The organism is Janthinobacterium sp. 67 (assembly GCF_002797895.1).
GTDB lineage: Bacteria > Pseudomonadota > Gammaproteobacteria > Burkholderiales > Burkholderiaceae_D > Janthinobacterium.
Window position 1 is genome coordinate 1,935,569 of sequence record NZ_PGES01000001.1, and the last position, 227,532, is coordinate 2,163,100.

At 63.3% G+C, this 227,532-nt stretch carries 212 protein-coding genes, 7 tRNA genes and 2 riboswitches (2 of these 221 only partly in view); of the genes, 77 read left to right on the forward strand and 142 right to left on the reverse strand.

What is annotated here, in order from left to right; translation table 11 throughout:
* Positions 1-129 carry the 3' portion of a hypothetical protein gene (locus tag CLU90_RS08650; RefSeq protein WP_139178297.1) on the forward strand. Its footprint begins 66 nt before the window's first position, so 129 of the gene's 195 nt are visible here — the last part of the coding sequence; its start codon lies beyond the left edge, outside the window; its stop codon occupies positions 127-129.
* A gap of 75 nt (positions 130-204) precedes the next feature.
* Here CLU90_RS08650 and CLU90_RS08655 read toward each other — a convergent pair whose 3' ends face one another.
* Together CLU90_RS08655 and CLU90_RS08660 are read right to left on the reverse strand one after the other, a co-directional pair.
* The gene (locus CLU90_RS08655; RefSeq protein WP_092714307.1) at positions 205-987 is read right to left on the reverse strand and encodes a DUF4349 domain-containing protein; all 783 of its coding nucleotides are present in this window, start codon (positions 985-987) and stop codon (positions 205-207) included.
* A 15-nt stretch (positions 988-1,002) separates the two neighbouring features.
* The gene (locus CLU90_RS08660) at positions 1,003-1,602 is read right to left on the reverse strand and encodes a transglutaminase-like domain-containing protein (RefSeq protein ID WP_100427699.1); all 600 of its coding nucleotides are present in this window, start codon (positions 1,600-1,602) and stop codon (positions 1,003-1,005) included.
* 265 nt (positions 1,603-1,867) lie between these two features.
* Between CLU90_RS08660 and CLU90_RS08665 the strand changes: the two genes are divergently transcribed.
* From CLU90_RS08665 to CLU90_RS08675, 3 genes are read left to right on the forward strand one after another with little or no spacing between them, the layout of a single operon-like run.
* Entirely contained in the window at positions 1,868-2,449 is a 582-nt protein-coding gene (locus tag CLU90_RS08665) for a DUF2760 domain-containing protein (protein WP_070305115.1), read from the forward strand.
* Positions 2,446-4,326 carry an Hsp70 family protein gene (locus CLU90_RS08670; protein ID WP_100427700.1) on the forward strand — a complete coding sequence of 627 codons (1,881 nt, stop codon included), beginning with the start codon at positions 2,446-2,448 and terminating at the stop codon, positions 4,324-4,326. The genes CLU90_RS08665 and CLU90_RS08670 overlap by 4 nt, the downstream gene beginning before the upstream one ends.
* Positions 4,327-4,328: 2 nt before the next feature.
* Positions 4,329-7,091: an Hsp70 family protein gene (locus tag CLU90_RS08675; RefSeq protein WP_100427701.1), complete on the forward strand. Its 2,763-nt coding sequence runs from the start codon at positions 4,329-4,331 to the stop codon at positions 7,089-7,091.
* 100 nt (positions 7,092-7,191) lie between these two features.
* Here the strand turns inward: CLU90_RS08675 and CLU90_RS08680 are convergent, their stop codons facing one another.
* The 3 genes from CLU90_RS08680 to CLU90_RS08690 all read right to left on the reverse strand — a co-directional run bounded on the left by CLU90_RS08680 (position 7,192) and on the right by CLU90_RS08690 (position 10,645).
* A complete protein-coding gene (locus CLU90_RS08680; protein ID WP_100427702.1) occupies positions 7,192-7,590 on the reverse strand; it encodes a GFA family protein in 399 nt (132 codons plus the stop codon).
* Between the two features lie 63 nt (positions 7,591-7,653).
* A complete protein-coding gene (locus tag CLU90_RS08685; RefSeq protein ID WP_100427703.1) occupies positions 7,654-9,195 on the reverse strand; it encodes a CHASE2 domain-containing protein in 1,542 nt (513 codons plus the stop codon).
* A 121-nt stretch (positions 9,196-9,316) separates the two neighbouring features.
* Positions 9,317-10,645 (reverse strand): serine hydrolase domain-containing protein, encoded by a 1,329-nt coding sequence (locus tag CLU90_RS08690; RefSeq protein ID WP_100427704.1) that lies wholly within the window; start codon positions 10,643-10,645, stop codon positions 9,317-9,319.
* A 225-nt stretch (positions 10,646-10,870) separates the two neighbouring features.
* Here CLU90_RS08690 and CLU90_RS08695 point away from each other — a divergent pair, with 225 nt between their 5' ends.
* Both CLU90_RS08695 and CLU90_RS08700 read left to right on the forward strand, forming a co-directional pair.
* Complete coding sequence (locus tag CLU90_RS08695) at positions 10,871-12,013, forward strand: sigma-54-dependent Fis family transcriptional regulator (protein WP_100427705.1); 1,143 nt, start codon at positions 10,871-10,873, stop codon at positions 12,011-12,013.
* Positions 12,014-12,156: 143 nt separating this feature from the next.
* A complete protein-coding gene (locus tag CLU90_RS08700) occupies positions 12,157-13,965 on the forward strand; it encodes an NAD(P)/FAD-dependent oxidoreductase (RefSeq protein WP_100427706.1) in 1,809 nt (602 codons plus the stop codon).
* A gap of 131 nt (positions 13,966-14,096) precedes the next feature.
* On the opposite strand, the gene CLU90_RS08705 is transcribed toward CLU90_RS08700, so the two are convergent.
* Positions 14,097-14,663: a YceI family protein gene (locus CLU90_RS08705; RefSeq protein WP_034756709.1), complete on the reverse strand. Its 567-nt coding sequence runs from the start codon at positions 14,661-14,663 to the stop codon at positions 14,097-14,099.
* 465 nt (positions 14,664-15,128) lie between these two features.
* On the opposite strand from CLU90_RS08705, the gene CLU90_RS08710 reads away from it, so the two are divergent.
* The 4 genes from CLU90_RS08710 (at position 15,129) to CLU90_RS08725 (ending at position 18,248) form a co-directional block, all read left to right on the forward strand.
* Positions 15,129-15,587 carry a YbaN family protein gene (locus tag CLU90_RS08710; RefSeq protein ID WP_100427707.1) on the forward strand — a complete coding sequence of 153 codons (459 nt, stop codon included), beginning with the start codon at positions 15,129-15,131 and terminating at the stop codon, positions 15,585-15,587.
* A 324-nt stretch (positions 15,588-15,911) separates the two neighbouring features.
* Positions 15,912-16,721, forward strand: coding sequence for a methionine ABC transporter ATP-binding protein (locus CLU90_RS08715; protein ID WP_092714286.1), 810 nt, complete (start codon positions 15,912-15,914; stop codon positions 16,719-16,721).
* Positions 16,714-17,388: a methionine ABC transporter permease gene (locus CLU90_RS08720; protein ID WP_092714284.1), complete on the forward strand. Its 675-nt coding sequence runs from the start codon at positions 16,714-16,716 to the stop codon at positions 17,386-17,388. The genes CLU90_RS08715 and CLU90_RS08720 overlap by 8 nt, the downstream gene beginning before the upstream one ends.
* A gap of 32 nt (positions 17,389-17,420) precedes the next feature.
* Entirely contained in the window at positions 17,421-18,248 is an 828-nt protein-coding gene (locus CLU90_RS08725) for a MetQ/NlpA family ABC transporter substrate-binding protein (RefSeq protein WP_072452913.1), read from the forward strand.
* Between the two features lie 78 nt (positions 18,249-18,326).
* Here the strand turns inward: CLU90_RS08725 and CLU90_RS08730 are convergent, their stop codons facing one another.
* Together CLU90_RS08730 and CLU90_RS08735 are read right to left on the reverse strand one after the other, a co-directional pair.
* Positions 18,327-18,944 carry an OmpW/AlkL family protein gene (locus CLU90_RS08730; RefSeq protein ID WP_034756695.1) on the reverse strand — a complete coding sequence of 206 codons (618 nt, stop codon included), beginning with the start codon at positions 18,942-18,944 and terminating at the stop codon, positions 18,327-18,329.
* 146 nt (positions 18,945-19,090) lie between these two features.
* Positions 19,091-19,987, reverse strand: a complete 897-nt coding sequence (locus tag CLU90_RS08735; RefSeq protein ID WP_100429410.1) for a LysR family transcriptional regulator — start codon at positions 19,985-19,987, stop codon at positions 19,091-19,093.
* A 179-nt stretch (positions 19,988-20,166) separates the two neighbouring features.
* Between CLU90_RS08735 and fur the strand changes: the two genes are divergently transcribed.
* The 7 genes from fur (at position 20,167) to CLU90_RS08770 (ending at position 24,864) form a co-directional block, all read left to right on the forward strand.
* Positions 20,167-20,604, forward strand: coding sequence for a ferric iron uptake transcriptional regulator (fur, locus tag CLU90_RS08740; protein ID WP_092714282.1), 438 nt, complete (start codon positions 20,167-20,169; stop codon positions 20,602-20,604).
* A gap of 69 nt (positions 20,605-20,673) precedes the next feature.
* Positions 20,674-21,039 carry a MerR family transcriptional regulator gene (locus tag CLU90_RS08745; protein WP_092714280.1) on the forward strand — a complete coding sequence of 122 codons (366 nt, stop codon included), beginning with the start codon at positions 20,674-20,676 and terminating at the stop codon, positions 21,037-21,039.
* A gap of 59 nt (positions 21,040-21,098) precedes the next feature.
* Positions 21,099-21,689: an NAD(P)H-dependent oxidoreductase gene (locus CLU90_RS08750; protein WP_092714277.1), complete on the forward strand. Its 591-nt coding sequence runs from the start codon at positions 21,099-21,101 to the stop codon at positions 21,687-21,689.
* Positions 21,690-21,921: 232 nt separating this feature from the next.
* Positions 21,922-23,076 (forward strand): SpoIIE family protein phosphatase, encoded by a 1,155-nt coding sequence (locus tag CLU90_RS08755; protein ID WP_232731372.1) that lies wholly within the window; start codon positions 21,922-21,924, stop codon positions 23,074-23,076.
* 65 nt (positions 23,077-23,141) lie between these two features.
* Complete coding sequence (locus CLU90_RS08760; protein ID WP_034756676.1) at positions 23,142-23,699, forward strand: SiaB family protein kinase; 558 nt, start codon at positions 23,142-23,144, stop codon at positions 23,697-23,699.
* Between the two features lie 22 nt (positions 23,700-23,721).
* A complete protein-coding gene (locus tag CLU90_RS08765; protein ID WP_092714272.1) occupies positions 23,722-24,120 on the forward strand; it encodes a DUF1987 domain-containing protein in 399 nt (132 codons plus the stop codon).
* A 3-nt stretch (positions 24,121-24,123) separates the two neighbouring features.
* Complete coding sequence (locus CLU90_RS08770; RefSeq protein ID WP_092714270.1) at positions 24,124-24,864, forward strand: GGDEF domain-containing protein; 741 nt, start codon at positions 24,124-24,126, stop codon at positions 24,862-24,864.
* 14 nt (positions 24,865-24,878) lie between these two features.
* Here the strand turns inward: CLU90_RS08770 and CLU90_RS08775 are convergent, their stop codons facing one another.
* Both CLU90_RS08775 and CLU90_RS08780 read right to left on the reverse strand, forming a co-directional pair.
* Positions 24,879-25,592 carry a substrate-binding periplasmic protein gene (locus tag CLU90_RS08775; RefSeq protein ID WP_232731138.1) on the reverse strand — a complete coding sequence of 238 codons (714 nt, stop codon included), beginning with the start codon at positions 25,590-25,592 and terminating at the stop codon, positions 24,879-24,881.
* Between the two features lie 189 nt (positions 25,593-25,781).
* Positions 25,782-26,660 (reverse strand): LysR family transcriptional regulator, encoded by an 879-nt coding sequence (locus CLU90_RS08780; protein ID WP_092714267.1) that lies wholly within the window; start codon positions 26,658-26,660, stop codon positions 25,782-25,784.
* A 144-nt stretch (positions 26,661-26,804) separates the two neighbouring features.
* Between CLU90_RS08780 and CLU90_RS08785 the strand changes: the two genes are divergently transcribed.
* Together CLU90_RS08785 and CLU90_RS08790 are read left to right on the forward strand one after the other, a co-directional pair.
* Positions 26,805-27,230 (forward strand): VOC family protein, encoded by a 426-nt coding sequence (locus CLU90_RS08785; RefSeq protein ID WP_092714265.1) that lies wholly within the window; start codon positions 26,805-26,807, stop codon positions 27,228-27,230.
* A gap of 59 nt (positions 27,231-27,289) precedes the next feature.
* A complete protein-coding gene (locus tag CLU90_RS08790) occupies positions 27,290-28,558 on the forward strand; it encodes a cation:dicarboxylate symporter family transporter (protein ID WP_092714263.1) in 1,269 nt (422 codons plus the stop codon).
* An 88-nt stretch (positions 28,559-28,646) separates the two neighbouring features.
* On the opposite strand, the gene CLU90_RS08795 is transcribed toward CLU90_RS08790, so the two are convergent.
* The 8 genes from CLU90_RS08795 to CLU90_RS08830 form a co-directional block, all read right to left on the reverse strand.
* Positions 28,647-28,742, reverse strand: a tRNA-Sec gene (locus tag CLU90_RS08795).
* 12 nt (positions 28,743-28,754) lie between these two features.
* On the reverse strand, positions 28,755-30,710 hold the full coding sequence (gene selB, locus CLU90_RS08800) for a selenocysteine-specific translation elongation factor (protein WP_092714261.1): 1,956 nt from the start codon (positions 30,708-30,710) through the stop codon (positions 28,755-28,757).
* The gene (gene selA, locus CLU90_RS08805) at positions 30,707-32,116 is read right to left on the reverse strand and encodes an L-seryl-tRNA(Sec) selenium transferase (protein ID WP_092714259.1); all 1,410 of its coding nucleotides are present in this window, start codon (positions 32,114-32,116) and stop codon (positions 30,707-30,709) included. The genes selB and selA overlap by 4 nt, the downstream gene beginning before the upstream one ends.
* Positions 32,113-33,162 carry a formate dehydrogenase accessory protein FdhE gene (gene fdhE / locus CLU90_RS08810; protein WP_100427709.1) on the reverse strand — a complete coding sequence of 350 codons (1,050 nt, stop codon included), beginning with the start codon at positions 33,160-33,162 and terminating at the stop codon, positions 32,113-32,115. Before fdhE ends, selA begins: the two co-directional genes overlap by 4 nt.
* Positions 33,163-33,336: 174 nt before the next feature.
* Positions 33,337-34,008 (reverse strand): formate dehydrogenase subunit gamma, encoded by a 672-nt coding sequence (locus CLU90_RS08815; RefSeq protein WP_100427710.1) that lies wholly within the window; start codon positions 34,006-34,008, stop codon positions 33,337-33,339.
* Entirely contained in the window at positions 33,998-34,918 is a 921-nt protein-coding gene (gene fdxH, locus CLU90_RS08820; RefSeq protein WP_092714253.1) for a formate dehydrogenase subunit beta, read from the reverse strand. The genes CLU90_RS08815 and fdxH overlap by 11 nt, the downstream gene beginning before the upstream one ends.
* A 13-nt stretch (positions 34,919-34,931) precedes the next feature.
* Positions 34,932-38,003 (reverse strand): formate dehydrogenase-N subunit alpha, encoded by a 3,072-nt coding sequence (gene fdnG, locus CLU90_RS08825; RefSeq protein WP_100427711.1) that lies wholly within the window; start codon positions 38,001-38,003, stop codon positions 34,932-34,934.
* A 280-nt stretch (positions 38,004-38,283) separates the two neighbouring features.
* Positions 38,284-40,434, reverse strand: coding sequence for a TonB-dependent receptor (locus CLU90_RS08830; RefSeq protein WP_092714247.1), 2,151 nt, complete (start codon positions 40,432-40,434; stop codon positions 38,284-38,286).
* A 382-nt stretch (positions 40,435-40,816) separates the two neighbouring features.
* On the opposite strand from CLU90_RS08830, the gene CLU90_RS08835 reads away from it, so the two are divergent.
* Positions 40,817-42,532, forward strand: coding sequence for a methyl-accepting chemotaxis protein (locus CLU90_RS08835; protein WP_100427712.1), 1,716 nt, complete (start codon positions 40,817-40,819; stop codon positions 42,530-42,532).
* A 25-nt stretch (positions 42,533-42,557) separates the two neighbouring features.
* Here the strand turns inward: CLU90_RS08835 and CLU90_RS08840 are convergent, their stop codons facing one another.
* Together CLU90_RS08840 and CLU90_RS08845 are read right to left on the reverse strand one after the other, a co-directional pair.
* Positions 42,558-43,010 (reverse strand): hypothetical protein, encoded by a 453-nt coding sequence (locus CLU90_RS08840; protein WP_100427713.1) that lies wholly within the window; start codon positions 43,008-43,010, stop codon positions 42,558-42,560.
* A 33-nt stretch (positions 43,011-43,043) separates the two neighbouring features.
* The gene (locus CLU90_RS08845) at positions 43,044-44,531 is read right to left on the reverse strand and encodes a SulP family inorganic anion transporter (RefSeq protein ID WP_092714240.1); all 1,488 of its coding nucleotides are present in this window, start codon (positions 44,529-44,531) and stop codon (positions 43,044-43,046) included.
* A gap of 458 nt (positions 44,532-44,989) precedes the next feature.
* Between CLU90_RS08845 and CLU90_RS08850 the strand changes: the two genes are divergently transcribed.
* A complete protein-coding gene (locus CLU90_RS08850; RefSeq protein ID WP_092714238.1) occupies positions 44,990-45,544 on the forward strand; it encodes an inclusion body family protein in 555 nt (184 codons plus the stop codon).
* A gap of 151 nt (positions 45,545-45,695) precedes the next feature.
* On the opposite strand, the gene CLU90_RS08855 is transcribed toward CLU90_RS08850, so the two are convergent.
* From CLU90_RS08855 to CLU90_RS08990, 28 genes are all read right to left on the reverse strand, one after another.
* A tRNA-Cys gene (locus CLU90_RS08855) sits at positions 45,696-45,769 on the reverse strand.
* A 42-nt stretch (positions 45,770-45,811) separates the two neighbouring features.
* Positions 45,812-45,887 (reverse strand) — tRNA-Gly (locus CLU90_RS08860).
* Positions 45,888-45,971: 84 nt separating this feature from the next.
* A tRNA-Gly gene (locus tag CLU90_RS08865) sits at positions 45,972-46,047 on the reverse strand.
* A gap of 55 nt (positions 46,048-46,102) precedes the next feature.
* Positions 46,103-46,178: transfer RNA gene (locus CLU90_RS08870), tRNA-Gly, on the reverse strand.
* A gap of 71 nt (positions 46,179-46,249) precedes the next feature.
* Positions 46,250-46,325 (reverse strand) — tRNA-Gly (locus tag CLU90_RS08875).
* A gap of 92 nt (positions 46,326-46,417) precedes the next feature.
* A tRNA-Gly gene (locus CLU90_RS08880) sits at positions 46,418-46,493 on the reverse strand.
* Between the two features lie 209 nt (positions 46,494-46,702).
* Positions 46,703-47,287: a CDP-diacylglycerol--glycerol-3-phosphate 3-phosphatidyltransferase gene (gene pgsA / locus CLU90_RS08885; protein WP_034749601.1), complete on the reverse strand. Its 585-nt coding sequence runs from the start codon at positions 47,285-47,287 to the stop codon at positions 46,703-46,705.
* A gap of 127 nt (positions 47,288-47,414) precedes the next feature.
* Positions 47,415-49,295 (reverse strand): excinuclease ABC subunit UvrC, encoded by a 1,881-nt coding sequence (gene uvrC / locus CLU90_RS08890; RefSeq protein ID WP_092714703.1) that lies wholly within the window; start codon positions 49,293-49,295, stop codon positions 47,415-47,417.
* A 24-nt stretch (positions 49,296-49,319) separates the two neighbouring features.
* Positions 49,320-49,715 carry a holo-ACP synthase gene (acpS, locus tag CLU90_RS08895; RefSeq protein WP_092714701.1) on the reverse strand — a complete coding sequence of 132 codons (396 nt, stop codon included), beginning with the start codon at positions 49,713-49,715 and terminating at the stop codon, positions 49,320-49,322.
* Between the two features lie 19 nt (positions 49,716-49,734).
* Positions 49,735-50,499, reverse strand: coding sequence for a pyridoxine 5'-phosphate synthase (pdxJ, locus tag CLU90_RS08900; RefSeq protein WP_092714699.1), 765 nt, complete (start codon positions 50,497-50,499; stop codon positions 49,735-49,737).
* 30 nt (positions 50,500-50,529) lie between these two features.
* Complete coding sequence (gene recO / locus CLU90_RS08905) at positions 50,530-51,372, reverse strand: DNA repair protein RecO (protein WP_092714697.1); 843 nt, start codon at positions 51,370-51,372, stop codon at positions 50,530-50,532.
* A gap of 28 nt (positions 51,373-51,400) precedes the next feature.
* Positions 51,401-52,303: a GTPase Era gene (gene era / locus CLU90_RS08910; RefSeq protein WP_046683972.1), complete on the reverse strand. Its 903-nt coding sequence runs from the start codon at positions 52,301-52,303 to the stop codon at positions 51,401-51,403.
* A 1-nt stretch (position 52,304) separates the two neighbouring features.
* Positions 52,305-53,120 carry a ribonuclease III gene (gene rnc / locus CLU90_RS08915; RefSeq protein WP_034749615.1) on the reverse strand — a complete coding sequence of 272 codons (816 nt, stop codon included), beginning with the start codon at positions 53,118-53,120 and terminating at the stop codon, positions 52,305-52,307.
* Positions 53,121-53,194: 74 nt separating this feature from the next.
* Positions 53,195-54,112, reverse strand: coding sequence for a signal peptidase I (gene lepB / locus CLU90_RS08920; protein WP_092714695.1), 918 nt, complete (start codon positions 54,110-54,112; stop codon positions 53,195-53,197).
* Positions 54,113-54,115: 3 nt separating this feature from the next.
* Positions 54,116-55,906 carry a translation elongation factor 4 gene (lepA, locus tag CLU90_RS08925; protein ID WP_034749621.1) on the reverse strand — a complete coding sequence of 597 codons (1,791 nt, stop codon included), beginning with the start codon at positions 55,904-55,906 and terminating at the stop codon, positions 54,116-54,118.
* 303 nt (positions 55,907-56,209) lie between these two features.
* Positions 56,210-56,455, reverse strand: coding sequence for a glutaredoxin family protein (locus CLU90_RS08930; protein WP_100427714.1), 246 nt, complete (start codon positions 56,453-56,455; stop codon positions 56,210-56,212).
* A gap of 54 nt (positions 56,456-56,509) precedes the next feature.
* A complete protein-coding gene (locus CLU90_RS08935) occupies positions 56,510-58,006 on the reverse strand; it encodes a DegQ family serine endoprotease (protein WP_100427715.1) in 1,497 nt (498 codons plus the stop codon).
* Between the two features lie 231 nt (positions 58,007-58,237).
* The gene (locus CLU90_RS08940; protein WP_092714689.1) at positions 58,238-58,561 is read right to left on the reverse strand and encodes a sigma-E factor negative regulatory protein; all 324 of its coding nucleotides are present in this window, start codon (positions 58,559-58,561) and stop codon (positions 58,238-58,240) included.
* A 72-nt stretch (positions 58,562-58,633) separates the two neighbouring features.
* Positions 58,634-59,257 (reverse strand): RNA polymerase sigma factor RpoE, encoded by a 624-nt coding sequence (gene rpoE, locus CLU90_RS08945; RefSeq protein ID WP_035820241.1) that lies wholly within the window; start codon positions 59,255-59,257, stop codon positions 58,634-58,636.
* A 66-nt stretch (positions 59,258-59,323) separates the two neighbouring features.
* Positions 59,324-59,872, reverse strand: a complete 549-nt coding sequence (locus CLU90_RS08950) for a hypothetical protein (RefSeq protein WP_139178314.1) — start codon at positions 59,870-59,872, stop codon at positions 59,324-59,326.
* A gap of 121 nt (positions 59,873-59,993) precedes the next feature.
* Positions 59,994-61,244 carry a beta-ketoacyl-ACP synthase II gene (gene fabF / locus CLU90_RS08955; protein ID WP_092714685.1) on the reverse strand — a complete coding sequence of 417 codons (1,251 nt, stop codon included), beginning with the start codon at positions 61,242-61,244 and terminating at the stop codon, positions 59,994-59,996.
* Positions 61,245-61,273: 29 nt separating this feature from the next.
* The gene (gene acpP / locus CLU90_RS08960) at positions 61,274-61,513 is read right to left on the reverse strand and encodes an acyl carrier protein (protein ID WP_008449912.1); all 240 of its coding nucleotides are present in this window, start codon (positions 61,511-61,513) and stop codon (positions 61,274-61,276) included.
* 178 nt (positions 61,514-61,691) lie between these two features.
* Complete coding sequence (fabG, locus tag CLU90_RS08965; RefSeq protein ID WP_034749638.1) at positions 61,692-62,435, reverse strand: 3-oxoacyl-ACP reductase FabG; 744 nt, start codon at positions 62,433-62,435, stop codon at positions 61,692-61,694.
* Between the two features lie 53 nt (positions 62,436-62,488).
* Positions 62,489-63,430, reverse strand: coding sequence for an ACP S-malonyltransferase (gene fabD, locus CLU90_RS08970; RefSeq protein ID WP_092714682.1), 942 nt, complete (start codon positions 63,428-63,430; stop codon positions 62,489-62,491).
* Positions 63,431-63,563: 133 nt separating this feature from the next.
* Entirely contained in the window at positions 63,564-64,562 is a 999-nt protein-coding gene (locus CLU90_RS08975) for a beta-ketoacyl-ACP synthase III (RefSeq protein WP_034749645.1), read from the reverse strand.
* Positions 64,563-64,577: 15 nt separating this feature from the next.
* Positions 64,578-65,645: a phosphate acyltransferase PlsX gene (gene plsX, locus CLU90_RS08980; RefSeq protein WP_076566622.1), complete on the reverse strand. Its 1,068-nt coding sequence runs from the start codon at positions 65,643-65,645 to the stop codon at positions 64,578-64,580.
* A 210-nt stretch (positions 65,646-65,855) separates the two neighbouring features.
* On the reverse strand, positions 65,856-66,038 hold the full coding sequence (rpmF, locus tag CLU90_RS08985) for a 50S ribosomal protein L32 (RefSeq protein WP_034749653.1): 183 nt from the start codon (positions 66,036-66,038) through the stop codon (positions 65,856-65,858).
* A 235-nt stretch (positions 66,039-66,273) separates the two neighbouring features.
* Positions 66,274-66,771 (reverse strand): YceD family protein, encoded by a 498-nt coding sequence (locus CLU90_RS08990; RefSeq protein ID WP_092714680.1) that lies wholly within the window; start codon positions 66,769-66,771, stop codon positions 66,274-66,276.
* 222 nt (positions 66,772-66,993) lie between these two features.
* On the opposite strand from CLU90_RS08990, the gene CLU90_RS08995 reads away from it, so the two are divergent.
* Both CLU90_RS08995 and CLU90_RS09000 read left to right on the forward strand, forming a co-directional pair.
* Entirely contained in the window at positions 66,994-67,602 is a 609-nt protein-coding gene (locus tag CLU90_RS08995) for a Maf-like protein (protein WP_092714766.1), read from the forward strand.
* A gap of 94 nt (positions 67,603-67,696) precedes the next feature.
* On the forward strand, positions 67,697-68,446 hold the full coding sequence (locus CLU90_RS09000) for an SAM-dependent methyltransferase (RefSeq protein WP_046683962.1): 750 nt from the start codon (positions 67,697-67,699) through the stop codon (positions 68,444-68,446).
* Positions 68,447-68,522: 76 nt separating this feature from the next.
* On the opposite strand, the gene CLU90_RS09005 is transcribed toward CLU90_RS09000, so the two are convergent.
* Positions 68,523-69,440, reverse strand: coding sequence for a 23S rRNA (adenine(2030)-N(6))-methyltransferase RlmJ (locus CLU90_RS09005; protein ID WP_092714677.1), 918 nt, complete (start codon positions 69,438-69,440; stop codon positions 68,523-68,525).
* A 275-nt stretch (positions 69,441-69,715) separates the two neighbouring features.
* Here CLU90_RS09005 and CLU90_RS09010 point away from each other — a divergent pair, with 275 nt between their 5' ends.
* Positions 69,716-70,147, forward strand: a complete 432-nt coding sequence (locus tag CLU90_RS09010; protein ID WP_092714675.1) for a thioredoxin family protein — start codon at positions 69,716-69,718, stop codon at positions 70,145-70,147.
* A gap of 3 nt (positions 70,148-70,150) precedes the next feature.
* On the opposite strand, the gene CLU90_RS09015 is transcribed toward CLU90_RS09010, so the two are convergent.
* Positions 70,151-72,424, reverse strand: coding sequence for a xanthine dehydrogenase family protein molybdopterin-binding subunit (locus tag CLU90_RS09015; RefSeq protein ID WP_198511180.1), 2,274 nt, complete (start codon positions 72,422-72,424; stop codon positions 70,151-70,153).
* A gap of 17 nt (positions 72,425-72,441) precedes the next feature.
* Positions 72,442-75,558 (reverse strand): bifunctional diguanylate cyclase/phosphodiesterase, encoded by a 3,117-nt coding sequence (locus CLU90_RS09020; RefSeq protein ID WP_092714673.1) that lies wholly within the window; start codon positions 75,556-75,558, stop codon positions 72,442-72,444.
* A gap of 259 nt (positions 75,559-75,817) precedes the next feature.
* On the opposite strand from CLU90_RS09020, the gene CLU90_RS09025 reads away from it, so the two are divergent.
* Positions 75,818-76,324 carry a DUF1993 domain-containing protein gene (locus CLU90_RS09025; RefSeq protein WP_092714671.1) on the forward strand — a complete coding sequence of 169 codons (507 nt, stop codon included), beginning with the start codon at positions 75,818-75,820 and terminating at the stop codon, positions 76,322-76,324.
* A 104-nt stretch (positions 76,325-76,428) separates the two neighbouring features.
* Here the strand turns inward: CLU90_RS09025 and CLU90_RS09030 are convergent, their stop codons facing one another.
* Entirely contained in the window at positions 76,429-76,623 is a 195-nt protein-coding gene (locus CLU90_RS09030; RefSeq protein ID WP_092714669.1) for a DUF1289 domain-containing protein, read from the reverse strand.
* Entirely contained in the window at positions 76,623-77,195 is a 573-nt protein-coding gene (locus tag CLU90_RS09035; RefSeq protein ID WP_034749682.1) for a DUF1415 domain-containing protein, read from the reverse strand. Before CLU90_RS09035 ends, CLU90_RS09030 begins: the two co-directional genes overlap by 1 nt.
* Positions 77,196-77,522: 327 nt before the next feature.
* Here CLU90_RS09035 and CLU90_RS09040 point away from each other — a divergent pair, with 327 nt between their 5' ends.
* The 5 genes from CLU90_RS09040 (at position 77,523) to CLU90_RS09060 (ending at position 82,489) form a co-directional block, all read left to right on the forward strand.
* The gene (locus CLU90_RS09040) at positions 77,523-78,932 is read left to right on the forward strand and encodes a transglycosylase SLT domain-containing protein (protein ID WP_092714667.1); all 1,410 of its coding nucleotides are present in this window, start codon (positions 77,523-77,525) and stop codon (positions 78,930-78,932) included.
* Between the two features lie 103 nt (positions 78,933-79,035).
* Positions 79,036-79,824 carry an enoyl-ACP reductase FabI gene (gene fabI / locus CLU90_RS09045; RefSeq protein ID WP_092714665.1) on the forward strand — a complete coding sequence of 263 codons (789 nt, stop codon included), beginning with the start codon at positions 79,036-79,038 and terminating at the stop codon, positions 79,822-79,824.
* Positions 79,825-79,896: 72 nt separating this feature from the next.
* Positions 79,897-80,175 carry a hypothetical protein gene (locus tag CLU90_RS09050; RefSeq protein WP_100427716.1) on the forward strand — a complete coding sequence of 93 codons (279 nt, stop codon included), beginning with the start codon at positions 79,897-79,899 and terminating at the stop codon, positions 80,173-80,175.
* Positions 80,176-80,180: 5 nt separating this feature from the next.
* Positions 80,181-80,702: a helix-turn-helix transcriptional regulator gene (locus tag CLU90_RS09055; protein WP_100427717.1), complete on the forward strand. Its 522-nt coding sequence runs from the start codon at positions 80,181-80,183 to the stop codon at positions 80,700-80,702.
* Positions 80,703-81,082: 380 nt separating this feature from the next.
* Positions 81,083-82,489 (forward strand): DEAD/DEAH box helicase, encoded by a 1,407-nt coding sequence (locus tag CLU90_RS09060; protein WP_076566600.1) that lies wholly within the window; start codon positions 81,083-81,085, stop codon positions 82,487-82,489.
* Positions 82,490-82,576: 87 nt separating this feature from the next.
* On the opposite strand, the gene CLU90_RS09065 is transcribed toward CLU90_RS09060, so the two are convergent.
* From CLU90_RS09065 to CLU90_RS29685, 4 genes are all read right to left on the reverse strand, one after another.
* Positions 82,577-83,035 (reverse strand): acyl-CoA thioesterase, encoded by a 459-nt coding sequence (locus CLU90_RS09065; RefSeq protein ID WP_070255772.1) that lies wholly within the window; start codon positions 83,033-83,035, stop codon positions 82,577-82,579.
* An 84-nt stretch (positions 83,036-83,119) separates the two neighbouring features.
* Positions 83,120-83,488 carry a hypothetical protein gene (locus tag CLU90_RS09070; RefSeq protein WP_092714661.1) on the reverse strand — a complete coding sequence of 123 codons (369 nt, stop codon included), beginning with the start codon at positions 83,486-83,488 and terminating at the stop codon, positions 83,120-83,122.
* 129 nt (positions 83,489-83,617) lie between these two features.
* Entirely contained in the window at positions 83,618-83,755 is a 138-nt protein-coding gene (locus CLU90_RS29680) for a hypothetical protein (protein ID WP_175539333.1), read from the reverse strand.
* Positions 83,756-83,994: 239 nt separating this feature from the next.
* On the reverse strand, positions 83,995-84,168 hold the full coding sequence (locus CLU90_RS29685) for a hypothetical protein (RefSeq protein ID WP_175539332.1): 174 nt from the start codon (positions 84,166-84,168) through the stop codon (positions 83,995-83,997).
* Between the two features lie 136 nt (positions 84,169-84,304).
* Here CLU90_RS29685 and CLU90_RS09075 point away from each other — a divergent pair, with 136 nt between their 5' ends.
* The 3 genes from CLU90_RS09075 to CLU90_RS09085 all read left to right on the forward strand — a co-directional run bounded on the left by CLU90_RS09075 (position 84,305) and on the right by CLU90_RS09085 (position 87,810).
* Positions 84,305-85,537, forward strand: coding sequence for a glycosyltransferase (locus CLU90_RS09075; protein ID WP_139178313.1), 1,233 nt, complete (start codon positions 84,305-84,307; stop codon positions 85,535-85,537).
* A 188-nt stretch (positions 85,538-85,725) separates the two neighbouring features.
* Positions 85,726-86,709 carry an EDSAP-1 family PEP-CTERM protein gene (locus tag CLU90_RS09080; protein ID WP_092714658.1) on the forward strand — a complete coding sequence of 328 codons (984 nt, stop codon included), beginning with the start codon at positions 85,726-85,728 and terminating at the stop codon, positions 86,707-86,709.
* A gap of 108 nt (positions 86,710-86,817) precedes the next feature.
* Positions 86,818-87,810: an EDSAP-1 family PEP-CTERM protein gene (locus CLU90_RS09085; RefSeq protein ID WP_100427718.1), complete on the forward strand. Its 993-nt coding sequence runs from the start codon at positions 86,818-86,820 to the stop codon at positions 87,808-87,810.
* Between the two features lie 15 nt (positions 87,811-87,825).
* On the opposite strand, the gene CLU90_RS09090 is transcribed toward CLU90_RS09085, so the two are convergent.
* The 5 genes from CLU90_RS09090 to CLU90_RS09110 form a co-directional block, all read right to left on the reverse strand.
* On the reverse strand, positions 87,826-88,926 hold the full coding sequence (locus CLU90_RS09090) for a nitroreductase family protein (protein WP_100427719.1): 1,101 nt from the start codon (positions 88,924-88,926) through the stop codon (positions 87,826-87,828).
* The gene (locus tag CLU90_RS09095; RefSeq protein WP_092714651.1) at positions 88,927-89,796 is read right to left on the reverse strand and encodes a ThiF family adenylyltransferase; all 870 of its coding nucleotides are present in this window, start codon (positions 89,794-89,796) and stop codon (positions 88,927-88,929) included.
* Positions 89,797-89,878: 82 nt separating this feature from the next.
* On the reverse strand, positions 89,879-91,453 hold the full coding sequence (locus tag CLU90_RS09100) for a methyl-accepting chemotaxis protein (RefSeq protein WP_092714649.1): 1,575 nt from the start codon (positions 91,451-91,453) through the stop codon (positions 89,879-89,881).
* 121 nt (positions 91,454-91,574) lie between these two features.
* The gene (locus CLU90_RS09105) at positions 91,575-91,772 is read right to left on the reverse strand and encodes a hypothetical protein (RefSeq protein ID WP_010399555.1); all 198 of its coding nucleotides are present in this window, start codon (positions 91,770-91,772) and stop codon (positions 91,575-91,577) included.
* A gap of 94 nt (positions 91,773-91,866) precedes the next feature.
* The gene (locus tag CLU90_RS09110) at positions 91,867-94,710 is read right to left on the reverse strand and encodes a M16 family metallopeptidase (protein WP_100427720.1); all 2,844 of its coding nucleotides are present in this window, start codon (positions 94,708-94,710) and stop codon (positions 91,867-91,869) included.
* A 185-nt stretch (positions 94,711-94,895) separates the two neighbouring features.
* A riboswitch (FMN riboswitch) is annotated at positions 94,896-95,046 on the forward strand.
* Between the two features lie 95 nt (positions 95,047-95,141).
* Between CLU90_RS09110 and ribB the strand changes: the two genes are divergently transcribed.
* Positions 95,142-95,789, forward strand: coding sequence for a 3,4-dihydroxy-2-butanone-4-phosphate synthase (gene ribB / locus CLU90_RS09115; protein WP_100427721.1), 648 nt, complete (start codon positions 95,142-95,144; stop codon positions 95,787-95,789).
* Between the two features lie 4 nt (positions 95,790-95,793).
* Here ribB and CLU90_RS09120 read toward each other — a convergent pair whose 3' ends face one another.
* Positions 95,794-97,164, reverse strand: a complete 1,371-nt coding sequence (locus CLU90_RS09120) for an MFS transporter (protein WP_092714642.1) — start codon at positions 97,162-97,164, stop codon at positions 95,794-95,796.
* A 115-nt stretch (positions 97,165-97,279) separates the two neighbouring features.
* On the opposite strand from CLU90_RS09120, the gene CLU90_RS09125 reads away from it, so the two are divergent.
* The 5 genes from CLU90_RS09125 (at position 97,280) to CLU90_RS09145 (ending at position 102,181) form a co-directional block, all read left to right on the forward strand.
* Complete coding sequence (locus CLU90_RS09125; protein WP_092714640.1) at positions 97,280-98,155, forward strand: LysR family transcriptional regulator; 876 nt, start codon at positions 97,280-97,282, stop codon at positions 98,153-98,155.
* A gap of 64 nt (positions 98,156-98,219) precedes the next feature.
* Positions 98,220-99,035 carry an MlaE family ABC transporter permease gene (locus CLU90_RS09130; RefSeq protein ID WP_175539338.1) on the forward strand — a complete coding sequence of 272 codons (816 nt, stop codon included), beginning with the start codon at positions 98,220-98,222 and terminating at the stop codon, positions 99,033-99,035.
* 51 nt (positions 99,036-99,086) lie between these two features.
* Entirely contained in the window at positions 99,087-100,097 is a 1,011-nt protein-coding gene (locus tag CLU90_RS09135; RefSeq protein WP_100427722.1) for an MlaD family protein, read from the forward strand.
* Complete coding sequence (locus tag CLU90_RS09140; RefSeq protein ID WP_100427723.1) at positions 100,094-100,765, forward strand: hypothetical protein; 672 nt, start codon at positions 100,094-100,096, stop codon at positions 100,763-100,765. Before CLU90_RS09135 ends, CLU90_RS09140 begins: the two co-directional genes overlap by 4 nt.
* A gap of 87 nt (positions 100,766-100,852) precedes the next feature.
* Complete coding sequence (locus tag CLU90_RS09145; protein WP_100427724.1) at positions 100,853-102,181, forward strand: ATP-binding protein; 1,329 nt, start codon at positions 100,853-100,855, stop codon at positions 102,179-102,181.
* Here the strand turns inward: CLU90_RS09145 and CLU90_RS09150 are convergent.
* The 8 genes from CLU90_RS09150 to CLU90_RS09185 all read right to left on the reverse strand — a co-directional run bounded on the left by CLU90_RS09150 (position 102,178) and on the right by CLU90_RS09185 (position 110,111).
* A complete protein-coding gene (locus CLU90_RS09150; protein WP_232731139.1) occupies positions 102,178-103,521 on the reverse strand; it encodes an HD domain-containing phosphohydrolase in 1,344 nt (447 codons plus the stop codon). The genes CLU90_RS09145 and CLU90_RS09150 overlap by 4 nt on opposite strands.
* Positions 103,518-104,981 carry an ATP-binding protein gene (locus CLU90_RS09155; RefSeq protein ID WP_100427725.1) on the reverse strand — a complete coding sequence of 488 codons (1,464 nt, stop codon included), beginning with the start codon at positions 104,979-104,981 and terminating at the stop codon, positions 103,518-103,520. Before CLU90_RS09155 ends, CLU90_RS09150 begins: the two co-directional genes overlap by 4 nt.
* Positions 104,982-104,995: 14 nt before the next feature.
* Entirely contained in the window at positions 104,996-105,835 is an 840-nt protein-coding gene (locus CLU90_RS09160; RefSeq protein ID WP_100427726.1) for an HDOD domain-containing protein, read from the reverse strand.
* Positions 105,832-106,176 carry a hypothetical protein gene (locus CLU90_RS09165; RefSeq protein WP_092714626.1) on the reverse strand — a complete coding sequence of 115 codons (345 nt, stop codon included), beginning with the start codon at positions 106,174-106,176 and terminating at the stop codon, positions 105,832-105,834. Before CLU90_RS09165 ends, CLU90_RS09160 begins: the two co-directional genes overlap by 4 nt.
* Positions 106,169-107,014 (reverse strand): response regulator, encoded by an 846-nt coding sequence (locus CLU90_RS09170; RefSeq protein ID WP_092714624.1) that lies wholly within the window; start codon positions 107,012-107,014, stop codon positions 106,169-106,171. The genes CLU90_RS09165 and CLU90_RS09170 overlap by 8 nt, the downstream gene beginning before the upstream one ends.
* 149 nt (positions 107,015-107,163) lie before the next feature.
* Entirely contained in the window at positions 107,164-107,628 is a 465-nt protein-coding gene (locus CLU90_RS09175) for a hypothetical protein (protein ID WP_139178312.1), read from the reverse strand.
* Between the two features lie 81 nt (positions 107,629-107,709).
* Entirely contained in the window at positions 107,710-108,972 is a 1,263-nt protein-coding gene (locus CLU90_RS09180) for a DEAD/DEAH box helicase (protein WP_100427727.1), read from the reverse strand.
* Between the two features lie 80 nt (positions 108,973-109,052).
* Positions 109,053-110,111 (reverse strand): Lnb N-terminal periplasmic domain-containing protein, encoded by a 1,059-nt coding sequence (locus CLU90_RS09185; protein WP_198511181.1) that lies wholly within the window; start codon positions 110,109-110,111, stop codon positions 109,053-109,055.
* A gap of 164 nt (positions 110,112-110,275) precedes the next feature.
* Between CLU90_RS09185 and CLU90_RS09190 the strand changes: the two genes are divergently transcribed.
* Entirely contained in the window at positions 110,276-110,986 is a 711-nt protein-coding gene (locus tag CLU90_RS09190) for a hypothetical protein (protein WP_198511182.1), read from the forward strand.
* Positions 110,987-111,020: 34 nt separating this feature from the next.
* Positions 111,021-111,377 (forward strand): glyoxalase superfamily protein, encoded by a 357-nt coding sequence (locus CLU90_RS09195; protein WP_100429413.1) that lies wholly within the window; start codon positions 111,021-111,023, stop codon positions 111,375-111,377.
* 3 nt (positions 111,378-111,380) lie between these two features.
* On the opposite strand, the gene CLU90_RS09200 is transcribed toward CLU90_RS09195, so the two are convergent.
* Positions 111,381-112,550 (reverse strand): mandelate racemase/muconate lactonizing enzyme family protein, encoded by a 1,170-nt coding sequence (locus tag CLU90_RS09200; protein WP_100427729.1) that lies wholly within the window; start codon positions 112,548-112,550, stop codon positions 111,381-111,383.
* Positions 112,551-112,647: 97 nt separating this feature from the next.
* Here CLU90_RS09200 and CLU90_RS09205 point away from each other — a divergent pair, with 97 nt between their 5' ends.
* Both CLU90_RS09205 and motA read left to right on the forward strand, forming a co-directional pair.
* Positions 112,648-113,568 (forward strand): LysR family transcriptional regulator, encoded by a 921-nt coding sequence (locus CLU90_RS09205; RefSeq protein WP_100427730.1) that lies wholly within the window; start codon positions 112,648-112,650, stop codon positions 113,566-113,568.
* 42 nt (positions 113,569-113,610) lie between these two features.
* Entirely contained in the window at positions 113,611-114,474 is an 864-nt protein-coding gene (gene motA / locus CLU90_RS09210; RefSeq protein WP_035820336.1) for a flagellar motor stator protein MotA, read from the forward strand.
* Between the two features lie 15 nt (positions 114,475-114,489).
* On the opposite strand, the gene CLU90_RS09215 is transcribed toward motA, so the two are convergent.
* The 7 genes from CLU90_RS09215 to CLU90_RS09245 form a co-directional block, all read right to left on the reverse strand.
* Positions 114,490-114,888: a VOC family protein gene (locus tag CLU90_RS09215; RefSeq protein WP_092714612.1), complete on the reverse strand. Its 399-nt coding sequence runs from the start codon at positions 114,886-114,888 to the stop codon at positions 114,490-114,492.
* 58 nt (positions 114,889-114,946) lie between these two features.
* Positions 114,947-116,389 (reverse strand): aminotransferase-like domain-containing protein, encoded by a 1,443-nt coding sequence (locus CLU90_RS09220; RefSeq protein ID WP_100427731.1) that lies wholly within the window; start codon positions 116,387-116,389, stop codon positions 114,947-114,949.
* Between the two features lie 9 nt (positions 116,390-116,398).
* On the reverse strand, positions 116,399-116,983 hold the full coding sequence (locus CLU90_RS09225; RefSeq protein WP_100427732.1) for a LysE family translocator: 585 nt from the start codon (positions 116,981-116,983) through the stop codon (positions 116,399-116,401).
* Positions 116,984-117,468: 485 nt separating this feature from the next.
* Positions 117,469-117,954, reverse strand: a complete 486-nt coding sequence (locus tag CLU90_RS29205) for a hypothetical protein (RefSeq protein WP_157808781.1) — start codon at positions 117,952-117,954, stop codon at positions 117,469-117,471.
* An 86-nt stretch (positions 117,955-118,040) separates the two neighbouring features.
* A complete protein-coding gene (locus CLU90_RS09230) occupies positions 118,041-118,394 on the reverse strand; it encodes a hypothetical protein (RefSeq protein ID WP_100427733.1) in 354 nt (117 codons plus the stop codon).
* A 647-nt stretch (positions 118,395-119,041) separates the two neighbouring features.
* Positions 119,042-120,859, reverse strand: coding sequence for a DUF4153 domain-containing protein (locus tag CLU90_RS09240; RefSeq protein ID WP_092719438.1), 1,818 nt, complete (start codon positions 120,857-120,859; stop codon positions 119,042-119,044).
* An 88-nt stretch (positions 120,860-120,947) separates the two neighbouring features.
* The gene (locus tag CLU90_RS09245; RefSeq protein WP_100427735.1) at positions 120,948-121,385 is read right to left on the reverse strand and encodes a hypothetical protein; all 438 of its coding nucleotides are present in this window, start codon (positions 121,383-121,385) and stop codon (positions 120,948-120,950) included.
* Positions 121,386-121,468: 83 nt separating this feature from the next.
* Here CLU90_RS09245 and CLU90_RS09250 point away from each other — a divergent pair, with 83 nt between their 5' ends.
* Positions 121,469-121,852: a MerR family transcriptional regulator gene (locus CLU90_RS09250; protein ID WP_100427736.1), complete on the forward strand. Its 384-nt coding sequence runs from the start codon at positions 121,469-121,471 to the stop codon at positions 121,850-121,852.
* On the forward strand, positions 121,839-122,150 hold the full coding sequence (locus tag CLU90_RS09255; protein ID WP_157808782.1) for a DUF4952 domain-containing protein: 312 nt from the start codon (positions 121,839-121,841) through the stop codon (positions 122,148-122,150). Before CLU90_RS09250 ends, CLU90_RS09255 begins: the two co-directional genes overlap by 14 nt.
* A 57-nt stretch (positions 122,151-122,207) precedes the next feature.
* Here CLU90_RS09255 and CLU90_RS09260 read toward each other — a convergent pair whose 3' ends face one another.
* The 3 genes from CLU90_RS09260 to CLU90_RS09270 form a co-directional block, all read right to left on the reverse strand.
* A complete protein-coding gene (locus tag CLU90_RS09260) occupies positions 122,208-122,849 on the reverse strand; it encodes a choice-of-anchor C family PEP-CTERM protein (RefSeq protein ID WP_092719449.1) in 642 nt (213 codons plus the stop codon).
* A gap of 134 nt (positions 122,850-122,983) precedes the next feature.
* Positions 122,984-123,478, reverse strand: a complete 495-nt coding sequence (gene rraA, locus CLU90_RS09265; protein ID WP_100427738.1) for a ribonuclease E activity regulator RraA — start codon at positions 123,476-123,478, stop codon at positions 122,984-122,986.
* 32 nt (positions 123,479-123,510) lie between these two features.
* A complete protein-coding gene (locus CLU90_RS09270; RefSeq protein WP_100427739.1) occupies positions 123,511-124,746 on the reverse strand; it encodes an MFS transporter in 1,236 nt (411 codons plus the stop codon).
* Between the two features lie 130 nt (positions 124,747-124,876).
* Between CLU90_RS09270 and CLU90_RS09275 the strand changes: the two genes are divergently transcribed.
* Positions 124,877-125,647 carry an AraC family transcriptional regulator gene (locus tag CLU90_RS09275; protein WP_092719458.1) on the forward strand — a complete coding sequence of 257 codons (771 nt, stop codon included), beginning with the start codon at positions 124,877-124,879 and terminating at the stop codon, positions 125,645-125,647.
* Positions 125,648-125,752: 105 nt separating this feature from the next.
* Here CLU90_RS09275 and fliD read toward each other — a convergent pair whose 3' ends face one another.
* The 4 genes from fliD to alr form a co-directional block, all read right to left on the reverse strand.
* Entirely contained in the window at positions 125,753-127,138 is a 1,386-nt protein-coding gene (gene fliD / locus CLU90_RS09280) for a flagellar filament capping protein FliD (RefSeq protein WP_100427740.1), read from the reverse strand.
* Positions 127,139-127,367: 229 nt separating this feature from the next.
* Positions 127,368-127,688: a PilZ domain-containing protein gene (locus CLU90_RS09285; protein WP_269799992.1), complete on the reverse strand. Its 321-nt coding sequence runs from the start codon at positions 127,686-127,688 to the stop codon at positions 127,368-127,370.
* Positions 127,689-127,818: 130 nt separating this feature from the next.
* Complete coding sequence (gene radA, locus CLU90_RS09290) at positions 127,819-129,195, reverse strand: DNA repair protein RadA (RefSeq protein ID WP_034749799.1); 1,377 nt, start codon at positions 129,193-129,195, stop codon at positions 127,819-127,821.
* Between the two features lie 69 nt (positions 129,196-129,264).
* Positions 129,265-130,344 (reverse strand): alanine racemase, encoded by a 1,080-nt coding sequence (alr, locus tag CLU90_RS09295; protein WP_100427741.1) that lies wholly within the window; start codon positions 130,342-130,344, stop codon positions 129,265-129,267.
* A 246-nt stretch (positions 130,345-130,590) separates the two neighbouring features.
* Here alr and lplT point away from each other — a divergent pair, with 246 nt between their 5' ends.
* Positions 130,591-131,853, forward strand: coding sequence for a lysophospholipid transporter LplT (gene lplT, locus CLU90_RS09300; protein WP_092719468.1), 1,263 nt, complete (start codon positions 130,591-130,593; stop codon positions 131,851-131,853).
* A 35-nt stretch (positions 131,854-131,888) separates the two neighbouring features.
* Here lplT and CLU90_RS09305 read toward each other — a convergent pair whose 3' ends face one another.
* Genes CLU90_RS09305 through tsaB form a run of 4 tightly spaced genes read right to left on the reverse strand, consistent with a single transcriptional unit; the run spans position 131,889 to position 134,941 of the window.
* Complete coding sequence (locus CLU90_RS09305) at positions 131,889-132,827, reverse strand: DUF1853 family protein (RefSeq protein ID WP_232731141.1); 939 nt, start codon at positions 132,825-132,827, stop codon at positions 131,889-131,891.
* A complete protein-coding gene (locus CLU90_RS09310) occupies positions 132,820-133,725 on the reverse strand; it encodes a uracil-DNA glycosylase (protein WP_100427742.1) in 906 nt (301 codons plus the stop codon). Before CLU90_RS09310 ends, CLU90_RS09305 begins: the two co-directional genes overlap by 8 nt.
* A complete protein-coding gene (gene rimI / locus CLU90_RS09315) occupies positions 133,722-134,219 on the reverse strand; it encodes a ribosomal protein S18-alanine N-acetyltransferase (protein ID WP_092719478.1) in 498 nt (165 codons plus the stop codon). The genes CLU90_RS09310 and rimI overlap by 4 nt, the downstream gene beginning before the upstream one ends.
* Positions 134,216-134,941, reverse strand: coding sequence for a tRNA (adenosine(37)-N6)-threonylcarbamoyltransferase complex dimerization subunit type 1 TsaB (gene tsaB, locus CLU90_RS09320; protein WP_175539439.1), 726 nt, complete (start codon positions 134,939-134,941; stop codon positions 134,216-134,218). The genes rimI and tsaB overlap by 4 nt, the downstream gene beginning before the upstream one ends.
* Positions 134,942-135,127: 186 nt before the next feature.
* Between tsaB and dapC the strand changes: the two genes are divergently transcribed.
* The 7 genes from dapC (at position 135,128) to CLU90_RS09355 (ending at position 143,621) form a co-directional block, all read left to right on the forward strand.
* Positions 135,128-136,360 (forward strand): succinyldiaminopimelate transaminase, encoded by a 1,233-nt coding sequence (dapC, locus tag CLU90_RS09325; protein ID WP_092719482.1) that lies wholly within the window; start codon positions 135,128-135,130, stop codon positions 136,358-136,360.
* Positions 136,361-136,383: 23 nt separating this feature from the next.
* Positions 136,384-137,211 (forward strand): 2,3,4,5-tetrahydropyridine-2,6-dicarboxylate N-succinyltransferase, encoded by an 828-nt coding sequence (gene dapD, locus CLU90_RS09330; RefSeq protein ID WP_092719485.1) that lies wholly within the window; start codon positions 136,384-136,386, stop codon positions 137,209-137,211.
* 122 nt (positions 137,212-137,333) lie between these two features.
* Positions 137,334-138,881 carry an FAD-dependent oxidoreductase gene (locus tag CLU90_RS09335; protein ID WP_100427743.1) on the forward strand — a complete coding sequence of 516 codons (1,548 nt, stop codon included), beginning with the start codon at positions 137,334-137,336 and terminating at the stop codon, positions 138,879-138,881.
* 134 nt (positions 138,882-139,015) lie between these two features.
* The gene (locus tag CLU90_RS09340; RefSeq protein WP_100427744.1) at positions 139,016-139,372 is read left to right on the forward strand and encodes an ArsC family reductase; all 357 of its coding nucleotides are present in this window, start codon (positions 139,016-139,018) and stop codon (positions 139,370-139,372) included.
* Between the two features lie 69 nt (positions 139,373-139,441).
* Positions 139,442-140,578, forward strand: coding sequence for a succinyl-diaminopimelate desuccinylase (gene dapE / locus CLU90_RS09345; protein WP_100427745.1), 1,137 nt, complete (start codon positions 139,442-139,444; stop codon positions 140,576-140,578).
* Between the two features lie 56 nt (positions 140,579-140,634).
* Positions 140,635-141,525 carry a 50S ribosomal protein L3 N(5)-glutamine methyltransferase gene (gene prmB / locus CLU90_RS09350; RefSeq protein ID WP_100427746.1) on the forward strand — a complete coding sequence of 297 codons (891 nt, stop codon included), beginning with the start codon at positions 140,635-140,637 and terminating at the stop codon, positions 141,523-141,525.
* Positions 141,526-141,629: 104 nt separating this feature from the next.
* Positions 141,630-143,621 (forward strand): ATP-binding cassette domain-containing protein, encoded by a 1,992-nt coding sequence (locus CLU90_RS09355; RefSeq protein WP_072452810.1) that lies wholly within the window; start codon positions 141,630-141,632, stop codon positions 143,619-143,621.
* A 39-nt stretch (positions 143,622-143,660) separates the two neighbouring features.
* Here the strand turns inward: CLU90_RS09355 and CLU90_RS09360 are convergent, their stop codons facing one another.
* Positions 143,661-144,143 (reverse strand): chemotaxis protein CheW, encoded by a 483-nt coding sequence (locus CLU90_RS09360; protein WP_100427747.1) that lies wholly within the window; start codon positions 144,141-144,143, stop codon positions 143,661-143,663.
* Positions 144,144-144,341: 198 nt separating this feature from the next.
* Here CLU90_RS09360 and arfB point away from each other — a divergent pair, with 198 nt between their 5' ends.
* Positions 144,342-144,740: an alternative ribosome rescue aminoacyl-tRNA hydrolase ArfB gene (arfB, locus tag CLU90_RS09365; protein ID WP_034749850.1), complete on the forward strand. Its 399-nt coding sequence runs from the start codon at positions 144,342-144,344 to the stop codon at positions 144,738-144,740.
* A 3-nt stretch (positions 144,741-144,743) separates the two neighbouring features.
* On the opposite strand, the gene CLU90_RS09370 is transcribed toward arfB, so the two are convergent.
* Both CLU90_RS09370 and CLU90_RS09375 read right to left on the reverse strand, forming a co-directional pair.
* On the reverse strand, positions 144,744-146,603 hold the full coding sequence (locus CLU90_RS09370) for a flagellar assembly protein A (RefSeq protein ID WP_232731142.1): 1,860 nt from the start codon (positions 146,601-146,603) through the stop codon (positions 144,744-144,746).
* A gap of 161 nt (positions 146,604-146,764) precedes the next feature.
* Positions 146,765-147,154, reverse strand: a complete 390-nt coding sequence (locus CLU90_RS09375; protein WP_092719505.1) for a hypothetical protein — start codon at positions 147,152-147,154, stop codon at positions 146,765-146,767.
* 264 nt (positions 147,155-147,418) lie between these two features.
* Between CLU90_RS09375 and ompR the strand changes: the two genes are divergently transcribed.
* A complete protein-coding gene (ompR, locus tag CLU90_RS09380; protein WP_223278807.1) occupies positions 147,419-148,120 on the forward strand; it encodes an osmolarity response regulator transcription factor OmpR in 702 nt (233 codons plus the stop codon).
* Between the two features lie 13 nt (positions 148,121-148,133).
* Entirely contained in the window at positions 148,134-149,492 is a 1,359-nt protein-coding gene (locus CLU90_RS09385; protein WP_092719508.1) for a sensor histidine kinase, read from the forward strand.
* Between the two features lie 113 nt (positions 149,493-149,605).
* Here CLU90_RS09385 and CLU90_RS09390 read toward each other — a convergent pair whose 3' ends face one another.
* Positions 149,606-150,085 carry an Imm26 family immunity protein gene (locus tag CLU90_RS09390; RefSeq protein ID WP_034749862.1) on the reverse strand — a complete coding sequence of 160 codons (480 nt, stop codon included), beginning with the start codon at positions 150,083-150,085 and terminating at the stop codon, positions 149,606-149,608.
* A gap of 92 nt (positions 150,086-150,177) precedes the next feature.
* Positions 150,178-150,483, reverse strand: a complete 306-nt coding sequence (locus tag CLU90_RS09395) for a ferritin family protein (protein ID WP_232731143.1) — start codon at positions 150,481-150,483, stop codon at positions 150,178-150,180.
* Positions 150,484-150,625: 142 nt separating this feature from the next.
* Here CLU90_RS09395 and CLU90_RS09400 point away from each other — a divergent pair, with 142 nt between their 5' ends.
* A complete protein-coding gene (locus tag CLU90_RS09400) occupies positions 150,626-151,783 on the forward strand; it encodes an iron-containing alcohol dehydrogenase (protein ID WP_092719514.1) in 1,158 nt (385 codons plus the stop codon).
* A 67-nt stretch (positions 151,784-151,850) separates the two neighbouring features.
* Positions 151,851-151,948: riboswitch (TPP riboswitch) on the forward strand.
* A gap of 85 nt (positions 151,949-152,033) precedes the next feature.
* Positions 152,034-154,181: a TonB-dependent siderophore receptor gene (locus CLU90_RS09405; protein WP_092719516.1), complete on the forward strand. Its 2,148-nt coding sequence runs from the start codon at positions 152,034-152,036 to the stop codon at positions 154,179-154,181.
* On the opposite strand, the gene CLU90_RS09410 is transcribed toward CLU90_RS09405, so the two are convergent.
* The 3 genes from CLU90_RS09410 to CLU90_RS09420 form a co-directional block, all read right to left on the reverse strand.
* On the reverse strand, positions 154,178-154,729 hold the full coding sequence (locus CLU90_RS09410) for an AAA family ATPase (protein WP_232731144.1): 552 nt from the start codon (positions 154,727-154,729) through the stop codon (positions 154,178-154,180). The two genes, CLU90_RS09405 and CLU90_RS09410, sit on opposite strands and share 4 nt — an antisense overlap.
* Positions 154,726-155,337, reverse strand: a complete 612-nt coding sequence (gene pnuC, locus CLU90_RS09415; RefSeq protein ID WP_092719544.1) for a nicotinamide riboside transporter PnuC — start codon at positions 155,335-155,337, stop codon at positions 154,726-154,728. The genes CLU90_RS09410 and pnuC overlap by 4 nt, the downstream gene beginning before the upstream one ends.
* 87 nt (positions 155,338-155,424) lie before the next feature.
* Positions 155,425-155,943: a DUF2867 domain-containing protein gene (locus tag CLU90_RS09420; RefSeq protein WP_092719519.1), complete on the reverse strand. Its 519-nt coding sequence runs from the start codon at positions 155,941-155,943 to the stop codon at positions 155,425-155,427.
* 67 nt (positions 155,944-156,010) lie between these two features.
* Between CLU90_RS09420 and CLU90_RS09425 the strand changes: the two genes are divergently transcribed.
* Together CLU90_RS09425 and CLU90_RS09430 are read left to right on the forward strand one after the other, a co-directional pair.
* Positions 156,011-156,658, forward strand: a complete 648-nt coding sequence (locus CLU90_RS09425) for a TetR/AcrR family transcriptional regulator (RefSeq protein ID WP_100427748.1) — start codon at positions 156,011-156,013, stop codon at positions 156,656-156,658.
* 41 nt (positions 156,659-156,699) lie between these two features.
* Positions 156,700-157,191, forward strand: coding sequence for a hypothetical protein (locus CLU90_RS09430; RefSeq protein ID WP_100427749.1), 492 nt, complete (start codon positions 156,700-156,702; stop codon positions 157,189-157,191).
* 3 nt (positions 157,192-157,194) lie between these two features.
* On the opposite strand, the gene CLU90_RS09435 is transcribed toward CLU90_RS09430, so the two are convergent.
* The 18 genes from CLU90_RS09435 to CLU90_RS09520 all read right to left on the reverse strand — a co-directional run bounded on the left by CLU90_RS09435 (position 157,195) and on the right by CLU90_RS09520 (position 190,386).
* A complete protein-coding gene (locus CLU90_RS09435; protein ID WP_100427750.1) occupies positions 157,195-157,728 on the reverse strand; it encodes a hypothetical protein in 534 nt (177 codons plus the stop codon).
* 156 nt (positions 157,729-157,884) lie between these two features.
* The gene (locus CLU90_RS09440; RefSeq protein ID WP_100427751.1) at positions 157,885-158,955 is read right to left on the reverse strand and encodes a tetratricopeptide repeat protein; all 1,071 of its coding nucleotides are present in this window, start codon (positions 158,953-158,955) and stop codon (positions 157,885-157,887) included.
* 4 nt (positions 158,956-158,959) lie between these two features.
* Positions 158,960-160,552 carry a tetratricopeptide repeat protein gene (locus CLU90_RS29210; protein ID WP_157808784.1) on the reverse strand — a complete coding sequence of 531 codons (1,593 nt, stop codon included), beginning with the start codon at positions 160,550-160,552 and terminating at the stop codon, positions 158,960-158,962.
* 4 nt (positions 160,553-160,556) lie between these two features.
* Positions 160,557-162,155, reverse strand: a complete 1,599-nt coding sequence (locus CLU90_RS09450) for a tetratricopeptide repeat protein (RefSeq protein WP_100427753.1) — start codon at positions 162,153-162,155, stop codon at positions 160,557-160,559.
* A 2-nt stretch (positions 162,156-162,157) separates the two neighbouring features.
* A complete protein-coding gene (locus CLU90_RS09455) occupies positions 162,158-164,212 on the reverse strand; it encodes a phospholipase D-like domain-containing protein (RefSeq protein ID WP_100427754.1) in 2,055 nt (684 codons plus the stop codon).
* A gap of 25 nt (positions 164,213-164,237) precedes the next feature.
* Complete coding sequence (locus tag CLU90_RS09460; RefSeq protein ID WP_100427755.1) at positions 164,238-167,012, reverse strand: type VI secretion system Vgr family protein; 2,775 nt, start codon at positions 167,010-167,012, stop codon at positions 164,238-164,240.
* 143 nt (positions 167,013-167,155) lie between these two features.
* A complete protein-coding gene (locus tag CLU90_RS09465) occupies positions 167,156-169,303 on the reverse strand; it encodes a S46 family peptidase (protein WP_442906684.1) in 2,148 nt (715 codons plus the stop codon).
* Between the two features lie 87 nt (positions 169,304-169,390).
* On the reverse strand, positions 169,391-171,505 hold the full coding sequence (locus CLU90_RS09470; RefSeq protein WP_232731145.1) for a PAS domain-containing sensor histidine kinase: 2,115 nt from the start codon (positions 171,503-171,505) through the stop codon (positions 169,391-169,393).
* The gene (locus CLU90_RS09475; RefSeq protein WP_100429415.1) at positions 171,502-174,096 is read right to left on the reverse strand and encodes a chemotaxis protein CheB; all 2,595 of its coding nucleotides are present in this window, start codon (positions 174,094-174,096) and stop codon (positions 171,502-171,504) included. The genes CLU90_RS09470 and CLU90_RS09475 overlap by 4 nt, the downstream gene beginning before the upstream one ends.
* 126 nt (positions 174,097-174,222) lie before the next feature.
* Complete coding sequence (locus CLU90_RS09480; protein ID WP_232731146.1) at positions 174,223-175,653, reverse strand: efflux transporter outer membrane subunit; 1,431 nt, start codon at positions 175,651-175,653, stop codon at positions 174,223-174,225.
* Entirely contained in the window at positions 175,650-178,886 is a 3,237-nt protein-coding gene (locus tag CLU90_RS09485; RefSeq protein WP_100427757.1) for an efflux RND transporter permease subunit, read from the reverse strand. The genes CLU90_RS09480 and CLU90_RS09485 overlap by 4 nt, the downstream gene beginning before the upstream one ends.
* Complete coding sequence (locus CLU90_RS09490; RefSeq protein WP_100427758.1) at positions 178,883-182,002, reverse strand: efflux RND transporter permease subunit; 3,120 nt, start codon at positions 182,000-182,002, stop codon at positions 178,883-178,885. The genes CLU90_RS09485 and CLU90_RS09490 overlap by 4 nt, the downstream gene beginning before the upstream one ends.
* On the reverse strand, positions 181,999-183,366 hold the full coding sequence (locus CLU90_RS09495; protein ID WP_100427759.1) for an efflux RND transporter periplasmic adaptor subunit: 1,368 nt from the start codon (positions 183,364-183,366) through the stop codon (positions 181,999-182,001). Before CLU90_RS09495 ends, CLU90_RS09490 begins: the two co-directional genes overlap by 4 nt.
* A gap of 397 nt (positions 183,367-183,763) precedes the next feature.
* Positions 183,764-184,306: a GNAT family N-acetyltransferase gene (locus CLU90_RS09500; RefSeq protein ID WP_100427760.1), complete on the reverse strand. Its 543-nt coding sequence runs from the start codon at positions 184,304-184,306 to the stop codon at positions 183,764-183,766.
* Positions 184,307-184,374: 68 nt separating this feature from the next.
* A complete protein-coding gene (sppA, locus tag CLU90_RS09505) occupies positions 184,375-186,249 on the reverse strand; it encodes a signal peptide peptidase SppA (protein ID WP_100427761.1) in 1,875 nt (624 codons plus the stop codon).
* Between the two features lie 63 nt (positions 186,250-186,312).
* Positions 186,313-187,791 (reverse strand): sodium:solute symporter, encoded by a 1,479-nt coding sequence (locus CLU90_RS09510; RefSeq protein WP_100429417.1) that lies wholly within the window; start codon positions 187,789-187,791, stop codon positions 186,313-186,315.
* An 81-nt stretch (positions 187,792-187,872) separates the two neighbouring features.
* A complete protein-coding gene (locus tag CLU90_RS09515; RefSeq protein ID WP_100427762.1) occupies positions 187,873-189,090 on the reverse strand; it encodes a YeeE/YedE family protein in 1,218 nt (405 codons plus the stop codon).
* Between the two features lie 84 nt (positions 189,091-189,174).
* Positions 189,175-190,386, reverse strand: coding sequence for an MFS transporter (locus tag CLU90_RS09520; protein ID WP_100427763.1), 1,212 nt, complete (start codon positions 190,384-190,386; stop codon positions 189,175-189,177).
* A gap of 144 nt (positions 190,387-190,530) precedes the next feature.
* On the opposite strand from CLU90_RS09520, the gene CLU90_RS09525 reads away from it, so the two are divergent.
* Positions 190,531-190,761 carry a DUF3820 family protein gene (locus tag CLU90_RS09525; protein ID WP_092709988.1) on the forward strand — a complete coding sequence of 77 codons (231 nt, stop codon included), beginning with the start codon at positions 190,531-190,533 and terminating at the stop codon, positions 190,759-190,761.
* Here CLU90_RS09525 and CLU90_RS09530 read toward each other — a convergent pair.
* On the reverse strand, positions 190,756-191,673 hold the full coding sequence (locus tag CLU90_RS09530) for a LysR family transcriptional regulator (RefSeq protein WP_175539206.1): 918 nt from the start codon (positions 191,671-191,673) through the stop codon (positions 190,756-190,758). The genes CLU90_RS09525 and CLU90_RS09530 overlap by 6 nt on opposite strands.
* A gap of 140 nt (positions 191,674-191,813) precedes the next feature.
* Between CLU90_RS09530 and CLU90_RS09535 the strand changes: the two genes are divergently transcribed.
* The gene (locus CLU90_RS09535; protein ID WP_198511183.1) at positions 191,814-193,181 is read left to right on the forward strand and encodes an MFS transporter; all 1,368 of its coding nucleotides are present in this window, start codon (positions 191,814-191,816) and stop codon (positions 193,179-193,181) included.
* A gap of 18 nt (positions 193,182-193,199) precedes the next feature.
* Here the strand turns inward: CLU90_RS09535 and CLU90_RS09540 are convergent, their stop codons facing one another.
* The gene (locus CLU90_RS09540; RefSeq protein WP_092709997.1) at positions 193,200-193,583 is read right to left on the reverse strand and encodes a glutaredoxin; all 384 of its coding nucleotides are present in this window, start codon (positions 193,581-193,583) and stop codon (positions 193,200-193,202) included.
* A gap of 136 nt (positions 193,584-193,719) precedes the next feature.
* On the opposite strand from CLU90_RS09540, the gene CLU90_RS09545 reads away from it, so the two are divergent.
* On the forward strand, positions 193,720-194,235 hold the full coding sequence (locus CLU90_RS09545; RefSeq protein WP_100427765.1) for a hypothetical protein: 516 nt from the start codon (positions 193,720-193,722) through the stop codon (positions 194,233-194,235).
* Positions 194,236-194,241: 6 nt separating this feature from the next.
* Here the strand turns inward: CLU90_RS09545 and CLU90_RS09550 are convergent, their stop codons facing one another.
* The gene (locus CLU90_RS09550; protein ID WP_100429418.1) at positions 194,242-194,730 is read right to left on the reverse strand and encodes an Lrp/AsnC family transcriptional regulator; all 489 of its coding nucleotides are present in this window, start codon (positions 194,728-194,730) and stop codon (positions 194,242-194,244) included.
* 77 nt (positions 194,731-194,807) lie between these two features.
* Between CLU90_RS09550 and CLU90_RS09555 the strand changes: the two genes are divergently transcribed.
* Positions 194,808-195,704, forward strand: a complete 897-nt coding sequence (locus CLU90_RS09555; protein WP_100427766.1) for an EamA family transporter — start codon at positions 194,808-194,810, stop codon at positions 195,702-195,704.
* Here the strand turns inward: CLU90_RS09555 and CLU90_RS09560 are convergent.
* Positions 195,682-196,983 carry an ATP-binding protein gene (locus CLU90_RS09560; RefSeq protein ID WP_100427767.1) on the reverse strand — a complete coding sequence of 434 codons (1,302 nt, stop codon included), beginning with the start codon at positions 196,981-196,983 and terminating at the stop codon, positions 195,682-195,684. The genes CLU90_RS09555 and CLU90_RS09560 overlap by 23 nt on opposite strands.
* Positions 196,980-197,657, reverse strand: a complete 678-nt coding sequence (locus CLU90_RS09565; protein WP_100427768.1) for a response regulator transcription factor — start codon at positions 197,655-197,657, stop codon at positions 196,980-196,982. Before CLU90_RS09565 ends, CLU90_RS09560 begins: the two co-directional genes overlap by 4 nt.
* A 202-nt stretch (positions 197,658-197,859) precedes the next feature.
* On the opposite strand from CLU90_RS09565, the gene CLU90_RS09570 reads away from it, so the two are divergent.
* Genes CLU90_RS09570 through CLU90_RS09580 form a run of 3 tightly spaced genes read left to right on the forward strand, consistent with a single transcriptional unit; the run spans position 197,860 to position 199,934 of the window.
* Positions 197,860-198,438: a porin family protein gene (locus CLU90_RS09570; protein WP_100427769.1), complete on the forward strand. Its 579-nt coding sequence runs from the start codon at positions 197,860-197,862 to the stop codon at positions 198,436-198,438.
* A gap of 9 nt (positions 198,439-198,447) precedes the next feature.
* Positions 198,448-199,248 (forward strand): MipA/OmpV family protein, encoded by an 801-nt coding sequence (locus tag CLU90_RS09575; RefSeq protein ID WP_100427770.1) that lies wholly within the window; start codon positions 198,448-198,450, stop codon positions 199,246-199,248.
* Between the two features lie 5 nt (positions 199,249-199,253).
* Positions 199,254-199,934 carry a hypothetical protein gene (locus CLU90_RS09580; RefSeq protein ID WP_100427771.1) on the forward strand — a complete coding sequence of 227 codons (681 nt, stop codon included), beginning with the start codon at positions 199,254-199,256 and terminating at the stop codon, positions 199,932-199,934.
* A 2-nt stretch (positions 199,935-199,936) separates the two neighbouring features.
* Here the strand turns inward: CLU90_RS09580 and CLU90_RS09585 are convergent, their stop codons facing one another.
* Both CLU90_RS09585 and CLU90_RS09590 read right to left on the reverse strand, forming a co-directional pair.
* Positions 199,937-201,109, reverse strand: coding sequence for an MFS transporter (locus CLU90_RS09585; RefSeq protein WP_232731147.1), 1,173 nt, complete (start codon positions 201,107-201,109; stop codon positions 199,937-199,939).
* Positions 201,106-202,212 (reverse strand): alpha/beta hydrolase, encoded by a 1,107-nt coding sequence (locus CLU90_RS09590; RefSeq protein WP_232731148.1) that lies wholly within the window; start codon positions 202,210-202,212, stop codon positions 201,106-201,108. Before CLU90_RS09590 ends, CLU90_RS09585 begins: the two co-directional genes overlap by 4 nt.
* Before the next feature lie 98 nt (positions 202,213-202,310).
* Between CLU90_RS09590 and CLU90_RS09595 the strand changes: the two genes are divergently transcribed.
* Positions 202,311-203,204 (forward strand): LysR family transcriptional regulator, encoded by an 894-nt coding sequence (locus CLU90_RS09595; protein WP_100427773.1) that lies wholly within the window; start codon positions 202,311-202,313, stop codon positions 203,202-203,204.
* Here CLU90_RS09595 and CLU90_RS09600 read toward each other — a convergent pair.
* Complete coding sequence (locus CLU90_RS09600; protein ID WP_198511184.1) at positions 203,169-204,401, reverse strand: MFS transporter; 1,233 nt, start codon at positions 204,399-204,401, stop codon at positions 203,169-203,171. The genes CLU90_RS09595 and CLU90_RS09600 overlap by 36 nt on opposite strands.
* A 97-nt stretch (positions 204,402-204,498) precedes the next feature.
* Here CLU90_RS09600 and CLU90_RS09605 point away from each other — a divergent pair, with 97 nt between their 5' ends.
* Positions 204,499-205,413 (forward strand): LysR family transcriptional regulator, encoded by a 915-nt coding sequence (locus CLU90_RS09605; protein WP_092710029.1) that lies wholly within the window; start codon positions 204,499-204,501, stop codon positions 205,411-205,413.
* Here the strand turns inward: CLU90_RS09605 and CLU90_RS09610 are convergent.
* Together CLU90_RS09610 and CLU90_RS09615 are read right to left on the reverse strand one after the other, a co-directional pair.
* A complete protein-coding gene (locus CLU90_RS09610; RefSeq protein WP_092710031.1) occupies positions 205,410-207,569 on the reverse strand; it encodes a putative bifunctional diguanylate cyclase/phosphodiesterase in 2,160 nt (719 codons plus the stop codon). The two genes, CLU90_RS09605 and CLU90_RS09610, sit on opposite strands and share 4 nt — an antisense overlap.
* Positions 207,570-207,734: 165 nt before the next feature.
* Positions 207,735-208,661, reverse strand: coding sequence for a LysR family transcriptional regulator (locus CLU90_RS09615; protein WP_100427775.1), 927 nt, complete (start codon positions 208,659-208,661; stop codon positions 207,735-207,737).
* Between the two features lie 166 nt (positions 208,662-208,827).
* Between CLU90_RS09615 and CLU90_RS09620 the strand changes: the two genes are divergently transcribed.
* The 5 genes from CLU90_RS09620 to CLU90_RS09640 all read left to right on the forward strand — a co-directional run bounded on the left by CLU90_RS09620 (position 208,828) and on the right by CLU90_RS09640 (position 213,228).
* Positions 208,828-209,529 carry a pirin family protein gene (locus CLU90_RS09620; protein WP_100427776.1) on the forward strand — a complete coding sequence of 234 codons (702 nt, stop codon included), beginning with the start codon at positions 208,828-208,830 and terminating at the stop codon, positions 209,527-209,529.
* Between the two features lie 29 nt (positions 209,530-209,558).
* Complete coding sequence (locus CLU90_RS09625) at positions 209,559-209,960, forward strand: DoxX family protein (RefSeq protein WP_092710039.1); 402 nt, start codon at positions 209,559-209,561, stop codon at positions 209,958-209,960.
* A gap of 160 nt (positions 209,961-210,120) precedes the next feature.
* On the forward strand, positions 210,121-210,774 hold the full coding sequence (gene ribA / locus CLU90_RS09630) for a GTP cyclohydrolase II (RefSeq protein ID WP_100427777.1): 654 nt from the start codon (positions 210,121-210,123) through the stop codon (positions 210,772-210,774).
* A gap of 79 nt (positions 210,775-210,853) precedes the next feature.
* On the forward strand, positions 210,854-212,251 hold the full coding sequence (locus tag CLU90_RS09635) for a S1 family peptidase (protein ID WP_100427778.1): 1,398 nt from the start codon (positions 210,854-210,856) through the stop codon (positions 212,249-212,251).
* Positions 212,248-213,228 (forward strand): FHA domain-containing protein, encoded by a 981-nt coding sequence (locus CLU90_RS09640; RefSeq protein WP_100427779.1) that lies wholly within the window; start codon positions 212,248-212,250, stop codon positions 213,226-213,228. The genes CLU90_RS09635 and CLU90_RS09640 overlap by 4 nt, the downstream gene beginning before the upstream one ends.
* 85 nt (positions 213,229-213,313) lie before the next feature.
* Here CLU90_RS09640 and CLU90_RS09645 read toward each other — a convergent pair whose 3' ends face one another.
* Together CLU90_RS09645 and CLU90_RS29215 are read right to left on the reverse strand one after the other, a co-directional pair.
* Positions 213,314-213,970, reverse strand: a complete 657-nt coding sequence (locus CLU90_RS09645) for a CCXG family PEP-CTERM protein (RefSeq protein WP_100429420.1) — start codon at positions 213,968-213,970, stop codon at positions 213,314-213,316.
* A gap of 241 nt (positions 213,971-214,211) precedes the next feature.
* Entirely contained in the window at positions 214,212-214,436 is a 225-nt protein-coding gene (locus CLU90_RS29215; protein WP_139178149.1) for a hypothetical protein, read from the reverse strand.
* Positions 214,437-214,484: 48 nt separating this feature from the next.
* Here CLU90_RS29215 and CLU90_RS09650 point away from each other — a divergent pair, with 48 nt between their 5' ends.
* Positions 214,485-214,823, forward strand: a complete 339-nt coding sequence (locus tag CLU90_RS09650; RefSeq protein WP_092710049.1) for an MmcQ/YjbR family DNA-binding protein — start codon at positions 214,485-214,487, stop codon at positions 214,821-214,823.
* Here CLU90_RS09650 and CLU90_RS09655 read toward each other — a convergent pair whose 3' ends face one another.
* The gene (locus CLU90_RS09655; protein WP_100427780.1) at positions 214,824-215,444 is read right to left on the reverse strand and encodes a TetR/AcrR family transcriptional regulator; all 621 of its coding nucleotides are present in this window, start codon (positions 215,442-215,444) and stop codon (positions 214,824-214,826) included. It abuts the gene before it with no gap.
* Positions 215,445-215,535: 91 nt separating this feature from the next.
* On the opposite strand from CLU90_RS09655, the gene CLU90_RS09660 reads away from it, so the two are divergent.
* Complete coding sequence (locus CLU90_RS09660) at positions 215,536-216,750, forward strand: MFS transporter (protein ID WP_100427781.1); 1,215 nt, start codon at positions 215,536-215,538, stop codon at positions 216,748-216,750.
* A 3-nt stretch (positions 216,751-216,753) separates the two neighbouring features.
* On the opposite strand, the gene CLU90_RS09665 is transcribed toward CLU90_RS09660, so the two are convergent.
* The 13 genes from CLU90_RS09665 to nuoI form a co-directional block, all read right to left on the reverse strand.
* Positions 216,754-217,056 carry a hypothetical protein gene (locus tag CLU90_RS09665; protein WP_198511186.1) on the reverse strand — a complete coding sequence of 101 codons (303 nt, stop codon included), beginning with the start codon at positions 217,054-217,056 and terminating at the stop codon, positions 216,754-216,756.
* Positions 217,057-217,113: 57 nt separating this feature from the next.
* Positions 217,114-218,289: a PQQ-dependent sugar dehydrogenase gene (locus tag CLU90_RS09670; protein WP_100427783.1), complete on the reverse strand. Its 1,176-nt coding sequence runs from the start codon at positions 218,287-218,289 to the stop codon at positions 217,114-217,116.
* A 106-nt stretch (positions 218,290-218,395) separates the two neighbouring features.
* Positions 218,396-218,896: a 2-C-methyl-D-erythritol 2,4-cyclodiphosphate synthase gene (gene ispF, locus CLU90_RS09675; RefSeq protein ID WP_092710061.1), complete on the reverse strand. Its 501-nt coding sequence runs from the start codon at positions 218,894-218,896 to the stop codon at positions 218,396-218,398.
* 17 nt (positions 218,897-218,913) lie between these two features.
* Positions 218,914-219,615, reverse strand: coding sequence for a 2-C-methyl-D-erythritol 4-phosphate cytidylyltransferase (ispD, locus tag CLU90_RS09680; protein ID WP_100427784.1), 702 nt, complete (start codon positions 219,613-219,615; stop codon positions 218,914-218,916).
* 12 nt (positions 219,616-219,627) lie between these two features.
* Positions 219,628-220,323, reverse strand: coding sequence for a hypothetical protein (locus CLU90_RS09685; protein ID WP_175539209.1), 696 nt, complete (start codon positions 220,321-220,323; stop codon positions 219,628-219,630).
* Between the two features lie 8 nt (positions 220,324-220,331).
* Positions 220,332-220,904, reverse strand: coding sequence for an NUDIX domain-containing protein (locus CLU90_RS09690; protein ID WP_100427785.1), 573 nt, complete (start codon positions 220,902-220,904; stop codon positions 220,332-220,334).
* Positions 220,905-220,961: 57 nt separating this feature from the next.
* Positions 220,962-221,285 carry a DUF2818 family protein gene (locus tag CLU90_RS09695; RefSeq protein ID WP_100427786.1) on the reverse strand — a complete coding sequence of 108 codons (324 nt, stop codon included), beginning with the start codon at positions 221,283-221,285 and terminating at the stop codon, positions 220,962-220,964.
* A 3-nt stretch (positions 221,286-221,288) separates the two neighbouring features.
* Positions 221,289-222,791, reverse strand: a complete 1,503-nt coding sequence (gene nuoN, locus CLU90_RS09700; protein WP_100427787.1) for an NADH-quinone oxidoreductase subunit NuoN — start codon at positions 222,789-222,791, stop codon at positions 221,289-221,291.
* Positions 222,792-222,807: 16 nt separating this feature from the next.
* A complete protein-coding gene (locus CLU90_RS09705) occupies positions 222,808-224,307 on the reverse strand; it encodes an NADH-quinone oxidoreductase subunit M (protein ID WP_100427788.1) in 1,500 nt (499 codons plus the stop codon).
* Positions 224,308-224,336: 29 nt separating this feature from the next.
* Complete coding sequence (nuoL, locus tag CLU90_RS09710) at positions 224,337-226,421, reverse strand: NADH-quinone oxidoreductase subunit L (protein WP_100427789.1); 2,085 nt, start codon at positions 226,419-226,421, stop codon at positions 224,337-224,339.
* A 46-nt stretch (positions 226,422-226,467) separates the two neighbouring features.
* The gene (gene nuoK / locus CLU90_RS09715; RefSeq protein WP_010399724.1) at positions 226,468-226,776 is read right to left on the reverse strand and encodes an NADH-quinone oxidoreductase subunit NuoK; all 309 of its coding nucleotides are present in this window, start codon (positions 226,774-226,776) and stop codon (positions 226,468-226,470) included.
* Positions 226,773-227,405 (reverse strand): NADH-quinone oxidoreductase subunit J, encoded by a 633-nt coding sequence (locus CLU90_RS09720; RefSeq protein ID WP_034779507.1) that lies wholly within the window; start codon positions 227,403-227,405, stop codon positions 226,773-226,775. Before CLU90_RS09720 ends, nuoK begins: the two co-directional genes overlap by 4 nt.
* A 66-nt stretch (positions 227,406-227,471) precedes the next feature.
* Positions 227,472-227,532 carry the final stretch of an NADH-quinone oxidoreductase subunit NuoI gene (nuoI, locus tag CLU90_RS09725; protein WP_010399726.1) on the reverse strand. It continues 428 nt past the right edge of the window, so 61 of the gene's 489 nt are visible here — the last part of the coding sequence; the start codon falls outside the window, past its right edge; it ends in the stop codon at positions 227,472-227,474.

Consider the following 227,532-nt stretch of genomic DNA (forward strand, 5'->3'; position numbering starts at 1 on the left):
CCGGCGGGTGGCATCAGCACGAGCCAGGTCAAGGTCGACGATGAAGGCAGTACGGGCAGCAATATCAAGAAACGCCCGAAAAAAGCGGCCGAAGTCGTGTCTGCCAACACTTCGAACCATCACGCTTGATCAAGCTGCGGCAAGCATGTAACGCCGCTCCAGGGCCTGCCGCGCGCAGGCCCTGTTCACATCTGCGGTGCGCGCCTAGCGCTTGATGCCGCGCAAACGGCGCCAGCCCTTGCGTCCCAGCGGGAACAGCAGCACGAAAGCGATCAGCCACGGCAGGATGTAGGCCATGGCCGTGATGGCGTTGGCCACGCCTTCCGACAGGTTGTCCGTGAAATTGCCCAGCGAGCGCTTGACGGGCGTCCAGAACGATTGTTTGCCTTCGGCGCTGATGGCCACGTTCAGCAAGTCCGTGTCGATGCGCTGCATCAACAGCGCGTCGGCCGCCGTCGCCTGCTCCAGCTCGACTTGCACGGTGGCCAGTTCCTTGGTCACCTTGATCAGGGCATCGACATTCGTGCCCGAGCGTTTTTCCAGGTCTTGCAGCTGGGCCTGGTATTGTCTGAGCATCTCCAGGCGTTTCTTGCTGTCAAGCACGGGCCGGCCCAGGTCTTCCACCTTGGTGCCCTGGCTGGTGACGTCGCCTTCGGCCGCGACCAGCGCGACGAGCTTTTTGATGCCGGCCGGCTTGGCGCGCATGCTGATGCGCGCGTGCACGTAGCGGCCGCTGTCGAGGCTGGAATCGAGCAGCAGACAGCCGTTTTCCGTATCGGCCTTGCAGGCGGCGACCACTTTTTCATACAGGGGCCGCACTTGCGCCTCGCGCGTATCGACGCCGACATTATGTTCATAGGCCAGAAACTCGCTGCCCTTTTCCTTGCCATCGAGACGCGCGGCGCTCGATTGCCCGCCGCTCTCGCCCTTGCCGCCGCAACCGGCCAGCAGCATTAGGCCGATCAGACCCACATACACTTTTTTCATGATTTTTTTCCTGGATTATTTTTGCAGCGGCAGCAATGTGATATCGGGCAAGTGCGCCGCCACGTCCTGCACGGTGGCGTATTGCGTCAGCGACGCCACCACCTGCGGCAGCGGTTCCGCCCAGATTTCCGGCAAGTCGCGTTCCTCGGGCGCCAGCACGGGAAAGGCCAGCTGCTCGCGTGGCGGCGTGAAGGCGGCATCGACGCCGGGCTTGTTGCCGCGCGCATCGATGCGGTACCAGCCAAACTCCTGCAGATACACGGCATTCAAACCATGCAGGCAAAATGGCGGCCCCACTTCGCCGACAGCCAGGCGCTGGTAGCACAGGCCGGCGGGAATGCCGTTGGCGCGCAGCAGCGCGGCCAGCAGATGGCTCTTCGCATAACAGTATCCCGTGCCATGCTGCAAGACGTCGGAAGCGCGGCAAGTGACGGGATTGCGCTTGTAATCCCAGCTGTGGGCCACCTCGTCGCGCACGAAGGCAAAGCAGCGGGCCGCGATGGCGGCGTCGCCCACGGTACCGGCCGCCAGTTCGGCCGCCTTGGCGCGCACGGCCGGATGGTCGCTGTCGATATACAGGCTGCTGCCTAGATAGGGGGAAAAGTCGGTAGACATGGCATAAAGGCAAGGCGAAAAGATAATGCGCGATTTTAGTCGAAGCGGCGCAACATTCACCGTTTCTTTGCGCAGGAACAAAGAAAATCCACGCGCCGGACTGGCTGCGCGGGCGGCGGCGACTTTGGCGCCGGCCCGGTAGCTGGTATCATGCGGGCAAACGCAGCCGGCCGTACAGGCCCGGCACAGGCACTACCCTGCGAAGCGGCCCCGCCACCGGGCGCGCCGCCGACGCCACCCTACAGATCAGAGAAACGAGTTCCCTATGAGCACTTCATCGTCCCACCCATCGTTCTGGCGCCGTGTCCCGCTGGCCTTCGGCGCCTTCTTCAGCACCCTGTCGGACGCCGCCTATGCAGCCCGCGTGGAAAAGCTGTCCCTGCCCGAGGCTGCTCCCGTCGCGCCAGCGGCCCCGGCGCCAGCCCCCGTGCCGACACCGGCCGCCGCCCCCGTCATCTTGAAAGAAGCCACGCCCGATGCGGCCTTGCAGTTGCTGGCCCTGCTGCAACGCGAAGCGCGCCTGATCGACTTCACCCAGGAAAATCTGGGCAGCCATGCGGACGCCGACATCGGCGCGGCCGCCCGCGTCGTGCATGAAGGCTGCGCCAAGGTCATGCGCGAATACTTCACCATCGACGCCGTGCGCCAGGAAGCGGAGGGCAGCCGCATTGTCCTGCAGGAAGGTTTTGATTCTGCCCAGGTACGCCTGACGGGCAACGTGGTCGGCTCGGCGCCATTCACGGGTACCTTGAGCCATCGCGGCTGGCGTGCGTCCAGCGTGCGCCTGCCGAAACTGAGCGCGCAGCACGACGCCGCCATCCTGGCACCGGCCGAGGTGGAACTGTGAACGACACAAGGAACGCCACCCCGAACACCCCGCGCTACGCCATCGGCATCGACCTGGGCACCACCCACAGCGCCCTGTCGTATGTGAACCTGGTCGAGAGCGACGGCGAAAAGTCCAGCCACGGCGTGCTGAAAGTGCCGCAGCTGTCGGCGCCGGGCACCGTCGAAGAACTGTCGCTGCTGCCATCGTTCGTCTACCTGCCGCACGCCGATGAAGTGGCGGCCGGCGACCTGGCCCTGCCCTGGGTTACCGAGGAAGCGGAAGCGCCGTTCGTCGTCGGCGAAATGGCCCGCAGCCGCGGCGCCACCACGCCTATCCGTCTGGTGTCGAGCGCAAAAAGCTGGCTGTGCCACCCAGGCGTGGACCGCCGCGCGGCCATCCTGCCGAACGACGCGCCGGCCGAAGTGGCGCGCATCTCGCCCATCACGGCCGCCACGCGCTACCTGACGCACTTGCGCCAGGCCTGGGACAACGCCCACCCGCAAGCGCCGTTCGCCGAGCAGGAAATCACGGTGACGATTCCCGCCTCGTTCGACCCGGCCGCGCGCGAGCTGACGATGGAAGCGGCGCAGGCGGCCGGCTACACCTCATTGACCTTGCTGGAAGAGCCGCAAGCGGCCCTGTACAGCTGGATCCAGACGAGCGAAGGCCGCTGGCGCAAGGAAGTCAAGCCGGGCGACATCATTTTGGTCGTCGACGTGGGCGGCGGCACCAGCGACTTTTCGCTGATCGCCGTGCTCGAGCGCGACGGCGTGCTGGAACCGCATCGCGTGGCAGTCGGTGAACACATCCTGCTCGGTGGCGACAATATGGACCTGGCGCTGGCCCACCTGGTGGCCCGCAAACTGGCCGCCAACGGCACCCAGCTCGACGCCTGGCAAATGCGCGCACTCACGTATGGCTGCCGCGGCGCCAAGGAAAGTCTGCTGGCCGACAGCGGCCTCGATGTGGCACCGATCGTCGTGCCGAGCCGCGGCTCGAAACTGATCGGCGGCTCCATCCGCACGGAACTGACGCGCGCCGAAGTATCCACCTTCATCCTCGACGGTTTCTTCCCGCAGGTGGAAGCATCGAGCCGCCCAGCCGTGCGCACGCGCGCCGGCCTGACGCAACTGGGCTTGCCGTATGCGCAGGACGCGGCCATCACGCGCCACCTGGCCGCGTTTTTGGGCCGGCAAGTGGCGGCGACTGCCGAACTGGAAGGCTTTGCGGGCCGCCAGTCGGCGGAAGCCAGCTTCTTGCACCCGACGGCCGTGCTGTTCAACGGCGGCGTCTTCAAGTCCGACTTGCTGGTCCAGCGCATCATGGCGACCGTCAACGACTGGCTGTATATGGAAGGCGCGGAACCGGCGCGCATGCTGGCCGGGGCCGACCTGGACCTGGCCGTCGCGCGCGGCGCGGCCTACTACAGCTACGTGCGGCGCGGCCATGGCGTGCGCATCCGCGGCGGCACGGCCAGTTCCTTCTATGTGGCCATCGAATCGGCCATGCCCGCCATCCCCGGCATGGAACCGCCGATCCAGGCCTTGTGCGTGGCGCCGTTCGGCATGGAAGAAGGCAGCGAACTGGAACTGCCGGGCCAGCAATTCGGCCTGGTCGTGGGCGAACCCGTGCACTTCCGCTTCTTCGCCTCGTCCACGCGCCGCAACGACCAGATCGGCGACCTGCTCGACTTCTGGGGTCCCGATGAACTGCAGGAACTGAGCGAAATCCAGGCGACCTTGTCCGCCGAAGGCCGTCAGGCTGGCGACGTGGTGCAGGTGAAACTGCATGCGCGCGTGACGGAAGCGGGCACCCTGGAACTGCTGGCCGTTTCCGCTGACGGCGCCGAGCGCTGGAAAGTGGAATTCGACGTGCGCGGCACGCCGCAGCCATAAGCATGCGCGGCGCTGAGGGCAAGCCGGCCTTCCTGGTCGGCATCGACCTGGGCACCACCAACACGGTGGTGGCCTATGCCAAGGCGAATGATGCGCAGGCTGAAATAAACCTGTTCGCCATCGAGCAGCTGCTCGCTCCCGGCGAAGTGGGCGCACGCCCGCTGCTGCCCTCCTTGCGCTACCATCCCGCCGCCGGCGAACTGGCGGCGGGCGACTTGCAGCTGCCTTGGCCGCAGCAGGACCTGGAGCATGCCGTGCTGGGCGCCCTGGCGCGCCAGCTCGGCGCCCAGGTACCGGGACGCCTCGTTTCCAGCGCGAAGAGCTGGCTGTCGCATGCGAACGTGGACCGCCAGGCGCCCATCCTGCCGTGGGGCGCCGATGCCGATGTGGCCAAAGTGTCGCCCGTGGCGGCCAGCGCCAGCTACCTGGCCTACGTGCGCGCCGCGTGGAATCACCGCTTCCCGGACTCTCCCCTGGAAGAACAGGAGCTGGTGCTGACCATCCCCGCCTCGTTCGACGAGGGTGCGCGCGCACTCACATTGGCATCGGCGCGCATGGCGGGCTTGCCCACCTTGCGATTGGTGGAAGAACCGCAGGCCGCTTTTTATGACTTCCTGCAGCGCCGACGCGCCACCCTGCGCGACGACCTGGCCAACACGCGCCGCATTCTGGTCTGCGACGTGGGCGGCGGCACCACGGATTTCAGCCTGATCGACGTGGCCTTCGATGATGATGGCGAACCGCAGCTCACGCGCAGCAGCGTGGGCAACCATTTGATACTGGGCGGCGACAATATGGACCTGGCGCTGGCCCACCTCTTGGAAACGCGCATGGCCGCAGGCGTCGACGGCGGCATGAAGCTGTCTGCCGCGCGCCTGTCGCAGCTGATGGAACGCTGCCGCGCCGCCAAGGAACTGCTGCTGTCGCAGGACGCGCCCGACAAGGCCACCGTCACCCTGCTGGGCGGCGGATCGCGTTTGATCGGCGGCAGCCGTTCGGCCGACATCACGCGCGAGGAAGTGGCGGCCATGGTGGTCGACGGCTTCTTCCCGAAGGTGGAACTCACCGAGACGGCGAAAAAGGGCCGCGCGGGCATCGTCGAATTCGGCCTGCCGTATGCGCAGGACGCGGCCATCACGCGCCACCTGGCCAGCTTTTTGCAACAGCATCAAGGGGCATTGCCCGACACGCTGCTGCTGAACGGCGGCGTGTTCCGCGCCGACGCGCTGGCGCGCCGCCTGGCAGAAACCCTGGCGCACTGGCGGGGGCAGCCCCTGACCATCCTGCATAACGATAATCCCGACGTGGCCGTGGCCCGTGGCGCCGTCGCCTACGCGCTGGCCCGGCGCGGCCAGGCACCGCGCATCGGCGGCGGCTCGCCGCGCAGCTATTTCCTCGTGCTGGGCGAAGCGGGCAAGGACCACCGGGCCGTGTGCATCCTGCCCCGCGGCAGCGCCAGCGGCGAAGAAATCCGCCTGACGGAGCGCCTGTTCGCGCTGCGCCTGGGCCGGCCCGTGCGCTTCCACCTGGCCACCTCGCTTGCCGAAGCGGGCACGCCGCCGCGACTGGGCGAGATCGTCGACCTGGACGCCGGAGAATACCTGCGCCTGCCGCCGCTGGCCAGCGTGCTGCAGGCGGAAAGCGGCGACAAGCGAGAAATCACCGTGCAGCTGGCAACCGTCATGACGGAAGTCGGGACTTTGGAAGTGCATTGCGTGGGCGAAGCCGACGCAGGCCAGCGCTGGCTGCTGGAATTTCAATTACGGGGCGAAGACGAAGCGCCGGCAGAAACGTCCAGCGTGCCGCCACGCGTGAAAGAAGCCATCGAGAAGATCGAGCGCATTTTCGGCGGCAAGGCGCAAAAGGTCGACGTCAAGGAAGTACGCCAGCTGCGCCAGCACCTGGAACGGGGCTTGGGTGGACGCGAAAGCTGGGAGACTCCCCTGCTGCGCCAGCTGTTCGACGCCCTGATGCTGCGCGCGCGCGGCCGGCGCCGCTCCGCCGAGCATGAGCGGGTGTGGCTGAACCTGGCCGGCTACTGCCTGCGTCCCGGCTATGGCGATGCGCTCGATCCATGGCGCATCGAGCAGCTGTGGGCACTGTTCGACACGGGCGTCCAGCACCACAAGGACAACCAGGTGTGCGCCGAATGGTGGACCCTGTGGCGCCGGGTGGCCGGCGGCTTGAGCACGGAACAGCAATTGCGCCTGCTCGACGACTTCGCCTTCAATCTGCAAGCCGACGCGGCCCAGCGCGGCAGCCGCCCCGTCACGCTGGTGAACGGCAGCGACGACGACATGCTGCGCCTGGGCGCGTCGCTCGAGCGCATCCCGGGCGCCTACAAGGCGGAAGTGGGCGCCTGGCTGATCAAGCGGCTGGAGAAAGCCGGCAAGAAAGGCGAAGCGGCGGACACGAATACCTTGTGGGCGCTGGCCAGGGTCGGCGCGCGCCAGCCCTTCCACGGCAGCGCGCACGAAGTGGTCGACAGCGCCACCGTGTCCGATTGGCTGGCCGTGCTGCTGGCGCTGGACTGGAAGAAGACGGAACCGGCCGCGTTTGCCGCCGCCCACCTGGCGCGCATGACGGGCGACCGCTCGCGCGACATCGGCGACGAGCTGCGCGCCGCCATCCTCGCGCGCCTGAAAGCCGTCGGCGCCCCGTCCCTGTGGCAGGCCATGGTCAGCGAAGTGACGCAGCTGGACGAAGCGAATACCAAGCGCATGCTGGGCGAAGCACTGCCGCCGGGCTTGAAGCTGATAGGCTGACATCATTGATCACGTAGGTCGGATTAGCCCGGAGGGCGTAATCCGACAACATCGTCGGCAGCACCTGTCGGATTACGCGGCGTGCCGCCGCTAATCCGACCTACCCCTCGCTACGCTCCCCGCGATACCGTGGCAAACCGTCGGCCAGCTTCACCCACTCCAGTTGCGTGTCCGTATAAATATGGCTGTGCGGCGGCAGCTGTTCCGGGCTGTCCAGGCTACCGGTGGTCAGGCCCACCTCGTCCGCGTCGCGCTCATCCTCGAACGTCAGCTGCGTGCCGCAGCGGGGACAAAAACTGCGCGTGCAGTGTTCGCTGGAAGCATAGGGCGTGGCCTGTCCCCGCAGCCAGCGGAAGTTCGCCCGTGGCACGCTGAACCAGGCAACGAACGGCGCGCCCGACGCGCGGCGGCACATCGAGCAATGGCAGGCCGTTTCATGGAAGGCGCCCGTGCCCGCCTCGTAGCGCACGTCGCCGCATAAACATCCTCCGCTCAGCATGGCATCCTCCTGCAAAATGAAAAAGGCGCCCAGTGTAGCGCCGCTGCGGCGCCACGGTTTGCGCTAGATCAGGGCGATGATCAACAGCAGCACCGCCAGCGGCGCCTGCACCAGCACGATGCCCGGATGCGTGCGGCGCAGCCGGGCCCACACGGACAGGCCCGGCACTTCCACGTGCGGATGGTGGGCTTCATCGCGCAGCGACATCGCGTGCAGGAACATGCCGGCGATCAGGGGGCCGGGATTGACCCACCAGCCCTGCTCGAGCAAGCCGCGCGACAGGTAGATGGCCAGCGCGCCGATGGCCAGCGGCGAGGCCCATACCAGCGCCAGTATCAGACGGATGCCATAGAATTCGGCCAGGGTCCCCATGCGGTGCAAACGGCTGACATCGTGGTCTTCCATGCGCCGGTCGATGGCCAGCTCGGCGCGGCCGTACAGGGTCCACAGGCCGCCGAACAGGCAGCCCAGCAGCACGCCGATGACGATATCGGCCACGAACACCGCATATTTGTTGACGTCGGCCGTGCCGATGCCCAGCGAGGTGTGGGCGGCCGCGTGCAGGTGCAGGCCGGCCTGCTCGCCTTCGGCCGTCGTATAGCGGTCGCGCACGTCATACGTGCTGCCGATGTACACGACATCCTTGCGCAGCGCTCCGGCGTCCACGCCGGCCTGGCCATCGATCAGTTGGACGCGCGTGCGCGTGGGGTTCAGGAATTGCGGCGCCACGGCGGCCGGGTGGAACGGCGCGGTGACGGCATTCTGTTCGGCCGCCGCCCTGGCGTCGCCGCGGATGACGGGTTCGAACGCCCAGCGCGCCAGCTCCTTTTCGCTGTTCGTGCGCCGGGCCAGCTGGCACACGCGGCCGGCCAGCGCCAGCACTTCCTTTTGCTCGGACAAGGCGGCCGGCATGGGCTGCTTCTGTTCCTGCTCGTCGGCGCCATGCGCCAGCTCGAAGGCGACTGCCGCCAGCACGGGGCTTTTCAGCTCGATGCGCGTGACGGCGCCCATGCGCTCGCGGATGCGCGGACTGGCGAAATGAATGCCGGCCGCGCAGCGCGCACGTATCCACGACAGGTTCGCATTCTGGTCCGATTGTTCGGGCAGGATCAGCACCAGTTGACGGCCATCGGCGGCCAGCCGGTCGAGCAGGCGGTCCAGCGGCCGCTCGCCCGCCTTGTGCTGTTCGTACACGGCCGGCGCCAGGTCCAGGTCGATGGCCAGCACCTTGCTGCCGCGCGCGGCGGCGCTGGCGATCAACTGCTCCAGGCGCGAGCGCTCCAGCGGTTCGCGCTCGTCGAAGACCTGTTCGAACGCGGGCTGGTCGATTTCGATGATGCCGGGCCGGTAGGCGGCGCCCGGGTCCTTGCCCCGGTCCAGCAACTGTTCCTGCGCCGCGCTGGCCCGCAGCATGGCCGCATCGAGCCATTCGAGCACGTGAAACCCTTCCAGCGCCAGCATCAGCGCGGCGATCAGGCTGGCGCCGATCACGTGGTGCAGCAGATGCGTGCCCGTCAGCTTGAAGGCCGATCCAAGCTGGGCGGCCGGCCACAGCAGGCGCCGCCAGAGCGGCGGGCGTGGTTGATCCGGCGGGCTGGCTTCCACGGTGTATTCCCCTTGCGTGCGATGCCTGAATTGCCATTCAGGCAATAAATGATGACGAAAGGATAGTGTATTGCAGTTGTGCCCGTTTCGCCGCACGGCTGGCACGGGCCAACCTGGCAGCCTACTGCGGCCTGGCCAGCAGCAGCTTGCCCAGCGCTTCAAAGGCCGGCGTGGTGGTCGGATCGTTGGCCGCGTTGGCCGCCGTCGGCGTCGAGGCGAAACGCACGATCACCATTTCCGCTTTCGGATCGATGTAGATGCGCTGGCCGTACACGCCGCGCGCCATGTAGGCGCCATGGTCATTATGCGTGACCCACCACATGTCGCGGTAGCTCCAGCCCTTGAGCAAATCGTAGCCGCCCTTGGCGAACAGCTGCTTGTCGCCGCCACGGCGGATATCGTCGACGGCCGCCTGCGGGATGATTTGCTGGCCGTTGTAGCGGCCGTCGTTGCGCAGCATCTCGCCGAAGCGGGCCAGGTCGCGCAAGCCCGCGCTCAAGCCGCCGCCGGCAAACGGCGTACCCGTCGAATCGACCGACATATAGGCATCCTGCTCGGCGCCCAGCTTTTGCCAGACATGCTCGGACAGGTAGTCGTTGACGTTCCGCCCCGTGACCCTGGCGATGATCCATCCCAGCACGTCCGAATTGACCGTGCGGTAGCCGAAGCCCTCGCCATGTTTTCCCTCATGCCGCACCGTCTGCAGATACTCGAAATAACTGCGCGGTCCCGTGTAATCCTTGGGCTTGGGCAGCGGATTGCCGGCCGCCGCGTGCTGCCACACTTCCGCGTTCGGGTCGGCGTAATCTTCGCTGAATTTCAGGCCCGTGGTCATGTCGAGCACCTGGCGCACGGTGGCGTCGCCAAACGCGGATTTGGCCAGTTCCGGCACGTACTCGGCCACCTTCTTGCCCGGATCGAGCTTGCCTTCGGCCACCAGGGCCGCGCCGATGGTGCCCATCACGGACTTCGTCACCGACATGGCGGCATGCTGGCCGCCCTCCTTCAATACGCCGAAATAGCGTTCGTACACGATGCGGCCCCGGTGCAGCACGACGATGCCGTCCGTGTAATTGGCGCCCAGCGACTGCTCCCACGTCATCGTCTCCTTCGCGCCCAGTGGCGTGAAGCGCAGGCCGTCGATATCCTTGCGCAGCGCGCGCCGCAAAGGCAGGGGCGCGGTCAAGCCGCGTGACACTGCCACCGTCGGCATCAGCTGGCGGAAGTGCGACACGCTCCAGCGCAGCTGCGGAAAATTGAAATAGCTGCCATCGTCGAAGCGGATGATTTTATCGGCCGGCGGCGGCGCGCCCACCATCCATTGCAATGCGGCCGGGTCGCTGGCGGCGGCCGACAGCGGCGCCGTCGTCTCTGCCGCATGGGCGCCGGCGGCCAGCGCCAGGCAGGCGGCGGCCAGGGCCAGGCGGCGGGTTGGTGGCAGTGTCGTCATGCATTTCTCCTGTCATGGCTGGCGCCGGCGGCGGCGCTCGCTTCATGCGATGCATGCTAACAGAGAAACTTTTTTATCTTGTTCTACGGCATCCTATTGTGCGGGCCACACGCTGAGACCATCGTCTCACGCGCGCGCCATGCTGCAGCGCAGGATGCGCGGCCTGGCGCTTCGTGCTACAAACGAAAACACCATAAAAACTGACACGAGACACTGGAGAGCGCCATGCCCTACGTCCGCCAGACCAGCCATATCGACCGCGTGCGCGACCTGATCGCCGGCCGTATCGTCAATCCGGGCGCCGATACGGCCAGGCTCGCGTCGTCGTACCGGCGCTCGCTGGACGACTACCGGCTCGACCCCGCTTCCACCACGGGGCCGCGCATCCTGACGGGCGCCGAATTGCGCGCCATCCAGCAGTCCGAGGAAGATTTTCTGCGTTCCACGGGCCAGTGCCTGCCGCGCCTGCACGCCATGGTGCGTGAAGCGGGCTATTGCGTCATCCTCGCCAATGCGCGCGGCGTGACGATCGATTACGCGGTCGACACGGACCAGCGCAAGGATTTCAAGAAGGCTGGCCTGTACCCCGGTTCGTGCTGGTCGGAAGAAGAGGAAGGCACGTGCGGCATCGCCTCCGTGCTGCTCGACCACGAAGCCATCACCGTGCACAAGACCGACCATTTTCGCGCCGCGTTCACGGGCCTGACCTGCAGCGCCGCGCCGATCTTTTCGCCGCACGGCGACTTGATCGGCGTGCTCGATGCGTCGGCCTTGCGTTCACCCGACGCGCGCGACAGCCAGCGCCTCGTCAAGCAGCTGGTGCGGCAAGGCGCGACCCTGATCGAGGACGGTTTTTTCCTCAAGTCCTACAGCCATTGCTGCATCCTGCTGGCGCACCGCAACCGCCACTTCGTGGAAGTGCAGCCGGAGATACTGCTCGCCATCGACGAACATGGCGACATCGTCGCCGCCAACCGCTGCGCGCGCGACGTCATCGCGGGCCTCGGCAGCCTGCCGCGTCCCGTCGCCGAGGTGCTGGAAGTGCTTGCCGAACGGCTGTTCGATGCGCGCGCGGGACGCAGTCTGCTGTCCTTGCGCCTGGCCGGCGGCAGCACCTGGCTGCATGCGCGCGTGCGCGCGCCGCAGCGACCGGCCAAGGCGCGTCCGCGCGCCATGCGCGAGGCGCCCGCCGCGCAAGACGTGGTGGCCTACACGGCGCCGGAACTGGCCGAACGCACGCGCATCGTCCACGCCATGACCGCCGCCAAATGGCGCCCGCTGCAGGCGGCCGCCATGCTGGGCATCTCGCGCGCCACCCTGTACCGGCGTCTCAAGCAGCTGCACATCGTGGCGCCGCACCGGCAATGATGCGACAAACGCGCTGAGACTTCCGTCTCAGTAGCGGCCATGCTGCGCTGCGCAATGCGGCGCCGGAACGCCAGTGTTACAACATCGTCAGCGGCAACACAGCCGCATCCCATCATAAAGTCAGCAGACTTGGAGGAGACACGATGCTAACCGATATCAACCCGCACGACCTGGCCGTGGCCGGCGTCCTGGAACAGCTCGAAGGCTTTCTTCGCGCCAGCGACGGCACGGGTGCCGCGCAACTGTTCGAACAGGACGGCTACTGGCGCGACCTGGTGCTGTTTACCTGGAACCTGAAAACCCTGGAAGGCCGCGAACAGATCGCCGCCATGCTGTCCGCCCAACTGGGCGCCGTGCAGCCGGTCTCCATCCGCATCGCCGATGGCGAACATGCGGTGGAAGCCGGCGGCGTGCTGCAAAGCTGGATCACGGTGGAAACGAACGTGGCGCGCGGCGTGGGCTTCATCCGCATCCGCGACGGCAAGATCTGGACCCTGCTCACCACCATGAGCGAATTGAAGGGGTTTGAGGAAGCCAAGGGCGGCCGTCGGCCCATGGGCGCGGAACACGGCGCGCGCACCAACCGCAGCAGCTGGCTCGAGCACCGCGAGAAGGAAGCGGCGGAACTGGGCTACGCGCGCCAGCCCTACTGCGTCATCATCGGCGGCGGCCAGGGCGGCATCGCGCTCGGTGCGCGCCTGCGCCAGCTGAACGTCCCCACCATCATCATCGAGAAAAACGCGCGCCCCGGCGACAGCTGGCGCAAGCGCTACAAGTCCTTGTGCCTGCACGACCCCGTCTGGTACGACCACATGCCCTACATCCCGTTCCCCGACAACTGGCCCGTCTTCACGCCGAAGGACAAGGTCGGCGACTGGCTGGAAATGTACACCAAGGTGATGGAACTGAACTACTGGGGTTCGACTTCCTGCGAATCGGCCAGCTTCGACGAAGCCACGGGCGAGTGGACGGTGCAGGTGCTGCGCGACGGCCAGCCCGTCACCCTGAAACCCAAGCAGCTGGTGCTGGCCACGGGCATGTCGGGCAAGGCGAACATGCCGAAGTTCAAGGGCATGGAGGTGTTCCAGGGCGAGCAGCAGCACTCGTCGCAGCATCCGGGACCGGACGCGTACGTGGGCAAGAAGGTGGTCGTCATCGGCGCGAACAATTCCGCGCACGATATCTGCGCCGCCCTGTGGGAAGCGGGCGTGGACGTGACCATGGTACAGCGCTCGTCGACGCACATCGTCAAGTCCGATTCGCTGATGGACCTGGCCTTGGGCGACCTGTATTCGGAACGGGCGCTGGCCGCCGGCATGACGACGGCCAAGGCCGACCTGACGTTCGCCTCGATCCCGTACAAGATCCTGGCCGACTTCCAGAAGCCCGTCTTCAAGGCCATCCGCGAACGCGATGCGGACTTTTATGCGCGCCTGGAAGAACGGGGCTTCATGCTGGACTTTGGCGACGACGATTCCGGCCTGTTCATGAAGTACCTGCGCCGCGGCTCCGGCTACTACATCGACGTGGGCGCCTCCGAGCTGGTCGCCGAGGGCAAGATCAAGCTGAAAAGCGGCGTCGGCGTGCAGGAATTGAAAGCCCATTCCATCGTGCTGTCCGACGGTACGGAACTGCCAGCCGACCTGGTGGTGTACGCCACCGGCTACGGCTCCATGAATGGCTGGGCGGCCGACCTGATCTCTCCGGAGGTGGCGAACAAGGTGGGCAAGGTATGGGGACTCGGGTCAAGCACGACGAAGGACCCTGGCCCGTGGGAGGGCGAACAGCGCAATATGTGGAAACCCACGCAGCAGCAGGCGCTGTGGTTCCACGGCGGTAACCTGCACCAGTCGCGCCATTATTCCCAGTACCTGTCGCTGCAACTGAAGGCGCGCATGGAAGGGTTGAACACGCCCGTGTATGGGCAGCAGGAGGTGCATCACCTGGCGTGATACCGACTACCTGGACGAAAAAAAACGGCGGGCTATTTGCCCGCCGTTTTTTTCAGCTTCAAACCAAGAGCAAAAACTGGGGTCGGACCCTCAGGGTCCGACCCCGGCAGTGCAGATATCGGGTCTAAAAATTACTGTTTGATGGCTTCGATGGCGAAGGTCAACGTGACATCATCGCTGACGGCCGGCGCATATTTGCCGGCGTTGAACTCCGAGCGCTTGATCTTGGCCGTGGCATTGGCGCCGCAAGCGTCTTTCTTCAGCATCGGGTGCGGTGCGCAGGCGAACGAGGTGACGGTCAGGGTCACTGGTTTGGTCACGCCTTTCAGGGTCAAATTGCCTTCAACGGAGGCCAGCTTGTCGCCGTCGAAGTTGAACTTGGTCGACTTGTAGGTGGCGACCGGATACTTGGCCGTGTCGAGGAAGTCTTCGCCCTGGATGTGCGAGTTGAACAGGGTCGAACCCGTGTCGACGGATTTGGTGTCGATCAGCACTTCGACGGCGCCCGTCTTGGCGGCGCGGTCCAGCGTGACCTTGCCGGTGGTGTTATTGAAACGGCTTTGCTGCGTCGAGAAGCCCATGTGGGTGTACTCGAAACGGGGGAAAGTGTGGCTGCCATCGATGACGTAGACTTCAGGAGCGGCAAAAGCGGACAGGGAGAAGCCGGCGGCGGCGATAAAGGCGAGCAGTTTTTTCATGATGGATTCCTGATAGGAGTGGAGGATGTCAAAACCGCAAGCAGCTGCAGGCGGGAAGCGCTGCGGCTGATTGTCCGGCTTCAGTTGCAACAGATTATGCATGGCATGAAGATCGATGTAAAACGGAAAATATACCTAGTTAGCATCGAAAAAATCGATAATAACGGCAGCGATGTCCGTGACGGCGTCTTCTGCTGCCGATTATTGTCTGCATTGCCAAAAATATCCAGCGTTATCAGATCATCAAATGAGAATGATTCTTGTTATTATTCTCCAGGATTGCTATCATCACGGCCCTGGCGGGCATGCAGCGCCGCCTTGATTCATCCATAATAGAGCAGAACACAGCACAGAAAAAAACATGACGGCCACCCGCCACACCCGCCACGCTATGCGCACCTTGAAGGCGCTTCCCGCCGCCTCCCCGCTCCGCAGCCACGGCCCCACGGCCGGCGCCCTCGCCTGATGCGGCAACCGCACGCCCGGACGCCGCTGCCTGAAGCGCATGGCGCACGCCTGCGCCGCTGGGCGTGGACGGCCGCCGGCGCCCTGATGGTGCTGCTGGGGATCATCGGCGCCATGCTGCCCGTCATGCCGACGACGATTTTCCTCATCCTCGCCCTCGCCTGCTTCAGCCGCGCCTCGCCGCGCCTCGAACACTGGCTGCTGCACCATCGCCGCTTCGGTCCGCCGCTGCGCCAATGGCGCGAGCACCGCGCCGTCTCGCGGCGCGGCAAGGTCATGGCTTGCCTGGGCATGGCCATCGGCTTTGTCGCCATGTGCCTGGGCCATCCGCCGTGGTGGGTCATCGCCATGGTGGGCGCCATGGAAATCGCCGTGCTCGTCTACCTGCTGCGGCGCCCCGAAGGTCCCGCCGCCACCGGGGCAGAATCTGCCCGCGAAGAAGGCAATGGCGGGCAGTAAACGGCCCTGTCCACGTCGAAGAAACGGCAAGTGAGCCGAACCGCACATAAAAGTACCGCGAGGCGTCCGCAGGGCGCGGCGAACTTTTCACCAGGATACGGCTCCCGCACGCCCCTCCACGCGATTAAATTCGGCAAGAACACCGCTTTCCCGCTTTTTTGACTTGAAAACGGACGCATAGACATTATTTGCATATTCAAAGCAAGATTCTGTCGTAGGAGTAATAACACGATCGGAGGTATACTACGCAACCGACGTAACAGGCTGGGCGATTTGGCCCCTGCAAGCGCGCCTGTCACGGTCCAATAAAAAAGGAAACACTGCATGACCACATCCCACCGTACGCCGGTGATTCGCATCGATGGCGCGAACAAGACCTTCGCGCTGCCCAAAGGCGAACAATTCCACGCGGTCAAATCGGTCACGCTGGAAGTCTATCCCGGTGATATTTTCGGCCTGATCGGCAAGAGCGGCGCCGGCAAATCGACCCTGCTGCGTCTGATTAACCTGCTCGAGCGTCCCGACAGCGGCACGATTACCGTGGCCGGGCGCGAATTGACGAGCCTGAGCAAGAGCGACTTGCGCGATGCGCGCCAGAACATCGGCATGATTTTCCAGCAGTTCAATCTGCTGCAGAATGCCACCGTCTTCGACAACGTCGCCTTCCCCCTGAAAATCCATGGCACGACCAAGGGCGAGCAGATCGCCGCCCGGGTCGAGGAGTGCCTGGCACTGGTCGGCCTGTCCGACAAGCTGCACAGCTATCCGGCCCAATTGTCCGGCGGGCAGAAGCAGCGCGTGGCCATCGCCCGCGCGCTGGCCAGCCACCCCGACGTGCTGCTGTGCGACGAGCCGACGTCCGCGCTGGACGCGGAAACGACGCGCGCCCTGCTCGACACCCTGCGCGACATCAATGCGCGCCTCGGCGTGACCATCGTCATCGTCAGCCATGAGCTGTCGGTGCTGGGCGCCATCTGCAACCGCGTCGCCGTCGTGGAAAAAGGCGCCATCGCCGAACAATTCGACTTGAGCGACACGGCTACCCCGCGCAAGACGGCGCTGGGACGCGAGCTCGCTTATTACGGCACCGAGGCGTTTGAAGCCACCGCATGGAAGGATGCAACACATGTTTGAAGAATCGATCAATAACGTCATCAACCTGCTGCCGGAAATCTGGGTGGCGCTGGGCCAGACCATGACGATGCTGGGCATTGGCCTCACGGCCGCCATCCTGGTCGGCGGCCCGCTGGGCATCTTGCTGTTCCTCGTATCGGAAGGCCAGTCGCTGGAAAACCGTCCGCTGTCGATGATCCTCGGCTGGCTGGTCAATACCGTACGCAGCTTCCCCTTCATCATCCTGCTCGTCGCCCTGACGCCGTTTACGCGCATCATCGCGGGCACCTCGATCGGCCCGCTGGCGGCCAGCGTGCCGCTGTCGTTCGCCGCCATTCCCTACCTGGCGCGCCTGGTGGAACAGAACCTGCGCGAAGTGCCGCGCGGCGTGATCGAGGCGGCGCACGCCATGGGCGCGTCGGAAATGCAGATCATCTTCCGCGTGCTGCTGGTCGAAGCGCGTTCCGGCCTCGTGCTGGCGCTGACCGTGCTGTCGATCAGCTTCCTGTCGTATTCGGCCGTGGCCGGCGTGGTGGGCGGCGGCGGCATCGGCGACCTGGCCATCCGCTACGGCTACTACCGCTTCGAGACGGACATCATGGTCGCCACCGTGGCCATCCTGATCGTGCTGGTGCAAACCATCCAGTTCGCCGGCACGCGCATCGCCAAGCGCCTCGACAAACGTTAATTCATCTTCAGTATTTCAGTACAAGGAAAAGCATGAACCACATTCGCCGCACCCTGCTCGTCGCCGCCACCAGCCTGGCCTTCGCCACCGCCGCCCACGCCAAGGACCCGAAAGAACTCGTCATCGGCACCAGTTCCGGCCCGTATTCGGACCAGCTGAAGCTGGGCATCAAGCCCATCCTGGAAAAACAGGGCTACAAGGTCAAGATCGTGGAATTCAACGACTACGTGCAGCCGAACTACGCGCTGGCCGAAGGCTCGCTGGACGCCAACGTGTTCCAGCACATCGTCTATCTGACCAAGTTCGCCACCGATAACAAGCTGCCATTGAGCCCCCTGATCACCGTGCCGACCATGCCGATCGGCCTGTACGGCGGCAAGCAAAAATCCTTGGCTGACGTCAAGAACGGCGCCACCATCACCATGCCGAACGACCCGACCAACCAGGCGCGCGCGCTGGTGATGCTGGCCAAGATGGGCTGGATCAAACTGAAACCGAACGTCGACCCGCTGCGCGCGTCCGAGCGCGACGTGCTGGAAAACCCGAAGAAGCTGAAGCTGGTGCCGCTGGAAGCGGCGCAGCTGCCACGTTCGCTGGCGGACGCCGACTACGCTTTCGTCAACGGCAACTTCGCCCTGGCCGCCGGCATGAAGCTGACCTCGGCCCTCGCCGTGGAAAAGATCTCGGACAGCTACATCAACCTGGTCGCCATCCGCACGGCCGACAAGGCCAAGCCATGGGTCAAGGACCTGGAAGCGGCCTACCGCTCGCGCGCCTTCCTCGACGCGACGAACAAATACCTGGCCGGCTACGAAAAGACGGACTACCAGCTGGCGCTGGAAAAGACGCTGAAAAAATAAACGGTACGCTTGAAACGTAAAAAAGGACGGCTGTTGCCGTCCTTTTTTTTCGCCCGCGCTGCGCGGGCATGCCTATACTTAGAAGCGGTAACCGACGCCGACGCCGATCAGGAGAGGATCGACCTTGACTTCGCTGGCCTTGGCGCCACCGATGAAGACGTCGCTGCGGATCTGCACTTTCTTGATGTCGAAGTTCAGGGACCAGTTTTTATCCAGTTTGTAGTCGACACCGGCTTGCAGCGAGTAACCCCAGCTGTCGTGTTCCAGGCGGCCGGCGCCGTTCAGCAATTTCACGTCCGAGATATTCGTGTAGTTGATGCCGGCACCCACGTAAGGGCTGAACTGTTTTTCAGGCATGAAGTGGTATTGCAGCGACAGGGTCGGCGGCAAGTGCTTGAAGGTACCGATATTGTTGCCGTCGAGCTTGACGTCATGCTTTTGCGGGTAGGTCAGAATCAGCTCGGCAGCGATATTCGGGGTGAAGAAGTACGAAATATCGATTTCAGGAATCGTCTTGCTGCTGACCGTCAAACGGTCGGATGCGCCGACGCCACCAACAGGAGCAGATTTATCGGCCGGATCGAGGTGCACGGCGCGCGCACGGACCAGCCATGGGCCTTCCTGTGCCATTGCGTTGCTGGCGAATGCGCCGATGGCGGCCAGGACGATTGCTGCTGCAGTTGCGGACTTTTTCATTCTAGTTCCCTCTTTTTGTCGTTAAGTAACGCTGCGAAGTCTAAGAGTGCAGTGCAACAAAAACTTTGATCCACATCAAATAGTGCTAGATGGCATCAACAGAGGGATTTTTTCCTTTGCCCAGGTCAAGAAAATGCGGCAGCGCGTCAATTCGCTTCGGCAAACAGGCCGGCGACCCAGTCGGCAAACACGCGCACGCGCGGCGACAGTTGCCGGTGATGGGGATACAGCACGGAGACAGGCAAGGGATCGGGACGCATTTCGGCCAGCACTTCCACCAGTTCGCCCGCCGCCAGCGCCGACTCCAGGTGATAACGGGGCGCCTGGATCAGACCCATGCCCGCGCGGCAGCAGGCGTGATACGCGTCCGCATTGTTGACGGACAGCGTGCCCGGCAAGGCCACGCTGTGGCGCTGGCCATCCACCTTGAAATCGAAAGGCCAAACCTTGCCCGTCTGGGCGGAAAAAAAATTGACGGCGCGGTGGCCCGCCAGTTGCGCCAGATTCTCGGGCGTGCCGTGCCTGGCCAGGTAGGCGGGGCTGGCGCAGGTAAGCTGTTCGAGCAGCGCCACCCGGCGCGCCACCATCGACGAGTCGCCCAATTCCCCCGCGCGCAGCACGCAATCGACGCCTTCGCGCACCAGGTCGACGAGGCGGTCGCCCATGCCGATTTCCAGCTCGATCAGCGGGTAGCGGGCGCAGAACCGGTCCAGCACGGGCATGACGAAATGCATGGCCAGGGTCGCGTGCAAGTCGACGCGCAGCTTGCCGGCCGGCTGCCGCGCCGCCGAACTGAACACGGCTTCCGTTTCTTCCAGGTCCGCCAGCAGGCGCACGCAGCGCTGGTAATACGCCTCGCCATCGGGCGTGGGCGTCACTTGCCGCGTGGTCCTCTGCAGCAAGCGCACGCGCAGCCGCGCTTCGAGTTGCTTGATCGCATGCGTGACGGTCGCCTTCGGATAGCCGAGGTCATGCGCGGCCTGCGTGAAACTGCGCAACTCGACAATGCGCGTAAATATCCGCATCGCATCAAATCTATCCATGCCCTGCTCCATTGTTATTCATTACTGCACAGTACGGCGATTTTACCGTGCACTCTGCAAAAGTGGATATCAGAAGCAACAGCAAGACTGACGCACACCATACAAATGAGAATAGTAATGATTATCATTTGCGATATAATGAATGACCTCGCTAGACGACTACAAAAGGAATGGGAGACATGGATATATTGAGGGAACTGCGTGAATCGGGCTTGAAAGTGACCATCCCCCGCTTGCGGATTCTGCAGCTGTTTCAAGAAGGGGGCATCAAGCACCTGAGTGCGGACGATGTCTACAAGCTCTTGCTGGCCGAAAAGATCGACGTGGGCCTGGCCACCATCTACCGCGTGCTGATGCAGTTTGCCGAAGCGGGCATTTTGTTTCGCCGCCACTTCGAATCGGGCCACGCCGTCTTCGAACTGAACGAAGGCCAGCACCATGACCACCTCGTTTGCACCGGTTGCGGCAAGGTTGATGAATTCGTCGATGAAGGGATCGAGCTGCGCCAGAACGAAATCGCCGCCGAACGGGGCTTCGTGCTGCACGAGCACGCGCTGTCGCTGTACGGCACCTGCGCCGAGTGCACGGCCAAGAAAATCCCGCCGCGCCGGGTCTGAGGGTGCATCGGGTATCTGGGTGCCGCTGCCTTGCGGTAAGATTCGCCCAAGCTTGAAAAAGGATCGCCCATGTACATCGGAGAAATCGCCCGCCTGGCGGGCACCTCGCCCAAAGCCTTGCGCCACTATGAAGCGCTGGGCTTGCTGGGCGACGTGCGCCGCTCGGGCGCCTATCGCGTCTACACGCAGCAAGACCTGGCGCAAGTCAAACTGATACGCCAGGCGCAGGTGCTGGGCTTCCGCCTGGCCGAACTGCTGCCCGTCCTGGCCGGCGACGACACGGACTGGGCCGCCCTGTCGCAGCACATCGCCGCCAAGCGCGCGCAGGTGCGGCAGGATATCGCCCGCCTGCGCCAGCTCGACGCGCAACTGGCCGACATCGGCACGGAAATCGGCGACTGCCTGGCGCGCCAGCGTCTGCAAGAGGCCGCTTGACTCTGCCACTAGGGGCAGGCTTTAGCATGCAAGCTCTTCTTTAACGGACAGCCTGCATCATGACCAAGACGACACCCAAGCGCATTTTGATACTCCTCGGCCACCCGTCCAGCGACAGCTTTTGCGCCGCCCTGGCCGAGGCCTACGCCGCCACGGCCCGCAACGCAGGCCACACCGTGCGCGAACTGCGCCTGGGCCAGCTGGACTTCGACCAGAACCTGCACGAGGGCTACCGCCAGGTGCAGCCGCTGGAAGCGGACTTGCTGGCGGCGCAGGAAGCCATCAACTGGGCCGAACACCTGGTGTTCGCCTACCCGATCTGGTGGGGCGGCGCGCCGGCCCTGCTGAAAGGCTTCGTCGACCGCGTCTTCCTGCCGGGCTTTGCCTTCAAGTATCGCCCGGGCAAGGCCTTCCCGGCACAGCTGCTGAAGGGCCGCACGGCCCAGCTGCTGGTGGCGATGGATACGCCGCCCTGGTATTTCCGCTGGGTCTACCACATGCCCGGCATCCACCAGCTGCGCAAGACGACGCTGGAATTTTGCGGCGTCAAGCCCGTCAGGGTGGCCAGTTTCGGCCCCATGATCGATTCCACCGAAGCGCAGCGCGCGCGCTGGCTGGAACAGGCGCAGGCGCTGGCCCGGCGCCTGTAACTTGCTTGCCATGCAGCCATCTTGCATACGGTTTTGACAAGCTCGTAATCAAGCCGTCATATTCAAAGGCTACCATGATGATATTGCCTGTTTGTCAGTCGCCTTGCTCTCGCGACAACAAGGGTCCGATCGTCATCTAAAGGTAGCCGCTGTGGAGTTCAACGCTTCTCGATTGCATCTTCCCCGTTTTCGCACGTCCGTGGCAGCCGACCTGTGCATTCCCACGGAATCCGTGCAGGCCGACGCCAGCAATTTCGCCGTGCTGGAACTGTTCACGGAACGGCGCGATATGATGAGCCTGCCCGTCACGGAGCAGCACAAACCCATCGGCTTGATCAGCCGTAACATCTTCATGTCGCAGATGTCCAAGCCCTTCTATCACGAGGTGTATGGCAAGAAGAGCTGCATCGCCTTCATGGACAAGGAGCCGCTGATCGTCGATGGCGCCATGAGCATCGAAGACCTCACCTTCCGCGCCGTCGAAGCGGGCGAGAAGGCGCTGGCCGACGGTTTCATCATCACCGAGGATGGCGCGCTGGCTGGCGTGGGTTTCGGCTTGCAGCTGATGAACGTGGTGGCCACCATGCAGGCGGAAAAGAACCGGCAGATCATGCACAGCATCGATTACGCCAGCGTGATCCAGCGCGCCCGGCTGCGCACCTCCGATGCGGAACTGCGCGCCACCCTGCCCGACGCGCATCTGGAATGGCAGCCGCGCGACGTCGTCGGCGGCGACTTCTACTTTTTCGAACGCCATGCGGGCGGCTGGTTCGCCGCCATCGCCGACTGCACGGGCCACGGCGTGCCGGGCGCCTTCATGACCCTGATCGCCTCGTCGGCCCTGAGCCAGGCACTGCGCGAACTGGGGCCGCATGATCCGGCGGCCCTGATCGGCGCCGCCAGCCGCGCCATCAAGACCCTGCTGGGCCAGGATGCGGGCGGCGGCGAAGCCGCCGGCCACGCGGGCTCGAACGACGGCATGGATTGCGCCTTTTTGTGCTACGACACGGCCAGCGCCAGCCTGCGTTTCGCGGGGGCGAAACTGGCGCTGCACGTGGTGGCGCCGGGTGAAGAGGCCGTGCGCGCCATCGACGGCGCGCGCATGGGCGTGGGCTATGTCGACACGCCGGCCGGCTACTGCTGGCACAACGAGACGCTGGCCATACCCCCCGGCAGCCTGCTGTTCCTCACCACCGACGGCTTGCTCGACCAGATCGGCGGCGCGCGCGACATCGCCTACGGCAAGCGGCGCATGCGCGAGCAGCTGCTGGCGCGGCGCGACGCTCCCGCCGGCGCGGTGGCGGCGGCGCTGCTGCAGGACAGTGCCGCGTGGCAGGGAGCGCAGCCGCGCCGCGACGACCTGACCTTTTTCTGTTTCCGCCTGTAGTTTTGGCCCCATCGAGCCACCTTATCAACAAGACACCGGGTCACCGGCTAGCCAGGAGCACGGACGTGCTGTACGAAGAATTCAACGAGTTTTGGGATGTGGCGCGCAAGCGCAACATCATCTTTTTTTACGTGGGCTATTTCTCGCAGCACGTGGTGAACGCCATTTCCGAAACCATCAAGGCGCGCCTCGATACGGCCGGCGCGGCCGGGCCCACGCGGCGGCGCATCTTTTCCTCGTTCATCGAGATGTCGCAAAACATCATGCACTATTCCGCCGACAGCCTGACGCCCGACGCGCAGCTGGACCAGCAGATGCGGCGCGGCTCGTTTTGCATCGGCACGCGCGGCGACAGCTTTTTTCTGCTGTGCGCCAACCCCGTCTCGACGGACAACGTGGCGCAGATCCGCGCCCGCCTGGAGCCGCTGCACACCATGACGATGGAGGAAATCCGCCTGGCCTATAAAAAGGCCCTGCGCGAGGAAGCGCCGGCCGACAGCAAGGGCGCGGGCCTGGGTTTTCTCACCATGGCGCGCGACGCCAGCGAGCCGCTGGAATTCGAATTCGTCCAGGATCCCCAGGAACCGGGCCACACCATCTTCTGCATCAAAGCCATCATTTGAAAGAGCCGACTCAGGAAAGCATATGCAATTACCGTCACCACTGTTCATCGCCGCGACCCCGAGTTCGCCCGAAATCGACTTCCGTTTCGAGCAGCACACCCTGTCGATCAAGGGCGAGTCGTATCCGGAAAACGCGGCCGCCTTCTATGGCCCGCTGATCGCCTCCGTGCGCGCCTACCTGGAAGGCTGCCGCGAAGCGGCCATCACCGTCAACGTCTCGCTGGCCTACTTCAACAGCTCGAGCACGAAGATGCTGTTTACCCTGTTCGACACCCTGAACCAGGCAGCCATCGATGGCAACCATGTGCGCCTGAACTGGTACCACGACGAGGACGACGACACCATCCTGGAATTCGGCGAGGAACTGCAGCAGGATTTCACGGCGCTGGACTTCCACGACCATCCCGTGCAAGGCAGCTAGGGCATGCGCGCCGCCCTCTCCGAGTCCGGCCTGGAGCCCGACCTGTTCACCGTGGAAGCGGCGGCGCTGGCCGCCGCCCGCCGCATGCACGCCGACGCCAACGCCTCGGGCGCGGAACAGCGGCGCGTGCTCGGTGAGCTGATCATCCACTACGAACGGCTGATGCGCGAGACGCGGCGCCTGATCGGCCGCAGCGACCGCGCCGAGCGCGACATGCATCTGCTGAACCGCCAATTGCAAACCCTGGCCGGCCAGCTCGAATACCGCGCCACGCACGATCCGCTGACGGGCGCCCTGAACCGTGGCGCCGTGATCGACCACGCGTCGCGCTGCCTGGCGCAGGGCGACATGGCGCTGATCGTGCTCGATATCGACCTGTTCAAGCAGGTCAACGACGACTTCGGCCACCCGGCCGGCGACGGCGTGATCCAGGCCGTGGTTGACTGTCTGAAAGGGTTGCTGGGACAGGAGACGGCCATCGGCCGGGTCGGCGGCGAAGAGTTTTCCGTCGTCTGGCCCACCTCCTCGCGCGACGACGCGGCGCAAGTGGCGCAGCGCATCTGCGACACCGTCGGGCGCCAGCGCCATGCGGCGCCCATCACGCGCGCCATCACCGTCAGCGTGGGCCTGAGCTGGAACCGCGCCGGCACCCCTTTCGAGACGGCCTACAGCCACGCGGACCAGGCCCTGTACCAGGCCAAGCGCGAAGGACGCAACTGCGTGCGCCAGTGGCTGGAAAGCTGAATCAGCGCACTGAATCAGCGCAGCTGTTCGCGCGCCATGCTGCCGTCGCGGCGCATGGCCGCCGCCGCCCGCTGCATGGCCGCCACCTGCGCCTCGGGCAGTTGCTTGTTGCAGGCCAGGTAGGTCTGCACGCGGTTGAAAGTCAGCAGCGGCACCACCTTGCCCGCCCATTCCTTGCCCACAAATGGCTTGCTGCCCACGGCCATGCCCACGGCCCACAGGTCGATGCGCCCCAGCAGCAGCTTTTGCGGATTGAGCCACTCCTGCGTCACGGGCGCCACGGTCATGCCGCGCTGGCGCAGGTAGTCGTCGCGCGCGTCGCCGAGCACCGTGCCGATCACCAGGCCGCGTGCATCGGCCAGCGTGTGTAGTGTGAGGTGTCGCTCGGCCAGGCCGTAGAGTATCCATTCCGCTTCGTTGAGGGGGCCGATCCAGCGAAATTGCGCTTCGCGCTCCTGCGTGCGGCTGGTGGAATAGATGCAGGTGTCGGGCTCGCGCAGCGCCTGCGCATACGCGCGCTTCCACGGCAGCAGCTCGATGCTGTAGGAAACACCGGCGCGCGCCATGATGTCGCGCACCTTGAGCGTTTCGCGTCCCACGACGACATTGCCTTCCATCATGCTCGAGGGCGGCAAATGCTCGCCGACGATGCGCACGTCGGCCGCCGCGGCCAGCGCCGGCATCAGCAGCGCCACTGCCAGCAGCCGCGCCATGCTTGCTTGTTTCATGCTTGCTTTCTTCTGCCACAGGATTCCAGCCGATGTTACCACCGGCCCGCAGTTATGCCGGAATAGAAACTGGAATCGCCCCGTCATTCGTATCAAAAGCACGGGATTCTCATCGAGTGTGTTGCGGATTGGTGTCGAAACGACCTGTCGCCAGGAACAAGCCGCTACCTGACCTGCCTCCTCCCGGCTTCAGTCGGCGGTGGTCCCGTGGACATGTTTTGCCACCAGCTCCGCCAGCATGCGCGCGGGAGCGCTCAGGCTTGCCTGGGAGCGGCGTACCAGGCCGATATCGCGATGGAAGGTGTGCGGCCCCAGGTCGACAACGCGTACTGCCGCCGGCCATCGCCGGTGGGCGGCAGTCTGCGGCAGCAAGGCGACGCCGACGCGATTGGCCACCAGCTTGACGATCGCATCGAGTTCGTCGACTTCGCACACTTCGCGCAAGGGCAAATGCATTTTCCGCAGGAAGCGGTCGACCTGGCGCCCGCCGAACGAGGCGCGGTCATAGCGGACGAAAGGCTGCTGCGACAGCAACTCCACCCAGTCGTCGCCGGGCACGTCCCGTGGCACGATCAAACGGAACGGTTCGCGCGCCAGCGTGGTCCAGCGCAAATCGCTCTGCAGTGCGAAAGGCGGGCGAATGATGAGCGCCATGTCGATTTCACCGGCATCGACCATGTTCAGCAGCTCCATGGACAAGCCGGGCAAAACGCGCGTGCGGCAATCGGGCAAGCGCTGGTGCAGGGTGGCCAGGGCATCCGGCAGGAAGGAGCGCTGTACCGAGGCGATGGCGCCTATGGTCACTTTGGCGGCGGGCGCGCCGGCGCTGGCGGAGCCCAGGTTGTCGTACAGGCGCAGCAACTCCTGGGATTGCTCCAGTATCTGCTGTCCCATCTTGTTGAGCCGGGCCGAGCGCCCCGCGCGGTCGAACAGCGACAAGCCCAGTTCAGCCTGCAGGCGCTGCATCTGCGCGCTGACCGCCGCTTGCGTCAGGCCGATCTTGTCGCCGGCTGCCGCAAACGTGCCCTCGCGCGCGACCGAGACCAGGGTTTTGAGTTCTCGTATCATTCATCAATCCTGTTTGTGTTTATGGAAAAAATATATTGATTATTTTTTCCATTGCGAGATTCTACAATACTTGAGCCGCGGCATGGACTTCCTCGCACATTGCTGAACGGCGGCATCCATCACACACCAACAGGAGACTTCCACATGAACCTTTCCCCCTTTCACCTCGCCATTCCCGTCTACGACTTGCCGGCCGCACGCCGCTTTTACGGCGACATTTTTGGTCTTGAAGAGGGCCGATCAAGCGTGCAATGGGTGGACTACAACTTCTTCGGCCATCAACTGGTCATCCATGAACACCCGAAGACGGCCTCCCAGGAACACGTGCATTCGAATCCCGTCGACGGGCATGATGTGCCGGTGCCGCACTTCGGCGTCGTGCTCGGCTGGAACGAATGGGAGGCATTGGCCGCGCGCCTGAAAACCTTCGGCACGAAGTTCGCCATCGAGCCTTACATCCGCTTCAAGGGCCAGGTGGGCGAGCAGGCCACCATGTTCCTGTTTGATCCGTGCGGCAACGCCCTGGAATTCAAGGCCTTCCAGAACATCGATCAGCTGTTCGCCAAGTGATACCGGCGGCACGGGTCTCGGCCCGTGTCCAATTGCCATACAATAAAATGGGGACAGGCATGAAACGGATTTCTTTGGTTGCACAAATCGCCATGGGCTTGGGTCTTGGCGTACTGGTCGGGTGGTATTTCAACACGCATCCCCTGCACCAGGAATGGGCAAGCACGCAAGTGCTCAAGCCCCTGGGCGATATTTTCATCAGGATGATGAAGATGGTCGTGGTGCCGCTGGTATTTTGCTGCATGGTGCTGGGCATCGCCGGCGGCGACAACAAATCGTTCGGCCGCATGGGGCTCAAATCGATCGCCTATTTTTTCGCCATCACGAGCGTGGCCATCGTCGTCGGCTTGTTGCTGGCCAATTTATTCCAGCCCGGCACGGGGACCGATATTTCGGGCATGGTCCATGGCGCCACCGCCGTCAGGATGGAGCCGCCCAAAGGCGCGCTGCTCATCGTGCAGAACATTGTCCCGGAAAATATTTTCGTGGCCCTGTCGGAAGGGAAATTGCTGTCGATACTATTCTTTGCCGTGCTGTTCGGCCTGTCCCTCAATTCCCTGCCCCAGGCAAGGAGCGCGCCGGTCCTGGCAGTCCTGCAAGGCATGCTCGATACCATGTTCAAGGTGGTGCGCATCGTGATGGCCTATGCGCCGATAGGCGTGTTCGGCATGATAGGCGCGACCGTCTGCAGTTTCGGCTTCGCTTCGCTGCTGCCGCTGTTAAAGCTGATCGGCGTGGTGTACCTGGCGCTGCTGCTGTTTGCGCTGCTGGTGCTCGGCGGCATCTGCTACCTGATCGGCGAAAACATCTTCAGGCTGATACGCTATTTCAAGGATGAATTGCTGCTGGCCTTTTCAAGCGCGGCATCGGCTGCCGTCATGCCGCAGTTGATGGAAAAGCTGGAAGCCTATGGCGTACCGCGCCGCATCGTCAGCTTCGTCGTCCCTGTCGGCTACGCCTTCAACCTGGATGGAGCAGCCATTTTCCTCGGCGTGGCGACCATCTTCATCGCGCAGTTGTACGGCGTCGACCTCACGGTGGCGCAACAGGCCATGCTGGTGATCACCATGGTGCTGACGTCGAAAGGCGCGGCCGGCGTGCCGGGCTTTGCCATCATCATCCTTTCCGCCACGCTTGCCTCGGCCGGACTGCCGCTGGAAGGCGTGGCCCTGATCGCCGGCATTTTCCGGATCATCGACAGCGGCACGACGACCCTCAACGTGCTCGGCAACGCCGTCGCGCCGCTGGTCATCGCGCGCTGGGAAAAAGAGGCTTTGCTTCAGCCGCCGCACTTGCCGGTACAGGCTCGCACCTGCCCTGCCAAATAGAACAAGCGAAGCGGACGCCAGCGCCGCCTGCGCGACCGCCCGGGATGGCGCTGGATACTGGATATGCGACGAATGGGAAGAAAATAACTGGCGGAAAACAGTAGGAGTCGAACCTACGGGAGAACGTCTGACGCCCTCCACCGGGTTTGAAGCCCGGCCACATCACCGGATGAGTGTGCTTTCCGCGGTGCCTGAGCTAGCTGTTGGGCAAGGCCGCGGTGCCGGACCACAGCGCTTGCGGGCGTAATAGATGCCCATTGCCAACACGGCGAGTATAACCGACGCGGTCGAAGAATTCCAGAACCTGGATCGCCCGCTTGCGGCCCAGGCCGCTGGCGTCGCGGAAGGTGGCCGCGCCGACGGCGCCGGAACCGGGCGCCAGGCCGTCGTCCGTCTCCGCTTTTTCGGTCAGGGTGCGCACCAGTTGCGCCAGCTCGGCCAGCGCCGCCTGATGATAGAACAGGTCGTGCACCACCTGGCTGATCTGGCCTGCCTTGGCAAGTTTGCGCAAGAGCCTGCGCGTCTCGTCCTCGGCCAGGCCGAATTCGCGCGCCAGGTCGCGCGTCCACGGCGGATCGGCTCGCCCCTGCTCCAGCGCGGCCAGCAAGGGGTCGGCCACCGCCTGTTCCTGCGGCGTGAGTTCCACGCTGTGCGTCGGCAAGTGCAGGCTAGCGCCGCGCGCGAGGATCTCGCCTTGCGCCAGCAAGCCTGCGACCAGATGGCTCCACAAGGCGTCTTCCATCTCCGCGTCGACGATGCGTTTGAGCCGCCACAATTCCGGCCCCGCCTCGTCGGGGGCGCGCGCGTGGAAGACTTCCAGTGCGGCCAGCACGCGCTGTTCCAGCGCTGCCTGCGCGGGCGGCGCCAGCAGCAAGGCGTCGTCGCCGCGCAGGGCGATGCGCCGCGTGTCGGGCGGCAGCGCGATGGCCGCCGCCGGCAGCAGGGACAGGCGCACGAGCAGCGACTCGCGCAGCCCCAGCGGGCTTTGCGCCAGCAGGGCGGCATAGTCGCCGTGCGCGACAAACGCGGCCAGCGCGGCCAGCCACGCCAGCCTGGCCGGGCTGCGGCGCTTGCGCGCGGGACCGAACGGGTCGAGCACCATGCCGCCGCCCACCGTCTGCGTCGCTTGCGCATTGCGCACGACGAAGCGGTCGCCCGGCACGCCGTGCATGGGGGCGTCGAACACCAGCTGTACTCTGCCCGTCTGCCCCGGCGAGAGCGTCTCGCCATCGAGCATGACGGCGCGCGCCAGCTGGTGCGCCGCGCCCAGGTGCACGTGCAGCGGCGACCAGGCTTTCAGCTGCACGCCGGCGTCGGGCAGCAAGGTCAGTTCCACGTCGAGGCGCTCGGAACACTGCGCCAGTTCGGGCGCGACGAGCCAGTTGCCCCGCTCGATGCGCTCGCGGTCGATGCCGGCCAGGTTCAGCGCCAGGCGCTGGCCCGCCATGCCCGTTTCGGCCGCGCGGTTCTGCGCATGAATGCTGCGCACGCGCGCCGGCGCGCCGCCGGGCGCCAGTTGCAGCATGTCGCCCACCTGGGCGCGTCCCGCCAGCGCCGTGCCGGTGACGATGGTGCCCTGCCCCGACAAGGTAAACACGCGGTCCACGCCGAGGCGGAACAAGCGCCGCTCGTCGCGTGGCGGCAGGCTGCGCGCCACTTGCGCCAGGTGCGCCAGCAAGGCGGCCACGCCGGGATCGTTGTCACGATGGGCGGCCGTGAGGAAGACGAGACTGCCCGCCAGCGGCGTACCGGCCAGCAGCGCCTCGATCTCAAGCCCCACCTGCGCCACGCGCACGCCGTCGGCGCGGTCGATCTTGGTCAGCGCCACGGCGCCGCGCGTCACACCGAGCAGCTGCAAGATGGCCAGGTGCTCGTGCGTCTGCGGCATGATGCCGTCGTCGGCCGCCACCACGAGCAGGGCGAAGTCGATGCCCGTCACGCCGGACGCCATGGTGCGGATGAATTTTTCGTGGCCCGGCACGTCGATCACGCCCAGCACCGTGCCGTCCGCCAGCGGCAGATAGGCGTAACCGAGTTCGATCGAAATGCCGCGCGCCTGCTCCTCCTTCAGGCGGTCCGTGTGCACGCCCGTCAATGCGCGCGTCAGGGTCGTCTTGCCATGGTCGATATGGCCTGCCGTGCCGACGATCATGCGGACAACTCGGCAAGCTGCGCGACGAAGGGCGCCTCGTGCGCCGCTTCCAGGCAGCGCAAATCGAGCCACAAGGTGTCTTGCCCGATGCGCCCGATCACGGGGCATGGCAAGGCGCGCAAGCGCTGTTCCAGCACGCCCAGGGGATTGCTCAGGCGCGAGCCGGCGGTGCTGCGGATGGCCAGGCCAAAGCTGGGCAGCTGGTCGACGGGCAAGGCGCCGCTGCCGATCTGGCTTTTCATGGATTCGGCCGTCACCACGTACTGTTTGCCCAGCGCGCCTTGCAGCAGCGGCAGCAGGGTTTGCGCCTGCGCGCGCATGGCGCAAGCGGGACGCGTCAGCAAACGCAGGGTGGTCAGGCGTTCGGCCAGCAAGTCCGGCGCGCGGTACAGCTGCAGCACGGGAGCCAGTGCGGCCAGGGTCAGCTTGCCGACCCGCAGTGCGCGTTTCAATGGATTGCGCTTGATCTTCGCGATCAGGTCGGCCCGCCCCACGATGACGCCGCATTGCGGGCCGCCCAGCAGTTTGTCGCCGCTGAACGTCACCAGGTCGGCGCCCGCCTCGATGGTTTCGCGCACCGTCGTTTCATGCGGCAAGCCATACTGCGCCAGATCAACCAGGGTGCCGCTGCCCAGGTCCACGGCCGTCGGCACGCCGTGCCTGGATGCCAGCGGCACCAGTTCGTCGAGCTCCACGCTTTTCGTAAAACCCGTGATCGCGTAATTGCTGCAATGGACCTTCATCAAGAGGGCCGTGTTCTCGTTCACGCCATGCGCGTAATCGGCCAGGTGCGTGCGGTTGGTGCTGCCCACTTCACGCAGCACGGCGCCCGCGCGCGTCATGACGTCGGGGATGCGGAAGGCGCCGCCGATTTCCACCAGTTCGCCGCGCGAGACGACGACCTCTTTATTTTGCGCCAGGGTATTGAGCATCAGCAGCACGGCGGCCGCGTTGTTGTTGACGATGGTGGCCGCTTCGGCGCCCGTCAGTTCGCGCAGCAGTTCCTCGACCAGGTCGTCGCGGTCGCCGCGCTTGCCCGTTTCCAGGTCGAATTCCAGGTTCATCGGCCACTGCAGCGCTTCCACCACGGCTTGCACGGCCGTATCGGGCAGCAGCGCGCGGCCCAGGTTCGTGTGCAGCACGGTGCCCGTCAGGTTGAAGACGGCGCGCAGCTGCGTGCGCGCTTGCGCTTGCAGCCGTTCGTCCATTTGCGCGACGATGACGGCGATCGATGCGCCCTCTTCGCACACTGCGCCGGCCAGCATGGCCGTGCGCAGTTCGGCCAGCACGGCGCGCGCGCAGGCCAGGGTCTGCACGCGGCCGTAATGCGCAATCAGGTCCAGGCAAGCCGCGTCGCCCAGGATGCGGTCGACCGACGGCAGGCGCACGGTTTGCCCCGTCGTCATGACGGCTGGCCTTCGCTGCTTTTACCCAGCCACAGCAGCGGATTGCCGCTGGCGCGCTGGTAGCCCGCTTCGCCCACCAGCAGGTCGAGCATCAGGCTGGCCAGGTCGTCGGCCAGGGGCTCGACGTTGTAATCGTGCTCCTGGTTGAAGACTTTGCGATACGTATGGCAGTCGTCGCAGGTTTCCGCGCGCGCCACCTTCTTCGGATCGTTGGCCTTGTTGGGCAGCTTGTCGTCCTTCGCCGTCACGGGGTCGAACGGTTTTGCGTCGGCCGCGTCCAGGCCCTGGTAAGCGATCTTGCCATTCTGTTCGCAGGTCGAGCACTTCACGCGCACCATATGCCATTCGCTTTCGCAAATGCCGCAGTGCAGGTAGCGGTATCCCTGCGACTGGCCGCCGATGCGGATCACGCTGGCAACGGGGTGCGAACCGCAGACGGGGCACAGGGTGCCCGTTTCCAGGTCCGGCACGCGCGCGGCGCGCAGTTCGCTGGCCGACACCGACCACAGAATTTGCAGGGCGGCCGCGACGAATGGCGCATGCATGGGATTGAGGTTGTCGCCGTTTTCATCGAGCACGGCATCGGCGCAGGCGTCCAGCGCGTCCACGTCGAGCGCGCGCAGCTGGGCCAGCACCTGGGTCAGGCCGCCGGACAAGGCCGGCTGGCTTGCGGCCGTGGCGGCCAGTTCATCGAGCAGGCTGGCGAAAATGTCGCGCCAGACGGGTGGACGGGCGCCGCTGACGGGCAGCACCGGCATGCGGTGCTGGATGGCGCGGCGCAGCGCGTCAGGGTCGGCGGCAGGCACGGCGCCGGGCGCCAGTTTTCCCACCACGGCCGCTTGCGCGTCGGCCAGCGCGGCCATCAGCACCAGGTAGCCCTGCATGCCCGCATCGACGGGGATGCCCTTGATGTTACCCTGCGCCAGTTCGCGCAAGCGCAAGGCGCGCGCCGTAAACAGGCTGCCAGGCTGCGGCAGCAGCAGGCGCGGAATCGCGTTGTGGTCCAGGCCTTCGATTTCGCCTGGCTGAAGTATGCGTTGTACCAATGGAGTTTTCCCATCAAAAAAGGCAAGGCAAAGCCAGCGGAGTTGGCTGTGCTGTAAAGTATTTTAATCGATAAAAAGAAAGGGGCCAGTCCTGGGGGACTGGCCCTGGCATACGAAAACGCCGGCGGCGGAGCATGTCGGCTTACGCGAAGCTAAGCCGACCTACCCTGCTGCCTACTTTCTCGTATTACGCACCACCGATTCAAACCACTTCGGATGGTGCTTGCGCGCCCAGCCGTAGGTGACGGTGCCGCGCACCATGGCGCCGATCGAGCCCTTGACCCACAGGGCCGCGTAGATGTGCACGATGATGGCGCAGATGATGGCGAACGCGCACACGGCGTGCAGCAAGGCGGCAAAGCGCACCACGTCGATCGGGAAATAGAACGCGAAATACGCGCGCCAGATCACGACGCCCGACAGCAGCAAGCCGATCATGCTGGCCAGCAGCACGAAAAACAGGATCTTCTGGCCGGCATTGTATTTGCCGATCTTCGGAAGCTTTTCTTCGCGGTTGTGGAGCACGTCGTCCATCTGTTTGAGCCACTGCTTGTCGCCGTCCTCGAACTTGTTATGGTGCCAGAAGCGCACCACGAGGATCGCGAACGAGACGAACATCACCAGGCCGGCGAACGGATGCAAAATGCGCGTCCATTGCCCGCCGCCGAACAGGTTCGCCAGCCACGCCATCGACGGATGGAACATGGCCAGCCCGGACAGCGCCAGCATGACGAAGGTGATGGCCGTGACCCAGTGATTCGTGCGCTCGTTGGGGTTGTAGCGTTCGATCAAGGGATTGCCATCCTTGTCGCGCAGCTTGCCATCGTGATGCTCACTAGGATTCATGCTGTTCCTCCTTGATGCGCTTGGCCTCTTCCAGCGCTTCGTGCTCTTCGTCCTTGCTTACTTCGTTCGGACCGACACGCGTGTAATGGAACAGGCCTGCCAGGGCCGTGGCGGCCATGCCGGCCACTGCCAGCGGCTTGGACCAGCCCTTCCAGAAGCCCACCATCGGGCTGATGCGCGGGCGTTCCGGCAAGTTCGAATACAGCTTCGGCTTGTCGGCATGGTGCAGCACGTACATCACGTGCGTGCCGCCCACGCCCAGCGGATCGTACAGGCCCGCATTCTCGAAACCGCGCGACTTCAGGTCGACGATGCGCTCTTCCGCATGGACCTTCATGTCTTCCTTGGTGCCAAAGACGATGGCGCCCGTCGGGCAGGTTTTCACGCAGGCCGGTTCCTGGCCCACGGCCACGCGGTCCGAGCAGAGCGTGCACTTGTAGGCGCGGTCGTCCTTTTTCGAAATGCGGGGCACGTCGAAAGGACAGCCGGCCACGCAGTAGCCGCAGCCGATGCAGTTTTCCTGGTGGAAGTCGACGATGCCGTTCGTGTATTGCACGATGGCGCCCGGCGCCGGACAGGCCTTCAGGCAGCCCGGGTCCTCGCAGTGCATGCAGCCATCCTTGCGGATCAGCCACTCGAGGTTGCCGTCGTTGCTTTCGTGTTCGGCAAAACGCATCACCGTCCACGATTGCGGCGTCAGGTCCGTCGGATTGTCGTAGGTGCCATGGTTTTCGCCGACTTCGTCACGCAAGTCGTTCCATTCCATGCACGCCGTCTGGCAAGCCTTGCAGCCGATGCATTTCGACACATCGATCAGCTTGGCCACCGTGCCCGTCACCGGGCTACGCGCTTGCGGCGGCGTCACCGTGGTGGCGGACAGGCGCCGGATATCCAAAGATTGCAGTGCCATTATCGATCTCCCATCATGCTTTTTCCACCTTCACGAGGAAGGACTTGAATTCCGGTGTCTGCGAATTCGCATCCCCCACGCCCGGTGTCAGGGAATTAATCAGATACCCCGGCTTGGCCACGCCCGTAAAGCCCCAGTGCAGCGGCAGGCCCACGGTATGCACCTGCTTGCCTTCGATCTTCAAGGCCTTGATGCGCTTGGTGACGACGGCCTTGGCGATGATGTGGCCGCGCTTGGACGTGACGCGTACCTTGCCGCCGGCAACGACGCCGATGCTGGCCGCCAGTTCCTCGCCGATTTCCACGAACTGTTCCGGCTGGATGATGGCATTCAGACGTGCATGCTTGGTCCAGTAATGGAAATGCTCGGTCAAACGGTAGCTGGTCGCCACATGCGGGTATTCCTCATGCGTGCCGAACAGCTTGCGGTCCTCGGCAAACACGCGCGCGGCCGGATTGCTGGTCGCGGTCGGGTTTTTCGGATGCATGGGGTTGTAGCCGAGCGGATTTTCAAACGGCTCGTAATGCTCGGGGAACGGTCCTTCAGCCATGGCGCCGCGCGCAAAGAAGCGCGCCACGCCCTCGCCCAGCATGATGAACGGACCCATGCCGTTTTCCGGCGGTTCGTCGGCCTTGAAGTCGGGAATGTCGGCCCCGCTCCAGTTCGTGCCATTCCACTCGATGAGCTTGCGGGTCGGATCGAACGCCTTGCCCTTCAAGTCGCACGAGGCGCGGTTGTACAGCACGCGGCGGTTCGCCGGCCATGCCCAGGCCCAGCCCAACGTCTGGCCAATGCCGGTCGGGTCGCTATTGTCGCGCCGTCCCATCTGGTTGCCCGCCTGCGTCCAGCTGCCGGCGAAGATCCAGCAACCGCTCGTGGTCGTGCCATCGTCGCGCAATTGCGCAAACGAGGCCAGCTGCTCGCCCTTTTTCACCAGCAGCTTGGTCGGATCTTTCGGATCGTACAAGTCGGCCAGCGCCTTGCCGTTGAATTCGCGGGCGATTTCTTCGGGCTGCGGGTTATGCGGCTGCGCATAATTCCACGTCAGGTTGAGAATCGGATCGGGGAACTTGCCGCCCTCTTTCTTGTACATGGCACGCATGCGCAGGAACAGGCCCGACATGATCTCCAGGTCGCTGCGCGCCTGGCCCGGCGGTTCGGCCGCCTGCCAGTGCCACTGCAAGACGCGCGAGGAACTGACGAGCGAGCCGCGTTCTTCGGCGAAGCAGCTGGTCGGCAGGCGGAACACTTCCGTCATGATCTTGGTGGGATCGACTTCGTGGAACTCGCCATGCGGACGCCAGAATTCGCCCGTTTCCACGGCCAGCGGGTCCATGATGACGAGGAACTTCAGCTTCGACAGCGCTTCCGTGACCTTCTGCTTGTTCGGCGCGGACGCCAGCACATTGAAGCCCTGGCAGATATAGCCCGTCATCTTGCCTTGATGCATGTTCTCGATGGCTTGCATCAAGTCATACGGCTTGTCGAGTTTCGGCAGGTAGTCGTAGGCGTAGTTGTTGTCCGCCGTGGCAAAGTCGCCCCACCACGTCTTCATGAAGCTGACGTGGAATTTGCGGTAATTGCTCCAGTAGCTGAGCTGGTTCGGCCGCAGCGGCTTGGTGGCGCGCGCGGCGATATAGCCATCGAAGTCCTGCTCGCCCTCGTTCGGCAAGGTCATGTAACCTGGCAACAAGTTCGACATCAGGCCCAGGTCGGTCAAGCCCTGGATGTTCGAGTGGCCGCGCAAGGCGTTCATGCCGCCGCCGGCGATGCCCATATTGCCCAGCAACAGCTGCACCATGGCGCCCGTGCGGATGGTTTGCGCACCGGTCGAGTGGTGCGTCCAGCCCAGCGCGTACAGGATGGTACCGGCGCGTCCCGGCACGGCGGTCGAAGCCAGGGCTTCCGCCACCTTGTGGAACTTGTCGGCCGACACGCCGCACGTACGTTCGACCATCTCGGTCGTGTAGCGCGAGTAGTGCTTCTTCATCATCTGGTAGACGCAGCGCGGGTGCTCCAGGGTCGGATCGACCTTGGCATAGCCGTCTTCGCCGATCTCGTAATCCCAGGTGGCCTTGTCGGTGTACTTGCCTTTTTCCTTGTCGAAACCCGAGAACAGGCCGTCCTCGAACGCATAGTCCTCGCGCACGATGAAGGGCATGTCCGTGTAGTTGCGCACGTACTCATGCTGGATCTTGTCGTTCGTCAGCAGATAATTGATGATCGCGCCGAGGAAGACGATGTCCGTGCCGGTACGCGTGGCGCAGTAGTAATCTGCCACGGATGCGGTACGGGTAAAACGCGGATCGACAACGATCAGCTTGGCCTTGTTATGCGCCTTCGCTTCCGTTACCCATTTGAATCCGCAAGGATGTGCTTCTGCTGCATTGCCGCCCATGACCAGGATCACGTCGGCATTCTTGATATCGACCCAATGATTCGTCATCGCGCCACGGCCAAACGTCGGGGCAAGACCTGCCACCGTCGGTCCGTGTCATACACGCGCCTGATTATCAAAGGTCAGCATCCCCATGCTGCGCACTGTCTTGTGGGTCAGATACCCCACCTCGTTGCTGCCGGCGGACGCGGCAAGCATGCCGGTGGAGAGCCAGCGGTTGACGGTCTTGCCGTCGGCATTCTTTTCGATCAGGTTGGCGTCACGGTCATCCTTCATCAGGCGCGCGATCTTGTCGAGCGCCGCATCCCAGGAGATCGGTTGCCATTCCGTGCCGCCCGGTGCGCGGTATTCGGGCACTTTCAGGCGGTTCGGGCTGTGGATGAAGTCGACCAGGCTGGCGCCTTTCGGGCACAGGGTGCCGCGGTTCACCGGGTGATCGGCGTCGCCTTCCACGTGGATGATGCTGGAGACGGCATTTTTCGCGCCATCGCCCAGTCCATACAGCAGAACGCCGCAGCCAACGGAACAGTAAGGACAGGTATTGCGGGTCTCGGTCGTGCGAGCCAGCTTGTATTGCCTGACCTCAGCCAACGCCTGCCCCGGTGCGAAACCGAGCAAGGCGAGGCTGGAGCCAGCAATCGTGGCGCCAGTTACCCGAAGGAACTGGCGCCTGGATATCTGAACCATATCAGACCTCTATGATGTGAGTAAATAAAAAGTCATACGGCGTCGTGGTCGTGTCATATCACCAAGATATAAGCACCATGCCTGTGCCGTATGACATCATTTTACCCCTCAAACCAAATGAAGGCTCAGTCCGCTGGAGAAAATTGCCTTTAGTCAATATTAATTTGACGATAGCGAATGTTCCCTCTAATCAACGCCAGCCTGCCCGGCGAACTTGCACATCGCTAGCCACCATGAAAAAACCCGCTCGCAAGCGGGTTTTTTTGGGGGGGGGTGAAAATTACAGGCTGTAGCGCAAGGTCAGCGCCACGTTGCGCGGCGCGCCCGGCAAGCTCAGGTTCGGACTGGAACCGTGGCCCGACACGATGTAGCGCGTGTCGCCGATATTGTTGACGTTCAGCTGCACTTCATAGCGGCCCGTGCGGTACGCGGCCATGGCGTCGGCCGTCACGTAGCCTGGCAGCACGACGGTGTTGCCCGGATTGGCGAAGCGGCTGCCGACGGCATTCGCGCCGCCGCCCACCGTGAAGCCGTGACCCAGGTCTTTCGTCAGCCACAGGTTGGCCGTATTGCGCGCCGTCAGGGTGGCGCGCTTGCCCTTGATGGCGACGGCGCTGGCCGTCGTCGTGCCCGGCACATTGACGCTGCGGTCGACGGCGATGGAATCCGTGATGGTGGCGTCCAGGTAAGCATAGCCGGCCATCATCTTCCAGCCATCGTGCAAGTCCGCATTGAAGGTCAGTTCCAGGCCATCCGTACGCTGCGTGCCGACGGGCACGATGCGGTTCGTGATCGGGTCGCTGGTCTTGATATTGTCGCGCTCCAGGCGGAACAGCGACACGGTGGCGTTGGCGCGGCCGCCCCACAGGTCGTACTTGGCGCCCACTTCCGTGTTGCGCGTGGTTTCCGGCGACAAGTCGGCATTATTCGCGGCCAGGGCGAAGTTTTCGCCGCTCGGCTGGAACGAGCGGCTCCACGACGCGTAGTACGATTGCACGGCGCTCGGTTGCCAGACGAGCCCGGCGCGCGGGCTGTAGGCCGAATCCGTGCGCGACAGGTCCGCCGTCGTCACGCCAAGCGCATTGGCCAGGCGCGACTGCTGTTTGTAGCGGTCGTAGCGCAGGCCGGCCAGCGCCTTCCACTCGTCGCTGAAGCTGATGGCGTCCTGCACGTAGGCGGCGGACGTATCGTAGGTACCGAAGGTATCGCTGCGCGCGCCCAGCTTGCTGCGGTTGACCTGCGGCAGGACGGGATGGAAGATCGATACGTTCGTTGCCACGACGGTCGAGGCCCAGCTCGACGCATCCTTGTTTTGCTTGCCGAACTCGGCGCCGTACAGCACTTCATGGCGCACCGTGCCCGTGACCAGCTTTTGCGTCAGTTCCGTCTGGTTGAACCAGCCGCTCTCGTCGCGGTTCAGCTTGGCGTGGCCCAGGCTCATCGTGCCCTTGACTTCATTGACGTTGCCGGAAATATTCGTGTTGTTGCGGTCGAGGTGATAGTCGTAATAACGGAAGGCATTGCGCAGCGACAAGCTATCGCTGAACTTGTGCGTCAGGGTGGCGGCCGTGGAGACGACGCGCGACTGGCTGAAGTCCGCGTCGCGGGCGTTCGCGGCGCCAAAATAGGTGCGCGCATCGACGGCGACGGGACGGCCGTGATAGGACGGGATGCCGAAGTCCGTCAGGCGGCGGTCTTCCAGGTAATCACCCTGCAGCAGCAATTTGGTGGCGCTGGACAGGCGGATGGCCACGGAAGGCGACAGCGCCGTGCGGTTGATGAATTGCTGGTCGCGGTAGCTGTCCGACAATTCGCGCGCGCCCGTGAAGCGCCAGTCCACCGTCTCGCCCACGCGGCCCACGTCGACTTCGCCGCGGCGCCCTTTCGTGTTCGTCAGGCTCAGCGCCAGGTCCGTGATATCGATACCTGGCTTCTTGGTGATGCGGTTGACCAGGCCGCCCGAGGAACCGCGGCCGTACAGCACGGCGGCCGGACCCTTGATCACTTCCAGGCGCTCGACGTTCGACAGGTCGCGGAAGTACAGCGCGTCATCGCGGAAGCCGTCGACGAACTGGTCGCCGATGGCCGTGAAGCCGCGGATGAATACCTGGTCGCGCTGGCCGTCGCCCGTGGACAGGCCCACGCCCGGGATGTTCTTCATGATGTCCTGAATCGACATGGCGTTCTGGTCGCGGATGACGGCGGCCGGCACCACGTTGATCGTCTGTGGCACGTCGCGCAAGGCCATTTCCGTCTTGGTGCCGCTGGCCGAGGTGGCGGCGACATAGCCATCCTTGTCCTTCGACGCCGTCACGGTGACGGCGGGCAAGCTTTCCTGCGCCCAGGCCGCCAATGGCGTGGCGCCCAAGGTCAAGGCGCCCAGTACGGCGATGGTGATCGGTTTGAATCCTGGTGTGCGACGTTGCTGCATACAATTCCCTGGTCGATGTTTTAATACGAATGATTATCATTAGTATTTTATCAGCCCTAAAGGGGAAAAGTAAGGATGAATGTAAGTGATAGTACTTATGGACTAGGGACTTGATGTAAAAAAGCAACATGAAATTAATATCAAAAAATAATTAAAATTGCTTTGAAAAACTATTTCTCTGCGTCAATGCTATACTTGCGGCTTGCTGGGCTACGGTCAGTCTGACCGGCAAGCCCCTTGCTTCACCTCCAACGCCACGCTCAGCGCGGCGCGCCGCACAGCCATCATGCGGCACCCGAAGACCCCGATCCCCTGCGCCTTGCGGCGCCTGTCCGCCCCTGCTGGCGGCGGCGATCATGACTATTAAACTGTTAGGAATTACATGAAAAACCTGAACATCGGCAGCCGACTTGGCGTCGGCTTTGCTGTCGTATTGCTGTTGCTTGCCGCCTTGACCGTCACCGCCCTCGTGCGCATGCAAACGGCCAGCGACCTGACTTACCGCCTCATCAATACCAGCATCAAGAACCAGCGCATGGTGGCCGAGTGGTCCAAGATCATTGAACTCAACAGCGTGCGCGGCGTCGCCTCGTTCGAGATCACCGATCCTGTCGTGCGCGCCAAGATCGAGGAAGACTTGAAGGTCGATGCGGAACGTTCCAGCAAGCTGCAGGACGACATCGTCGCCTCCCTGCTCAACCCGGCCGTGATCGAGCAATTCAAGGTCGTGCGCAAGGTGCGCGCCGACTATGTGACGACGCGCGCGCGCGCCTTCAAGATGAAGGCCGACGGCGACATGGCGGGCGCCAAAGTCGTGTTCGACAAGGAAGTCGCGCCGATCACCGTGGCTTACCTGGCCGAAGTCAAACGCTTCGCCACCATGCAGATCAAGGCGGCCGACGGCGTCGGCAACAGCATCATCGAAGCCTACAGCGGCACCCGCATCTTCCTGATCACCATGGGCGTGCTGGCCGTGCTGATGGGCATCGGCTTCGCGTGGTGGATCACGCGCTCGATCACCGGCCCCATCCGCGCTGCCGTGAAAGTGGCGGAAACCGTGGCAGCGGGCGACCTGACCAGCACCATCATTGCGCAAGGCCGCGATGAGACGGGCCAGCTGATGCATGCACTGAAAACCATGAACGACAGCCTCGTCGGCATCGTGGGCCAGGTGCGCAGCGGCACCGACACCATCGCCACGGCATCGGCCGAAATCGCCGCCGGCAACCAGGACTTGTCGTCCCGCACGGAGCAGCAAGCCAGTTCGCTGGAAGAAACGGCCTCGTCGATGGAAGAACTGACCTCGACAGTAAAACAGAACGCCGACAATGCGCGCCAGGCGAATAAACTGGCCGGCGACGCGGCCGGCATCGCCAGCCGCGGCGGCGCCGTGGTGGCCGAAGTGGTCGCCACCATGGGCGAGATCAATACTTCGTCGAAGAAGATCGTCGACATCATTTCCGTCATCGACGGCATCGCCTTCCAGACCAACATCCTGGCCCTGAACGCGGCCGTGGAAGCGGCGCGCGCCGGCGAACAGGGCCGTGGCTTCGCCGTCGTGGCCACCGAGGTGCGCAACCTGGCGCAGCGCTCGGCGGCGGCGGCAAAAGAGATCAAGGGCTTGATCGACGACTCCGTGCAAAAAGTCGACGTGGGCACGGACCTGGTCGACAAGGCCGGCAAGACGATGGAAGAAATCGTGCAAAGCATCGGCTTCGTCACCTCCATCATGAGCGAGATCAGCAACGCCAGCGAAGAGCAGAGCGCGGGCATCGAGCAAGTCAACCAGGCCATTTCCGAAATGGACCAGGTGACCCAGCAAAATGCGGCCCTGGTGGAAGAAGCGTCGGCAGCGGCCGAAGCGATGCAGGAACAGGCGAGCGAACTGGCGCAGGTAGTCAGCGTCTTCCGCCTGGAGGCCAATGCGGCGGCAACCGACCGTTTCAGCGTGAAAACGGCGCAGCGCAGCGCGCCGGCCACGCCGACAACTGCGGCCGCGCCAGCCCGCAAAGCCCCGGCCCCTGCCCTGCGCCTGCCCGCGACACGCGCCAGCAGCAAGGCGACGGCGCCTGCCGAAGGCGAGTGGGAAGAGTTTTAAATCTGATTCAGCAAGCCCTGCGGCATCAAGCCGCGCGGGCTTGCGCCTGGGCGATCAGTGCCGCCAGCTTGCGCGGCACGGACTGCCCCAGGAATTCCAGCGCCAGCGCCTCCGGATCGATGGCGGCATCCAGCGGCAAGCCATGCTCGAAACCGCCCACCATGGTGCGGCAGAAATGCGGCGATTCCGCCCGCGTTTCCACATACCAGCAGCCCGCATGGCCTTGCACGAAGTATTCCCCGATAAAGTAGCCGAGCATGGTTTTCACCCATTGCCAGCTCTCGTCGCGGATGACGATGGTGCGCATGGCCGCATCGATGTACGGCAGGTATTCGGCCGCGTTGGTCAGCACTTCGTGCGCCGGCTGGATGCCCAGGCGCTCGACGAAATTCACCAGCGAAGCGCCCAGCGCGTCATAGTAGGCATCAAAAGCCGTCTGGCTTTGCTGCAATAATTGCTCTTGTTCGTACGACAGCATTCACACTCCACAGACATTCAACAATCATCTATTTTACGCCACGCTCACATCGACACCGGCCCGCTGCAGCAAGGCCTGGTTGCGGGCGGACAGATGCGTCACCTGCAGGTGCTTGCCCGCCCTTTCATAGCGCTCATACAGGACCTCGATGGCGGCGATGGCCGAGTGGTCGGCCATGTGCAGGTGCCGGCAATCGAGGATGACGCGGGCCGGGTCGGCCGCAGTCCGGAACAATTCCAGGAAATGCGTGGTCGAGGCGAAAAACAAGGTGCCATGCGGCAGGTAGACGCGCACGCCCGCGCCAGCGTCATCGATGTCGGCGCGCATGTCGCGCGCATGTTGCCAGGCGAAATTCAGGGCCGCAATGACGATGCCGCACAGCACGGCCAAGGCCAGGTCCGTGAACACCGTGATCACCGTCACGGCGACGATCACCAGCGCATCCTGCAGCGGCACCTTGCCCAGCACGCGCAAGGAACCCCAGGCAAACGTCTGCTGCGCCACGACGAACATCACGCCGACCAGGGCGGCCAGCGGGATGCGTTCGATCAAGGGCGACAGGAACAGGATGAATAGCAGGATCATCACACCGGCCGTCACGCCCGACAGGCGCGAGCGCCCGCCCGAACTCAGGTTGATCATCGTCTGCCCGATCATGGCGCAACCGCCCATGCCGCCAAACAGGCCCGAGACGACGTTCGATGCGCCGAGGGCGATGCATTCACGGTTCGGCTGGCCCCGCGTTTCCGTCATCTCGTCCGTGAGATTAAAGGTGAGCAAGGTTTCCAGCAGCCCCACCATGGCCATCAGCGCCGCGTACGGGAAGATGATGTGCAAGGTGGCCATGTCCAGCGGCACCGTGGGCCAATGCAGGGCCGGCAAGCCGCCCGCGATATGCGCGAGGTCGCCCAGGGTGCGCGTGGGCAGGTGCAAGAAATGACCGAGCACGCCCACGCCCAGGATGGCCACCAGCGCGGGCGGCACGGCCTTCGTGATGCGCGGCAGCACGTAGACGATGGCCATGGTGAGCAGTACCAGCGCGCTCATCACGTACAAGGGCGTGCCTTGCAGCCAAGCCTCGCCTTGCGGCGTGGCCTGGCGAAAATGTTCAAGCTGGGCCAAGGCGATGACGATGGCCAGGCCATTCACGAAGCCCAGCATCACGGGATGGGGCACCATGCGGATCAGCTTACCGAGGCGCAAGATGCCGAACAGCGCCATCAGCATGCCGCTCAGCACGACGGTCGCCAGCAGATATTGCACGCCATGCTGGGCCACCAACGCGACGATGACGACGGCCATGGAACCGGCCGCGCCCGAAATCATGCCGGGCCGCCCGCCAAAGATGGCCGTCAACGCGCAAATGATGAAGGCGCCATACAGGCCCATCAAGGGATTGAGTTGCGCCACGAGGGCAAAGGCGATGCATTCGGGCACCAGCGCGAATGAGGTGGTCAGACCCGCCAGGACGTTTTTTTGTATGTTCGAGAACCACTCGTCCCGAAAAGTTGCGTTGATCATTGATACACATCCAGGGTCGGAACAGCGAAATGCGCGCGCGATGCACAGTCATCGGGCGCAGCCATGCCAGCGGTCGTCAAAACGAAGCCATGCCGAGGTCGCACGGAGAGGAAAATCGTCGGTGACTACATGGGATTGGCGGACAGAGGAAGATTCAGCAGCGCCATGCGGCGCGGCCGAGCCTGCGGACATTATACAAGATGCAGCCGGGCCCGATGGACGCGGCGGCAGCGCGCAGCGGGAGCGGACACCGGCAAGCAAATAATGTTTCCAATAATTTTATTTCAAAATAAAAACAATTTAATTGGAATATTTTAAATAATCTCCGCCGTTTCAATTGGAGAGTATCTATTCAATTTTCTCCACTATTCTACTCAGCAGTGGTGGAGACTGTTGACCACATTAAAAAACGGGGCGTATCCGAAAAGCCAGACGAGTAGGAAAACTCAGGAGGAATCATGACCGACGCGCAATTATATGCCAGTAATATTACAATCAACATTCTCGTTGTAATAGACACCGATCTGATCATGGCCCAGCATCCACGTCAGACGAGTCCCGACCAGACCAAGCCTGTGGGCCTGGCGCATACGAGCCAGTACATGATTGCCACCGACCCGCGCGGCATCAATAGCGGGCAAGGCACGGCCGACCTGAGTTTCAAGGCCAATGTGGGCGACTTTGTCTCGTTCACCGGCGCTTCCATCTATGACAATGCCGATTCGGCCGTCATTGTCTACGGCATCAATTACTGGAATGGCGATAAGGTATTCAATACCTTTGTTTCCAATACCATTACACGCAGAAATGCGGCCGTGCCGAATACGGATTCGTCGAATGGCTTGCCGGCCGTGCAGCAATCGCGCAATTTTTCCAATTTCACGGCGCAGGTATCGAAATCGGGCACGGAAAATTTCTACGTTTATATTGCCGTATATAGCCTGAATGACGATGGCCAGACGCAAAGCCTGTATGGTTATTTTTATTGGGATCCACAGATTACTGTCGGTTAGTCATTTCCCGGAAACCCAATAAATATAAACCATTTATTTAATGACCGCCGACTGCAGCCGGCGCAGAGATACGCCGGAACCTCGCCACAAGCGAAAAAAAGCCCACCGAAGTGGGCTTTTTTATCTACGCATGTATCACATACGCTGCATCTGGAGGCGAGGACGGGAATCGAACCCGTCTAAACGGCTTTGCAGGCCGCTGCATAACCTCTTTGCTACCTCGCCAGAGGAACTGCTTGGATGCGCCTTGCGGCCCACCTTGAAAACTGGAGCGGGAGAAGAGTCTCGAACTCTCGACCTCAACCTTGGCAAGGTTGCGCTCTACCAACTGAGCTACTCCCGCATTGGAGCTTGTTTACCGCTTAATCACGCTTGCTGATGCAAGCGGATAAAAAAAGGAAGCCAGCTTAGCTTCCCTTTAGAATTCTGGAGCGGGAGAAGAGTCTCGAACTCTCGACCTCAACCTTGGCAAGGTTGCGCTCTACCAACTGAGCTACTCCCGCATTGGAGCTTCTATTTTCTGCTACTGCCATCTTGCTGCATTGCTTCAGCTATCGCTGGAGCGGGAGAAGAGTCTCGAACTCTCGACCTCAACCTTGGCAAGGTTGCGCTCTACCAACTGAGCTACTCCCGCATACGAACCGCTATTTTACTGCTTTTTACTACCGTTTACCAGTGCTGCCTTACTGCTGATCCAGTGTTCACTGGAGCGGGAGAAGAGTCTCGAACTCTCGACCTCAACCTTGGCAAGGTTGCGCTCTACCAACTGAGCTACTCCCGCAGTGGACAACATTGTATCAGAAGCTCTACTACATCGCCAGTACTACTTTTTACTGCATTCGCTGTTTTTACCTATGACACGATCCAGAAAACTGGAGCGGGAGAAGAGTCTCGAACTCTCGACCTCAACCTTGGCAAGGTTGCGCTCTACCAACTGAGCTACTCCCGCGTCATCAACAACAGGCCAGCATTATAGAGGGATTACAGGGGCTGTCAACGGGCAATATCTGGTCTTTTGCAAAATATTTGGGGTCAGACGAGGACGCCGAGTCCCGTCGAGTCTGACCCCGGTCTTTGCTCAAGGGTTGTATACGGCGCTGAAATAGCCCAACCCAAAGGCAAAAATGCTGGGGTCGCACCCGAAGGGTACGACCCCTTTCAATGAAGATTGCCGGCCTTTTCCTTGATGAGCGGCCACGCCAGACGCAGGTAATAGAACATCGACCACACGGTCAGCACGCAGGCGATCCACAGCAGCTTCTCGCCCCACACGTGGGTGTCGATCGCGCCAAAGATCACTTCGTGGTACAGCAGCAAGGGAATGGCCGTCATTTGCGCGGCCGTCTTGATCTTGCCGATCGAGCTGACGGCCACCGATTTCGAGGCGCCGATCTGCGCCATCCATTCACGCAGCGCGGAAATCGTGATTTCGCGGCCGATGATGATGAAGGCCAGCACGGCATTGACACGGTCCAGCTGCACCAGCACCAGCAAGGCGCCCGCCACCATCAGCTTGTCGGCGACCGGATCGAGGAAGGCGCCGAAGGCCGACGTCTGGTTCCAGCGCCGCGCGAGGAAGCCGTCGAACCAGTCGGTCACGGCCGCAACGATGAAGACCAGGGTGGCGACCAGGTTCTGGTCGCCATGCAGCAGCATCGACGGCGGTAAATAAAACACGCCGACGACGAGCGGTATCAGGGCCACGCGCAGCCAGGTCAGAAGGATGGGAATATTAAAAGGCATAAGAGAGCAATCGGCCGACGGGTAAATTGAACATGAAGAAAGCGTGAAGAAAGCGCCACTAGTCTACATGGCCCCAAGGTATTAGCCTAGTCCGCTTGCCGCAGCGCCGGAGCAGGCCACTGATCCATCAATGTAATTGCTTGTAGATCTCTTCCGCCAGTTGCGTGGAAATGCCTTCCACCGACATCAGATCCTCGACGCTGGCGTCGACGACGCCGCGCAAGCCGCCAAAGCGCGACAGCAGTTTTTGCCTGCGCTTGGCGCCGATGCCTTCGATCTCTTCCAGGCGTGACGTCTGGCGCGTCTTGGCCCGCTTGGCGCGCATGCCGGTGATGGCAAAGCGGTGCGCCTCGTCGCGGATTTGCGCGATCAGCATCAGGGCCGCCGATTCCTTGCCCAGTTCCTGCGGCGCGCGGCCATCGACAAACAGCAGGGTTTCCAGGCCAACCTTGCGCCCTTCCCCCTTGGCCACGCCGACGATCAGGCTGATATCGAGTCCCAGCTCGGCAAACACCTGGCGCGCCATCTCGATCTGGCCCTTGCCGCCGTCGATCAAGACCACGTCGGGCATCACGCCGTCGCCATTCGCCACCTTTTCGTAGCGGCGCATCAGGACCTGGCGCATGGCCGCGTAATCGTCGCCGGGCGTGATGTCGTTGATGTTGTAGCGGCGGTATTCGCCGTTCTGCATGGCGTGGTGGTGGAACACGACGCACGACGCCTGCGTCGCCTCGCCCTGCGTATGGCTGATGTCGAAACACTCGACGCGCAGGCTGTCGAGGTCTTCCGTTTCCAGGCGCAGTGCCTCGGCCAGCGCGCGCGTGCGCGACTGCTGCGACCCCTGCTCCGACAACAAGCGCGCCAGCGAAATCTCGGCGCCCTTCTGTGCCAGTTCCAGCCACTGGCGGCGCTGTCCCTGCGGCTGGAAAATCAGGTTGATGCGGTGGCCGCACTGCTCCATCAGCGCCACCATCAAAGCCGGCTGGTCGAATTCGACATTCAGGATCAGGGTACCGGGGATGAATTTTTCCGTGTAGTGCTGGGCCAGGAAGGCGGCCAGCACTTCCACCTCGATGGCTTCCTCGGCAATCGCCGCTGCATCGCTGAGCTGGCTGGGGAAGTAGGCGCGGTCGCCCAGGTGGCGCCCGCCGCGCACCATGGCCAGGTTGACGCAGGCGCGCCCGCCCTGGACCAGCACGGCGATGATGTCGACATCGGCGTCGCCCGTCGTTTCCATGCTTTGCTGGTGCAGCACGCGCGACAGCGACGCGATCTGGTTGCGCACCACCACGGCCTGCTCGAATTTCAGCTCGGCGGCAAACGCATGCATCTTCTTTTCCAGGTCGGCCAGCACTTCGCTCTGGCGCCCGCGCAGGAAGCGCGCCGCGTTTTCCACGTCGTTTTTATAGTCTTCCTTGCTGATCAAGTCCACGCACGGCGCGCTGCAGCGGCCGATCTGGTGCAGCAGGCAGGGCCGCGTGCGGTTCGCAAACACGCTGTCCTCGCAGGTGCGGATGAGGAACACCTTTTGCAGGATCTGCATCGATTCCTTGACGGCCCAGGAACTGGGGAACGGCCCGAAATACTGGTTTTTCTTGTCCACCGCGCCCCGGTAATACACCATGCGCGGCGCATCGCCATTCGTGATTTTCAAATACGGATACGACTTGTCGTCGCGGAACAGGATGTTGTAGCGCGGCTGCAGCGCCTTGATCAGATTGTTTTCCAGGATCAGCGCTTCCGCCTCGCTGTGCGTGACGGTCGTTTCCAGGCGCGCGATGCGCTCGACCATCATGGCGATGCGGGGACTGGCCAGGTTCTTCTGGAAATAGCTGGAGACGCGCTTTTTCAGGTCGCGCGCCTTGCCCACGTACAGCACCTTGTCGGCGGCATCGAAATAGCGGTACACGCCGGGCAGGTTCGGCAGCTTGGCGACGGTGGCCAGCACCTGCGCGCGCGGATCGGGCGGCGTTTCTGTGGAATTGAGGTCGGATATTGCTTCAGTCATTGCTGGCTCATTGCGCAATCATAGTTACACTGCTTGCTCCACGATCACGAACGCGACCGCATACTCTTCTTCATCGCTGATCGTCACTTGCGCGCTCAGGCGGTGTTTTTCCATGAATTCGGCCAGCACGCCGCTGCAGACGATCATCGGCTTGCCGCTCGGGTGGTTCAGCATCTGCGCGGCGGGCCACGTCATGGGCATGCGCAAGCCCAGGCCGATGGCCTTGGAAAACGCTTCTTTTGCCGCGAAGCGCGTGGCGAGGAAGCGCACGCCGCGCACGGCATTCTTGGCGCTGCGGGCGCGGAATTTTTCCAGCTCCTGCGGTCCCAGTATCTTTTTCGCGAAGCGCTCGCCATGGCGCGCCAGGGCCGCCTCGATGCGCGGGATCTTGCAGATATCGGTACCGATGCCGTAGATCATGCTGCCTCCTTGCTATCGCTTAATAGGCGCTGTGCCCGAGGCGCGTGGCCACCATGATGGCCTTCATTTCGCGCACGGCGTTTTCCCAGCCGACAAACACGGCATGCGCGACGATGGCGTGGCCAATATTCAGTTCCGCAATATCGGGAATGGCGGCAATCGCCTGCACATTGGTGTAATGCAAGCCGTGGCCCGCGTTAACCTTCAAGCCGCGGCCCACGCCGAACAGCACGCCCGCCTTGATGCGTTCCAGCTCCGCCAATTGCTCGGCGCCCTCGGTGTCCGCGTAGCGGCCCGTATGCAGCTCGATCACGGGCGCGCCGAGCTCGGCAGCGGCGGCGATCTGCTGCTCGTCCGCATCGATGAACAGGCTCACGCGGATGCCCTCGCCCTGCAATTGCTGCACGGCCGCCTGCACTTCCTTGAAGTAGCGCACCACGTCCAGCCCCCCTTCCGTCGTCACTTCCGTGCGTTTTTCCGGCACTAGGCAGACGTCCGCCGGCTTGATGCGGCAGGCGAAGTCGATCATTTCCTGCGTCACGGCCGCTTCCAGGTTCATGCGTGTAAGCAATTGCGGTGCGATGGCGATCACGTCCGCATCCTTGATGTGGCGGCGGTCTTCGCGCAAATGCAGGGTGATGGCGTCGGCGCCCGCCTGCTCGGCCAGCAAGGCCGCGCGGATCGGGTCCGGATACGCGGTGCCGCGCGCATTGCGCAAGGTGGCCACGTGGTCGATATTGACGCCCAGGTCGATGACGGGGCCGGAAGGCTGCAAAAAGCTCATATGATGGTGTCCGTAAAGTGCTGAAGTCTATTACAGCTGCATTAAATCGATCAGTATCTGGCGCGTGTTCAAGGTGGCGCCTCCCAGTTGATGGGCCAGCAAAAAGCGCATCAGCAGCTTGCTTTGCGCCTGCGTGGCCGCGTCAAGATAATCTTCGCGCTCCATGTCGAGCAGGGTCTTGCCCGTGATCCTGGGCCAGGCGTCGGCGGCGCGCGCCGGGCGCGGCCCCCGCTCCGGGTCGACCACATAGACCTGCCCCGCATCGACGGCCTGGCGCGTGCCCGTGCAGCGCGTCAGGTCGGCCGCCACGCCCGTTTCCTTGAGCAGGGCGCGTTCGAACTTGCGCAGCACGATGGGCGCCGGCTCATTGTGCGCCAGTTGATTCAAGGTGGCAACGTAGTGGTCGAACAGGACGGGATGCGGGTCGTCGCGCGCCAGCAATTTCACCAGCAATTCGTTCAGATAAAAGCCGCACAGCAAGGCGGTCTTTTCCAGCGGCAGCATGCCGCCCACCCACTCGGCGCCCGTCAGGATGCGCAATTCGGATTTGCCCGTCCAGCCGGCCTGCAGGGGCTGGAAGGTCTGCAGCACGCCGCGCAACTGCGAATGGGGACGCTTGGCGCCCTTGGCGACGAGCGCGATGCGGCCGTACTCGCGCGTAAACACGTCGACGATGAGGCTGGTTTCTTTATGCGGATAGCTGTGCAGCACGAACGCGGGCTGGCCCGTGACCTTGCCGTCGCGCGCGGGCGGACGGCTGCGCCGGGGCGCGGCGGATGCGGCAGTTGCGGCCGGCGGCGCAATGGCCGCCGGCGCAGGGACAACGATGGAGGCTGGCGCAGGATCGTGCAGCGCTGGCGTGGTGGTGCTCATGCGTGTGGCGTCGCCCCCGGGTTGCGGATTACTCGTAGCCGTAGGCGCGCAAGCCCGCCTCGTTGTCGGCCCAGCCCGACTTGACCTTGACCCAGATTTCCAGGTACACGGGGCCGCCGAACAGCTTTTCCATATCCAGGCGGGCCTGGGTGGACACTTCCTTCAGGCGCGCGCCCTTGTTGCCGATGATCATGGACTTGTGCGTATCGCGCTCGACGAGGATGGCGGCGAACACGCGGCGCAGATCGCCTTCCTGCTCGAATTTCTCGATCAGCACGGTGCTCGTGTACGGCAGTTCGTCGCCGACAAAGCGGAACAGTTTTTCGCGCACGATTTCCGAGGCGAGGAATTTTTCGCTGCGGTCCGTGATGTCGTCCGGGCCGAAGATCGGCTGGTTTTCCGGCAGGAAGCGCTTGATTTCGTTCTGCAAGCCTTCCAGCTGGAAATGCAGCTTGGCGGAGACAGGCACGATGGCGGCGAAGTCGCGCATGGCGGCAACCTTTTGCGCGAACGGCAGCAGCACGGCCTTGTCTTTCACGCGGTCCGATTTATTGATGACGAGGATGCACGGCACTTCCTTCGGCAGCAGGTCCATCACTTGCTGGTCGGCCGGGCCAAACGTCCCCGCCTCGATCACATACAAAATCACGTCCGAGGAAATCAGGGTGTTGGTGACGGTCTTGTTCAGCGTCTTGTTCAGCGCGTTCGAGTGGCGCGTCTGGAAGCCAGGCGTGTCGACGTAGATGAACTGCGCGTCCGGCACCGTCTGGATGCCCGTGATGCGGTGGCGCGTCGTTTGCGCCTTGCGCGAAGTGATGCTGACCTTCGCGCCGATCAGCACGTTCATCAGGGTCGATTTGCCCACGTTGGGGCGGCCCACGATGGCGATATAGCCGCAGCGGAAGTTGTCGGGCATTTTGGTGGCTGTCATGCTAGTGTCGATTCTGTTTAGTGTGAGCGGCGATCGCCGGGGCTGCAGGAGCTTGCGCGTCGTCGCTCTGGATGGTGGCAATGCCGGCCAGCTTGAGCTGGGCGGCGCGCGGTTTGGGCTTGCGGCTGGCGGCAGGCGACTTCAGCAGCGCCTGCTCGGCCACGTCCAGCGCCAGTTTGGCGGCGGCTTGCTCACCGGCGCGGCGGCTTCCGCCACGGCCGTAGACCTGGATGTTCAATTTCGGCACCAGGCATTCGATCTCGAATTCCTGGCTGTGGGCGGCGCCGTGGGTGGCCACCACGTTGTACTGTGGCAGCGAAATTTTCTTGCTTTGCAAAAACTCCTGCAGCAGGGTCTTGGCATCCTTGCCCAGGGTTTGCGGATCGACCGAATCAAGGATGGGGATGTAGAAAGCGCGGATCACCGTGCTGGCCGCATCGAAACCCGTATCGAGGAAGATGGCGCCGAGCAAGGCTTCGAGAGTATCGGCGAGAATCGAAGGACGGCGGAAACCGCCCGATTTCAGTTCGCCTTCGCCCAGGCGCAAGAATTGCGACAATTCCAGCTTCTGCGCGATTTCATACAGCGACTGCTGCTTGACCAGATTGGCGCGCAGGCGCGACAGATCGCCCTCGTCGATGGACTTGAAACGTTCGTACAGGATGGAGGCGACCACGCAGTTGAGGATGGAGTCGCCGAGGAATTCCAGCCGCTCGTTATGCAAACTGCTGTGGCTACGATGCGTCAAGGCTTGCTGCAACAGGCCAGCATCCTGGAACGTATAGCCTAAACGGGTTTGCAATAGCTGAAGATTCATTGTTGTTTCTGTGTCATCTGAGTAATTCGGCTGGCCGCCGCGCGGGGAATCGGCGCGACAGCCATGCGGGCGGCTTAGTGTATGCCACCCACTCTTTTCGGATTGCTGAAGTTCATCCACACGAGGAAAGCCTTGCCGACGATGTTCTCGTTCGGCACGAAGCCCCAGTAGCGGCTGTCCGCGCTATTGTCGCGGTTGTCACCCATCATGAAGTAGTTGCCTGCCGGTACCACGCACGTGAAGCCGTCTTCGTTGTAGTCGCAAGCCTCCTTGTGCGGAAAATCCTTCACTTCGCGCAAGTTCAACGTAGGAGCCGGCTCGTCGTTGAGGATGCGGTGGCTGACGCCCGTCAGGTTTTCTTCCAGCTGCTTGTGGTACACGGTGCTTTCGTCGTCCAGGTAGTCGTCCAGCGGCGTGTACGCCACTTCCTTGCCGTTCACCGTCAAGCGCTTGTTTTCATAGGTGATTTTATCACCGGGTACGCCGATCACGCGCTTGATATAGTCTTGCGACATGTCTTTCGGATACTTGAACACCATCACGTCGCCGCGCTGCGGATCGTTGACTTCAATGATGCGCTTGTTGACGATGGGCAGACGGATGCCATAGGTGAACTTGTTCACCAGGATCAGATCGCCCACCAGCAAGGTCGGCACCATCGAGCTCGACGGGATCTTGAACGGCTCGTACAAAAACGAGCGCAGGCAGAACACGAGCGCGATGACGGGGAAGAAGCTGCCCGAGTACTCGACCCAGGTCGGCTGGCGCAACAGGGCCGCCTCGATGCTGGCGCGGCTGCCGCCCGCATCGGACTTGATGCCCTCGGCGGCCAGCTTGGACTGGCGCGCATCGAACTCGGCCAGGGCACGGTCGGCCGCCTTGCGGCGCTGCTTGGACAGATAAAACACGTCCAGGCACCAGACCAGGCCCGTCAACACCATCAGCACGAACAGGATTAAAGCGAAATTTCCTAAAATCACTTGCAGGTTCATTGATTAACCATCCACTTGTAAAATTGCCAGGAATGCTTCTTGCGGGATCTCCACGGAACCCACTTGCTTCATGCGTTTCTTGCCCGCTTTTTGTTTTTCCAGCAATTTTTTCTTGCGGCTGATGTCGCCGCCATAGCACTTGGCCAAGACGTTCTTGCGCAAGGCTTTCACGTTCTCGCGCGAAATGATGTTCGCGCCGATGGTCGCTTGAATCGCCACGTCGAACATCTGGCGCGGGATCAGTTCACGCATCTTGGCGGCCACCTGGCGGCCACGGTACTGGCTGTTCGAACGGTGGACGATGATGGCCAGCGCATCGACTTTTTCGCTGTTGATCAGCATGTCGACCTTGACCACGTCGGCCGCGCGGTATTCCTTGAACTCGTAATCCATCGAGGCATAGCCGCGCGACGTCGATTTCAGGCGGTCGAAGAAGTCCAGCACGATCTCGGCCATCGGCATTTCATACACGAGCTTGACCTGGCGGCCGTGGTAGCTCATGTCCATCTGGATGCCGCGCTTGCCGATACACAAGGTGATCACGGAGCCCACGTATTCCTGCGGCATGTACAGATTGACCGTCACGATAGGCTCGCGCACTTCCTCGATGCGCGACGGATCGGGCATCTTCGATGGATTGTCGACGTTGATCATGGTGCCGTCGCGCTGGATCACTTCATACACGACGGTTGGCGCCGTGGTGATCAGGTCCATGTCGAATTCGCGCTCGAGGCGCTCCTGCACGATTTCCATGTGCAGCAAGCCCAGGAAGCCGCAGCGGAAGCCGAAGCCCAGCGCCTGCGACACTTCCGGCTCGTACATCAGGGCCGCGTCGTTCAGTTTCAGCTTTTCCAGCGAGTCGCGCAGCGCGTCGTACTGGTTCGCTTCCACGGGGAACAGGCCGGCGAACACTTGCGGCTGCACTTCCTTGAAGCCAGGCAATGGCGCGGCGGCGGGACGGTTGGCCAGGGTGACGGTGTCGCCCACTTTCGCCGCCTTCAATTCCTTGATGCCGGCGATGATGAAGCCCACCTGGCCTGCCGACAATTGCGGCAAGGATTGCGAACGGGGCGAGAACACGCCGATGTCTTCCACCAGTTGCACCGAATCGGTGGCCATCAGGCGAATCTTGTCTTTCGGTTTCAGGGTGCCGTTGATGACGCGCACCAGCATGACCACGCCCACATAGGCGTCATACCAGGAGTCGACGATCAGCGCCTGCAGCGGCGCATCGGGGTCGCCCTTCGGTGGCGGCACCTTGACGATCAGTTGTTCGAGCACGTCCAGCACGCCGAAGCCCGTCTTGGCCGAGCAATGCACGGCGTCGCCGGCGTCGATGCCGATCACGTCTTCGATCTCGGCAATCGCGCTCGGCGGGTCCGCGTTCGGCAAGTCGATCTTGTTCAGGACGGGCACCACTTCCACGCCCAGGTCCAGCGCCGTGTAGCAGTTGGCGACCGTTTGCGCTTCCACGCCTTGCGACGCGTCCACGACCAGCAGCGCGCCTTCGCACGCCGACAGCGAGCGCGACACTTCATAGCTGAAGTCGACGTGGCCCGGCGTATCGATCAGGTTCAGGTTGTAGATCTGGCCATCGCGGGCCTTGTAGTGCAGGGCCGCCGTTTGCGCCTTGATGGTAATGCCGCGCTCGCGCTCCAGATCCATCGAATCGAGCACCTGCGCCTCCATCTCGCGGTCGGACAAGCCGCCGCACAATTGAATGATGCGGTCAGCCAGGGTCGATTTACCGTGGTCAATATGGGCGATGATGGAGAAATTGCGTATGTTGTTCATTAACTAATATATGTGCGAGTGACGACACTGCTTAACAGGAATCAAGGGGATCATGCCCGGGCCAAACCCGGCGCCCCGCTCATGATAAAAAAAGCGCTCCGAGCAGGACATCTGCATGCCCAGGCGAGCGCTTTTGAAGCGACAGAAGCTGCTGCCTCGGACAGTAGCTTTTTCGACCTCCCCATTTTACCGGATTTCAGAGTAGAAAGCCCGTCTTATGAGGCCAGCACCGGGGCAAGCCGACATTTTCCGCTGTTTTCGGCACCAGAATGGTGCAATGCAGTGTCAATATTGACAGTTAAATTACACCAGGCAGCGGCGCACGGCCGCCTCGTCGAGAAAATAATGGCATAGCTCGGGCTGCGCCAGGTCGCCGAACAGCACCGGCACGAGCTCGTCAAAACGCGCCAGCAAGCTTGCATCAGGCGACGCGTCGATGTCGACCACGTCCACCGTGAACGGTTTTCCGGGCGGCTGCAGCAGGAGCAAGGCGTCGAGCATGTCCTGGCAAAGGTGGCAATAACTGCGGGAATAGAGGGTGAAGTGCATGGCGCGCAGGATACCGCATCCCGGCCGCGGCCGGAATGCGGGATGATCACACGGTTACTTCGCCGACGGGCGCAGCGACACGAATTGCGCCGTATCGCCACGGCGCACCAGCACGGCCGACGTCTTCTTCGGGTCGAGCTTGGCGACCAGGGCATTGAACTGTTTAGCATCTTTCACGGCAACGTTATTCAGTTGCAAGATCACATCGCCAGGCTGCAGGCCGGCCAGGGCCGCCACGCCATCGGCCTCGTCGACCAGCACGCCCGCGTCGATCTTCAGTTCCTGCTTCTTCGCGGCCGGCACGTCGCTGACCTTCAGTCCCAGTGCATTGACGGCTTGCGCTTCCGGCTCCTTGGCGCCCTTCTTCGCCGTTTTCTCGCTTTCCAGCTCGACGACGGTGACGGGGATATCCTGCTGTGCACCCTTGCGCCAGACGGTCAGCGTGGACTTGCCGTTGACGGCGGCGCCACCCACCAGGCGCGGCAGGTCGGAGGAGCGCTCGATCTGGGCACCGTTGAATTTCAGGATGATGTCGCCCGGCTTGATGCCCGCCTTGTCGGCCGGACCGCCCGGCTCCACCATCGACACTTGCGCGCCCTTGGCGTTCGGCAAGCCCAGCGACTCCGCCACGTCCTTGCTCACTTCGCCGATCTGCACGCCGATGCGCCCGCGCACGACCTTGCCCGTCTTTTTCAACTGCTCGCCCACGCGCATGGCTTCATCGATGGGCACGGCAAACGAGATACCGTTGTAGGCGCCGGACAGGGTGGCGATCTGCGAGTTGATGCCGATCACTTCACCGCGCATATTGATCAGCGGACCACCCGAGTTGCCGGGGTTGACGGCCACGTCGCTCTGGATCAGGGGCAGGTAATCGCCCGTGTCGCGTGACTTGGCGGAAATGATGCCGGCCGTTACCGTGTTTTCCAGGTTGAACGGCGAGCCGATGGCGATGACCCACTCGCCCACGCGTATCTTGTTCGAGTCGCCGATGGTCAGGCGCGGCAGGTTGCCGCCCTCGATTTTCAGCAGGGCCACGTCGGTGCGCGCATCGGCGCCGATCACCTTGGCCTTGAATTCGCGCTTGTCCGTGAGGGTTACGTAGACTTCATCGGCGCCATCGACCACGTGGGCATTGCTCAGCACATAGCCATCGGCCGAGATGATGAAGCCGGAACCGACACCGCGCTGCACTTCCTGCTCTTGCGGCACGGCGCGGCGACCACCGCGTGGCGCCTGCTGGCGCGGCGTCGGCATGGCGCCGCCAAAGAAGCGGCGCAGGAATTCCTGCATTTCCTGCTCATCCTGGCCGCCCATGCCGGGGCCGTTCATCTTCAGGCGCTCGGTGGTGCGGATATTTACGACGGCCGGGCCGACGGCGTCGACCAGGTCCGAGAAATCAGGCAGTTTTACGGCAGGCACGGCGGCCTGCGCCTGTGGCGCCAGGCCCAGCATGGTGGGAGCAAGGAAGACGCCAGCCGTACCGAACAATAAGGCGGAAAGCGTCTTCACTGAAAACGACTTGCTGGCGGCACACATGTTTTTTTTCATGGAAAGTATCTTTTCGAATATGTAAACGGATCAAAACGGATCAGGCGATTGCCTGCGTGCATGATTGGCCGTCACGACGGAACCCCGAGGGCAAACACACCCCGCAGCGCGCATGGCAGCAACAATATATCGCAAAAGCAAGATATTGCCTGTTCACAGTGTCAATCGTACCGAAGTCCAGTGTCAAGAGGGCGACGGGAACGTTAAGCCTGGCATAAGATGGAAAATGCGTCAGCGCTGCGCCAGCGGCCCCGCCTCCAGCGGCTCGGCAGTGCCCGGCGGCACGAGGGCGGCGGACAGGGGCAGCAGCGGCTCGGCATGGGCAGCCGCCGCCTCGGCGGCCAGGCGGCTGGCCAGCCCCGCATGGAACCGGGCGCTCAGTGGATGACCGCACTGCTCCGAACGCAGCACGTCGCCGATATGGCGATAGGCCTCCCATACTTGCCGCCCCTCATCCGTGTCGAGGGCGGCAAAAGCCAGTTCGAGTTCGCTCGCCGCCAGCTCGCCATCGGCCAGGGCGGAAATAGTCTCGTGCAATCGTGTATGCGTATCCATGATGGGTCCTGCCATTTCAAGAAGATCGGTGCGGAAACCGGACGCAGCCATGCCAACCTCATACTCCCCAGATTACCAACGCTTGTCAATTGGCATGTCCAGCAACGGTTTCAATTTCTCCGCAATCACTTCGCGCGCGCGAAATATCCTGCTGCGCACGGTGCCGATGGGGCACGCCATGATCTCCGATATTTCTTCATAGCTCAGGCCCTCGATTTCGCGCAGGACGATGGCCGTGCGCAATTCGATGGGCAGCACATCCATTGCCGCATTGACGGTAGCCGCAATCTGCTTGCTGGCCAGCACCGATTCGGGTGTATTGTTGTCGCGCAATTTATTGCCATCATCGAAGGATTCCGCCTGCTCGGCGTCGGCATCGCTGGACGTGGCAGCGCGCCTCCCTTGCGTAACGAGATAATTCTTGGCCGTATTGATGCCGATGCGATACAGCCAGGTATAAAACGCGGCCTCGCCGCGAAAATGGCGCAGCGCCCGGTACGCCTTGATAAAGGTTTCCTGCACCACATCTTCGGCCTCCGCCGGGTCATGCACAAGGCGCGACACAAGACGCATCAAGCGACGCTGGTATTTCGATACCAGCACATCGAATGCCCGTTTGTCGCCAGCCTGCACCCGCTCGACCAGCAACTGATCATACTCGCGCTCTGTCCTCACGCCCAATGTCCCTGTAGTCATGCAGCGTGGGCGCCTGTATGGATATAGAGTTGGCCCGCTGCAAGAAGTTCAGTGTTCACCCCACATTTATTCTTCCCCACCGCGCGCTGCGATGGCCCGGCACGCCACGGCCAGCGGGCGGAAGGCGGCGCAGCTGCCTCCGCGTTGCACCAGTACCTCCGTGCGCCGCCCTGCGGCATCGGCCAGGCACAGCACCAGCAGTGACGGCCACAGGGTCGAGCCCGGCAACAGGCGCAGGCCCGGCACTGCCGGAGACACCGCCACAGCCGGCTCCGGCATCTCGCTGGCATCCATTTCCGGCGCCCCGCCATGCTCCAGATATACCGCCAGCCGCAACTGGCCAACCGGCGAAATATCAAGCGTCTGCGGCTTTCTGCGCCTGCGCGGCAAAGCCAGCAAAAACACGCCGCCAGCCGCACTCAGCAGCGCGCCACTCCAGCCCAGCGCATACCCGCCCACCAGGTGGCCGGGGCCGGCACCGGCGTCGGACAGGCCCGCAACGGGCCACGTGCCGCTCAAGGGCCAGGCGGCCAGCAAGGCGCACGATCCCAGCACCGCTTGCAACAGACGCAAACAGACAGGCGTGCGGATGACAGCCGCTACTGCGATTGACATACTTCATGGGAAAAAAAAGGCGCGCCGGCAACATGCCGGGCAAATTCAGGCGCCAACGAACGTTGGCGCCGAATCAGCGCTCACTACGGTTTGACCGTAGCGAGCGCTTGAAAGTTCCTGCTTATTTCGCTTTACCGAAAATCAGCGTGCCATTCGTTCCGCCGAAGCCGAACGAATTCTTCACTGCATAATCGATCTTCATATCCCGCGCCGTGTTGGCACAGAAATCGAGATCGCAAGCCGGATCCTGGTTGAAGATGTTGATGGTCGGTGGCGACACCTGATGGTGCAATGCCAGGACCGTAAACACCGCTTCCAGACCGCCCGCGCCGCCCAGCAAATGGCCCGTCATCGACTTGGTCGAGTTGACAACCAGATTCTTGGCGTGCTCGCCGAAGGTGCGTTTGATGCCCATCACTTCCGCCACGTCGCCTTGCGGGGTCGACGTGCCGTGCGCGTTCAGGTACTGAATCTGATCCGCGTTCAAGCCTGCGTTATCGAGGGCCGCGATCACCGATTTGCTGCCGCCGCTACCATCTTCCAGCGGCGAGGTCATGTGATAAGCATCTGCGCTCATCCCGAAACCATGCACTTCGGCATAGATCTTGGCACCACGGGCCACCGCGTGCTCGTACTCTTCCAGCACCATGACGCCAGCGCCCTCGCCCAGCACGAAGCCGTCGCGGTCGGTATCCCACGGACGCGATGCCGTTGCCGGATCGTCGTTGCGGGTCGACAAGGCGCGTGCCGAGGCGAAACCGCCCAGGCCCAGCGGCGACACGGTCGATTCAGCACCGCCGGCGATCATGACGTCGGCATCGCCGTACTCGATCATGCGCGCTGCGGCACCGATGCTGTGCAAACCGGTGGTACACGCAGTAACGATCGCCAGGTTCGGGCCCTTCAGACCATATTTGATCGAAAGGTTGCCAGAAATCATGTTAATGATCGAGGCAGGCACGAAAAATGGCGAGATACGGCGCGGACCGCGCTTTTCGTACTCGGACTTGGTTTCCTCGATCAGCGGCAAGCCGCCGATACCGGAACCGATGATCACGCCGATGCGCTCGGCGTTTTCTTCGGTCACTTCCAGGCCGGAGTCCTGCATCGCCTGGATGCCCGCAGCCATGCCGTAATGGATAAAGGTATCCATGTGGCGGGCTTCCTTACCGGAGATGTATTCTTCGATATTGAAGCCTTTGACTTCACCAGCAAAATGCGTGGTGAATGGCTGTGCATCAAACTTGGTAATCGTGGCAATGCCGGATTTACCTTCAATGATTGCGCCCCACGCCTCGGCAATAGTATTGCCGACAGGTGAAACGCAGCCCAGGCCGGTGACAACAACACGACGGTTTTTAGAACGGCTCAAGCGATTCTCCTGAAGTCGGTCAGACAGGCTTAGGCCTTGACGTGTGCGGTGGCGTAGTCGATCGCCTGTTGCACGGTGGTGATTTTTTCAGCTTGTTCGTCAGGGATTTCCATTTCGAATTCGTCTTCCAGGGCCATGACCAGTTCCACGGTGTCCAGGGAATCGGCGCCGAGATCGTCGACGAAGGAGGATTCGATTTTGATGTCTGCTTCTGCAACGCCCAGTTGCTCAGCGACGATTTTCTTAACGCGTTGTTCGATATCCGACATGTTATGGCTCCAAAGTGTGTGTTACGGAAAGTGCGCGCATTTTATCAGGTTTGCGCGTCCGAATACTAATTTCGGTGTCTGCTGCTAATTCGACCGAAGCTGCTGCTAAAAGATGCGATTATAGACAAAAACGGTCGTTGAATCATGCCACAAACGCCCGCCCCGCCTATCTTTCACATCAATTCATGTACATTCCGCCATTCACGTGCAGGGTCGTGCCCGTGATATAGGCCGCTTGCGGCGAGGCCAGAAAGGCTACCGCTGCCGCCACGTCTTCCGGCTTGCCCAGGCGTGACAGGGGAATTTGCGTCAACAGGGCCGCGTGCTGCTCTTCGCTCAGGGCCTTGGTCATGTCGGTATCGATGAAGCCCGGCGCGATGCAGTTCACGGTAATGTTGCGGCTGCCGATTTCGCGCGCCAGGGCGCGGCTCATGCCTTCCACGCCGGCCTTGGCCGCCGCGTAGTTCATTTGCCCCGGATTGCCCGACGACGCCACGACCGACGTGATATTAATGATACGCCCAGTTTTGGCTTTCATCATGCCGCGCAGTACGGCGCGCGACAGGCGGCCGACGGCCGACAGGTTGGTGGAAATGACGCTGTCCCACTCTTCATCCTTCATGCGCATGGCCAACTGGTCTTGCGTGATGCCCGCATTGTTGACGAGGATGGACAGGCTGCCGTAGGTTTTCTGCACTTCATCGACGACGGCGGCGCAGCGCGCCGCATCGGTCACGTTCAGGACCAGGCCCTTGCCCGTGACGCCTTCGGCGGCCAGGTAATCGGTGATCGCTTGCGCGCCGCTTTCCGAGGTGGCGGTGCCGACCACGGTCGCGCCCTGTTTGCCCAGTTCGGTGGCGATGGCGCGGCCGATGCCGCGCGAGGCGCCCGTGACCAGCACGACTTGATTTGCTAAATTCATGAGTATCCTTAAAGATGGCTGACGGCAGTCACAGCTGCGCTGCCGTTTGCTGTTTACTTGAGCTGCGTCAAAATGCGTTCCAGCGATGCCTGGTCGACGATGGCGTCGCCCACGAGCACCGGATCGATGCGCTTGGCCAGGCCCATCAGGACCTTGCCCGGACCGCATTCGATCACTTGCGTGATGCCGTCGGCAGCGACCTTTTGCATGGTTTCCACCCAGCGCACGGGGCTGGCCGCCTGGCGCACGAGCGCATCCTTGATGCCGGCAACGTCGTTGACGACGGCCACGTCGACGTTGTTGATCAGCGCGATTTGCGGCGCCGAGAACGTCAAGCCGGCCATGTACTCGCGCAAGCGGTCCGATGCAGGCTTCAGCAGCGACGAGTGGAATGGCGCGGAAACGGGCAGCTTCATGGCGCGCTTGGCGCCCTTGGCCTTGGCCAGTTCGCAGGCGCGCTCGACGGCAGCCGTATGGCCGGCGATGACCACTTGCGCTGGCGCATTGAAATTGACGGGTTCGACCACGAGGGCCGGGTTTTCCGCCGCCGCTTCCGCACACACGGCGCGCACGTCGTCGTCCGACAGGCCCAGCACGACAGCCATCGTGCCCTGCCCGACGGGCACGGCTTCCTGCATGGCCTGCGCGCGGAAACGCACGAGCGGCACGGCATCCTTGAAGTCGATGACGCCGGCGGCGACCAGCGCCGAGTATTCACCGAGGCTGTGACCGGCGACGACCGTCGGCACGGAGCCGCCGGCCGCCAGCCAGGCGCGGTAGAACGCCACGGCCGCCGTCAGCATCACGGGTTGCGTGTTGGTAGTCAGGTCCAGCTCTTCCTTCGGACCTTCGGCGATCAGCTTGCCCAGGTCGAATTGCAGGGCGTCCGACGCTTCGGCCACGGTTTGCGCAACCACGGGGTTGCCGGCGAAACCGTCGAGCATCGCGATCGCTTGCGAGCCTTGGCCTGGGAAAACAAATGCAAATTGTGTCATGTCGACTCCGTTTTTTTACTATTTATTCAGCGAACCAAATGCAACTGCTGGGGTACGTCCCTGCGGGATCGGAATTCACTCCACTGGAGTGCATTCCCCCGACGGGTCGGACCCCGAAATCAGCCTCCGGCCATCACATCTTTGCCAACACGGCGCCCCAGGTAAAGCCGCCGCCCACGCCTTCCATCATGACGTTGTCGCCCTTCTTGACCCGGCCATCGCGCACGGCGATGTCGAGTGCCAGCGGGATCGAGGCGGCCGAGGTGTTGCCATGCTGATCGACGGTGACGACCATCTTTTCCAGTGGCAAGCCGAGTTTCTTGGCCGTGCTGTTCATGATGCGGATGTTCGCCTGGTGCGGGATCAGCCAGTCGATCTGGTCCGACGTCATGTTGGCGTGTTCCAGGGCTTCGTGCGCGACTTTTTCCAGCACGGACACGGCCAGCTTGAAGACGGCCGGGCCATCCATGTAGAGGAAGGCGCTGCCGTCGAGCGCGCCGCCAGCCAGGCTGCCCGGCACGCTGAGGATGTTCGAGTGGCGGCCGTCCGCGTGCAGCTTGGTGGCCAGGATGCCCGGTTCCTTCGACGCCGTCATGACGATGGCGCCGGCGCCGTCGCCGAACAGCACGCAGGTGCCGCGGTCGTCGAAATTGAGGATGCGCGAAAACACTTCGGCGCCGATCACCAACACGTTTTTATGCATGCCCGACTGGATGAAGCTGTCGGCCGTGGCCACCGCATACACGAAACCGCTGCAGACGGCTTGCACGTCGACGGCGGCGCAGTTGTTCGTGATGCCCAGCTTGTTTTGCACGATGCAGGCCGTGCTGGGGAAGCTGCCGAAGAAATCGGGGGTCGAGCTGGCGACGATGATCAGGTCCAGGTCGTTGCCGTTCAGGCCAGCCATTTCCAGGGCCTTCTTGGCCGCTTCCACGCCCAGGTCCGAGGAATTTTGCGTTGGCGCCGCGTAATGGCGCGCCGAAATGCCGCTGCGCGAGACGATCCATTCATCGGACGTCTCGATGCCCTTGGCGGCGAGCTGTTCGGTCAAGTCCTGGTTGGTGACGCGCTTTTCCGGCAAGTAGCTGCCGGTGCCGATAATTTTGCTGTAAGTTTTGCTAAAAACAGTCATGCAAGTACCCGTCCACTAAATGGTAGAGCTTGTTGATGTAGGTTCGTCCGGAACTGGCGTGCGCGGCATCAGCTCGGCGATCAGGCTGGCCAGGTGCGCTTGCACGTCATTTTTTGCCGCATCGAAAGCGCGGCGCAAGGCCCATTCAAACGAATAGGCATCGGCGCTGCCGTGGCTCTTGAAGACGAGACCACGCAAGCCCAGCAGGCTGGCGCCGTTGTAACGCGAAGGATTCAAGCGGTTGCCGATGGCTTTCAGGGCCCCGCGGGCGATCAGCGCGCCCAGCATGGTGATCGGATTGCGCTTGAATTCGGAAGTGAGCACGTCTTTCATGAAGCGCGCCAGGCCTTCGATGGCTTTCAGGGTGACATTACCGACGAAACCGTCGCAGACGACGATATCGGTCGTGCCCTTGAAGATATCATTGCCTTCCACGTTGCCGTAGAAGTTCAGCGCGCCACGCTCGTGGTCGGCCTGCAGCAGCTTCGAGGTGAGTTTCACCACTTCATTGCCCTTGATATCTTCCGTGCCCACGTTCAGCAAGCCGATCGTCGGCCGTTCGATACCTTCCATGGCGGAAACGAGCACGGAACCCATGATGGCGAACTGGTGCAAGTGATGCGGTTCGCAATCGACGTTGGCGCCCAGGTCCAGCATGTAGGTGGGGCCGTTCTTTTGATTCGGCAAGATGCTGCAGATGGCCGGGCGGTCGACACCGGACATGGTTTTCAATACATAGCGCGACACGGCCATCAGGGCTGCCGTATTACCGGCGGAAACGGAGGCTTGCGCTACGCCGTTCTTGACCTGTTCGATGGCCACGCGCATGGAGGAATCCTTCTTGCGGCGCAGGGCCACTTCCAGGGGATCGTCCATGGTAACTTGTTCGGAGGCATGCAATACCGACAGGCGCGGATGCGTGTCGGCTTTATGTTTCTTCAGTTCGGCACGGATCACGTCTTCCAATCCAACAAGGATCAGTTCGGCTTCAGGTTCATGTTTTACGAAGGAAATTGCTGCGGGGATAGTGACTGAGGGACCGTGATCTCCGCCCATGCAGTCGATAGAAATTTTGATTGTCATTTGTGTTGATTCAATACCGCTGCGGGCGTGCGGCAAGATGTGAATCGGACTGGAGCATATGCGGGGCGCAACATATCATGCACAGACCTGGACAGCGTGATTCAAAATGACGGGTGTGCAAGATGAATTGCAGCCGATAAAAAAGAAGAAGCGGCGCCACGCCGAATAACCACGCAACACCGCTTTCATCTTACCCAACAAAAACGTCGATTACTCGTCGTTTTTGGTCTTCAACACTTTACGGCCACGATAGAAGCCGTTAGGGCTGATATGGTGACGCATGTGTGTTTCGCCGGTAACTGGCTCGACGCTCAATTGCGGCGCGACCAGGAAGTCGTGCGAACGGTGCATGCCGCGCTTGGAAGGGGTTTTCTTGTTCTGTTGAACTGCCATGATGACTCCTAATACATAAGTTCTAAAATTTTAGCACAATCGATTGGCAAATACATGCGAATCGAGTATCCCAGCGGTAAAGACTACCCGAAAATAGCCCGGACCGACATCGTTTATTACAACTACATTTCACTACACTTGCCATACTCGATTACTACACGCGTTTGACACGTTCTCTAAGCGGGATCTCACAAACCTGCGGTTTTTGAGGCCCCCTATAAACTACAACTACTACTTATTCTGGCTTCAAGTCTTTCAGGGCCGCAAACGGCGACTTCTTTTCAGTCTTGAGAGCATCGAGCTGCGCCGTATCGGGGCAGACGTCATGTTTGGGTACCTGCGGCAGGGCCAGCAAGGCTTCATCTTCGATCAGGGCCGCGGCATCCATGCTGCGGCTGCCGACGATCACGTCGATCGATTCATCGTTGATAATTTCTTCGATCTCGTCCGCGTGCTCGTCATCCTTGCCCAGCATCAGAACAGTCGAAGAATCGATCACGTAAGCATACGGAGTCAGGCAGCGCTGGCAAACCAGCTGAACGGTGCCGTTGACCGACAAGGTCAGTTGCGGGTAGCCCAGCTTGCTGGTGCCGCCGACGATCTTCCAGGCGATCTCGCCGGAACTATCTGCACAATCCTTGGTCAACCGGGTCATTTCAGCGACAGGAGTTACACCCTCGCGGCTCCCGCTGATACGACAAAAATCAAAGGCGTCGATCACAAAAGCATTCATTGGTAGAAAATTTCCCCGGAAAACCTGCGATAATAACAGGGTTTTTAGCACGGAGTCAAAGGCTAAGCATCTTTTTTGACGCAATCATTGCCATCAACATGACATTTCATCAACACCGTCATGCCGCATGGAGCCTCAGTTGTGGGCTCTGCGCCCTGGAATTTGCGTGAAATCCCACTGACATCGACCAGCGCGGCCATGCCGGCCGCCATCCACTACCGAATGATACCAACTTCCGCCCCATCGCGCTTGATTCTTGCATCGAGTTCGACCTACCGCAAGGAACTGCTGCAACGCCTGCGCCTGCCTTTCGAGGTGGCCGTCCCCGATCTCGACGAAAGCCCCCTGCCGGGCGAAAGCCCCAGCGCCACGGCCCTGCGCCTGGCCCAGGCCAAGGCGCAGGCCGTGCTCGACCGCTACCCTGGCAGCCTCGTCATCGGCTCCGACCAGGTCGCCACCCTCGACGGCGCGCAGATCGGCAAGCCCGGCAACCATGCCAATGCCTTGCTGCAACTGCAAACCATGCGCGGACGCGAGACCGTGTTCCACACGGCACTGTGCCTGCTCGACGGCCGCCAGAATCCTCCCGTGGCGCAAGTGGAAGACGTCCAGACCCTCGTCACGGTGCGCGACTTGCCCGACGTCGAACTGGACGCCTACCTGCGCATCGAACAGCCGTACGACTGCGCCGGCAGCGCCAAGAACGAAGGCCTGGGCATCGCCCTGCTCGAACGCATAGCCACCACCGACCCGACCGCCCTCACCGGCTTGCCGCTGATCGCCCTCACAAGCATGCTGCGCAAGGCGGGTGTGACGTTTTTTACATTTTAATCACCCTGGGGTCAGACCCGACGGGGGAGTGCGTTCCAGTGGAGCGCACTCCGATCCCGAAGGGACTGACCCCGGCCAATACAAAGCTAACAATATGACCGGCACCCTGTACCTGATTCCCAACCACCTCGGCCTGTCCGACGGCGCAAGCGACCCGCTGAGCCACATCATTCCAGAGCAAGTACGGCAGATCACGTCGCAGCTCGATTATTTCGTTGCGGAAAACGCCAAGACGGCGCGCGCCTTCTTGAAATTGATCGGCAACCAGCATCCGTTGGCCAAGCCATTGCAGGAAATCACGATTTCCGAACTGAACGTGAACACCCCGGCGCAAGCGCTGGCCGGCTTGCTGGCGCCCCTGCTGGCGGGCCGCGACGCGGGCCTCGTCTCGGAAGCGGGCGTGCCCGCCGTGGCCGATCCCGGCGCCGACCTGGTGCGTCTGGCGCATCAGCACGGCATCAAAGTACGCCCGCTGGTGGGCCCCTCGTCGATCCTGCTGGCCGTGATGGCCAGCGGCTTGAACGGCCAGAGCTTCGCATTCAACGGCTACCTGCCCACGGACGCCGCCCTGCGCGCCAAGCGCATCAAGGAACTGGAAAGCCGCTCGCGCAATGAAAAGCAGACCCAGCTCTTCATTGAAACGCCGTACCGCAACGCCGCCATGCTCGAAGCCCTCGTGGCGCAATGCGCGCCATCGACCCTGATCTGCGTCGCTACCGACCTGAGCCTGGACACGGAAAGCGTGCAGACGTGGAATGGCGGACAGTGGAAGAAACAATTAGCCGCCGGAAAGGCGCCTGATTTCCACAAGAAACCGACCGTGTTCTTACTGCTGGGACAGTAATCTCCCGATCATAAAAAAACGCCACGATCAAATGATCGTGGCGTTTTTTATTGCGGCACTACCAAGCAGAGTATGACTACACCCTTCTGGTGCCTGTATTTTTCTGGCCGCCCTTGCCCGTTTCCAACACAAACTTCGCGCCATCGTCACGGCCCAATACCTTCACCAGGTACGGCATGACTTCGCGCAACATCGGCTCCAGGGTGTACGGCGGATTCAAGATGAACATGCCGCTGCTGTGCAAGCCGAAACCATCGGGCGACGGCGTGTTGACCGTCAGGGTCACGTGCAGCCAGTCCGAGCTGGGCAGCTGCTTGAGCTTGTCGGCGAACTGGCGCGATTCCATGCGTTGCAGCACCGGGTACCAGACGGCATACATGCCGGACGGGAAGCGCACGAGGGCGTCGGCCAGGGTGTCCTTGACCTTGCGGTAATCCATCTTGTCTTCATACGGCGGGTCGATCAGCACCAGCGCGCGGCGCGATGGCGGCGGCAGCAGGGCTTTCAGGCTCTGGAAGCCGTCGGCCTTGGTGATGAGCACGCGCTTGCCGCGCACGGTCGGACGCTCGCCCTGGGCCAGCGCATGCGCCTCGACCTTGCGGAAATTGTCGGCCAGAATCTTGGCGTCCGCCGGATGCAGCTCGAACAGGCGCAGGCGGTCTTGCTCACGGCTGACCTTGTCGGCGCAGTACGGCGAACCCGGGTAGTAGCGCATCTTGCCGCTCGGATTCATTTCCTTGATCAGCTTCATGTATTCCGCCAGCGAGGCCGGCCAGTCCGTGCGGTCCCACAGGGGCGCGATGCCCGTTTCGTATTCGGCGTTTTTCGAGGCATAACCGCCGTCGAGCGCATACACGCCTGCGCCGGAGTGGGTATCGATATAACTATAGGCGGTATCTTTTTGATTCAGATATTGCAACAACTGAATCTGCACATAATGCTTCAACACATCGGCGTGATTACCCGCGTGAAAGGCGTGGCGGTAACTCAACATAAGCTGGCTAATTCCATAATAAAAATAAACAAAGGCGGGAGCGCTGACACCGGGCAGGGCATGAAAACAGACTGGAGGGGTCAGGCTGCGGGGCCAGGAAACAGCTAGGACCAGCGTAATCAGCGCGCAATTATCAGCATTATCCACCAGAAAGGTGTATAGCATCAAAAAACACGGCTAAACAAGCCCATGCATTCCCGGGACTGGCATCGCCGGGCGCGGTAGAATACGCGCATCGGGCGCCCGCGCCCATCCGCCCACTAATAGAAACGACCATGCACAGCCTGACCCTCACGACCGATAACCGCGCCGACGTCGCGGCAACCCTGGCCGGTCCGCGCTGGACGGTGGCCTGCCTGTGCGCGCTGTGGTGCGGCACTTGCGGCACCTACCGCGCCACGTTCGAGGAGCTGGCCGCGCGCCACCCGGACACCGTCTTCGTCTGGATCGACATCGAAGACCAGGCCGACGTGGTGGGCGACCTCGACATCGACAACTTTCCCACCCTGCTGATCCAGCGCGAGGACAATGTCGCCTTCTTCGGCACCGTGCTGCCCGACGGCGGCCTGGCACACCGCATGGTGCAGGCGCAGCAGGCGCTCAGCAGCGAAGAACTGGCGGCGCTGGCCACCAGCACGCAGGAACGGCGCGACTGGCAGCAGGACTGTAATCTGCGCCATTTGCTGGCCGCCACCCTGGCAGAGTAAACGTCACGCCAGGCGCAGCGGCAGGCTGCGCAGCCTTTTCCCCGTCAAGCTGAATACGGCGTTGGCCACGGCCGGCGCAATCGGCGGCGTGCCTGGCTCACCCACGCCTTCGGGGTGTTCCGCGCTGGCGATGATGATGGTTTCCACATGCGGCTCCTGCCCCATGCGCAGCACGGGATAGTCGTGGAAGTTGGCCTGCTCCACTCTTCCCTCCTTGAAGGTGATCTCGCCGCCCAGCGCCGCCGACAGGCCGAACAGCACGGCCGATTCCATCTGCTGGGCGATGATGTTCGGATTGACGGCAATGCCGCAATCGATGGCGCATACGACGCGCTGCACGCGAATTTCTCCGTTTTCCACGGACACCTGCGCCACTTGCGCGACGATGCTGCCGAACGACTGGTGCAAGGCCACGCCATGCGCATGGCCGGGCGGAGGAGTTCCTGCCTTGGCAACTGCCGCGTCGAGCACGGCCAGGTGGCGCGGATGCTTGGCCAGCATGGCGCGGCGGAAAGCGACGCCATCCTGCCCTGCCGCATGGGCCAGTTCGTCGATGAAGCTTTCCTTGAAGAACGCGTTGTGCGAGTGCCCGACCGAGCGCCAGTAGCCGACCGGCACGGCGCTGTCGGCGATCACGTGGGCGATGCGCTGGTTGGCGATTTCATACGGCATGTCGAATTCGCCCTCGGCCGTCGTCTTGTCCGGCCCCGCGCCGGGCAAGCCGAAATTGCGCTGCAAAAACTGGTGCGTGATGGAGCCGCTGACGGATTTGTTGTCCCAGGAGGCGATGCGGCCATGCTCGTCGAGGCGGGCCGCAAAGCGGGCCAGCGCGGCGGGACGGTACATATCGTGCTTTGTGTCCTGCTCGCGCGTCCACACCAGCTGCACGGGCGCGCCATCGCACTGCAGCGCGATGGCCACGGCTTGCGCGACCATATCCACTTCCAGGCGGCGGCCGAAACCGCCGCCGAGCAGCAGCACCTCGATGCTGACGTCCTTCGCATCGACGCCGGCCACTTTCGCCGCCACGTCGACGGCGATGCCGGGCGCCTGCGTCGAGGCCCACAGCATCACCTTGCCATTTTTCACCTGCGCGGTGCAGTTGACGGGCTCCATGGCGGCGTGCGCGAGGAACGGCGCGCGGTACTCGGCGCTGACCTGCCGCATGCCCTGCACCGCCTTGCCCTCGACTTCGCCGCTGGCGTGGTAGGCATATCCGGCTTCGCTATCCAACAGGCGGGCAAACTCCGCGTAGACGCCGGCGCTGGACAAGTTCGCCTGCGGGCCAGCCTTCCACTGCGTCGGCAAGGTGGCCGCCGCCTGCTTGGCGCGCCACCAGGTATCGGCCACCACGGCCGCGCACGAAATGCTGCGCTGCGCCAGCTGCGGCGTCAGGTCCAGCACTTTTTTCACGCCGGGCATGGCGAGTATGGGCGCCGCGTCGAACGCGGCCAGGGTATCGCCCAGGCGCGGCGGCAAATGCAGGGCCGCATACAGCATGCCGGGCGGACGCGCATCGATGCCGAAACGCGCGCTGCCATTGACTTTCGATGGCGTATCGCGGCGCGGCGCCGGCTGGCCGATCAGCTTGAAATCCCTGGGCAGTTTCAGCACGGGCGTGCCCGGATCGATAGCGGCGGCGCGCTGCGCCAGGCTGGCGTAGCTGGCGCGCCGGCCGTCCGGGTGCAGCACTTCGCCGTCCTGCGTGCGGCACTGCGCGGCCGGCACCTGCCACAGCGCGGCGGCAGCGCTCACCAGCATGGCGCGCGCCGATGCCCCCGCCTCGCGCATGGGACCCCAGCCATCCTTCACGCTCGACGAGCCGCCCGTGACGATCACGCCCAGTTCGCGCGCCGCCTTGGCCACCGTCCACTGCGCCAGCGCTTTGACGCGGCCGTGGTCGTCGGGGTGGAAAGGCAAGCCATCCTGGAGCATGGCGACATTGCCGAAGATTTTATCCATGGGCGCCTGGATCAGCCTGACGCTGGCCAGCGGCACGTCGAGTTCCTCGGCCACCAGCATCGGCAAGGCCGTATGCACGCCCTGCCCCATCTCGCTGCGCGGCATGGCCAGGATCACCGTGCCATCCGTTTGGATCGCCAGCCAGCCGTTGAGGGCCACGGCGCCATCCTGCAGCGGCAGCGGCGCGCTGCCGTGCAGACGCTGGCGCGGCGGCAGCACGCCCCAGCCCAGCACCAGGGCGCCCACGCCGGCCACGCCGAGACCCAGGCCGCCGAGCAGGAAACGGCGGCGCGACGTGTTTTTTTCTGCGGCCATGGGATACCCTTTATTAGTTAATGATCGATCCAGCGCTCCAGCATATCCTGAGCCAGCACCGGACGGCTATAAAAATAACCTTGCGCCAGTTTGCAGCCATGGCGCAGCAGGAAGGCGGCCTGCTCTTCCGTCTCCACGCCTTCGGCAATCACCGACAATTGCATGCTCTTGCCCAGCTGGATGATGGCAATCGCAATCGCTTCGTCGTTGACGTCCGTCGAGATATCCTTGATGAAGGAGCGGTCGATCTTCAGGGTCTGCACGGGCAGCTGTTTCAGATACGCGAGCGAGGAATAGCCGGTGCCGAAGTCGTCGATGGCCAGGCCCACGCCGATGGCGTGCAAGTCGTTGATGAAACCGAGGGCGTCGCCCGTGTTCATGATGACGGATTCCGTCACTTCCAGCTGCAGGCGCTGCGGCTCGAGGCCCGTTTCCTTCAATATGGCGGCCACCATGCCGGCGATGCTGCCCCGCTCGAACTGTTTTACCGATAAATTCACGGCCATCTTCGGCACGTGCAAGCCCTGCGCCTGCCAGCGCACCATCTGGCGGCATGCTTCGTCGAGCACCCATTTGCCCAGCTGGTTGATGAAACCGCTGTCCTCGGCCAGCGGGATGAAGCGGGCCGGCGGCACCAGGCCCAGTTCCGGGTGGTTCCAGCGCACCAGCGCCTCGACGCCGACCAGGCGGCCCGTGTCGATTTCCACCTGCGGCTGGTAATTGAGGAACATCTCGTTCTTCTCGATCGAGCGGCGCAAGAAGGTTTCCAGGCGCAGACGCTCGACGCCCTCGCCCGTCATCGACGGCGCATAGAAGCGGTAGCCGTTGCGCCCGCGCGCCTTGGCCTGGTACATGGCCACGTCGGCATTGCGGATCAACATGTTCAAGTCCAGCGCGTCGTCCGGATACAGGCTGATGCCCACGCTGCAGGTGACGAACAGTTCATGGCCGGCCACCGTGAACGGCTGGTCGAACATGGTCATCAGCTTTTCCGCCACCTGCGTGGCGCCATATTCGCCGTCGATGCGTTCGAGCAGGACGATGAATTCGTCGCCGCCCAGGCGCGCCAAAGTATCGCCTTCGCGCAGGCGGGCCGCCAGCTGGCCGGCCACCTTTTGCAACAGTTCGTCGCCCACATGGTGGCCCAGGGTGTCGTTGACGTTCTTGAAGCGGTCCAGGTCGATGAACAGCACGGCCAGCTGTTCCTGGTCGCGCGCGGCGCGCAGCAGCGCGTGCTGTAGCCGGTCGTGGAACAGCAGCCGGTTCGGCAGCGCCGTCAGCGGGTCGTGATGGGCCATGTGGTCGAGCTTTTCCTGCGATTCCTTGATCAGGGTGATGTCGCTGAACACGCCCACGTAATGGGTGGTGACGGCGCGCGTGTCGCGCACGGCGCTGATGGTCAGCCATTCCAGGTACACCTCGCCGTTCTTGCGCCGGTTCCAGATCTCGCCGCGCCAGAAGCCCGAGACGGCCAGTTCATCCCACAGGGCCTGGTAAAACGCGGCGTCGTGGCGCTCGGAACGCGTCAGCGACGCGTGCCGCCCCAGCGCCTCGGCTTCGGCGTAACCGGTGATCTGCGTGAAGGCGGGGTTGACGGTGACGATGATGCCCTCCGCGTCGACCACCATCACGCCATCGGCGATGTGTTCGAGCACGGTGGCCGACAAACGCAGCTTTTCCTCGGCTTCCTTGCGCGCCGTGATGTCGGCATACACCCAGATGCTGCCTTCGTTCGGGCGCAGCGGGTCGAGCGCGCAGCCGCTCACCAGCGCCCAGAACAGGCTGCCGTCGCGGCGTTTGTACTGGCGCTCCTCGCTGAAGTCGCCGCCCTTGGCCAGCATCGGATACTGGCGCTCGCCCGCCTCCTCGAAGTCATACGACGTCGTAAACACGATGGCGGTGGAATTGCCCGTCATCTCGCCATGGCCGTAGCCGAACAATTCCTCGCAGCGGCGGTTGACGGAAATGATGCGGCGGTGGCGCACGAACATCACGCCGAACATCACGTTGTCGAGGATGGCGCTCTGCTCGGTGAGCAGCGCTTCGATGCGCATCTCGTGGTGCTTGCGCTGGCTGATGTCGGCGATGATGCCGTCGATCCAGATGATGCCCGGCTCGCCCGCCTGCGGCTGGCCATTCTCGGCCACCCAGCGCTCGATGCCGAAAGCGTCGACGATACGGTATTCCAGCGCATACGGCCGCCCGTCGTGCACCGCCTGGCGGACGGCGCGGCGGTGTTCGCGGCGATCTTCCGGGCAGATCAGGTCGGCCCAGGCATGCGTGGTGCCGCGCATGAACTGGCGCGCCGAATAGCCGGAAATGTCTTCGATGGCGTCGCTGACGAAATCGATGGGGCCATCGGGCCGGTAGCGGAAGACGGCGCCCGGCACCTGCGTGACGATGGTGCGGAAACGCTCTTCGCGCTGGCCCACGTCCTCGAACAGCTGGCCGATGGCCGCGCGCATTTGCTCGAGCTGCGCCGTCAGGCGGCCCAGCTCGTCATTGCTGTGCGACGCCAGCGGCGTGTCGAAATCGCCATGCGACAGGCGGTCGGAAAAGCGCGTCAGGCGGCGCAGGGGTTTGAGCAGGCGGCGGTTCAGGAACAGCACGATCAGCGCCATCGACACGGCCAGCTGCGCACCCAGCACGAAAATATACGACATCTGCTTTTCGCGCAGCTCCTGCTGGCTGCGCGCATCGTCCATTTCGACGACGACGTGGCCGATGCGTTCGCCGCGCACGAGGATGTCGCGCTCGGCGCGGTACAGATTGCCCACGGGCCGCTGCGGCGCCTGCAGGCTGATGAATTCCGTGTCACCCTGTCCCAGCACCTTCACCAGCAGCACGGCACGGTCGCGCATCACCGACTCGACCAGCGAATGGGCCGATTCCGCATTCATGTTCCACAGCGACTCCTGCATGCCCAGCGCCAGGATATCGGCATTGCGCTGCAAGGCCTCGTTCAGGCTGGTGCGCGCCGACTGGCGCTCGTGCACGCCGACCAGCACATAGCTGCCGAAGATGGCGGGCACGACGAGGCCGCCGAATACCACCAGCAGCAAGGCGCCATAGATCGACGAGCCGTACAGCACGCGCAGGCTGGCGCGCAGGCGCTGGTAAGGTGAATTAAACATGCGGCAACAGGGCGACAGGGATCAGGCGGGCGATCATTGAACTTTACAGGGGAATCGGTGGTGAGGCGGGAAGAAACTTTATGAGGAGCAATTATGCATGGAAAAAGCGGGGGAAGTCACCAATAAACACACGCCAGCGGTGTCCTCATGTCATATAGACAGGGTGGAAAAACCACACGCGAGCCGGCGCGCCCGGCCGGCGCCAGCAGAAAAACGCGCAGCTTGCTATCATCGCGCCACTTTACCTAGAGGAACCACCATGACCTTCTCCATCTACTCCGCTTCGATCCCCGTCTTCAAACAGATCCTGGGCAGTCTGGCCGCCATCCTGGACAAGGCGGAATCGCACGCGCAAGACAAGAAAATCGATCCGAACGCCCTGCTGAACTTCCGCCTGTTCCCGGACATGCTGCCGTTCGTGCGCCAGATCCAGATCGCCACCGACTTCGCCAAGGGCTGTGGCGCGCGCCTGGCCGGCGTGGCCGTGCCACCGTACGAAGACAGCGAACAGAGCTTCGCGGAGCTGAAGGCGCGCATCGTGAAAACCATCGCCTTCCTGGAAAGCCTGCCGCAAGCGGACATCGACGGCAGCGAAACGCGCGCCATCACCACGGGCAGCGGCGAAAAGACCAAGCACTTCACAGGCCAGACCTATCTGTTCCACTACGCGCTGCCGCACTTCTTCTTCCACGCGACGACGGCGTACGACATCCTGCGTCACAATGGTATCGAAGTCGGCAAGAAAGATTTCATCGGCAGCTATTGATCGTTAGCGTCAACAGTACCGGGGTCAGACCCTCAATGCCGCTCCCACAAAGTCATCGCTGACATGTGAGGGGGTCTGACCCCAGCAGTTGCCGTTGGGTTAAATCAGGTATTCCTGCGCGGATACCCTTGCGCCAGTATCCTCACCCACACCACTTCCTTCTCCTCATCCGTCATCGACACCCAGTGGGCCACTTCCACCACGGTGCGGCCGCAGCCGCGGCAGATTTCATCGAAAGTCGTCGAGCACACGGCCACGCAGGGCGTGTCTGGACGCGGCGGCAATTCCTCGTCAGCCATCAGGATACCTTCGGCAGGCCGAGCTTTTCCCAGCCTTCGGTGCCCAGCGCTTCCAGGGTGGCGATATTCTTGTCGAAGATGTCCGACGCTTCCGGGAAGGCCTCGACGGCGCGCTCGATGCTGTCTTCGCGCAGCAGGTGCAGGGTCGGGTATGGCGAGCGGTTCGTATAGTTGCTGATGTCGTCCTCGAACGTCTCGGCAAACTGGTAGTTCGGGTGAAAACTGGCCACTTGCAGTTCGCCAGCCAGGTGCATGTCTTCCACGGCCGCATCGGCCACGTCGAGAAACTCGTTGTAGTCGAGGAAATCGTTCAGAGTGTACGGGTGGATCAGCAGGGTCGTGTCGATCTGCTCGGGATCCGTGTCGGCCAGGGTTTGCAGCTCGTCCATCAGCATCGCCAGCAAATCTTCTGGATTGCTCGATTCGCACACCACATAGCGGATCTGCTTCTTGACGTGCACGGCCTTGGCGAACGGGCACAGGTTCAGGCCGATCACGGCCTTTTCCAGCCAGGCAACGGTATTGGCGATGATGACGGCGTTGTCGTCGTCGTGGCGCGGCGGGGTGTTCATATACTTGACTCTCTATCAATAAAGCGGCCGGCAGCCGAATGGCCGGCCAAAGCCAAATTGTACGCACTTTTGCGCAGCCTCATACCGGACGGCTGCCAGGCTTGCGCCAGAGCCGGCGCCTTGTATGCTATAACAGCGGCCGAATCACGCATTGGGCAAATTAAATTTGTCATAATTGCATTATTAGAGACTGGAAACATCGCTATTGATAGCTATGTGCTGTCATCATGCTGACATAATTCTTGACTCCGGCATGGGGATATACGTACACTCGCACCTTGATCATGGGTCTGTCCGATGTTTCTCCGACGACAACAATGGAACACTATGCACGAAAACTCCTTTAAATCTACCGTCCTGGCGGCGTTGGCCCTGGCGCTTGCGCCCGCCCTCAGCCAGGCGTACGAAGCCGGTGTTGAGAGCGATAACGCGCCAGTCGCCGCCGCCACACCGGCCCTGATCCCGATGACCGCCCAGGTCACGGCAAAACTCCCCACCCTCGACAACCGCCTGCAAAAGACCGACCGTCTGCTGAAAAATCTCAGCGACAATTCCGATCCGCTGCGCGAAGCCGACGTCTGGGGCCGCATCCGCAGCGGCTATGCGATTCCCGACATCAACAACCAGCTGGTAGCGAATCACGTCAACTGGTACGCCACCCGCCCCGACTACATCGCCCGCACGACGGCGCGCGCCTCGCGCTACATCTTCCACGTGGTGCAGGAACTGGAAAAGCGCGGCATGCCGACGGAACTGGCCTTGCTGCCGTTCATTGAATCCGCCTTCAACCCGCAAGCGTTTTCGAGCGCCAACGCGGCCGGCATGTGGCAATTCGTGCCCGCCACGGGACGCGATTTCAACCTCAAGCAAAACATGTTCAAGGACGAGCGCCGCGGCGTGCTGGCCTCGACCGATGCGGCCCTGACCTATCTGCAGCGCCTGTATGACATGTTTGGCGACTGGCAACTGGCCCTGGCCGCCTACAACTGGGGCGAAGGTTCGGTGCAGCGCGCCATCAAGAAAAACCAGTCGCTGGGCAAGCCCACCGATTTCGAAAGCCTGGCCGACCTGATGCCGGCCGAAACGCGCAACTACGTACCCAAGCTGCAAGCGGTGAAAAACATCATCGCCAATCCGTCCCAGTATGGCCTGACCCTGCCGGTGGTCGACAACCAGCCCTACTTCACGGCCATCGACAAGACGAGTGACATCGACATCACCGTCGCCGCCCAGCTGGCCGAACTGTCGATGGATGAATTCAAGGCCTTGAATCCGCAATTTAACCGCCCCGTCATCATCGGCGGCGAAAAGACCAAGATTCTGCTGCCACAGGAAAACGCCGCCAAGTTCACCACCAACCTGGCGCAATGGGGCCATGCCTTGTCGAGCTGGACCACGCACAAGATCACCAATGCGCGCGAACGCATCGAAACGCTGGCGTCGAAATTCGGCACCACGCCCGACGTGCTGCGCCAGGCCAACAACATTCCCCAGCGCACCCGCTTGCGCGCCGGCTCCACCATCCTCGTGCCGAAAACCTCGGCCACGATGAACAACGACATCACCCAGGAAATCGCCGACAGCGCCACCATGCTGCTGGAAGCGGACCGCCCGGAACGCGTCGCCAAGGCCGTGCGCCGCGCCACCAAGGGCGGCAAGGTGCAAGCCGCGCCAATTTCCCTGGTAAAACCGCGCATCCAGCGCGGTGGCAACAGTCGCGCCAAGGCACGTCACTGATCGCCTGATCCGTATTGAGACACCCTACCGGCCGCCACAGCCTTGCTGTCGCGGCCGGTTGTACATCCGCCTACCCCGCCCACCTACCCAGACAGGAGTCGTCATGGCTTTCTTGCAAGGCAAAAAAATCCTCATCACGGGCTTGCTGTCGAACCGCTCCATTGCCTATGGCATCGCCAAGGCTTGCCACCGCGAAGGCGCCACGCTCGCCTTCACGTATGTGGGTGACCGCTTCAAGGAGCGCATCACGGAGTTTGCGGCGGAATTCGGCAGCGAACTGGTGTTCGACTGCGACGTGTCCAGCGATGAACAGATCGGCGCCGTCTTCAACGACCTGGCGCGCCACTGGGATCAACTGGACGGCCTGGTGCACGCCATCGGCTTCGCGCCGCGCGAGGCGATCGCCGGCGACTTCCTCGACGGCCTGTCGCGCGACAGCTTCCGCATCGCGCACGATATTTCCGCCTACAGTTTTCCCGCCATGGCCAAGGCCGCCCTGCCCCTGCTGCATCCGGGCGCGTCGGTCCTGACCCTGACCTACCTGGGCGCCGTGCGCGCCGTGCCCTACTACAACACCATGGGCCTGGCCAAGGCGTCGCTGGAGGCATCCGTGCGCTACCTGGCCGAATCGCTGGGGCCGCGCGGCATCCGCGCCAACGGCATCTCCGCCGGCCCCATCAAGACCCTGGCCGCTTCCGGCATCAAAGATTTCAGCAAACTGCTGGGCTTTGTGGCCGAGCATGCCCCGCTGCGGCGCAATGTCACCATCGAAGAGGTCGGCAACACGGCCGCCTTTCTGCTGTCCGACCTGGCCTCGGGCATCACGGGCGAGATTACCTACGTCGATGGCGGCTTTTCGCAAGTGATGGCCGTCAATCCCGAAGTAGAGTGATGCGGTGATGGTCGATTTTTATCGGTTGTCACTTGACAACCGATAAAAATCGACCTACATTGGAGGCATCGCATGGCGCGCTCCTCGCATCCCAAGAAAGAAATCGAAGCGGCGCTGCGCCACGCGGAAAGCCAGGGCTGGCGCGTGGAAGTGGGCGGCAGCCATGCCTGGGGCAAGATGTACTGCCCCTACAATGACGACGGCTGCCGCTGCGGCGAATTCTGTATCGCCTGCATCTGGAGCACGCCGAAAAACCCGGGCAACCACGCGCGGGCGATCCGCCGGGTGGTCGATAATTGCACTTTCAACAAACTGCTGCACGACTGCATGCAGCGCAAATCCAGGGGTTAACAATCATGGATTACATCTTTACTCTCAAGTACAGCCTGCCCGACCACGAACACGACCTTGATGCGCTGGCCGAGCGCCTGGGCGGCCGCGGTTGCGACGATGCCCTCGTTGGTATCGGGCAAGCGGGACGCCTGGCGCTGGAATTCACGCGCGAGGCGGCCAATGCCAGGGAGGCGCTGCTCAGCGCCCTGGCCGACGTCAAAGCCATCGTGCCTGATGCCGTGCTGGTCGAGGCCGCCCCCGACTTCGTGGGCCTGACCGACGTGGCGCAGGTACTCGGCCTTTCCCGGCAAAACCTGCACAAGCTGATGAGCAAGCACCGCCACAGCTTCCCCGTACCCGTGCATGAGGGCAACGCCACCATCTGGCACCTGGCCGACGTGCTGGCCTGGCTGCATGCAAAGGGAACGTATCAGCTGGAACGCAGCCTGGTCGAACTGGCGCAGGTGACCCGGCAGATCAATCTGGCCAGGGAAACGCGACAGGCGCCGCCGCTGCCCGCCGACATCGTGGCCATGCTCAGCTAAACGGGTAAAAACTGCGTATTTCTACTTATTTCACATAGGAAATATGCCCAAAAACGTCGCAGGACCTTCGTTTCTTCCCATTTAGCCCGTGCAAAACGGCGGCAAATACGGTATAGTGTCGTTGTGCGCTGCAATATGTTCCCTTGAAGCGATGGCAACACCGCAGTCATGCACTACAAACTTAGCAGCTTCGCAAGCCTTAGCGCATCCACAGGATGCCGCTTATAAAGCCCTCCCGCCTTGTGTGTCGCACCTGACACCGTCCCGGCGCAAAGCTTTTGTGCCGAAATTTCTTTCTAGTTGAGTCATTTCGTTTTGGTTGGCGTTGCTATTTTGCGTTCTGCTTTTTGCAAGAACGCTGATTTTTACGAAAGAAAAGAATGACATTTGAATCCTTAGGCCTGCATCCGTCCATCCTCGCCGCTCTGACCGAATCGGGCTACACCGCGCCAACCGCGGTACAGTCGCAAGCGATTCCAGCCGCGATCGAAGGCCGTGACCTGCTGGTCTCGTCGCAGACCGGTTCGGGCAAGACCGCAGCTTTCATGCTGCCGTCGCTGCACAAACTGGCCAGCGCCGAACAAAGCGCCGCCGGCAAGACGCCGAACCAGGAAATGCAAGCATCGCGCGCCCGCGGCGAGCGTCCACGCTTCAAGGCTGCCCAGCCAAAAATGCTGGTGCTGACGCCAACGCGCGAACTGGCCCTGCAAGTAACCACCAACACCGACAAGTACAGCACCGGCATCCGCCGCATCAAGGCTGTGTCGATCCTGGGCGGCATGCCTTACCCTAAACAGATGCAATTGCTGGCCAAGAATCCCGAGATTCTGGTCGCCACCCCTGGCCGTCTGATCGACCACATGGATTCGGGCAAGATCGACTTCTCGCAACTGGAAATCCTGGTGCTGGACGAAGCCGACCGCATGCTGGACATGGGTTTCATCGACGACATCGAAAAAATCGTGGAAGCGACGCCGGAAGGCCGTCAAACCATGCTGTTCTCGGCAACCTTGGACGGCGTCGTGGGCAACATGGCGCGCCGCATCACGAAGAACCCGCTGGTCATCCAAGTGGCAAGCTCGAGCAACAAGCATGAAAACATCACCCAGCGCGTGCACTTCGTCGACGACCTGTCGCACAAGAACCGCCTGCTGGACCACCTGCTGCGCGACGAATCGCTGGACCAGGCTGTTGTGTTCACCGCCACCAAGCGTGACGCCGACACCATCGCCGACCGTCTGAACATCGCCGGTTTCTCGGCTGCCGCCTTGCACGGCGACATGCACCAGGGCGCGCGTAACCGCACCTTGGACGGCATGCGCCGCGGCCAGGTCAAAGTGCTCGTTGCCACCGACGTTGCCGCCCGCGGTATCGACGTGCCAACGATCACCCACGTGTTCAACTACGATCTGCCGAAGTTCCCGGAAGACTACGTCCACCGCATCGGCCGTACCGGCCGCGCTGGCCGCAATGGCCTGGCCATCTCGCTGGTGAACCACGCTGAAGGCATGAACGTCAAGCGCATCGAACGCTTCACCAAGCAATTGATCCCGGTCAATGTCATCGAAGGTTTCGAGCCGAAGAAAACGGCATCGGCACCACGTTCGAGCGCCCGTCCAGGCGGCTGGAAACCAGGCGACAACCGTGGCGGCGCGAAGCCAGGCCAACGCACGTTCAGCAAGCCGGGCGCACCACGCAAGGACGGCGCTCCTAGCACCGGCGGCGGCTACAAGGGTTCCAACCCGCGCAGCACCGACGGCGCACGCCGCAGCTACGGCGACCGTTAATCACGGCGCCATGCCGCCAGCAGGCGGCAGGCAATAAAAAACGGCCACCAGATCGCTCTGGTGGCCGTTTTTTCATTTCCGCTGCCTTTATTTCTTCGACACTTTCTGGCGCGACAGCTTGCGCAGCTTGGCCTGCTCGAAGCGCGCGTGCTGTTCCGGCGTCTCGAGCGCCAAAGGCGGCACGGCCACCGGCTTGCGGTTGGCATCGACGGCCACCATCGTGAAATAGCAGCTGTTGGCGTGGCGCACCAGGCGCTGCTGGATGTTTTCCGTCACCACGCGGATACCCACTTCCATCGAGGTCGTGCCCGTGTAATTGATCGAGGCAAGGAAGGTCACCAGCTCGCCCACGTGGATAGGCTGCAGGAACATCACCTGGTCCACGGACAAGGTCACCACGTAGCTGCCCGAATAGCGGCTGGCGCAGGCGTAGGCGACGCTGTCGAGGTATTTCAGGATGGTGCCGCCGTGCACGTTGCCGGAAAAGTTGGCCATATCGGGCGTCATCAGGACCGTCATCGTCAGTTCGTGGGCCGACCAGTTCATCGCGCTGTCCAAAGTGTTCTCCAAAGGGGAAATAATAAAAAGAATGGGGATGTGAAAACCGGCCCCAGGGGCCGGTTGCGGACCTTACAGGCCCAGGGTGTCGATATCGGCCAGCGAGTCGCGGCCCTTGTCGGAAATGTCGTGGCCCTCGCCTTCGGCGCGCGCCACGATGTGGGCTTTCTTGCCCAGGAAGTAAGCCACGTCCGTATCGAGCTTGGTCAGCGGATCGGCGGCGACGGCGCGCAGCCCCATGATGCAGCGGCGCAGGAACAGCAGCTGTTGTGCCTTGTCGGTGATGGACAGACGGCCATCGCGTGCATAGCTGAGCAGCTTCAGGCCGGACAGGCGCTTGGCATTGCGGGCAACGCAAGCACTGGGGCGCTCGGTCTTGATGCCGCGTGCAACTTGCTCCAGCGCGTCATATTCATCAGTTGTTAATTTCTCGTTCTTCATTACTTTTCCATAAAAGGCCAGGTGTTCGGCCCCCATGGTACGCGCCCCGCTGCGCATCGGCAACAGGCAACGTGAATCTACCGCCGCCGGCCAGGCGGCCAGGCAGCGGAAACACGGCCGCGACGGCCGTTATTTATAGCTGCGCAACAGCAGCCAAGCCAGGCCGCAACCAGCCACGGCACCCGCCACGACCAGCGCCACGAGATTCTTGCTGGTGATCACAGGCCGCCGGCCCAGGTAGATTTTGTTATGCAAGGAATTGCCCACGATGGTCTCCTGTACAAGAATTTTTATGATGTCTCATTATAAGAACAGAATCGTGACGGCCGCATGACACTCGGCAGTTAGCGCTTGATATGTATCCACTCGGCAACATTTATGCGCATTTTTGTTGTTTAAATGGCGTGGCCCTGACGAGTCCCGCGCCTCCCATTTCCAACTGGAAATAAACAAGGCGCGCGCCGGCCACAGCTGGCCATGGCGCAACGCTGCGGCTGGCAAACCGTTCAATGCATTTTCACGGGCGGCGGCGGCGGCGTGGGTTCCTCGACCGGCACGGGGTCGATGTGCGGCGGCGGTTCCGGCGGTGGCGTGAGAGGATCGCCTTCCGGCGGTGGCGGCATATCGGGTTCGGGCGTGCTGTGCGCACGCAGCGGGACAAAACGGGATTGTGGCTGCATGGTGATCTCCTTTGCCTCACTGTAGCCGATGCGCCCAACTCCTGGCGCCCGCCAGTGGCGCGCGGTCGGGAACTAAACGGCGTGGCGCCACTCCAACTTGCCAGGCATCCCCTCCCGCACGAGTGCAAGCGACCCCATGGCGCGCAAGAAAATCCTCTTTATGGCCGAGGCAGTGACCCTGGCCCATGTCGGCCGTCCCCTGAGCCTGGCCCAGGAGCTGGACGAGGAAGAGTACGAAGTCCATTTTGCCTGTGCCGATGGCTATGACTTTTGTTTCAAGCAAGTCCCCTTTCGGCGCTGGCGTATCGACAGTATTTCATCGCTGCAATTTCTGCAGGCGCTGGCGCACGGCAAGCCCGTCTATACGGAAAGCACCTTGCACGCGTATGTGGAAGACGACCTGCGCCTGCTCAATGCCGTCCAGCCCGACCTCGTGATCGGCGACTTTCGCCTGTCGCTGTCGGTCAGCGCGCGCCTGCAGCGCATTCCCTACATTACCGTCAGCAATGCCTACTGGAGTCCCTGGGTGCGCCAGCACTATACGGTGCCCAGCCTGCCCCTGACGGGCATGCTGCCCATCTGGCTGGCCGATCCCCTGTTCCGCCTGATCCGCCCGCTGGCCTTCGCCTCGCACGCCGTGCCCCTGAACCGCGTGCGCCGCCGGCATGGCCTGCCATCGCTGGGCAGCGACCTGCGGCGCATCTATACGGATGCCGACCGCACCTTGTACGCGGATATTCCGCAGCTGTTCCCGCCGCACGGCATGCCGCCCACGCACGACTACCTGGGCCCCATCATCTGGGCGCCGCCGCTCGACTTGCCGGACTGGTGGCAGCGCCCGGAACTGAGCAGCGGGCGGCCCATCATCTATGTCACCCTGGGCAGTTCCGGCCAGGGGCAATTGCTGCCGCGCGTGCTGCGCGCGCTGGCGCCCCTGCCCGTCACCGTGATGGCGGCCACGGCCGGCACCATCCGCGTCGATGCCGTGCCGCCGAATGCCTATGTCGCGCCTTTTTTGCCGGGCGACGCGGCCGCCCGGCGCGCCAGCCTGGTGATCTGCAACGGCGGCAGCCCCACCAGCCAGCAGGCGCTGACGGCAGGCGTGCCCGTCATCGGCATCGCCGGCAACCTCGACCAATTCCTCAACATGCACGGCATCGTGGGCGCCGGTGCCGGCCTGCTGCTGCGCGCCGACCGCTTCCAGGAAACGGCCTTGCGCCATGCCGCCACGCGCATGCTCGACGATGGACGGGCCAGGCTGGCGGCACGTCAGCTGGCCACGACCATGCGCGACTATGTGCCCGGGCAACGCTTGCTGCCCCATATGCACGCCCTGCTGGGCTCGTTGCCACAAGGCGCCCAGCCTTGACGGGTGGCGTCGGTTTTTCTTACAGCGAGTCCGGCAACACCTGCACCACGTCAACAAAAGCGCGCCAAGTCATTGATTTCAAACGAACCTCATGCGTTGGCATGGAAGTCGCTAGGTACTTGCCATGAGCACCTGCCGACAGGTCTCAGGCAAACCTTCCAGACTCACTCAACCACGAGGTGAATACAATGAAACTCTCGAAACTGAAACTGCTCCCGGCCGCAGCGGCACTGGCCCTGCTGTGCGCCGCCGGTAGCGCACAGGCGGGCGCCTACGGCTATTCGTACAACAACATCTTCGGCCTGGTGATCGCCGTGCCGACGGGCCAGATCACGGTCGCCAACAGCACCACCATCTCGCGCAGCACGGCTACCCTCAATGGCGTGAGCGTCATCAATGGCGGCGCCGGCTCGCTCGATGCCCCACGCGCCAACGTCGGCCCCGTCACCAAGGGCGAAAACGACTTCACGCAGCAAGGCCCCACCGGCACCTTTTCGCGCGGCGATGCGCAGATCGTCAGCACGCAATTCCCTTCGTTCCCGCCGGGTTCCACTTCCACGCAAGCGGTCAACGTGGCCGAAGCCCACCTTGACGGACCGGCCGGCACGGCCGATGCGTCCGGGCGCAACGGCTCGACCACGGGGTTCTCCGTCGATTTCGTCGTCGGCTCGCCCACGGCAACGCTGAGCTTCGACTTCCTGGCCTCGCCCTTCATGCAAGTCTTCCTGCAAAGCACGGTCGGGCAGCTGTCCACGGCCACGGCCAACTTGGTCGTCACCTTCACCATCACGGACGCGGCCGGCGCGACGGTGTTCAACTGGACGCCCGATGGCGTGATCGGCTCGGGCATCTTCGGCGGCACCGAGGCGGCCGATGGCGCCAACCTGAACACCAGCCTGGCGACCAATTTCCTCACGCGCGGTAACCTGTTCACCTACGACCCATCCGGTTGCGGCACGCCCACGGGCACCGGTGTCGGCACAGTGTGCGGCAGCAACTTCAGCTCCGTCAGCAATGCTTTAACGGCTGGCAACTACACATTGACCTTGAATGCGGTGGAAAGCGTGGACCTGGTGAAACAGGCCGCGACGCCCGAACCGGGCACCCTGGCCTTGCTTGGTCTGGGTCTGGCGGGCCTGGGCTATGCCCGCCGTCGCAAGCTTGCCGTCTGAACCAGGCAACAGGGGGGATTTACAGGCGAGGGAGTTTCCTCGCCTTTTTTATGTAGCAAGCCTGTCGGTTTTCCTTACAACACGGCCGACCAGGAGATGAGGATTTTCATGACTACATTTTCTTGCATCCGTTTACCAACGGCCCTGCTGGCCTTGCTGTTCCTGGCCAGCAGCGGCACCGCCAGCGCCGCTGCGTATGGCTATTCCTACACCAGCGTCTTTGGCCTGGTCATCAGCAATCCCACCGGCTCCACTACCTTGCTCAGCAACATCGACCTGTCGCGCACCACCGCCACGCTGAACGGCAGCAGCATCATCAATGGCGGCAGCAATGAGATCGACGCGCCGCAAGCGACACGCGGCGCCGTCACCAAGGGGCAAAACGATTTTACCCGGCAAGGCATGGGCAACGCCGCCTATGCGCGCGGCGAGGCGCAAATCATCAGCTCGCAGATTCCCCCGTTTCCGCCGGGCTCGACCAGTACGCATACGGTGAATGCGGCGGAAACCTTTCTCACGGGCGGCGGCAGCGCCGACGCCTCGGGCCGCAATGGTTCCAGCACGGCCCTGGCCATCAATTTCGTCGTCGGCCAGCCGGGTGCCACCCTGGCCTTCGACTTCCAGGCCCTGCCCTTCATGCAGCTGTACCTGGATGCCCTGGCTGGCACGGGCTCGGCGGCCACGGCGAATATGGCGATGACGTTTACCATCATCGATGGCAATGGCCAGATCGTTTTCAACTGGGCGCCCGACGGCAGCCTGGGCTCCGGTATCCTGGGCGGCACCGAACTGGCCGACGCCGCCAACCTCAATGCGGGCTACGCGCAAACGCCGCTCACCGGCGGCAGCGTATTCACCTACGACCCCAGCGGCTGCGGCGCGCCCACGGGCACGGGCGCCGGCAAGACGTGCGGCGGGCAATATGGCGCCGTCACGGATAAGCTGGTGGCAGGCAGCTATACCCTCGTGCTGAACATGCTGAACAGTTCCGAGCTGGCCTACGTACCTGGCGTTACGCCCGTGTCGCTGCCGGGCACCTTGCCGCTGCTGGCGGCGGGCCTGGCGGCGCTCGCTTGCCTGGCGCCACGGCGGCGCCGCTGACGCAGGCTGCGTGCCTTATGGCCCAGCAGTGGGCGCCACCAGCAACTCTTGCAGCGGACGGCGCAAGGAGCGCGCGCCGGCCGCCGGCCCCGCACCGATGCGCCCGAGGAACACGGCCCGCTCGACCGCCGCCGCCCCCAGCACGCCCTGGCATTGCACCACCAGTTCCTGCGCCATTTCCTGCATGCCATCGGTGCGCGAAAAAGTGCGCCGTTCGCGCACGTAGCGGGCAAAGATCAGCGGCGTCAGTTCCGGCTGCAATTGCAGCCCCAGCTGCGTGGCCGTCAGCCAGAATCGCTGCATGGCGCGGCCGGCCGCCACATAATCGTCGACATGGCGCGGCGGCGCATCGGCCAGCAGCGCGAAATGCGCGGCGCAATACAGGCCCGGCAGCAAGTCCATCTGCAGCCGCGGGGCGATGGTGCCGCCCAGCCAGGTATTGAAAAAATCCACGCGGCGCCAGCTGTGCATGACCCAGCGCATCAGCCGCGCCGTCATCGCATCGACACCGAGCGCCTGCTCCGGGATGCGGTCGCTGCTGTAGCGCGCGCCCCATTCGATCACGTCGCGGTGCACCTTGTGCGCTTCGGGCATGGTCAGGCGCAGCTTCGCATTGTCGAACATCAGGCGGGCACAGGCCAGGCGCGCGCGCCCGCCTTCGAACCACTGCACTGAGTAGCCCGGTGGCAAGCTGGCCGCCAGCGCCGCCTTTTCACTGGCGCGCAGGCTGCGCGTGCTGAGCCGGCGCCGCTGCACGCTGCGCTGCGGCAAGAAGGCCGCCAGCGGATCGGGCAGCATGCCGGGGCTGTCGACCAAACGCACGTCGAAGGTGGGCAAGGTATCGGGCATGGACAGGCGCCGGCGCGCCTCCATGCGCAAGCCGTGGCAACTGGCCGCCAGCGCCATGCTTTCAAGCAAGGCGCCCAGCGATAGCTGGCTGGGATGGCCGTCGAGGTCGTACACGCAATGGCTGCGCGTATCGAAGCCATGCACGACCACGTGCCGCGCGTCGACGACTTCAAAGCGCCACGGCTGCGTGTTGTCGCCGCTGGGCGCCCAGCGCGCCTGGTCGAGGATGTTTTCCAGCACGGGATCGTTCAGCAGTGCTTGCCCCATTTATGCCCCCTGCGCGGCGCGTCGCCGCTTGATGATGGCCATCGTCAGGCGCTGCAGCGGATGACGGTTGCCGCCGGGACGCCATGTATGCACGAGCTTGTTGCGGTAGGCGTCGAAATGCACGCCGTGCGGCGCCGCCATCACCTTGCCGCGTTTTAACAAAATTTTCAGGGCTTCCGTGGCGGCCGCGCCCGCGCACAGCTGGCACCCCATGATGGTCGACGGCCCGCGCCGCTCCTTCAGATTGATGGCCGACGGGTCGACCAGGTAGCGAGCATGCAAGCCGGCCGGCGCCAGCCCGACGAGAAAGCGCAAGGCCTTCTCTTCCTCGGGCAAGTCGCCCCAGCCGAAATACTCTTCGAACGTCATGCCGCCCGGCATGAAGCTGAGCACGGCCGTGCCCATGCCCAGCGGCGCGGCCGTGATGGCGGGAATGCCCAGGCGGGCGCAGGCAGCGAAGGTGGCCTGACGGGCCGGAAAGGCGAAGAAATCCAGGCCGTCCACGTACAGGTCGACACCGGCAAAGAACTCGGCCAGGTTGCTGTCGTGTATGCCGTCGGGAAACTGCTTGATGTCGAGTTCGGGATTGATGTCGCGCGCCATCTGCGCCAGCACGGCCACCTTGGGCTGGCCCAGGGTGGAGACCATGGCGCCGGCCTGACGATTGAAGTTGGCGATATCGAAGGTGTCGAAATCGGCGATGTGGAAAGCGCCGATGCCCAGCCGCGCCAGGGTCAGCAAGTGCACGCCGCCGACGCCGCCCATGCCGGCGATGGCCACGCGCTTGCCGCGCAAGCTGTTTTGCTCCGCCTGCGTGACCCAGCCCAGGTTGCGGGCAAATGCCGCGTGATAGGAAAAACCATCTGTCATGCTTACCTCTACTGTACGTCCGCTAAGGACCAAGAAGAGTTTGACAGATGGCCAGGCGATAAGTTCCCGCTATAACGAAAACTTAGCGGGCCAAGCGGCGCTGGGCCGCCGGCGCCGGGCGCGGCGCCCCTGCCACCGCACCCACCTTGAACACGCTGACGATCTGCGCCAGGCCCGCCGCCTGCTCGTTCATCGCTTGCGCCGCCGCCGAGGCCTGCTCGACGAGGGCCGAGTTTTGCTGCGTCATGTTGTCCATCTCGACGATGGCCTGGTTGATCTGTTCGATGCCGGCGCTTTGCTCGGCGCTGGCAGACGAAATCTCGGCCACGATATCGGTCACGTGCTGCACGCTGGAAACGACTTTTTCCATCGTTTCGCCCGCCAGCGCCACCAGTTTTTCACCGGCGCCCACTTGCTCTGCGGAACTGTCGATCAATTGCTTGATCTCCTTGGCGGCCGCGGCCGAACGCTGGGCCAGGTTGCGCACCTCGCTGGCCACGACGGCGAAGCCACGGCCCTGCTCGCCTGCGCGCGCCGCTTCCACGGCCGCATTCAGGGCCAGGATATTCGTCTGGAAGGCGATGCCGTCGATGACGGCGATGATGTCGCCGATCTTTTTCGACGAAGCATTGATGGCGCCCATGGTGTCGACCACCTGGCTTACCACGCCGCCCGCCTGCGTCGCCACTTGCGAGGCGGAAATGGCCAGCTGGTTGGCCTGGCGCGCATTGTCCGCATTCTGGCGCACGGTCGAGGTCATCTCTTCCATGGTCGACGCCGTTTCTTCCAGCGATCCCGCCTGCTGCTCCGTGCGCGCCGACAGGTCGTGGTTGCCCGAGGCGATCTCGCCCGACGCCGTGGAAATCGATTCCGCATCGGTGCGCACCTGGCTCACCAGATGGGCCAGGTTATCGCGCATGGCCTTGATGGCCATCAGCAAACTCGACGTATCGCCGGGGCGCGTATCGATGTGCGTCGTCAGATCGCCCTGGGCGATTTGCGCCACGATGGCCGCCGCATAGTCGGGTTCGCCACCGAGCTGGCCCAGGATGCGGCGCAGCATCAGGGCCGCCAGGGCGCCCACCACCAGCATCAGCGCGCCGCCGATGGCCAGCAGCACGCCCGCCTGGGCCCAGAACTTGTGGTTGATGTCATCGATATAGGTGCCCGTGCCGATCAGCCAGTCCCACGGTGCAAATTTCACCACGGCATACATCTTCGCCACCGGATCAGGCAAGCCGGGCCGCGTGCCGTCCGCCTGCACGAGGCCGATGCGGCTGGTGGCCAGGGCCGCGCGGTAGCGGTCGCCCGACTGCTTCATGTTCTTTTGCGGCACGCCGATGCGCGACGCATTCGGGTGCACGTACAGCAAGTCCGTGCTGAAATCGCGCACGAAATAATACATCTCGTCCTTGGCGAAGCTGCCGATGGCCAGCTTGGCCTGCTGCTGCGCCTGCTCACGCGTGAGCTTGCCCGACTGTTCCAGCGCGTACGCCTTTTCCACCGAGGCGTTGGCCAGTTCCACCAGCACCGTCAATTGCTCGACCCTTTCCGCCATCATGGTCTGGCGCAAGGAATACAGGGAGAATGAAGCGATGAGGACGATGCCCAGCAAGGTGCTGAAGCACAGGAGGAGAATGCGCGAACGGAGTGTCATGGGTGCCTGGAAATAAATAGGAAAATTATTGCCCGATAGAAATCTTTTCAGAAAAGCAAAACGGGCGGCGCTACCGGGCTGTGCCCGGCAGGCACCGCCCGCTGTGAGTCTTGTCAGAGGATCAGGCCAAGGCTTCCTTGGCCGCCTCTTCCGGCGTCAAGCCGTCGTAGAACTGGTCGGTAAACCACTCGACCTGCTCTTCGATATGGTCCTGCGCCTGCGCCACGGTGGCGCCGCCAGCCACGAGGAAGCCTTCGACTTCGATACACCAGTTGATCAATTCCAGGGTTTCCGGATCGAGTTCTTCTTTCTTAGCCATCGTGCATTCCTTGCTTGTTAAATTGCGATCACATCAATAAGCGGCAGTTTAACAGCTTCGCCACGCTGCCGCCCATGCTGATCCAATATGAGAATTACTTGGCAGCAATATTTTTGCGTTCCGGATACAACACCACCTGCACATAATTGTGCATGTCCAGGTAGCGTTGCGCCGCCAGCTTGACGGCTTGCGGCGTGATGGCGCGCACGCGCTGCTCGTAGCGCAGGATGTGCGCGGGGTCGCGCCCCTGCGTCACCGAACCCATCAACTGATTCATCCAGTAGTTGTTTTCTCGCAAGGATTTCTGCTGGCGCGTGATCCAGTTCAGCTTGACCTTTTCCAGGTCGGCCGCCGATGGCCCGTCCGTCTTCATCTTGTTGATTTCGGCAAAGGCGGCGGCGATCACCTTGTCCACGTTTTCCGGTCCCGTCGGCAAATTCAAGGCCACCGAATAATGGCCGTACGGATGCTGGCCCATCGAGGTTTCGAAGCCGCCGCCGTAGATCATGCTCATCTTTTCACGCAGCACTTCGATGACTTTCAGGTTCAGCACCTCGCCCAGCGCCTGCAGGGTCAGCTTTTGCTCGTCCGAATACGCCACGTCGCCATTGAAGGTGATGGAAATCGTGCTTTTGGGCTCGCTGCCCATGTAGATATCTTTCTTGACGATGCCGCTTACCGGACGCATGCCCACGTCGCGGTAGGCGTGCGCCACCTCGCCCACGGGCAAGGTGCCCAGGTAGTTGGCGATCAGCGGCTTGATCTTGCCGAGATCAAAACTGCCCGTGAAGATGAAGGTCATGTCGCGCGCGCTGGAAAAGCGCTGGCGGAAGATTTCCAGCGAGCGGTCCAGGCCCACCTTGTCGAAGTCGGCCGCGCGCGGCACGCCGTCGACGCGCGGGTTGTCGCCAAACATGGCGTGCTGGATGGCATCGTAAAACACGGCTTCCGGCTGCGCCATGCTGTTTTTCGCCAGGTCCTGCTGCTTGCCGATGAAGGATTGGTACAGGCCCGCATCCTTGCGCACGTCATTGAAATACAGGTACACCAGTTGCAGCATGGCTTCCACGTCGGCGCTGCTGGCCGAGCCGCCAAAGCCTTCGCTCAGTTCGCCCAGCGAAGCGCCCACGTTGACCGTCTTGCCGGCCAACACTTTTTGCAAGTCCAGCGGCGCCAGGTCCCGCAAGCCCATGCTGCCGACCACGGCGCTCGCGTAGCGGGCGTTGTAGATGTCGGCGTCGCCGAACAGCGACTGGCCGCCAAAGCGGGTCGAGCCCATCAGCACCTGGTCATTCTTGAAGTCCGTGGGTTTCAGCAACACGCGCACGCCATTGCCCAAGATCAGTTCCGTCACGCCGACGGCGCTGTTCAATTTTTCCGAGACGATGCTGCCGCCGGCAGGCGGCCCGTCCATCAGCTTGCTGGCGAGGACTTTTTCCGTGCGCGGCTCGACCTTTTGCTGCTCGGCTTTTGCCACCGCGTCGAGCAATTGCTGCTGCGTCGGCACAGTCGAAGCCGCACCGCCCGCTTTCGGCTCGGCGCCCATGAAGACCACCAGTTTCTTTTGCTGGTCAGGAATCACCTTGGCCACGGTCTCGTTGATTTCCTGCAGAGTTACCTGCGGCAAGAGTTCCTGCGCGTACAACAATTCATTGGCGATGCCGGGGATGGCTTCCTGCTCCAGGAAGTTGCGCGAATACTCGGCCACGAAGCCGGAGGAATCGGACTTGTCGCGCTCGCTGTATGCGCGCTCGTAATTGCGCAGCATGTCCTTGCGCGCGCGGTCCAGCTCATCCTGGCTGAAACCGAAGCGGCGCGCCCGCTCGTCTTCCTGCACCAGCGCATCGACGGCCGGCTGCACGCCGCCCTTGCCCAGCAAGGCATACGCGCTGAACGATTCATAGCCGCGCACCAGCTTGCCCATGCTGCTGCCGCCCTGGATGAACGGGGGATTGGCTTGCTGCGTCAATTCCTGCATGCGCGCGCTGAGCATGTGCCCGTACAGGTTTTCGATCATCTGGCGGCGGTAGTCGGCAATGGTGACGGGCTCCTGCGCGGCGCGGATCGGGTAGCGGATGAAGACACTGTCATCGGGCGCTTCCTTGTCCGTGATCACCAGCGCTTCCGTTTGCGAGCGCTGCGGCACTTCCGCATACAGGCGCGGACGCGGCTTCGCGGGATTTTTCAGCTTGCCGAAATGCTGGCGTATCATCGCTTCCGCCTGTCTGGGCTCCACGTCGCCAACCACCATCACGGCCATCAGGTCGGGACGGTACCAATCCTTGTAAAAACGCTTGATGGCTTCCGGCTTGAACGTTTTCAGCACGGATTCCTTGCCGATCGGCATGCGTTCCGCGTAGCGCGAACCGTTCAGCAGCTTCGGATACAAGACCTTGTTCATGCGGTCGCTGGCGCCCTTGCCCAGGCGCGCCTCTTCCAGCACGATGCCGCGCTCGCTGTTGATGTCGGCCGGGTTGAATTTCAAGCCATGCGCCCAGTCTTCCAGTACGAGAAAACCCTTTTCCAGGTTTTCCTTCTTGTTCGTGGGAATCGGCAGCACGTACACGGTTTCATCAAAGCTCGTGTAGGCGTTCAAGTCGGCGCCGAACTTCACGCCGATCGATTGCAGATACGAAATCAGTTCATTGCGCTTGAAATGCGTGGAACCATTGAAAGCCATGTGTTCCGTGAAGTGGGCCAGGCCTTGCTGATCGTCATCTTCCAGGATGGAACCGGCTTTCACCACCAGGCGCAATTCCACTTTCTGCGCGGGACGGGCATTTTTCTTGATGTAATAGGTCAAGCCGTTCGGCAGTTTTCCAACGGTTACTTCTGGTGCCAGCGGCAAGGGATCGCTCAAACGGATTTCTGCTTGCGCCATGCAGGCGCACGCCAGCAAGACGGCGCCCGAGACCAGGCGTAATTTACTCAGCTTCATGTATTCTCAACGGTAAGATTCAGTAGGCGTACCTTACACTGAAATCCTGTTTCCGCCATTAAAAACAGCTTAGGAAAAACGGCTTTCCCCGGGCAACTTGACCGGATAACAAACTCGGCAGTGCCCCGCCAGATTTTTTCAGTTGTGCTAAAGTATTGCCGCCGGTCATGTGGACCGGCACAACAATACGTCTTCGGGGCGGGGTGCGATTCCCCACCGGCGGTAAGACCGGCAACGGTCAAGCCCGCGAGCGCCTGTCCAACCTCGTTTGGCAGGGTCAGCAGATCCGGTGTGATTCCGGGGCCGACGGTATAGTCCGGATGAAAGAAGATGTGCAGTAAACGCGATGTCCGTTCGACCTGTCGATGCGGCCGGCTGCGTCTATTCGCTTGCCCTGCAGCGTTTTTCGCCTATGCGAGGAGCGTTTCACCATGTTAGTCAACAGCTATACCCTGCTTTCCAACGACCTCGAAGGTCGCATTCAATCCGCCCTGGCCGCCATGCGCGCCGGCATCCCCGTCATCCTGCTCGACGATTTCGACCGTGAAAACGAAGCCGACCTGATCCTGTCTGCCGAAAAAATCACGCACGAAACCATGGCTCTGCTGATCCGCGAATGCAGCGGCATCGTCTGCCTGTGCCTGCCGACGGACGTCGTCAGCGCGCTGGAGTTGCCGCCCATGTCGTCCGACAATGGCAGCCGCTACGGCACGCCATTTACGGTGTCCATCGAGGCGCGCGACGGCGTCACGACGGGCGTGTCGGCCGCCGACAGGGTCACCACCATCCGCGCCGCCATCGCCCCGGACGCCAAGCCCGCCGACCTGGTGCGCCCCGGCCACGTGTTCCCCCTGCGCGCCGCGCCCGGCGGCGTGCTCGAGCGCCGCGGCCACACGGAAGGCTCCGTCGACCTGTCGCGCATGGCGGGCCTGAACCCGGCCGCCGTGCTGTGCGAACTGATGAACCCGGACGGCACCATGATGCGCGGCGACGATATCGAGCGCTTTGCCGAACTGCACGGCATGCCGATCCTCACCATCGAAGAACTGGTGGAATGGAGCAGCACGCGCGAGCAATAAACTGTCAGGCGGCCACGACCTTCGGCAGATGCACATGCCGGTAGACCAGGCCCGCCGCCAGGCCATACGCGACGGCAATCGTCGCGTAGGCCAGCGGCAAGCGCAGCGACCAGTCCTGCACCATGTGCAGGATGCTGCCGATCAGGGCCACGCCCACCAGGGCGCCGATCTGCCGGTTCGCATTCAGGGCCGCCGCCGCGCTGTTCGCATGCTGCTTGCCGGCCACCCGCATCACGGTGGCCGTCATGGCGGGAATGGCGATGCCGATGGCCACGTTCATGACGGCCGTGCCCAGCGCCAGCAGCGCAAACGGCGTGCCGGGACGCAAGCCCATCAGCAACAGCGCCATCACGGCGCCCACCAGCAAGCCGGCCAGCATGGGCAAGCGCGTGCCATGGCGGGCCGCAATACTTCCCGCCATGAAATTGCCTACCGTATAGGCCGCCATCATGGGCAGCAGGCGCAAGCCCGACTGCAAGGCATCGGCGCCGCCAGATTGCTGCAGGAACAGGCTCAATAAAAACAGCTGGCCGAAGACGCAGAAATTGATCAGGAAACCCACGCCATTGGCCGCGCCAAAGCTACTGCTGTGAAACAGTGCGCGCGGCAACAGCGGATGGCTGCCGCTGCGCTCGCGCCGCAGCAATTGCCCGGCCGACAGCACCGTCAGCGCACCCGCCGCCAGCACGCCGGGCGACAGCCAGCCCAGCACGGGTCCTTCGATCAGCACGAAACTCAGGCCCGCCAGCGCCGCCACGCCCAGCGCATGGCTGAACAGGGATAGATCGCGCGGCTGGCGCACGGGCGCGGCCAGCAGCAGCTGCGCCATGACGATGGCCAGCACGCCCAGCGGCACGTTGACCCAGAACACGCTGCGCCAGCCAAACTCGTGCACGAGGATGCCGCCGATCAATGGACCGGACGCGCCAGCCACGCCCACCAGCGCCGACCAGGCGCCCAGCATGCGCGTGCGCTCGCGCTCGTCGTCGAAGCTGTGCGTCAGCAGGCTGAGCGAACTGGGCATGAACAGGGCCGCGCCCGCGCCCTGCAGCAGGCGCGCGGCCGTTAAAAAATGCCCGTCGGGCGCGGCGCCGCACAGGATCGAACCGGCAATGAAGACGCCGAGGCCGCCCTGGTACACGGCTTTCGGCCCGTAGCGGTCGGCCAGCGCGCCGCCAGCCAGCAGCAGCGCGGCAAACGTCAGGGTGTAGCCGTCGACCACCCAGACCAGGCCCGTCAGCGGTATGGCCAGGTCCAGCGCGATATCGGACAGGGCCACGTTGACGGCCGTGACGTCGAGCATGGCCATGACGAAGCCGAAAGCCAGGGTCAATAGGATCAAGCCGCTGGCGCGGCGCGGTGTGGGGGCGGACATGGTATTCCTTGCAAAGACAGCGGGGCAGCCATTATGCGAGCGTTGCACGATGCAGTAAACAGGCATAAAATCGGCACCTTGATGCAAAAATGCATCACCTACCACAAGGAAACGGATGGACTGGGATAACGCGCGCATCTTCCTCGCCATCGGCCGGGCCGGCACCCTGCGCGGCGCGGCCGCCCTGCTGCGCATCGACCAAGCTACCTGCGGGCGCCGCCTGGCCGCGCTGGAAAGCTCGCTGGGCGCCACCCTGTTCCTGCGCACGCCGTCGGGCTACGTGCCCACGCCGGCCGGCGAGCTGGCGCTCACGGCGGCCGAAGCGATGGAGCGGGCGGCCGACAAGCTGCAGCGCGAGATGCAGGGCGTCGACAACCGTTTGTCCGGCCTGGTGCGCGTGGCCACCACGGACACCATGGCCAGCCATTTCGTCATCCGCGCCATGCAGCAGCTGCACGCGGCCCATCCGGACATCCGCATCGTGCTCAACGTGGCGCCCGCGCTGGCCAGCCTGACGCGGCGCGAAGCGGACCTGGCGGTGCGCGGCGTGCGCCCCACCGACCCCGACCTGATCTCGCGCCACCTCGTCAAGCGCAGCCTGGGCCTGTATGCGTCGAAAAGCTACCTGGCCGAACGGGGCGAGCCCGTGCGCGGCACGGCGCTGGCAGGGCACGACATCGTCATCTACCACCATTCCGTGACGCCGCGCCATGGCGAGAAAATCGCCGGCGAATCCGTCGCCAACGCCAGGGTTGCCATGGAAGTGAATTCGGCGGCCATGCTGCAGGAAGCCACGCGCGCGGGCCTGGGCGTGGCCGAGCTGGCCACCCACCTGGGCGACATCGACCCGCAGCTCGTGCGCATCTGGCCCGAGCGGGCGGAAAGCTATGACGTGTGGCTGGTCATGCATGCCGACCTGAGCCGCTCGGCCCGCGTGCGGGCGGCGGCCGACGCGATTATCCACAGCGTCGCCAGCGTAGGCAGCCAATAGCGGCGGGAGCGGCCCGCGCACGCCAGCCCTGCCAGCCGGGACGGCCTGATGTTAAGATGCCATGATGACCCTATCCGTCTCCCTCATCATCAGCCTGCGCCGCCTGCACCGGGCCACCATGGCCTGGCTGGTCAGCTGGTGGCGCATGCTGCATTTCGCCATCCTCGTGTTTTCGCTGGCCCTGTCGCCGTCGAGCTATAACCGCGACAACCGCCCCATCCTCGCGCACCGCCTGGTGACGAACACGGCGCCCAATCTCGTGTGGTTCAGCGTGGCCTGCGCGCTCGTCAGCCTGGTGCTGATCCGCATCGTCGTCGTCAGCGCGCAAAGCTACGGCCTGTCGCGCTATGCGCTGGAAATGGTGGTGCGCGTGCTGGTGCTGGAACTGATACCGCTGACGGCCGCCCTGTTCGTCGCGCTGCGCCTGACCCTGCCCGACGGCATTGCGTTCGCGCAAATGCGCTCGTCCGGCATGCTTGAGAAAATGCAGCGCCAGGGCGTCGACCTGCTGCGCCGCGAATACTTTCCGCGCGTCATGTCTGGCATCTTCGCCGTGTGGATGCTGGCCATCGTCAGCTGCGTCACCTCGCTGGTCCTCGCCTACATCACCATCTACGGTTTTACGCCGTGGGCGCTGCAAGGCTACACGCGCGTCGTGGGGCAAATCTTCAATCCGGCCGTGGCACTGATCCTAGCGCTCAAGGTCATCTTCTTCAGCTTTGCCGTGGCCCTGATCCCGCTGGCCTCCTCCTACTATCCGGAAGAGCCGCACGGCCGGCGCAACCGCCTGTGGGCCGCGCACGGACTGTCTGAAATGCTGCGCCTGTTTTCCGTCATCCTGCTGGTCGAAGTGGCTTCGCTGATGGGCAATTACTACTGATGCCCGCCACCCCCAGCCAACCTTGATCCATCCATACCAGAGCCAGAAGCCATGAGCCAACCTCCAAATCCCGACCAGACCGACGTCACGGCGCCCGACGCCGTCTTGCCCGCCCCGCCGCCCGTGCGCCACGCCGAACTGAAGGCGGCCATCCTGCTCGTCTTCATGTTCGTGCTGGTGGTCGGCTCCGTCGTCTACCTGATGTATGCGCGCGGCGCCTTCGAAGCCACGCAAACCCTGGTGCTGACGGCCGACGATTCGGATGGCGTCGGCGTGGGCGCCGACCTGACCTTTTCCGGCTTTCCCATCGGCCGCGTGCAGCGCATCGAACTGGCGCCTGACGGCCGCGCGCGCGTCATCATCGACGTGCCGCGCAAAGACGCGCACTGGCTGCGCACCAGCTCCATCTTCACCCTGGAACGGGGCATCGTGGGCGGCGCCAAGCTGCGCGCCTACAGCGGCATCCTGACGGACCCGCCGCTGCCCGACGACGCCACGCGCGACTTGCTGGTGGGCGACATGGCGGCGGAAATCCCCCGCCTGCTGGCCGCCGCCAAAGACTTGCTGAACAACCTGGGCAACCTGACGGGCACCGATTCCGCGCTCGACGGCACCATGCGCAACGTGCAGGCCGTCACCGGCAAGCTCAGCGGTCCGGGCGGCGCCATGGGCTTGCTGACGGGCGACGACAAGCAGTCGCGCCTGCTGATCGAGCGGGCCAACGCCCTGCTGATCACGGCGGACCAGCTGGCGCGCCGCACGGATGGCCTGGTGGCCAATGCCGACACGCGCGTGTTTGGCGACAAGGGCGTCATGACGGATGCGCAGGCGACCATCGTGCAGCTGAACGCCCTGCTGGCCGACACGCGCAACAGCCTGAAAAAAGTCGACGCCGTGCTGGTCGAAGCGCAAGCCGTGGGCGCCAACGCCAAGGCGGCGACAGCCGACCTGGGCCCGCTGCGCGCCGACGTGGAAAGCAATCTGCGCAAGGTCGAACAGCTGGTCAATGAAATCAACCGCAAATGGCCGTTCAAGCGCAATCCGGAGATCAAACTGCCATGAGAAAACTCAATCTCGCCTTGTCCGCCCTGGCCCTGGCAGCCCTTGCCGCCTGCTCCAGCGGCCCGCCCGTGCCGGATTGGAAAATGAATGCGCAAAGTTCCGTCGAACGGTTTCAATCGGCCTATCTGAGCGGCAACGCCCTGGTCGAGCAGACGGAATTCCGGCGCGCCCGCAGCCAGGTGGCCGGCACGGGCAAGCTCGAACTGGTGGCGCGCATCGAACTGCTGCGCTGCGCTGCGCGCGTGGCCAGCCTGGCCTTCGAGGACTGCGTCGGCTTTGACGCCCTGCAGGCCGACGCGACAGACGCCGACCGCGCGTATGCCGCCTGGCTGGCCGGCAAGGCGCAGGCGGCCGACGCCGCCCTGCTGCCGGAAGCGCAGCGGGCGGCCGCCAGCGCCAGCTCGGATACGGCCGCCGCCAGCGCCGTGGCCGCCATCAAGGACCCGCTGTCGCAGCTGGTGGCGGCCGGCGTGCTGCTGCGCTCGGGCCGCGCCACGCCGGAGTTGCTCGACACGGCCGTGGCCACCGCCTCGGACCAGGGCTGGCGCCGTCCGCTGCTGGCCTGGCTGGGCGTGCAGCGCCTGCGCGCCGAACAGGCGGGCGATACGCAGGCGGCACAGCAGATCGCGCGGCGCATGGCGGTCGTCGAACAGCCGCTGGCTCCCTGAACGCTTCGAGGGCGGCCCAAGGCAGGCGGAATCAGGCATAATCGAGCCAGGATGACAGCTATGCCGTGCAGGCAGCGAGGTGTGACGATGCAGTTCGAGGATTTCGACCTTTCCACTCCCGATACCGGCCGCCATGCCGGCGCGGCGCCTGGCGACGATGCGTCAGCGGCCACGGCCGTGCGCCTGCAATACCTGCTCGACAATACGCCCTCCATCATCTATTGCACCGTGCCCAGCGGCGACTTCAAGATGACGTTCGTCAGCAACAATGCCTTGAATGTGCTGGGCTACCAGCCCGAGGAGATGGTGGCCGATCCCAACTTCTGGTTCGACCACATCCACCCCGACGATGCGCCCGGCATCTTTTCCAGCCTGGCGCAGATCTTCGTCGAGGGGGCGCGCGCCTACGAATACCGCTTCCGCGTGCGCGACGGCAGCTATCTGTGGATGCACGACAGCCTGCGCCTCGTGCGCGACGAGCATGGCGTGCCATTCGAGGTGATCGGCTCGCTGACCGATATCACGGAACGCAAGCGCATGGAAGCGATGCTGCAGGCGCGCGGCGAAGAGCAGCAACTACTGATCAGCAAGTTACAGGAAGCGCACGACCAGCTGCTGCAATCGGAAAAAATGGCCTCCATCGGCCAGTTGGCGGCCGGCATCGCGCATGAAATCAACAACCCGATCGGCTTCGTCAACTCCAACATGAGTTCGCTGCAAGGCTATGTGGGCACCCTGTTCGACGTCATCGCCCAGTATGAAGCGGCGATGCGCGAGCCACCCGATGGCCCGGCCCTGGCCGCGCGCGTGGCCCAGGTGCGCGAGCAGGCGGACCTGGCCTTCCTGCAGGACGACATGGTGGACCTCGTGCGCGAATCGATGGATGGCTTGAAACGCGTGCGCGACATCGTGCAGGCGCTGAAGGAGTTTTCCCACGTGGGCGAGACGGACTGGCAAGTGGCCAGCCTGCATGCGGGCCTGGACAGCACCCTGAATATCGTCGCCAACGAATTGAAATACAAGGCGCGCATCGAGAAACACTATGGCGAACTGCCGCAGATACTGTGCCTGGCCTCGCAGCTGAACCAGGTATTCATGAACCTGCTCGTCAACGCGGGCCAGGCCATCAGCAGCGACGGCGTGATCAGCATCCGCACCGGCCATGCCGGCGACTGGGTGTGGGTGGAGATCGGCGACACGGGGGCAGGCATCGCGCCCGAGCACCTGAACCGCATCTTCGAACCGTTCTTCACCACCAAGGCCGTGGGCAGCGGCACGGGCCTGGGCCTGTCGCTGTCGTACGGCATCGTCAACAAGCACGGCGGACGCATCGAGGTGGCCTCGGAAGTGGGCCGCGGCACGCGCTTTACCGTGCACCTGCCCGTCACGCCGCCGGCAGCCCAGCCAGCGCCCTAACCTTCCTTCACGGGCACATACACGCGGATGCTCAGGCGCCCGCCATTCTTGCCTTCGAAATCGAGCAGCTGGGAAATCACGCGGGCCGTCAGCACGTGTTCGGCCGCCAGCAGCATCAGGCCGTCGCGGCTGATCAGGTCGCGCGACAGCACCATGCCCGGTTCCAGCTGGCCCGACAGCACCGTCAGGTCGCGCGCCGCCGGCTCCGTCTCTTCCATGATGGCGCGGAACGCGGCCACCACGGCCGGGTCGTAGCGCTTGCCGACGCTGTCGTAGATCAGGGTGCGAGCCTCCTCGGCGCGCAGGCTGCGCTGCACCATGGCGCCGATCTGCAAGCCGTCGTAGTCCGACGCCAGCGCCAGGATGCGCGCGCCCATCGGAATGGCCAGGCCCACCAAGCCATCGGGAAAGCCGCCGCCGTCGAAGCGCTCGAGCTGCGAGCGCAGGATCACGGAAACGGCGCGCAGCTCGTCGAGCGCCATCAATAATTGTTCGGCGCGCAGCGGATGCTTGCGGAAGGCGGCCAGCTGCTCGCCCGTCCAGGCGCTGGCCGGCAGCTCCAGCACGTCGTCGCTCAGGCTGAGCTTGCCGATATCCTTGAGCAGGGCCGCGATGAACACGTCGCGCGCGTCCTGCCCTTCCAGGCCCAGCGCCTGCGCCAGCTTGCGCGACAGATCGGCCACCCGCCGCGCATGGCCGGCCAGCTTGCCGCCGCGCATTTCGATCAGGTTGGAAAACACCTTGATGGTCGTCACGAACGTGGCCTTCAGGCGCTCGTTGGCCGCCTGCACCTCGTCGTGCGACTGTTTCAGCTGCTGCGTGCGCGTGGCCACCTTCGCTTCCAGGCTGGCGTTGAGCGCCTGCAGTTCCACGTTCTGGCTGGCCGTCAGCGCTTCGAGGCGCAGTTTTTCCTGCTCCAGCGCGCGCCGTTCCAGCGCGTGGCGCACCACCAGCACGATATCGTTCTCGTCCCAGGGCTTGGTCACGTAGCGGTAGATTTCGCCCTGGTTGATGGCGTCGAGGATGGACTGGATGTCGGCATAGCCGGTCAGCAGCAGGCGGATGGTGCCGGGCCAGCGCTGGCGCACCTGGGCCAGGAATTGCGCGCCGTCCATGTGCGGCATGCGCATATCGGAAATGACCAGGTCCACCGTCTCGCTCTCGAGCAGGGCCAGGCCGGCCGCGCCGCCGTCGGCCGTCAGCACGCGGTAGCCGTGCGGGCGGAACAGGCGGCGCAGCGACGACAGGATATTCGGTTCGTCGTCGACGCACAGGATGGTGGGTGGCGCGGCCGCGATGCTGGCGCTGGTGCTCGTGTTCATGCTGTCCTGTTCGGTCATGGTGCGACGGCCTGCGCCTGGCGCATGGGCAAGGTGATGCGGAAGGTGGTGCCGCTGCCGATGACGCTGCGCACGTCGATGCGGCCGTGATGCTTTTGTACCGTGGTGTAGGCCAGCGACAGGCCCAGTCCCGTGCCCTTGCCGACGGCCTTGGTGGTAAAGAAGGGGTCGAAGATGCGCGACAGGTGTTCGGGCGCGATGCCGCCGCCCGTGTCCTCGACCTCGATCCACACTTCCGTCGCGTTGTCGCTGCCCGTGCGCAGGGTGATGCGTCCGCGCTCCTCGCCCATGGCGTGGGCCGCGTTGACGACGAGGTTCATGATCACCTGGTTCAGCTCGGAAGGCTGGCATTCGATGTCGGGAATGTCGCCATACTCGCGCACCACGTCGGCCTTGTACTTGACCTCGTTATTCACGATATTGAGCGTGGTATCGATGCCCTGGCGCAGGTCGGCCCAGACCCACTCCTGGTGCGCATCCGTGCGCGAAAAATCCTTCAGGTCCTGCACGATGCGGCGCACGCGCGAAATGCCTTCCTTCGATTCGCCCATCAGCATGGGAATGTCGGTGCGCAGGAAGTCCAGGTCGATCTGTTCGCGCAGCGCCCGCAGGCGTGCCGCCACCACGGCGTCGGCGACGGCCGGCTCGGCTTCCTCATAGGCGTCGAGCATGCTGAACAGGTCATCCAGATAGCCTTCCAGGGTGCCGACGTTGGAAAACACATAGCCGATGGGATTGTTGATTTCGTGCGCCACGCCGGCGGCCAGCTGGCCGATCGAAGCCAGTTTTTCCGACTGCAGCAGCTTTTGCTGCGCCAGCGACAGCTTGCTGTTCAGCTCCGTCAGGGCCAAGTTACGCTCGCGCAATTCCAGATCGGCGATCTGGCGCTGGCGGATGTCGTCGGCCAGGCGCTCGTTCATTTCCGCCAGCTGGGCCGTGCGCTCGGCCACCAGGTGTTCCAGGTTGTCGTGCGCCTTGCGCAGCGCCAGTTCCGCCAGGCGCCGCTCGCTCACGTCGCGCAGGGTTTCGATGGCGCCCACCAGGCGTCCCTGGCGGTCGCGCAGGGGCGCCGCCGTGAAATGCAGCCAGTGGCCGTCGGGGCCGATATCGGCAAAGAAATCCTCGGCTTCGTAGGCGCCGGGAATCACGGAAGAACGCTTGAGCTTGCCAAGGTAGAGGTCGTTTTCGCCCAGCGCGATATCGTCGGCCACCAGCAAATCGGCCAGGCAGGCGCGCGGCTGCGGATAAAACGCCTTCCAGTGCTCGCGCGTGCCGACCATCTCGGCGGCCGTAAAGCCCAGCAGCTGCTCGCAGGCGCTGTTCCAGTGCGTCACCACGTGGTTCGTGTCGATGGCGAACGTGGCCACGGGATGGCCATCGAAAAATGCCGATAGCGCGATGGTGTCGCCCTGGCGGCGTTCCGGCGTGGCGGGCAGCGTCTGCCCTGCGTCTGTTTCCATGGCCTCTATCCTGTTCATGCCAGCATGATCCGCGACATTTCATCGAAGGTGTGTTCCGTTTGCCGCAGCAGCGCCAGCCAGGCCTGCTCGTCCAGAGCGACGCTGCGCCAGCCCCCCGCCGACAGGGGCGGCACCAGCGCATCGTCGACGCCGGCCAGGTCGAGCGCCAGGGCGACGGCATTGGCCAGATGCACGGCCAGCGGCAAGCCGCCCGCTGCCAGGCGGTCGATGCTGTGGTGGTCGGCGACGGCCTGCTGTATCGCCTCGGGAAACTTCCAGTAGGCGGCCAGGGCGCTGCCCACCTGCGCGTGGTCGATGCCGATGACGGCCAGTTCCGCCTCGGCCATCTGGCAGTCATGCGCCTGGCGGTAGCTGCGCACGAGCGCGTGCTCGGCCGGGAAGCGCGTCACCAGCACCAGGGTGCCCAAGTCGTGCAGCAGGCCGGCCGTGAACGCCGTTTCGGGATTGACACGCAAGTGCGGCGCCAGCAGGCGCGCGGCAATCGCCGTGGCCAGCGAATGGCGCCAGAACGCCTGGAAATCGAAGCCGCCGCTGACGGGCGCGAAGCTGCCCGTCAGGGCGCAAGCCGTGACGACGGTGCGGATGCTGTGAAAACCCAGCACGGACACGGCTTGCGGAATGCTGGTGACCTTCGATTGCATGCCGTAGAACGAGGAATTGGCGATGCGCAGGGTCTTCGCCGCCAGGGCCTGATCCAGCTCGATCTTTTGCGCCAGCACGTGCACGTCCGTGTCGTCCTGGTCCATGCTCGACAGCAGCTCCAGCACCACCACGGGCAGCGAGGGCAGTTCCTGTATCTGGCGGATGATGTGTTCAAAGCTGAGCCGTGTCATGTGACGCTCCCTTGCCGGTAGCGCTGCAGCAGCGCCAGCAGTTCCGCCCCTGCGGAATCGGGCGGCGTGGCGCGGAACAGCACGGCCAGCCGCTCCAGCCGGCGGGCCCGCTCCTGCTCGGCATGCGCCTGAGCGGCGGGGTCGATCACCTCATCCATGACGACGTGGCAGCGCTCTACATTGCGCCTGCGCAAGGCCGTCAGATTCGCCGCCGTCAGGGTGGCGCCCTGCGCCAGCAGCACGGCGCCGCTGGCGTCGTTCAACGCCCGCGCCAGCACCATGCCTTCCTGCGCCTGCTCCATGGAAATCTCGCGTCCGCTTTCACTCACGCTTTCACTCATGTACCACTCCATGACGACTGAGGGTGACGAGGCTGCCGCGCGAGCGCGAATGCAGGCCCATCGGATGGACGGCCACGGCGTACGGCTGGCCATCGATGGCGGCCAGCCGGGGTGCGCCCTGCCCGTCGAACAGCTGCGGCAAGACGATCGCCGCCTCGTTGCCCAGCAGGGCCGCCCCCCGCTCGAACAGATTGGCCGCCGCCGCGTTGATGAAGGCGATCATGCCGTCTTCATCGAGCCCGATCACGGGCAGCGGCAGAAATTGCAGCAATTCGCGCGCGATGCCGAGGCTGACCTCATCGCGGCTGATCTGGTGCTGCTGCTGGTGCACCAGCGCCTGCATGGCGGCATTCGCCGCCGCCAGCGCCTGGTTGGCCTCGCGCAGCTGCGCATTGAGACGGACATTGTCGTCGTCGATGCCCTTCAGGCGAAACGCTTCGGCGATATGCTCGCGCAGCTGATGGTCTTCCCAGGGTTTGGTGAGGAACTTGAAGATGGCGCCCTCGTTGACGGCGTCCGTGACGGCCTGCAATTCGGTATAGCCCGACAGCATGATGCGTATGGTTTGCGGACACAGCAGCTTGGCCTTGCGCAGGAAGTCGGCGCCCAGCATGCCGGGCATGCGCTGGTCCGACACGATGACGTCGACGGCATGGCTGGCCAGCACGTCCAGCCCTTCCTGGCCGCTGCCGGCCGTGAGGATATGGTAGGCGTCGCGCCGCAGCAGGCGCTTGAGGGAAGCGAGGATATTCGGCTCGTCATCGACCAGCAGCAAGGTGCGCGGCGCCGCCGCAGGCACCGCCGTCCCTGGCATGTCATGCTCGTCGTACACATCCATCGGACCATCCTCTCATCGCCATGGCGATATCGGAGCTTGCCTGGAAGGAGAATTTGCCGCGCGAGACCATGTTGCGCGGCAGCCAGCTTGCCTTGAAATTATACGACTAAATATTCCCGTATGACACTAATCCGGCACTTATCCAGCACTTATCCGCGCCTTGCCGGACAAGGCGTGTCGCGGTAAAACACAAAGCCGCCCAGGCCGATGGCCTTGGTGTCGGCTTTCACGCCATACACGAGCGTATTTTTGGCCGCCTCGATGCGCAGCAGGTTCATGTGTTGGACGATTTGCGCGTGCGACAGTTCAAACGATGGCGTCGGCGCCAGTTGCAAACGCAGTTCGGAGGTAGCGCCATCGTAGGCCCAGCGGCCCGGATTGTAGAAGGCGAAGCCGCCATCGAAACGCAGGCTGCCATCCTTGAACTGGGTCAGGCAAATGCCGGGAAATTCGCTGGGCGGGTTGTACCAGGTGGCTGCCACGGCGGCGTCGGCGGGCGCCTTGCCCGGCATCTGCATGCCGCTGCCCTCATTTTTGCCGCCCATGCCGGCGCAACCGGCCAGCGCCGCGATGCAGGCGGCAGCGGCCACCCGTTTGATCATGTTCCTGTGCATTCCCGTCCCCTTGCTTTATAGAAACACAATCTTAGTCCGGGAAGCGTGGTCATTCAAGCGGCTAGCGCACATAAGGAGGATTTAATTGCCCTCGGCCGTTTTCGCCGCCATGGCTGCCGCTTCGCGCAATTTGTCCTTCTTGCTCTTGCGCGCCCCCTTCACGCCGCCATTGACCGTATCCGTGACGGGGTTCACGGGCGTAGGCAATTCCGTCGGCTCGAAACCGGCCACCACTTCGCGCACGATGCGCAAGTCGTTGCGGTTTTCGATCAGGCGGAAATGCGCTTCCGTATCGGCCGTTACGAAACTGATGGCCGTGCCGCTTTCGCCGGCGCGGCCCGTGCGGCCGATGCGGTGCGTGTAGTCGACGGCCGAACGGGGCAAGTCATAGTTGACGACGGCCGGCAAGCCGGCGATGTCGATGCCGCGCGCGGCCACGTCGGTGGCCACCAGCACCTGCAAGCGCCCCGCCTTGAAGTCGGCCAGCAGCTGGCTGCGCGTGCCCTGGCTGAATTCGCCGTGGAAGGCGCCCACGTGCAGGCCCGCGCGCTGCAATTTGTCGGCCACGTGTTCGGCCGCGTACTTGGTGGCGACGAACACCAGCACGCGATCCCACTGCTGCTGCAGGATCAGGTAGCGCAGCAGCTGCGTGCGGCGCGGCACGTCGACCGTGATGGCGCGCTGCACGATGTCGGGCTGGTCCTGCGGTTCGGACGCCACTTCGATGCGCACGGGTTCCTTCAGCAGGCTGTCGGCCAGCGCCTGCACGCTGTCGGGGAAGGTGGCGGAGAAGAACAGGTTTTGCCGTTTCGCTGGCAACAGGGCCAGGATGGCGTTGATTTCCTCGGAAAAACCCATGTCGAGCAGCCGGTCGGCCTCGTCGAGCACGCACAGCGACACGCCGCCCAGTTTGACGGCGTTCTGGCGCACCAGATCGAGCAGGCGGCCCGGCGTGGCGACGACGATATCGGCGCCGCCGCGCAAGTCCATCATCTGCGGATTGATCGACACGCCGCCGAACAGCACAGAAATCTTCAATTTGATCGGCAGCGGCTTGGCCAGCGCGTGCACGGTCTGCCCCACCTGCGCCGCCAGCTCGCGCGTGGGCACGAGGATCAGCGCGCGCACCTGGCGCGGGCCGGATGCGGGCGCCATCAGCGCCTGCAGCAGCGGCAGCGCATAGGCGGCCGTCTTGCCGGAACCCGTCTGCGCGGCGCCCAGCACATCGCTGCCGCGCAGGATGGCGGGAATGGCGGCCGCCTGGATGGCCGTCGGCGCGGCATAGCCGGCCTTGTCGACGGCGCGGACCAGGGCGGGAATCAGACCCAGTGAGGAAAATGGCATAGCGGGCCTTCTTTATTCGTAAAGTGAGACCGGCCGCGAAAGGCGGCCGGTCGGATATGGCGACAGTATAAGGCAGACGGCTACTGGCGTGGCATTTGCAGCGTCGGATGGCCCGCTTCGTCATAGCCCGGCATGGCGCGGCGGATCGCGTGCGAAAAATCAGGATCGTCGTTGGCCGCCCGCGCGCGCGCCGTGACGTGACCCCCATCACGCAGCTGCTGGAAGGTCTGGCCGGGCACCAGGCCCTTGACGTCGAACAGGTAGCGGTCCAGGTAGCCCGAGGCCATCAGCCGGTAATCGAGCGGCAAGCCCGGCACGATGCGGCGCACCATCTCGAAGACGATGGTGGTGCAGTTGGCCGTCAGGGTGTTGTAGAACTGCGGCTTGTTCTTCAGCGACTGCGCCTCGTCCAGGTAGGCGAGGAACAGCGAGCGCATGGCCGCTTTCGACATCATGACGCGGTACAGATGCATGTCCTCGCCGCGCGCATTCGTGCGCACGCGCAGGATGTCGCGCTCGTCGGCGGCGATCAGGCTCATTTCGAAATGCTTGAAGAAGCCGCCGATGGCGGAAAAGCGCTCGCCCTTCTCCTTGCGGATCTCGATGGAAAACGTCAAAAAGCGTCCGTCGGCAAAGCCGAAGGAAATCAAGGTATGCGCGATGTAAGGTCCCGTCCAGTACGACAGCGCCGTGTCCACCGTGCGCAGTTCGTCGAGGTCGTAGCTGCGCTGCTCCCACTTGACCGTGTAGTCGTCATCGCTGCGCCAGTCGAAATTGCGCACATTGTCCAGGGTGACGAGATTGCCCTTGACCGTACCCGTGACGTTGCGCGCCACGTCGTCGGCCCACACCCTTTCCTGCTTCGGCGTGATGAAACTCCACCACACGAGCAGCAGGATAAAACCGGCCGCATACGGCAGCAGCACGCGCACGTCGCCCCGCATCCACCACAGCGCGATGCTGGCCACGCCCAGCGCGCCCCACAGCAGCGCACCGATGCCTTGCGCCGCCGTGCCGCCGGACAGCTGGTACCACAGCGCCAGCGCGCCCCACAGTGCGGTCAACAGGATAATCAGGGAAACGGCCATTTTGCCTATGCTGGCCAGCACGGAGCGGGCTTGGTGTGATAATAAAGTCATGCCGTGATTATAGGGGCAAGTGCAGGAATAGGTGAGTTCCGGCAAGTATGGGCAAAGTCATCCGGACAAACAATATTGCTTGCGTGGCAATTTACTTCATGAGAACATTCTGCACAAATAAAATGTATAGACAAGGCGTCCTGCCTTGCCATCCAGGAGACACCTTGCCATCGAGTTCACTGTACGCCTTCGCCGGCAGCCTCAATTCCCTCTTCATCGTCGTCAGCCTGTTTGGTTTGTGGTCGCAGCTGCAAAAAATCTGGCAGCGCAAGCGCGATGCCGGCATCGGCGCCGGCAAGACGACGGACATCCTGTCCATCAACCAATTCACCGTCAGCTTCCTTGCGTATTGCGCGTTCTTCGTCTACGGCTATTCGATCACGCCGTTCAACCACTACATCGTCTGGCCCCGTTTGATCGCCTCGCTGATCGCGCTGGGCATCCTGTTCGAGATATATCGTGACCGCCGCAGCACGACATCGCGCAATGCGCTGCTGGCCTGCGCGCTGCTGCTGGGCGCGGGTGTGGCGGGGCTGGCCTTCGGTCCCACCTTCAGCGACGAAAAGCGCGTGATCTCGCAAAGCCTGATCGTCGCCGTCACCGTGCTGCTGGCGCAAGGCTATGCGCACCAGATCCGCCTGATCTGGCGCTCGGGCAGGACGGGCGCCGTGTCGTTAAAGATGAGCCAGTTCATCCTGGCGATGGATGTCAGCACCATCTTCTTTGCCTGCGTCATGGGCCTGTCGACAGGCTGGCCATTGCTGCTACTGGCCAGCGTCAGCGCCACGACCAAGCTGATCATCATGTGGCTGTTCCGCTGGGAGAAGACCAGCCCCGCCGCGCAGGTGAAACGCCAGGCGCTGGCCTGCGGCTAGAATGGCGGCTTTCCCACCTGTCGAAAGCGCCGCCATGCATGCTGCCATCCCCATCCTGCGCATCTTCTCGGAAGAAAAGGCGCGCGAGTTCTACCTCGGCTTCCTCGGCTTTACCGTCGACTGGGAACATCGCTTCGAGCCGACGGCGCCGCTGTACACGCAGGTGACGCGCGGCGAGCTCGTGCTGCACCTGTCCGAACACCACGGCGACGCCACGCCGGGCGCGGCGCTGTTGATCCCCGTCGACGACATCGCCGCCCTGCACGCGGAACTGCAGGCCAGGGATTATCCGTATGCGCGGCCCGGCATCCGCGACGAGGACTGGGGCCGCATCCTGGAAGTGGCCGACCCGTTCGGCAACCGGCTGCGCTTCTGGCAGCACAGCGAATAACGCTTACTGCCCGCTCAGGGCGCGCATTTCCGCATACAGGTTCGCCTTGCCCTCGAATCCGATGCCAATCAGGTCCGGCATGGTGATGTGGCCGTTCTCGACCTTGACGCCATCGGGAAAACCGCCGAACGGCTGGAACAGATCGGGATACGATTCATTGCCGCCCAGGCCCAGGCCGGCCGCGATATTCAGGGACATCTGGTGGCCGCCGTGCGGGATGCAGCGGCTGCGCGACCAGCCGTGCTGGTGCAGCATGTCCAGGGTGCGCAAGTATTCCACGAGGCCGTAGCTCAAGGCGCAGTCGAACTGCAGCCAGTCGCGGTCCGCGCGCATGCCGCCATAGCGGATCAGGTTGCGCGCATCCTGCATGGAAAACAGGTTTTCGCCCGTCGCCATCGGCTTGTCGTAGTAGCTGCGCAGGGTGGCCTGCAGTTCGAAGTCGAGCGGGTCGCCCGCCTCCTCGTACCAGAACAGGTCGTACTGGCGCAGCGCCTTGGCGTAGGCGATCGACGTATCGAGGTCGAAGCGGCCGTTCGCATCCACGCACAGCTTTTGCCCATCCTGCAGCACCTCCATGATGGCGTCGATGCGGCGCAAATCGTCATCGAGCGAGGCGCCGCCGATCTTTTTCTTGACCGCCGTGTAGCCGCGGTCGATATAGCTGCGCATCTCGTCCTGCAGGGCACTCAAGCTCTGGCCCGGGTAGTAATAGCCGCCGGCCGCATACACGAAGACTTTTTTGTCCGGCACGCCCGTGCCATGGCGCTCGGCCAGCAACTGGAACAAGGGCTTGTTGTCGATCTTCGCCACGGCATCCCAGATGGCCATGTCGATGGTGCCGATGGCCACCGAACGCTCGCCGTGGCCGCCCGGCTTTTCATTCGTGTACATGCAGTCCCACACCTTGTGCGGGTCGAGGTTGCCGCCATCATCCGTCACCAGGCTGGCGGGGTCGGCGTCGAGAATGCGCGGGATGAAACGCTCGCGCATCAGCATGCCCTGGCCATAGCGGCCATTCGAATTGAAGCCGTAGCCGACGACGGGCTTGCCCTCGCGCATCACGTCCGTGACGACGGCCACCAGGCTCAGGGTCATCTTGCTGAAATCAATGTAGGCGTTGCGGATGGGCGAAGAGATGGGAATGGTCTTTTCGCGGATGTCGACGATCTTCATGCGGGTCTCCTGTGGGTGAACGGTGACGCCAGCTTAACCGCGATAGACAGTCGTATAATCGATAGCAATTTAAACCATTCTTCACTTAGAGTTAATAATGAAAAGCGACGCGACGACGGAAATGGCTTTCTTTGTGCTGCTGGCCAAGCTGGGCAGCCTGTCGGCCACGGCGCGCGAGCTAGGCATCACGCCGCCCGCCGTCAGCAAGCGCCTGCAGTTGATGGAGCAGCGCCTGGGCGTGCGTTTGCTGAACCGCAGCACGCGGCGCATCAGCCTGACGGGCGATGGCGAAAGCTACCTGGCGCAGGCGCGGCAGATCCTCGACGATATCCGCGCCATGGAGGAATCCCTGGCCAGCGGCAGCGCGCAGCCGCGCGGGTTGCTGCGCGTGAACGCCACCCTCGGTTTCGGGCGCACGGTGATCGCGCCCCTGCTGTCGCAATTCGCCCTGCGCCATCCGCAGCTGGAAGTGCAGCTGCAGCTGACGGACAGCCCCATCAACCTGGTCGAGCAGGCCTACGACCTGGGCATACGCTTCGGCGACTTGCCCGACACGCGGCTGTCCGCGCGGCGCATCATGTCGAACCGGCGCTTCCTGTGCGCCTCGCCCGCCTACCTGCAGGCGCACGGCACGCCGCAGATGCCCGACGACCTGGCGCGGCACCGCTGCATCGTGCACCGGCAGAATGACGACGCCTACGGCATCTGGCGCCTGAGTCGTGGCCGCGCCACCCACACGGTAAAAGTGCGCGGCACGGTGGCCAGCAACGATGGCGACGTGGTGCTGGGCTGGGCGCTGGACGGCCACGGCATCCTGCTGCGCTCGGAATGGGACCTGGCCCGCTACCTCGACAGCGGCCGCCTGCGCGTGGTGCTGGAAGACTACGCGCTGGCGCCGGCCGACCTGTACGCCTACTACCCGAGCCGCCACCAGCTGCCCGCCAAAGTGCGCGCTTTTATCAATTTTCTCATCGAGCAATTGCAGCCAGAAGCGGCCACAGCAGCAGAATCAGGTTAAACTACAATATTGCGATATGGCAATATTATGAAGGAGTAGGTTTTGCTAGTCATCCTCGGATTTCTCGTCGTGCTGTTTTCCGTCTTCGGCGGCTTCGCCATGCAGGGCGGTCACCTGGGCGCCCTGTTCCAGCCGCTGGAACTGCTGATGATCGGCGGCGCCGCGCTGGGCACCTTCTTTGTCGGCAATGACGCCAAGGCCATCCGCGCCACGTTCGCCGCCCTGCCCACCCTGTTTCACGGCTCGCAATACACGAAGGCGCGCTATATGGAGCTGATGGGGCTGATGTATGAAATCCTCAGCAAGATCCGCAAGGAAGGCCTGATGTCGGTCGAGGACGATATCGACGACCCGTACCGCAGCGCCATCTTCGTGAAATACCCGTACACGCTCGGCGACGAGCACATCCTGGAATTCATCACCGATTATCTGCGCCTGATGGTGTCGGGCAATATGGACGCTTACCAGATCGAAAACCTGATGGATAACGAGATCGAGACGCACCATGAAGATGCGGAAATGCCGATCCAGACGATTTCGCAGCTGGCCGACGCCATGCCCGCCTTCGGCATCGTGGCCGCCGTCATGGGCGTCGTGCACACGATGGCGTCCGTCGGCTTGCCCCCGGCCGAGCTGGGCGTGCTGATCGCACAGGCGCTCGTCGGCACCTTCATCGGCATCCTGCTGGCCTACGGTTTCATCGCGCCCCTGGCCAGCTTGCTGCGCCGCAAGCACCATGAAACGGCGAAGATGTACCAGTGCGTGAAAGTGACGTTACTGGCCAGCCTGAACGGCTACGCCCCGGCCCTGGCCGTGGAATTCGGCCGCAAGGTCATTTCCGCCACGGAACGCCCGTCGTTCAGCGAACTGGAAAACCACGTGCGCCAGGTGCGCACGAAAAACTGATTCCAGCGGTTCGCGTCAGGCTTCCGGCGCCGTCCAAACCAGGTTCCACAGGTGGCCATCGATATCCTCGAAGCCCTGGTCATACATGAAGCCTTGGTCTTCGGGCGGATGCGGTATGCGCCCACCGGCGGCCGCGGCCTTGGCGATCAGGCCGTCCACCTCTTCCCGGCTTTCGCAACTGAGGCAAATGACGACTTCATTGGCATCCTTCGCATTCGCCACCGGCTTGCCGATCAGCGACTGGAAAAAATCTTCGGTCGTCAGCATGGCCTGGATGCTGCCGTCGACGATGTTCAGGAACGCCGCGTTCTCGCCGCTGAAGCGGGAATCGAAAGTAAAGCCGAGGGCGGAAAAGAAGGCCCTGGATTTGTCCAGGTCCTTCACGGGCAGGTTGAGAATGATCTGTTTGTGCATGGCGCTTCCTTGCTCACACGTTGACGAAAAAATCGTCGCTCCAGAATACCAATAAAAACTAAAGGAAGGCGCGGGCCAGGCTGGAGCGCGCGCCAGCCACCGCGCGCAGGCGCTCTTCCAGGTAGGCGCTCACGCGCGGATGCTGGCTGAAGGCGACGTTGAAGCGGATGTGCTGGTCGGGCGTGTCGTTGGCCGAGAACGCGGCGCCGCGCATCAGCAGGATCTTGTTGCGGTAGGCATCCTGCACCAGCAAGTCCACATCCAGCCCTTCGGGCATGCTGCCCCACAGGAAAATGCCTGCGTCGCCGGGCTGCTCGAACAGCACGCCGGCCGCGCTCAGTTGCCGCGTGCTGGCGTTGCGCGCCACCATGATCTTGCGTTGCAGCCGCTCCAGGTGCTTGCGCAGATTGCCGGCCTTGAGCACTTCCAGCAGCACGTATTCGTTCAGCGCAGGCAAGGTCATGATGGAATGGATCTTGGTGCGCATCAGCAGCTTGAGCAAGGCGGGTGCCGCAGCCAGGTAGCCCATGCGCAAGGCCGGGCTCAGCGCCTTGCACAGGCTCGAGTAGTAGATCACGCCGTCCAGTCCGGACAGCGACGCCAGCCGCGTGCTGTGACCCGGCTGGAAATGGCCGTGCACATCGTCTTCGGCGATCAGGAAGCCATGCTGCTGCGCCATGATCAGCACCTTGTGCAGGTTGGCGGCGCTGCTGCTCCAGCCGGTGGGATTGTGCAAAGCCGTCTGCACGAACAGCAGGCGCGGACGGTGCGCGCGGCAGGCCGCTTCCAGTTCGTCCAGGTCGAGGCCATCGGGACGGCGCTTGATGGGCACCAGGCGCACGCCGTCCTGGCACAGCCTGCCGAACATCAGGAAGTATCCCGGGTCTTCCACCAGCACCGTATCGCCGGGCTGCAGAAACGTGCGGCAGATCAGATCGATGGCATGGGTGCCGCCGAACGTGGTGAGGATGTGGCTGGCATCCGCGGCGATGCCGATGCCGCGCAACAGCAGCGCGATCTGCTCGCGCAATTCCGCCAGCCCTTGCGGCGGACAGCGCGAAGCCATGCCGGCCGCGCTGCGCGCCAGGCCACGCTGCACGGCCGCCGCCGGCAGCGCGTCCTGCAGCCACGTGGGCGGCAAGGCGCCGCTGCTGGCCAGCAGCACGCCCGGCCGCTGGTCGTTCACTTGCTGGCTCAGCCAGACCGGCTCCTGCTCCTGGCCCGCTTCCAGCGCCACCTCATCGGGAACGGCGCGGCCGGCGTCAGCGGGGACGCAGACGAAAAAACCCGTCGTGCCGTGCGTATCGATGACGCCCGCGGCCACCAGCCTGTCATACGCCACCACCACGGTGTTGGTGCTCACCGCGAGCTGCGTGGCGAGCTGGCGGATCGACGGCAGCCTGGTTCCGCCAGGCAGGATGCGTTGCGCGATCTGCAGCCGCAATGCGGCCTCGATCTGCTTGAACAGGGCGATGGGCGAGGAGCGGTCGATGGCGAACATGGTGGCAGTCTAGCGTAAAAACGTCAGGGCGAGGGCCAGCAGGATGGCACCCATCGTCAAATTGAAGATGCGCTGGTTGCGGGGCGCTTTCAGCACGCTGCGGATAGCGACGCCGAACAGCGCCCACATGGCGTTACACGGCATGCCTACCACGGTGCCGATCACGGACACCAGCAGCGCGCTGGCGAGCATATTGCCCTGCGCAGGCATGAAGACGGACGCCATGGTGATCGCCTTGAGCCAGCTCTTCGGGTTCAGCGCCTGAAACAGCGCCGCCTGCGCCAACGACACGGCCTTCGGCGCGCTGCTTCCCGCCACCGAGGCGCCGGCAAGTTTCCAGGCCAAAAACACCAGGTACAGCGCGCCCGCGATCCGCAGCAGCTGCTGCGCCATCGGGTACGCAACGAACACGCTGCCCAGCCCCACGCACATGAGCATGGTCTGCACGAAGATGCCGGCCTGGATGCCGAGGATTACCGGCAGCGCACCGCGATAGCCGAAATTGGCGCCAGTGGTGGCCAGCATGACGTTGTTCGGACCGGGCGTGGCGGACATCACAAAGCAATAGCTCATCAGGGGCAAGAGTTCGGTCATGGCAGGCAGTCGCAGCGTTGAGAAGGCCCCAGTCTAGAAGCGCGGCACGGCGGCGACAAGGCACAAGGCGGCGCGTACAGGCACATGCTGTATCAGTCGAACGACTGCTACAGCGGCGATACAGGCAGCTCCGCGCGGATCAACTTCAGAAACGTCGTTTCATCTGTTACCGCTGCAAGCTGTTCGTGCATGTCACCCCTCTCCGCCCGTACGGCGAGGGATGACCAGCTCTTGCTTGAGCACGGCAAGAGTCTCGGTTGGGCAGGAGATAAACAGGTCAGACCCGATCTCGTCGTTGGATCAAGCAGCAACGAAATCGCACACCAGGAACTGGCAAGCCTCACAGGCCCCTGCCACGCCTAATCGCGTTCTCATCTGCCAAGAACTATGAATCAGCACTTAGCTACCGGTGGCGCTTTGCCCCAATGGTACCGTCCGCTTCCGCCCCAAAGCGGACGTATGGGTAGTTCGAAAGCTGAACCAAACTATCTGCGCCGGCGTGACTCGAACTCATCGATCAAACGATAGAGTGCATCCCGTTGGGTTGCCGTAGCACCAGTACTTTCCAGTTCGTCGATCCGATGGCGAACTAGGTAAAATTGGTTTTCACTACGGATGCGGCCATTTATCAGAATCTGCTCAAGGTATTTAGCTTCCTTTGCGGCGAATTCTGGATAAGCAGCACGCACGGCATTATGTAACGCATCTGTAATTTTGACACGGTTCTGTGGCTCGGCACCAGCGAGGAGCAATGGAAGTTCACGGAGCCCTTGCTCTAGTCCAGCAGCAATTTTTGACTTCGATACTCCAGCATTAACAAGCTGGATATACTGGGCTTTTGCGCAACACCATGAATCCCGTAGCTCAGAAATTCGCCGGTCTGACAACTCAGGAAACGATGCATAGAATTGTTCAAAGACATTGTAAAGTTTGTCGAATTTGCTTTTGAATGGGCTTGGCGTTTCTCTCATCTATTTCCCTATGCTTGACGAAATATTACGAAAAATCGATCGACTACTCTTGGCCGGCATCGGCCATCATCGCGGCTGGCGAGCAGCTACTTTCCCTGCAGGGCGCCCGAAATTCTCTTCCCGTCCGTATAGCCCCAGATTTCCCCGAACGCAGAAGTGGCTTCCTTGCTCTGATTGAGTTCTACGGTTCCGGATGCCCAAAAAGCATGTAATGCCGCAGCCAAGCCTGAAGTTCCTTCATTCCGGATCGTCGCTCGCGCCTTTTCAGTGCACACCTCCAGTAGCAGCCGATCCAGTAGTTTCCCCACACGGCGGTAAATCAGTTCCTTGGACTGCTCCGGCACCCTAAGCTCAGGTGGCATCGATGGATGATAAGAAGCGGCTACCCAAGTCACCAAAGCGGTGTCGAAGCGTTCTGCCGGACTGGTATTGCTGACCATACATCCCATTAATTCCTGAGATGACGTTCCTGCGATAGCCGTACTTATCGTTGAGCTGGCAAAACAAGCCAACAACACAAATATGGCAACGTGCGCAAATTTAGTAGCTGGACTGACTGAAATCACGCGAAAAACTCTTTCATTTAATTGGGCACGCCAGACTTGGCGGCCCCTTGCTGCCGTCAGATGCGAACGTAACGCCGAAGGTCCGCATTTGGCCGAATCCAGCCAATCTCGTCCATGAGCTATACCGGGTCTAAGTCCTGGGGAAATTGACCGGCTCGCTCCCACTGCTCTTGATCGAGGTCCTCCGCCAAGTCACGCAGATGCCAAGCCCTGTTCAAGTGCGCAAACACATGGCCGAGATCAATGCGAAGATTTACCTCGTCGTAGTCAACCTCCCTACTCATCTCCGATATGAGCGTGGTCAAGTGTTCTTGCGCATCTTCAAGCTCGCACATCAGTGTGGTCCATGCCGCCGGAGCGCTTTCTTTACTAATCATAGGGCAACCTTAAACTACACTTCAATAACGTCATGCACTTCCGCTCTTGGCCGATAACGGACGGAGTCGCTCAACCCACGAAGTGATTGGTGTCATGGCAAGCAATCGGTTTTGTTCGGCGCGGCAAATCCTTTCTTCTGCCACTTACGAGCCCGGCACCGTCTCATCCGGGCAGCTGACCTCGTCCTCTGGCGTATACAAGGTCATCGGCACGCGCTGGCCGTCGATTTCCAGTTCGCGCACTTTCGGCGGCACCAGCTGGAACTCGCCCGCCTGCAGCTTCTCGCGCAGGGGTTTGCAGCGCAGGGCATCGGTGGGGATTTGCCCGCGCGCGGTCCAGCTGCCGTCTTCCTTTTCCGCCAGCAACACCGACGAGGCGCGCGGGTCGTTGCTGATCAACAGCACTTCCTGCTTGCCATCGCCGTCGAAATCCATCAGATACGCATCGCACTGCTGCCCTGCCCGCTTCAAACAAGCGGGCAGGCGCCAGGCCGGGCCGACCTGCGTCCAGTCCTGGCGCAGGAAACTCTCCGGCAGTTTCGCCGTGGCCGGACGCAGGGTCAGGTTGATCGATACGTCGCTGAGCGCGCCCGTTTCATCGAGGCGGTTCTGGCGCTTGAGCATGGCCTCGGCGCGTGCCCGCACGATGGCCGCGTCCGGGCCCGTCGTGCGCGTCTTGAGTTCCTGCAAGGCCGCCTGGCCATAGCGGGCGCCCTGGAAGCGCAGGTATTCGAAATCGAACTTGTCCACGCCGACCTTGCCGCTGTCCAGGCGCGCCATCTGGCTGGCTACCGAGATACGGGCCGGGTCCGCCAGCGGCGAGAACAGGGCGAACAGCACCAGCAGGGTCACAAAGGCGGTGGCCACGTTGACGTTGGCGATCAGGTGCAGCCAGTCGCCATACTTGCTGGCCGCCCAGGCATAGCCGGCGGCGTAGCAGGTGGCGATCAAGAGGCAGGCGGCGGCGATCAGGCGGTCGGAGGTCCAGCCGTGCGACATCACGCGCAAGGTCAGCGCATAGATGGCGATGCCCACCACCCATGGCAGCAGCAGACAGGCCAGGCGCGTGCCCAGGCGAATGCCGCGCGCCACGCCATGGCCCACTTCGCCATTCTGGAAGGCCGCATTGATCAGCACCACCAGCACGCCAGCCATGCCCAGCAGCACGGACGCCGCATGGCGCGTGGCCCACAGGCGCTCGAAGCCGATGAAAGGCAAGGTCAGCAGGAAACCGGAGACGAGCACGGCGGCGATAGGCATCAGCCACGACAGCAGCACCAGCAGCAAGGTGCGGATGCCGCGCACGATGGAGGGGCGCACGTCCGTGATGTGGATGGCGAACGAAAACGCGAAGCAGATGACGGGAATCACGAACCAGGCCTGGCCCAGCAGTTTTTTCAGGAAAGTCAGCTTGATGAGCAGGAACAGCTGCCCGCCCAGCCACAGCACCAGCCACAGGCCCAGCACGAACAGCAGGGAAAACAGCAGCTGGATGCCGAGCTTCCAGGCGATTTCAAAGTAGGTGGGATAGCGGGCGATGCGCTGGCCATCCTGGGCGCTGGCCAGCACCAGCGCGTGGGCGATATACAAGCCGACGACACAGAAACCGAACAGCTGGGCGGAAATGACGCGCAGCGGCGCTCCCGGCTTGTAGTTACCCCAGATCACGTGCTCGGCGCCGCGCGCCACGTCGTGCCAGGCCAGCACGGCCATCACGACGGCAGCGCCCGCCATCCACAGGCCGATGCGCTTGACCGACATGTGGCCCAGGCTGGACACCAGCAAAATGGGGAGCAGCAAGCTGATCAGCATCAGCGGCGCCAGCAGATAGGCTTCCGTGGCGGGCCACGCCTTGTCTTGCGCCGTGCTGTACAGCCAGTACAGCAGCAAGCCTTGCAGCAGGCCCGTCACCAGGCGCGTCACGGCGATGCGCGGCGCCACCACCGGATCGAGCAACGCCATGTTTTTTCCAGCGGCATCCTGCTGCATAATCATCCCTTAATAGTCGTTTATTGCTGTAAAGCACGGCCATTATTGCATTTCGTTATCGTCATCTCAACAACGATTCGTGCGCGCGCCCTGCCGGCGTGCCTTTGCTGCGGCGCAATGGCAAGCTTTGCGCGAGGCCCCAGGCCAGTTCCGGCACGAAGAACAGCCACAGCAGGGGCTGGCCCGTCTCCAGCAGCGCCCACGCCATCCACGTGGAAAACAGGTAGCGGGCCGCCGCGTCATAGCGGCCGAAGCGCGGCTGCGGGTCCAGCGTGCGCAGCACCGACCAGACCATCACCACGCTGCCAAACAAGCTGCCGATGAGCAGATGAAACGGTCCGAAGACGGGCAGCGGCACGCCGCCCAGGCTCACGTTAAGGGCGCTCAAGTGCTCGTGCAGTAGCAAAAACGTCCACGGCGTGGTAAACGGGGCAATCATGAGCACGTCATAAATGGCGCTGGCGCGCACTACGCGGCGGAAGGCGGAAAGGGACAACATGGGAACTCCTGGCTATGAAAAGCACGCATGATCGGGCTTGGAGTACACTCCATGGTCAAGCATTTTATGAAAGAAAAATCACCATGCAGATCGGCGAGATGGCGCAGGCGACGGGCTTGAGCCGCGATACCCTGCGCTTTTATGAAAAGCGGGGCCTGCTGCGCGCGCGGCGCGGCGCGAATGGCTACCGCGACTATCCGCCCGAGGCTGCCGACTGGCTGCGCTACCTGCGCACGGCGCAGCAGCTGGGCTTTACCCTGGCGGAAATCGAGGCGGACATGCCGCTGCTGGCGGCCGCCGGCGATCCCGCCACGGCGGACCTGCTGCGCGCGGCGCTGGCGCGCAAGCTGGGCGAAATCGATGCGCGCATCGCGGGATTGACGCAATTGCGCGGCGAACTGGTGCTGCGCATGGGGCCGGCAGCGGCGGCGTGCCCCTTGCGCGGAGATGCCGATGCCAGTCAATAGACTCACTACACTGCTGCCGTGGCTATTCCTGCTGGGCGCGGGCGGCACGCAGGGCGCCGGGCTGGCCTGCGGCGACTTCCTGTCCCGGCTGGGCAAGAAGCCCGCCTATCTCGCCTACCAGGGTTGCCAGCAAAACAGGGAGCGCCAGGACCAGCCGTTCGAGGCCCGCTACGCAGTGGACGGCAAGCATGCGCAGCAGGCGGAAGCGTACCTGCGGCACACAGTCAGGACGCGCGACGCCTGGCCGCGGATCGACCGCTTTGTCGTGCAGGTGGACGGCTACGCGCAAGACCCCTGACGTAAAAAAACCGCCTGGGCATTGCCGCCGGCGGTTTGATCTCGGAAAAAATCCGGCTTACTTGGCGGCCTTGCGGCGGCGCAGGAAACCCATCAGGCCCAGACCGGCCAGCAGCATGGCGTAGGTTTCCGGTTCCGGCACGGCGGCCATCACGGCCACGTTGTCGATGACGGCGCCCGAGTAATTGTCGAACGACGTGCCGGCCTTGGCGGCGCTGGCAAACGACAGGGTCGCCAGACCGGTGGAAGCGGCGGTAAAACTCAGGGTGTTGCTGTACAAGGTGTTCGAGGCGGCAGCCGTCGAGTAGAAATTGCCTGCCACGCCACCGAAATTGACGGCCACGCCCTGGCCGGCAGGGCCGCCCGGATTGCGCGCCATGTCAAAGCTCAGGTTATAGGTCTGGCCGGCAACGACGTTGAAACTTTGCGACAGGAAACCAGGACCAGGCGTGCCCAGCATGTCGATGCTGTAGCCATCGATGGCGTTATAGGCATTGCGGATCAGGTCGACCGAGGAAGCGCCCACCGTCCAGCCGCCGATGGCCGAAGAACCGCCATTGACAACATGATAGCCGCTGGAAAAGGTATAGCCGGGCGCGACCGATTCAAAATCGCCATTCGTGATCAGGTTGACAGGGCTGGCGCTGGCGCTGCCGGCGGCGAACAGGGCAACAACTGCGGCGATGGTGGCGATTTTCATGGTCTGATTTCCTTGCCTTATAGGCATTAAAGTTTCCTTAAGTGAAATCATATCTCAGCCATGATGAAAATCAAAGAACTTTGCAGAAATATATTTAATGTGGATAATTTGTAACGTTTTCAGCTACTGCGCCGTCAATCGAGTTCCTGGCGCGCCACCAGGACGCCATCCGCATCGGCGTAGATCCAGTCGCCCGGCTGCACGGCCACGCCGCTGATCTGCACGCGCACGTCGCGCTGGCCGGCGCCCGTCTTGTTGCTTTTGCGCGGATGCGTGGCCAGGGCGCGCACGCCGATCTGGCAGACATTGATTTCCTCGCTGTCGCGGATACAGCCATCGACGATGATGCCGGCCCAGCCATTCGTTTCCGCCAGCACGCCCAGCTGGCCACCCACGAGCGCGCGGCGCAGGCTGCCGCCGCCATCGATCACCAGCACGTGGCCCTGGCCCGGCGTTTCCAGGGTGCTGCGCACGAGGGCATTGTCCTCGAACACTTGCAAGGTGGTGGCGGGGCCGCTGAAACGCATGCGCTGGCCGAAGGCGCGGTACACGGGCGGCAGCACAGCCAGAGTGCCGTCGTCGAGCATAGCCGCATAGTCGTCGCACAGGTCGGTGGTGGCAAAGGTCATGGGGATTCCTTTTGTGGCAGATGGCAACGATTCTATGCCTTTTGCAACGCTGCGGCGCGTGTTTTGCCGCCCACGCCCACGGCCGTGGCAATCGCCAGCGCCTGGAACAGACCGATGAAGACGAACAGCAGGGTCGGATGGTCGCCATCCATCAGCGCGCCAAAGAACAGGGGGCCGACGGCCAGGCCGCTGTCGAGGCCCGAATACACGACGCCATACACGCGCCCCGTGGCATTTTTTGGCGCGGCCGCGCGTATCATCAGGTCGCGCGACGGTCCCGCCACGCCGGATGTGAGGCCGATGGCGCCCATCAGTACCACAGCGCCCCAGGCCGGCACAACGGCCATGCCCAGCAGCACGGCCAGCAACGCGGCGGCCGAAAAGGCGATCGCCACGTTACGGTCCGGCTGCTTGCTGCGCGCACCCACCACGCCGCCGGCCAGCATGCCCACGGCGGAGGCCAGCATATACGCCGTGTAGGCGCTCGTGGCCAGCGCCAGGCTCATGCCGTACAGCTTGACGAGGGCCACGCTGGCAAAGCTCTGGATGCCGCCCAGGGCGATGGCGGTAATGAAGAAGAAGGCAAAGCACATCCACACGGCGGGCAGACGCAAAAAGTCCAAGGTGCCTTCGCCGCCAGCTTGTTGGCCCGGCGCGGCCTTTTTCACGGGCTCGGGACGGATGGCGTGACGGTTCAGGAACAGGATCAGCAGCACGCCGAACGGCAGCACGGCCGCGCATTGCAGCGCGATCCGCCAGTCATAATGGGTGGCAACGTACGTCATGAACAGCGGTGCCAGGGCCCAGCCGATGTTGCCGCTGATGCCATGCACGGAAAAGCCGTAGGCCACGCGCGCCGCCGAGACGCGCTGGTTGAGGATAGTGTAATCGGCCGGATGGAACACGCTATTGCCCATGCCCGCCAGCATGGCGCCCAGCATCAGCGCCGCATAACTGTGCGCCGTGGACAGGGCCAAGGCCGACATGCCCAACAGGAAAATGCCGGAAAACAGCACGGCGCGGGCGCCGAAGCGGTCGACGACAAAGCCGGCCAGCGCCTGCCCCACGCCCGAGATGATGAAGAACACCGTCATCAGCAAGCCCAGTTCCGCATACGACAGGTCGAAGGCCGGTTTCAGCCAGACGAACAGGGCCGCGAGGATCAGGTGGTAGAAGTGCGACACGCCATGCGCCAGCCCCACCAGGCCGATGACGCGCGCATCGCTGCGCAAGGTAGGAAGTCCGGATGCCGAGTTAGTTGTTATCATGTCATACCCTGTTTTATACTGGTAAAACTCAAGTGTATGCAAAATATCATCGTCCGTTTTCCGACAGAACGACATAATTTATCGAATTAAGGCCAAGCTGATGGGTGTACCTATCCTCCACCATACCCGCATGTGTCCGCCACGGGAAGCGCCCAGCGCCACCATCCCCGTGACCATGATCGCGCGCGACCTGCAAGCCGATGAATTCCTGTCACCGCACACCCACCCCTGGGGCCAGGTCACGATGGCGCTCGAAGGCGTGCTGCGCATCACGGCCAACAACAGCAGCTGGGTGCTGCCGCCCATGCGCGCCATCTGGATCGCGCCCAACGTGGAGCATGCCGTCACGATACTGGAAAAAACCCGCTTGCGCCCCCTGTGCATCCATGCCGCGCGCGCGCCATTCACGGGCAGCGACTGCAAGGTGCTGGAAGTGTCGAACCTGCTGCGCCAGTTGATCATGGCGCTGGAGCAATTGGACCCGGGACAGGAGCCGGCGCGTGAAGCGCTGCTGGCCGAACTGATCCTCGATGAATTGAAACGCTCGGCCACGCGCCCCATCCGCGTGCCCTTGCCTGCCGACAAACGCCTGAAAACCCTGTGCGACAGCCTGATCGAGAAACCGGGCTTGAACCAGACCCTGGAACACTGGGCGCAGCAGGTCGGCGCCTCGGAGCGTACCCTGGCGCGGCTGTTCGAACGGGAATTGGGCATGAGTTTTGGCCAGTGGCGCCAGCAAGTGCGCCTGGCGCACGCGGCGCCCCTGATCGCGCGCGGCGTGCCGTTGTCGCAAGTGGCCGAAGAACTGGGCTACGCCAGCCAGTCGGCCTTTTCCGCCATGTTCAAGAAGACTTTCGGCAGTTCGCCGTCAGCCTTCTTTGCTCAGGGTGACCGCATGTAACAAGCGCGCCGATACAGCGCTCAGGGCAAGGCGCAGCGCCGCAGACAGTACGCTAAGTACGGCAAGGCGATGCAACGCCGCCATGGGCGCTTTAGCGGTGTGTCCTTAGGCCATGAAGTCGAATAAAGAGTTCTTGCCCGTATAACCCGGCAAGGCCGAGTTCGTTCCCATCTGTTCCTGCGCCGAATAGGCTTTGATCAGCGCCTGCGCCTGGGCCGTCAGCGCCTTGGCCAGCACGGCTTTCTTGTTGGTCAGGGTGGTGATGTCCTTGCCCACCGTCTGCACTTCCTTGCGGATGATGCTCGTTTCGCCCGTCAGCTCGCCGATCTTGCTCGTGAACTGGTCCGCCACGCCCTTGCCGTTATTCGTAAACAGCTTGCTGACGGCATCGGGGTCGGCCGCGATGGCGGCCTTGAGTTTTTTATCGTCAAGCACCAGCTCGCCACTTTTGCCCAGGGTCACGCCGGCGCTGCTCAGGATGGAGGCGGGCACGCCCGTGCTGGCCGTGCGCAGCACCTGCTCCATCTGCGAACGCACCTGGCCCAGCGCCGTGTCGGATTTCAAGTCGCCCTGCTGCAGGCTTTGCAGCTTGCTATTGAGTTCATTGTAGGCCGTGACGAAACTGGCCACGTTGGTCGCGATCTGGCTGCTGTCCTTGGCAATGACGAGGTCGGTCGTGCCCTTTTTTTTCAATTCGATGGTGACGCCCTCGACGGCCGTCGTCAGGGTATTCGTGGCGCTTTTGACGTCCTTGCCGTCGACGGTGAGCAGCGCATCCTGCGCGGCGGCCGTCTGCTGCAAGCCCTTGTCGGCACCGGGCGCATAGCTGAGCAGGTTGCTGACGGCCGCGTCGCCGGACACGCTGATGCGCATGCTGCTGTCGGCGCCGCTCTTGCCGTTGATGGCCAGCGAGTAGCCATCGGCGCCCTTGACGACGCTGGCGTCCACGCCCTGCTGTTTCAGGGCGGCGGCGATGCCGTCGAGGCTATTGTTGCTGCTATCTATCTTCAGCGAAATGACCTTGCCGCTGCCGGGTGTAAATTGCTTGCCGTCGGCCGTGCCCACTTCGATCTTCACCAGCGCCGGCGCGCCCGTGCCGATCGCCGCGCTCGAGGATTTCTGCGCGCCGCTGAGCAAGGTCTGTCCCTGCGCCAGTTGCTTGATGTTCAGTTCATGGCTGCCGCTGGCGGCCTTGTCGGTGGTGGTGGCGCTGACGACGTCCTTGGTGCTGGACGTGGCCGACGTGGCCAGGCCGCTGCCGGCCATGTTCTTGGCCACGGTCTGGAATTTCGCCAGCGCCGATTGCAGCTGGCCCAGGCCCGAGAACTTGGCCTGGTCGCGCGCCAGGCTGGCGTTGAGCTTGACGACGCCCGTGTTCTGCGACTGCATCTGGCGCTCCACCTTCGCATACACATCGGCCGAGATATTGCCCTGCGTCGTTTGCTGCGTGTTGTTGGTGTAGGCCCTGCTGTTGATGGTCGAATTAAACATGGTAGGCGTTCCCGTCGGGTGTAAGGTCATGACACACGGTTCAGGTCCTGACCGTGCTGCGCAAGAAACGGACGGCAGGCGCGCGTGGCGCGGCCGGGTCCCTCCTCTGGTTGATAATTATGCAGTATTACCGGAATATCAAAACAGCGAACAGAACAAGTTTTTCCTGACTGCAAACCCATATGCACCATTCTAGCGCATTTCACTTGCCGTTTATCTCGGGCGGGCCTCAGCGCATGAACTTCGAAATGGCGCTGCTGACGGCCATGTCCAGCTGCAGGAAAGTGAGTCCCACCTTGAAACCGGCACTGCTGAAAATGCAGTGCGAAACGGACACGCGTGCCTCGATGATGTGTGCGGCGCCATCGTAAAACAGCTCGAACAACACCTTGCCCTGCTTGCCTGTCGGCACCGGCTCCGCAATCACGGCCGACATGCCGCCCGGCCCCACATCGAGTGTACGCGCCGCCACGGGGCCTGCGCCATCCATTACCAACATCGCCTTGGCACGCAATATCTTGCGTGCGCCCTGCCTTTGTTCAACTGACACTGTATTCCGCTTCTCTATCAATTCATTGTCGACGCGGATTCACGCAGGAATCCATCGGACAAATATTATAGTTCCAAACGGAAATTTTGTTTGACTTGTCTTAAGCTTGGCATTTAAACCATACCAACTCTTACTCCAGATCGCGCAACTTGTTGAATGCCTCGTCGATGCGCTCGACGCCGATGACCTTGAGGCCCTCGATGAGCTGCTTCGGCAAGTTGGACTTGGGCACCACGGCCAGGGTAAAGCCCAGCTTGGCCGCTTCGCGCAAGCGCTCCTGGCCCCGTGGCGCGGGACGGATTTCGCCGGCCAGCCCCACTTCGCCAAACACGACCAATCCCCGTGGCAAGGGCTTGTTGCGCATCGACGAGTTAATCGCCAGCAACACGGCCAGATCGGCCGCCGGTTCCGTGATCTTCACGCCGCCGACGGCGTTGATGAACACATCCTGGTCGAACGCGGCGATGCCCGCGTGGCGGTGCGCCACGGCCAGCAGCATGGCCAGGCGGTTCTGTTCCAGGCCGACGGACAGGCGGCGCGCATTGGGCAAGTGACTCGTGTCGACGAGGGCCTGGATTTCCACCAGCAAGGGGCGCGTGCCTTCCTGCGTCACCATCACGCACGAGCCCGGCACCTGGTTGTCGTGCTGCGACAGGAACAGGGCCGACGGGTTCGATACCCCTTTCAAGCCCTTTTCCGTCATGGCGAATACGCCCAGCTCATTGACGGCGCCGAAACGGTTCTTGATGGCGCGCACGAGACGGAAGCTGGAATGGGCGTCGCCCTCGAAATACAGCACCGTGTCGACGATGTGCTCGAGCACGCGGGGGCCGGCCAGCGCGCCCTCTTTCGTCACGTGGCCCACCAGAATGATGGTCACGCCCGTCTGCTTGGCCGCGCGCGTGAGCTGGGCCGCGCACTCGCGCACTTGCGCTACGGAACCGGGCGCCGAGCTGAGCGCGTCCGAATACACGGTCTGGATCGAGTCGATGACCACCACTTCCGGTTTCAGGTCGTGCAAGGTGGACAGGATCTTTTCCAGCTGGATCTCGGCCTGCAATTTGAGTTCCTTGGCGTCGATGACGAGGCGCTTGGCGCGCAGGGCGATCTGCGCGCCCGATTCCTCGCCGCTGACGTACAGCACGCGCTTGTGGTGCGACATGTTCGCCAGCGCCTGCAGCAGCAGGGTCGACTTGCCGATGCCGGGGTCGCCGCCGATCAGCACGACGCCGCCGGCCACCATGCCGCCGCCCAGCACGCGGTCGAATTCCTCGATGCCCGTGCCGAAGCGGGGCACGTCGATGGCGTCGATATCGTCGAGCGACAGCACGGGCGCCGTCTGCGCCAGCGACATGTGCTGCGGATTCGAATAGCGGTTGTTGCCGCCCGTTTCAGGCAGGGTTTCCACCATGGTATTCCACTGGTTGCACGAGGTGCATTGCCCCATCCATTTGTTGCTGATGGCGCCGCAATCGCTGCAGGTGTAGGTGGTCTTGACTTTTGCCATGGTGTACTTTGCCCGGGTAAGGTGAAACTGCTGTTTATATATACAGTATATACAAACAAGGCCGGGAGGTCACGCCTCGATCACCGGAACGCGCGGCGCCAGTGCGCACATCAGCTCGTAGCCGATGGTGCCGGCGGCCAGCGCCACCTCGTCGATCGGCATGCCCTGGCCCCACAAGGTAACGGCACTGCCGACTTTTGCGCCCGGCACCTGCGTCAGATCGACCATCAGCATGTCCATCGAGACCCTGCCGATGAGCCCCGTGCGCACGCCGTCGACCAGCACGGGCGTGCCTTCGGGCGCATGGCGCGGGTAGCCGTCCGCATAGCCGCAGGCCACCACCCCTACCTTGATATTGCCGGTCGCCTCGTAGCGACTGCCATAGCCCACCACTTCACCGGCGGCGATGTGCTGGATGCCGATAACCTTGCTGCGCAAGGTCATGGTGGGGAGCAAGCCGAACGCCTGCGCGGACGTGCCGCCGGGCGTGCCGCCATACAGCATGATGCCGGGACGCACCCAGTCGCTGTCCAGGTGGTGCATCAACACGCCGGCAGAATTGCACAGGCTGCGCGGCAAGGAGACGCCGATGCTGGCCGCGCCGGCTTCGAAGCGCAGCATCTGCTGTTCCAGGGGCAAGCGCGTGGGCGCCGCTTCATCGGCATTGGCGAAATGCGTCATCAGGGTGATCGTGCCGACGTGCGGGATGGCGCGCAGGCGCGCATAGGCGGCTGCCACGGCGCCCGGCGTGAAGCCCAGGCGGTTCATGCCCGTATTCATTTTCAGGTGCACATCGATGGCACGCGGCAAGCGCGCCGCTTCCAGCATGGCGATCTGTTCTTCGCAATGCACGCTGCCGTTCAAGCCATATTGCGCCATGACGGGCAGATCGCTGGCGTCGAAAAAACCTTCGAGCAGCAAGATGGGCTTGGTCCAGCCCAGTTCGCGCAAGCGCACGGCGTAATCGACCTCGACCAGCGCCAGGCCATCGGCATCGGCAAAGCCCCGCATGGCCCGCTCCAGGCCGTGGCCGTAGGCGTTCGCCTTGACGACGGCCCACACGTTGGCGCCCCGGGCGCCAGCACGGGCGCGCGCCAGATTGTGTTGCATGGCATCGAGATCGATGGTGGCGATAAGGGGCCTGGGCATAAGCGTGACACACGGCAAGTGGGAAAGCCGTATTTTACCGGATGGGCCGTACTAGGACATGACAGGCACCGCAGGTCGTGCGCATAGGACATAATTTATAAAATGCTCACATGTGATGTATTTTTCTACGGCGGAAAAATTAAGCCGACCTTAGGCAAGAGGATGCAAAGCAGCCCTTGCCAAACTTGGGGTTTGCCGTTTTTTCGTGGTATAAAGCAAGCCAGATATGATTTCAGGCAATCCAGAATGAATCGTGGTTTTTATACCATCATGGCGGCGCAGTTCTTTTCCTCGCTGGCAGATAACGCCCTCTTTTTTGTCGCCGTCGATTTATTGGTGTCCATGAAATCCCCGGCGTGGATCACGCCGCTACTTAAACTGTCGTTCGTGCTGTTTTACGTGCTGTTGGCCGCTTTTGTCGGCGCCTTCGCGGATGCATTGCCGAAAGGCAAGGTCATGTTCATCGCCAACATGGTCAAGATCTTCGGCTGCGCCCTCGTCTTCTTCCACGTGCATCCGCTGCTGGCCTACGCCGTCGTCGGTTTTGGCGCGGCCGTGTACTCGCCCGCCAAGTACGGCATCCTGACGGAATTGCTGCCGCCGGAAAAGCTCGTCGCGGCGAATGGCTGGATCGAAGGCTTGACCGTCACCTCCATCATCCTCGGCACCGTCATGGGCGGCGCACTTGTCAGCGGCCACGTGTCCGACATGCTGCTGTCCATCGACATCCCCCTGATCGATACGGGCATCACCAGCAAGACGGAAGCGGCCCTGTGCATCGTCGTCGGCATTTATGTGCTGGCGACCCTGGCCAACCTGAAGATTCCGGATACGGGCTGCGTGTATCCGCACCAGGAACGCAATCCTATCAAACTGATTACCGATTTTGCCAATTGCTATTCCATCCTGTGGAAAGACAAGCTGGGACAAATCACGCTGGCCGTGACGACCCTGTTCTGGGGCGCTGGCGCCACCTTGCAGCTGATCGTGCTGGAATGGGCCAAGCAGTCGCTGAACATGCCGTTCGACAAGGCGACCAGCCTCGTGGGCGTCGTCGCCATCGGCGTGGCGGGCGGCGCCGTGCTGTCGGCCCGCTTCATTCCGCTGCGCAAATCGCTGACCGTCATTCCGCTCGGTATCGCCATGGGCGTGATCGTCATGATGATGACGCAAGTCCATTCCGTGTGGATCGCCTACCCGCTGCTGGTGCTGATCGGTGCCCTGTCCGGCTTCTTCGTCGTGCCAATGAATGCCCTGCTGCAACACCGTGGCCACGTGCTGATGAGCGCAGGCCATTCCATCGCCGTGCAGAACTTCAATGAAAACCTGTCCATTCTGACCATGCTGGCCGTGTATTCGATCATGATCCGCTTGCACCTGCCGCTCAACATCATCATCACCCTGTTCGGCCTGTTCGTCGCCGGCACCATGTTCGCCATCATGCGCAAGCACAAGCTGAACCAGGCCGAGCACGACAATCTTTCCTTGATCGGCGAGCAGAAGCATTAATTTTGGGGTCAGACCCGACGGGTCTGACCCCAGCATTACGCTGGTAGCGCGCCTGTTATCCGCCGCGCGGCAGCTTGCTCCGTCCAGTCATGGGGCACGACAAAACCGCGCGTGCGCTCCACTTCCCAGCCTTCGACATTGTCCACCGTGGCCACCATCACCGGTTGCGCCAGATCAAACAACTGCGCCCGCAAGGCGTCGACATCGAGCACGTCCACGTCGCGCCCCTTGAACGGCGCCAGCCATTGCAATCGGGGCAGCACGACATAGCGCTGCTGCGGCAATTGTGTTGGCGTGCACCAGAAGCCATGCCCATGTTCGGGGGAAATGCCGTCCATGGCGGGCGTGGCGCCTGCCGCATAAAACAGCCAGCCCTTGACCAGCGCCTGCGCCGCGCGCACGGGGTGCGCCAGCAGGCTTTGCGCGGCCGGATGACGGGACAAGGCCAGTTGCTTGTCAAGAATCTTGCGCATCTTCAGCCCCAGGGTATCGGCCAGGTTCGGGCCGATCAGGTGGTTGAAGATGCCGGGATCGGGCGCGCCTTCGAGCAGGTAGAACTTGGTGGCGAATTCCCAATGCAGCAGTTCATTCCCGTCATGCAACAGAAAATCGAACTCGCCCACCGTGTCATTGCGGTTCACTTGCACCTGCAAGCCATGCGCAGCCAGCAATCCATGCTGCTCAAAATAAAAGGCCAGCAGCTTTTCAGCATACAGGCCCAGGCGGGAATAGAATTTCGGCCCCAGCGCCGCGTCGAGCGGCGACGGGTCATCCTGCAGCGCGCCCAGCCAGGCCGCGACAGCGGGCGTGACGGGCGCGAGGCTGGCGATGCGCCCGCCCCAGTGGGGACTGGCCGGATCCAGCAAGTCGGGCGAGTCGAGCAGCCAGGCCAGCGCGCGCACGCGGGGGTGCGTCAGATGCCCCCAGCGGCGCTCGAAGCGGGCCTGGAAGGCGCCGACGTCCGACTCAACCACCGTGCGTGCTTTTCGCCAGGCACAGGTCGGCCCAGGCGCGCGCCTTGGCCTTGCCCGTCCCGTCCTGCAGCAGTTGCTCTGGGTGGAAGGTGGCCACGACGGACGCATTGCCCAGCTGGCGCACCTTGCCGCGCACGGGTTTTTCGCCGGGATTGATGCCGGCGGCGGCCATGGAACCGAGGGTGACGATGGTGCGCGGCTGCAGCAGGGCCAGTTCGCGCTCGAAATACGGCCGGCAGGCGGCCGATTCGGCTTCCGTCGGCAAGCGTTCCTGGCCAGCTTCGTCGAGCGGACGGCATTTCAGCAAGTGCGTGATGTACACGTCGCTGCCCGCATCGACTTCGATGGCTTTCAGCATATTGTCGAGCAATTTGCCCTGCTCGCCCGGCAAGGCGCGCCCTTCCCTCTCTTCCAGGCGCGACGGACTGCTGGCCAGCATCAGCCAGGCGCCCTGGCGGTCGCCGCGGCCCATGACGACGCCCTTGCGCGTCTTGCACAAGTCGCAGCGCGCACATTTGGCCACGGCGGCCGTCAAGCCTTCCCAGTCGAGGGCGGCAATATCGGCATCGCTGAACTGTTTGGCAGGCGGCGGTGGCGGCGCATCGTCGAACCAGGCCGTGTCGTCGGGCGTGGCGACGGGAGCTGGCGTAGCTGCAACAGCGGCGGGCGCTTCGGCCTGCACCTCTACGGCCGCCTCGACGACCACTTCGGCGACCACTTCGGCGACCACCTCCGTGACGACCTCACTCTCGGCCTCAAGCACGGGCGCCGCCACGGCGATTTCCATCTCCACAGCGGCCTCGGCGACGACGTCAACAGCTTCGGGTGCAAGACCCTGGCGCAGGCGCCACAACGGGCCGACGCCCATTTCATCGAGGAAAACGGCGCTGCGGCTCATAAGGTATAACGCATCACGATGGCGTCCTCACGTTGCGAATTGGCGGCAGGATAATATCCCTTGCGCCGGCCGATCTGTTCAAATCCATAGCGCTGGTAGATATCGAGCGCGCGCACGTTCGACGGGCGCACTTCCAGCAACATCGATTCCATGCCCAGCCGGCGCGCGCAGGCGCAGGACTGGTTCAGCAGGAAACGGCCCAAGCCCTGGCCCTGGATGGCGCCCTCGACGGCCACGTTGAGCAAATGCGCCTCGTCGACGACCAGCATCAGCAAAAAGTAGCCGAGCAAGGTGCCATCCACGTCGCGCAAGACCCAGGCCGGGTAGCCGCTCTTGAGGGAATCGACGAAATTGCCGTGCGTCCAGGGATGCGGATACACGCGCTCTTCCAACGCCAGCACTTCTGCCAAGTCCGCTTCAACCATCGGCTGATAGTCGAGGCGCAGCAAGTCCCAGGCTGCCGCACTGTCCTTGTCCTTGCCCGGTTCCATCATTGTGCCGGCTCCGCAGCGGCCTTGGCCTGTTGCATCTCCTGCCGTTCCGCGCTCGTGTAGGCGATTTTGTTGCGCAAGTACAAAGGCTGCGCCTCGGCCGCCGTCACAAAATGTCCGGCCGTAAAGGCGATGCGCGCCAGTTGCGCCACTTGCATGGCATGCGGCATGATGGCGGCGTCCGCGCTGGCGGCGCATGGCAGCGCGACCAGCGCGTCGGCATAGGCCGCAAAACCGTTGCCGCAACCGACCACGTCGCCTTGCGGCGCGACGCCGGCTGGCGCGCTCAGGGCCGGCGGCAACACGGCTTGCAAGCCATTTTGATACTCATATTGCGCCCAGTACACTTCGCCCATGCGGGCGTCGAGCACGGTCACGATGCGTTGCGCGCCATGCTGCTGGTGGCAAGCGAGCGCCATGGCGTCGAGCGTCACGACGGGCACGACGGGCAGGTTGGCGCCATAGGCCAGTCCTTGCGCGATGCCGCAAGCCGTGCGCACGCCCGTAAACGAGCCGGGGCCGGAGCCGTAGGCGATGGCGTCGACGTCGGCCAGGGTGACGCCCGCTTCGGCCAGCAATTCCTGCACCATGGGCAGGATGGACTGGGAATGGGTACGCACGCCCGATGAGGCGCGGGACAGGACGACATCGCCGCGCAGCAAGGCGCAGGAGGCGAGTTCGGACGACGTTTCAATAGCAAGTAAGGTGGGAAGTAAGGTAGACATAGCGTATTTTACCTTGCCAGGCCCGGGAGCGGCATGCCGTGCAGGTCAACAACAGGCCACTTGCACAGACCATGCGCGAGGACGGCTATAATAAAAGGCTAAGCTGATTGCTTGACCGGCGTCATTGCGCCATGCCCGGCAATCCATACGCGACACTATCACCCCACTCTTGCCCTGGTCCGCTCCGTGAATCCACTTCTTGCTAAACTGCAACCATACCCGTTTGAAAAGCTGCGCCAGCTGTTTGCCGGCGTGACAGTCAATCCCGATTACACGCCCATCAGCCTGGGCATGGGCGAACCCAAGCACCCGACACCGGCCTTCATCGAGCAGGCGCTGACGGACAATATCCACGGCCTGGCCAGCTATCCGACCACCATCGGCTCGGAAGCCTTGCGTACCGCCATCGCCGGCTGGATCGAGCGCCGCTATGGCATCCCCAAGCTCAATCCTGCCACGCAAATCCTGCCCGTGAACGGTTCGCGCGAAGCGCTGTTTGCGCTGGCGCAAACGGTGATCGATCCATCGGCCGGTTCGCTCGTGATCAGTCCGAACCCGTTTTACCAGATCTATGAAGGCGCGACCTACCTGGCCGGCGCCGAACCGTATTTCGTCAATTCCGACCCCACGCGCAATTTCGGCTGCGATTACGACAGCGTTCCCGCGTCCGTGTGGGAAAAGGTCAAGCTGCTGTTCCTGTGCTCGCCCGGCAATCCGACGGGCGCCGTCTTGAGCCTGACGGACTGGGAACACCTGTTCGCCCTGTCCGAGCGCTACGATTTCGTCATCGCCGCCGACGAGTGCTATTCCGAGATTTACCACGGCGACACGCCCCCGCTGGGCGCGCTGCAGGCGGCGCACATGCTGGGCCTGTCCACCACCCTACGCCCGTACGCGCGCCTGGTCGTGTTTTCCAGCCTGTCGAAGCGCTCGAACGTGCCGGGCATGCGCTCGGGCTTTGTGGCCGGCGACGCGGAAATACTGAAAAAATTCCTGCTTTACCGAACCTACCACGGCGGCGCCATGAGCCCCGCCGTGCAGGCGGCCTCCGTCGCGGCCTGGAACGACGAAACCCATGTCGAGGAAAATCGCGCCAAGTACCGCGCCAAGTTCGACGCCATCACGCCGCTGCTGCAATCGGTGATGGACGTGCAATTGCCGGACGCCGGCTTCTACCTGTGGGCCGACGTCAGCCGCACGGGACTGTCCGACACGCAATTCGCGCAACGCCTGTACGCCGAATATAATGTGACGGTATTGCCTGGCAGTTATCTGGCGCGCGACGCGCACGGCATCAATCCGGGCCGCAACCGCATCCGCATGGCCCTCGTGGCCGAAACAGCCGAAGGGCTGGAAGCCGCGTTGCGCATAGTAAAATTCTGCCAGCAGCTTTCCGCATCCGCATCAACCACGCATTAACCCTACATAAACAAGACATCATCATGAGCCAACAACTGCAAACCATCATCGACCAGGCCTGGGAAAACCGCGCCGAGATCAATCCAGGCAACGGCACGGCCGAACTGCGCGACGCCGTCTCCCACGTCATCAATGGCCTGGACAACGGCAGCATCCGCGTGGCCGAAAAAACCACGGGCGACTGGGTGGTCAACCAGTGGGTCAAGAAAGCCGTGCTGCTGTCGTTCCGCCTGGAAGACAACATCGTCCTGCCATCCGACGGCACGATGCAGTTCTACGACAAGGTCCCGACCAAGTTCGCCAACTACACCAAGGAAGACTTCGCCAAGGGCGGTTTCCGCGTCGTACCGCCAGCCGTTGCCCGCCGCGGCAGCTTCATCGCCAAGAACGTCGTGCTGATGCCGTCCTACGTCAACATCGGCGCCTATGTCGATGAAGGCGCCATGGTCGACACCTGGGCCACCGTCGGTTCCTGCGCACAGATCGGCAAGAACGTCCACCTGTCCGGCGGCGTCGGCATTGGCGGCGTGCTGGAACCTATGCAAGCGAACCCGACCATCATTGAAGACAACTGCTTCATCGGCGCCCGTTCGGAAATCGTCGAAGGCGTCATCGTCGAAGAAAACTCGGTCATCTCCATGGGCGTGTACATCGGCCAGTCGACCAAGATCTACGACCGCGCCACGGGCGAAGTCACCTACGGCCGCGTGCCAGCCGGCTCCGTCGTGGTCTCGGGCAACCTGCCTTCGGAAGACGGCAAGTACTCGCTGTACTGCGCTGTGATCGTCAAGCGCGTCGATGCAAAAACCCGCGCGAAAACGGGTATCAACGAGTTGCTGCGCGGTATTTAATTACTGCGCCGCAAGGCGCACGCAGCACCCTGAATGTCCCGCTCCGGCGGGACATTTTCATTTCCGGTTAGCAACTTCAATCGTCCCGCTATCCGCTCCCATCCTGTCCTATACTGGATGGCATGAATACACCTCCCGTCCTGATCGTCGGCGCCGGTCCTACCGGCCTCATGCTTGCCTTGCGCCTCGCGCGCCATGGCGTCGATTGCCGCATCATCGACAAAAATAGCGGCCCGGGCCAGGCGTCGCGGGCCATGGCCGTGCATGCCCGCACCCTGGAGTTTTACCAGCAGCTGGGCTTTGCCGATGAGCTGGTCAGCCTGGGCATCAAGATCAACGCCATGCACATCCATGAAGGTGGCGAAGAGCTGGTGAAACTGGCGCTGGGCGAAATCGGCGAAGGCCTGAGCCCCTATCCTTTCGTGCTGAGCCTGCCGCAGGACGAGCATGAACGCTTCCTGATCAGCAAGCTGGCGGCGGCCGGCGTGCACGTGGAGTGGAACGTGGCTCTGGACCTGTGGACGCAGGACGATAGCGAAGTGCAAGCCATCCTGCTGAAAGATGGCGAACGTCAATATTGCACGTTTAACTATATTTGCGGCTGCGACGGCGCCCGCAGCAAGGTGCGCGAGATCGCCGGCTTTGAATTTTCCGGCGGCACCTACGACCACCTGTATTACGTGGCCGACGCGCAAGTGGCGGGCAAGAATACGGATTTGCACGCCCACCTGGGCGCGAACTCATTTGCGCTGATGCTGCCCGTGCGCACCAGCGGCATGCAGCGCCTGATCGGCATCATGCCGGACAGACCGGAGGGTGCGCCGGCGCCCGTCTTCGACGATGTGCGGGAACAGGTGCAAGCCTTGCTGGGCATCGAGGTCGAACACGTGAACTGGTTTTCCACCTATAAAGTGCACCACCGGGTGGCGGCGCAATTTCGTGAACGGCGCTGCTTCATCCTCGGCGACGCTGCCCATTTGCACAGCCCCGTGGGCGGCCAGGGCATGAACACGGGCCTGGGCGACGCCGTCAACCTGGCGTGGAAACTGGCGCAAAAACTGCGGGGCCAGAGCAACGACGCCCTGCTCGATACCTATGAAAGCGAGCGCATCGTGTTTGCCCGCAAGCTCGTCGCCACCACCGACCGCGCCTTCCAGGCCATCGTCGCGCAAGGCATGGCCGGGCAATTCCTCCGGCGCTGGCTGGTGCCGCACGCGCTGCCCTTCCTCTCGGGCTTCGAACGGGCGCGCCGTCTGCTGTTCCGGACCGTGTCGCAAATCCAGATCAGCTATGAAGACAGCGCCCTGTCCGCAGGCCACGCGGAATACCTGCGCGGCGGCGACCGCCTGCCGTGGTTTTCCGACGGCACGCAAGACAATTTTACGGCCCTGCGCAGCATGGATTGGCAATTGCACATCTATGGCGAAGCGGCGCCCGAGCTGCTGGACGAAGCGCGCGTGCTGAAGCTGCCCGTGCATTGCTACACCTATAACGTGGCCGCCAAGCTGGCGGGACTGGGCCGCGACGCGGCCTATCTCGTGCGCCCCGACGGCCACATCGCGCTGGCCCTGCACCTGCAGGAAAGCGGCGCTCTGCGCGCCCTGGCTTTGCGGCTGGGACTGCATTTCGGGCCGGCAGACATGAACAAGACGGTGCCACGGCCTGTGTAGAGAAAATATCGGGGACATGTTGCAGCGCCGCATCGAGTGGCGCATCGACTGTATAATGGCGGCGACCATCGCATTTTTCCCTGGCGCAAGCGCCGCGATCAAGCGAACCGCATTCATTCCCCTTAGCCCTACCCATGACGACCATTACACTCTACGGTATTCCCAACTGCGATACCGTCAAAAAGGCCCGCACCTGGCTGGCCGCGCAGCAACTCGATTTCACTTTCCACGACTTCAAGAAGCAAGGCCTGGAACGCGCCACCGTTGCAGCGTGGTTGCGGCAATTGCCGTGGGATGTGCTGGTCAACAAGAAAGGCACGACCTGGCGCGCCCTGTCCGACGAGCGCAAGGCGTCCACCGTCGATGCGGCCAGCGCCCTGGAGCTGATGCTGGAAAACCCGTCCATCATCAAGCGCCCCGTGCTGGACAAGGATGGCCAGTTCAGCGTGGCGTTTTCGGATGCGCAGTACAAAGCCATTTTTTCAGTTTAAACCCGACACCTGCAAGGCTGGGGTCGTACGGGGACGCCGAGTCCCAAGGGTACGACCCCGCTCAACACCATGACCACCTCCAAAACCCTCGCCCTGACCGAAAAACTGATCGCCCTGTCCTCGGTCACGCCCGACGACAAGGGCTGCCAGCAGCACTTGATCGACACCCTCACGCCGCTGGGCTTTGTCTGCGAGACGATACAGTCGAACGACGTCACCAATCTGTGGGCACGCCGCGGTACCACCTCGCCCGTGTTCGTCTTTGCCGGCCATACGGACGTGGTGCCGACCGGCCCCGTCGAGCAATGGCGCTCGCTGCCCTTCATTCCCACGCACCGCGACGGCAAGCTGTACGGCCGTGGCGCGGCCGACATGAAGACGTCGATCGCCGCCATGGTGGTCGCTTGCGAGGAATTCATCGCCGCCACGCCCGACCATACTGGTTCGATCGCCTTTCTGATCACCAGCGACGAAGAAGGCCCGGCCACGGACGGCACCGTCATCGTCTGCGACAAGTTAAAAGAACGGGGCGAGCAGATCGACTATTGCCTGGTGGGCGAGCCGACCTCGAGCGCGCAGCTGGGCGACATGATCAAGAATGGCCGCCGCGGTTCGCTGTCGGGCCGCTTGACGATCAAGGGCGTGCAAGGCCATATCGCCTACCCGCACCTGGCGAAAAACCCGATCCACGAAGCGGCGCAGGCGCTGGCCGACCTGGTCGAGGAAAAATGGGATGCCGGCAACGAATATTACCTGCCGACGTCGTGGCAAATGTCCAACATCAACGCGGGCACGGGCGCCAACAACGTGATTCCGGGCGACATGGTGATCGACTTTAACTTCCGCTTTTCCACGGCCAGCACGGCCGAAGGCTTGCAGGAAAGAGTCCACGCCATCCTCGACAAGCATGACTTGCAATACGATTTGCAATGGACCCTGAGCGGCCTGCCCTTCCTCACGCCGCGCGGCACGCTCTCCGATGCGCTGTCGTCCGCCATCCTCGAAGAAACAGGCCTCACGACGGAGCTGTCGACCACGGGCGGCACCTCCGATGGCCGGTTTATCGCGCAAATCTGCCCCCAAGTGATAGAATTCGGGCCGCCCAATGCCAGTATTCACAAGATCGACGAGCACATCGAACTGCGCCACATCGATCCCCTGAAGAATATTTACCGGCGCACGCTGGAGCATTTGCTGCCCGTCTGAACCAGAATACCGAGGCCCGTCACGGCGGGCCAGAACACCGTCTTTTCGAGAATGCCATGACCCCGAACCCGTTTTCCACGCCACGCGACCTGCTGCGCTACGCCGTTACCCGTTTCAATACCGCCAAGCTGTTTTTCGGCCACGGCAGCGCCGAAGCGTTCGACGAAGCGGCCTATCTGATCCTGCACACGTTGAAGTTGCCGCTCGACAAGCTCGAACCGTTCCTCGACGCCAAGCTGCTGCCGTCGGAAATCGCCAGCGTGATGAGCGTCATCGACCGCCGCAGCATCGACCGCGTGCCAGCCGCCTACATCACCAAGGAAGGCTGGCTGGGCACCTACAATTTCTACGTCGACGAGCGCGTGATCGTGCCCCGTTCCTTCATCGCCGAACTGATCCCTGAATACTTCTCGCCATGGGTGGCGGAGCCGGAAGCCGTGGAAAACATCCTGGAACTGTGCACCGGTTCGGGCTGCCTGTCGATCATGATGGCCGACGCCTTCCCGAACGCCACCGTCGACGCCGTGGATATTTCCGCCGACGCGCTGGCCGTGGCCAAGCGCAACGTCGACACGTACAAGCTGCAGGACCGCGTGAACCTGATCGAATCGGACCTGTACGCGAACGTGCCGGCCAAGAAATATGACTTGATCATCAGCAACCCACCATACGTGAATTCCGCGTCGATGGGCGCCCTGCCCCAGGAATATCTGGCCGAACCGCAAATCGCCCTCGACGGCGGCAGCGACGGCATGGACCTGGTGCGCAAGATCATCGCCGGCGCGGCCGAACGCCTGACGGACGAGGGCATCCTGATGATTGAAATCGGCAACGAGCGCGAATACGCGGAAGCGGCCTTCGGCGAGCTGGGCCTGACCTGGCTGACGACGAGCGCCGGCGACGACATGGTATTCCTGCTGACGGCCGAGCAGCTGAAGTTGGGTTAATTGACAAACGCACTACCTCACTCAACCCAACTGCAAATGCCGGGGTCGGACCCTCAGGGTCCGACCCCAGGTTTGCGCCTTTGGGTTAAAACACAAAGAAAAAAATGATACGTTTCCTACAAGTAAGCCTGATGCGCGGCATCAAACCGTTGCTCGAACAAGTCGACGTCACCCTCAATCCGGGCGACAAGATCGGCCTGATCGGCGCCAATGGCGCGGGCAAATCGAGCCTGTTCGCCATGATGCGTGGCGAATTGCACCCTGACCAGGGCGAGATCGATTTCCCGGCCAAGTGGCGCGTGGCTTACGTGGCGCAGGAAACGCCGCCGCTGGACCGTGCCGCGCTCGACTATGCGATCGATGGCGACGTCACCTTGCGCAAGCTGGAAGCGGAACTGGCGCGCCTGGAATCGGAACCGGCCACGTCGGAAAACGGCATCGCCATCGGCGAAATCTACAGCGCGCTGGCCGATGCCGACGCGTATACCGTGCAGTCGCGCGGCGAGCAATTGCTGCTGGGCCTGGGCTTTACCCTGGACCAGATGCAGCAACCGGTGGCCAGTTTCTCGGGCGGCTGGCGCATGCGCTTGAACCTGGCGCAAGCGCTGATGTGCCCGTCCGACCTGCTGCTGCTCGATGAACCGACCAATCACTTGGATCTGGACGCCATCATCTGGCTGGAAGACTGGCTCAAGCGCTACGCCGGCACATTATTGATCATTTCCCATGACCGCGACTTCCTCGATGAAGTCGTCAACGTCGTCGTGCATATCGACGAACGCAAGCTGAAACGCTATTCGGGCAACTACTCGAGCTTCGAGCGCCAGCGCGCGGCGCAGATGATCCTGGCCGCCGGCGCGCTGGAAAAGCAGCAGCGCAAGCGTGCCCACCTGGAATCGTTCGTGAACCGCTTCAAGGCGCAAGCTTCGAAGGCCCGCCAGGCGCAAAGCCGCATGAAGGCGCTGGCGAAGATGGAAGAACTGGCGCCACTGCGCGCCGCCGCCGAATTCTCGTTCGAATTCCGCGAGCCGCTGAGCGCGCCGAACCCGCTGCTGGTGATGGAAGACGTCGATGCGGGCTACAAGATCGAAAACGAAGCGACGGGCGAGATCACGCATAAAACCATCGTCAACGGCATCAAGTTTTCGCTGCAGATCGGCCAGCGTATCGGCTTGCTGGGCCAGAACGGCGCCGGCAAATCGACCCTGATCAAGACCATCGCCGGCGAACTGATGCCGTTGACGGGCGACGCCACCATGGGCAAGGGCCTGAACATCGGCTACTTCGCCCAGCACCAGGTGGAAATGCTGCGTCACGACGAATCGCCGCTGTGGCATCTGGCGAAGATCGCCCCGACCGTGCGCGAGCAGGAACTGCGCAACTTCCTGGGCGGCTTCAACTTCCCCGGCAACATGGTGACCGCCTCGATCGCGCCGTTCTCGGGCGGCGAAAAAGCCCGTCTGGCGCTGGCCCTGATCGTCTGGCAGCGTCCTAACCTGCTGCTGCTCGATGAACCGACCAACCATCTGGACCTGGAAACGCGCGAAGCGCTGACGGAAGCGCTGGCCCAGTTCGAAGGCACCCTCGTCGTCGTGTCCCATGATCGCCACTTGCTGCGCGCCACCACGGACGAATTCATCATCGTTGCCGACGGCAAGCTGCAGCCGTTCGACGGCGACCTCGATGACTACAAGGACTGGCTGTTCAAGACCAAGCTGGGCAAAGGCACGGATGTGCTGCCGGCCGCCGGCAAGGCCAACAAGACGGACTTCCCCGTCGTTTCGCCCGTCGTTGCCGCAGCAGCCCCTGCCGCGCCCGTACGCGACAAGCGCAAGGAAGCGGAAGAGCGCCAGAAAGCCGCCGCCCTGCGCAAGCCGATCGAAAACAAGATCAAGCGCCAGGAAGAGCAGATCGCCAAGCGCAATGCGCAAAAGGCGGAAACCGACGCCAAGCTGGGCGAGCCGACCATCTATGACGCCGCCAACAAGGCGAAATTGAAGCAACTGCTGGCCGACCAGACCTTCTTTACCAAGGACCTGGCGCAGCTGGAAGCGGAATGGCTCGATCTGCAGGATCAGCTGGAAAAGCTCGGCTAATTCAGTAGCGACAAAAGACGACCCTCGGGTCGTCTTTTTTTATGCCGCCTGCAGGGGGCTGGGGCTGCGGATTGCCATCAGGCGGTCGATGTCGACGAGGATCAGACGGCGCCCCGCCACCATGCCCAGACCCAGCAGATAATCGGCTTCCGCCTCGCCCAGGCCGGGCACGGCGGCGATGTCGCCGGGTGCCAGGCTGACGATATCGGTGACGCCATCGACCACCATGCCCATCACGCCATTGCTCAGCTGCAAAATGATCACGTCGGTGGCAGGGTCCGGCGCGCTCTGAGCGCTGCCGAACGCGGCGCGCATGTCGACGATGGGGATGATCACGCCGCGCGAGACGGCCACGCTGTGCAGCACTTCCCCTTCCGAGGAAAAACGGTCGAGTTCCTTCAGCGGGCGCAATTCCCGCACGCAGCGGTAGTCGAGGCCGTATTCCAGGCCGCCCAGCCGGAAGCTCAGGTACTGCGTCAGGTATTGCGCGCTTGCGGCGCCAGGCGTGGTCGTGGGCTGCATGGTGTTCCTTTCATCCGGTAAGCGCTGCCAGGATGCGGCGCAATGATGCAACTTTGGCCCCATGCTAACCAGCATCACCACAGGCGGCGTTGAGAAACGTCAACTTTCCAGGAGGCATGCTTAGTCCCGGTGCCCAGCCTTGCGCCGGCGCAGCCAACTTCCCTTACAATACCCACATCATCCCCCAACAGGCAGGCCATGCAGCACCTCGTCAACCCCGCTGAAGTTGAATTTTCCGCCATCCGCGCCCAGGGCCCGGGCGGCCAGAACGTCAACAAGGTGTCCAGCGCCATCCATTTGCGCTTCCCCATCGCCGCCTCGTCGCTGCCGGAAGCGTACAAGGAGCGGTTGCTGGCCCTGCGCGACAGCCGCATCAGCAAGGACGGCGTGCTGGTGCTCAAGGCGCAGCAGTCGCGCAGCCAGGAGCAGAACAAGGAAGAAGCGTTGCGGCGCTTGCAGGAAATCATCGACAGCGTGACCTTCCTGCCCGCCGTGCGCCGCGCCACCAAGCCCACGCGCAGCTCGCAGCGGCGCCGCCTCGACAGCAAGAGCACGCACAGCGTGCTCAAGCAATCACGCGGCAAGGTCACCGATTAAACGCTACGGCGGCGGAGCATACGTCCATTCCAGGCTGCCCGTGCTGTCCGCAAACACGGGCTGCGTGGCCGGCGTGGCGCTGCGCAGCAAGGCCTTGATTTCCTTCGGCGGCCGGTCGTAGACCTTGGCCGGCCCGGGCGGCACGACCATGGCGCGCACCGTCGTCTCGCCATCGATCAGGCCAAGACTGCAGCGCGACTGTCCCGCCGTCGCCTGCCGCTCCTGGCGCAGTTGCGCCACCAGGGCCAGCATCTGTGCGTGCAGGATTTCCGACTGTTTGACTTCCACGCGCAGCCGCGCCACCTCTTTCAGGACGGGCGCGATGCGCGCGGCCAGCTTGTCGTACTGTAGCTGCTGCGTGGGCTGCAGCTGCAGCTCGCCGCGCCGCAGCTGGCCCGCCAGGGTCAGATAGTTGCGCACCTCGGGCAACTGCGCGATGGCGTCGATCTCCTGCTGGCGCTTGTGTTGCACTTGCAGGAACTGCGCCGCCTTCGCCAGGCTTTCCGCGATCTTTTGCTCGACCGCGCTCAGGTCCGGCACGAGGGGAAACAGCAGCATCTCCACCTGCTTGCGGGGGCCGGCGCTGCCGATGCGGATGGTGCGCGCCGCCACGGCGCAGCCTTCGGCCAGTTCGATGACGACCTCGTCGGCAATGATCTCGCAATTGCTGGCACTGTCGATCACCACGCGCGTGCCGGCGATGACGCAGCTTTCCGCGCGCTTCACGTGTACTTCGCCGCTCAGCGCCTGCAGCACGGAACCGGAAGCGACACCCTCGACGCGCACGTCGCCATGCTCGTTGAAGGCCGTACCGCCCACCAGGTTGCGGCGCAATAAGATCAGCCCGCCATGCGAGTGCAGATGGCCATACACGTCGCCATGGATGGTGATGTCGCTGCCGTCGAGCTGGCGCTGTTCCTGCACTTCGCCATATTCCTCGTAGGCGGCGCGCAGCTTCAGATTGCCCGTGGTGCGGCTGCTGACGCCTTCGCGGCTGACGATCTTGTTTTCGACCGCCATCTTGCCGTGCTCATCGACATTCACATAGCCATCCATGGTGGCGACGAGAAAATCCCCATCGCTGAAATGCTCGGCCGCCGTGCCAGGCCCCGCCACCGTGGCCAGGTCCAGCTCCAGCGGCGCGGGCGGCGGCAGCGCCTTGCCGGCCAGGTCGTAGCCGGGCAAGCCGGGCGTGCCAGGCAGCAGACGCAGCAAACGCGCGTGTTTTTTCACTTGCGGAAAGCGGTTCTTGAAACTGAGCAAATCGAGGCGGCCATCGGAGCGTTCGCGCGGCGCATCGTCGCGGTGGATGCCTTGCGACACTTCAACGAGCTGGGCGTCGCGCCCCGGCTGCGGCGGCAGCACGCGCGCCACCGTGATGCGCTCGGCCTTGCCGCTGGCGAGGATGGCGCGCACGGCCGCGCTATCGATGCCGTAGTGCACGCCCTTGCACCACAGGTCGGCCACCAGCTCGTCAAATTCGCGGCGCGCCGGTACCTGCCCATCCGCGTCCGCCGTCAAGGCTTCAAAGTAAAATTCGGCGCTGTCGCCGCGGATCTTGACCTGTTGGTACAGCGCGCGGCGCTGGGGCGGGAATGGCGCCACGCACACGGCGATGCGCAGCAAGGCGTCGCCCTTGGGCGCGGCGCGGGGCGTGGGAGCATGGAACAGGGTCAGCAGGAACAAACCGTAATCGAGGCCGGCCAGCAACTGCCCCGACTGGAACAGCTGGCCGACGGCGTCGCGCAGCTGCGCCGGCGCCAGCGACATGTCAAGGCACACGCCCTCGTCGCGCTGGACCAGGCCGTGCGGCAAGCCGCCCGCGGGCGCCGCATCCGGAACGGGTGTGTCGTCGTCGCTCACCACTTGCCTCCCCCGGCAACCATGTCAGAAAATTGTATCAGTGCACTAGAACAATATCACGGGGCGTGGTCGTGTGCCTGCCTGAGCAGCAATGTTGGCGGCCAGATGCAAACAGGGCCATGTCTTGCGAGATGGCCCTGTCGGATGGGGTTGTACACCGCCTAGCGGCGCGGCGGATTCGAATAGATGTCTTGCCCCACTTCGTTGATCTGGCGGCGCAGGTCGCGGCGTTCGTCGGGCGTCATGCGGCCCGTGCGGCGCGAGGCGTCGGCGCCTTCGTTGGCGCGGCGCTGCTCTTCGGCGCGCGTGTCGAAACTGCGTGCGTCACGCTGTTCGCGCAGTCGCGTATCATTGCTATTGCTGCGCTGCACCTGTTCATACCGCTGCGCCTGCATTTGCTGCTGGTCGTCACGACGCGACGGCGGCTGGTTTTGCGCTGACGCCAGGCTGGCGGCAAACACGGAGCAAACGGCAAATGCGGACAGCACAACGGTACGTGCGGCAATAGCTGCGCTGGGAGCGGCGTGAATTTTTTTAGTAAAGATATTCATTGAGTTCCTCTTCCGCGATGCCGTATAAACTTAAAGCTGATTTCCACTGTGGCCCCAGTGTATGATGCTTTACACGGTGCAGTAAGAGTAATTGGGTAAAGTTTGTAACACTTTGTAATGGGTCGCCACAGCCCCTTGCCGACGCCGCGCGAGGCGTTACTATAGCAACTAATATAAGATAACACGACACCCTAAATGACCACAACCTCCACTTCCGGCAGCAATACAACAACGCAATCGATCCACGGCCACCAGGCAAAAATCATGGTGGTCGATGACGATGTGCGCCTGCGCGACCTGCTGCGGCGCTACCTGACCGAACAGGGCTTCAATGTCTTCACGGCAGAGAGCGCGACGGCCATGAACAAGCTGTGGCTGCGCGAACGCTACGACCTGCTGGTGCTCGACCTGATGCTGCCCGGTGAAGACGGCCTGTCGATCTGCCGCCGCCTGCGCGGCGCGGGCGACCAGACGCCGATCATCATGCTGACGGCCAAGGGCGAGGACGTGGACCGCATCGTGGGCCTGGAAATGGGTGCCGACGACTACCTGCCGAAACCGTTCAATCCGCGCGAACTGGTGGCCCGCATCGGCGCCGTGCTGCGCCGCAAGGGTCCCGATGAAATCCCGGGCGCCCCGTCGGAAACGCCGCAAACCTTCGAATTCGGCGACTTCGTGCTGGACCTGGGCACGCGCACCCTGAAAAAGAATGGCGAAACGGTGCCGCTGACGACCGGCGAGTTTTCCGTGCTGAAAGTGTTTGCCCGCCATGCGCGCCAGCCGCTGTCGCGCGAAAAACTGATGGAACTGGCGCGCGGCCGCGAATACGAAGTGTTCGACCGCAGCCTGGACGTGCAGATTTCGCGCCTGCGCAAGCTGATCGAACCCGACCCGTCGAGCCCGCTGTTCATCCAGACCGTGTGGGGCCTCGGCTACGTCTTCATCCCGGACGGACAGCCGCGCTGATCGCAGGCGAGGCATGATGAAGCTTGTTCCCGATATCAGCCTGGCGCGGCTGAAAAGCGGCCTGTTCTGGCGCACCTTTTTGCTGCTGGGCACTTTGACCACGGTCAGCATGATCACCTGGATCGGCATGATTTCCGTCATCCAGCGCGAGCCGCAGGCGCAGCAGATTTCCGCCCAGATCATTTCCGTCGTCACCATCACGCATGCGGCATTGACGCACTCGGCTCCCGAACTGCGGCGCGAGCTGCTGTTCGACCTCGTCAGCAATGAAGGCATCCGCATCTTCTCGCTGGAAGAGGACGACCGCATCGAGCCGCCGCCCGACAATTACCTGATGCCCGAGATCGAGGCGCTGGTGAAAGCCAAACTGGGCAAGGACACGCGCTTTTCCGCGCGCGTCAACGGCGTGGCCGGCTTCTGGGTCAGCTTCAAGATCGACGACGACGAGTACTGGCTGATGCTGGACCGCGAGCGCCTGCGCGGCCTGACGGGCTTCCAGTGGCTGGGCTGGGCCAGCCTGGTGTCCCTGCTGTCCCTGCTGGGCGCGGCCATCATTTCCAGCCTGATCAACCTGCCGCTGTCGCGTCTGACGGCGGCCGCGCGCGACATCGCCAAGGGCAAGCAGCCGGCGCCGCTGCCGGAAAAGGGCCCGATCGAAATCATCGAGGCGAACCGCAGCTTCAACCAGATGGTCGACGATCTGCAACAGGTGGAATCGGACCGCGCCGTGATCCTGGCGGGCATTTCGCATGATTTGCGCACGCCGCTGGCGCGCATGCAGCTGGAAGTGGAAATGGCGAACCTGTCGGACGAGGCGCGCGAAGGCATCCAGTCCGATATCGGGCAGATGGACGCCATCATCGGCCAGTTCCTCGACTATGCCAAGCCGACGGAAGCGTCGAGCTTTACGGACGTCGACCTGAGCGGTTTACTCAGCGACATGACGCGCGAAGCCATGCGCCTGCCGGACGTGAAGATCAACGCCACCATCGCCGATGGCGCGCATGCGATGGGCAACCCCACCGACTTGCGCCGCGTATTGAACAACCTGATCGAGAATGCGCGCCGCTATGGCAAGACGCCGGGCAGCGACATGACGGAAATCGACATCGCCTGCCAGGTACGCACCAGCCACGGCGCAAAAAAGGTCATCATCGAGGTGCAGGACCACGGCACGGGCGTGCCGGCGGAAAAGATCGAGCAGCTGATGAAACCGTTCACCCGTCTCGACACGGCGCGCGGCCAAGCCAACGGTGCCGGCCTGGGCCTGGCCATCGTCGACCGCGTGCTGCTGCGCCACGGCGCCGAATTACAGGTGCGCAACCGCGAAGGCGGCGGCCTGGCGTTTCAGATCAGTTTGCCAGCGGCGTAGGTCGGCTTAGCGCAAGGCGCGTAAGCCGACACCACCAGCGGCCTTGGCCAACAATGTTGTCGGATTACGCGAGGCAAGGCCTCGCTAATCCGACCTACGCCGCCGGACCGCGGTCAAGCGGACGCCTGCTCCTGCGCCAGCAATTTACTCATCAACAATTCCGTCGCCCCATAGCCGTACAGGGAATCGCTTTCCATGCCCGGCGTATCGAAGGGGATCGATTCCTCGCGATTCAGCTTGGCAGGATCGGCGTCCGCATAGCTGGCGCGCCAGGCGCGCTGCAAGGATTCATTGCGACGGATAAAGGCCGGCATGGGCCAGTCATCACGGTTCCAGTGGGGACTGTCGCCCAGCAGGGGCCAGCGCTCGTTGAGCAGGGCCATGTCTCCCGTGCGCAGGCGGCGCACGGCCTGTTCCGGCCGCAAGCCTTCCAGCTCCTGCAGCGTGGGCAAGCTGTCGCGCTTGGGCCCGAACATATACGCCAGCATGATGCGCCCGGCAGGCGCCCTGCGCGCCACCACGCCGACGGCATAACCGCCGCCCGGCAGGGGCACGGCAAACCAGCTGCCTTCTCGGTATGGTAATGATTTCATTCTGTAAACTCCCCCAAAATCGTGTTCGGGGCACAGTCTACGCGAAGCGATGCGAAAGTGGCGCATGGTACACCACAACAACAAACCAATAGTTACAATATTTTCTCGTCATAGTGATACTGGGCAACTATCGGCCCCGCCTTGAACAGCGCTTCCTTCATGGCCGTGTCCAGGCGCGCGTCGCGGCGGCGCATCCATTCGAGCAGCATCGCCACTTCCTTGCGGCTCGTGTCGCCCGCATGCGCGAGCACGCGGCGCAGTTCCGGGTCCGTGCACGCCTCGAAGCGCTGGCTGTTCAAGTCCAGCGCCTGCAGTGCGGCGATGGTGGCGCCGATGGCGCGGTGCATGTCGAGCGCGGTGGCCGGCAGGCCGGATTCTTCCAGTGGGACGGTGGTCATGCGCATTCCTTTTCGCGTGGTGGTGACATCGGCTGCATTCTCCACCGCGCGGGCGAAAAGCTCAAGCGTCCACGACACGTTTCCACCCGTTCGGCCATAATCATGGCTCAGCAACAGCCTAAACCCCAGCGGCAGGAGCCCCATGTTCAATTTCGACTTTTACAATCCGACGCAAATCCTCTTCGGCCAGGGCCAGATCGCCGCCATCACGGCGCTGATCCCGCCCCAGGCCAGAGTGCTCATGACGTATGGCGGCGGCAGCATCCGGCAGAACGGCGTCTACGATGAAGTCAGGGCGGCGCTGGCCGGCCATACGGTGCTCGAATTTGCCGGCATCGAGCCCAATCCCAGCTATGAAACGCTGATGCAGGCCGTGGCCCTCGTGAAAAGCGAGCGCATCGATTTCCTGCTGGCCGTCGGCGGCGGCTCCGTGGTCGATGGCACCAAGTTCATCGCCGCCGCCGCCCTGCATGAGGGCGAGGCGTGGGACATCCTGGCCAAGGGCGGCAAGATCGTCGAAGCGGCCCTGCCCTTCGGCACCGTATTGACCTTGCCGGCCACGGGTTCCGAAATGAATGGTTCGGCCGTGATCACGCGCAAGGCCACGCAGGAAAAGCGCTCGTTCATGAGCCGCAAGGTGTATCCGAAATTCTCCGTGCTGGACCCGTCGAAAACGTTCACCTTGCCGCTGCGCCAGGTGGGCAATGGCGTCGTCGACGCGTTTGCGCATGTGATGGAGCAATACCTGACCTACCCGGTGAACGCCTCCGTGCAGGACCGCTTCGCCGAAGGCATTTTATTGACCCTGATCGAGGAAGGCCCGAAGGCGCTGTCGCATCCGGATGACTACGACGTGCGCGCCAACGTGATGTGGAGCGCCACCCTGGCCTTGAACGGCCTGATCGGCGTGGGCGTGCCACAGGACTGGTCCACGCACGCCATCGGCCACGAATTGACGGCCTTGTACGAGCTCGACCATGCGCAAACCTTGGCCATCATCCTGCCCAGCATGCTGCGCGTGCGCAAGCAGGCCAAGCGCGCCAAGCTGCTGCAGTACGCGGCCCGCGTCTGGGGCCTGGACGGCGGCGACGAGGATGGCCGCATCGAGGCGGCCATCGCGCGCACGGAATTCTTCTTCCGCCACATGGGCGTCAAGACGCGCCTGGCCGACTACGGCCTGAACCATGCGAGCGTGGATGCCGTCGTGTCCGCCCTGGAAGCGCACGGCATGACGGCGCTGGGCGAGCAGCGTGAAATCACGCCCGCCATCAGCCGCAAGGTGCTCGAGCTCAGTTTGTAGATTCACACCACACTGTTGTAAAACGGTCAGCCGGGTGGGACAGCTGGCCGTGCTTCATGCTAAGCTGTCGTTTCGCTAGGGGTCCTGGAGCAGTCATCCGGGTGAGAGATACCCTTCGTACCTGATCTGGATAATGCCAGCGAAGGAAAGCGCAAAGTACCTCCCTCCTTTGATAGCTCCTGCGTTGGCGCCAGCCGAACAAGCAGCCTGCCGTGCTCTGTACAGAGACGGCTTGAACCACGAGCAATCTATGTCCACACCGAATTTATCCGTTTCTGTACTGACCCTGGCGATCCTGCACGCGTTTGCCGCACCGGCCTTTGCCGCGAATGACGCCACCGAAGCCGCCGACCCGCAGGCCCAAAGCATGGCCGAAGTCGTCGTCACGGCCAGCAAGGCGCCGGCTGCCAAGCGCGCCTCCGTGGGCGGCTTTTCCGACGCGCCGCTGCTGCAGACGCCGGTATCCGTCACCGTCATTTCGCAGAAAGACATGCAGGACTTGCAGATCCGCAATCTGAGCGATGCAGCCAAGCTCGACACCAGCATCAACGACGCCTACAACGCCGTCGGCTATGCGGAACAGTTTTCCATTCGCGGCTTCAAGCTCGACAATAATTCCAGCTACCGCAAGGATGGCGTGGCCATTCCTGGCGATACGCAGATTCCGCTGGAAAACAAGGAACGCATCGAAGTGCTGAAAGGCCTGGCCGGCTTGCAGGCGGGCGTGGCCGCGCCGGGCGGCGTGATCGACTTCATCGTCAAGCGTCCGACCGCCGCGCCGCTGCGCACCGTCACCGTGGAAACGCGCGAGCGGGGCACCCTGTACGGCGCCGTCGACCTGGGCGGACGCCTGGAAGACACGCGCTTCGGCTACCGCGTGAACGTGGCGGCCGAGCGCCTGCGCTCCTACATCAAGGGCGCGGACGGCAACCGCAAGTTCATTTCCGGCGCCTTCGACTGGCAGATTTCGCCGCAAGCCCTGCTGCAACTCGATGCCGACTACCAGGACAAGGCACAGGCGACGGCGCCCGGCTTCCAGCTGTTGAACAATAAAACTTTGCCGACCGGCATCAGCGCCGACGCCATGCTCAACCTGCAGCCGTGGACGCGCCCCGTGGAAACCGTCACCAGCAACATCGGCCTGCGCTTCCAGTACGCGTTCAATGACGACTGGCACGCGACCCTGTCGGCCAACCAGCACTCATTCAAGCGCGACGACTACACGGCCTTCCCGTACGGCTGCGGCGCGCAAGACTTGTATCCTGGCTTCTGCGGCAATGGCGACTACGACGTGTATGACTACCGCAGCCTGGGCGAGACGAAAAAGCCGCTGAGCGCGCAAGCCATGATCCAGGGCAAATTCGCCACCGGATCCCTGCGCCATGAATTCACGGCCGGCGTCTCGACCTTCCGTCGCAAGGACCGTGCCGGCCTGTACGTGTACGACTGGGTGGGCGTGAGCAACATCTACCAGCCGCAAATCGTCGGCACCTCGCCCGGCGTCACGGGTCCCGTGCGCCTGGTGCGCAAGGATACGGAAAACTCCGTCTTCGTGCAGGACATCGTCAGCCTGGCCCAAAACTGGAAGCTGCATGGCGGCTTGCGCCATATCGACGTCGACGGCTACCAGTACGTATTGAAGGCCGACAAGGAAATCCGCGCCAAGCACGACTTCCTGCTGCCCAACGTGTCGCTCGTCTACACCCCGCTCGACAATGTCTCCGTGTATGCGGCCTATTCGCAAGGCATGGAACATGGCGGCACGGCCGACCGCAAGGCGATGAATGCCAACGAGGAACTCACGCCCAGCCGCTCCAAGCAGATCGAGCTTGGCGCGAAGATGGACGTGACGCCGGACTTCATGGTGGCGGCCAGCCTATTCCAGATCCGCAAGGGCCTGGAATTCCAGAATGCCGCTGGCTACTTCGTGCGCGAAGGCCAGGCCCAGCACCGCGGCCTGGAATTGTCGGCCCAAGGCAAGGCATCGTCCAGCCTGAGCCTGGGCGCGTCCGTGACGGCACTGAACAGCCAGCAGTCAGGCACGGGCAATGCCGACCTCGATGGCAAGCGCGTACCCAACGTGCCGGCCTTCAAGGCAGCCGTGCATGCGGACTACGCCGTACAGCAAGTGGCGGGCTTGAGCGTCAATGGCAGCTGGGAATTTGCGGGCAAGAAAGCGTTTGAGTACAACAACACGACCTTCGTGCCGTCCTACCACGTGTTCAACCTGGGCGCCGCCTGGGCCACGCGCATCGCCGGCACGCGCGCCGTGCTGCGCGCCGCCGTCAACAACGTGGCCGACAAGTTCTACTGGCGCGACGTGACGCCGGAATCGGACGGCTATCTGTATCCAGGCGCCAGCCGCACCTTCAAGGTGTCGGCGCAATTCGACTTTTAATTGAGGGAAATGGCAGGCGCCGCAGCCAGCGCCTGCTGCAGCAAGGGCGCCGCCTGTTCCAGGCGCGCCTCCAGGCTGTCGTGCAGCACGTGGTAGGCGATGCCGCGCGCGTCCAGCTCGTCGAGCAGGTAGCGGTAGATCAGCTGGCGCACGGCTTCCGACTCGCGCTGCAAGCCGTCGGCCACCCACGGGCTGTCGGGCGCCGTCACCAGGGTCAGATCGTACTGCGTGGCATCGGCCAGCGCCGCCAGCGGCGCATCGGCGCCGTCGAAATAATGACGGCTGTAGACCAGCGTCATCAACGGTGTCGTGTCGCAAAACAGGAAGTTGCGCGCTTGCGCGGCGGCTGCCGCCTCGCGTTCGACTTGTGTGCGCGCAATGCCAAACTGGTCTGCCGCCACGGGCACCCTGCCCTGCTTCTCGACGAATTCACGTAAATACTCGGGCACCCAGACGGTGCCGTAGCGCTCGGCCAGGGCGGCCGCCAGGGTCGACTTGCCCGACGATTCCGCGCCCAGGATGGCCACGCGCACGCAAGGCGCCGTCACTTGAGGACCATCGCATCGGGTGCGGCCGGCGCCGACTTTTTCCACGCCAGCAAGCCGATGATGGCCATCACGACGAAGAAGGCATACAGCACGGCCGTCAGGGTCAGGCCCTTGTGCACATACAGCCACACGTACAGCACATCGACGACGATCCAGGCGATCCAGTTTTCCAGCTTCTTGCGCGACAACAGGAATTGCCCTACGAGGCTGCCTGCCGTGAGGAAGCCGTCCGCATGGGGCACGTCCGTGTCCGTCGTCGTCAGCAGCCAGGCGATCAGCAGGAAGCCGATCAGCCAGCCTGCGCCGCAGGCCAGCCAGCCGCGTCCGTTCAGTCGCGTGACGGGCAAGGTCTTGCCGCCGCTGGCCGGATGCAGCCACTGGTACCAGCCCCAGAACGAGACGCTGATGAACAGCAGTTGCAAGGCCATGTCGCCATACAGGCGCGACTCGAAAAACACGAAACCGTAGGCGGCCGAGGAGATGATGGCGAACAGCCACGCCCAGTGATTCTGGCGGATGTTCAGCGCAACGGTTGTCAGTGCCAGGACAAAGGAAATCAGTTCAAGCGGCGTGGTGGCAAAACCCAGCAGGAGAAGCGTATCGTTCATGGGAATCGTGATGAGGCTGGTGGTGCAGTATGCAATACCGGCCATGAATAAGCAAGATTGCCCGCACCGTCAGCCCCCCTTCCCGGCTCAGGCGAAGCCCGCCCTGGCCGCGCGCGCCAGCGAGTGCCGCACGATCAGCTTGTGGAAAGGCCGGATCAGCAAGATATAGGCGCGTCCCACCCAATTATGGCAATGCACGACGCTGGCCACGGTCACGCAGCCATGCCGGCCATCTTGCTTGCTGCGCAGCACCGACAGGCGGAAATCCAGGTGGCTGTCGTCCTCGCCCAGGATGATTTCATCGGGGCTGACGGCAAAGATGCGGAAGATGCCGATGCGCTTGCCGGGCCGCGCTTCCATCTGCTTTGCCGTCCGGATGCCGAAGCGCGCCACGATGGCGTCGCGCACCACCATCAGCTTGCGCGCCCAGCCCGGCTGACTGCCCAGCAGCGCGCGCGCCAGGTTTTCCATGTCCATCTGGCGCGCCTGCGCAGTCGGCAGCGCGACGGCATACGCGTCGGCCAGGTTGCTGCCCGGGTACAAGGGTGCGATGCTGGCACCGGGCGGCAAAGCCACGGCGCGTACCACGTTGCCTATCTCTTGCATGTGCTCTCCATGTTTTCAGTGATAACATGGCCATCATACACGACAATGTGAACAGCGATAACATAAGATGAGCACGAACAGCAATTATCATCACGGCAACCTGCGGGATACCTTGCTCGCCGCCACCATCGCCCAGCTGGCCCAGCAAAGCGACGCGGCCCTGTCGCTGCGCGAACTGGCGCGCACGGTGGGCGTTTCGGTTGCCGCCGTGTACCGCCACTTTCCCAGCAAGGAAGCCTTGCTGGCCGAGGTGGCCGCAGCCGGCTTCGCCAGCCTGATCGACAAATGGGAAACGCAGTTGCCGCCGCCAGGCAGCCTGCCCGCCGACCAGCGGTTTCAGCTGCTGGGCCAGCAATACATCGAATTCGCCCTGGCCGCGCCGGCCCACTACCGGTTGATGTTCGAGCACCAGGACGTGCGCCAGTTCCCCGCCCTGCAGGAAGCGGCGCAAGCGTGCTTTCAATACGTGCTGCAGACGGCCGGCGCCGCCGTGCGCGAAGCGGGCCTCGACCCGCGCTGGGACAAGGCTGCCGCCAGCGCCGGCTGGTCGCTGGGCCACGGCTATGTGATGCTGCTCTTGAGCGGACGTCTGGCCATGGCGGATGGCGGCGACGACCTGTCGCCGGCCATGGTGCCGCGCTTTTTCCAATTGCCCGTGGAAGCGTTGCGGCAGGCCGCCTTGCCAGGCGGGACTACCGCAATCCAGTCAAATTGACTCAATTATTGAAAGGCGCCACCTTCAGGAGCGCATGATTCATGCACAACATATCGATAGACACGCTCTCGGTGATCGCCAGGCAATGCATTGCCGTGACGTGCCTGCAGCGCTTTTGCCAACGCCTTGACATTCGCCATCCGGCCCTGTCCGCGTTCGCCGGCCACGTATGGAAAATAACGCAGGTCACGCCTGGGGATTTTGCGGCCTGGGAACGCGGCTTTGCCTCCTTGCCCGTGACGGGCATGGGCGACCCCTGGCCCGACGACATCCGCATGGCCATCCCTGTGCACCTGCTCGGCGCACTGGATGAACTTGTTCAGCACGTGCTGGAAACGAGCGCCTGCACCTGGCATGGCGACGACCTACCGGCAAGCCGGCGCCAGCTGGAAGCCGTGCTGGACATCTGTGCCCGGCATGACGTGGCGGTGCCACAACTGGCGCACTATGTGCAGCACGATGCGGCGCCGCGCGACGGCTGGGGGCCTGTGCTGACGGACGAAGAAGTCAGGGCCTGGCAAGCCCTGATATAGCCTTCACGCCAGAAGGCCTTGGCGCACCTGTTCGAGCAGGCGCTCCTCTTCCTCCGTATCGGCATCGACTTGCGTGACCACGGTCCAGAACGGCGCACACGTCTTGATCTGGTCGAAAGCATGATGCGTTTCAAGCCGCACCATCGTTTTCCTCAGGCTGTGCAGATAGCCTTCTTCGAGGGTATCGAGCAACTCGTCATCGGCAGCGTCGATCAGTTCGCTCAACGCGCCGGCTATCCTTGCATGGCCCTCTTCCCATAATTGTCCGATTTCCGGCACATCGGCTTCCATGCACTCGTTCGACCAGTCCGGAGGATAGTCACCGCGCGCCCGGCTATCGGGGTCGGTGTCAAAACTCAGCGAAAGGGACGGGAACGATACGGCGTTAAAGGCAAACGCTGAAAATGCCTGGTCCTTGAATGGGGACGCACCCAGCAGCGCCAACGATGCGTTGGCCAGCCTGAACCAGCTTGCTTCAACGTCATAGGCCGCTTCAAACGCGTGCCAATCCAGCGGCAAATCAGGAGTCTGGGGCATGGGAACCTGTCGAAAAAGAATAGCGGTGGATAGTGCGGGAAATTATACGTGGCGCAGGCAATGCGGCAGGTCGTGGCGCGTGAACAGTGCGGGGCCATGCCAGAACCGCAAACCGGCGGGACGCAGCGCATAGTCGGCGGCCAGAAAATATCTTTTTTACAATAGCGAGGCGGCGCTTGGCTGCGGGGTGGCGGGCGGCGGGCGGACGCCCATGGCGGCGTCGAGCAGGCTCTTTCGTTGACCATCCCACGGCGGCAGATCGGCCGGTGGCAATGGCAAGATTTTATCGAGATTGGGGAAGCGGCGATTGGGGTTGAAGCCGAGGGCATTACTAAGCATACGATATCGCTCTCCACGAGCCTTGTCCACATATGGCGCCAGCATATCGGCAAGATCAAAAGGTGAACCGAATTCAATTGCCAATGCATTTGCACAATCCTCACAACCAAACTTAACACCTTCATGCAATACCTTTAATGCACGATTTTTTGTTTCAGCGTTACGCGAGCCATTTATTTTCCCATTGGCAGCCCTTGGAGATACATACAAATAATGCAAATCAAATGCTGCGGGACCATATCCTTGCCCAAATGCACATTCCAGCATTTTTGTCGCAACGGGAATATTGGACCAATAGCCGGCCCCTTCACTGGCGGGTCCAACATTTAATTTATCCGCCAAAAATGCCATCGCCTGAGGATTTCCCATCTGTGCCGCCTTTTGCCAAAAGGCATAAGCGCGAGTGATGTCGCCGTTGACACCCGTCCCATTCGCATAATACGTCCCCATCCGGTCATAGGCGGCAGGTATGCCCAGCCGCATCGCCTTTTCCACCAGTTGCACCGCTTCTTCCTCACCATATAAAGGATCGCGCCCTTCCACATACAGGCTGGCCAGATTGAGCATCGCGTTCCAGTGCGAACGCTGCGCCGCCTGACGCGTCAGATCAACAATTTTTTTGTAGTCGCGGTCTTCCACGAAAATTTCAGGATCTTCCATGGCGCGCGCTTCGAGGAACCAATCCTCGGCTTGCGCATCGATGGGCGGCACCTTGCTCGCCTCGGTTTCACAGATGAAGTCCGCGACATGCGGATTGAAGAGGGGCAGGCTCTGGTTGCGTGGCAGGACTTTGTCGTCTGGCATTTTGCAGGCAAGCAGGCAGCACAAGACAATCAGCGACGCAAGGCATCCTCTCGCGGCAGCCATGCTGGATTGATTGCTATCCATTGCGTTATCCAAGATCAGGAAGGGACGCATCCATCAAATGCCACGTCACGTCGCCATCTGGCAAGTCCAGCAGCCAGTCGCGGCGCGGTCGCGGGAACGGCGCGCCCTGGTTCAGCCACGCCTGGCGCCAGTACTGGTTGACGATCGCCTGCAGCGGATGGTCGGCCGCCACCCACGGTTGCCAGACACCGCTGACCGGACAGGCCTGGTCGCAAGCGCAGCTCAACCATGGCTCGGGCCGCGCCACCTCGCGCAGCAAGCCGTGCACCGCGCGCGGTTCCACGGCCCCATGGTTTTGCCGTATCGTCAGGCACTGTTCCCACGTCACGCTGCCATAACGGCTCTTCCCATCAGCATCGAGCACGCTGAAATGGCGGAACTCTTCGCCTTTACGGAACAGCCGGGCCGGCTCCGTCACTCCTTGCCCTTGGGCGGGTTGCCAGTATGCGGAAAATGGCGCAGTCGGCGCGTCGCTGTGCAAGCCGGTGGGATGCAGCGCATAGTCGGCGGCCAGGAAATACGGCTTTTGTAACAGCGAGGCGGCGCTTGGTTTCGGGGTGGCTGGCGGTGGGCGCACGCCCGTGGCGGCATGCAGCAAGGTATCCCTGTCGCCATTCCAGGGCGGCAAATCGGCGGGGGGCAGTGGCAATACCTTGTCCAGATTAGGAAAGCGCGCGTTGGGATTGAATCCCAGTTCACGACTAAGTACGCCGTAACGTTCCGCTCGCGCTTTATCGATATACGGAACCAGCATATTTGCAAGATCAAACGGATCGCCGAATTCAATCGTGAGTTTGTTTGCGCATTTCTCGCAGCCGAATGCTACGCCCTCATGTAGAACTTTAAGAGCAAGTGCTTTAGTTTCTAGCGTACGCGGCCCGCTAACTCTCCCTGTGGCCATTCTCGGGGAGGCATACATGTAAGATAAATTATATGCAACTGGTCCGTACCCCTGGGAAAATGCACATTCCATCATCTTTATTGCAACAGGAATATTAGCCCAATACCCTGCGCCTTCATTTGCAGGACCTACATTTAGTTTATCTGACAAAAAATCCATCGCTTGAGGATTACCCATCTGTGCTGCCTTTTGCCAAAAGGCATAAGCGCGAGTGATGTCGCCGTTGACACCCGTGCCATTCGCATAATACGTTCCCATCCGGTCATAGGCGGCCGGTACGCCCAGCCGCATCGCCTTTTCCACCAGTTGCACCGCTTCTTCCTCACCATATAAAGGATCGCGCCCTTCCACATACAGGCTGGCCAGATTGAGCATCGCCTTCCAGTGCGAACGCTGCGCCGCCTGACGCGTCAGATCAACGATTTTTTTGTAATCACGGTCTTCCACGAAAATTTCAGGATCTTCCAAGGCGCGCGCTTCGAGAAACCAGTCCTCGGCTTGCGCATCGATGGGCGGAACTTTGCTCGCCTCGATTTCACAGATGAAGTCCGCGACATGCGGATTGAAGAGGAGCAGGCTCTGGTTGCGCGGCCAAACTTTGTCGTCTGGCATTTTGCAGGCAAGCAGGCAGCACAAGACAATCAGCGACGCAAGGCGTCCTCTTGTGGCAGCCATGCCGGATTGATTGCGATCCATTGCGTTATCCAAGATCAGGAAGGGACGCATCCATCAAATGCCACGTCACCTCGTCGTCAGACAAGTCCAGCAGCCAGTCGCGGCGCGGTCGCGGGAACGGCGCGCCCTGGTTCAGCCACGCCTGGCGCCAATACTGGTTGACGATCGCCTGCAGCGGATGGTCGGCCGCCACCCACGGTTGCCAGACGCCGCTGACCGGACAGGCTTGGCCGCAAGCGCAGCTCAACAAAGGCTCGGGCCGCGCCACCTCGCGCAGCAAGCCGTGCACCGCGCGCGGCTCCACTGTCCCATGGTTGTGCCGTATCGTCAGGCACTGCTCCCATGTCACGGGGCCGTAACGGCTCTTGCCATCGGCATCCAGCACGCTGAAATGGCGGAACTCTTCGCCTTCACCGAACAGCCGGGCCGGTTCCGTCAAACCCTGCCCAGCGACAGGTTGCCAATATGCGGAAAATGGCGCAGTCGGCGCGTCGCTGTGCAAGCCGGTGGGCCGCAACGCATAGCCGGCGGCCAGGAAATACGGTTCTTTTGAAAACGACGCAGCGCCTGGCTGCGGAATGGCTGGCGGCGGACGCACGCCCATGGCGGCGTCGAGCAGGCTCTTTCGTTGACCATCCCACGGCGGCAGATCGGCCGGTGGCAATGGCAAGATTTTATCGAGATTGGGGAAGCGGCGATTGGGGTTGAAGCCGAGGGCATTACTAAGCATACGATATCGCTCTCCACGAGCCTTGTCCACATATGGCGCCAGCATATCGGCAAGATCAAAAGGTGAACCGAATTCAATTGCCAATGCATTTGCACAATCCTCACAACCAAACTTAACACCTTCATGCAATACCTTTAATGCACGATTTTTTGTTTCAGCGTTACGCCGTCCATTTATTTCTCCACTGGCAGCACGCGGAGACACATACAAAAAATGCAATTGATAGGCTGCTAAACCGTTTCCTTGGCCAAAAGCGCACTCCAACATCTTTGTCGCTACCGGAATATTGGACCAATAACCCGCGCCCTCACTACTCGGTCCCACTTTTAATTTACCCGCCAAAAATTCCATCGCTTGCGGATTTCCCATCTGTGCCGCCTTTTGCCAGAATGCATAAGCGCGAGTGATGTCGCCGTTGACGCCCGTGCCATTCGCATAATAGGTTCCCATCCGGTCATACGCCGCCGGTATGCCCAGCCGCATCGCCTTTTCCACCAGTTGCACCGCCTCTTCCTCACCATTTAAAGGATCGCGCCCTTCCACATACAGGCTGGCCAGATTGAGCATCGCCTTCCAGTGCGAACGCTGCGCCGCCTGACGTGTCAGATCGACGATTTTTTTGTAATCGCGGTCTTCCACGAAAATTTCAGGATCTTCCATGGCGCGCGCTTCGAGGAACCAGTCTTCCGCTTGCGCATCGATGGGCGGCACCTTGCTCGCCTCGATTTCGCAAATGAAGTCAGGAACATGCGGATTGAAGAGTGGCAGGCTTTGGTCGCGTGGCAGGACTTCTTTCGTGTCGTTTGACATTTTGCAAGCGCCTAAAGTGAAAATCAGGAAAAATGCCAAGATAAAAAATGGCAGGGGAAGGGGGAAATTTTTATACTTTTTCATGCTCACCCCAAACGTATCGTGGAGCTGCGTTTATCTTCCAAGGGCAGCAAAAAACCAGTCATTTTTTTATCTGTAGAATTCCCAGAATAAGAAATCTTTTTTTCGCGATTCTCATTCATTAATTTCACCCAGTTCCCGAACGCCGACACAATCTCCCCCTTCGTCCCACCCCCGCCATCGACCAGTCCGCCGCTAAGCATGCGCCACACCCGCTTGCGCAAGTCCCGAGCCACGCGATAATCGACGGTGGCTATATTGATTTCGCTGTCGACGGCCATGCTGCGCTGGTTCAGGTTGGCGCTGCCCAAGGTCATGAACACGTCGTCGACCAGCATCAATTTGGAATGGATGTAGATTTCACGGTAGCGCCAGCGGTTGGTGTCAAACGCGCTGACATTGAGCATGGCCACCGACACCTTCAGTCCGAATTCGCTTTCAAGCGTCATCGCGCCGGGCTTGTTGATGCCGTTGGAGTGTCGCACCACGTCGGGCAACTGGACTTCCACCTCGGTGGAGATGCCTAATCTGCCTGTGATACGCCGGGTTTTCGGTCGCTTGTTGTAGTCGTCGATCATGGTATTCTGCCCCGTCATGCCAGCGTGCTGCCCCAGCGCCGCCAGCGTGTCGTGGGTGCGCGGCACCATCTGCTCCCGCTCCGGCACCGGAATGACGATGAATACGTGCATGAACGGCATATCTTCAAGACTCTTGCCCGCCTTGACACTGCCGGCCTTCCAGGCGGCGACCACCTTCTTGCGCTCGGCCAGCAGGTGCCGGGCCCAATCCTCATACTGGAAATACTGGTTTTCCACGTACAGGTAGCCGGCCGCCAGGCTAGCCTGGGTCACGGCGCGAAAGTAGGTTTCCTTTATGGTCTTGTCCTGCTCCTCGGGCTGGGTCAGGACGATCTGCACGGTGGAGTCATCCTTCCTGGCCTCGCGCAACAGCCGCGCCGGTGGGCTGCCACATGGCAACTCCTGGCTAACACAGTCGGTGGAAGCCGAACGCGTGCGGTCGTCGATAGCGCGGTCCCATGCCTTTACGAAATTGTTGTACAGCGCGATCAATGCCTTGCCGCCGTCGATGCGGCAGGCGTAATCCTGATAGGGCTTCAAGGTGGCGAAGCCGCCATCCGCGGTCATTCCCTGCAAACACTCGCGCCGCTCGTTGACGCCGCCCTGTTCGCGGCGCGTATCGTCGAGCAGATGGGCCGTCGTGTCCCAATAATCGGTCACCGAGTTCAGGCCCATCACATAACCGACGGCCTTGGCGCCCTCTTCATGGTCGAAATCGATCAGGACCGGCTTCTGGTGGTGCGTGCCCAGGTATTGCATGCCGGGCTTTTCGATTTCCCCCATCGTCAGGCCGTGCGGCTGGTTTATTTCGGTCGAGATACTCTTGCTTATTGCGCCGCTGTCGCCGTGGCGCAAACGAATCATGATGCCACTCAGCATGCCCTTAAACGCCGCCACATACCAGTTGTAGCAATATTCTTCACGCGCCAGCATCGGAATATCCTCGAGCCGGATCCTATCCCCCCTGAAACCGCCGCTGAACATCGCTTTCCTGGCGACCGCGTCCTGCAACATCGCCAGGCTGGCTTTTGCGCTGATGTCGTCGGCGCGCTGTCCACCGGTTTTCCATGGCGAGGTGCCGTGCGAATGGCCCGGCATATTGTGCACCATCGGCGAACCGATCCGGTCATGCCAGATCAGCAGGCGCACCCTGACGTGACGCCGTGCGGCGGCGATCAGCAAATCGCCAAACGTGTCGCCGCGCGGCCAGGTGGCGCTGTTGCCGCGCACCAGTTCCATGCCCGGGTCGAAACCCCAGCAGCACAGGTCGATTGAATGTTTAGCCTTGGCGATCTCGCCGGCGATGTCGGCGAACCCTTCCTGTCCGCAAATGAACAGTGTCAGCTTGTTGTTATGCGTAATCGGGTGGCTGGCCTTGCCTTTCAGGTTGCGGTTTTCCAGCAGCCACTGGAGCGAACTGGTCGCAGTACGGCCAACCTCGTCGATGTGGGTGGTTTCGATACGGCCGCTCGATTCCGGCATGGCGCTCTCCAGTCAGTGTCGTGCATCATTGAACCCAGCGGCCATCGGCGGTGTCGTCGAACGCGCGCAAACCGCGGTTCGATAGCTTCTGTTCGCCGTCCGGCGCGGCGTTCGGGTCGAAGCGTGCACTCGCCTGCAATGAGAACTCTTCGCCATTGCCAAGGACGACACGGTAGCGCGGCGTGCCGTCCTGATGCGCGATGTGGATGCGGCCGAATTCGTCGGTCAAGCCGCGTTCGACTTCGGCGTCCCCCTTGTACAGCGTGTACGGCACATGCGCGTATAGCCCGCCATCCGCATGGGCCTGGATCGTATGCTGCAACTGCCCTTCGGCGGGTCCGATGGCAGGCTCCAGCTCCGGTTGCGGCCGGTTTTTGGGAGCCAGCGTTTCCAGGTTTCCATGGAACAGCGTCGGCGACGCGGTAAAAAACTGTACCTTGTCGCTAATTTCAAGCATGCAATTGGCGCCATGCAGGCGCACGCCTTTGCGGCCGCGAATATCCACCCAGTCGGTCTGGCTGATCAACTCCAGAACCTTGTTGGCGACGATATCGACCGCATCGGTTTGCGCCGCGATCTGCACCGGGCCAGCTGCGGCGATCAGTTTCATGCCCGCCTTGTGGACGAACAGGCGGAACGCCGCGCCGATGCTGGCGAACAGGCCGCCGCCGGCCGCCAGCGACAGGTCGCACCCGGTCGTCAACGCGGTGTGCTCGGCGCTGGCGATGTGCGTCGATTGCGCGGTCGTCGTTTCGATACCAGCCGGACTGGCCAGCACCAGATGCGGCTTTGATAATTCGGGAAACGCGTTTTCGCCACTGCCGGCACCGCCCTTGATCCCGGCATGCTGGGCTTTCAGCACATCGGCGGCGGCGCCCTGCTGGTCGGCACTTTCTTGCGCACCGTAATGCTGCGCCAAGGCGGCAAGCGCCTTGTGCCGTTCAGCAGCCTCGGCCAACCGGCGCAAGGTTTCATCCATACTCTTAATATGCGAGGCGGCGCCGGGGCGCGCTTCGGTGGTCAGCAACATGCCGCGCCCCGCGCGCGCCACGCCCCAGGCGTCAGACGCCAGCTCCCAGCCCTCGCCACGCGCATCCTTGCGTCCGTTGGCGTCTTCGATGCGGCTGATGCAGCCGAGCGACAATTGGCTGTGCTGATGATCGCTTTTCAGTTGTGCCTGGATGCGCTGGTGCGTGTCATCAAACACCAGCTGGTTGCCGCGCACCCCGTAGCCGCCGCCAGGCATCAGTTCGGCGCTGCGCCAGCCTCCAAGCATGCGTTGCCCCGGCAAATTCCACGGCGGCGCATGCTTGCCGTTGTACACAGCACCGACTATGACGGGACGGTCGATATTGCCGTCGAGAAACTGGATCAGCACTTCCTGGCCAATGCGCGGCAACGCGATCTGGCCGAACGTCTGGCCCGCCCATGGCGTCATGACCCTGATCCATGGCGAACTGCCCGCGTCGAACTTGCCCAGCCGGTCCCAGTGAAATTGCACCTTCACCCGGCCCAGACCGTCGGTATGGATGGTTTCGCCTGCCGGCCCGGTGACAATCGCCGTCTGCACGCCGGGCAATGTGCAAGGCGTGCTGTTGAACTGCCGCCCCGGATACCAGCGGATGCTCTTGCGGACGCTGCGAAAACGGTTTTCATAATGCGACTTCGCGCCCAAGCCTGCCTGGTAATTGTTGCTGGCGATATGATCGACCGACAGGATCAGGTATTCGCGCGAGCCGATGTCCGGGCGCGCCGGCTCACCCCTGGCCGGCATGGATTGCTTGCCGCTGAAGTGTCCGCCCAGCGTGAAACTGCGCCCGGCCTGGGCGCAGCGGTGATTGCCGCCAGCGTCGAAATATTGCGCCTGGCAGTTGCTCTCCTCCAGGCGGCGTTGCGCCAGCGCTTCGCCGTCGCCCATGTCGGCATAACCATAGCCGGTATCCTGATACAGTTCATGGGCAAACACGTCGCCCTGCTGGTGCAGCGCATAGCCGCTGGCGCGGCTGGCATAGGGCTGCTTGTAGTTGAAACTGGCCAGCGTGAGCGAGCCTGAAGCGATGTTCCGTATTGCCTGCCAATCGCGTATGCCGTCGCGCTCCAGCGAGCCCGCGCCGCTGCGAAACACCATCTCGTCGGCTGTGCTGGCAAGGCCGTCGCCTGGATCGATACTGTCGCTCAGCCAGGTATTGTCGCCCAAACAGAGCGTATGGCCGTCGGCGCGATGTTCATACCAATAATGGATACCCTGGTCTTCCCAGCGCCGGTGCAGATGGTTGTAATCGGTTTCATCATGCTGGTTGGCGCAGCTTAAAATCGCTTTTTCCTCATGCAGCCGGTTTTGCCAGTCGCGCTGCACATAATGATCGAAGGTCGTTTCGCTGATGTCGATGACCGTGCGTTCGTGGAACGAGACGTTGTCCATGCGCAGCCGGGAAAACGCCAGCCAGGGTTGCAGCACCATCTGGTAGAACGCGAAACCGCCATCGCTGCGCAACAAGCGAAATTCGCCGACATAACCATTAAAATAACGCAAGCTGCCGTCATCACGCACCATCGAAATCGTGACCATGCGGCCCATCATGGCCGTCAGGGGGACGTGGAGATTGTCGGACAGCAGTTCGGCCTCGAAGCGGAAGTCGCGCGACATTTCCTCGTGTGCCCGCAAGCTGTTGACCAGCAGCGCGGTATCGGGCGGACCGTCCTCACGTGGAAAATCCATGCGCAGCAAGCGGCTGTCCTGGACTCGCCTGCTCGCTCCGAAAAGCCGCGCCAGATCGGCTGCCAGCTCGCCATCATCCATTTTTCCTCCTTCGGATAGTTCCCCTAACCCATGCTAACCATGGTGAACGCTGGCATATTGACGGAACTCAAACTAGTTGCCCATACGCAAAAAAGCCGCATCAGCCCTGCGGCGGATGCGGCTTTTATTTCAACCAAGAAAGATTATTTCTTGGCAGCTTTCGGATACTTGATGGTCATTTCCTGCAGCAGGTTATCCGCATGGTCCACTTCCTTCATCACCCACAGCATGTAGCGGATGTCGAGGTGGATGGCGCGCGTGATGGCCGTGTCGAAGTACCAGTCCTTGGTGATCGATTCATACGTCGAATCGAAGTTCAGGCCGATCAATTCGCCGCGCTTGTTCATCACGGCCGAGCCGGAATTGCCGCCCGTGGTGTCGGCGCTGGTGAGGAAGTTGACGGGCACCGTGCCCAGTACCGGGTCGCGGAACTGCCCGTAGCGTTTTTGCTTGACGGCGTCGATCAGTCCTTGCGGCGCTTCGAACGGGGCCTTGCCCGTGACTTTCTCGACGATGCCTTCCACGGTCGTGAACGGGCCCTTGGTGATGCCATCGCGCGGCGAGTATGGCGACACGGTGCCGTATGTTACGCGCAGGGTCGAGTTGGCGTCAGGATAGACCGGCTTGCCTTGCGACTTCTTCCACGCGATCACGGCTTGCATGTATTGCGGAATCACGCGCTCGAGGTTGCCGTCGATTTCCTTGCGGCGCTCTTCCAGCGCCAAGTCCACCGGATGCAGCTTGACGGCCAGTTGCATGAAGGCGTCGTCGGACTGGGCAACGGCGGCCTGGTCCTTTTCCAGCCAGGCCAGGCGCTTGGCCGTGTCGGCCAGTTGCGTCTGCTGGTACAGGGCGGCCACGGCGCCTGGCGCCGGCAGCAGCGCGTCCAGGCCTTGCGGATGGCTCTTCGCCGCCAGTTGCGCGTAACGCTTCAGGCCAGCTTCAAAACGTGCCTGGTCGACCTTGTTGACGTACGACTGTTCCAGACGTGCCAGACGGGCCTTGATGAAGGCCAGGTCGCGCTGCTGGAAGCCCGATTCGCGCTCGGCGTCCGCTTTCTGGCGCTCCAGCGACAAACGGTAGATGGTGCGCGCGCTTTTCAGCAAGTCGCTGTTGGTGGCCACCGTCCAGGCGAACTCTTCTTCGCTCAAGGCCATGTCGCTGGCGATCGCCGCGTCCAGTTCGGCCAGCAGGGTCGGCGACACGTTCGGCTGCTTGGCGTACCAGGCGCGGAACTCGACATCCTGCACATCCTTGATGGCGGCGATATCCTTGCGGGCGAAACCGTCGAGCAAGCCCTGGGTTTTCTTCAACACGTTGTTGATGCTTTTCACCACGCTGGCATAGCGCACGGCCGCGGCAGCGTCGCCATTGGTGGCGTCGGCCATCACGGCCAGGTCCGCCTGCAGTTCCGATACTTTCAATGGGAAGGCCGTGTCGCGCGCAAAGCGGATTTCCGCCGGCAGCTTGTAGCGGCTGGTGCGGCCGGGGTAGCCCGCCAGCAAGATGCCGTCACCGGCTTTCAAGCCTTCGGCCGAGACCACCAGGAAATCCTTCGATTTGTACGGCACGTTGTCGGGCGACGGATCGGCCGGACGGCCATCCTTGCCCACGTAGGCGCGCAGGAACGAATAGTCGCCCGTGTGGCGCGGCCATTCGTAGTTGTCGATGTCGCCGCCGAAGTTGCCGATCTTGTCCGATGGCGCGTACACGAGGCGCACGTCGCGTATCATCATCTGGCGGATGCGGTAGTACTCGAGGCCGCGGTGGAAGGCGGGCACGGAGCAGCGGTACATCTTGTCCGTTTCGCATTCGGCGATCAGGTCCTTGATGCGCTTTTCCACGGCTTCGTGGCGCGCGCGGCCGCTCATGTCCGCCGTCAAGCCTTTCAGCACGCGTTCGCTGACGTTCTCCACCTTGTCCGTCACATACACGAGGCTGTTCGGACCGCCCGGCAGCTCTGCGGCGCGCGTCTTGGCCAGAAAGCCGTTGGTGATGTAGTTGTGTTCCGGCGTGGAATTGCGCTGCACGGCGCCGTACGCGCAATGGTGGTTCGTCACCACCAGGCCCGCGTCGGAAACGAAGGCTGCCGAGCAGCCGCCCAGCGACACGATGGCGCTCATCGGGTGCTTGCTCAGGTCTGCCAGTTTTTCCGCAGGAATTTCAATGCCGACCCGTTTCAGTTCGGCTTTCAGCTGTGGCAATTGGTGTGGTTGCCACTGCCCTTCGTCGGCGTGTGCGCCGGCGAACGCGCCCATCAAGGCGACTGGTAATACGATTGTCTTGAACAAGATATGCCCCTCCATAAAAAGCAGGCGAAAGTATAGCCTGTCCAGGCCGTCAGGGTCGGCAAAAAATGTTCCTGCAGCAATTACCGCTCAGGTGACCGCGCGCGCCGCGTCCGGCAAGGGAATCTGCAGGGCCAGCCGGCAACCGGCGCCCGAGGCCGGCAAGCCCACCTCGAACTGCCCGCCCAGCGCCGTCACCCGCTCGGCGATGCCGATCAGGCCAAAGCACTGTTTCTTGCGCTGCTGCTGCGGCGTGATGCCGATGCCGTTGTCGCTGATGGCCACGTACACGGCGCAGGCATCCCAACTGAGTTCGATCTCGACCTGGCTGGCCTGGGCATGGCGCATGACGTTGCTCAGTGCTTCCTGCACGATGCGGAACAGCACGATCTCGACCTGGCTGTCGATGGCAGCAAACAGCGCCTCGTCGCGTATAAGCAGGCGGCAGGCGACGCCACTGCGCTTGCGGAAGTCGCCCACCTGCCATTCGATGGCGGCCTGCAAGCCCAGGTCCAGCGCCATCGGACGCAGTTCGTTGATGATGCCACGCACGCTCTTGATGGTCGTGTCGACATTGCTGAGCACGGCGCCAACGCGGTGGTGCAGGCGCGGATGGGAGCCTTCCGTGCGCGCGCTGAGCATGGAAATGTCGATGCGCAGCGCCAGCAGGTTTTGTCCCAGTTCATCGTGGATATCGCGCGAGATGCGCTTGCGCTCGTCTTCCTTGGCCGTTTCCAGGTGCAGCGCCAGCTGGCGCAGCTGCGCGTGCGACTGGCGCAGCGCGCCATCCATCAGCTTGCGCTCGGTAATGTCCGTGTGCGCCACCACCACGCGCAGCGGCCCTTCGCCGAGGAAACGGCTGACCCTGGCCTGCGACCAGCGGGGGCCGGAGCCCGTGGCAAATTCATACTCGAGCGCAAACGTGTCCGCACTGCCGGCAATGACGGCGCGGATGCCGGCGGCCAGCTCGCGCCCGGCGCTGCGCTGCCAGCGCGGGTCCGTCTCGCAAAACGCCAGGTAATGCAGCGGTTTTTGCATCTGCCCGACAAAATCCAGGCAGGCCTGGTTGGCATGCACGACGCTGCCTTCCCGGTCCAGCACCAGCACCCGGTCCGTCAGCGAATCGATGGTGGCGTGAAAGAAGCGTTCGGCATCGCGCAAGGCTTCCTGCGCCCGCTCGCGCTGCTGCACTTCCAGCTGCAGATGCTGGTTGGCCCGCAGCAGCTCGGCCGTGCGGTCGATGACGCGCTGGTCCAGTTCGCGGTGCAGCTCGCGCAGATCCGCCTCGGCCAGCTTGCGCTCCGTGATATCGGAAAACACGCCGACAAAATGGCTGATCGTGCCATCCTGGGTGCGCATGGGCGTGATCGACAGCGATTCGACGAAGCGTTCGCCATTCTTGCGCCGGTTCACCAGTTCGCCATACCAGCTGCCATCCTCGTGCAGGCTGCGCCACATGGTTTCATAAAAATGCGGCAAATGCGTGCCGCCGCCAAGGAACGATGGATCGCGCCCGATGGCTTCCTCGGCCTGGTAGCCGGTGATGGTGGTGAAGGCGGGGTTGACGGAAATGATGCGGTTCTCGCTGTCCGTCACCAGCACGCCTTCGCGGATACTGTCGAGGATGACGAAGGCGCGCCGCAAGGCCGATTCGCGCGCGTGCTCGTCGCCCAGGTCCGTCACCAGCATGCGCGCCGTGGCGCTGTCCGCATCGTAATTGGCTTCGATGCGCACCATGCCGCCCGCCGTCCCCTCGAACAGCTGCGCCTCGAGCACCTGCCGGGCGCCGCTGGCGAAGACGGCGTCGAGAAAGCGGCGGAAACCGCCTTGCGCCTGCGGCGCGATGAATTGCTCGAAACGCCGCCCCAGCAGCTGGTTCTTGTCGCGCTGCAGCAAGGCGCAGGCCGCCTCGTTGGCGCGGGTGATGACGCCCTCGGGCGCCAGTGAAAAATAACTGACGGGCGCCTGTTCATACAGCTGCGCGTAACGGTCGCGGCTGCTTTCAAATTCATTCTTCAGCTGTTCCAGCTCGGCCAGGGCCGCGTTCTGCATTTCCAGCTCGATCTGGCTGACCTGCAACTCATGCAGCTGGCGCATCACGTCTTCATTCGACTGCGGTACGGGTTGACGCTGCTGCGCCACCAATTGCTCGGCCTGCTCTCGCAACCTGGCCGGCACGTTCCCGTCGTCGAATGGTTCGCTCATGACACGTTCTCGCCGCTATGGCCGCCCGCCACGGCGCCGGACTGGATCTGGCGCAGCTGGGCTTCCAGCAGTTTCGATTCCGTGATGTTGATGAAGGTCACCACCACGCCATCGATCACATTTTCAATCGTACGGTACGGCATGATGCGCACGTTGTACCAGCGCCCGGTCTTGGTCGGCACCTGCCGCTCGCAAAACACGAGGCTGCGGATGACTTCCAGCGCATCGTCTTCCAGGCCCGGATAGTCGAGGTCGTTGACGATGTCGCTGAGCGGGCGGCGCAAGTCCGTCTGGATCAGCTTGTAGATTTGCGTGGCCGGCGCCGTGAAGCGGCGGATGCGCAAGTCGCTGTCGAGGAAAATGGTGGCGATGTCGGTGCTGTTGAGCAGGTTTTTCATGTCGCTGTTGACCAGCGACAAATCGTCCACCTTCGATTGCAGCTCGGCATTGACCGTGTACAGCTCTTCATTGAGCGACTGCATCTCTTCCTTCGAGGTGGTCAGCTCCTCGTTCGTCGATTGCAGCTCTTCATTGGTCGACTGCAATTCCTCGTTGGCCGATTTCAGTTCCTCGCGCGACGTCTGCATCTCGTCGCGCACGGCCTGGATTTCATTGCGCGCCTGCGCCAGCTGCTGTTCCAGTTCCAGCACCTTGGGATTCGGCGAGCGGCCGCGGCGCACCTCGGACGCCAAAGGCGCGCTGGAAAACGTCACGAAGACCATGCCGCGCAAGGATTCGGGCTGGCTCAGCGCTTCGGCGCTCAGGTCCACGCCCAGCGACTGTCCCAGGTGATCCCTGACCACGAGGCCCTTCAGGCGCACCACGCTTTCGCTTTGCAGGGCTTGCTTGATCAGGCCGGCCAATTCATAGCGCAAGCCTTCGCGCGCCATGGCGTGGATATTCCAGTTGGCCTTGCCGGCCGCCGGCTCCAGGAAGGCGCCCGTGCGGCCATTGATGTACAGGATGTCGCCATCCTGGTTCAGCAGCGCGGCGGCAGGCGAATATTTCTGGAGCAATAATTGCTCGACATGGGATTGTATCTTTCCAGTCATGCTGACTTCTCTCGTGTCGCTAGGTGTAGGGGGGGATGCCAACGATACCTTGGTGGGGAAATACGTGGGCAAACGCTGGCGCGCCAGGTTGTCGAGGCGGCGGTACAGCCGGGTCGACGTGGTCAGCGGCGAAAACAGGTCGGAAAAATGGCCGGGCGTGTCAGCGCTGCCCAGCAGCAAGATTCCGTCGCGGTTCAGGGCGTAATGAAACAAGGGTATCAAACGCTGCTGCAACTTGGCATTGAGGTAAATCAACAGGTTGCGGCAGCACAGGATGTCGAGCTTGGTGAACGGCGGATCCGAAATGATGTTTTGCTGGGCAAAAATGATCGTGTTGCGTATCTCTTTCTTCACGTGGTAGCCGTTCTTGTCATTGACAAAGAAACGTTCGAGCCGTTCGGCGGACACGTCGCTGACGATGCTGTGAGGAAAGCGGCCCTGGCGCGCGCGGTCGATCGCGTCGGCCGACAGGTCGGTGGCAAAAATCTGCAAGCTGTATTTCGACGGCGGATTGATGCTGGCCACCACTTCATGGAAGACCATGGCCAGCGAATACGCTTCCTCGCCCGTGGAGCAGGCGGGCACCCAGGCCTTGAAGGCGCGCCCGTCCGGATGGGCCGCCAGCAATTGCGGCAAGGCCACCATCTTCAGGTATTCCCACACCTTGGGGTCGCGGAAAAAGCTCGTCACGCCGATCAGCAACTCCTTGAACAGCAAGTCGATTTCGGCGGGATTGGCGCGCAAGTACGGCACGTATTCTTCCATCGACGTCATTTGATACAAGCTCATGCGTCGTTCGATGCGCCGCAGCACCGTGTTGATCTTGTAATCGGTAAAGCTGTTGCCCGTGTGCTCGGACAGCAAGGCAACAATTTCCTGCAGGGAATTGCGCCCGTTCGGCTCATGCCCTGGCAAGCTGAGAAAGCTGCTGCGGAACAGATAGGTGATGATCTTGTCCGGCATCTTGTCGGGAAAATCGACCAGGTCCACCACTTCGGCGGCTATCGCGCTTTGCGGCATCATGTCGAACTTGGCCGTATCGGGATGCTGGGCCAGGGTCAGGCCGCCGGCCTGCTTGATCGCCTGCAAGCCACGCGTGCCGTCGCTGCCCATGCCGGAAAAAACCACGCCGACGGCCAATTCACCCATGTCGCTTGCCAGGCTCTCGAAGAAGGTATTGATGGGCAAGCGGTGGCCGCGCAGCTGCACCGGCTCGCTGAGCACGAAACGCCCCTTGGACAGGCCCAGGTCGGCATTCGACGGTATCACATAGATATGATTGGGCCGCAACTCCGCCTGGTGCGTGATTTCCGTGACGGGAATGCTGGTGGCGCGTTGCAGCAGTTCCGGCAGCATGGCCTTTTGCGTGGGATCGAGATGCTGGATCACCACGTAGGCAATCCCGCTTTCCTGCGGCACGTTGGCCAGGAAAGCGACGATGGGATCGAGCCCGCCGGCGGAAGCGCCGATGGCCACCACCGGGAAAACGATGGCGGCCACTTCGGGAACGGAAGCATTGCTGTGTTTACTGCGTGTCATCGTCGGCAAGAATGCAGCCACGGCCAAAGCGTCAGGCTGGAATTGATAATCTTGCATTCTAGCACTCAAGATGCGCGGTAAAACGCGAATTTGGCGCAGGGCTTTTACCGTACGCCGTGCCGCCCCTTACTGCGCCTGCGGCACGTGCCAGCCGCCGCCCAGCGACTGGATCAGGGCCACAGCCGTCGTCTGGCGATCCGCCTGCGCCTGCACCAGCGAACGGCGCGCCGACAGGGCCGTCACTTGCGCCGTCACCACGTCCGTGTAGCCGACCTGGCCCGCGTTGTAGCGGTTCAGCATCTGCTGCTCGACCTGGTCCGCGGCGGACGACGCCTGCTGGCGCAAGGCCAGCTGCTCGGCCAGCGCGCGCGTGGCCGACAACTGATCTTCCACGGCGCCAAAGGCGGCCAGCACCGTCTGGCGGTAGCGCGCCACAGCCGCCTCGTGCCCCGCCTTGGCCGCGTCCACGCTGGCCGTCGTGGCGCCCGCGTTGAACAGGGTTTGCGCGGCCGACACGCCCAAGGACCACAGGCTTGACGAAGCATTGAACAGGTCGCCCACACGGCTGGCGCCGGAACCGTAGGACCCCGTCAGATTCAGGCTCGGATAATACGCCGAGCGGGCGATGCCGATCTGCTCGTTGGCCACGGCCACCCGGCGCTCGGCAGCCGCGATGTCGGGACGGCGCTGCAGCAGGGTCGATGGCACGCCCAGCGGCACGTCCGGCACGGTCAGGGTCCATGGCGCCACGGCCAGGCTGAAGTCGGATGGGGCCTTGCCCAGCAGGATGGCGATCGCGTGTTCGAGCTGGGCCCGCGCACGCGTCTGGCTCGACAAATCGATCTGCGCATTGGCCAGCTGCGTCTGCGCCTGCAGCAGGTCGGACTTGGCGGCGATGCCCGAGTTGAAGCGGTTGCTGGTGATCTCGAGCACGCGCTTGTAGCCGTCGATGGTGGCATTGAGCAACGCGATCTGCGCATCGCTCTGGCGCAGCGAAAAATAATTGGTGGCCAGCTCGCCCTGCGCCGACAGGCGCGCCGCGGCCAGGTCGGCTGCGCTGGCCGCCGCACTCGCGTCGGCGCCCGTCACGCCCGCGCGCAGCTTGCCCCACACATCCGGCTCCCAGGAAGCGCCGATGGCGGCCTTGAAGTTGTTGTTCGTCTGCTGCTCGCCCCCGCCGCCGGAGCGGGCGCCGCTGCCCGTCAGGTTCACGCTGGGGAACAGCGAGGCGCGCTGTTCGCGCACCAGCGCGCGCGCCTGCTCGTAGGAGGCGATGGCGGCGGCCACGTTCTGGTTCGATATGTCGATGCCCTCGGCCAGCTGGTTCAGCTGCGCGTCGCCGAACAGGGTCCACCAGGGACCCCGTTCGAGGGTGTCGGCCGGCACGGCAGGCTGCCAGCCGGCCGCCTCCTTGAACGTTTGCGGCGCGGCGGCCGTCGGCGTTTCATACGTGGGGCTGACGGCGCAGCCGGCCAGCAGCAGGAAAGCGGTAGCGGCGGCCAGTGCCGGCAAGTGGCGTGCGGGGACGGCGGATGGAATAGGTTTGACTTGCTTCATGATTGTGTGCTCGGGTTATCTGGCCCAGGAATGCGGCTCAATTGCTGCTCGTCGGCGCTGCGCGTGCGCAGCTTGTCGAGCAGGATGTAGACCACCGGGGTGGTCAGCAATGTGAGTAACTGGCTGGCAATCAGGCCGCCGATGATGGCGACCCCCAAGGGCTGGCGTAGCTCCGACCCCTCGCCGAAACCGATCGCCAGCGGCAAGGCGCCAAGCGCCGCCGCGAGGGTGGTCATCAGAATGGGGCGGAAACGCAGCAAACATGCCTCGCGCACCGCCTCCACCGCACTCAAGCCGCGCGAACGCTCGGCCTCCAGCGCGAAGTCGATGATCAATATAGCATTTTTCTTGACGATACCGATCAACAGGAACACGCCGATCAGGGCGATGATGGAAAACTCCATGCGGAACAGCAGCAAGGCCAGCACGGCGCCCACCCCTGCCGACGGCAAGGTCGACAGCACGGTGACGGGGTGGATCAGGCTTTCGTACAGGATGCCCAGCACGATGTAAATCACCACGATGGCCGCCAGGATCAGCAGCGGCTGCTCCTTGTTGCTGTCCTGCGCGCTCTTGGCCGAACCCTGGAAGCTGCCGCGCACGTTGACGGGCATGCCGATTTCCGACTCCGCCTGGGCCACGGCGGCCTGCCCGTCGCTGAGCGGATAGCCGTCGGCCAGGTTGAACGACACGGTGGTGGCCAGTTCGCCGCCCTGGTGGTTGATCGACGTGGCCGTCGAGCTTTCCGCAAAGCTGCTGAACGAGGACAGCGGCACCATGTGCGCCAGGGTGGTCGACAGGGCCGAGCCGCTGGACGGGTCGCGCGCGGCCGTCGTGTTCGACGGCGCCGTGCTGGTGGTGGCCGCTGCCGTCGTACCGGTGGCGGCGACGGCCGCCGCATTCGACGCCGGCACGTACACGGAACGCAGCGCTTCCGGGCTTTGCGCATAGCCGGGCGCCACTTCCATGATCACGTGGTACTGGTTCAGCTCATCGTAGATGGTCGCCACCTGGCGCTGGCCGAAGCTGTTGTACAGCGCATTGTCGATGTCGCGCACCTGCACGCCCAGCTGCGTGGCGCGGTCCTTGTCGATGGAAACAAACGTTTCCACGCCGTTTTCCGCCTGGTCCGTGTCGACGTCGATCAGGGCTGGCTGCAGCTTCATCTGGTCGGCCAGTTTCGCCGCCCATTTTTTCAGGTCCGCCTGGTTGTCGCTGATCAGGGTGTACTGGTAGGTCGAATTGCTCGAGCGCCCGCCCATGCGCAAATCCTGCACGGGGTTGAGGAACAGCGAAATGCCCGTCACCTTGGCCAGCTGCGGACGCAGGCGGGCGATCACGGCCTGGCCCTTGTCCGTGCGCTGCGACGCCGGTTTCAGGTCGATGAACATGAAACCGCCCCCTGCCCGTCCGCCGCCCGTAAACCCGACGACGGTGGCGACGGCCGGATCGTCCTTGATGATGTCGACCAGCTGGCGCAATTTCCCCTGCATGGCCTGGAACGAGATGCTCTGGTCGGCGCGCATGCCGCCATTGATCTGGCCCGTGTCCTGCTGCGGGAAAAAGCCCTTGGGCGCGGCCGCGAACAGATACACGTTCAAGCCGACGACGAACACGAGGATGGTCATGACCAGCGCGGCGCTCGACAGGGCCCAGTCCAGGCAATGCTCGTAGACTGTCAGCATGCGCTCGAAACCCCGTTCGAACCAGCGCGCGACTCTGCCTGGCGGCTTGTGCTGCTGCCCGCTTTTCAGCAGCCAGGCGCACATCATCGGCGTGGTGGTCAGCGAAATGACGAGCGAAATCATCACGGCCGCCGACAAGGTCACGGCGAATTCGCGGAACAAGCGCCCCACCTGCCCGCCCATGAACAGCAGCGGGATGAAGACGGCCACCAAGGACAGGCTGATCGACAGCACGGTAAAACCCACTTCGCGCGCGCCCAGCAGGGCTGCCTTGAAGCGGTCCATGCCCGCCTCGATGTGGCGCTGCGTGTTTTCCAGCACCACGATGGCGTCGTCGACGACGAAGCCCGTGGCCACCGTCAGCGCCATCAGCGACAGGTTGTTCAGGGAAAAACCCAGCATGTACATCACGCCAAAGGTCCCAAGCAGCGAGACGATGGTGGCCACGGCCGGGATGATGGTGGCGCGCACGCTGCGCAGGAAGGCGCTGACCACCAACACGACGAGCACGATGGACAGGATCAGGGTGAACTCGATTTCATGCAAGGACGAGCGGATGGAATTGGTGCTGTCGGAGGCCACCTGCAGCTTGATGTCGCCCGGCAGCTGCGCCTGCAGTTGCGGCAGCAGCGCACGCACGCCGTCGACCGTGGCGATGACGTTGGCGCCCGGCTGGCGCGTGATCAGCACGATGACGGCCGGGTCGCCATTGAACAGGCCCAGGGTATTGTTGTTCTCCACCCCGTCCTGCACTTCGGCCACGTCGTCGAGGCGGATGGCGGCGCCGTCGCGCCAGGCCACGACCAGGCTGCGGTAGTCGGCGGCGCTGCGCCCGCCCGAAGCCGTCGCCGCGCCCGAATAGATCTGCAGGCTGCGCTCGTCGCCGGAAATGGCGCCCTTGGGCCGATTGGCGTTGCTGGCCTGGATGGCCGCGCGCACGTCTTCCATCGATACGCTGTAGTGATTGAGCTGGTAGGGCAGCAGTTCCACGCGCACGGCCGGCAGCGAGCCGCCGCCCAGTTCCACGTCGCCCACGCCCTTCACTTGCGCCACCTTCTGCTGCACCAGGTTCGACACGGCGTCGTAGATCTGGCCCGGCGTGCGCGTTTTCGACGTCAGCGCCAGGATGATCACGGGTGCATCGGACGGATTGGCCTTGCGGTAGGTCGGGTTGCTGCGCAAGGTGGCCGGCAAGTCCACGCGTGCGGCGGCAATCGCGGCCTGCACTTCGCGCGCGGCCGAATCGATCTTGCGGTTCAAGTCGAACTGCAGGTTGATGCGCGCCGAGCCCGTGCCCGACGACGACGTCATCTCGTTCACGCCCGAGATCACGCCCAGGCGCCGTTCCAGCGGCGTGGCCACCGACGTGGCCATGGTCGCGGGGCTGGCGCCGGGCAGGCTGGCGCTAACGGAAATGGTCGGATAATCGACCTGCGGCAGCGGCGAGACGGGCAGCACGAAGAAGGCGCCGATCCCCGCCAGCGCGATGCCGATGGTCAGCAGCACGGTGGCGATGGGACGCTTGACGAACGGTTCGGACAGGTTCACGCGGCGCTCCCCGCGTTATCGGCCGGCTTGTCCAGGTTCACCCCGGGTGTCTTGCGCGCGAAGCGCTGGCCCAGGCGGTCGAAGCCCAGGTAGATGACGGGCGTGGTAAACAGGGTCAGCACCTGGCTGACGATCAAGCCACCGAAGATGGCCAGGCCCAGCGGACGGCGCAACTCGGCGCCCTCGCCCCAGCCCAACATCAGCGGCACGGCCGCGAACAGGGCCGCCAGGGTCGTCATCAGGATGGGACGGAAGCGCAGCAGCGCCGCCTGGTGAATGGCTTCCTGCGGGCTTTTTCCTTCATCGCGTTCGGCTTCGATGGCGAAGTCGATCATCATGATGGCGTTCTTCTTCACGATGCCAATTAAAAGGATGATGCCGATGATGCCGATCACGCCCAGATCCTGCCCCGAGATCATCAGCGCCAGCAAGGCGCCCACGCCGGCCGACGGCAGGGTCGACAGGATCGTCAGCGGGTGGATATAGCTTTCGTACAGCACGCCCAGCACGATGTAGACGCAGACGACGGCGGCGAGAATGAGCCACAGCTGGTTCGACAGCGAGTTTTCATACGCGCCGGCCGCACCGAGGAAGGTCAATGTCACCGATGGCGGCAAGGCGATATCCTTGGCGGCCTGGCGGATGGCGTCGACGGCGCTGCCCAGCGCCACGCCCTGCGTCGTGTCAAAGCCGAGGGTCGTGGCCGGGTATTGCGCCACGTGCGTGATTTGCAGCGGCGCCTGTTTTTCGCTGACGCTGGCAAAGGCGGACAGCGGCGTCGACTTGCCGGAACCCGTGCGCACTTGCAGGTCCGACAGGTCGGACGGCGTCGTGACGATGCCCGGTTGTGCTTCCAGAATCACGCGGTACTGGTTGGTTTCCGTGAAAATCGTCGAAATGATGCGCTGGCCGAAGGCATTGTAGAGCGCGTCGTCGACGGTGGCCGTGGTGACGGACATGCGCGCGGCGCTGTCGCGGTCGATCGCCACGGTGACGGCGGCGCCCGTGGCGCCCGCGTCCGTGACGACGTTGCGCAACTGCGATTTCTCGCGCATGCGCGCGGCCAGCTTGCCTGCCCACTCGGTGACGGTGGCCGTGTCCGCCCCTTCGAGCGAGACGCGGTACTGGGTCGGGCCCGATTCCGCATCGATGGTCAGATCCTGCGTCGGCTGCAGGTACAGGGTCACGCCGGCCACCTTGGCCACGCGGTCGCGCAGGCGCTCCATGATCTCGTCCTGGCTGCCGCTGCGCGAGCGCTTCAGGTTGATCAGCATGCTGCCCGTGTGCAGCATCGTGTTGTTGGCCGCATCCACGCCGACGAGGGAACTCAGGGTATCGACAGCGGGGTCTTCCAGCAGAGCGCTGGCGGCGGCCTGCTGCAAGGTGGCCATGCGTTCGTACGAGACGGCTTGCGAGGTTTCGATGCGCGCCTGCAGCTGGCCCGTGTCCTGCGTGGGGAACAGGCCCTTTGGAATGGTGATGTACAACACCACCGTCAGCAGCAAGGTGGCCAGGGCCACCAGCAGGGTCAGTCCCTGGCGTTTCAGCACCCACACGAGCGCATGGTCGTACTGCACGATCACACGGTCGAGGAAAGCCTGGATGCGCTGGCCCGTGGCGCTGATCTTTTCATCGGCGTGGCTTTTCAGCCAGCGCGCCGACATCATCGGCACCAGGGTCAGCGAGACCACGGCGGAAATCAGGATCGTGATGGCCAGGGTCATGGCAAATTCGCGGAACAGGCGGCCCACCACGTCGCCCATGAACAGCAGGGGAATCAGCACGGCGATCAATGACACCGTCAGCGAGATGATGGTAAAGCCGATCTGCGACGCGCCCTTCAGGGCGGCGGCCATCGGCGTTTCGCCCTCCTCGATGTAGCGGGCGATGTTTTCGATCATGACGATGGCGTCATCGACGACAAAGCCCGTGGCGATCGTCAGGGCCATCAAGGACAGGTTGTTCAGGCTGTAGCCGAGCAAATACATGACGCCGCAGGCGCCGATCAGCGAGATCGGCACGGACAGGCTGGCGATCACCGTGGCGCGCAGGCTGTGCAAAAAGGCGAAGATCACCAGCACCACCAGCAGCACGGACAGCAGCAGTTCCATTTCCACGTGCTCGACCGAGGCGCGGATGCCCGTCGTGCGGTCGCTCAGCACGTCGAGCTTCATGGCCGCCGGCAGGCTGGCCTGCAGGTCCGGCAGCAGGGCCTTGATGGCGTCGACCGTCTTGATGACGTTGGCGCCGGGCTGGCGCTGCACGTTCAGGATGATGGCCGGCTGCTTGCCCGACCAGGCGCCCAGGCGTGTGTTTTCCGCGCTGTCGACGACGTTCGCCACGTCGGACAGGCGCACAGGCGCGCCATTTTTATAGGTGATGATCAGGCGCTTGTAGTCTTCCGCCGTCACCAGCTGGTCGTTGGCGTTGATGGTGAACGAGCGCGTGGGACCGTCGAAACTGCCCTTGGCGCTGTTGACGTTGGCCGCCGCGATGGCCGTGCGCAGGCTGTCGAGACCCAGGCCGTACGACGCCAGCAATTTGGTGTCGCCCTGGATGCGCACAGCCGGGCGCTGGCCGCCCGACAGCGAGACGAGGCCCACGCCGTTGACCTGGCTGATCTTGAGCGCCAGGCGCGTGTTGACGATGTTCTGCACCTGCGTCAGCGGCATCGTGTCCGACGTGATCGCCAGGGTCAGCACGGGCGCGTCGGCCGGGTTGATCTTCGCGTACACGGGCGGCGCCGGCAAGTCGGTCGGCAGCAGGGAGCCGCCCGCGTTGATGGCCGCCTGCACTTCCTGCTCGGCCACGTCGAGGGTCTGGCCCAAGGTGAATTGCAGGGTGATGATGGAGACGCCGGCCGCGCTGGTGGAACTCATGCGCTGCAAGCCCGACATCTGCCCGAACTGGCGCTCCAGTGGCGCCGTCACGGTCTGCCCCATCACTTCGGGGCTGGCGCCCGGGTACAGGGTCTGCACCTGGATGGTGGGGAAGTCCACCTGCGGCAAGGCGGCCAGCGGCAGGAACTTGAAGCCGACCAGCCCCGCCAGCACGATGGCCAGCATCAGCAGCGCCGTGGCGACGGGGCGCTTGATGAATGGCGTCGATGGACTCATTGCGCCGCGCCCTTCGCTGGCGCCGTGGCTGGCGCGCTTGCTGGCGCCGATGCGGCCGATGCGCTGGCCGCGCCATCAGCGTGCTGGCGGCGGTGGCGGCGTTCGCCGTTGCCTGCCCCCGCGCCACCGGCGCCGCCCATGGCCGGCTTGTCGCCCGCCAAGGTGACTTTCGCGCCTTCCTTCAGGCGGTCGGCGCCTTCCGTGATGACTTGCTCGCCCGCTTCCAGGCCGGCACGGATTTCCACCATGTCGGTGGTGGCCTGGCCCCGCGTGACCATGCGCACGGTGACGGTTTTATCCGTTTTCAGCACATACACGAAGTCGCCGTTGTTACTGTGGCGCAGGGCCGTGACGGGCACCAGCACGGCGCCCGTGATGTTGCCCAGTTCCAGGCGCACGTTGACGAACTGGCTGGGGAACAGCGCCATCTTGTCATTCGTGTAGCGGGCCTTGGCGCGCACGGTGCCCGTCTGCACGTCGACCTGGTTGTCGAGCGCCGTCAAGCTGCCCTTGTCCAGGGTATGCGTGCGGGTGCGGTCCAGCGCCAGCGCCGCCAGCGCCGCGCCGCCATTCAGGCGCTCCTGGATGGTCTGCACTTTATCCTGCGGCACGGAGAATTCCACGTCGATGGGCGAGAGCTGCGTCACCACCACCACGCCGCCCGCGTCGCTGGTGCTGACCAAATTGCCGATGTCGACCACCTTCAGGCCCGCGCGGCCGCTGATCGGCGACACCACCTTGGTGTAGCCGAGGTTCAGCCTGGCCGTGCCTTCGGCCGCGCGGTCCGTCATCACCGTGCCTTCCAGCTGTTTCACCAGGGCGGCCTGCGTATCGACGTCCTGGCGCGCGATGGAATCCTGGCCCAGCAAAGTCTGATAGCGTTTCAGGGTCAGGCGCGCATTTTCCAGCTGCGCTTCATCGCGCTGGCGCTGGCCCGTGGCCTGCATCAGCGCCATCTCGAACTGGGCCGGGTCGATCTGCGCCACCACCTGGCCCGCCTTGACCATGCCGCCTTCCTTGAATTTCAGCTCCTTCAAAATGCCCGACACTTGCGGGCGCACCGTCACGGTGGACGCGGCAGTCACCGTGCCCAGCGCATCGAGCACCACGGGCAAATCGGATTTCACGGCCGTGGCCACGCCCACGGTGGTCGAGGGCGCGCCACGGCGCCCGCCGGGGCCACCTGGCCCGCCAGCACCGCCTGGGCCTCCCATGCCTGGACCGCCCTTGGCGCTGGTGCCCGAGTGGGTCAGGTACCAGGCGCCGCCCCCCAGCGCAGCCATCACGGCCAGCGCGATGACCGTGCCGACGATTTTCGAACGACGGCTGCGCCGCGGGGTATTGGGTGTAGTCTGCGAATCCATCGCTTATCCTTGTCTAGGCCGCTGGCACGGCGAGTCTGTGGTGCCGGCCGAGGTGACACACTCAGGCCGGACGACCGTTTTTCGGGTTGTTTCGGTAAAAAGCCGGGGGAGTCAAGAGCTGAAAGTCAGCTGAAAAAACATCGCTCCCCAAGGTGAAATGACTCTAGCATAGTCATGTAACTGTTTCATTTCTGCTTGAAACAATTACACACAGCCAGGCGGACATGGGAGGATCAGGCGGGCCGGCAGGCGGGCCGCCCCTGTGGGGGAACGGTGGAAAAATCAGGCTTGCGGGGCGCCGCGCCCCGGCACCAGGCGCGTGCGGGCGACTCGCATGCAGATACAAACTCGCTACAAATCTCCCGCCAGCCGGCTTGACCTGGGGCCAGGCTGGCCGTTACTGCAAGGTCATGCCGAGGATGACATCCTGGTAGTCGGTGCGGCCCACGCGGAAGGTGCGCCGGCCCAGCTGCGCAAAGCCGCAGCGCGTGTAAAACGCCAGCGCATCGTGGTTTTCCGCATATACGCCCAGCAGCACGCGCCCTGCCCCGCTGGCGCGCGCCTGCTCCAGGGCCGCTTGCATCAGACGCTGGCCCACGCGCTGGCCCTGGAAGCGGTGCAGCAGGTAGATGCGCTTGATTTCCAGGTCATTCGGGCGCGGGTCCGCCACCGGCAGGCCGGCGGGGCTGAGCACCAAGTAGCCGACGGGCGCGCCGCCCGGCGTGGCCTCGGCCAGCCACAAGCGCATGACCGGCAGCGCCAGCCAGTCGCGGTACAGCTGCACGTCGTGCTGGCGCTGGCAATGGGCGATGACGTCGGCGCCGTCGAGGATGCCGGCGAACGCCTCGAGAAAAGTGGCTTGCCCCACCAGGGCCAGCGCTGCTTCGTCGCCCTTGACGCAGGGGCGGATGGTGATCGCCGTGTCAGTGTCTGCATTCATGTCGCTTGCCATGCCTTACCCCTTTTGCATGGGGTCGGACCCGGCGGGTCCGACCCCGGCCCTCTGCCTTACTTGCCGCCCAAAGGCACCTCGCACAGGCAGTGCGTGAGGGCCATGAACGGTTTATGTTCGCGCGTGATGCCCGACAGCCAGGAGAGGTCCTGCGCCATGCCCAGCGCCGCGTCGGCCGGCAAGCCGGTGCTGGCCAGGCCCAGCTTCACGTGTTCGCCCAGTCCCAGCGAAGCCATGGCCTTGGAGCCGAACATGCCGATCAAGCGGTCCACGTTCGACGTTTCCTGCTCCAGGTAGGTCACGCGGTAGTCGGTGCCCAGCTTGGCGCGCTTGGCCGCCGAGGCCAGCGCATCGCCATAGCTGCCGATGCGGTCGACCAGGTTGCGCTCTTTTGCCTGCAAGCCCGTCCAGACGCGGCCCTGCGCCACTTCGTTGATTTTCTCGGGCGTCGTCTTGCGCGCCTTGGCGGCCAGGCTCAGGAAGTCGCCATACACGTGGTTGATCGAACCCTGGATCACTTCGGCGAAGCGGGGGTCGAGCGGACGCAATGGGTTGCCCGCGTCGGCCAGCCACGTGGTCGGCGAACCGGCCGTGTGGATGCCCAGCTTTTCCACCACCTTGTCGGCCGTCGGCAAAATCGCGAACACGCCGATGGAACCGGTGATGGTGGCCGCGTCGGCGATCACTTCATCGGCCGAGGTGCTGATCCAGTAGCCGCCCGAAGCGGCCACGTTGCCCATCGAGACGACCACGGGTTTGCCGGCGGCGCGCGTCAATTCCAGTTCGCGGCGTATCAGTTCCGAGCCGAAGGCGCTGCCGCCCGGCGAATCGACGCGCAGCACGACGGCCTTGATCGATTTGTCTTCGCGCGCCTGGCGAATCAGGCGCGAGGTGGACAGGCCGCCGATGGCGCCCGGTGGCGCGATGCCGTCGCCGATTTCACCGGAGGCGATGACCACGCCGACGGCGTCGCCGACGTGCACGGGGCGCAGGCGCGCCAGGTAATCGGTGTAGTTCACCTGGCGGAAGTTCGTGCCTTCCGTGTTCTTTGCGCCGCGCGCCATCATGAACTGGCGCAGTTCATCGCGCGTTTTCAGGCCGTCGACCAGCTTGCCATTGAGCGACAGCTTGGCGATGTCGCCACCGGCGGCCGTCATCATGGCGGGCAGATTGTCGATCGTTTGCATGATGGCACCGGCCGGCAGCTTGCGCGATTTTTCCACGTCCGTCGTGTAGGTGGTCCACAGGCCGTTGTTCAGGTAGCGGTCCGCTTCGGCCGCCGCTTCAGACGGGCCGTTGGCGATGAAAGGCTCGGCCGCGCTTTTGTACGTGCCCACTTTCAGCAGGTTCACCGTCACGCCCACCTTGTCGAGCGCATCGCGGTAGTAATTGCGGTAGCGGCCAAAGCCTTCGAGCATGACGCCGCCCATCGGGTGCAGGAATACCTCGTCGGCCTTGGCCGCCACCAGGTACTGGCGCTGGTTGTAGCTCGAACCCCAGGCCGTCACTTTCTTGCCCGTGGCGCGGAAGCGCTCCACGCCGGCCGCCACTTCGCGCAGCGAAGCGAGACCGCCGCCCTGCAATTCGTCGAGCAGGATCACCATGGAACCGATGTTCTGGTCCTTGGCGGCAGTGTCGAGCACCGCCAGCACGTCGCGCAGCTGCACGCTTTTCTTGACTTCGCCGCTGACGTTGGCCAGCACGGCTTCGCGCACGCCGCCCGGGGTTTCTTCGACGAGCGGGCCTTGCAAGTCCAGCACCAGGGTGGTCTTTTCCGCCAGGGGCTTGGCGCCGCCGCCAAAGATGGCGATCAGGATGGCGATGACGATCAGCAGGAAAATCAGATTGATGACCGCGCGGCGGGTGGCGTCAAGCGCGCGCCAGAATGCGCCGAAACCGCGGCGCAGCGGCGGGAAGGGGTTAAGTGACATTGATGCTCCGTGAGGTTGTGTACCTAAAGGAAACCAATATAACTGAAAATGGCGCGAATCGTCTTATTTTGACAACTGTACCTGCCCTTTGGCCTGCACCGGCGCCGGCGTGGAAACGAGGAACAGGCCTGCCAGCACCAGGGCGCCATTCAGGATCAGCAATTCCAGGCCGATGCGGTAATGTTGGAACAGCAGCGCCTGCTCCTGCTCGACCAGTGCGCACAGCAGCGGCCCTGCCACGGCCACCAGCGGTACCCAGCGGTCGCGCACGCCGCGCCGGCTCAGCAAGCCGAAGGCGAACAGGCCGAGCAGCGGACCATAGGTATAACTGGCCAGCTTGAGGATCACGCCTATCATGCTGGGGTCGTCCAGCCACTTGAAGGCCATGATCAGGATCAAAAACAGGGCGGCAAACCCCAGGTGGACACGGCGGCGCCAGCGCATCTGCGCGGCCGGATTCAAGTCCGCCCGCCGCTGCACGCCGAGGATATCGATGCAGAACGTGGACGTGAGCGCCGTCAGCGCCCCGTCCACGCTGGGAAACAGGGCGGAAATGAGGGCGATAAAGAAGATCAGCTGCACGACGGCAGGGAAATGCCCGAGCACGACAGCGGGAAACAGTTTGTCGCCCGTGGCCGTCACGCCGGCCAGCGGCGCATACAGGTGCAGCAAGCCGCCGAGGAACAGGAACAGCAGCAGCACACCCGTGAGCACCACGGTCAGGCTGAGCATGTTCTTTTGCGAATCGCGCAAGGTCCGCACGGAGATATTCTTTTGCATCATTTCCTGGTCCATGCCCGTCATGGCGATCGTGATGAACATGCCGGCCACGATGTGCTTCCAGACATAGGCGGGGCTGTCCGGGTCGACGATAAAGATGCGCGTGAGGCCTTGCGCGCGCATGCGCTCGAGGCTGTCGACTAGGGACAGGTCCATCTCGCGCAATAAAAACACGCTGCAGATGACGAGACCGGCCAGCATGCACGCCGTTTGCAGGGTATCGGTCCAGACGATGGTTTTCACGCCGCCTTCATACGTGTAGAGCAGGATCAGCAGCAGCACGGCGCAGGACGTCAGCCAGAACGGCACGCCCAGGCTGTCGAGGATGGTCGCTTGCAGGATATTGACCACCAAGTACAGCCGCGCCGTGGCGCCCAGCAGCCGCGACACGATGAAAAACGCCGCACCGCTCTGGTAGGAGCGCCGTCCCAGGCGCAGTTCAAGGTAGCGGTAAATCGAGGTCAGCTGCAGCCGGTAGTACAGCGGCAGCAAGATGAAGGTGATGGCCAGGTAACCGAGCACATAGCCGATCATCAGCTGGATGTAGCCGAAACCGTTGCTGCCCACGGCGCCAGGCACGCTGATGAAGGTCACGCCCGTGAGTGTCGTGCCCACCATGCCGAAGGCCACCAGCATCCAGTTGCTGTTCTTGTTACCGATGAAAAAACTGTCGTTGGTGGCGTGGCGCGAGGTGCGCCATGCCACGCCCAACAGGATCAGGAAATACGCGAAGACGACGGCAAACAGGATGAGGGGCGACATGGACGTTGCGCTGGCGGCAAAGAGGAACAGGGGCAGCAATATACAACAAAGCGTACAGCAATGCCCCCGGTCAATCAGGCATCAGCAGCCGCTGCGTTTCACGCGCTCCACTTCCAGGCCGAACCACGGACGCAGGCGCGTGCCGACGACGTTGCCCAGGAAAGCGCAGACCAGCCACAGCCAGCCGTGCAGGCTGCCCGAGATGATGCCGCTGAAGTAGGCGCCGATGTTGCAGCCGTAGGCCAGGCGCGCGCCGTAGCCGAGCAGCAAGCCGCCGACGATGGCGGCAATGATCGAGCGGCGCGGGATGCGCCACACGGGCGCATAGCGGCCGGCCAGCGCCGCCGCCAGCATGGCGCCCAGCACGATGCCGATGTCCATCACGGACGTCTTGTCTTGCGTCAGCGGCGCGGCCAGCGCGGCCGCGTTGGCCTTGGTCGACCAGTAAGCCCAGCTGGCCGTGTCGATGCCGACCACGGACGCCGCTTTCGCGCCCCACAGCGCAAACGCGGACGTCACGCCCCACGGCTTGCCCGACAGCGCCAGGGTGGCGAAGTTCAGCACGACGAGGGCGACGGCGCCCGCCACCAGCGGCCACGGGCCGTGCAGCCAGGGCGAGGCCTGTGCCGGGCGCAATGGCGTGGCGACCAGCTTGCCATGGCGGCGTTTTTCAACGAAGACCGTGATGGCGGCGATCAGCGCGAAGACGATCCAGTTCAGCGCCAGCGCGGGCACCAGGCCCAGGCTGGTGACAATGGAAATGGGCTGGAGTTGCGGCAGCGCCGTCCAGAACGGCATGTGCGCCGTGCCGATCACCGAGCCGATAATAAAAGCGGCCAGCGTGATGAGCATGCGCGTGCTGCCCCCGCCCACCGTGTACAGGGTGCCGGACGCGCAACCGCCGCCCAGCTGCATGCCGATGCCGAAGATGAAGGCGCCGAAGATCACCGAGGTGCCGGCGGGAGACACGAGGCCCGCGACGGGCGTGCCGAACAAAGTGCCGGCCGACAGCGCAGGGAAGAACAGCGCCACGCCCACGGCCAGCATCAGCATTTGTGCGCGCAAGCCGTCGCCGCGCCCATCGGCAATGAAAACGCGCCAGGCGGACGTAAAACCGAAGGCCGCGTGATACAGGGTGACGCCGAGCAAGGCGCCCACCACGTACAGCGCGGCCTGCTTGATGCCAACGCTCTGCGCCAGATACCAGGCGCCTAGCACGATGAGCAACAGGGCGACGCCCAGCGGTTTCGGATTGATGGCGGCGCGCAGGCGCAGCGGTGAGATTGCTGTATCGGACATGGGGAGTATGGGCGAGAAAAAGGTAAGCACATTGTAAACCCTACTCTCGCCCGTGCCAGCAACTTGCTTGCAGATCAAGCCAGCTTAGTGCCCCACCGCATGGATCGACTTTTCACCGCCAGCCCGTACGGGAATCGGGTGCAAACGATCCAGCCGGCCGCTCAAGGCCGTCAAGCCGAAGGCACCGAGCACGACGAGCGCGCCGATCCAGCCCGTGTGCACGAGGCCCAGGTGTTCGACGATCAGGCCGCCGCCCCAGGCGCCGCCGGCGATGCCCAGATTAAAAGCGGCGATGTTCAGGCCCGAGGCCACGTCCACGGCGCGGGGCGTGAAATGTTCGGCTTGCTGCACGACATACACTTGCAAACCGGCCACGTTACCGAAGGCCACGGCGCCCCACAGCAGCACGGTGATAACGACGAGCACCGGATGCGGCGCCGTGAAGGTCAGCAACAGCAAAACAAAGGCCAGCAGCAAAAAGATCAGTTTCAGGGCGCGCACTGGGCCGCGCTTGTCGGCAAGCTTGCCGCCCCAGATATTGCCGAACGCCACGGAGATACCGTACACGAGCATCACCACGCCCACGGCGCCGGCGCTGAAGCCCGACACTTGCTGCAGGATCGGCGCCAGGTAGGTAAAGGCGATGAAGGAGCCGCCGTAGCCGACGGCCGTCATCGCGTACACGAGCAGCAGGCGCGGCTGGCCCAGCACCTGCACTTGCTGCAGCAGGGACGCCGGTTTGCTGTGGGCGATGGTCGACGGCACGTACAGCAGGCTGCCGATGAACGCCACCAGGCCCAGCGCCGAGACGGCGAGGAAGGTTTCGCGCCAGCCGAAATGCTGGCCGATGAAGGTGCCCAGCGGCACGCCCGTCACCAGGGCCACGGTCAAGCCCGTAAACATGATGGCAATCGCGCTGGCCGCCTTGTCTTTCGGCACCAATGACGTGGCGATGGTCGAGCCGATCGAGAAGAACACGCCATGCGCCAGCCCCGTCAGGATGCGGGCGACGACGAGGGTTTCGTAGCCCGGTGATTTCCACGCCAGCAAGTTACCCAGGGTGAACAAAACCATCAGCGACAACAGCAGGGTCTTGCGGGGGATCTTGCCCGTCAGTGCCGTCAGCACGGGCGCGCCGACGGCCACGCCCAGCGCATACAGGCTGACCAGCAGGCCGGCCGACGGCAGGTTGACGCCCAGGTCGGCGGCGATGGTGGGCAACAGCCCGACGATGACAAACTCGGTGGTTCCGATGGCAAATGCGCTGAGGGTCAGCGCGAGCAAGGCAATGGGCATGGCAAACTCCGATCAATGATGTTGGCATGCAGTATCGGGGTTTTCTTTATTCCGAAAAATACCTCATTGGGCAGAAGATACTTGCGCACAGCTCAACAATGCGATGGTCTGCTACACTGGCCGCATCAACACGGAGTCACCACCATGAATTCAGAAAAACTGGCGCTGCTGCTCACGCGCGAAATGCCATATGGGAAGTATCAGGGACGGCTGCTGGCCGATTTGCCGGGCCACTACCTGGGCTGGTTCGCGCGCGAGGGCTTTCCCTCGGGCGAACTGGGCAGTTTAATCGCGCTCATGTACGAGCTCGACCACAACGACTTGCGCAGCTTGCTCGACCCGCTGCGCACGCCTCAAAACCGGCCGCGTTCATAAGGCCGCGCCAAACCGCTCCACCACGAAATCGACGAAGCTGCGCAGCTTGGACGACATGCGCCGGTCGCGCAGATAGATCAGATGCAAGGGCCGGCTGGGCGGCGTGTAGCCGTGCAGCAAGCGTACCAGACGGCCATCGGCGATATCCTGTGACAGCATAATCTCGGGCAACATGACGATCCCCATGCCGGCCAGCGCCGCCCGCCGCAAGCCTTGCGCGCTGTCGACCCGCATCCGGCCCGCAATCGGCACGCTGATGTCGCCCTGCGGCCCCGTCATGCGCCAGGATGGCTGCGTCGAACGCCACTCGGAGCGTGAGGAATAGGCATAGGCCAGGCAATTGTGCTGCGCCAGATCCTCGGGCCGCCGCGGCTCGCCGTGCTGCGCCAGATACGCCGGTGCGGCGCACAGCATCAGTTGATACGGCGCCAGCGGGCGGGCCACCAGGTCGGCCCCGTGCTGGTCGCCAAGGTTGCCGAGGCGGATAGCCGCCTCGAAGCCATCCTCGGCCAGGTCCACCACGGTGTCCGTGATGACCACATCGATATCGACCTTGGGATAGCGCGCCGTATAGTCGGCAAGCGCGGGGATCAGCCGTTCCGTGCCGAATGTCGCGGAGGCGGTCACGCGCAGCCTCCCCTTGGGGCTGCTTTGCGTTTCCAGCGCCAGCGCCTCGGCATCGCCGACGAGGCCGAGGATCTCCATGCAGCGTTCGTAATACGCCTTGCCGAATTCCGTCAGGTGCTGGCGCCGCGTGGTGCGGTTGATGAGGCGCGTGCCGAGATGCTCCTCCAGCGCCTGCAAATGATTGCCGACCATCGTGGGCGACAGCTCGCATTGCGCCGCCGCGGCCGTCAAGCTGCCCGTATCGACGACACGGATAAAGATGGTCATCGCCTTGAAGATATCCATTATCAATATTTTCTAGGTAGTCAAACAATAAAAATCCAGTTTATCTAATTTTTCAAGGCAATACAATGAGAGCGGAACCAGTCGGCGTTTTTCGCGACGACTCCCATCAACCAGAGCACTCTCTTCGGGACTTCCTCCTCATGCCTACCCTGACACCGCGGCACACCTTATCGCCACGCCTGACCCTGTTCGCCACCAGCCTGGGCTTCGTGCTCGTCATCCTCGACGTCACGGTCGTCAACGTGGCGCTGGAACGCATCCAGGCATCGCTGGGCACCGACGTGACCGGCTTGCAGTGGATCATCAACGCCTACACCCTGGTCTTTGCCAGCCTGCTGCTGACGGCCGGCGCCATCGGCGACCGTTACGGCGCCAAGCGCATCTTCATCATGGGCTTTGCCCTGTTTACCGTGGCATCGCTGGCCTGCGGCATGGCAGACACCATCGGCGCCCTGATTGCCGGCCGGGTCGCCCAGGGCGCGGGGGCGGCGCTGTGCGTGCCCGCCTCGCTGGCCTTGCTGAGCGCCAGCTTTCCGGAAGCGGCCGCGCGTGCGCGCGCCGTGAGCATCTGGGCGGGCGTGGGCGGACTGGCGCTGGCGGCCGGGCCCGTGGTGGGCGGCATCATGGTCGACCGTTTCGACTGGCCCAGCATTTTCCTGCTCAACCTGCCGCTGGGGCTGGTCGGCATCTGCGTGACCCTGGCCTACGCGCCATCGGGTTCAAAGTCAGCGGGACGGGGCCTGGACCTGGGCGGGCAAGCGCTGGCGATTCTCGCGCTGGGCGGACTCACCCTCGGTTTTATCGAAAGCGGCGCACTGGGCTGGACGCACCCGCTGGTGCTGTCCGGTTTTGCCTGCTTCGTCGTGGCCGGCGCCCTGTTCATCCTGGTCGAAGCGCGGGGCGCCGACCCGATGCTGCCGCTTGCCTTGTTCCGCTCGCCGGTGATGAGCGCTTCCTGTGCCGTCGGACTACTCACCAACTTCGCCTACTACGGCCTGATGTTCGTGCTCAGCCTGTTCTTCCAGACGACCAAGGGGTATACGCCCTTGATGACCGGGCTGGCTTTCCTGCCGATGACGGCGCTGGTCACGCTCGCCAATCTGCTGTCTGGCCGGCTGACGGCGCGCTACGGCCCCCGCCTGCCCATGGTGATGGGGCAAGCGCTGGCCGCCTGCGGTTATCTGGCGCTGGCCGGCATTGGCGCGGCCACGCCGTATGGCGTCATCGTCGGCCCGCTGCTGGCGGCCGGGGTCGGTGTCGCGCTGACGGTTCCCGCCATGACGACGGCCGTACTCGCCACTGCCGACAGGCAGCGCACGGGGATCGCCTCTGGCGCGTTGAACGCCGCGCGCCAAACGGGCGGCGTGATCGGCGTCGGAGTGTTCGGCTCGCTGGTCGCTGGCGGCGCGGCACACCTGCTGGCCGGCATGCATGTCGCGCTGCTACTGGCCGGTATCGCACTCGGCATCGGCGCCCTCATCAGTTTTGGCCAGATCAAGGCACGCTAGTTGCCTGCCCTGCCACGCTTAAAACTCGCGCACTTTCTTTGCCAGCATGGCGCTGAACTCGCCATTTTCCACGAGCTTGTGCAGCTCGCTGGCGCCGCCGATGAGCACGCCGTTGACAAAGACCATGGGAAACGTCGGCCAGCCCGTCCACATTTTCAGGGCATTGCGGCGGTGCCACTGGCTCACATAACTGCCGTATTGCAGATACTGGTAGGGCGTGCCCAGCACGTCGAGGATCTTGCGCGCCTTGCGCGGAAACGGATTGAGCGCCATGCCGACCACCACCACCTGGTGCGCGGCGATGGCCGCCCGCACCTCGCGCACGATGTCCTGGTGCTTGCTGCCGATCAGGGGGCGGGCGGCGGGATGGATCTGGGCTTGGTCGAGGATGGCGCGGGTCATGAAAGTCCTGGGGTCAGTGGCACGTGGCGTGCGGATCCACGCATTGTGCCACGCACACAGGCCGGCGTGGGCTACACTGCACCCCATCTCCCCTTCGCGTCAAATTCGCGTCAAATATATGCAAGCAATACCTCCCATGCCTGAATGCCGCAGCCGCCGCCTGCTCGGCACTCTTCTGCTGGCGACCTGCTGTGCCAGCGCCGCTGCCGATCCCGGACTTGAAAGCGGTCTGATCCACGCGCTGCACCTGAAAAAGGGCACGACGGAACGAGTCGGCACTTCCGGCAAGGCGATCCAGGCTTACGTGCGCGAAGGCTACATCGGCAAACGCCCCGACCAGCGCTTCGACTACACCGATTACTACCTGCTGAAGAAACCGGCCAGCTTCATGGGACATGAACTGGTGCTCATCGAAGAGGAATACATCACGCAGTACATAGGCTGCTGCGTGAGCCCCGGCGCCGGCGTGACGGTGAAGGTGCGCGGCAACACGCAGAACCTGCAAGCGTTCGCCAGCGCCCAGCGCTGCACCCTGACCGACCCCGTCGATGTGCAACATGCACTGAGCGAAGTCGCCATCAAGGCGCGGCTGCCCAAGGGCCATTACGCCTCATTGAGTTGCCGCGAACGCGATGCCGAGCGCGAAGAGTAGCAAGTCCTACCCCAGCGGCACGTGCAAGCCCATCTTCAGGCAAGTCAATGCCACCGAGGTGCGGTAGCGGCGGATATTGTCGTCGCCACCGAACAGGCGCTCCGTCAGCGCCTCGTATTCGGCCATGCTGCTGGCGGTAATGATCAGCAGGTAATCGGCCTCGCCCGTAATCCCGTAGCACTGCTGGATGGCAGGCTCGGCCATGATGCGCGCGCGCATGCCTGCCGTGCGCTGCGGGTGTTCGTCGTGCAGATGCACTTCCACCGTCAGGATCAGGGGGCGGCCCACGCGGCTTGCGTCGAGCACGGCCACTTCCTTGCGGATCACCCCGCTCTCGCGCAGGCGGCGGATGCGCCGCTGCACGGCCGGCGCCGACAGATGCACGGCCTGGGCGATTTCGCGCTGCGAAGTCGTGTTATCGCGCTGCAAGATGTCGAGGATGGCCAGGTCGAAGGTATCGAGCGTGATGGAATGCGTGAGCGAAAGTTGCGTCATGAAGGTCAAAATGCAGTGCAAAACTCGGATCAGACACAATAAACTTTCGCTATTCCGATATCAAGCCTTTTATCACCATGCCATTACGCCGCTATTCTTCCTTGATTCCCCTGCTGGCCATCCTCGGCTCCGTCACCTGCCTGGGACTGGGCACGTCATGGGCCAAGCACAGCCTGTTTCCGCTCGTGGGCGCCCAGGGCACGACGGCCGTGCGCGTGGGCTTTTCCGCGCTGCTGCTGTTGCTGTTCTGGCGCCCGTGGCGCTGGCAGCTGAGCCGCGCCGACCTGCGCACGGTGGCCCTGTACGGCGGGGCGCTGGGCTTGACCAACCTGTGCTTCTACATGGCCTTGCGCACGATCCCGTTCGGCATCGCCGTGGCGATCGAGTTTTCCGGCCCGCTGGCGGTGGCCCTGCTGGCTTCGCGCCGTCCGCTCGACTTCGTCTGGGTGGCCCTGGCCGTGGCGGGACTGGCGCTGCTGCTGCCGCTCGGCCACGACGTCAGCAAGCTCGATCCCACGGGCGTGCTGTTCGCCCTGGGCGCGGCCGTCTGCTGGGCCTCCTACATCGTCTTCGGCAAGCGCGCCAGCCATCTGCATGCGGGCCATTCCGTGTCACTGGGCCTGGCCATGGCCGCGCTGGTGGTCGTGCCCGTGGGCGTGCTGCACAGCGGCGCCGCCCTGCTCTCGCCTGTCGTGCTGGGCGAAGGCCTGGGCGTGGCCCTCATTTCCAGCGCCATCCCGATCTCGCTGGAAATGGTGGCCCTGAAGCGGCTGACGCCGCAAGCGTTCGGCATCATGAGCAGCATGGAGCCGGCCGTCGCCGCCATGCTCGCGTACATCCTGCTCGATGAACGGCTTGGCGCCGGGCAATGGCTGGCGATTGCCATGATCATGGCCGCGTCGATGGGCAGCTCGTACATGGCGCAGCGCCAGAAGCGCGGTGCGCCGGCGCTCAGGCCCGGATATGAATCGTGAAGCGGGCGCCGCCCAGCGGCGAGTCGTCGATGGCGATGGCGCCGCCGTGCAGCGCGACGGCCCTGGCGGCGATCGCCAGTCCCAGGCCGTGGCCGGCGGCCGCATGGTCCTGTTCGCGGGCCAGGCGATAGAACGGGGCGAATACCTGTTCGCGCTGGCCGGCGGGAATGCCGGGGCCATCATCCTCGATCACGATGCGCAGCGCATCGCCTTCGCGCACGGCCGACAGCGCGATGCGCGCGGTGGCATATTTGGCCGCGTTGCCAAGCAGGTTGCCGATGGCGCGCGCCAGCAGGCGGGGATCGCCGCGCAATTCGCCCAGGTCATCGGCGATGCCCGAGTCCACTTGCCGCGGCAGGAGGGCCGCCATGCAGTCGCGCAGCAAGGGCGCCACGGCAAACGGCTGGCGCGGCAAGGCTTGCGCGTGATCGAGCTGCATCAGGCCCAGCAATTCGTTGACCAGCGTTTTCAATTCCCCGACATCGGCGCCCATGGCGTCGATGCGTCGACGCAGGGCCGGGTCAAGCCCCCCATGCCGTTCGTCCAGCAGCGCCAGGCCGAATTCCAGCCGCGCGATCGGCGTGCGCAATTCGTGCGACACCGACAGCAGCAAATGCCGGCGCGCTTCCAGCAGGGCGCCGATGCGCTCGGCCATCTCGTTGATGCGGCCGGCCAGCGGCGCGATGCTCGACGCCGGCTTGACCTGCGCCCGCGCCGCCAGGTCGCCTTGCCCGAAATCGTCGGCCATGCGCGACAGCGCGGCCAGGCCGCCCCCGTGTGCGCGCGTCCACCAGCCCAGCGGCAGCAGCAGGCATAGCGCGATGACGGCAAAGCGGATCGCCTCCATGCGCAGGGCCTGGCCGACGTCGATGGGCAGGTTTTGCGCGTGGAGCACATCGTCCTCGCTGCCGGCATAGCGCGCGCCCGTGGCGTCCACGCGGCGATAGAAAGCCTTGCCGCCCACGTCCATCACGACGGCGCCCCGCAGCAGCTGCGCGCGCGCCTCGGCAGGCAGCGCCGGCAGCACGGCGGACAAAGGCTGGAGCTCCAGCGCGACGTCCGACACTTCGCGCACCTTGTTCAGGCGCGGCAGCCATTCGTCGGCGGGCGCCTGGTCGATGTACTGCTCCAGCAGGAAGATCTGGCCGGCGGCCTGGTCGCGCGCGATGTGCTCGAGCGGATCGCCGAACAGGCGGCTGAAGGTGAAGTAAATGACGCAGCTGGCCAGCGCGATGGCCAGCACCACCAGCAGCGCGAAACGCCAGAAAAGACGGTTCATTCCCAGGCGGAGGGCGTGAGCAGATAGCCTTCGCCCCACACCGTCTTGATGCGTTCCGCGCCGCCGTCGTCGAACTTGCGGCGCAGGCGCGAGATGCAGTTGTCGATGCTGCGGTCGAGGCCATCGAACTCGATGCCGCGCATGCGCACGAGGATCTCGTTGCGCGACATGACCTTGCCAGCGGCGTCGGCCAGGATCGCGAACAGCTTGAATTCGGCGCTGTTCATGGCGATCTCCTGCCCGCGCCAGTGCACGGCGCGGTTCTCGCGCGACACGCGCAACTGGCCGATGACGATGTCGCTGCCGCCCGCCGCGCTGCCGCGCCGCTGCAGCGCGCGCAGGCGGGCCAGCAGCACGCGGGGCTGCACCGGCTTGTTCACGTAATCGTCGGCGCCCTGCTCCAGGCCCGAGACTTCGTCGAAGGTGTCTTCGCGCGCCGTGAGTATCAGGATGGGCACGGCGCTGAGCTGGCGCAGCTGGCGGCACACCACCAGGCCATCGACGCCGGGCAAGGTCAGGTCGAGTATGACCAGGTCGGGCTGGAGGTCGCGAAAGCGCGCCACGGCCTGGTCGCCGCGCGTGACCACGTCGACAGCATAGTCGAATTCATCGAGGTATTCCTTGACCAGCGCGGCGAGCCGCGCATCGTCTTCCACCAGCATTACACGTTGCATCGCCCCTCCGCGCCGCCATTTTGTCGCGTATTGTAGTGGAGCGCGGCGCGCAAGTGGCATATTCGACAATCAGGTACACATTTGTACACTTTCCATACAAATGCGGCCTACAAATTGAGGACAATTCAAGGACAAACCTGGGCGGATTCCGGCACGCGGTTTGCCTAACATGGATAGCTCTTACCTCAACCGGAATCCGAACATGAAAAAAATTGTCTGCAGCACCCTGTTTGCCGTCGCCGCCACGTCGATGGTCCATGCCGAAGGCCTGTACGTGGGCGCCAGCGTCAGCCCTTCCAGCGATGGCAAGATCGAGCGTGCCGAGAGCGGCGCGACGGCGCGGCGCGGCGCCAGCAGCAAGGCGGTGCCCTTCGGCGTCTTTGCCGGCTACGAACTGACGCCGGCCTGGGCGCTGGAAGGCGGCTATCGCGCCAGCGGCGGCGCGACCAGCTTCGACCTCGATCCCGGCTATCAGCTCAAGGTACGCAATAGTGCCGCCTATGTGGCGGCGCGCGGCACGTGGCGGCTGAACGACGACTGGTCGCTGTTCGGCAAGGCCGGCGTGGCGCGCAGCCATGCCGAATTTTCCATCGGCGGCAAGAACGCGCCGCCGGGCGAGTCGGCCAGCAAGACCGGCTTGTACGCAAGCGTGGGAGCCGCCTACCAGATCGGCAAGGACGTGACGCTGCAGCTCGAATGGGAGCACGCCCCGAAAGTCAGGTACGAAGGACTCAATAGCACCATGAACCGCCTGGCGCTCGGCGTGCGCTTCGGCTTTTAAAAGGATGGCATGAACAAGTTCGCTCCCCGTTTCTTCCCCTGTTTTTCTCCCCTGCTGTTGCTGCTGGCCGCCTGCGGCCCGGCGCTGGCCGAGGAAGCCACCACCGGCGCCAGCGCGCTGATGATGCCCGACGGGAGCAGGGATATGTACGTGGGAGCGGCGCTCACGGGCAGCTCGGCGGCGGACGATGGCGCATCGCGCGGCGCCGTCCTGCGCCCGCTGCTGCAGGTCCAGTGGAGCAACGGCCTGTTCGTTTCGGCCATCGGCGTGGCGGGCATGCACCTGTCGGCCACGCCGGGCGTGGAATACGGCCCGCTGCTGGCCGCCAGCAACGCGCGCGCTCCGGCAGACAGCCGGCGCCTGCGCGGCACGCGGCAAATCAAGGGCTCGCCCGACGTGGGCGGCTTCTATGGCTATTACCTGGGCGACCAGGCGCGCGTCACGACGAACCTGATGTACGACACGAGCGCGCGCGGCTGGCGCGGCCAGCTCGGCCTGCAAAAGACCCTGCCCTCGCTGGCGGCCCATCACACGGTGACCTTGTCGGCCGGCATGTCGCTGGCCAGCGGCGCCGTGATGGACGAGCTGTACGCCGTCAGCGCGGCGGCCGGCGGCGCGCGCGACTACCGTCCGGCCGGCGGCGTCGCGTCCGCCGATGTCGGCGTCAACTGGAACTGGGCCCTGAGCAGCAAGTGGCTGCTCAACAGCGCCGTGACGGGCACGCGGCTGGGCAACGGGCCGGCCCGCAGTCCCTTCATCGAACGGCGCAACGTCATCACCTGGTCCAGCGGACTCGGTTACCGGTTTTAAGCGGCATGCTCAAATCCCTGCTTCTCGGCCTGGCATTGCTGCCCGCGTTCGCCTGCGCACAGGAAGCGGGCGACTGGATCGCCTACCGCGACGCCTACCGCCACATGATCTGGTTCGAAAAATACGGCAAGCCCAAGCAATTCCTGCAAAACCATCTGCGCCTGCGCCCGCGCGACGCCGGCGTGTCCACCGATGGCTTGCGCCTGACCTTGCACGGCAAGGGCGCGCAGCTGGCGCTGCCGCTCGATGCGCTGGGCCGCGCCGTCTTCCCGTTTTCCAGGGCCGCGTACGACGACAACGCGGAGCTGGCCTGGAACCGCAAGCCGGGCCAGATCACCTCAAGCGCCTGGGTCTCCATCGTCACGCGGCCCGATGGCGTGTATGCGGCGGCCGACTTGCGCGCCGCCTGCGAACAGCTGCTCGCCTACCTGCGCTCCACGGGCGGGGCGAACGGCAAGCGTTGCGCCGGCGTGCAGTTTTCGTATGCGAGGACGGACGGGGCGCAAGTGCGCTACCAGGCCGGCGATGGTACGGCCGTTCCGCTGGCGGCGCAGGAAGGCCCCGCGTTTCCCGGCGACGCCGTGGCCGGTTTCCGCGTCTTCCCCTACCGTTTCAGCGCGCATCCGGACGCGGGGCAAATCCTCACCAGCGGCACGCCGCTGGCCATTGCCGCGCTGCTGGAATAAGCTCACCGCAGCCGCGTGGTACGCCAGGCCAGCAGCGCGGCCAGCACGAGCAGCGCGGCGCTGGCCGTGAAGGTGGCGCGAAAGCCGTGGCCATCGAGCAGGATGCCGCCCACGGTGGAACCGAAGCCTATGCTCAGCTGGACGACGGCCACCATCAGGCCGCCACCGGCTTCGGCGTCGCCCGGCAAGGTCTGCGCCAGCCACGACCACCAGCCCGTGGGCGCCGCCGTCGCCAGCAATCCCCACAAGCCCAGCAGCACGAAGACGGGCGCCAGCTCGGCGCCGAACGCCAGCAAGGCCAGCGCGATGGCGGCCATCAGCAAGGGAATGGCGACGAGCGTGCGGTACAGGCCGCGCTGCAGCACGACGCCGATCAGCGCCGTGCCGATGAAGCCGGCCACGCCGATCGCCAGCAGCAGCATCGACAAGGTGGGCACGCCGACGCGCGTGACGTTTTCCAGGAACGGCCGCACATAGGTAAACAGCACGAACTGCCCCATGAAAAATGCGCCGACGGCCAGCATGCCCAGCGCCACCTGGCGGCGTTCGAGCAGGCGCAGGAGCTGACCGGAACGGACAGAACGCGGCGCTGCCGGCATCGATGGCAGGCTGCGCCACTGCCAGGCCAGCGCCAGCAACGCTACCGGCGCCAGGCACAGGAAGGCGCCGCGCCAGCCGATGCTGGCGCCCAGGTAGCTGCCCAGTGGCGCGGCCACCACGGTCGCCAGCGCATTGCCGCCATTGAAGATGGCCAGCGCCCTGGGCACGCTGTGGCTGGGCACGAGGCGCATGGCGACGGCGACCGACATCGACCAGAATCCCCCCACCACCACGCCGATCAGCGCGCGCCCCGCCATGTACATCGCGTAGCTGGTGGCCAGCCCCACCACCAGCGCGGACGCGCACATCAGGCCCGTCAACAGCAGCAGCAAGGTCTTGCGGTTCATCGCTGCCGCCAGGGTAGCGATGGACAGGCTGGCCAGCACGGCGAAGGCGCCCGAGATGGCGATGCCGTAGCCGACCAGGCCTTCGCTGACGCGCAAATCCGCCGCCATCGGCGTGAGCAGGCTGACGGGCATGAATTCGGAAGCGATCAGGGTGAACACGCACAGTGTCATGGCAAAGATGCCGCCCCAGAACGCGGGCGCTGCCGCCTCGCTGCGGACCGCGCTCATGCCGCCAGGGCGCGCTGGAAGAACGACGCCAGCTTGTCCCACGGGATCAGGGTCACGCGGTCATACAGGTCGACATGGCCGGCGCCGGCAACGTAATGGAGTTCCTTCGGCTCGGCCGCGCGCCGGTAGGCATCCTCGCTGAACTCCTTCGAGTGCGCCTGGTCGCCCGTGATGAACAGCAGCGGACGGGGCGAGATCGTCTCGATATCGATGAAGGGATAGAAATTCATGAACTTGACGTTGCTGCTCAAGGTGGGACGGGTGGCGCGCTCGGGCAGCTGGCCGGCCGGGAGGTAGGCGCCGCGTGGCGTGCGATAAAAATCGTGGAATTCGCGCTCGATAGCATTTGGGTTGGCACTCAGCTCGAGCAAGGTGCCGCTCGTGTAGGCGGTGGCGCCGCCGGCAAACTCCACCTGGCGCTGGCGCGCGGCCGCGGCGATATACGCCTGGCGCTGCGCCAGCGTTTGCGACTGGCGCAAGCCGTGGCGGTTGGCGCTGCCCATGTCGTACATGCTCACCGTGGCGACGGCCTTGATGCGCGGGTCGATCTTGGCCGCGCTGATGACAAAGCTGCCGCTGCCGCAAATGCCGATGGCGGCGATGCGTTCGCTGTCAACCAGGGCTTGCGCGCCAAGAAAATCGACGGCCGCGCTGAAATCCTCGGCGTAGATGTCGGGCGAGACGGCGTTGCGCGGCTGCCCCTCGCTCTCGCCCCAGAACGACAGGTCCAGCGACAGGGCGACGAAGCCCTGCTCGGCCATTCTGGTCGCATACAGGTTCGCGCTTTGCTCCTTGACGGCGCCCATCGGGTGGCCAACGACGATGGCGGCATGCCGGCGAGCGGGGTCCAGCTGCGCCGGCAGGAACAGATTGCCGGCAACCGTCATCTGGTACTGGTTGCGGAAGCGCACCGGCTGCACCGTCACCTTGCCGCTCTTGTAGAAATTGTCGGCGCCATCGGGCATGGCTGGCAAGGCCGGCGCGGCGGCGGCGAAAATGGGTGCGCCCAGGACGGACAGGACGCCCAGTGCCGCCATGCCCGTGCCGGCGGCCTTGACGAATTCGCGGCGGCCAGCTGTCGTTTTCATGCGTGTCGTTTTCATGCCCATGCTCCTTTAAAAGTCAGGGCACCATCATGACGCAGGCAGGTTCTTTTGATTAGCGGGTACAATCTTGATGTAGTTGTGAAAAAAATTCAGCAATGAGCCAAAACAAAGTCGACGATCTGCAAGCCTTCCTCGCCGTGGCGCGGGAACGCAGCTTTACCAAGGCCGCTGCCAGGCTGGGCATCACCGCGTCCGCCCTCAGCCACACCATCCGCACCCTGGAAGAACGGCTGGGCGTGCGCCTGCTGGCACGCACCACGCGCAACGTGGCGTCCACCGACGCGGGCGAAAAGCTCATGCTGGCCATCGCGCCCCTGTTCGAGCAGATCGCCGCCGAAGTCGAAGCGCTCGGGGCGCTGCGCGACAAGCCGCGCGGCACCATCCGCGTCACCTGCACCGACGACCATATCGAACTGCTGCTGCGCCCCATGCTGGCCGGCTTCCTGCGCGACTATCCCGACATCAGCCTGGAACTGGTGGTCGACTACGGTTTCACGAACGTCGTCGAGCAGCGTTTCGACGCGGGCATCCGCCTGGGCGAAGCGATCAGCAAGGACATGATCGCCGTGCGCATCGGCCCCGACTGGCGCCTGGCCGTGGTGGGCTCGCCCGCGTTTTTTGCGCGCCATGGAGCGCCCGCGACGCCGCATGCGCTGACAGAATTCGCCTGCGTGAATATCCGCCACCGGCCCGCCGGCGCCATCTACGCCTGGGAATTCGAAAAGGATGGCCATGCCTTTGCCGTCAAGGCCGAGGGCCAGCTGGTCTTCAACAGCATCATGCACGTGCTCAATGCGGCGCTCGACGGCATCGGCCTGGCCTACGTGCCCGAGCCGCTGCTGGCGCCCTACCTGGCCGATGGCCGCCTGGTCGAAATCCTCGCCGACTGGTGCCCTACCTTCCAGGGCTACCACCTGTACTACCCGAACCGGCACCAGGCCACGCCCGCGTTTTCAGCCTTCGTGGAGGCGCTGCGCTACCGCGCCTGATTTCGCCACGTTCCTGCGCGCCAGCCACGCCAGCGGCAGCAAGGCGAGCAATGCAGCCGCCACGCCGGCCCATGGCGACAAGGCCATCATGTGGCGCGACACCATCAGCGCACCGAGCATGGAGCCGAAGGAAATGCCGAGATTAAAGGCGGAAATGTTCAGCCCCGAGGCGAAGTCGACGGCTTGCGGCGCATGGCGCTCGGCCGTGGCCAGCATGCCGGCCTGCAGGGCCGGCGACAGGCCGAAGGCGAACACGCCCCAGACGAACAGCATCACCGTCATCAGCCACTGCGAGTTGATGCTGAGCGCCACGCCCACTTGCGTGACGGCCAGCAACAGCAGCATCAAACGCAAGGCCTTTTGCCAGCCCAGGTGGCTCGTCAGGTAGCCGCCCGCCAGGTTGCCGGCAAAGGTGGCGACGCCGAATACGATCAGCAAGGCGCTGGCCATGGTGGCGGAAAAACCCGTCACATCCGTCAGGATGGGTGTAATGAACGTGAAGGCGGCAAAGCTGCTGCCGAAACCGAAGGTGGTCACGGCCATCATGGTGATAATGGGAGCGCTGCCGAGCGCCGCCAGCTGCGTCGTGGCCTTGCCGCCCTTGCCTTGCGCTAAACCTGCCGGCAGCCAGCGCGCCATGGCCGCCAGGCCCAGCGCGGCCAGGACCACCACGGCAAAGAAGGGCAAGCGCCAGCCCATCAGGTTGCCGAGGAAGCTGCCGAGCGGCACGCCGATCACCATGGCCAGGGTCAAGCCCGCGAACATGACGGAAATCGCCCTGCCCGCCTGCGCCTTGGCCACCAGGCTGGCGGCCACGGTGGCGCCGATGGCAAAGAAGGTGCCGTGCGCCACGGCCGTGATGACCCGGCCCAGCAGCAACAGTTCAAACGTGTGCGAGAAGGCGGCCAGCAGGTTACCTGCCAGGAACACGCTCATCAGCCCCAGCAGGGCGGCCTTGCGCGGCAGGCGCGACATCAGCAGCACCAGCAGCGGCGTGCCGATGGCCAGGGCCAGCGCGTACAGGCTGACCAGCGAGCCGGCCGATTCGATGGAAATGCGCAAATCCTTGGCGATGGCAGGCAGGATGCCGACGACGATGAATTCGGTGACGCCGATGGCAAAGGCGCCGACGGCCAGCGCCAGCACGCCACGCGGCATGGTGCTGGCTGAAGGTGAAACAGGGCTTGCGGTGCTCATGGCATTCTCCGGCTGAGTTCAAGCCAGTCAGTGTATCGATGCAAACGCTTTTGATATAGACTCCAATAATGGAAACACCTGTGAAATGGATTCAATAATGTCCAGGCAAGATATCAACCGCGCATTCGAGATGGCCGTGTTTGTCGCCGTGGTGGAAACGGGGGCGTTCTCCGCCGCCGCGCGCCGCCTGGCCTTGACGCCATCGGCCGTCAGCAAACTCGTCAACCGCCTGGAAGCGCGGCTCGGCGCGCGTTTGCTCCAGCGCAGCACGCGCCAGCTGCACACGACGCCCGAGGGCGACGCCTTCTTCGTGCAGTGCAAGCGCATCCTCGACGATATCGATGGCGCCGAGCGCGAAGCATCGCAGGGCGCGGCGCCGCGCGGGCGCTTGCGCATCAACTGCTACGTGCCGTTCGGCGTGCGCCATCTGCTGCCCATCCTGCCTGAGTTCGCGCGGCGCTATCCCGACATCGTGCTCGACGTCGTCGTCAGCGACGCCATCGTCGACTTGCTGGAAGACCGCACCGACATCGCCATCCGCACGGGCAAGCTGAAGGAATCGAACCTGGTGGCGCGCAAACTGGGCGAGGATCCGATGATCGTCGTGGCGTCGCCCGCCTACGCGGCGCGGCACGGCCTGCCGCGCACGCCGCAGGAACTATCCATGCACAATTTATTGGCGTTCAACTTCCGCTGCCAGAACGAAACCTGGCCCTTCCTCGACGGTGCGGGGGGCACGCTGCAGGTGGCGCCGCAGGGCAATACCTGCGTCAGCGATGGCGAAAGCATGCGCCAGCTGGCGTTGGCGGGCATGGGGCTGGGACGCTTTTCGCGCCAGCACGTGCTGCGCGATATACAGCAAGGCGAGCTGATCCCCGTGCTGCAGGACTACAATCCCGGCGACAGGGAACTGGTGCACGCCGTCTTCGTGGGACCGGGCTTGCAAGTGCCGGCCAGGGTGCGCGTGATGCTCGATTACCTGCTGGAAAAGGTCAAGCTGGGCGACGCTTAAACGGTCGCCGTTTCCAGACGCAACTGCCGGCCCTCGCCCAGCATCACTTCGAATTCGGCCGCCGGCACGGCCGGGCTGAACAGATAGCCTTGCAGCTGGTCGCAGCCCAGTTCGCGCAGGAAGCGCATCTGCTCGGCCGTTTCCACCCCTTCGGCGACGATTTCCTGGCGCAGCTGCTGCGCCATGGTGACGATGGCGCGGGCGATGGCGCAATCGTTTTCCTCGAACGGCAGGCCGATGACGAACGAGCGGTCGATCTTCAAGGTGCTGATGGGGAATTTTTTCAAATACGCCAGGCTGGAATAGCCGGTGCCGAAGTCGTCGAGCGCCAGCGCCAGGCCCATGGCCACGAGCTGGTTCATGATGTCGATCACCTTGTCGGCGCCCCGCATCAGCAGGCTTTCCGTGATTTCCAGCATGATCTGGTCGGGCCGCACGCCGTAGCGCTCGAGCACGGCCGCGATGCGCGCCGGCAATTGCTCATCGAACTGGCGCGCCGACAGGTTGACGGCGATGGCCGGCATGTGCAGGCCTCGGTCTTCCCAGCTGCGGATCTGGCGGCAGGCCTCGTCCAGCACCCAGGTGCCCAGCTCCAGAATCAGGCTGGTTTCCTCGGCGACGGGGATGAAGACGCCGGGCGAGACCATGCCGCGCATCGGATGCTTCCAGCGCAGCAAGGCTTCCGCGCCCACGATGCGTCCGCTGGCCAGGCTTACTTTCGGCTGGTAATGCAATTCCAGTTCCTTGTCGCCCAGGGCCAATCGCATTTCGCTTTCCAGGCGCAAATGTTCCTTGGCCCTGCGGTTCATGTCTTCGCGGTAAAACAGGAAAGTCGATTCGATGGTCTGGCTCGCCTTGGACACGGCCACGTCGGCAAAACGGAACAGGGCCGGCGCTTCCAGGCCGTCTTCCGGATACACGGTGATGCCGATGCTGGCGCCCACGTGCAGCGCGTGCGCATCGATATTGATCGGTGCCTCGAGCAGGTTGAGCAGCTTTTGCGCCACATTCGCCGCGTGTTCGCGCTTTTCGATATGCAACAGGGCCACGACGAACTTGCTGTTGTCGACGCGCGCCAGGATGTCCGCGTCGCGCAGGGCGCCACGGAACAGCTTGCCGATGGCGATCACCAGCTGGTCGCCCACTTCATGGCCCAAGGTGTCGCTGATGGAACCGATGCGGCTGATGTCGATGACCATCAGCGCGCCATGCGTGCCCTGCCGCTTCGCTTCGGCCAGGCCCTGGTCGACCAGCTGGTTCAGCAGGCAGCGGTTGGGCAAGCCCGTCAGGCTGTCGTAGTTGGCCATGCGCTGCATGCGCGCTTCCGCATCCTTGTGCACCGAGATATCGGAAAACAGGGAAAACACATGGCTGATTTCGCCGAATTCGTCGCGCACGACGCTGATGGTGACGTCTTGCGGGAACAGTTCGCCATTCTTGCGCTTGCCGATGATTTCGCCGCGCCAGGAACCGTGTCCCCGCATGGCGGCGCGCACCTTGGCGCGGAAGTCGGGGTCGTGCACGCCCGAGCGCAGCAAGTCCGGCGTGCGGCCGATGGCTTCGGCCGGCGAATAGCCGGTGATGCGGGAAAACGAACTGTTGATCGAGACGATGCGCTCTTCCGCATCCGTGATCAGCACGGCTTGCTCGCTGTCTTCGATGATGCGCGCGTGCAATTTGACCTTGTCCACGTCGGACAGTGGCTCGCTCATGGCCGACAGGCGCACGGCCATGCCGCAGGCCTTGCCCGCCTGGTCGTGGATCACGTGGCGGTGCATGCGCAGCCACGTGACCATGCCCGACTTCTTGCGCCGGCGCACGTCGGTGGCCACGTCGCCCTGGGTGAAATGCAGCTCCAGCACGCTCGCTTCCGCGTCGTCTTCCGGATACAGGAACAGGATGTGCTGGCCCAGCGCTTCCAGTTCGGAATAGCCGAACATCTGTTCGGCGCCATGGTTCCAGCCTATCAGAAAGCCGTCGGGATCGATTTCCAGCAAGGCGTCGGCCGGCGCCACGCGCACTACGGGCCGGCTGGCGCCGCGCAGCCGCTCCAGTTCCTCTTCCAGCCGCGCCAGGGTGGCGGCCTGCTGCGGCCCCGCCTGCTCACGGGCATCCTGGGCCAGGCGCAGGCACAGCGCGACCTTCGCCTCAAGCATGGCAACCCCACTTGTGGGCCAGGTCAGGAGAAGGTATCAGGGGCGCTGCGGTGTGTGTAATCATCAATATCCCACTGTGGGGCATGGAGGTCGGGCAAGAAATACGATTGCAATACTGCGAATATGGTAACTTAAAAATGTTGGCGTATGTCAACATTTTAAGGCTTACGCCGAATGGCCCGGCAGATGTTGCGTCAGGCGCGCGAACACATCCGGTTCGCGCATGCGCGCCATCCACCAGCGCAGCGCGGCGCCATCCTCGCCCACGCGCCAGGCCAGGTAAAACGTTTCCGACGGTTTCGGTTCTTCCACGGCCTTTTCCACCAGCAAGCCGCACGCGATGGCGGCGCGGGCGCACGGCCCCGGCAGGAAGCCAAAGCCCAGCCCCAGCACCTGGCAATCGAACTTGACTTGCATGGTCGGCACGCTCAAGGCGTCTTGCCCCAGCAGCAGCCCCACCGTGCGCGGCGCCATCTGGCGCGCCGAATCGGCCACCACGACGGCCCGGTACTGCTGCAGGTGGCCGCGCGACAACGGTTCCCGCACCTGCGCCAGCGGATGCGTGGGCGCCACGGCAAAGACGAAGTCGAGCATGCCGATCGGCTGCGCGATATAGCCGCCGCCGGCCGGCCCGTCGCCGGGCGCCCCCACCAGCAAGTCGGCGCGCCGGTCCAGCAGCGCTTCCCACGTGCCCGACAGGGTGTCCTGCGACAGGCGCAGCCGCGTCTGCTGCGCCACGTCGTAAAAGGCGCGCACGTCGTCGGCCAGGGCCACGGCGGAAAACATGGAGTCGATGCCGATGGACAATTCCGTTTCCCAGCCGGACGCCACCCTGCGCACGCGGTGCTCGAGGTCCTGCGCCGCCTTCAATAGGTAGCGTCCCTCTTTCAGCAATTCCTGGCCGGCCGCCGTCAGCATGACTTTCGGGCCATTGCGCTGGAACACTTGCACACCCAGGTCGTCTTCCAGCTTGGCCACCGTATAGGAAATGGTGGACGGGACTTTATGCAGCTCCTTGCCGGCCGACGAAAACGATCCGCGGCGGTCGATGGCGTCGACGATTTGCAGGGCTTCCAGGCTCAGTCTTAACATTCGATTTTTTCGATCATAGTACGGTAGATTTTCCGTTTTTCTTTCTGGCCTGGGCGGCCTATACTTTCTCCATCGTACAGCGAAGGGCAGAAAAGGCGCCACGGCAACTGCCAGGCAACGGTCCTTCGAAATTATCGCACATTAACCTTTAGAAACGGAGTCCACCATGTTACAGATTCGTCATAGCGAAGAACGCGGCGCAGCCAACCACGGCTGGCTCAATTCCCACCACAGCTTTTCCTTCGGCAGCTACCATGATCCCCTGCACATGGGCTTTGGCCCCCTGCTGGTGATCAATGAAGACAGGGTCACGCCAGGCCAGGGTTTCGGCACGCACGGCCACCGCGACATGGAAATCATTTCGTATGTGCTCGACGGCGCGCTGGAACACAAGGACAGCATGGGCACGGGCTCCGTCCTGCACTACGGCGATGTGCAGCGCATGAGCGCCGGCAGCGGCGTGCGCCACAGCGAGTTCAACCACTCGGCAACGGATGGCTTGCACTTCCTGCAGATCTGGATCCAGCCGAACGTGACGGGCATTCCGCCCAGCTATGAAGAGAAACACTTCACGCCGGAAAGCAAACGGGGCAAGCTGCGCCTGATCGCCTCCTCCGACGGCCGCCAGGGTTCCGTGCTGATCCACCAGAATGCGGCCATCTACGCCAGCATCCTGCAGGAAGGCGAACAGGCCGAACATGCGCTCGACGAAGGCCGCCTCGCCTATGTCCACCTGATCCGCGGCAGCCTGGTCGTCAACGGCACGCCGTTGAAAGCGGGCGATGCGCTGAAGCTGACGCAGGAAGCCAGCGTGATCATCACTCAGCCGGAAGATGCGGAATTCCTGCTCTTCGACCTGCCTAAATAATTGATAAATATATCAAGAAAGAGAAAATCATGGAAAACAGAAGCAACGTATTGCTGCCCCTCGGCCGTGCCGCCCTTGGCGTGCTGTTCTTTGTCTCGGGCTTGCTGAAAATCGGCGGCTTTGCGGGGGTGGCCGGCTACATGGCCAGCCAGGGCTTGCCGATCGCTAATATCTTGCTCGTCGGCGTGATCGCCCTGGAAGTGGGCGGCGGCCTGCTCCTCATCACGGGCTGGCAGGCGCGCTGGGCGGCGCTGGCCCTGGCGCTGTTCCTGATCCCGACCACCTTGATCTTCCATGCCTTCTGGAGCGCCGACGCGGCCCACTTCCAGGACCAGCTGACGAATTTCCTGAAGAACCTGTCCATCTTCGGCGGCATGCTCTTGCTCGTGGAACGGGGATTCGGCAAGGCCAGCCGTCTTGTAAAAGCCTGATCCGCCCGCAATTAGAGTGACAGTACCAGATATTCCCGCCTTCAAATATCAGCCAGGGGAAATGGTTTCCCCTGCTTTTTGGTATGATGGCAAGGCGCGCCGGCACCGGAGTGGTCAGGCGCGCCTTTTATTTTTGAACATTACCTATATGAGCACAACCATGCAAAGCGGCGCAGACATCCTGGCGACAGGCGAATTGGATTACACGACTTCCTGCGCACTGCCGACGCCGTGGGCCCAGTTCACCTTGCATGCCTTTGTCGAGCACGCCACGGGCAAGGAACACCTGGCCATGGTGCTGGGCGATGTCGGCAACGGCGAACCGGTGCTCGCGCGCGTGCATTCCGAGTGCCTGACGGGCGACGTGCTGTTTTCCCAGCGCTGCGACTGCGGCGCCCAGCTCGAGGGCGCCCTGAAACGCATCGCCGAGGAAGGCCGCGGCATCTTGCTGTACCTGCGCCAGGAAGGGCGCGGCATCGGCCTGATCAACAAGATCCGCGCCTACCGCCTGCAGGAAGCGGGCGCCGACACGGTGCAGGCGAACGAACAACTGGGCTTCAAGGCCGACGCGCGCAACTACACCTTGTGCAAGCCCATGTTTGGGCAATTCGGCATCCAGAGCCTGCGCCTGATGACGAACAATCCGCGCAAGATCGCCGCCATGGAAGCGCTGGGCATCACGGTGGCCGAACGGGTGCCGCTGCTGGTCAACCGCAACGCCTTCAACCAGCATTACCTCAATACCAAGCAAAGCAAGCTGGGTCACATGATGACGCCGGAAACGGCGCCGGCGCTGGAAGACGGCGCCCTGTAATTGCCGCTCCGGCTTGCCGCCCCGGCTTGCCGCTCCGGCTTGCCGGGCCGGCGCGCTCCTGCTCACGCACAAAGGATGCATGAAATTATCTGACTACGCCTTCCTGCTGGCCAGCCTGTGCGCTGCCGCTGGCGCACACGCGGCCCCGGCCCCGGCGCCTGCGCCAGCCGCGGCCACCGCCGCGTCGACTCCCCCCGCCAAACCACCGCCGGCCACCGCCGCTCCCGCCGCCACCGAACATGCGGCCCTGCCCCCGCCCTCGTCCGCCGCGCAAAAGCTGTACACGGCCGCGCGCGCCGACATCCTGCAAGTGCGCGTGCTGCTGAAAAACGGCCGCACGCAGTCGTCCGTCGGTTCGGGCTTCTTGATCGGCACGGGCGACCTGGTGGTGAGCAACTATCACGTGGTTTCCCAGTTCGCGCTCGACCCCGACACCTATGTGGGCGAATGGGTGGACACGAGCGGCCAGCGCGGCAACGTGGAATTGCTGGCCGTCGACGTGCTGCACGACCTGGCCGTGCTGCGCGTCAACCGCCACGGCACGGGCTTTTTCAAGATGCCGGAGCCGCTGGCGCCCCTGACCCAGGGCCAGTACCTGTATTCGATGGGCAATCCGCTGGACCTGGGCTTCGCCATTTCGGAAGGATCGTACAACGGCGTCGTCACGCGCAGCTTTTACGACCAGCTGATGTTTACGGGGCCGATCAATTCCGGCATGAGCGGCGGCCCCAGCGTCACGGCGAATGGCGACGTGGCCGGCGTGAACGTGTCGAAACGTCTTGATGGCGAACTCGTCAGTTTTCTCGTGCCGGCCCGCTATGCCCAGCAATTGCTGGCCAAGGTGGCGCAGCAAGACAAGCCGCCGAAGGACTTCAAGCCGCTCGTGACGGCGCAGTTGCTGGCGCACCAGGAAGTCATGCTGGCGCGCCTGCTCGACACGCCCTTGAGCCTGAAGGCCATGGGCCCGTACCGCGTGCCCGTACGCGAGTCCGACCAGATGCGCTGCTGGGGCCGCTCCAACGTCAAGTCCGACAAGCCCTATATGCTCGACAACACCAGCTGCGCCATGGAATCGGCCATCTTCATTTCCGGCGCCCTGCAGACGGGGCAAGTGTCGATGCGCCACGAATTCTTGCGCAGCAGCGAACTGGGCGCCCTGCGCTTTTCCGAACTGGCCAGCGCCTCGTTCAAGAATGAGAATTTCGGCAGCTATAAAAGCGCGAATCTGACCGGCCCGCAATGCACCGAACAGTTCGTCAAGAACACCACCCTGCCCCTGCGCGCCGTCCTGTGCGTGCGCGCCTACCGCAAGTTTACAGGACTGTACGACTTCGCCCTGCTGGCCGCCAGCACCGATGAACCACTGATGAGCCTGCAAAGCCGCATCGACGCGCGCGGCGTGTCCTACGCCAACGGCATGCGCGTCACGCGCACCTTCCTCGAAGCGCTGTCGCGGGAAAGCGGACGCAAGCCATGAAAGCACCGTACTTCATCGAAATCCTCGCCGAGAATGGCGAAGTGCGGCAGCGCCAGCGGATCGAGTCGCTGCCGATCCGCATCGGCCGCGGCTACGGCAACGACTTCATCCTCGACGACCGGCACACGGCGGCCGAGCACGCCATTGTCGAGGACGACGGCGCGGGCGGCCTGCTGCTGCGCGACCTGGGCAGCCAGAATGGCGTGATCCACCGGGGGCAGCGGCAACCGCAGGTGGCCATGGGCGGCAACAGCGTCGTGCGCCTCGGTCACACGCGCCTGCGCGTGCGCGCCAGCGATCATCCGGTGGCGCCCGAACTGGGCGACACGACCAGGCACGACTGGGAAGGCTTGCGCCCCGCCGTCGTCGGCCTGGCCATGATCGGCGTCTCGGCCGCCTTCAGCAACTGGCTCAGCGATGCGGATGCCTTCGAGCCGATTTCCTACCTGATGCTCATCGCCACCGCGCTGGCTGGCGGCATCGTGTGGGCGTCGATCTGGGCCGTGGCAAACCGGTTGTTCGGCCATGTGGCGCGCTTCGGCCGCCACCTGTTCATCATCGGCTGCGGCTTGCTGGCCATGGAAGTGTGGGAACTGGGCAGCAACGTGGCGGCGTATGCGTTCTCGCTCGAGGCGCTGACGCGCTACGGACGCCATATGTTCATCGTCATCGTGTGCGCCATGATCTATTACCATTTGTGCACGATCAAGCCCCAGCACCGGCGCCGCTTCGGCCTCGTTGCCGTCGTGCTGGCCATCCTTGGCTCGACCCTGATCCTGCTGAGCAACCTGCAGATCAGCGGCCGCCTGGCCGACGAGTCCTATATGTCCGTGATCTACCCGCCCGCCTTGCGCGTAAGCCCGAATCACACGACGGACGCCTTCTTCCGCGATGCGGCCAGCCTGCAGCACGCCGTCGACGCCGAGCGGGGCAAGGCAGCCAAGGGCGCCGACGAAGACGAAGACAGCGGCGATTAATCACGCACATGCAAAAAGCCCGCCGTGTCATGACAGACCGGCGGGCTTTTTTATGTGCGCCGCGAGGCGCGCAGAGTATCGCTGTTTAGAACTTGGCTTCCTGCTTGCGGCGCGCCGTAAAACCCAGCAAGCCCAGGCCGACCAGCAACATGGCGTAGGTGGTTGGCTCAGGCACGGCCGAGATCAAGCCATCCTTGGCGCCAAAGCTGACGAAATTGTTGTTGCCCGCCTTGAACTGCGCTTGCTGGCCGCCATCGCAGCAACCTTCCAGGCCATAGATGCTCAGGGTATGGTTGCCGGCCGACAAGTTGCCCGAACCGCTGAGGAACTGGCTGCCATTGTTGTAGTTGCCTGCCCACCACATGTCATTGCTCTTGAAGTCCAGCGCCACGCCATCAAGGAACAGGGCGCCGCCCTTGCCGAAATCGACGCCGCTGCGGAAGCTCCAGGCGCCCGCATCGGCCGCGCTGACGCCAAAATTGATCACCGACTTGAAGGCGATGTTCGAGCCGCTGCCGAACAGGCCGCTGTTGTTGACGTTGTCATAGCTGGCGATCGTCGTCGAGCCATAGCCGGCGCCTGGCGTGGCCACGGCCGCATTCACGACGGACTGGTAGGCGGTGGCCGATGCCTGCGCGCCAGCCGACGAAAAGCCGGTGGACAGGGTAATGGTGCTGGCGTTCGCTTGGGCAAACACACCGGCAACGATCAGGGACAGGGCGATTTTAGGCAAGTTTTTCATGATGGTATCCAATAAGTAAGTATTCAGTGGGCGCAGCAGACAGGCGCTGGAGCTGAATACACGCTGCATTGAGGCGTGTCGGCATAGCGCTAGAAATTGCAAGGATGAGCGGTCGGGGACGTAGCTTCCGCGCAAGGGCGCGGACTTGCGGCGTGCCATGGAGGCACGGCAAGCGTCCTGGAAAGGGTTCGGGTTCCCGGGACAAAGCCAGACAGTTGACGGGTCAGGTAAGACGTTGGAGCTATTCTAGCTTAAATTCCTCGCAAGAAAAGTATTTTTCTTTTGACCATGAAAGATATTTTTCTGGCAAGCACACAAAAACAGGCTGAAGCATGCCGCCTGCAAGGGCATGGCGCCCCTGGCGCGGTAGCCGGACCTGTCGCGCAAGCACCACAAACGCGGTCGCCAGTGTCGCATCTTGCGCATTTCTTTTCGCATGCCGCTGCACCACGGGGCGAAACAGCATGGCAAAATGTAGTCACGCTGCTATCTATCCGAACAGAGGGAATGAGGAATGGTCGACCTGGAAGAACTACGCTATCTGGCACTGTCGTTTCCCGACACGAGCGAGGAAGAACACCACGACCGTCCAGCATTCCGCGTGGGCGGGAAGATCTTTGCCACTCTGCCCGACGACGAGCACATCAACGTGCTGCTCGATGCGGAAGCGGCGCATATCGCCACCGTCATCACGCCATCGGGCTGCGAGAAACTGTGGTGGGGCGAACGCCTGGCCGGCATCACGGTGCGCCTGGCGGACGCGGAACTGGACATGCTGGCAGCCGCCCTGACGGCCGCCTGGCGGCGCAAGGCACCGAGCGACCTGGCCAAGACCATTGCCCCGACCGGATAGCTACATCGGCCAGTTGCGCAGCAACAAGCCCACCATCTGCTGCAATTGCTCGCGCGAGACGCCCGCCGCCGCCTGGATGGCCATGCCCTGCGACAGGGTCACGACAAAGCGCGCCTGCTGCTCCGGGCAGGAATCGGGCGGCAGATCCCCTTCTTCCTTCGCGCGCCGCAAGCGGTCGCGCAGCTTGATTTCACCGCGCAGCCGGCGCGCGAACAATTCATCGCGGATCGGCAAGGCATCGTCGCTGCAGGCGAGCGCCGCATTGACGCCCATGCAGCCGTGCGGGCCGTCCGGCATGGTTTGCGCATCGACATACTGCGTCAGCAACGCTCCCACTACCTGGCGCGCCGTCGGCTGTTCCAGCGCCGCATCGAAAAACCGCATGCGCGTGTCGCTGTAGCGCTCGAGCGCCTTGTGGAACAATTGTTCCTTGTTGCCGAAGACGGCATACAGGCTGGGCCGGTTCATGCCCATGGCTTTCGTCAATTCCGGCAGGGAACTGCCTTCATAGCCCTTTTCCCAGAACACTTTCATGGCGCAATCGAGCGCCTCGTCCGCGTCAAACGTGCGTGGCCGCCCCGTTTTCGCCTTGACCGCTTCCTCTTTTTTATCTTGTTTCATACCGTTCGGTAAAAAATTATTGACAACGATGTCCACCTGCCCTGATTATATACCGACCGGTTAAAAACCTCCCGGCTTTTCAGGAACCCTTATGCAACCATCTTCCAACACCGCTGGCGACGATACCACCGTGGCGCCATGGCTGGCCGTCCTGTCGGTCGGCATCGGCGCCTTCGCCCTCGTCACCTCCGAATTCCTGCCCGTCGGCCTGCTGCCGGCCATGGCCGCCGAACTGGCCATCAGCAAGGGCCAGGCGGGGCTGATGATCACCACGCCCGGCATCGTTGCCGCGTTTGCCGCCATCTTCGTTACCGTCGGCTCTGGCCGCCTGGACCGCCGCATCGTGCTGCTGGCCCTCACCGCCCTGCTCGTCGCGTCGAACCTGCTGGTGGCGCTGGCGCCGTCATATGGCTGGATACTGCTGGGCCGCGCCATGCTGGGCGTGGGCGTGGGCGGCTTCTGGGCCATCGGCAGCGCCATCGGCCCGCGCCTCGTGTCGCCGCAGCATGCGTCGCGCGCCATGTCCATCATCTTCGCCGGCGTCTCGCTGGGCACGGTGGCGGGCGTGCCGGCCGGCGCGCTGGTGGGCGAACTGGTGGGGTGGCGGGTCGCTTTCGGCGCGGCCAGCGCCATCGCCGTGCTGGTCTTCATCGGCCAGCTGTTGCTGCTGCCAAAGCTGCCGCCGACACAAGCCATCCGCTTGCGCCAGTTGCCGATGATATTCGGCATCCGCAAGGCCAGGCTGGGCCTGATCGCCACGGCCCTGATCTTCACGGGCCAGTTTGCCGCCTACACGTATATCGCGCCCTTCCTCACGCAAGTGTCGCACCTGGCGGCCGGCACGGTCAGCGCCATGCTGCTCGTGTACGGCGCTGCCGGCTTCATCGGCAACCTCGCGGGCGGCTGGGCCGCCGGCCGCCATGAACGGGCCGCGCTGATGGTGACGGGCGCCGTGCTGGGCCTGTCCACCCTGGCCCTGGCCGCGTTCGGCAGCCATGCGTTGACAGCCATGCTGCTCGTGGCCGTGTGGGGCTTCGGTTTCGGCGCCATGCCGATCGCCGTGCAGACGTGGATGTTCAAGGCGGCGCCGCATTTGATGGAAGGCAGCAGCGCGCTGTTTGTCGCCATCGTGCAAGTGTCGCTGGCGTCGGGCGCCTTGCTGGGAGGCATGGCCGTCGACCGGCTGGGCGTATCGAGCGCGATGGTGGTCGGTGGCCTGTTCGCCCTTGGCTGCGCCGTGACGATCGCGCTCTTCGGCAAGCCGCAGGCCAGCGCCAAGGCTGGCGCGGCCTGCATCGCATCGTAGAAATCAGATACGGCCGCGACGGAATTCGCCGAGGAATTTCGTCACTTCGGCCGGCGTCATCACGACGTCCGCGTCGCCGTGATACGCATACAGGAAGGGCGTGCCGCCCAGGCGGTCCGTCAGCTTGGCAAACAGCAAAAAGCGGCTGCCCAGCGGATAGCGCTGCACATCGGCCAGGCGGCGCGAGCATTGCACGGCCAGCTCGGGAGAGAAGGCCTGGCCCGGCACGGGGCGGATTTCCACGCGGCCGTTGACGGCGCGCGATTCGACGGCAACGTGCCGGTATGCATAAGTATCACGGGCCATGCCGCCACCTTGAATGAAGTAAAGGCGCCATCTTAAGCGAAGTGGGCGCCTGCCGTGTTACTGCGCCACGATGCGCAGCAAACGGCCGTTGTCTTCGTCCGTCAGCGCATACAGATAGCCGTCCGGCCCCTGGCGCACGTCGCGCACGCGCGCGCCGATGGCCAGGCGGTCCTGCCCCGTCACCTTGCCGCTGGCATCGACGGCGATGCGGCGGATATCCTTGGCCGCCAGGCCGCCGCTGAAGATGCTGCCGCGCCAGGCGGCGATCTTGTCGCCCGTGTAGACAGCCAGTCCCGACGGCGCCGGCGACGGCACCCAGGCCACGCTCGGATTGAGCATGTCAGGCACTTCATGCTTGCCGACGGGTTCATGCGTCCTGTAGTCGGCGCCATAGCTTTGCAAGGGCCAGCCGTAGTTGCCGCCCGCCACCACCAGGTTCAGCTCGTCACCACCATACGGCCCGTGTTCCGTGGCCCACACGCGGCCGGACACGGGATCGAGTGCCAGGCCCTGCACGTTGCGGTGGCCATAGGACCAGATTTCCGGCAAGGCGCCCTTGGCCGCCAGCGGATTGCCGGGCGCCGGTTTTCCCTCTTCCGTCAGGCGCAGGATGGAACCCTGGTGCGTGGCCAGGTTTTGCGCCTGCTCGCGCGCCAGGCGGTCGCCGATGCGCAGCGGCGGGTTGCCGCCATCGGCCACGCTCATCAGCAAAGTGCCGTCCGGCAGCCACAGCAAACGCGAACCGAAATGCTGGCCGCCGCTCTTGTCCGTGGCCACCTTGAACAGGGTCTGGATGCCCGTCACCTTCTTGCCGTCGAACACGCCGCGCACGAGGGTCGTGCGGTTGGCGTCATTGGTGCCCGTCGACACCGTCATGTAGACGCGTGGATTCGGCTTGCCCGCATCCTGCGGGTGAATGACGATATCGAGCAAGCCGCCCTGCCCGCCCGTAAACACCTTGGGCATGCCTTCCAGCGCCACGTCCTCGAACTTGTTGCCGTTCAGCAGGTGCAAGGTCCCCTGCTTGCTGGTGACGAGCGCGCGTCCCTCGCCCAGCCAGGCGATACCCCACGGCTGGCGCACGCCCTGCGCGACGGTCTCGGCCTTCCAGCCCTGTTTGGCGGCGGGCGGCTCGCCCGTGGCTGGCAGCTCGGCGTGGGCGGGCAAGGCGGACGCCGCGAAGACTCCCAGCAGCAATGCGGTGGCAAGGTGTGTGCGCTTGATGATAGGCATGCGGAATTCTCCTGTGTCGTCAATGAAAAAAGGCGGCCGGGATGGTCTTCGCCATCGCGCCGCCTTCTAAAAATAGCACAAATTACACGGCGGACGCGCCGCCTGTTCAGGCCCGCAACAGCAAGGCCACGGCTTCGGCCGCGATGCCCTCTTCCCGGCCCAGATAGCCGAGCTTTTCATTCGTCTTGGCCTTGATGTTGACCTGCCCCACGGATACCCCCAGGTCTTCGGCCACGTTGGCGCACATGGCGGCGATGTGCGGCGCCATCTTCGGGCGCTGGGCGATGATGGTGGCGTCGATGTTGCCGATCACATAGCCGGTCGCTTGCACGCGGCGCACGGCTTCGCGCAGCAGTGTGCGCGAATCGGCGCCCTTGAATTGCGCGTCCGTGTCGGGGAAATGGCGGCCGATGTCGCCCAGGGCGGCGGCGCCGAAGATGGCGTCGGTAATCGCGTGCAGCAATACGTCCGCGTCGGAATGGCCGAGCAAGCCCAGGTGATGGGGAATCTTCACGCCGCCGATGATCAGGTCGCGGTTTTCCACCAGCGCGTGGCAGTCGTAGCCCTGGCCGATGCGAAATGGGAGGTCGGGAGTCGTTGGGTTCATGCGGGTCTCTCAGGAATTCAAGGATGGGCCAAATACAGCTCGGCCGTGTGGATGTCGCGCGGCAGGGTCACCTTCAGGTTGCGCGGGTGGCCCTCGACCAATCTGGGTGCCAGGCCCAGCGCTTCGACGGCGCTGGCGTCGTCCGTGATCGCTTGCGGGTCGGGCGCTTCGGACAAAGCTTTGTGCAGCAGCGCATAGCTGAACATTTGCGGCGTCTGCGCCAGCCACAGGCCGTCGCGCGGTACCGTCTGCGCCGACAGGCTGCCCTGCCCCGCCCGCTTGACGGTGTCGACCACGGGCAAGGCCAGCAAGCCGCCGGCCGGATGTCCACCGACTTCGGTAATAAGCTTTTCGATCAACGCCGGCGTCAGGCCGGGCCGCGCCGCGTCGTGCACCAGCACCTGGTCGTGGGCAGCGATGCTGCCATGCATGGCGTGCAAGCCGTTGAGGATGCTTTCCATGCGCGTGGCGCCGCCGCAGCGCAGCACAGTGACGCCCTGCGCCGGCACGACCGTGTCGATCACGCCATCGTCGGCGCTGACGACGACATAGGTATGCGCGATCAGGGGGCTGGCAAGAAAGGCGTCGAGCGCGTGGCGCAGCATGGGTTTGCCGGCGATGGTCAAATATTGCTTGGGACTGCCCGCCTCCATGCGCGCGCCCACGCCGGCGGCGGGGATCAGCGCAAAATAGCGGATGGTATTCGGTGCTGCTGTCATGCCATTCCTTGTCTAGTTGGCGGGCGCTGCCTTGCCCGCCAGGATGTTCTGGATTTCACCTTTGCACGCCTTGCCCAGGCGCGCATATTCCTGTGGAGAATCGATAGCCGCCTGCAAGGTTTCCACCTTGCGCATTTCGGCCTTGATGTACGGCAACCAGCCCGTGTCGATCTCGCGCGCCAGCGCCGCCTTTGCCGTGCCGCTGGGCGCGTACAGGGGCCGCGCCTCGAAGCGCCTGGCCAGCGCCGCGCGCACGGTCTTTTCCACGCGCGGCAAGTGTTCCATATAGGTCTTCATGTGTCGCAGCTCGTGCGCGAGTATCTCATCATACGCGCAAGTGCCGGGGGCAAACTCGCGGCCGATATAGATCACCACAGGCGCATACGTGAGGGACACGGCAATCTGCGGCGCCACGCATTCATAGCCGCTGGCCGGGTCTTGCAGCATGGGACCGGCCAGGGCGATGGCCACGCGCGAATCCGTCTTCGTCAAACCCAGCACCCAAGTGTTGGCGCGCGCCGTACCCTTCATCACCGTCAGGGCCTTGTACGGCAGATGCGTGTCGATGGAATAACCGTTCTGCTGCGCCGTCAGCACGGACACCGTCTTGCTGATCGTGTCTTCGCAGCGCACCTGGAACGGCGTGCGCGTCGCCGCCCGCGCGTCCAGGACGGCACCGGCCAGCAGCAGGAAGATTGCCGTGCGCATGCGCTGTATCAGGCCGGCTGCCACACGCCGCTGGTGATCTTGTCAAGCCAGAAGATACCGATGACGGTTTTCACGTCCGTGATCGTGCCATCCTTGACCCAGTCGAGCAGCTGCGGCACCGTGGCCGTAAATGTCTCGAGGAATTCGCCCTCGTCGAGCTGGCGTTTGCCGGCGACGAGGCCGCGCGCCAGGAACAGCTCGAGGTGCTCGTCGGAATAGGCGATGGCGTTGTGGATGGTGGACACGAATTGCCAGTCGCCGGCCGTGTAGCCCGTCTCTTCCAGCAGCTCACGCTGGGCGCACGCCAGGTGCGATTCGCCCGCGTCGATCTTGCCAGCCGGGAATTCAATGAAGACCCGGTCCAGCGGATAGCGGTACTGGCGTTCCATCAGCACCGTGCCATCGTCGAGCAGCGGCAGGATCACGACGGCGCCCGGATGCAGGACGAATTCGCGCGCCGTAATCTTGCCGTCCGGCAGGGCAACACGGTCGCGCTGCACGCGCAGGAAGCCGCCTTGGTAGACGAGCTCGCCATCGACCTTGGTTTCAATCAATTGCGTATCAGTGGCTTGAGTATCCATGGAATTCCTTTATTCAATAAAAAACGGCGCCAGAGGCGCCGATTTCGGTCGTTGTTGCTAACGGCGTTTGCGTAAATAACGGCTCACAAACCCCGGGAAAGCCAGCACCAGGAACAGACAGCCGGTGATGGCATAGAACTCCCACGTCTGCGGGAAACCGTTGCCGATGCGCGCTTCGAGCGCGAAGGCCACGGCGCCGACGATGAAGTACAGAATCACCATCTCCAGCAGGCGCAGCGCCAGCGGCTTGCGCCAGCCCTGCTCCGCCTGCGCCGCCTTTTTCAGGGGCACGGCGGCAAACAGTTTCTCGTTCAAGAAAGGCAGGTTGGCGCCCAGGATGCCCAGGGCGATCACCAGCCAGCTCGAGACGGTGACATCCATCGGTCAGGACGCCAGGGTCTTGGTGATGGCGGTCGCGCAAGCAGCCAGGATACTTTCAGGCATCACGCCCAGCGCCAGGACGAACACGCCGTTCAGGGCCAGCACGACGCGCATGTCGCCATGCACGACCAGTGCGTTGCTATCCGTCGGCTCGTCGAACCACATCATTTTCACGACGCGCAGATAGTAGAAGGCGCCGATCAGCGAGAACAGCACGGCGGCGATGGTCAGCCACAGCTGGCCCGTGGCCAGCACGGAGGCCAGCACCGAGTACTTGGCCATGAAGCCCATCAGCGGCGGCACGCCAGCCAGCGAGAACATGAACAGGGTCATCACCAGCGCGAAGATCGGGCTGCGTTTGCCCAGGCCCTTGAAGTCGGCCAGTTCTTCCGCTTCGAAACCACTACGTGCCAACAACATGATCACGCCGAAGGTACCCAGGGTGGTGAACACGTAGGTGATGACGTAGTACATCGAGGCGCCGTAGGCGGTGGCTGCGCCAGCCGCGTTCAGGGTGTTGTTCGGTGCGTCAACGGTACCGGACAGCAGGCCCAGCAGGACGAAGCCCATTTGCGCGATGGTCGAGTACGCCAACATGCGCTTCAGATTCGTTTGCGCGATGGCGGTGAAGTTACCGATGGCCAGCGACATCACGGCCAGCACCAGCAGCATTTGCTGCCAGTCATGCGCCATCGGCAGCAAGCCCTCGCCCAGCAAACGCAGGGTGATGGCAAACGCGGCCAGTTTCGGCGCGCCGCCCAGCAGCAGGGTCACGGCCGTCGGCGAACCTTGATACACGTCAGGCACCCACATGTGGAATGGCACGACGCCCAGTTTGAAGGCCAGGCCGGCAACGAGGAACACCAGGCCGAAGACCATGATGGTGCCGTTGGTCTTGCCGTTTTCCAGCGCTACGCGCAGTTCGCCCAGGTCCAAGGTGCCGGAGGCGCCGTACAGCATCGAGATACCGTACAACATGAAACCGGAAGCCAGCGCGCCCAGGATGAAGTATTTCATGGCCGCTTCCGTGGCCTTGGCGTTGTCACGGCGCAGAGCGATCAGCGCGTACAGCGACAGCGACATCAGTTCCAGACCCAGGTAGATGATCAGGAAGTTGTTGGCCGAGATCATGATCATCTGGCCCAGCAGTGCAAACAGGGCCAGCACGTAGAACTCGCCGCCCAGGTTGCCCGACAGCATGTTGCGGTCGGTGGCGTAGGCACGCGAGTAGATCAGGGTCAGCGCCACGGCGCCGTACGAGAACAGTTTCAGCAGCTGCGACATCGGGTCCGACACGAACATGTTGTGGAAGGTGTAGACGGTGGTGCCCGCGTTGAAGTCGCCCACGGTCAGCAAGGCGCAGCCTGCCAGGGTCAGCAGGGACAGCGCATAGGTGATCGAACGCTTCGCCGCAGGCAAGAACATATCGATCAGCAAGAGCGCCGACGTGGCGATCAGCAGAAAGATTTCCGCGTACAGCGGTACCAGATTAGGTGCATTAGTCATGTTATCGGTCTTCTATTTAAGGCAACTTGCTGGTGGCGACATGCTGCAGCAGGTCAGCAACCGAAGTTTGCATCGTGTCGGTGAACGGGGCTGGGTACAGACCCATCACGAGCACGGCGATGGCCAGCACAGCAAGCATGAAGAATTCACGCTTGTTGATGTCGGTCAGTTCGGCCACATGCTTGTTCTTGATCTTGCCGAACACCACGCGCTTGGCCATCCACAGCGAGTACGCCGCGCCCCAGATCAGCGCCGTTGCAGCCAGCAGACCAATCCAGAAGTTGAATTTCACCGCGCCCAGGATCACCATGAACTCGCCGACGAAGCCGGACGTCGCTGGCAGACCGCAGTTGGCCATCGAGAACAGCACGAAGAAGGCGGCAAATTTCGGCATGCGGTTCACGACGCCGCCGTAGTCGGCGATGTTGCGGGTATGCATGCGGTCATACAGCACGCCGATGCACAGGAACATCGCGCCGGAGATGAAGCCGTGCGAGACCATCTGCACGATACCGCCCTGCACCGAGATGTCGTTGAACATGAAGAAGCCCAGGGTCACGAAACCCATGTGCGCGATCGACGAATAGGCGACCAGTTTTTTCATGTCGGTTTGCACCAGGGCAACCAGACCGATGTAGATGACGGCGATCAGCGACAAGGCGATCATGAAGCCCGACAGGTAGTGGCTGGCGTCCGGCGTGATCGGCAGCGAAAAACGCAGGAAGCCGTAGGCGCCCAGTTTCAGCATGATGGCGGCCAGCACGGCGGAACCGCCCGTAGGCGCTTCCACGTGGACGTCCGGCAACCACGTGTGGACGGGGAACATCGGCACCTTGACGGCAAACGCCATCAGGAAGGCCAGGAAGATGAAGATCTGTTCGTTCATCGTCAGCTTGAACGCGTGCCAGGCCAGGATGTCGAAGGTGCCCGACACATTGCGCAGGTAGATGATGGCAACCAGGGTCAGCAGCGAACCGAAGAAGGTGTACAGGAAGAACTTGAACGACGCGTATACACGGTTCGAACCGCCCCAGATACCGATGATGATGAACATCGGGATCAGGGTTGCTTCAAAGAAGAAGTAGAACAGCAAGCCGTCCAGCGCGCAGAACACGCCGATCATCAGGCCAGACAGGATCAGGAAGGAGCCCATGTACTGGGCGATGCGCTTCTCGATCACTTGCCAGGCCGAAATGACGACGATGACGGTGATAAAGGCCGTCAGCGGCACGAACCACAGCGACAGGCCGTCGATACCCAGCGAGTACCAGATATTGAAGGTTGCTATCCACGGCGCTTTTTCGACGAATTGCATGCCGTGTGCGGCGTTGTCGAAATGCTGGATCAGCGGCAAGGTGCACAGCATGCTGAGCACGGCGCCAGCCAGCGACAGCCAGCGGGTAAAGCCCGCTTTGCTGTCACGGCCGAGAGCCAGGACCAGGACGCCGCAAATGATCGGCACCCAGATCGACAGACTCAGGTAAGGAGGTAATGTATAAATCGTAGACTGCATCATGGTTCTCAGTATTCTTTTATCAGGTCAGCTTACTTAGCGGGCCAGAATGGCAGGAAATAGATCAGGAAGCCCAGCACGCCCAGGATCATCACGAATGCATAGTGATAGATGTAGCCGGTCTGCAGCACTCGCGACAGCGAGGACAGCCAGGCGACGACCTTGGCGCTACCATTGACGACGAAACCGTCGATCAGCTTCTTGTCACCGAAGTTCCACAGGCCATTACCCAGCAAGCGGGCACCGCCGGCGAACACGACTTCATTGAACTTGTCCATGTAGTACTTGTTGTCCAGCAGGGTGTGGATCGCGTGGAACTTGGCAAAGAACCAGGCCGGTACGCGCGGGTTGACCATGTAGCAGTAGTAGGCTGCCACCACGCCGGACAATGCCAGCCAGAACGGTGCCGTCGACAGGCCGTGGATCGCCATCGCCATTGCGCCGTGGAATTCATGCGACAACTCTTCCATTGCTGGATGGTTTTCGCCGACGAAGATCACGCCCTTGAAGAAATCGCCATGCAGCATCGGGCCGATCGTCAGGTAGCCGATGATCAGCGACGGGATCGCCAGCATCACCAGCGGGAACCAGACGACGAATGGGGACTCGTGCGGCTTCTGGCCAGGTTCCAGGCCATGGTGGCCGTGGTCGTCTTCCTCTTCTTCATCGTGTGCGTCCGAATCATGCTTGGCCGCAGGCGCGTGGTGATCGTCATGACCGTGCGCATGCGCCTGGCCGAAACGTTCCTTGCCGTGGAAGACGAGGAAGTACATGCGGAACGAGTAGAAGGCCGTAACGAACACGCCAGCCAGCACGGCGAACTGGGCAAAGCCAGCGCCCCAGATGTGCGTCGCTTCGACGGCTTCGATGATGCTGTCTTTCGAGTAGAAACCGGAGAACAGCGGCGTGCCGATCAGGGCCAGCGAACCGACCAGGGACGTGATCCACGTGATCGGCATGTATTTGCGCAGGCCGCCCATGTTGCGGATGTCCTGGTCGTGGTGCATGCCGATGATGACGGAACCGGCGCCCAGGAACAGCAGTGCCTTGAAGAATGCGTGCGTCATCAGGTGGAACACGGCCACGGAGTAGGCGGACGAACCGAGCGCGACGGTCATGTAGCCGAGCTGCGACAGGGTCGAGTAAGCGACGACGCGCTTGATGTCGTTCTGGATGATGCCCAAAAAGCCCATGAACAGCGCCGTGATGGAGCCGATCACGAGGATGAAGGACAGTGCCGTGTCGGACAGTTCGAACAGCGGCGACATGCGCGAGACCATGAAGATACCGGCCGTCACCATCGTCGCGGCGTGAATCAGTGCCGAGATCGGGGTAGGACCTTCCATCGAGTCAGGCAACCACACGTGCAGCGGGAACTGCGCCGACTTGCCCATCGCGCCGATGAACAGGCAGATACAGGCAACGGTCAGCAGCGGCCAGTCGCTACCAAGCATGGTCATCTGTGCCAACGCATCTTTCTGCGCGAACACTTCCTGGTAATTCATGGTGTGGGCGTTAGCCAGCAGCAGGCCGATACCGAGGATGAAGCCGAAGTCGCCCACGCGGTTGACGAGGAAAGCCTTCATGTTGGCCACGATGGCCGTCGGACGCTGGTACCAGAAACCGATCAGCAGGTAGGAGACCAGACCCACGGCTTCCCAACCGAAGAACAGTTGCAGGAAGTTGTTGGCCATGACCAGCATCAGCATCGAGAACGTGAACAGCGAGATGTAGGCGAAGAAGCGGTTGTAGCCTTCGTCGTCCTTCATGTAGCCGATCGTGTAGATGTGCACCATCAGGGAAACAAAAGTGACCACGCACATCATCATCGCCGACAGCGAATCGATCTGGAAGCCCACTTCCATCTTCAGGGGGCCGATCGTCATCCAGTTATAGATCGTGCCATTGAATGTCGCGCCATCCATCACTGCCAGCAGTGTCTGCACGGACAGGATGAACGCAATCAGTACGCCCAGGATCGTCGCGGTATGCGACGTCTTGCGTCCGACCAAATTACCCAGGAACTGGGTGCCAAGCAAGCCTGCAATCGCGGCACCGGCCAGCGGCGCCAGCGGTACGGCAAGAAGGAGGTTAGGGTTGAGGAGTTGCCCCGCCATGATGAACCTTAATCGTTATTATTCGAGAGATCGAGTCTGAAAAACATCAGCCTTTGAGGCTGTCCAGGTCTTCGACGTTGATGGTATCCAGATTACGGAACATCACCACCAGAATAGCCAGACCGATAGCCGACTCAGCGGCGGCAACCGTCAGGATGAAGAAAACGAAGATCTGACCGGCCGCGTCGCCCATGAAATGGGAGAACGCGATGAAATTCATATTCACCGCCAGCAGCATCAATTCGATTGCCATCAGCAATACGATGATGTTCTTGCGGTTCAGGAAAATACCGACGATCGAGATTGCGAACAGGATCGCGCCCAGGACCAGAAAATGTGTGAGCGATAATGTCATGGTGCCTCCTTAACTTCCGGCTCAGCCGCAGGACGCTCGACAACCGCGTCCATCTTGATGATCTTCAGGCGGTCGTTGCGCTTGACGCGCACGGCATCGCCTGGAGCGAAATGCTTGGTGTCCTTGCGTTTGCGCAGGGTCAGCGCGACCGCGGCAACGATGGCCACCAGCAGCACGACGGCGGCGATCTCGAAGGCAAACACGTATTTCGTGTAGATCAGCAGACCCAGTTCCTTGGTGCCGCCCAGGTTGACGTTGACCGGAGCGATGCTAGGCGCAAAGTTGCGGAAACCGTGCCACAGGACGGCGGCCATTTCCAGCACGATGATCACGCCCACCGTCACCGACAAAGGCAGATAGCCCCAGAAGCCCTCGCGCATGCGGTCGATATTGATATCGAGCATCATGACCACGAAGAGGAACAGCACCATCACGGCGCCGACGTACACCAATACCAGCACGATGGCCAGGAATTCAGCTTGCAGCAGCATCCAGATGCCCGCTGCGGAAAAGAAGGACAGTACCAAAAACAGTACTGCGTGGACCGGATTACGGGCCGTGATGACGCGCGTCGCTGCCAGAATCAAGATCAGCGCGAAGGCGTAAAACAAAATTGTTTTAAAGTCCATAAAAAACCCAATAGACGTACAGATGAACGAGGGGCGCGCCGCAGCCTCTCAGCTGCGGCGCATCCATCAGCGATAAGGTGCGTCGGCGGCGCGCGCAGCGGCGATGTCATTTTCATAACGATCACCT

Bases quoted from the DNA above. Each gene is read 5' to 3' on its own strand.
- CLU90_RS09600 (WP_198511184.1), bottom strand. From the start codon at position 204,401: ATGAGCACCGCAAGCCCTGTTTCACCTTCAGCCAGCACCATGCCGCGT.
- CLU90_RS08830 (WP_092714247.1), bottom strand. From the start codon at position 40,434: ATGCAGCAACGTCGCACACCAGGATTCAAACCGATCACCATCGCCGTA.
- CLU90_RS09490 (WP_100427758.1), bottom strand. From the start codon at position 182,002: ATGAGTCCATCGACGCCATTCATCAAGCGCCCCGTCGCCACGGCGCTG.
- CLU90_RS09540 (WP_092709997.1), bottom strand. From the start codon at position 193,583: ATGACCCGCGCCATCCTCGACCAAGCCCAGATCCATCCCGCCGCCCGC.
- acpP (WP_008449912.1), bottom strand. From the start codon at position 61,513: ATGTCGGATATCGAACAACGCGTTAAGAAAATCGTCGCTGAGCAACTG.
- CLU90_RS09005 (WP_092714677.1), bottom strand. From the start codon at position 69,440: ATGTTGAGTTACCGCCACGCCTTTCACGCGGGTAATCACGCCGATGTG.
- dapE (WP_100427745.1), top strand. From the start codon at position 139,442: ATGACCACCTCCAAAACCCTCGCCCTGACCGAAAAACTGATCGCCCTG.
- CLU90_RS09685 (WP_175539209.1), bottom strand. From the start codon at position 220,323: ATGCGCACGGCAATCTTCCTGCTGCTGGCCGGTGCCGTCCTGGACGCG.
- dapD (WP_092719485.1), top strand. From the start codon at position 136,384: ATGAGCCAACAACTGCAAACCATCATCGACCAGGCCTGGGAAAACCGC.
- CLU90_RS09180 (WP_100427727.1), bottom strand. From the start codon at position 108,972: ATGCCATTTTCCTCACTGGGTCTGATTCCCGCCCTGGTCCGCGCCGTC.
- CLU90_RS09385 (WP_092719508.1), top strand. From the start codon at position 148,134: ATGATGAAGCTTGTTCCCGATATCAGCCTGGCGCGGCTGAAAAGCGGC.
- CLU90_RS09545 (WP_100427765.1), top strand. From the start codon at position 193,720: ATGCCTGAATGCCGCAGCCGCCGCCTGCTCGGCACTCTTCTGCTGGCG.
- rpoE (WP_035820241.1), bottom strand. From the start codon at position 59,257: ATGACTACAGGGACATTGGGCGTGAGGACAGAGCGCGAGTATGATCAG.
- CLU90_RS09255 (WP_157808782.1), top strand. From the start codon at position 121,839: ATGCCAGTCAATAGACTCACTACACTGCTGCCGTGGCTATTCCTGCTG.
- CLU90_RS09050 (WP_100427716.1), top strand. From the start codon at position 79,897: ATGGCGCGCTCCTCGCATCCCAAGAAAGAAATCGAAGCGGCGCTGCGC.
- CLU90_RS09105 (WP_010399555.1), bottom strand. From the start codon at position 91,772: ATGGCTAAGAAAGAAGAACTCGATCCGGAAACCCTGGAATTGATCAAC.
- CLU90_RS09510 (WP_100429417.1), bottom strand. From the start codon at position 187,791: ATGTCGCCCCTCATCCTGTTTGCCGTCGTCTTCGCGTATTTCCTGATC.
- selB (WP_092714261.1), bottom strand. From the start codon at position 30,710: ATGATCGTCGGCACGGCAGGCCATATCGACCATGGCAAGACGACCCTG.
- fabD (WP_092714682.1), bottom strand. From the start codon at position 63,430: ATGACACAATTTGCATTTGTTTTCCCAGGCCAAGGCTCGCAAGCGATC.
- CLU90_RS08850 (WP_092714238.1), top strand. From the start codon at position 44,990: ATGACCGACGCGCAATTATATGCCAGTAATATTACAATCAACATTCTC.
- recO (WP_092714697.1), bottom strand. From the start codon at position 51,372: ATGAGCACCACCACGCCAGCGCTGCACGATCCTGCGCCAGCCTCCATC.
- CLU90_RS09450 (WP_100427753.1), bottom strand. From the start codon at position 162,155: ATGAAAAAGTATAAAAATTTCCCCCTTCCCCTGCCATTTTTTATCTTG.
- CLU90_RS09720 (WP_034779507.1), bottom strand. From the start codon at position 227,405: ATGGACTTTAAAACAATTTTGTTTTACGCCTTCGCGCTGATCTTGATT.
- arfB (WP_034749850.1), top strand. From the start codon at position 144,342: ATGCAGCACCTCGTCAACCCCGCTGAAGTTGAATTTTCCGCCATCCGC.
- CLU90_RS08745 (WP_092714280.1), top strand. From the start codon at position 20,674: ATGTACATCGGAGAAATCGCCCGCCTGGCGGGCACCTCGCCCAAAGCC.
- lepA (WP_034749621.1), bottom strand. From the start codon at position 55,906: ATGAACAACATACGCAATTTCTCCATCATCGCCCATATTGACCACGGT.
- fdxH (WP_092714253.1), bottom strand. From the start codon at position 34,918: ATGGCACTGCAATCTTTGGATATCCGGCGCCTGTCCGCCACCACGGTG.
- CLU90_RS09150 (WP_232731139.1), bottom strand. From the start codon at position 103,521: ATGACCGAACAGGACAGCATGAACACGAGCACCAGCGCCAGCATCGCG.
- CLU90_RS08775 (WP_232731138.1), bottom strand. From the start codon at position 25,592: ATGAAACAAGCAAGCATGGCGCGGCTGCTGGCAGTGGCGCTGCTGATG.
- CLU90_RS09375 (WP_092719505.1), bottom strand. From the start codon at position 147,154: ATGAATATCTTTACTAAAAAAATTCACGCCGCTCCCAGCGCAGCTATT.
- CLU90_RS09635 (WP_100427778.1), top strand. From the start codon at position 210,854: ATGAAATTATCTGACTACGCCTTCCTGCTGGCCAGCCTGTGCGCTGCC.
- CLU90_RS09425 (WP_100427748.1), top strand. From the start codon at position 156,011: ATGAGCACGAACAGCAATTATCATCACGGCAACCTGCGGGATACCTTG.
- pgsA (WP_034749601.1), bottom strand. From the start codon at position 47,287: ATGCCTTTTAATATTCCCATCCTTCTGACCTGGCTGCGCGTGGCCCTG.
- CLU90_RS08990 (WP_092714680.1), bottom strand. From the start codon at position 66,771: ATGAATGCTTTTGTGATCGACGCCTTTGATTTTTGTCGTATCAGCGGG.
- CLU90_RS08785 (WP_092714265.1), top strand. From the start codon at position 26,805: ATGAACCTTTCCCCCTTTCACCTCGCCATTCCCGTCTACGACTTGCCG.
- CLU90_RS08995 (WP_092714766.1), top strand. From the start codon at position 66,994: ATGATACCAACTTCCGCCCCATCGCGCTTGATTCTTGCATCGAGTTCG.
- CLU90_RS09140 (WP_100427723.1), top strand. From the start codon at position 100,094: ATGAGAAAACTCAATCTCGCCTTGTCCGCCCTGGCCCTGGCAGCCCTT.
- CLU90_RS09195 (WP_100429413.1), top strand. From the start codon at position 111,021: ATGCATGCTGCCATCCCCATCCTGCGCATCTTCTCGGAAGAAAAGGCG.
- CLU90_RS09620 (WP_100427776.1), top strand. From the start codon at position 208,828: ATGTTACAGATTCGTCATAGCGAAGAACGCGGCGCAGCCAACCACGGC.
- CLU90_RS08660 (WP_100427699.1), bottom strand. From the start codon at position 1,602: ATGTCTACCGACTTTTCCCCCTATCTAGGCAGCAGCCTGTATATCGAC.
- CLU90_RS09245 (WP_100427735.1), bottom strand. From the start codon at position 121,385: ATGTTGTCCCTTTCCGCCTTCCGCCGCGTAGTGCGCGCCAGCGCCATT.
- CLU90_RS09055 (WP_100427717.1), top strand. From the start codon at position 80,181: ATGGATTACATCTTTACTCTCAAGTACAGCCTGCCCGACCACGAACAC.
- CLU90_RS08770 (WP_092714270.1), top strand. From the start codon at position 24,124: ATGCGCGCCGCCCTCTCCGAGTCCGGCCTGGAGCCCGACCTGTTCACC.
- CLU90_RS08790 (WP_092714263.1), top strand. From the start codon at position 27,290: ATGAAACGGATTTCTTTGGTTGCACAAATCGCCATGGGCTTGGGTCTT.
- CLU90_RS09240 (WP_092719438.1), bottom strand. From the start codon at position 120,859: ATGGCGTTGCTCGATCCGGTGGTGGCGCCGCGCATCGCCGTGACGCGC.
- CLU90_RS09065 (WP_070255772.1), bottom strand. From the start codon at position 83,035: ATGAACTGGTCGGCCCACGAACTGACGATGACGGTCCTGATGACGCCC.
- CLU90_RS08690 (WP_100427704.1), bottom strand. From the start codon at position 10,645: ATGACGACACTGCCACCAACCCGCCGCCTGGCCCTGGCCGCCGCCTGC.
- CLU90_RS09340 (WP_100427744.1), top strand. From the start codon at position 139,016: ATGACGACCATTACACTCTACGGTATTCCCAACTGCGATACCGTCAAA.
- CLU90_RS08840 (WP_100427713.1), bottom strand. From the start codon at position 43,010: ATGCTGTCGTACGAACAAGAGCAATTATTGCAGCAAAGCCAGACGGCT.
- CLU90_RS29210 (WP_157808784.1), bottom strand. From the start codon at position 160,552: ATGGATCGCAATCAATCCGGCATGGCTGCCACAAGAGGACGCCTTGCG.
- CLU90_RS09070 (WP_092714661.1), bottom strand. From the start codon at position 83,488: ATGAAGAACGAGAAATTAACAACTGATGAATATGACGCGCTGGAGCAA.
- prmB (WP_100427746.1), top strand. From the start codon at position 140,635: ATGACCCCGAACCCGTTTTCCACGCCACGCGACCTGCTGCGCTACGCC.
- CLU90_RS09500 (WP_100427760.1), bottom strand. From the start codon at position 184,306: ATGAATGCAGACACTGACACGGCGATCACCATCCGCCCCTGCGTCAAG.
- CLU90_RS09590 (WP_232731148.1), bottom strand. From the start codon at position 202,212: ATGAAAACGACACGCATGAAAACGACAGCTGGCCGCCGCGAATTCGTC.
- CLU90_RS08720 (WP_092714284.1), top strand. From the start codon at position 16,714: ATGTTTGAAGAATCGATCAATAACGTCATCAACCTGCTGCCGGAAATC.
- CLU90_RS09515 (WP_100427762.1), bottom strand. From the start codon at position 189,090: ATGTCCGATACAGCAATCTCACCGCTGCGCCTGCGCGCCGCCATCAAT.
- CLU90_RS08700 (WP_100427706.1), top strand. From the start codon at position 12,157: ATGCTAACCGATATCAACCCGCACGACCTGGCCGTGGCCGGCGTCCTG.
- CLU90_RS09120 (WP_092714642.1), bottom strand. From the start codon at position 97,164: ATGTCCGCCCCCACACCGCGCCGCGCCAGCGGCTTGATCCTATTGACC.
- rraA (WP_100427738.1), bottom strand. From the start codon at position 123,478: ATGACCTTTGCCACCACCGACCTGTGCGACGACTATGCGGCTATGCTC.
- pdxJ (WP_092714699.1), bottom strand. From the start codon at position 50,499: ATGAGCTTTTTGCAGCCTTCCGGCCCCGTCATCGACCTGGGCGTCAAT.
- CLU90_RS09455 (WP_100427754.1), bottom strand. From the start codon at position 164,212: ATGCCGGAATCGAGCGGCCGTATCGAAACCACCCACATCGACGAGGTT.
- CLU90_RS09655 (WP_100427780.1), bottom strand. From the start codon at position 215,444: ATGAAACAAGATAAAAAAGAGGAAGCGGTCAAGGCGAAAACGGGGCGG.
- CLU90_RS08715 (WP_092714286.1), top strand. From the start codon at position 15,912: ATGACCACATCCCACCGTACGCCGGTGATTCGCATCGATGGCGCGAAC.
- CLU90_RS09555 (WP_100427766.1), top strand. From the start codon at position 194,808: ATGCCATTACGCCGCTATTCTTCCTTGATTCCCCTGCTGGCCATCCTC.
- CLU90_RS08675 (WP_100427701.1), top strand. From the start codon at position 4,329: ATGCGCGGCGCTGAGGGCAAGCCGGCCTTCCTGGTCGGCATCGACCTG.
- selA (WP_092714259.1), bottom strand. From the start codon at position 32,116: ATGACGACGGGGCAAACCGTGCGCCTGCCGTCGGTCGACCGCATCCTG.
- CLU90_RS09165 (WP_092714626.1), bottom strand. From the start codon at position 106,176: ATGAGTGAAAGCGTGAGTGAAAGCGGACGCGAGATTTCCATGGAGCAG.
- CLU90_RS09130 (WP_175539338.1), top strand. From the start codon at position 98,220: ATGACCCTATCCGTCTCCCTCATCATCAGCCTGCGCCGCCTGCACCGG.
- fabI (WP_092714665.1), top strand. From the start codon at position 79,036: ATGGCTTTCTTGCAAGGCAAAAAAATCCTCATCACGGGCTTGCTGTCG.
- CLU90_RS09575 (WP_100427770.1), top strand. From the start codon at position 198,448: ATGAACAAGTTCGCTCCCCGTTTCTTCCCCTGTTTTTCTCCCCTGCTG.
- CLU90_RS09360 (WP_100427747.1), bottom strand. From the start codon at position 144,143: ATGCAGCCCACGACCACGCCTGGCGCCGCAAGCGCGCAATACCTGACG.
- CLU90_RS09015 (WP_198511180.1), bottom strand. From the start codon at position 72,424: ATGGCCGCAGAAAAAAACACGTCGCGCCGCCGTTTCCTGCTCGGCGGC.
- rpmF (WP_034749653.1), bottom strand. From the start codon at position 66,038: ATGGCAGTTCAACAGAACAAGAAAACCCCTTCCAAGCGCGGCATGCAC.
- CLU90_RS09520 (WP_100427763.1), bottom strand. From the start codon at position 190,386: ATGCCCATTGCCTTGCTCGCGCTGACCCTCAGCGCATTTGCCATCGGA.
- CLU90_RS08695 (WP_100427705.1), top strand. From the start codon at position 10,871: ATGCCCTACGTCCGCCAGACCAGCCATATCGACCGCGTGCGCGACCTG.
- ispF (WP_092710061.1), bottom strand. From the start codon at position 218,896: ATGAACCCAACGACTCCCGACCTCCCATTTCGCATCGGCCAGGGCTAC.
- era (WP_046683972.1), bottom strand. From the start codon at position 52,303: ATGACAGCCACCAAAATGCCCGACAACTTCCGCTGCGGCTATATCGCC.
- CLU90_RS09615 (WP_100427775.1), bottom strand. From the start codon at position 208,661: ATGTTAAGACTGAGCCTGGAAGCCCTGCAAATCGTCGACGCCATCGAC.
- CLU90_RS09400 (WP_092719514.1), top strand. From the start codon at position 150,626: ATGTTCAATTTCGACTTTTACAATCCGACGCAAATCCTCTTCGGCCAG.
- plsX (WP_076566622.1), bottom strand. From the start codon at position 65,645: ATGACAATCAAAATTTCTATCGACTGCATGGGCGGAGATCACGGTCCC.
- CLU90_RS09085 (WP_100427718.1), top strand. From the start codon at position 86,818: ATGACTACATTTTCTTGCATCCGTTTACCAACGGCCCTGCTGGCCTTG.
- CLU90_RS09030 (WP_092714669.1), bottom strand. From the start codon at position 76,623: ATGGCTGACGAGGAATTGCCGCCGCGTCCAGACACGCCCTGCGTGGCC.
- lplT (WP_092719468.1), top strand. From the start codon at position 130,591: ATGAATCGTGGTTTTTATACCATCATGGCGGCGCAGTTCTTTTCCTCG.
- CLU90_RS09060 (WP_076566600.1), top strand. From the start codon at position 81,083: ATGACATTTGAATCCTTAGGCCTGCATCCGTCCATCCTCGCCGCTCTG.
- CLU90_RS09650 (WP_092710049.1), top strand. From the start codon at position 214,485: ATGGTCGACCTGGAAGAACTACGCTATCTGGCACTGTCGTTTCCCGAC.
- ribB (WP_100427721.1), top strand. From the start codon at position 95,142: ATGTTAGTCAACAGCTATACCCTGCTTTCCAACGACCTCGAAGGTCGC.
- CLU90_RS08940 (WP_092714689.1), bottom strand. From the start codon at position 58,561: ATGGATACGCATACACGATTGCACGAGACTATTTCCGCCCTGGCCGAT.
- CLU90_RS29685 (WP_175539332.1), bottom strand. From the start codon at position 84,168: ATGCAGCCACAATCCCGTTTTGTCCCGCTGCGTGCGCACAGCACGCCC.
- CLU90_RS09160 (WP_100427726.1), bottom strand. From the start codon at position 105,835: ATGACACGGCTCAGCTTTGAACACATCATCCGCCAGATACAGGAACTG.
- CLU90_RS08780 (WP_092714267.1), bottom strand. From the start codon at position 26,660: ATGATACGAGAACTCAAAACCCTGGTCTCGGTCGCGCGCGAGGGCACG.
- CLU90_RS09440 (WP_100427751.1), bottom strand. From the start codon at position 158,955: ATGGATAGCAATCAATCCAGCATGGCTGCCGCGAGAGGATGCCTTGCG.
- CLU90_RS09170 (WP_092714624.1), bottom strand. From the start codon at position 107,014: ATGGATGTGTACGACGAGCATGACATGCCAGGGACGGCGGTGCCTGCG.
- CLU90_RS09565 (WP_100427768.1), bottom strand. From the start codon at position 197,657: ATGCAACGTGTAATGCTGGTGGAAGACGATGCGCGGCTCGCCGCGCTG.
- CLU90_RS09110 (WP_100427720.1), bottom strand. From the start codon at position 94,710: ATGAAGCTGAGTAAATTACGCCTGGTCTCGGGCGCCGTCTTGCTGGCG.
- CLU90_RS09355 (WP_072452810.1), top strand. From the start codon at position 141,630: ATGATACGTTTCCTACAAGTAAGCCTGATGCGCGGCATCAAACCGTTG.
- CLU90_RS09610 (WP_092710031.1), bottom strand. From the start codon at position 207,569: ATGCTTGAGGCGAAGGTCGCGCTGTGCCTGCGCCTGGCCCAGGATGCC.
- fur (WP_092714282.1), top strand. From the start codon at position 20,167: ATGGATATATTGAGGGAACTGCGTGAATCGGGCTTGAAAGTGACCATC.
- CLU90_RS09405 (WP_092719516.1), top strand. From the start codon at position 152,034: ATGTCCACACCGAATTTATCCGTTTCTGTACTGACCCTGGCGATCCTG.
- CLU90_RS09595 (WP_100427773.1), top strand. From the start codon at position 202,311: ATGAGCCAAAACAAAGTCGACGATCTGCAAGCCTTCCTCGCCGTGGCG.
- CLU90_RS29205 (WP_157808781.1), bottom strand. From the start codon at position 117,954: ATGAGAGAAACGCCAAGCCCATTCAAAAGCAAATTCGACAAACTTTAC.
- CLU90_RS08935 (WP_100427715.1), bottom strand. From the start codon at position 58,006: ATGAAAAAAAACATGTGTGCCGCCAGCAAGTCGTTTTCAGTGAAGACG.
- CLU90_RS09460 (WP_100427755.1), bottom strand. From the start codon at position 167,012: ATGGATGATGGCGAGCTGGCAGCCGATCTGGCGCGGCTTTTCGGAGCG.
- CLU90_RS09125 (WP_092714640.1), top strand. From the start codon at position 97,280: ATGGACTGGGATAACGCGCGCATCTTCCTCGCCATCGGCCGGGCCGGC.
- CLU90_RS09090 (WP_100427719.1), bottom strand. From the start codon at position 88,926: ATGGGGCAAGCACTGCTGAACGATCCCGTGCTGGAAAACATCCTCGAC.
- CLU90_RS09550 (WP_100429418.1), bottom strand. From the start codon at position 194,730: ATGACGCAACTTTCGCTCACGCATTCCATCACGCTCGATACCTTCGAC.
- CLU90_RS08735 (WP_100429410.1), bottom strand. From the start codon at position 19,987: ATGGATAGATTTGATGCGATGCGGATATTTACGCGCATTGTCGAGTTG.
- CLU90_RS09390 (WP_034749862.1), bottom strand. From the start codon at position 150,085: ATGAAATCATTACCATACCGAGAAGGCAGCTGGTTTGCCGTGCCCCTG.
- CLU90_RS09570 (WP_100427769.1), top strand. From the start codon at position 197,860: ATGAAAAAAATTGTCTGCAGCACCCTGTTTGCCGTCGCCGCCACGTCG.
- CLU90_RS08710 (WP_100427707.1), top strand. From the start codon at position 15,129: ATGCGGCAACCGCACGCCCGGACGCCGCTGCCTGAAGCGCATGGCGCA.
- CLU90_RS09035 (WP_034749682.1), bottom strand. From the start codon at position 77,195: ATGAACACCCCGCCGCGCCACGACGACGACAACGCCGTCATCATCGCC.
- CLU90_RS08835 (WP_100427712.1), top strand. From the start codon at position 40,817: ATGAAAAACCTGAACATCGGCAGCCGACTTGGCGTCGGCTTTGCTGTC.
- CLU90_RS09705 (WP_100427788.1), bottom strand. From the start codon at position 224,307: ATGATGCAGTCTACGATTTATACATTACCTCCTTACCTGAGTCTGTCG.
- ompR (WP_223278807.1), top strand. From the start codon at position 147,419: ATGGTGGTCGATGACGATGTGCGCCTGCGCGACCTGCTGCGGCGCTAC.
- CLU90_RS09145 (WP_100427724.1), top strand. From the start codon at position 100,853: ATGCAGTTCGAGGATTTCGACCTTTCCACTCCCGATACCGGCCGCCAT.
- CLU90_RS09080 (WP_092714658.1), top strand. From the start codon at position 85,726: ATGAAACTCTCGAAACTGAAACTGCTCCCGGCCGCAGCGGCACTGGCC.
- CLU90_RS09495 (WP_100427759.1), bottom strand. From the start codon at position 183,366: ATGGATTCGCAGACTACACCCAATACCCCGCGGCGCAGCCGTCGTTCG.
- CLU90_RS09075 (WP_139178313.1), top strand. From the start codon at position 84,305: ATGGCGCGCAAGAAAATCCTCTTTATGGCCGAGGCAGTGACCCTGGCC.
- CLU90_RS08655 (WP_092714307.1), bottom strand. From the start codon at position 987: ATGAAAAAAGTGTATGTGGGTCTGATCGGCCTAATGCTGCTGGCCGGT.
- CLU90_RS08975 (WP_034749645.1), bottom strand. From the start codon at position 64,562: ATGACTGTTTTTAGCAAAACTTACAGCAAAATTATCGGCACCGGCAGC.
- CLU90_RS08845 (WP_092714240.1), bottom strand. From the start codon at position 44,531: ATGATCAACGCAACTTTTCGGGACGAGTGGTTCTCGAACATACAAAAA.
- CLU90_RS08725 (WP_072452913.1), top strand. From the start codon at position 17,421: ATGAACCACATTCGCCGCACCCTGCTCGTCGCCGCCACCAGCCTGGCC.
- CLU90_RS09275 (WP_092719458.1), top strand. From the start codon at position 124,877: ATGTGTCCGCCACGGGAAGCGCCCAGCGCCACCATCCCCGTGACCATG.
- CLU90_RS09525 (WP_092709988.1), top strand. From the start codon at position 190,531: ATGAATTCAGAAAAACTGGCGCTGCTGCTCACGCGCGAAATGCCATAT.
- CLU90_RS08750 (WP_092714277.1), top strand. From the start codon at position 21,099: ATGACCAAGACGACACCCAAGCGCATTTTGATACTCCTCGGCCACCCG.
- CLU90_RS29215 (WP_139178149.1), bottom strand. From the start codon at position 214,436: ATGCTGTTTCGCCCCGTGGTGCAGCGGCATGCGAAAAGAAATGCGCAA.
- ribA (WP_100427777.1), top strand. From the start codon at position 210,121: ATGCAAAGCGGCGCAGACATCCTGGCGACAGGCGAATTGGATTACACG.
- CLU90_RS08815 (WP_100427710.1), bottom strand. From the start codon at position 34,008: ATGAATCCTAGTGAGCATCACGATGGCAAGCTGCGCGACAAGGATGGC.
- CLU90_RS09225 (WP_100427732.1), bottom strand. From the start codon at position 116,983: ATGACCGAACTCTTGCCCCTGATGAGCTATTGCTTTGTGATGTCCGCC.
- CLU90_RS09250 (WP_100427736.1), top strand. From the start codon at position 121,469: ATGCAGATCGGCGAGATGGCGCAGGCGACGGGCTTGAGCCGCGATACC.
- ispD (WP_100427784.1), bottom strand. From the start codon at position 219,615: ATGACAGCAGCACCGAATACCATCCGCTATTTTGCGCTGATCCCCGCC.
- rnc (WP_034749615.1), bottom strand. From the start codon at position 53,120: ATGAATCTTCAGCTATTGCAAACCCGTTTAGGCTATACGTTCCAGGAT.
- CLU90_RS09310 (WP_100427742.1), bottom strand. From the start codon at position 133,725: ATGAGCCGCAGCGCCGTTTTCCTCGATGAAATGGGCGTCGGCCCGTTG.
- CLU90_RS08765 (WP_092714272.1), top strand. From the start codon at position 23,722: ATGCAATTACCGTCACCACTGTTCATCGCCGCGACCCCGAGTTCGCCC.
- CLU90_RS08950 (WP_139178314.1), bottom strand. From the start codon at position 59,872: ATGTCAATCGCAGTAGCGGCTGTCATCCGCACGCCTGTCTGTTTGCGT.
- CLU90_RS09660 (WP_100427781.1), top strand. From the start codon at position 215,536: ATGCAACCATCTTCCAACACCGCTGGCGACGATACCACCGTGGCGCCA.
- CLU90_RS09185 (WP_198511181.1), bottom strand. From the start codon at position 110,111: ATGACTTTATTATCACACCAAGCCCGCTCCGTGCTGGCCAGCATAGGC.
- CLU90_RS09095 (WP_092714651.1), bottom strand. From the start codon at position 89,796: ATGACAGATGGTTTTTCCTATCACGCGGCATTTGCCCGCAACCTGGGC.
- CLU90_RS09000 (WP_046683962.1), top strand. From the start codon at position 67,697: ATGACCGGCACCCTGTACCTGATTCCCAACCACCTCGGCCTGTCCGAC.
- CLU90_RS08730 (WP_034756695.1), bottom strand. From the start codon at position 18,944: ATGAAAAAGTCCGCAACTGCAGCAGCAATCGTCCTGGCCGCCATCGGC.
- radA (WP_034749799.1), bottom strand. From the start codon at position 129,195: ATGGCAAAAGTCAAGACCACCTACACCTGCAGCGATTGCGGCGCCATC.
- CLU90_RS09625 (WP_092710039.1), top strand. From the start codon at position 209,559: ATGGAAAACAGAAGCAACGTATTGCTGCCCCTCGGCCGTGCCGCCCTT.
- CLU90_RS09535 (WP_198511183.1), top strand. From the start codon at position 191,814: ATGCCTACCCTGACACCGCGGCACACCTTATCGCCACGCCTGACCCTG.
- rimI (WP_092719478.1), bottom strand. From the start codon at position 134,219: ATGATGGAACCGGGCAAGGACAAGGACAGTGCGGCAGCCTGGGACTTG.
- CLU90_RS09435 (WP_100427750.1), bottom strand. From the start codon at position 157,728: ATGCCCCAGACTCCTGATTTGCCGCTGGATTGGCACGCGTTTGAAGCG.
- CLU90_RS08680 (WP_100427702.1), bottom strand. From the start codon at position 7,590: ATGCTGAGCGGAGGATGTTTATGCGGCGACGTGCGCTACGAGGCGGGC.
- CLU90_RS09420 (WP_092719519.1), bottom strand. From the start codon at position 155,943: ATGCAAGAGATAGGCAACGTGGTACGCGCCGTGGCTTTGCCGCCCGGT.
- CLU90_RS08665 (WP_070305115.1), top strand. From the start codon at position 1,868: ATGAGCACTTCATCGTCCCACCCATCGTTCTGGCGCCGTGTCCCGCTG.
- CLU90_RS08705 (WP_034756709.1), bottom strand. From the start codon at position 14,663: ATGAAAAAACTGCTCGCCTTTATCGCCGCCGCCGGCTTCTCCCTGTCC.
- tsaB (WP_175539439.1), bottom strand. From the start codon at position 134,941: ATGTCTACCTTACTTCCCACCTTACTTGCTATTGAAACGTCGTCCGAA.
- CLU90_RS09670 (WP_100427783.1), bottom strand. From the start codon at position 218,289: ATGCCTATCATCAAGCGCACACACCTTGCCACCGCATTGCTGCTGGGA.
- CLU90_RS09480 (WP_232731146.1), bottom strand. From the start codon at position 175,653: ATGAAGCAAGTCAAACCTATTCCATCCGCCGTCCCCGCACGCCACTTG.
- CLU90_RS09395 (WP_232731143.1), bottom strand. From the start codon at position 150,483: ATGACCACCGTCCCACTGGAAGAATCCGGCCTGCCGGCCACCGCGCTC.
- CLU90_RS09270 (WP_100427739.1), bottom strand. From the start codon at position 124,746: ATGATAACAACTAACTCGGCATCCGGACTTCCTACCTTGCGCAGCGAT.
- pnuC (WP_092719544.1), bottom strand. From the start codon at position 155,337: ATGAACGATACGCTTCTCCTGCTGGGTTTTGCCACCACGCCGCTTGAA.
- CLU90_RS09020 (WP_092714673.1), bottom strand. From the start codon at position 75,558: ATGTTTAATTCACCTTACCAGCGCCTGCGCGCCAGCCTGCGCGTGCTG.
- CLU90_RS08930 (WP_100427714.1), bottom strand. From the start codon at position 56,455: ATGCACTTCACCCTCTATTCCCGCAGTTATTGCCACCTTTGCCAGGAC.
- CLU90_RS09215 (WP_092714612.1), bottom strand. From the start codon at position 114,888: ATGCACAAACAGATCATTCTCAACCTGCCCGTGAAGGACCTGGACAAA.
- CLU90_RS09230 (WP_100427733.1), bottom strand. From the start codon at position 118,394: ATGGTCAGCAATACCAGTCCGGCAGAACGCTTCGACACCGCTTTGGTG.
- CLU90_RS09470 (WP_232731145.1), bottom strand. From the start codon at position 171,505: ATGAGCGAACCATTCGACGACGGGAACGTGCCGGCCAGGTTGCGAGAG.
- CLU90_RS09690 (WP_100427785.1), bottom strand. From the start codon at position 220,904: ATGGATACTCAAGCCACTGATACGCAATTGATTGAAACCAAGGTCGAT.
- CLU90_RS09475 (WP_100429415.1), bottom strand. From the start codon at position 174,096: ATGACACGCAGTAAACACAGCAATGCTTCCGTTCCCGAAGTGGCCGCC.
- CLU90_RS09335 (WP_100427743.1), top strand. From the start codon at position 137,334: ATGAATACACCTCCCGTCCTGATCGTCGGCGCCGGTCCTACCGGCCTC.
- CLU90_RS09205 (WP_100427730.1), top strand. From the start codon at position 112,648: ATGAAAAGCGACGCGACGACGGAAATGGCTTTCTTTGTGCTGCTGGCC.
- CLU90_RS09605 (WP_092710029.1), top strand. From the start codon at position 204,499: ATGTCCAGGCAAGATATCAACCGCGCATTCGAGATGGCCGTGTTTGTC.
- CLU90_RS09175 (WP_139178312.1), bottom strand. From the start codon at position 107,628: ATGCACAGGAACATGATCAAACGGGTGGCCGCTGCCGCCTGCATCGCG.
- CLU90_RS09100 (WP_092714649.1), bottom strand. From the start codon at position 91,453: ATGACACTCCGTTCGCGCATTCTCCTCCTGTGCTTCAGCACCTTGCTG.
- CLU90_RS09220 (WP_100427731.1), bottom strand. From the start codon at position 116,389: ATGTTCGCCATCGACCGCTCCTCGCCCATCGCCCTGTTCAAGCAGATC.
- CLU90_RS09560 (WP_100427767.1), bottom strand. From the start codon at position 196,983: ATGAACCGTCTTTTCTGGCGTTTCGCGCTGCTGGTGGTGCTGGCCATC.
- CLU90_RS09430 (WP_100427749.1), top strand. From the start codon at position 156,700: ATGCACAACATATCGATAGACACGCTCTCGGTGATCGCCAGGCAATGC.
- acpS (WP_092714701.1), bottom strand. From the start codon at position 49,715: ATGATCTACGGCATCGGTACCGATATCTGCAAGATCCCGCGCATCGAG.
- CLU90_RS09025 (WP_092714671.1), top strand. From the start codon at position 75,818: ATGACCTTCTCCATCTACTCCGCTTCGATCCCCGTCTTCAAACAGATC.
- CLU90_RS09585 (WP_232731147.1), bottom strand. From the start codon at position 201,109: ATGAGCGCGGTCCGCAGCGAGGCGGCAGCGCCCGCGTTCTGGGGCGGC.
- nuoL (WP_100427789.1), bottom strand. From the start codon at position 226,421: ATGGCGGGGCAACTCCTCAACCCTAACCTCCTTCTTGCCGTACCGCTG.
- uvrC (WP_092714703.1), bottom strand. From the start codon at position 49,295: ATGACTGAAGCAATATCCGACCTCAATTCCACAGAAACGCCGCCCGAT.
- CLU90_RS09665 (WP_198511186.1), bottom strand. From the start codon at position 217,056: ATGGCCCGTGATACTTATGCATACCGGCACGTTGCCGTCGAATCGCGC.
- nuoK (WP_010399724.1), bottom strand. From the start codon at position 226,776: ATGACATTATCGCTCACACATTTTCTGGTCCTGGGCGCGATCCTGTTC.
- sppA (WP_100427761.1), bottom strand. From the start codon at position 186,249: ATGTCACTTAACCCCTTCCCGCCGCTGCGCCGCGGTTTCGGCGCATTC.
- CLU90_RS09260 (WP_092719449.1), bottom strand. From the start codon at position 122,849: ATGAAAATCGCCACCATCGCCGCAGTTGTTGCCCTGTTCGCCGCCGGC.
- CLU90_RS09530 (WP_175539206.1), bottom strand. From the start codon at position 191,673: ATGGATATCTTCAAGGCGATGACCATCTTTATCCGTGTCGTCGATACG.
- fabG (WP_034749638.1), bottom strand. From the start codon at position 62,435: ATGAATTTAGCAAATCAAGTCGTGCTGGTCACGGGCGCCTCGCGCGGC.
- CLU90_RS09010 (WP_092714675.1), top strand. From the start codon at position 69,716: ATGCACAGCCTGACCCTCACGACCGATAACCGCGCCGACGTCGCGGCA.
- CLU90_RS09695 (WP_100427786.1), bottom strand. From the start codon at position 221,285: ATGGATGTCACCGTCTCGAGCTGGCTGGTGATCGCCCTGGGCATCCTG.
- fliD (WP_100427740.1), bottom strand. From the start codon at position 127,138: ATGTTTAATTCGACCATCAACAGCAGGGCCTACACCAACAACACGCAG.
- nuoN (WP_100427787.1), bottom strand. From the start codon at position 222,791: ATGACTAATGCACCTAATCTGGTACCGCTGTACGCGGAAATCTTTCTG.
- CLU90_RS09640 (WP_100427779.1), top strand. From the start codon at position 212,248: ATGAAAGCACCGTACTTCATCGAAATCCTCGCCGAGAATGGCGAAGTG.
- CLU90_RS09645 (WP_100429420.1), bottom strand. From the start codon at position 213,970: ATGAAAAACTTGCCTAAAATCGCCCTGTCCCTGATCGTTGCCGGTGTG.
- lepB (WP_092714695.1), bottom strand. From the start codon at position 54,112: ATGAACCTGCAAGTGATTTTAGGAAATTTCGCTTTAATCCTGTTCGTG.
- CLU90_RS09200 (WP_100427729.1), bottom strand. From the start codon at position 112,550: ATGAAGATCGTCGACATCCGCGAAAAGACCATTCCCATCTCTTCGCCC.
- alr (WP_100427741.1), bottom strand. From the start codon at position 130,344: ATGCCCAGGCCCCTTATCGCCACCATCGATCTCGATGCCATGCAACAC.
- CLU90_RS09155 (WP_100427725.1), bottom strand. From the start codon at position 104,981: ATGGAAACAGACGCAGGGCAGACGCTGCCCGCCACGCCGGAACGCCGC.
- CLU90_RS09580 (WP_100427771.1), top strand. From the start codon at position 199,254: ATGCTCAAATCCCTGCTTCTCGGCCTGGCATTGCTGCCCGCGTTCGCC.
- CLU90_RS09040 (WP_092714667.1), top strand. From the start codon at position 77,523: ATGCACGAAAACTCCTTTAAATCTACCGTCCTGGCGGCGTTGGCCCTG.
- CLU90_RS09135 (WP_100427722.1), top strand. From the start codon at position 99,087: ATGAGCCAACCTCCAAATCCCGACCAGACCGACGTCACGGCGCCCGAC.